A 227673-nucleotide genomic window follows, 5' to 3' on the forward strand; every position below is an offset into this window, starting at 1 on the left:
ATCAGAAGTGCAGGTCGTAGTGCTGGCTGGACGCGCTGACACAGAAGGTGCGCGAGGGCGGGGCGTAGGCAAGGCCATGGTCTTCGCCGCTCGGCGATCAGCCCTCGGATCGACTCGGCCGATCCGGCTGCGGTGGCCACGACTCATCGCACCGCCGTTCGCGTACATCCCGTGCCGCCATATGGGGAGATGTCCACCCATGCGCGATAGGTGGAGACAGTTAACCGCATCGACCGAACGACAGGCCGCCTATGTCCGGGCGCAGGTCGCAGGGCTGGCCAGGCGGGATTCGCACCAGCGGTTACAGGTGCGGCAGATCGCCAAGGCCACCCTGGCGGCGGTGCTGGCCTGGCTGGTGGTCAGCCGGCTGTCGCTGTCGCAGGCGGCCTGGATCGCGCCGGCCACTGCGGTGATCATGGTGCACGCCACCGTCTACCAGACGCTGACCAACGGGCTGCGCCGCGTCGCGGCCGTGGCCACCGGGGTGATCCTGGCCGGCGCCGTCGGATACGTGATGGGCCTGGGCGTGCTGAGCCTGGTCCTCGTCGTTCCGCCCGCGCTGCTGGCCGCGCGCTGGCGTCGGATGGGACGTCACGGCAGCGACGTCGCCACCACCGCCGTGCTCATGCTGTCCTTCGGCGCCGCCTCCGAGGAGGGCTACCTGCTGGGCTACGTCGTGGCCACCGCCATCGGCGCGCTGAGCGGGATGAGCGTGAACCTGCTGCTGTGGCCGCCGCTGTATCGCGACCGTCCCGTCCTGGCGGTACGCCGCCTCGGCCGCGAGACCGCCGCCCTGCTCGGCGCCATGGCCGAAGGGCTGCGCGACGGCTGGAACCTGTCCGAGCTGCCGGAATGGGAGCGCCAGGCCGTACGACTGGACGAGCATCTGGCCGCGGCCACCACCGCGGTGGCCGACAGAACCGAGAGCCGCCGCTACAACCTGCGCCTTCGCCTCCATCCCCGATCCGGCGCCGCCGACCCGAGCCCGGTGCTGCGGCTGCTGACGTCGGCGGCGGCGCACGTGCACGCCATCGTGCACGCCCTGTCCTACCTCGACCACCCCGCCGCTCCGGGTTCCGGCCCCGGGCAGCCGGCCGACGTCAGCGACGACTACGCCCGCGACTACGCCGACCTGCTCGACCTGCTGGCCGAGGCGCTGGCCAGCAAGGTACGCCGCGGCGACCCCGCCCATACGCATGAACTGATCGGCCGCGCCCAGGCCCATGCCGTCCGCATCCACGAGCGGATGACCAGCGAGATCCGCCACGGCCAGATCGAGCATCCCGGCGGCTGGGCGCTCAGCGGCAGCCTGCTCACCGACGCCGACCGCATCCTGGCCATCCTCTCCGACAACCAGGACACCCTGCCCGGCTACGGCCGGACAAAGACGTAAGGCCAAAGACGTAAGGCGCGATCAATCGAGCAGCCGCCCGCCCTCTCCCAGATCGAGCGCGGCCAGCTCGGCCCGCGACGCCACCCCGAGCTTCGGATACGCCTTGTACAGGTGGTACCCGATGGTCCGCGGGCTGAGGAAGAGTTGCGCGGCGATGTCCCTGTTGCTCATGCCCCTGGCCGCCATCCGGATGATCTGCAGTTCCTGGGCCGTGAGCCGGTCCAGCGCTCCCGCGGGGACATGTCCTTCCATGATCTGGCGTTCCCCCGCGGCACGCAGCTCCGCGCGGGCACGGTCGGCCCACGGACGCGAGCCCAGCCGTTCGAAGATCTCCATGGCGGACCGCAACTGGCGGCAGGCGTCCGCGCGCCGGCGCAGCCGCCGTAGCCACTCGCCGTAGAGCAGTTCCGTACGGGCCCGCTCGAACAGCCGGCCGCCCCGCAGGTGCAGCCGAAGCGCCTGCTCGAAATACCGCTCGGCCTCCTCGTCCGGGGCCAGCAGCGCCCGGCAGCGCAGCGCCACCGCGCCGGCCCAGGGCACGGGGGTCTGCGCGGCCCACATCTGCACCCGTTCGGACGCCGCCGCCGCGAAGCCGGCGCGGCCGGCCCGCACCGCCGCCTCGACCAGGTCCGGCATGCGGTGCATGACCATCACGGTACGTGCGGCGGGCCCGAAGGCGCCGAACACCTCGGCCCGGTGCAGAGCCGCCTCCGGCCGTCCCAGCGCGAGGTCGAGCAGGTTGAGCGAGACGCAGCGCATGCCTCCCGTGGCGGCGTTGCGAACGCCGGCGATCTCCTCCGCCAGCGCCAGGCAGCGCTCCTCGTCGCCCTCGATCGCCGCCAGGTAGGTCATGACTCCGGTCAGCAGAGCCGCGTAGTGCCCCTGGCCGGTGTCACGCGCGATGCGCAGTCCTTCCTTGGCGCTGGCCAGGGCGTCACGGTGCAGCCCGAGGAACATCTGGGAGCGCGCCACGAGGACGAGCGCCAGCGGGAGGAGCCCGATCGCGCCCTGGGCGCGGCATTCGCGCTCGATGGCCGCGGCCCTTTCGTAGGCGACCAGATCGTCGCCGATCACCAGGTCCCAGATGGCGAGGTGGGCGCGTTCCTGCAGCTCCACCGGCTCGGAGCTGCCGCGTAAGCCTTCGATCAGGTCGCGCAGCCACGCCAGGCCCGTCGGCGGCTCCTCGGCGGCCAGGCCGCCCATTCCCGCGAGCGCCCGCGTCAACGGCCGTAGCCGACCGGCGGTGGGGGCGCGCAACTGGGACACGCGTGCCGCCGTCTGGGTGAGAGCGGTGTAGTCGCTGCCGATCCAGGCCGGGGTGAGCGCTTCGAAGTAGAGGGTGATGGCCACGTCCTCGGCCTGCTCGATGACGGTCTCGGCCGCCTGGGCGAGCAGCGTGTGGGCGGTCTGCGCCTGACCGTGCGCCATCGCGATCATCGCGCGGGTCCGGGCGAGGAACGCCAACGCCATCGGGTCGGCCACCTCCGCCGCCGCCCGGTCGGCGAGGTCCGTCGCACGGGCGTACAGCCCTGCCTCCACGGCCGCCGCGGCGGCCGCGGTGAGACGACGGCCTCGGTCGCGCGGCTCCGGGCTGAGCTGGGCCGCGCGCTCGCAGGCCGCCGCCACCGCCGCGTGCCCTCCTCTGGTACGGGCGTGCTCCGCGCTGCGTTCCAGCGCCGCGGCGGTCTCCTCGTCGGGCCCCGTCGCGGCGGCGGACAGGTGCCAGGCCCAGCGGTCCACGTCGCCAGGACGTCCGGCCAGGGCATGCGCCAGGGCACGGTGGATCGCCAGCCGCCGTACCAGGGAGGCGACCTGGTAGGCGGCGGCGCGTACGAGCGGATGCCGGAAGCGGATGCGGCCGTCGCCGACGTGGATCAGGCCCGCCGCCTCGGCCGCGTCGACGTCGGCCAGGTCGGCGCCGAGCTCCCGTACCGCTCCCAGAACGACGTCGAGGGCGCCGGTGTCGTCCGCGGCGGCCACCAGCAGGACGGTCTGCGCCCCCTCGGGCAGCCGCGTGATGCGGTCGCGGAAGGCACGATGAACGCGCCCGGGCGCGGGGCGGGAGCCGATGCCGATGGCCCGGATGGGTGACTCGCCGGCGCCTTGTTCCCGGGTGAGGAGCGCCGGCAGTTCCAGCAGGGCCAGCGGGTTGCCCTGCGCCTCTTCGAGCAGGTGCGCGCATGCCTGGGGGGCCAGGTCGCCGGCGTGCTTGGTCAGCAGCTCGGCGGCGCACGCCGTGTCGAGCCCCGAGAGGTGTAAGTCCGGCACGCCGACGGCGGGGAACGCGTGCTCGTCCTCGCGGGCGGCGAAGACGATCACGACGCCCTCCGCCTCCAGGCGACGGGCGGCGAACAGCAGTGCCTCCGCCGACGCGTGGTCGAGCCACTGCGCGTCGTCCACCAGGCACAGCAGCGGCCGCCGCTCCGCGAGATCGGCCAGCAGGGTGAGCACCGCCAGCCCGGCCAGGAACCGGTCGCCGCCGGACGCGCGCCCCATGCCGAGCGCGCCGCGCAGCGCCGCCGCCTGCCCGTCGGGCAGCCGGTCGACGCCGTCGAGGGCGCCGCGCAGGAGCAGGTGCAGGCCGGCGAACGGCAGCTCCATCTCCGGCTCGAAACCCGCTCCGCGCAGCACCCGGATGTCGTCGCCGGCCGCCTCGGCGGCGTAGTCGAGCAGCGCCGACTTGCCGATCCCGGCCTTGCCGCGCACCACCAGCGCCCCGCTCCGGCCCGAGCGGGCGTCCATGAGCAGCCGATCGATGGCCGCCTGTTCCTCGACCCGCCCTATGAGCATGACCGATCCCCTCCGCTCGACGCCGCCATCACGCTGTGGATCCACGCCGTGGTCGCCCGAGCGCCGGCTGAGGCCGCGACGGCGAATCCGCTCACCCCCGGGTCGTCCCCGCGGTGCTGCCGAGTCACCCCGTGAGCCGGGCGGTGGCCAGCCAGCCGGGACCGGAGCCCGCCCGGGCGGGGTCGAAGGCGGGCGGTGCGGGACGGCCGTAGGCGGCGGCCACCTCGCAGACATCCTGTGCCCGCCCCATCCAGCCCCGGGCGCCCAGCCAGCGATCAGGGTCCAGTTCGGGGCCGCCGACCCACAGCTCGGCCAGATCGGCGGAGATCGCGGTCCGCGCCGCCCGCAGCGCGGGGTTGTCCGGGGCGTGGTCGAAGGCCACGACGCTGCCGGGCGCCGCCAGGTCCGTCACGCGGTCGAGCAGGACGTCCGCGGCGTCGGGCGTCAGGGCGTACAGAATGCCCTCCATGAGCCAGGCGGCCGGGCGCTCCGGCGCGAACGCGGCCTCGCGCAGCGCGCCCGGCCAGTCGGAGCGCAGGTCGGTCGCGACCTCCACCCGCCGGCACAGTGGTTCGGCGCCCTTCAGGACGCCGGACTTGAACGCCAGCACCTCGGCGAAATCGACCTCGAACACACGTGTCCCGGCCGGCCAGCCCAGCCGGTACGCGCGCGCGTCCATGCCGCAGGCCAGCAGCACGACCTGGTCGCAGCCCTCCTCCGTGGCCTTCAGCAGCGCGTCGTCGAGGTACCGGGTGCGCACCGCCACCTGTCCGGCCATCAGCTCGGCGAACTCCGTCCACCCCGCCGGCGCCCTCTCCCAATAGGCGTCGCCGGCGGCCGCCCGTACGAAGCGCTCGGCGTACGGGTCGTCGAAGAGACGATCCGCACGGCTGTTCTCCAGCGCGCGAAGCGCGGCCACGCCGATGCTCGTCTCGCCGATTCCCTGCAAGGATGTCCCACTCATGTCAACCTCCATTCAGCCGATGCGGGCCGGCCCGCACCAGTCGGTCAGGGCCTGGACCAGGTCGCCGCTGGTGGGCTTGTCACTCGCCCAGGCGAGGTAGCCGTCGGGCCGCACGAGCGTGCTCCGCGTGCCGGCCCCGGCGGGGACGACGTGGTCGGTTCGATCGCTCCAGCCGGGCGGTGGGCTGAGCCGGGTGCTGAGCACGAACCTGCCGCCGCGCAGGGCCTCGTACAGCCTTCCGGGCGTTCCGCCGTCGATCGCGAAATCGGGGACGCGCCTTCCCGCCCCCGCGAAGGTGGCACCCGGCGTGCGATAGCGGATGGCGAGGCCGGACAGCATGTTGCGGGCCGCGGCCCGGCGAACAGGCCCTACCCGCATGAGCGCCCCGCTGACCTGGTTGCGCGCCGCGCGCAGGACCGGCGAGCGCAGGAGCGCCAGCCGGGTCAGCAATCCACTGGTACGCAGTACGGTCCTGCCCACCGGATGCCGTTCCCGCTCGTAGCTGTCCAGCAGGCCCGGCCGCGCCCAGCCGCGTACGGCCGCCACCAGCTTCCAGCTCAGGTTGGCGGCGTCCTGCAGGCCGGTGTTCATGCCCTGGCCGCCGGCGGGCGCGTGCACGTGCGCGGCGTCGCCGACGAGGAACACCCGGCCGGCCCGGTAGTGGACGGCCTGCCGCTCCTCGCTGTGGAAACGCGACATCCAGCGCGGGTCGTGCATGCCGAAGTCGGTGCCGTACGCCTTGCGGGTCAGCCACTTCAGCTCCTCGAAGTCCACCGGCACCTCATCGGACAGGTCGCCGTTCGTGTGGTTTCGGCCGATGACGCGATACCAGCCGTCCCCGAACGGGGCGATGAACACGAACCCCTGCCGGACGCCGTTGACCGACAGCAACTCGGCGGGCCTCTCGGCCAGCCTGACATCGGCGAGCATCATCGACTGCGCGACGGCGTGGCCGGGAAAGGGTATCCCGGCGGCCTCGCGCACGGTGCTGTACCTGCCGTCGGCCCCCACCACGTAGGAGGTCCGCAGGGTCCGCTGGTCCCCGTCCAGGGTCCGCACCCGCACGTCCACCCCGCCGCCGTCCTGCTCCAGGCCCGTGACCTCCTGTCCGGCCAGCAGCTCGGCGCCGTTGTCCAGGGCTCGCTTGGCCAGGAGCCGCTCGATCTCGTACTGCGGCGTGATGAGCATGTACGGGTGACGGCCCGGCAGCTCGGTCATCCCGATCTTGACGTGGTCCCAGATCAGCAGGCCCGGGACCGTGGTGCCGGTGGCCAGGGCCTGGTCGGCCAGCCCGCGCATGTCGAGCATCTCCAGGGTTCGCGCGTGCACGGCGAAGGCCCGCGACAGCGGCGACTGCTCCGTACGCCGCTCGACCAGCGTCACGCGGATCCCGGCGCCGGCCAGGTCACCGGCGAGCAGCAACCCGGTCGGCCCGGCACCGACGATGATCACGTCCGCGTTCATGGTGTCAGCACTCCGAAGGGGAGGTTATCGACCGGAGCACCGCTCCAGTGGTGTAGACCTTCTTCTTCCCCTTGGTCTTCGCATTGACGGTGAAGCACACATCGGTGGCCTGTTTGAAGTCGAGCTTGATATGGCGTTTCTGCTTGCAGTGATTGTTGAAGTAGACGGTGACGGAGACGATTCCCGGATCCCAGGAGAGGTTGAGCTTCTTGCCCTTGGGCGAGGCGCAGTCGAACGACTTACGTTTCACGGCCTCGCCGCCGGTGGCCGCCGCGACGCCGGACGGTTGGGCGGTGGCCGTCGTCACATCGGCTGCCATGAGGACGAGGGCGGCCGCCGCCGGAACCAGGATGAATTTTGCCACGGACACGTTTCCTCCCTGTTTTCTCTGGACGCGAATGACGCTAATCGCGCGGCCGCGGAGCCAAATCAGTAATCTGACTGGTCGGCTTACACCAGTTATCGGAGCAGCTCCATGACCTGGCCCATCGCGTCCATGCCGCCCTCCAGGACGGTGATGTAGCCGAATCCGAGCCGCTCGCGGTTCTTGCGCAGCTTGTCGGCGATCTGCTGGGCCGTGCCGATCAGCAGGCTCGGCGCCTCGGCGCGTTCCTCGATGCTGAGGTGGGGCGCGAAGGGGGCCGCCTTCTCCAGCGCCGCCCTGCTGTCGTTCGTGATGACGACCATGGGCACGGTGCTGTTGAACTCCACCTTCCCGGCCCGGTCACCCAGCGCGGCCCGGACGAAGTCCGCCCGTTCGGCCATGGACTCGGCGGAGGCGAACGCCGGCAGGCCGCCGTCCTCGTGCCTGGAGGTGCTGGCCCCGCTGAAGCCGATGATGTCGGCTTCGCGCGCCGCGTATCGCAGCAGCCGGTCTCCCCGCCCGGCGATCATGAGGGGCGGTCCCGGCCGCTGGGCCGGGCGGGGCAGCACCTCGGGATCGGCGAAGAGCCTGCGCAGCTCCGACACCATGCGCTGGAGGCCGTCCACGCGCTCGCCGCCGCTCCCGTACGGGAGCCCGGCCGCCTCGAATTCGTGCCTGGCATGGCCGGCGCCCAGCCCCAGCTCCAGCCGCCCGTCGATGAACAGGTCGGTGCTGGCGATGTCGCGGGCGGCCAGGGCGGGCCGGTAGAAGTTGGCGTTGAGCATGTGGGTGCCGAGCCGTACCCGCTCGGTGGCCTCGGCGGCCAGCACGATGGCGGGGAACGGGGCGGGCATGCCCAGGTGGTCGGCGACCGCGATGGTGTCGTAGCCCAGCGACTCAGCCTTCCTGCACTTCTCCACCCATTCGCGGCGGGTCGAGGGGACGTGCAGGGCGACGCCGAAACGGAACGCGTGCATGGACCGGCCTTTCGTCGAAAGTCCTCACTTGGAGACTTGAATGTCCCCAAGTGAGGATATGACTTGGGCGGCGAGGAGGAAAGACGCAACGGAAACATCGCGGCGAGCCGTTCGGCATCGCCCAGCCGGGCGCCTCCAGCCAGTACGCGCTGCCGGTCAACGGGAGAGGCGGAGTGCACAAGCTCCTTTGCGCCGCCGCTGGCCGCCCGGCCGCACCTGCGGTTCTGCAGCACGCACAGCGTCTGGGATCAGGGCCGGCCTGACCCTCTCGGTGCTGCCCCTTCGGCGTGACCGATGCGGGTCACCGGGGCCGGTGGCCCTTCCTTTTACGGTCGGCCGGCACCGCCCGGCGGCCGGAGCGGTTCTTCGCGGGTTTCTGTGCCTGCCGCTGTGCCGGCTTCTCCGCAGGGGCGGCAGGGGGACGGCCCCGCGAGCTGTTCACCGTCCGGCCGCGTACGATGCCGATGAAATCCTCCACCAGGTCGGTGGTCGCGTCCGTGAGCCAGGCCAGGGCGACCTGGGACTGCGGCGCGTCCGACACCGGCCGGTACGTGAGATCCCTGCGGTGGTGGAGGCGGGCCAGCGACTGCGGAACCACGAGCAGCCCGGCACCGGCCGCCACCAGCTCGACCGCCTCGGCCGTCGTGGCCGGGCGGGTGAAGGCGGGCAGCCCGGGCCGGACGGTCCACTCGATGGTGTCGTCCAGAGGATGGAGCACCTCGTCGTCGGCCAGGTCGGCGGTGGACACCTCCTCGACGGCGGCCACCGCGTGGTCCTTGGGCACCACGACCACCGTGGTCTCCACGTAGAGCGGAATCACGCTGAGCCCGTCCCGGTCGACCGGGAGCCTGACGAAGCCGGCGTCGGCGCCGCCGTCCCGGAGGAGACCCACCGCCTCGGCCGGGGGAACCGTGGCCAGGATGATCGGCACCTCGGGCATCCGCTCCGCCCAGATGTTGACCCATTTCGCGGGTGTCACCCCAGGCACGTACGCCAGCCGGAACACCTTGGTCTCCCCGTCAGTCACGTCCTCAGGGTATCGATGTCATGGAAACCCGTTCCGACTGACTACTCTTGACGTCATGACCTCGTCCAAACCGAAGAGCATCCAGACGATGAAGCCCGAGACGGCGGCCAAGAAGCTGGGTGTCCTCCTCTCGGCCACTCCCGCCGAGTTCCAGGCGGGCGTCGTCTCCAGGGACGAGCTGAACGAGTTGCAGTCGAGGCCGCCCGCCTGGCTCACCGAGCTGCGCCGTAACGGCCCGCACCCGAGGCAGGTCGTCGCCGCGAAGCTCGGCGTCTCCAATTCCGGCCTGATCAGAGCCGGGATCACCGAACCGCTCACCACCGCCGAGATCGATGCGCTGAAGGCGGAGAACCCGCCGTGGCTGGAGCACGAGCGGTCCGTCCAGGCCGAGACGCGCAAGGAAGCGCTCCGCCTCAAGCAACGGCAGGACGGCTGAGCTCCCGCGCCTTTCCGGCCCGAGACTGGCCCGTCGAGAAGTAACGGCCGAGCTCCGGTTGTTCCTGCCGCCGCAGGCGTTCGGTGTCTTCCTTGCCGACCGGCGATCCGCCGGCGGCCGTGGAGAATGCGGAGACCGCTTTTCCGCCCCCACGGGTTGTCTTACCATGGACCGGTTCGGCCGCTTGCGCAATCGGTGAGGACGGCTCGAGTGGACCTTTCCCGCTCCGCATTCATACGCCGTTGGTATTTTCTCTCGCTCGGCCTGGCCGGCGCCGGGCTCATTCTGCTGAGATTCACCGTGTTAAGCGCCGCCACGGCCGGCAGCGCGATCCTGCAGAGCCTTTCCGGCATCGCCGACAACCTCATCGCCGCGGTGCTGACCTCCATCATCGTCGGCGCCGCGTACATCTATCTCTTCCCCCAGAACGCGGCGCCGGCCTATGAGGTCGTGCCCAGCCGCGACATCGCGCGGGCCATCGCGGACATGACCGACAACGCCAGGGAGTGGTCCGTCCGCTCACGCGGCGCCAACTACTTCACCTCGGTGACCCTCCCCGCCCTTGTCGCCTCCGCCCTGGATCGGGGCGCCTCGATCAGGATGCGGGTGCAGTGCCTCGATCCCGACCAGCCTCCTCTTCTGGCGGCATACGCCGAGTCGATGAGCGACATCCGCTCCCGCGTGGGCACCTGGTCTGCCTCGCGCGCCCGGCTGGAGGTGTGCGCGTCGTTGCTGCGTGCCGCGCTCCACGTCAAGGACGCACCGCGCGTCCGGGTCGAGTTCGGGTTCAGCCCTTCGATCTGGGTGATGAGCCTGGACCTCACCGACCAGGCGGCGCTGGTCACCGGGCAGAACAAGGGCGAGGACGCGTTGCTGTTCCGCACCGAGTCCCAGTTCTTCAAACCGTATTCGGACGATTTCGATATCAGCTGGAAAGCCTGCCGGGTCGTCAGCCCGCGGCTGAGTCAGGCCATGCCGGCCGATCCGCGGAAACTGACCGAGCAGCATTTGGTGATTCTCGAGGAATTCTACGGGGGCTTGGGCGTGGCCCGGCCGTCGCGGGAAGAACTCCGGGAGATCGTGCGAACGCTGAACCGGGAGCACGATTATGCCTAGCCCGGCCGAATGGCTGGCCCGGCGGCGCGTGGCGGAAATCCGGGAGTGGATCGGCCGCGATCGGGTGCTCGCCTATGAGCATCCGTACGGATTCATGGTGGTACGGCTGGAGCAGGCGTTCGTCCCGGGCTGGCAGATTCGCGTGCATCTGTGGCCCCCCAAAGCAGTGCAGGAAGAGCGGATGCGGAGGAACGGCACGCATCTGCAGCAGGTGCACGCGCACGGCTGGCACCTCTGGAGCGTGGTCCTGCTGGGTGCGCTGGACGAGGCGTGTTACACGATCGCCGACGAGCCGGACTCGCCGCTGGCGGCGTACTCGGTGACCAGCGACTACGGTCAGGGCTCCAGCCGCCTGCGGCTGGAGCGGGAGGGGGTCGTGGTCGAGGCGGACGGACGGCTGCGCAGGGCGCCGGACGACGCGCCGTACCTGATCCCGGCGGGCCGTCTGCACGCCAGTCTCTCGGCCCCGGAGTCGTGGAACATGTCGCTGGTCGCGACCGAGCTGGCCGGCAACGTGCCGTCCACCGTCGTCGCTCCCAGGTCGCTCGGCGCCGCCACGGCGAACAGGCGTGGGGAAGCGCGGGATCTGCCCGTGTTGTGGTCCCTCCTCGACCGTGCCGCGAAGGGCTGAGAAGAGCCCGAGGCCGGCGGCTCGGCCTTGCCCTGGTGACGGAACCCGGGTAGCCGGCCCGCGCCTCCGCGACGACGGCGGTCACGGCGGGGGTCGTCTGGCGGGCTGATCGACTACCGCGAGGCCGGCGGGGCGACCGAGGCGCGTTGGATGAGCTGGGAGCGGAGGGTGTGCATGGTGCGCGCCGGCTCCGCCCCGCCCAGGATGTCGAGGAGAACCTCGGCCGCCTTGGCGCCGAGCTGGTGCACCGGCTGGGCGATCATCGTCAGCGGCGGGTCCATGACCGCCGCCCACGCGCTGTCGTCGAACCCGATCAGCGCCACGTCCTCCGGGTAGGACAGCCCCGCCTTGCGCAGGGCGCGCAGGGAGCCGGTCATGCCGTCGGTCTCCGTGCAGAACACGGCGGTGACCCGGTCGGGGAGGGCGAGCATGCGGCCGACCTCCCCCACCACCCGCGCCTCCGTCTTGGGCCCGACCATCACCAGCTCCGGATCGAACGGGATGTGCGCGTCGTCGAGCGCGTCGAGGTAACCCCGCAACCGCTCGCCGTCCGTCCACAGGTTGCGCGAGGCCGCCGCCAGCAGCTCGCGCCTGGTCGACGGCGGCTGCGCCACCGGCGGCCCCCACACGAACCCGATGCGCCGGTGACCGGCCGCGATGAGCACCTCGACCGCCTCGCGGGCCGCTTCGCGGTTGTCGATGACGACCGCGTCGAGGTCGAGGGCGGCCACCGCGCGGTCGACGAGCACGACGGGGATGCCCCGGTCCATGGCCGCCCTGATGTGGGCGACCTGGTCGCGGTCGAGCGCGGCCGAGGCGACGACGACGCCGTCGACCCGCTTGTCGATGAGCACGTTGGTGGCCGCGATCTCCTCCTGCAGGTTCTCGTACGTGCTCAGCACGATCACGTCGAACCCCCGCGCCCGCGCGCTGTCGGAGATCCCCCGCAGCAACCCCGCGAAGAACGGGTTGCCGATGTCGGCCACGATCACGCCCAGGGTGTGGCTCACGCCCGTCGACATGCTGCGCGCGAGCGCGTTGGCGCGGTAGCCGAGCTTCTCGGCCGCCGCGAGCACCCGCGCGCGCAGCTCCGGGCTGACGTATCCGTAGCCGCCGAGCGTACGGGCCGCCGTGGCGCGGCCCACGCCGGCCTCGGCCGCGACCTCGGAGATCGTCGGCCCCTGGCCACGGTCAGCTGGCATGGATCCCTTCCCCCGTTCCTGATCGGCCCATCACATCGTAGTCAGCCGGCCGCGGCCGAAGGCGCCCTCGACGAAGCACTGGTCGCGGGCCGATTCCGCCCCCAGGGCCAGCGCCCGCGCGATCGGGCCGAGCCCCGGCCGGTCCCCGGAGGTCCAGCCGTCACGCAGCAGCGAGACGGCGAACCCGGCGAGGAAGGCGTCGCCGCAGCCCATCGTGTCGACGATGCCGTCGGCGCGCTGCGCGGGAGCGCTCACCAGGGCGTGGCCGTCGTGGGCGATGGCGCCGTCCACGCCGCGCGTGCCGACCGCGAGCCGGGCGCCCCGCCGTACCGCCTCGGCCAGCAGGTCGCCGGTGGCGGCCGCGTCGAGGTCGGAGCAGGACAGCAGCACGAGGTCGGCGTGCGGGCAGACGCGGTCGAGGTAGGCCGGGCTGCGGTACTCCGCCTCGCTGGACAGGTCGAAGCTGACCAGCGTGCGGAGCCCGGCCAGCTTCGGCAGCTCGGGCTCGCTGCGGGAGTAGACGCTCGAATGCACGAGGTCGAAGCCGCCCACGTAGCCGAGCAGGCCGTCGTCGAGCACAAGAGGCTCGCGTACGGTGACGCCGCCGCCGTTCCAGCCGAGGAAGACGCGGTCGCCGTCGTCGACCCGCAGGTGCGAGACGCCGCTCTCGCCCTCCCGTACGACGCAGGCCTCGATCGAGACCCCCTCCGCGGCGATCGACTCCCGCAGGAAGCCCCCGAGCGAGTCGTCGCCGAAGACGCCCAGGTAGGCCGACTCGAGGCCGAGGCGGCGGGCGTAGACGGCGACGTTGACGCTGTTGCCGCCGGGGTAGTCGACGCCGCGGTCGATGAACCGGTCGACGATGTTGTCGCCGAAGCCGAGCACTCGCATGCGGGCCTCAGTAGTCCATGACGCGGTAGTAGCGGCGCAGGTCGAGGGAGTGGTCCCGGACCCGCTCCAGGTGCTTGCTGACGCGGCTCATCACGGTGTCGAGCACGAGCGGCGCGAGCAGGCCGCGGAACTCGGGGCTGATCCCGGTGAGCGGGTAGTCGCGGGTGTCGAAGACGGTGACGTCCTTGGAGACGCGCCGGGCGAACGCCTCGGCGCGGTCGGTGAGCGGGCGCGTCTCGTCCTCGCCCTGGAAGATGATCACGCTGGTGTCCTCTTCGAGCAGCTCGAGCGAGCCGTGGAAGAACTCCGCGCTGTGCACCCTGGTCGTGCGCAGCCACTGCATCTCCTCGAGGATGCACATGGAGTAGAGGTACGTGAACCCCCAGAGGTTCCCGCCGCCGACGAGGAAGTGGTAGTCGCTGTCCTTGTGGGCCTCGGCGAACGCGGCGGCCACCGGCTCGGCCTGCTTGGCGACCTCGACGAGGATCCCCGGGACGCCCTCGAACTCGGCGGCGAACTTCTCGTACCCGTCGAACTCGCCCCGGCGGGCGAGCAGCCGGGTCATGAACAGCAGCAGCTGCATGTCGAAGGGCCAGGTCTTGGGCTGCGAGACGAGCGCCGCGTCCACCTTCGTGGCCACGGGCGAGTCGGGGTGGCCGGTGAAGGAGACCGTGAAGGCGCCCTTGGACTTGCAGTACTCGATCGCGCGGATGGTGTCGTCGGTGGTGCCGGAGACCGAGGTGAAGATCGCCACGGTGTCCTCGCCCAGGCGGGCGTCACCGGAGACGATCAGCTCGGCGGCGATCGCGGCGCGCACGTCGAGCGTCGAGCTGCGCCGGGCCAGGTGCTCGTAAGGCCACATCTGGGCGTAGGTGCCGCCGGCGCCGACGAGGAGCACGTGCTTGAACCCCTCGTCCACGAGCCGGTCGACCAGCTCCTCGATCCGTGGGCGCAGGCCCACCGCGCTCGTCACCTGGGAGAGAAATTCCGGCTCGTTGAACCCGAGCATCTTCGCATCCTTTCCGGGAAATGACGCGGAACCGACCTGATACCGGTATCACGCGGCAGTCACGTTGACACAGAAGTCCTGGATCCGTCAAACAACCAGCCACTTCAGGATGACGAGAAAAGATCTTGGCACCTGGGGCTGGTACCGGTATCAGATGCGCTGTAAGGTCGGCCAACACCAAAAGGCGTTCCTGAAAGAGAAAGGATGCCCATGCGCCCTCGCGCACTGCCGACGTTCGCGGCACTCCTCGGGACACTCACGCTGGCCGCCTGCTCGGGCGGCCGGCCCGCGCCGGCCCCGGCGGCCGACGCCGCCGCCACGCCGGAGTTCTCCGGCACGCTGAGCATCCTCACCAAGTTCGCCGGCGACCCGACGGGTCCCTACTTCGAGAACCTCGCGGCCGAGTACCAGAAGAAGCACCCGCAGGTGAAGGTCGAGCTGATCCAGGAGACCGACCAGAGCGTCAAGGACAAGCTCAAGACGCTCACGGCCTCGGACGCTCTGCCCGACGTCTACTTCACCTGGACCGGCAACTGGGCGGACAACTACATCCGCGGCGGCCGCGCCGCCGACCTCACCAAGGTGATCGGGCCGGACACGGAGTGGGGCAGGACGTTCAGCCCCGGCTCGCTGGCCGCCTTCGCCCGCGACGGCAAGAACTACGGGATCCCGCTGTACGGCAACGGCAAGTTCATGGGCTACAGCAAGAGCGCCTTCGCCAAGGCCGGGGTCGAGGTGCCGAAGACGTTCGAGGACCTCGTCGCCGCCTGCGGCCCGCTGCGCAAGGCCGGGTACGAGCCCGTCGCCTTCGGCAACAAGGACGGCTGGCCCGCCCTGCACTACCTGCAGCAGCTGTTCGCCTACAACGTGCCGGACGCCGTGCTCCAGGCCGACTTCGTCCCGGCCACGGCCAAGCTCGACAACCCGGGCTACGTCACCGCGCTCAACCAGTTCAAGACGCTGGTCGACCAGTGCACCGACACGAAGAGCGGCACGAACGGCGTGCTCTACTCCTCGGCGCAGGAGGCCTTCGCCAACGGCAAGGCCGCCATGTACTACCAGGAGATCCTGGAGTTCGACAACGCGACGTCGGGCAAGCTCAAGCCCGCGGACTTCGGCATCTTCCAGCTCCCGGTCCCGGCTGACCACCCCGGCGACCCGGCGGTGCTGGAGGGCTCGCCCGAGGGCTACCTGATCAACGCCAAGTCGCCCAGGATCGCCCTGGCCGTCGACTTCATGAAGTTCGCCACGAGCGCGCAGAGCGCCAGGACGCTGTCCGCGCCGCCGTACGGGCAGCCCAGCACGGTCGTCGGCGCGGTCACGCCGGAGACCTCCAGCAAGGCCGTCTACGAGGGCGTCCAGCTCGTCAACAAGGCGCCGAAGCTGGCCATCTGGCTCGACATGGTCACCGTGCCCGAGGTGGCCGACGCGTGGCTGGCCGGCGGCGAGGCGATCGTCAGCGGTGGCAAGACCGCCGAGCAGGTGCTCGAAAGCGTGCGCCAGGCCTCGGCCGAAGCCAAGTAGGGAGTCCGCACGTGCGCGCCACGCTCAGGCTCGTATGGGTCCTGCCCGCCCTCGTGCTGGTCGGAGTGTTCGTCTACCTGCCGCTCGTGCAGAACCTGCAGTTCAGCACGCTCAAGTGGGACATCTACAGCGGCAGCCAGGAATACGTCGGGCTCGACAACTACGCCAAGCTCGTCGACGACCCGGTGTTCTGGTCGTCGCTGGGCAACAACGCGCTGTACGCGGTGGTCTCCATCGTGTTCCAGGTGTTCGGCGCGCTCCTGCTCGCCGCGCTCATCGAGAGCATCGGCAGCGAGCGCTGGCGGCGCGGCCTGCGCGCGGTCTACTTCATCCCCTCGGCGATCTCGCTGACCGTCGCGGGGCTGCTGTTCTACTTCGTGTACGAGCCGAACCTGGGCCCGCTCAACCACGCGCTCAAGGCCGTCGGCCTGGGCCAGTTCGCCCAGGCGTGGCTGGGCCAGGAGAGCACGGCCATGTCGGCGATCATCGCGATGAGCCAGTGGCAGGGCTTCGGCTACTCCACGCTGCTGTTCGCGGTCGCGATCCAGCGCATCCCCTCGGAGATCTACGGCGCCGCCGCCATCGACGGCGTCGGCCCGATCCGCCGGTTCGTCCACGTGACGGTGCCGCTCGTGCGCGAGATGACCGGGCTCATGGCGATCGTCACCATCTCGGGCGCGTTCCAGGTGTTCAACGAGGTCATGGTGATGACCGCCGGCGGGCCGAACAACTCGACGCAGGTGCTGGGCACCTGGCTGTACCGCAGCGGGTTCGTCCGCAACAACTTCGGCTACGCCGCCGCGGTCGCGACCGTCCTGTTCGTGATCACGCTCGGCATCGCGGTGGCACAGCTGTGGGTCACCCGCAGGAGAAGGGTGGAATGGTGACGCGCCTGAGCTTCCTCGCGGTGATCGCCCGCGTCTTCATGTGGGCCTTCCTGCTGGCCCTCGCGGTCGTCGTGGTCTATCCGCTGCTGTGGATGACCCTCAACGGGTTCAAGACCAACGCCGAGCTGTTCGGCGACCCGTTCGCGCTGCCCCTGCACTGGAGCTTCGAGAACTACCAGAAGGCGTGGAACCGCGGCGTCAGCGACTACCTGACCACCAGCGTGCTGGTCACGCTGACCTCGACAGTCGCCACGGTGTTCGTCAGCGCGTGGGCCGCCTACGGCCTCACCCGCGTGAACGTCCCGCTCAACCGGACGCTCACGGCGGCGATCCTCGGCGGGCTCATGCTCGCCCCCACCGTGGCGCTCGTGCCGCTGGTGAAGATGTTCCAGGCGATGGGGCTGTACAACACGTTCTGGGCGCTGCTCATCCTCTACACCGCCTTCCGCGTCCCGTTCACGACCTTCCTCATCCGGGCGTACATGATCGACCTGCCCCGCGAGGTGGACGAGGCGGCCGAGATGGACGGCGCGGGCCGGTGGACGGCGTTCTGGCGGATCATCCTGCCGATGTGCAAGCCGATCCTGACCTCGACGGTGCTGCTGCACATCCTCTTCACCTGGAACGAGTACCTCTTCGCGATGATCTTCACCAGCGGCACCGGCGTGCAGACCCTCCCCGTGGGCCTGACCAGCCTGATGAGCAAGCACGGCACCGAGTACCCGGTCGTCTTCGCCGGGATGGTGATCGCGGCGCTGCCCGTGGTCCTGCTGTTCTTCCTGGGCCAGCGCTACATCGTCAAGGGTCTCGCTGACGGGGTCGGCAAGTAGGCACAGGTCAGGCAGCGGCCGTCCAGCCGAGCAGCCGCTCCAGCGGCCAGGTGTTGACGACGCGGTCGGCCTCGATGCCGCACCGCGCGGCCCGTTCGCAGCCGTAGTGCTGCCAGTCGAGCTGCCCGGGCGCGTGGGCGTCGGAGTCGATCGCGAACACGCACCCCATCTCGTACGCCAGCCGCATCAGCCTCTTGGGCGGGTCGAGCCGGTCCGGCCGGGAGTTGACCTCCACCGCGACCCCGAACCGCCGGCAGGCCTCGAAGACCAGCTCGGCGTCGAACGACGACTCCGGGCGGCGCTCGCCGCGCCTGCCGCCGGCCCTGACCACCCGCCCCGTGCAGTGGCCGAGCACGTCCACCAGGGGGTTGGCGATGGCGGTGACCATCCGGCGGGTCATCTCGTCGCCGTCCATGCGGAGCTTGGAGTGCACGCTGGCCACCACCACGTCCAGCCGCTCCAGCAGCTCGGGTGACTGGTCGAGGGAGCCGTCGGTGTTGATGTCCACCTCGATGCCGGTCAGGATCCGGAACGGGGCCAGCCGCTCGTTCAGCTCGGCCACCACGTCGAGCTGGCGTTCCAGGCGCTCGGCCGAGAGGCCCTTGGCCACGGTCAGGCGGGGCGAGTGGTCGGTCAGCGCCAGGTAGTCGTGGCCGAGCCCGCGGGCCGCCTCGGCCATCTCCTCGATCGGCGAGCCGCCGTCCGACCAGTCGGAGTGGCTGTGCAGGTCGCCCTTCAACGCGCCGCGCAGCGCCTCCGTCTCTGCGTCGAGCTGCACCCCGTCGGTCGCCCGCAAGCGCCGCAAATACGTAGGAACCTGCCCATCGAGGCTTTCGTTGACCACAAGGGCGGTGACCTTCCCGATGCCGGGCAGGTCGCCGAGACCGCCGGTGCGGGCCAGCCGCACGAGCTCGTCCCTGGGCAGGTCGGCGACGACCTGGGCGGCGCGACGGAAGGCACGTACGCGGTACGTGGGCTCTCCGGCGCGCTCCAGCAGGAAGGCGATCTCGCGCAGGGCCTCAACCGGTTCCATGTGAGCGAACATACCTCGGGGCCATGACTACAGGATTGAACGGGGACGAGGGCCGCCGATAGGCTGAGCGGCCCATGAAAGCAGGATCTTGATGGCACAACCTCCGAAAACCCACCCCACGCCACCGCCGCCCGCGCGCAAGGCGTCCAAGGCCATCCCGCTGACCATTCTCGGTGTTCTGTCCGTCATGCTGGTCGGGTACTGCGCGGCCACCCAGGATGACGACGACGTCACCGCGGACTGCGTCGTGCAGCTGGACGACGGCACGTACGAGATCGTCGACGACGACTACTGCGACGATGACGACAACGGCTCGTACCACTACTACGGCGGTTCGCGCGGGGCGTACATGTGGTACTACGGGGGCACCAGGTCGGGCAACAAGGTGCACGGCGGCACCACGTACCGGCCCTCTGACGTGAACATCAGCTCCCGCGGCGGGAAAGAGATCCAGCGGGGCGGCTTCGGCAACCACTGGGGTGGCGGGAGCTGACAGGTGCGCCGTGAGCATGGCACTCCCAGGGACGGCTGGGAGAAGACGATCGAGGGCCAGGGCCTGGCCTACCACCGGGCGGCGCACCCGTCGGGGCTGAGCCGGCCTTACTGGGACGAGTCCATCCATTACGTCTTCTCCATGGACGAGGTCGAGGCGCTGGAGGAGCAGGTCGAGGAGCTCCACGAGATGTGCCTGCGCGCCGTCGAGCACGTGGTCTCGGCCCGGCGCTTCGCCGACTTCGCGATCCCCGAGTGGGCGTGGGAGGAGGTGGCGCGCTCATGGGAGCGCCGCGACGCCCACCTGTACGCCCGCTTCGACCTGCGCTACGACGGCACCGGCCCGGCGAGGCTGCTGGAGTACAACGCGGACACGCCGACCTCGCTCGTGGAGTCGTCGGTCGTGCAGTGGTTCTGGCTGCAGGACGTCCACCCGGGCGCCGACCAGTGGAACTCCGTGCACGAGCGGCTCATCGAGCGCTGGCGCGAGCTGCGGCTGCCGCCCGGGCCCACCCACTTCGCGTTCACGAACATGGACGAGACGGGCGAGGAGGCCATGACCGTGGCCTACCTGCAGGAGACCGCCGAGCAGGCGGGCCTGCAGACCGTCGCCGTCGCCATGGAGGACATCGGCTGGGACTCGCTCAACCGCCGCTTCGTGGACGCCGAGAACCGTGTGATCCGCTCGGCGTTCAAGCTCTACCCGTGGGAGTGGATGCTGGCCGACGACTTCGGGCGGCACGCCGTACGGCACGCCACCTGGATCGAGCCGCTGTGGAAGACGCTGCTGTCCAACAAGGCGCTGCTGGCCATCCTGTGGGAGCTCAACCCCGGCCACCCCAACCTGCTGCCCGCCTACCTCGACGGCCCGCGCGACCTGACCTCCTACATCGCCAAGCCGCTGCTGGGCAGGGAGGGCGCCTCCATGCGCATCGTCACCCCCGAGGGCACCCAGGAGACGCCGGGCGTCTACGGCCGGGAGGGATACGTCTTCCAGGGCTTCGAGGCGCTGCCCCGGTTCGAGGGGCAGCGGCCGGTGCTCGGCGCCTGGGTGGTCGCCGACGAGGCCGCCGGGCTGGGTATCAGGGAGACGACCGGCCTGATCACCGATGACACCTCCTCGTTCGTCCCCCACCTCATCGCCTGACTCCCCACCGCATCCCCCGATAGGAATCAACGTGACTCTTCTCGAGACCCTCGCCCGCGGCGCGGGCGCCATCGCCGCGTACGCCGCCGTCGGCGTGATCCTGATGATCGTCGGCTTCTACGTGATCGACTGGGCCACCCCCGGCAAGCTGAGCGAGATCATCCGCACCCAGCGCAACCCGAACGCCACCCTGCTCGCCACCTCCGCCCTGGCCGCCGTCGGCCTGATCGTGGCCGCCTCCATCTGGTCCTCCGGCGGCCGGCTGGCCGAGGGGCTGGCGGGCACCGCGGTGTTCGGCCTGGTCGGCATCGTGGTGCAGACCGTGGCGATGCTGCTGTTCGACCGGATCGTCGGCATCTCCGTACGCGATCTCGTAAGGGAGCCCGAGCTGCAGCCGGGCGCGCGGCTGCTCGCGGTCACGCACATCGCGATCGGCCTCATCACGGCCGTCGCGGTCATCTGACACCGGCCGCCCGGCCCCCGGCAGAACGGCCGTCCCGCTCATCTGACGCCGGCCGCCCGGCCCCGGCGGAACGACCGTCGCGGTCATCCGAACGGACCTGGCACTCTAGGAGGCGTGACAGACCGGACCCGGGAGGACACCACACGCAGGCTCGAGCGGGCCATGGGCTCGCTCGGCACGGCGGCGATGGCGCGCATGGAGGACCAGCTGCCGTGGTTCCGCGCGCTCAGCGCCGAGGACCGGTCGTGGGTGGGGCTCGTGGCCCAGGCCGGCATCGCCGCGTTCGTCGAGTGGTTCTCGATCGCCGGCGAGGATCCCCCCACCCCCAGCATCGAGTTCTTCGGCACGGCTCCGCGCGAGCTCAAGCGGTCCATCTCGCTGCAGCAGACCGTCGACATCGTCAGGATCGTGGTCGAGGTGGTCGAGGCGCAGGCCCACGAGCTGGCCGCGCCCGGCGGCGAGGACCAGCTCCAGCAGGCCATGCTCCGCTACACCCGCGACGTGGCCTTCGCCGCCGCCCACGTCTACGCCCGCGAGGCCGAGGCCAGGGGCTCGTGGGACGCCCGGCTCGAGGCCCTGATCGTGGACGCCCTCGTCCGCGGCGAGGTCGACGACGGCCTGCACTCCTGGGCGGCCGCGCTCGGCTGGACCTCCTCCCCCGTGGTCGTCATCGCCGGCCACGCCCCCGACGACGACCCCCGCGCGGTCATCGACGGGCTGCGGGAGAAGGGCCGCCGCATCGGCATGGACCTGCTGGCCGGCGTGCAGGCCGACCGGCTGATCGTCATCGTGGGCGGCGCCGAGAGCGTCAACGACGCGGCCAAGCAGGTCGTGCACCGCTTCGGGATGGGCCCCATCGTCATCGGCCCCGAGGTCCCCGACCTGCACGCCGCGGCCAGGTCCGCCAGGGCGGCGCTGGCCGGGCTGAAGGCGTCGTCCGGCTGGCCCGACGCGCCCCGGCCGGTGCACGCCGAGGACCTGCTGGCCGAGCGGGCGCTCGACGGCGACGACGACGCCCGGCAGCAGCTCATCGAGAACGTCTACCTGCCGCTCGCGGGCACCCCCCTGCTCGACACCCTCGCCACCTACCTGGAGCAGGGCACCTCGCTGGAGGCGACGGCGCGGCTGCTGTTCGTCCACCCCAACACCGTCCGCTACCGCCTGAAGAAGATCACGGAGCTGACCGGCTACCAGCCCACGGAGGGCAGGTCCGCTTTCACGCTCCAAGTCGGCCTGATCCTCGGCCGGTTGGCGGAGAGTGCCGAAATGTGGCGTGCCCTAACGTAATGCCACCGAAATCCCCACTGTAGGCTTCCTACAAAACCCCCCGGACGAAGTTCGTGCGGATCATTATCCGCGTGTCGGAGTTCTACAGGGCAAGGTGGGTTTTGTGCTTGTACTCGTCGCTCCGGGCCAAGGTGCCCAAACGCCAGGCTTCCTTTCACCCTGGCTCGAGCTCCCTGGTGTGGCCGACAGACTCGGCGCCTGGTCCGAGGTCGTCCAGCTCGATCTGATCGCCTACGGCACCACCGCCGACGCCGACGAGATCCGTGACACCGCCGTCGCCCAGCCGCTGCTCGTGGCCGCCGCGCTGGCCTCCGCCGAGGTGCTCGGCGTGCGGCCGGACGTGCTCGCGGGCCACAGCGTGGGCGAGTTCGCCGCCGCCGCGCTGGCCGGGGTGCTCACCCCCGAGCAGGCGCTCACCCTGATCCGCGAGCGCGCCCGGGCCATGGCCAAGGCCGCCGCGGTCACCGAGACCGGCATGACCGCCGTGCTCGGCGGCGCCGAGGAGGACGTGCTGGCCGCCCTCGACAAGCACGGCCTGACCCCCGCCAACATCAACGGCGCCGGCCAGATCGTCGCGGGCGGCACGCTGGAGCAGCTGGCCGCGCTCAAGGAAGACCCGCCCACCCGCGCCCGCCTCATCCCGCTGAAGGTGGCCGGCGCCTTCCACACCCGCCACATGGCCCCCGCCGTGGAGAGCCTGCGCGAGGCCGCCTCCGGCGTGACCCCCGCCGACCCCGCCGTCACGCTCCTGTCCAACTCCGACGGCCAGGCGGTCGCCTCCGGCGCCGAGTTCGTGGACCGGCTGGTCAAGCAGATCAGCAGCCCCGTCAGGTGGGGCGCCTGCATGGAGACCATGGCCGGGCTCGGCGTCACGGAGATGATCGAGCTGCTGCCCGGCGGCACGCTCACCGGTCTGGCCAAGCGCGGCCTGTCCGGGGTGCGGACGGTGGCGCTGAAGACCCCCGACGACCTCGACGCGGCCAGGGAGCTGACCAAGTGAAGATTCCCGACGTCGCCCCTGGCGGCAGGATCCTGGGCCTCGGCCACTACCAGCCGGCCAACATCGTCACCAACGACGACCTGGCCAAGAACATGGACACCAACGACGAGTGGATCCAGTCCAGGGTCGGCATCAAGGAGCGCCGCGTCGCTCCCGACAGCGAGTCCCTCGAGGACATGGCCACCATCGCCGGCGGCAAGGCGCTGGCCGCGAGCGGCCTGTCGCCCGAAGAGGTCGACCTGGTCATCGTGGCCACCTGCACGCTCGAGACCCAGATCCCCAACGCCAGCGCCGTCGTGGCCCACCGCCTGGGCATCAAGGCGCCGGGCGCGTTCGACGTCAACGCCGCCTGCGCCGGGTTCTGCTACGCCCTCGCCACCGCGAGCGCCGCCGTGCGCGGAGGTGCGGCCCGCCACGTGCTGGTCATCGGCGCGGAGAAGCTGTCGCAGTGGGTCGACTGGACCGACAGGTCCACCGCCGTGATCTTCGCCGACGGTGCGGGCGCCGCGGTGGTGGGTCCCTCCGAGACCCCCGGCATCGGCCCCGTGGTGTGGGGCAGCGCCGGCGACAAGTCCGAGGCGATCGCCATCAAGGACCGCGACAACTTCCTCCGCCAGGAGGGCCAGACGGTGTTCCGCTGGGCCACCACCACGCTCCACCCGGTGGCGCTGGAGGCCTGCGAGCGCGCGGGCGTGGACCCGTCGGAGCTGGCGGCGTTCGTGCCCCACCAGGCCAACCTGCGCATCATCGAGGCCATCGCCCGCAAGCTGGGCGCCGACCAGGCCGTGATCGCCCGCGACATCGTCCACGCCGGCAACACCTCGGCCGCCTCGATCCCGCTGGCGCTCTCGCGCATGCTGGAGCGCGGCGAGGTCCGCTCCGGCGGCCTCGCGCTGCTGCTCGGCTTCGGCGCGGGCCTGACCTACGCCGGTCAAGTGGTCGAGATCCCTTAGCCTCCCCCCGCACCTCATCCAGAGCTTGTACGGCACAGCCGTGCAGAACCCAGAAATCAGAAGGAGAACCAGCGACATGGCTGCCACCGAGCAGGAGATTCTTGACGGCCTCGGCAAGATCATCAACGAGATCACCGGCATCCCGGCCTCGGACGTGACCCCCGAGAAGAGCTTCGTCGACGACCTCGACATCGACTCCCTGTCCATGGTCGAGATCGCCGTGGCCGCCCAGGACGAGTTCGGCGTCGAGATCCCCGACGACCAGCTCAAGAACCTGAAGACGGTCAAGGACGTCCTCAGCTTCATCCAGGGCTGACAGAGAAAACCAAACTGACTAGCAAGGAGCGCGAAACGTGAGTGCGAACCGGGTACGTGTCGTCGTCACCGGGCTTGGCGCGACGACGCCCGTCGGTGGAGACGTCACCTCGACCTGGACGGCGCTCCTCGCCGGTCAGTCGGGTGTCGAGGCCCTCACCACGGACTGGATCGACACCGTCCCCGTGAAGTTCGCGGGGACGGCCGCGGTGGACCCCACCGAGGTGCTGCCGCGGCCGGAGGCCCGCCGTCTCGACCGCAGCGAGCAGTTCGCGATGGTCGCCGCCCGGGAGGCCTGGCAGGACGCCGGCGCCCCCGAGGTCGCGCCGGAGCGGCTGGGCGTCGTGGTCTCCAGCGGCATCGGCGGCATCAACACCACGCTGAGCGCCTACGACACCTACCGCGAGCGCGGCTGGAACCGGCTGTCGCCGTTCACCGTGCCGATGCTCATGCCCAACGGGCCGGCCGCCTGGATCGGCCTCGACCTGGGCGCCCAGGCCGGGGTGCACGCCACCGTGTCGGCGTGCGCGTCCGGCGCGGAGGCGATCGGCCACGCGATGGACATGATCAGGGTGGGCCGCGCCGACGTGGTCGTGGCCGGCGGCACCGAGGCCGCCATCCACGGGCTCAACATGGCGGCCTTCGCCGCCGCGCGGGCCATGTCCACCCGCAACGACGACCCGCAGGGCGCGTCCCGGCCGTGGGACCGCGACCGCGACGGGTTCGTGCTCGGTGAGGGCGCCGGCATCGTGGTGCTGGAGTCCGAGGAGCACGCCAAGGCGCGTGGCGCGCGCATCTACGCCTACTGCGCCGGGGTCGGCTACTCCGCCGACGCCCACCACATCACGCAGCCCGAGCCCGAGGGCCGGGGCATCATCATGGCGATGACCCAGGCGCTCAACGACGCCGGCCTGACCGGGCTCGACATCAAGCACGTCAACGCACATGCCACCTCCACCCCTGCCGGCGACGTCGGCGAGGTGCAGGCCGTGGCCAAGGCCATCGGCACCCACCCGCTCGTGACCTCGACCAAGTCGATGACCGGTCACCTGCTCGGCGGGGCCGGCGGCATCGAGTCCGTCTTCACCATCAAGGCGCTGCAGGAGCGGATCGTCCCCGCGACCATCAACCTCGACAACCTCGACGACGGCATCGAGGTCGACCTGGTCTACGGGAAGAACCGCCAGCTGCCCGAAGGAGACGTCGCCGCGGTCAACAACTCGTTCGGATTCGGGGGCCACAACGTGGCCGTCGTGTTTAAGGGGGCATAAATGACCGTGCTGGACAACGGGGTGGCGGCTGACGGCACCGATCAGGAGCCTGCCGATCCCCGCGATCCAGTCGTCCGCCTGACCGCGCTGCTCGACGAGGGCTCGCTGCGGCAGATCACCTCCGAAGACAAGAGCGGCGTGCTGGCCGCCATGGGCCGCGTCGAGGGTGTTCCCGTCGTCGCCTTCTGCAGTGACGCCCGCTTCCAGGGCGGCGCGATGGGCAGCGAGGGTTGCGAGCACATCGTGCACGCCTACGACGTGGCCGTCCGTGAACGGGTGCCGATCATCGGGATCTGGCACTCCGGCGGTGCGCGACTCGCCGAAGGCGTCGAGTCGCTGCACGCCGTCGGGCGGGTCTTCGCCGCCATGACCAAGGCGTCCGGCGTGGTGCCGCAGATCTCCGTGGTCGTCGGCCCCGCCGCCGGCGGCGCCGCGTACGGTCCCGCGCTGACCGACCTCGTCATCCTGGCCGAGTCCGGCCGCATCTTCGTCACGGGCCCCGACGTGGTCCGCAGCGTCACCGGCGAGAGCGTCGACGCCGCGGCCCTGGGCGGCCCGGAGCCGCACAGCAAGCGCAGCGGCGTCGTGCACGTCGTCGCCGGGTCCGAGACCGACGCGTACGTCAAGGCGCGCCAGCTCGCCACGCTCCTCGGCCACCAGGGCCGGGTGCGCACGGGAGAAATCGAGGAAGTGGACTTCTCCACGCTGCTGCCCGACTCGGCCAGGCGCGCCTACGACGTCAAGCCGCTGGTCAACGGCCTGCTCGACGAGCCTGGCATCGAGCTGCACCCCAAGTGGGCGCCGAACATCGTCACATCGCTCGGCCGCCTCGGTGGCCGGACGGTCGGTGTGATCGCCAACAACCCGCTGCGGCTCGGCGGCTGCCTCGACGCCACGTCCGCCGAGAAAGCCGCCCGCTTCGTACGTATGTGTGACGCTTTCGGAGTGCCGTTGGTTGTCCTCGTGGACGTTCCCGGCTACCTGCCCGGGGTCGGGCAGGAGCACGACGGGGTCGTGCGGCGGGGGGCCAAGCTGCTGCACGCCTTCGCCGAGGCGTCGGTGCCGCGGGTCACGCTGGTGACGCGGAAGGCGTACGGGGGCGCGTACATCGCCATGAACTCCCGCGCGCTGGGTGCCACCAAGGTGTTCGCCTGGCCGACCACCGAGGTGGCGGTCATGGGGCCGGTGGCGGCCGTACGCATCCTCAAGCGGCGCGAGCTGGCCGCGGCGCCGGAGGAGGAGCGGGCCGAGCTGGAGCAGCGGCTGGCCGCCGAGCACGAGAAGCTGGCCGGCGGGCTCGACCGGGCTCGGGAGCTGGGGGTCATCGACGAGGTGATCAAGCCTGAGGAGACGCGCGGCGCCATCGCCAAGCTCCTCGCCCAGGCCACGCCCGCCCGCGGCGCCCACGGCAACATCCCGCTGTAGCTCTGCTGACGATCGGCCCCGCACCGGCACCGGTGCGGGGCCTTGTTCATGCTTCCCAAGAGGCCCCGCACCGGCATGGGTGCGGGGCCTCTTGGGCGCGGCGTTTCGCCCGTGGCGGGGGCAGGGTCAGACGGCGGCGTGGAGCCAGCGGACGGGCGCACCGTCGCCCGCGTACCGGAACGGCTCCAGCTCCTCGTCCCAGGGCCGGCCGAGCATCTTGTCCAGCTCGTCCTCCAGCACGCACCGCCCCTGGGCGGCCATCATCATCGCCGCCCGGAGCCGTTCCTCGGGGATCATGATGTCGCCCGCCGCGCCGATGACCGCGGTGAAGGCACCGAGCGTCGGCGTGTAGGCGTGGCGGGACCCGTCCACTCCCGGCGACGCGTCCTCGGTGATCTCGAACCTGAGGCGCTGCCAGCCCATGAGCGAGGAGGCGATGGCCGCGGCGATGCCGGCGCGGCCCTCCCACTCCGCCTGGGCCCGCACGACGTTGGGCGCGGCAGGTTGCGGAGTCCACGTCAGATCAACGGGCACGCCAAGGACACCCGCGACTGCCCATTCGATATGAGGGCACAGCGCGGGCTGAGCCGAGTGGACGTAAAGGACGCCACGAGCAGACACCGGACCTCCCGTTTCGGTACGAGGTGCGCCTTCCCCAACGGCCTCGCCCCGGGATGATCACAAGTGACTAGGGAGAGACTACCGTCGGTCGCTATCCGGCACCAGAGGGGGGCCATACCAAGTTGGTGCGGGAGTGGCATGTGACAGTTGGACCAGCGGGGAAACATACCGCCTCATGGAAATTCAATCTGTCGGCGCGTCGCTCATCCGGCCTGGTCAGGTGCTGGCCGACCGCGCGGCGCTGCCGGCCGTCTCACGCTGGACCCAGGCGGTCTCGGAGGCGGACGGCGTCTGCGTGATCCACCTGTCGCCCGGCGCCGACCCCTGCGAGATCACCGCCGAACTCCGCGAGCGGGGCCTGCGGGCGTCGCCGAACCACGTGTTCCGCGGCCAGCCCCTGTTCTTCGGTGGTCCCGCGTCCAGACCCTTCCCCACCCCGCCCATCGCCCACAAGCCGGGGCGGTCCCGCTCGGGCGTGGTGGTGGGGCTGCTCGACACCGGCATCGCCAAGCACCCGTGGTGGTCCGGCAGCGACTGGTACGGCCAGACCGCCCCCGAGTGCGCCGACGCGACGGAGGGCTCGCAGGCGGGGCACGGCACGTTCATCGCGGGCCTGCTGACCCGGCGGGCCCCGGGCGCGGAGCTGAGCGTGCACCGGGTGCTCGACGGCGACGGCATCGGCGACGAGGCGACCGTCGTACGCGCGCTCCACCGCCTGCGCGAGCGCCCTCCGCAGGTGCTCAACCTCTCCTTCGGCGGCCACACCTACGACGACCGCCCGCCACCGCTGCTGAGCGACGCCATCGCCGCGCTGCCCGACACGGTGACCGTGGCCTGCGCCGGCAACACGGGGTCCGACCGGCCGTTCTGGCCCGCCGCGCTGCCCTCCGTGGTGGGCGTGGCCGCCGTGGACGCCGACGAGGAGGAGCGCGCCCCCTACTCCGGCTACGGCATCTGGGTGGACGCCTGCGCCCGCGGCGACTGGCTGACCAGCAGTTTCCTGGACGGCGGCGACTTCGCGGGATACGCGGCGTGGAGCGGCACGTCGTTCGCCACCGCCCTGGTGGCGGGGGCCGTCGCGGACGGGGCCAAGAGCGAGCCGGCCAAGGAGGTCGCCAGACGGCTCTTCGAGTCTGAGCAGGCCCGGCAAATTCCCGATCTGGGAGTTCTGATCCCGGCGAGTCTGTAGAGTTTACGCTCAGTCCTCAGCCAATCACGGGGAGGCATGATCGCCTGCTCGTGCCGGACGGAAGGAGGCCGCGATGCGCGATCCAGCGGAGCTGCTCGCAGCGGCGGCCGAGGGCGACCGGACGGCCTGGGACGAGCTGGAGTCCAGGTTCGGGCCGCGCATGTGGGCGGTGGCCCGCGCGTGCGGCCTGAGCCCCTCCGACGCGGCGGACGCGGTCCAGGGCTCCTGGTTGCGCCTGCTGCAGCACCTGCCGAGCATCAGGGATCCCGCCGGTGTGGGAGCCTGGCTCGTGACGACCGCGCGCCGCGAAGCCCTCCTGCTGCTGCGCAAGGATCGTCCCGGGGTCTCCTCCTTCGAGGTCGCCGAAGACCCCGACCCCGAGTCCGCCGTCCTGGAGGCCGACGGCCGGCGCCTGCTCTGGAAGACGGTCTCCGACCTGCACGAGCCCTGCCGCTCACTCCTCCAGCTGGTCGCCGTCGACTTCGGCAACCAGCAGATGGCGGCACGGCTCGGACTGCCCGTGGGCAGCATCGGTCCGACCAAGGCCCGATGCCTGGAAAAACTGCGCACTCTGATCTCGATACAGGAGACAGCGCAATGATCAACGACGAGTATTTCCTGGCGGCCCTCCGGTTGGCCGCCGGGAACGACCCGATCCCCGGCCACGTGTCCGCTGCCGCGCGCGACGCCTACCGGCTCCGCGTCCCCGGGGCGGTGACGGCCGACCCCACCGACCTCGGCGCCGCCGGCGGCGTACGCGATGACGAAGGCTGCCATCTGGTGCGCTTCGTCGTGGCGGGCCTCACCTTCGACCTGGAGATAACGATCGGCGACGGGCTCATCGACGTGGCGGGACACGTCGCCCCGTACCCGGGGGAGGGCGCGCTCATCGATGTGCGCACCCCCCATCTGACGCTCACCCGGCGGATCGCCGGCTCCGGCGACTTCGCCGCCACCGGCCTGCCGCCGGGCTGGCTGAGCGTGGTCTGCCACCGCCCCGGCCACAAGCCCGTCCAGACGCGGTGGGTGCGCATCCGGCCCTGACGCGACCCTGATCCTCTTGTCGACCAGCCGAGAGAGCCCATCGCCTCTCTCGGCCGTTCCGTTCCAAGGCACCGAGTTTCCCTCCCAAGGCACCCATATGAGCGCTACATCAGAGCGACCCGACGACCGAGATCCACTCGTCGTGGCGGCCGAGGCCGCTGTCATGCGCTCCCTGGTCGATCCCGACCACGCCCTTCACGCCGCCCGTACCGTGCTCTCCTCCGCCCGCCGCGCCGGCGACCCCGAGGCCGAGGCCGTCGCGCACCGGGCCATCGCGCTGGCCGCCCGCGAGCTCGGCGATCTGCGCAGCGCCGAGCACCACCTCCGCGAGGCCATCGCCACCCCGGGCGCCCCGCCGGAGCGCGTCGCCCAGGCCCGGCTCTCCCTCGTCACCGTACGCACCGAACTCGGCCACCCCATCCAGGCCCTGCGCGTGGCCGCCCTGGCCTGGGCCCACCTCTCGCCGCTCGACCGCGCCAAGCTCGACACCCAGCGCGCGGTCGCCCTGGCCCGCCTCGGCCGCCACCAGGAGGCCATCGCCTCCTGCGACCGCGCGCTGCGGGCTCTCGTGACCGCTCCCGGCACCATCGACGACCGCAGGTTCCTGGCGGGCGGGCTGCTCAACCGCGGCCTCGTCCACTCCTACCGCGGTGACTGGGACGCCGCCATGCGCGACCTCACCGCCTGCCTGGAGATCTCCCGGCACTCGGGGCTGCGGCACCTGGCTCGCCTGTCCGCCGCGAACCTGCCCTTCCTCGCGGTACGGCGGGGCGACATCGCGGGGGCGTTCAAGCTCTACCGCGAGGCCGAGGACACCCTGTTCGGCTTCCCCGAGCGGCTGGCCACGATGCGGGCGGACTTCGCCGGCGCCCTGCTGGCCGCCCACCTGCCGGGCGAGGCCAGGGCCATGCTGAGCCTGGCCGTACCCGATCTGGAGGCGTCGGGGGCGCACGTGGCGCTGGCCGAGGCCCGGCTCAAGCTGGCCCAGGTGGAGCTGCTGACCGGCGACCCGCGCCGGGCGCTGGAGGTGGCCGAGCAGGCGGCCGGCGAGCTGGCCGCGCAGGACCGGACGTCGTGGCTGCCGCTGGCCAGGGAGGTCGTCCTGCGGGCCCGGCTGGCGCTCGAACCCGTCACGCCCGCCCTCGTCACCGACCTGGTCGAGTGCGCGGACGAGCTGGAGGACTGCCTGGCGCACCTGGCGGGCGCCGCCGCGCTGCGGCTGGTGGCGGCCGAGGCGGCGCTGGCCGTGGACGACCATCCGACGGCCTCGGCGCAGCTGGCCCTGCTCACCGAGCACGCCGAACGCGAGGAGCCGTTCCCCCCGATCGGCACCCGGCTCATCCCGCCGGATTCCGAGTCCGCCCGCGAGGCGCAGATCCCGGTGCCGGTGCGGCAGCACGCGCTCGCCCTGGAGGCGTCGCTGCAGGAGGACGCCACGGGGGCCTTCCGGGCGGTCCGGGTGGGGCTGTCGGAGGTGAGCGAGCAGGTGGAGACGTTCGACGATCCCTCGCTGCGCGCCCACGCGGCCAGGGCCGGGGAGCGGCTGGCGGGGTTCGGGCTGGGGCTGGCGGTGCGGGGCGGGTCCGCCGGGGAGGTGTTCGAGTTCGCGGAGCGGTGGCGGGCGGTGGCCGCGCCCTCGCACGCGTGCTCGCCGGTGGATCCCGAACGGGTGCGGGCGGAGCTGGGGTTCGGGGCGCTGGTGGAGTTCGTCGCGGACGAGGACGCGCTGCTGGCCGTACTCGTCAGCGGGGAACGGGTGTCGCTGCGGCGGGTGGGCGACGTCGGGCAGGTCAAGGAGGCGATCGTCCGGCTCCGTTACGCGCTGCGCCGCCAGTGCTCCGGGACGCCGCGTCCTCGCTGCGACCTGGAGAGCGTCGAGGTGGCGGCCCGGGAGGTCGAAGGGCTGCTGCTGCGCCCGCTCCTCGCCGAACTGGGAGACGGACCGCTGGTGGTGGTGCCCGTGGACGCCCTGCACACGCTGCCGTGGGGCGCGCTGCCGTGCCTGCGCGAACGCCCGGTCAACGTGGTCGCCAGCGCGGCCGGCTGGGTGCGGGCCCGGGAGCTCGCCCGCGCCCGCCGCAGCGGCCCGCCGGCGGTGGTGGCCGCGGCCGGGCCCGCCCTGGCGCACGCGCACGCCGAGGTGCGCAACGTGCTCGCCTGCCACCCGGACGGGCGCGAGGCGCCGGGGCGCACCGGGCCGGTGCTGGAGGCCCTGGCGGCGGCCGACGTCCTGCACCTGGCCGCGCACGGGGTCTTCCACGCGCGCAGCCCGCTGGTGTCCGGGATCACGTTGGAGGACGGCTCGCTGATGGCCTACGACCTGCTGGACATCCCGCGGTCGCCGGGGCTGGTGGTGCTGTCGGCGTGCAACTCGGGGATGTCGCGCACGCCGGTGGAGGGGGCGCCGCTGGGCCTGCCCGGGACGTTCCTGGCCAAGGGGTCCGCGTGCGTGGTGGCGGGGCTGGTGCCGGTGCGGGACGAGGGGGCTCGGGCGCTCATGAGCTTGTTCCACGAGCTGCTGGTGGCGGGCCAGCCCCCGGACGCGGCCCTGGCCTCCGCCGCCGCCAAGACCGGCGAAACCGGCTTCGTGTGCTTCGGCGCGGGCGATCGTCCGCTGTATTAGGGCCTGGTGGTACGGGGGCCGCATGGCTGCTCAGCCCGGCCCTCAGCACCGACGCGGGCCGGGGCGGCGATGCCCCCGCACGCCGGCTCGCTCGGCCTGGCGCGACCGGTCGGCCTCGCGGGGTCCGGAGCCGATCGGGCGCGAGCCACCGGCTCAGCGACGGCCGGCTACTGCGAGGTGCCTCGCCATCGTCGCGCGGGTAAGTGGCAGCGTCCGGGCCGTCTTGCCGCCGTCGCACAGGCGAGTGGCAGCGTCCGGGCCGCCTCGCCGTCGGAGCCAGCGCCTCGCCGAGCACCCCGCCCCCGCCTGCCCTGCCGCAGCCGGAGCCCGGCCGAGCCACCCGGCCGCCGAAGCCACCGCCCGCCGGAGCCGACTGCTGGAGTCGCCCGCTCGACGGAGCCGTTCGTCCGGTGGGCGGACGGTGCCCGGGGTGAGCGGCTGGCCGGGGGCGGCGGTCAGGCGGTGGCGATCGGGCGGGAGGGGTCGGCCACCCAGTTGGACCAGGAGCCGACGTACAGCGCGGCGGGCAGGCCGGCCACCTCCAGGGCCAGCACCTCGTGCGCCGCCGTCACCCCGGAGCCGCAGTAAGCCCCCGCCTGAACCCCCTCCCGGACCCCCAGCCCGGTGAAGCGCTCCCGGAGGGCGGCGGGCGGGAGGAAGCGGCCGTCGGGCCCGATGTTCTCCGTCGTGGGCGCGCTGACGGCCCCGGGAACGTGCCCGGCCACCGGATCGACCGGCTCCACCTCGCCCCGGTAGCGTTCGCCGGCTCTGGCGTCGAGCAGCACGCCCTCGGTGGCCAGCGCCCCCGCCTCGTCGGCGGTCAACGCCGGCATCCCGCCGGGCCGCGCGGTGAAGTCGCCGGACCCCGCGAGGTCGGGTGCGTCCTTCGTGGTGGGCAGCCCGGCCTCGGTCCACGCGGGCAGCCCGCCGTCGAGGACGCGGACGTCCTGGTGGCCGAAGTAGCGCAGCGCCCACCACGCCCTGGCCGCGACCGTGGACCCGGCGTCGTCGTAGACCACCACGGGGCGGCCGTCCGACACGCCGAGCCGCCGCATCGCGCTCTGGAAGGCGCCCGCCTCGGGCAGCGGATGCCGCCCGCCCGCGCCGGGCGGGGCCGCGAGATCCTGGTCGAGGTCGCAGTAGACGGCGCCGGGGATGTGCCCCTCGCGGTAGAACTCCACCCCGGGCGGCCCGCCGAGGCGCCAGCGGACGTCGAGCACCGTCACGTCATCGAGCGCGGCGAGCTCGGCCGGTGTGATCAGCGGGCTGGTCAAGGCGTACCCCCAGAGAATTCGTCGCCGGAACTCGTCACAGTATCCCCGGCCAGGTCACGTGCGTGCCTGCAGGAGCGGCACGTGCTGCTCGGCCGCCGTCATCGAGCCGTGGTAGCCGGTGAACATGGCCTCGACCCTGTGGCGGGAAGGCGCGATGATCGCCAGGTCGGTGTACGGCACGGCCACGACGTCGCCGATGCGCCCCAGCCACGCCTCCCGCACCCGGGGGCCGAACCAGCCCGACTCCACCGCCTCCCGCCTGGAGACCACCCAGGCCTTCCCGCGCAGGGTCTCGCGCCAGGCCTCCAGCACGTCCTGTCCGGCTCCGGGCTCGGCGTAGACGTGCCTGGCCCTGGCCTCGCCGCCGAGCAGCGCCACGCCCTGCGTCAGCTCGGGCACGCTCTCGGCGTCGATCTTCTCGGTGGCGTTGACCATGCCGTGGTCGGCGGTCACGTAGAGGGCGGAGCCGGGGGGCAGGCCCGCCACGAGCCGCTGGGCCATGTCGTCGACGATGGCGAGCTGCCGCAGCCACTCCTGGCTGCCCCACCCCGTCATGTGCCCGGCGGCGTCGAGATCGCCGTAATAGACGGTGACGTGCGCCGCCCCTTGGCGCATCGACTCGTGTACGCGGGCCACGCGGTCGTCCACGGTGTCGGCGGCCACGTAGCGTACGCCCCGGTAGACGGCCTTCGTCAGGCCGGTGCCCTCGAACTCGGCGGGGCCCACATAGACCGCGTCGAGCCCGGCCCGGGTGGCGCGCTGGTAGACGGTCGGGGCGGGCTGCCAGAGCTCGGGATCCATGGTGAGGCCGTCGGGCAGGGTCCACCGCAGGCAGTTGAACAGGTGGCCGGTGCCGGGGACGGCCAGCGTCAGGCCGAGCATGCCGTGCTCGCCCGGGGTCAGGCCGGTGCCCAGGGAGCAGAGGCTGGTGACGGTCGTGGCCGGGAATCCGGCGGTGAGCGTCCGGCCCGCCAGGCCGGACAGGAACGGGGCGGTCTCGGCGTGCGCCTTCAGCGACTCGGCGCCCAGGCCGTCGACCAGGAACAGGCACACGCGATCGGCCGGCTCCAGGACGAGCGGCGGCCCCGCGCCGGACGAGGTCGCCGTGTCCGGGTCGGGTGCGCGTACGCCCAGTGCCGCCAGCAACGCGTCGGGCAGGTCCGCGAGTGACCCGCCGCCGTACCCCGGCACCAGCATGTCGTTCATCCTATGCCTCGGCGGAGCGCTCCCTCAGGAGACGCGGGCGGTGGCCTCGGACAGGGCCTTGGCGAAGGCGAGGACGTGGGTGACCGCTTCCGGGCCGTCGGCCGCCTCGCTGACCCGGAGGGACAGGTCGTCGGCCGTGATCGCGCCCGTGTAGCCGTGGTCGGCCTCGCAGTTTTCGTCGCCGCAGGTGGCCGGCTCCAGGTCGACGTGGGAGATGGCACCCCAGCCGATCGTGAGCGTCACCTCCGTGGGCGGCACGCCGGGGGCGTAGGAGGCGGGGTCGGGCACCACGCGCGTGACGGCGACCGACTGGACGCGGCTCAGGCGCACGGCCTCGGTGGTGGTGGAGGCGTGGGACGTCGAGACGCCCTCCACCGCGGGGTGCTCGTCGGTGTGGCAGACCAGCAGCCGCGTCGCCGACAGCACCAGCACCGTGACGTGCCTGCGCACCTCCATGGCGGGATCGAAAGTGGCCTCATGATGGACCACGAAGGCGGTCACCGCCTCCTTGCCCAGCGCGGATTCGACCGCATCGGTGACGAGGTCGGGATAGTAGCCGCTGCGCTCGATCGCTTCACGCAGGCCCGCGGCTGAGACTCGGGTTTCCCTCATGGGTCCATCCTGCCAGGGCGAGGCTGTGTGCTCACCCGCCGGATATAACGCTCTATAACGTCTTTTATCCAGGCATCAAGGGGCGCTTCGGTTCACCCCATTCGCTCCTCTCGGCCGCCCTTCGCTGAGAGCTGATCAGGACAGCCGCCGGGGGCCTCCGTCGAGGCGCGGGCCGGCCGGGGTGCGGAGGGTGGCGCGGGCGCCGAGGACGATGACCCCCGACTCTCCGACGAGCACCTGGTCCAGGTCCAGCCGGGCCACCTCCGGCAGGTCGTTGGCCAGGCGGCCGACGCGTACCAGGAGGTCCTCCAGGGCGTCCACGGCCACGGGAGGGTAGCCGTACTCGCCGAAGAGCAGCGGGGCCGCGCGGACGGAACGCACGAGCCCGGCGGCGTCCTCGTGGGTCAGCGGGGCCAGGCGGAAGCCCTGGTCGAGGAGGAGGCGCGCGGTCACCTCGCCGAGCCCGAACGAGACGAAGGGGCCGAACGCGGGGTCCTCGACGACGCCCACGACGGTCGGGACGGCCGGCTGCGGCGCCATGCGCTGGACCGCCAGCTCGACGCGTTCGCCCAGCTGGTCGGCGAACTCGGCGTAGGCGTGGCGGACCATCTCGGGCCCGGTCAGGCCGAGCCGCACGGTGCCCGCGCGCCGCGAGGCGCCGGGGTCGGCCACCTTGAGCACCACCGGCCAGCCGAGCCGCTCGGCCGCCTTGACCGCCTCGTCCGGCGAGCGCACCACTTCGGCGGACCAGACGGCGAGGCCGTAGCAGGACAGGAGCTCGGCGGCGTCCACCTCGACCGGCGGCCCCGGCTGCGCGAACGCCTCCGGCGGCGCGGCGGGGCCCTCCCCCTCGTCCGGAGCGCCGGTCGTGGTGAGGGCCGCCTGGACGAGAGCCTTGGCGCGGACGGTGTCGATGCCGTCGAGCTCCGGCAGCGGCACCGCCGGATGGGCGAACCACTTCGCGTAGCGGACCACGTGGGCCAGCGCCCGCACGGCCTCCTCGGGCGCCGCGTACGAGGGGATCGAGCCGCGCGAGGGCGCCGTCCCGCACCCCGGCGGGCCGGTCTCGACGCGCAGGGCCGGGTGCATGCCCAGATGCCCCTGGAACGTCGCCAGCACCGGCTTGCCGGAGTCCTTCGAGACCCGCAGCAGCTCGGCCGCCACCGCGTCCGTGTCGCCGGGGATGGGCGGCATGTAGATCACGACGGCGGCGTCCACGTCGGGCGAGGCCAGCTCGCCGGCGAGGGCCGCGCCGAACTCCGAGGCGCCGGCGGCGGCGCCCAGGTTGACCGGCGAGCGGGGTTCGAGGCCGGCGGCGAGGCAGGCGTCGGCGGCCAGGAGGCCGAGCGCGTCGGAGTTGGTCACGAGCGCGACCCGCGGCCCGGCCGGCAGCGGCTGGTAGGCCAGCAGCTGGCCCACGTCGAACAGCTGGATGAGGTCGTCGACCCTGATCAGCCCCGCCTGCTCGAACAGCGAGCTGATCGCCGAGTCGGGCAGCCGCAGCTCCTCCGCCGAGTGCCCGGCGGGGGTGCCGCCGCTCTTGACCACCACGACCGGCTTCCTGCGGGCGATGCGCCTGGCCAGCCGGGTGAACTTGCGCGGATTGCCGAGCGACTCCAGGTAGAGCAGGATCACCTCGGTCGAGTCGTCCTCCTCCCAGTACTGCAGGAGGTCGTTGCCGGAGACGTCGGCCCGGTTGCCCGCGGAGACGAACGTCGAGATGCCCATGCCGCGCTGGGCCACCCGCTGGAGCAGCGCCGTGCCGAGCGCGCCCGACTGGCTGAAGAACCCCACCTTGCCCCGGCACGGCAGGGTGGCGGCGAGGGTCGCGTTGAGCTGGACGGCGGGGTCGGTGTTGGCGATGCCGAGGCAGTTGGGGCCCACGACGCGCAGCCCGTACGAGCGCGCGAGGCGCGCCAGCTCGTCCTGCCTGGCCTTGCCCTCCGGGCCCGTCTCCCCGAACCCCGAGGAGACCACCACCAGCCCGTGCACGCCCTTCTCCGCGCACTCCTTGACCACGTCGATCACGCCGGAGGCGGGCACGGCCACCACGGCCAGGTCGACGTCGCCGTCGATGGCCCCCACGCTCGGGTAGGCCCGCACGCCCGCCACGGCCCGCACCTCCCGGTGCACCGGGTAGACGGGGCCGGTGAAGTCGGCGCCCAGCAGGTTGCGCAGGACGGTCTGGCCGACCCCGCCGGGCTCGCGGGAGGCGCCGATGACGGCGACCGAGCCGGGGGCGAGCAGCCGGGCGATGGAGCGGGACTCGGCGCGGTGCTCGCGGGCGAGCGTCACCTCCGTCGAGGTCTCGGTGGGGGTGAGGTCGAGCGTCATGCGTACGACGCCGTCCTCGAACTGGCTCTGGGCCGTGTAACCGGCCTGGCGCAGCAGGCCCGTCATGCGCATGTTGGCGGGCAGGACGTCGGCGACGAAGCGTTCGATGCCGTTCTCGCGGGCCGTGGCGGCCAGGTGCTCCAGGAGCACGGAGGCCACTCCCCTGCCCTGGTGGGCATCCTCGACGAGGAAGGCGATCTCGGCCTCACCGGGACCGGTGCGGTCGTAGCGGATGACGGCGACCATCTCGGCGCCGATGGTGGCGATCAGCGCGACCCGGTTGACGTAGTCGACGTTGGTGAACCGCTCGACCTCCCGGTCGGACAGCCGGGGCCTCGGTCCGAAAAACCGGAAATAGATCGACTCGTCTGACAGCCGCGAGTAGAAAGAGCGGAGGCGATCGGCGTCGGCGGGCTTGATCGGGCGGACGTGCGCGGTGCCTCCGTCGGCCAGAACGACGTCGGCCTCCCAGTGGGCCGGATAGTGTGCCTCCACAGTGTCGAGCGTAAACCCGCATTCCATATGCCAAGACCGGAGCCCCTGTTGGGCAACGCTTGTGCATCGACTGCAGCCCGGTGTCCTGGGACCGCCCCACGGGCAGCCCGGAAGCTGTTACTTTTGCCGTGGCCAGGCTCGTTCTGAAGGCAGCAAGGTGGTGACATCATGACGCGGGTCGTCGTGGTGGGCGATCTCATGACCGACGCGGTCGCGCGCGCCCGTTATGCGCTCGCCAGGGCGAGCGACACCCCGGCGATCGTGACCATGCACGGCGGCGGCTCGGGGGCCAACATCGCCTCGTGGCTGGCCGTCGAGGGCGGCGAGGTGGCCTTCATCGGCCGCAGGGGCGCCGACATCACGGGGCGCAACCGTGACATGGAGCTGATGGGCTACGGCGTCGACGCCCGGCTCGTCATGGACCCGGAGCGGCCCACCGGCACCTGCGTGGTGCTCGTCACGCACAAGGGCGAGCGCACCATGCTCTCCGACCCCGGCGCCAACGCCGCGCTGTCGCCCGAGGACCTGCCGCGCGACCTGTTCTCCAGTGGCGCCCACCTCCACCTGTCCGGCTACACGCTGATCAACGAGGGCTCGCGCGACGCGGGCCTGGCCGCGCTCGACATGGCCAGGCGCGGCGGGATGTCGATCTCGGTCGACTGCGCCTCGTCGGCGCCGCTGGAGCGTACGGGCGCCGAGTCGTTCCTGGAGTGGACCAGCGGGGCCAAGCTGCTGTTCGCCAACATCGACCAGGCCAAGGTGCTGACCGGCCGCGACGACGCCGAGGCCGCCGCCAAGGTGCTGACCGCGTGGTTCCCGCAGGTCGTCATCAAGATGACCGCCGAAGGCGCGCTGTGGTACGCCAACGGCCGCCCCGAGCCGGTCCGGGTGGCCGCCGAGCCGGTCGACAAGATCGTGGACGGCACGGGCGCCGGAGACGCGTTCTGCGCCGGGTTCCTGCCCGTCTGGCTGGCGGGCAAGCCGCCGGCCGAGTCGCTGGCCGCGGGCTGCCGCCTGGCCTCGAAGGCCATCATGCACCTGGGCGCGCGCCCGCCGTTCTAGTCCCGTAGGTCTCCATGGTGAGCGGTCCCCGCACCGCTATGGTGGAGAAAATCGGGATGAGCGCGAAATAAGGGAGCCGGATGCGCGGCGTGCGTCCGTTACGGCCGGGCGATCCCACGTCGGTGGGTTCGTACAAGGTCACCGGCTTTCTCGGCGAGGGCGGTCAGGGCAGCGTCTACCTCGGCGTCTCCCCTTCCGGCGAGCAGGTCGCGATCAAGCTGCTGCACGCCCGGTTCGCCGACGACGAGCAGGCGGTACGCCGCTTCCGCCGCGAGGCCGAGGCGGCCCGGCGGGTGGCCGAGTTCTGCACGGCACGCGTGCTCGAGGTCGGAGCGGTCAACGACCAGCCCTTCATCGTCGGCGAGTACGTCGACGGGCCCTCCCTGCAGCACCAGGTCACCAAGGAGGGCCCCGTCCAGGGCCCGGCGCTCATGCGGCTGGCGATCACCACCGCCACGGCCCTGGTGGCCATCCACGGGTCCGGGGTCGTCCACCGGGACTTCAAGCCCAGCAACGTGCTGCTCGGCCCGGACGGGCCCCGCGTGATCGACTTCGGCATCGCCCGGGCGCTCGACATCAGCCAGAGCCTGACCACCAGCATCGTGGGGACGCCCGCGTTCATGGCTCCCGAGCAGTTCCTCGGGGGGGCCTCGCCGGCGAGCGACGTGTTCGCCTGGGCGGGCACCATGATCTTCGCCGCCACCGGGCGCGGGGCCTTCGGCTTCGGGCCGCTGCCCGTGGTCATGCACCGCATCCTCAACCTCGACGCCGACCTGAACGGCGTGCCGGCGGAGATCGCGCCGCTGCTGTGGGCCTGCCTGGCCAAGGACCCCCGGCGCCGCCCCACCGCCGAGCAGCTGATGCGGGACCTCATCCGCGCCGGCGCCGCCCCGCCACCCGCTCCCTCGGCGCCCGCGCCGGCCCCTCCGGCAGCGCAGCCCGTCAGCAGCCCGCAGGCGATCGGGGGGCACTTCCGCCCAGGGCCGTATCCGGCCAGCGGCCCCGTACGGCCGCCCGCGCCGGGGGCCACGACCGAGCCCTCGCGGCGGCACGGGCAGCGCAGGGCGCTGGTCTCGATCGGGGCGGCGGCCACCGCTCTGGTAACCGGGGTCGCGGTGTGGCTCGTGGCGCGCAGCCATCCCGAGGACTTCTCCCCGAACCCCACACCCACGTCCTCGCAGGTGGCGGCCTTCGGGACGGCCGTGACGTCCGTGGCCGACCCTTCGGCCAGGAAGGGCGGGACCCTGCGGGTTGTCTCGCCGTACGAGCTCGAGTCCGTCGATCCGGGGAACATGTACATGCCGGATTCCCTGAACCTGGTGCGGCTCTACGGGCGTTCGCTGACGATGTTCAAGCCGGCGCCGGGAGCCGCCGGGACGCAGATCGTGCCGGACCTGGCCGAATCGCTCGGTGTGCCGGGCGACGGCGGCAAGACCTGGACGTACAAACTCCGACAAGGCGTGAAATATCAGGACGGAACGCCGGTCACCTCCGAGGACGTCAAGTACGCGATCCTGCGGAGCATGGATCCCTCCCGCAACCTGGGATCGCCCTACTTCGAGCTCATGCTCGACCTCCCCTCCGGCTACCAGGGCCCCGCCAAGTCACCGAACGCGAACACCGACGCGGCCATCCAGACCCCCGACGACCGGACGATCGTCTTCCGCCTCAGGCGGCCGTACGCGACGTTCGACGACGTCGTGCAGCTCCCCGAGACCGTCCCCGTGCCGCAGGCCAAGGACACGCGGGAGACCGTCCTCGCCTCGGGCCCGTACAAGATCGAGAGCGTGTCCGCCGACAAGAAGCAGGTCGTCCTCACCCGCAACGACCAGTGGGCCGCCGCCACGGACCCCAACCGCAACGCGCTCCCCGACCGGTACGAGATCGACTACCAGGTCGCCGACGCCGAGCAGCGGCTGCGGGCCGGAACGGCCGATTTCGGCTTCTTGAACACCTCGGCGAGCACCGAGGCCGCGGCGCTCGGCGATCCGGCGCTCAGGAAACGGGCCGACGTCCCGGTGGGCACGTCCGTGCGCATGCTGGCGATCAACCCGCAGGTGGCGCCGTTCGACAAGGTCGACTGCCGCAGGGCGGTGGTCCGCGCGCTCAACCTCAAGAACCTCGCCCGCGCGTTCGGCGCCGGACCGGCACAGTCCCCGCTGCCCACCTCGCTCGTGCCGCCCACGGTCGCCGGCGGTCGCTGGCGCGATCCGAACCTGAAGGCCGAGGGCGACCAGCAGGCCGCCAAGCAGTCGCTGGCCGCGTGCGGGAAACCGTCGGGGTTCTCCACCGACTACGTCTATCGGGACCTGGGCACCGACAAGCAGATCGCCGAAGTCGTACAGCACGACCTCGCCGCGATCGGCATCGAGGTCACGCTGCGGCAGGTCTCCCCCGCGGAGTTCCACAAGACCTACGGCGGCAACCCCGGCAACCTCAAGCGGCAGGGCATCGGCCTGATCCCCAAGTCCTGGGCGCCTGACTGGCCCGATCCCGAGTCGTTCCTGTCGTCGATCGCCGACAGCAGGCAGATCACCGACACGTATTCGTTCAACGTGAGCGTCCGCGTCAAGGCGATCGACGACCTCATGGACCGGGCCAGGGCCGAGCTCGACGCGGGCAAGCGGGCCGCCCTGTGGACCGAGGTGGAGCGGAAGCTCGCCGACGAAGCCGTGCTCGTGCCGCTGGTCTGGGTGTGCCCGGTGCTGCTACGCGGCCAGAACGCCGCCAACGTCCACGTCAGCCCCGTCTACGGCAACTACGACCTGCTCACCATGGGCCTCAAGTAGGCGCCTCACGAGGTGACCGCCAGGGCGAGCGGGAGGACCGCCGGCGCGCCCGCGTGCCGGATCAGGGCCGCCCCCAGCGTCATCGTCCACCCCGTGTCGACGCGGTCGTCCACCAGCAGCACCGGCCCGCCGCACTGCGCGATCGAGGCGCCCAGCTCCTTGGGCATGGCGAGCGTCCCCCGGACCGCCTGCACCCGCTTGGCGCTGTTGAACTGCTGCCCGGGCGCTCCCGCCCGATAGCCCAGCTCGCCGAGGTAGGACAGCCGGCCCACGGACGCCAGCCGCTCGGCGAAGCTCCGCACCAGCGTGGGGCGCGTCGCGGACGGAACGCTGACCACGGCCACGGGCCGCTCGCGCCAGTCCCAGGCCGCCAGCACCTGCACCACGGCCTTGAACACGTCGTCGGGCACCGGCCCGTCGCCCTCGTGGAACAGCTCCCGCAGCCGGTTGCCCCAGCCGATGTCGGTCAGCCGCCCGAGCGCGCGACCGGGCTCGGCGCCCAGCTCCGGCTTGATCCGCCCGGACAGGTCGGCCAGCCCGGTGGGCCACTGCCTGCGGGCCTCGATCTCGACGCCGGGCCTGCTCAGCCGCTGGCGGGCGCCCTCGACGGCCTGTGCGGCGATCTCCGGCGAGCGGTGCCGCCCGGTGCAGTTGTCGCAGCGCCCGCACGGGGTGGCGCTCTCGTCGTCGAGGTGCCTGCGCAGGTACTGCTCCCGGCACTCGGACGTCGTCAGGTAGCCCAGCATGGCCTCCTGCTCGGCCCTGCGCTCGGCGGCGATGCGGGTGTAGCGCTCGGCGTCGTACGCCCACGGTTCGCCGGTGGCCTCCCAGCCGCCCTTGACCCGGCGGACCGCGCCGTCCACGTCGAGCACCTTGAGCATCATCTCCAGCCGGCTGCGGCTGAGGTCGACCGCCGTCTCCAGCGCCGGGGTGGACATGACGCCGCGCTCTTCGAGCGTCTGGAGCGTGGTCCGTACGACGGGCTCGGGCGGGAAGGCCAGCGAGGCGAAATATGACCAGATATCCCGATCCTCGGTGCCCGGCAGCAGGATCACCTCGGCCCGCTCGACCCCGCGCCCGGCCCGGCCGACCTGCTGGTAGTAGGCGACGGGCGACTGCGGCGCGCCCACGTGCACCACGAAGCCCAGGTCCGGCTTGTCGAACCCCATCCCCAGCGCGCTCGTCGCCACCAGCGCCTTGAGCTTGTTGGTCAGCAGCGCCTCCTCGGCGGCCAGCCGCTCGGCCGGCTCGGTCTGCCCGGAGTAGGCGGCCACCTCGAACCCCTGGTCGCGCAGGTAGCCGGCGATCTCGTGGGCGGCGGCGACAGTGAGGGTGTAGACGATGCCGGAGCCGGGCAGCTCGCGCAGCGTCTGCGCCAGCCAGGCCAGCCGCTGCTCGGCGGTGGGCAGGCGGACCACGCTCAGATGCAGGCTCTCCCGCTCCAGCGCCCCGCGCAGCACCAGCGTGCCGTCGCCGTCGTCGCCGGGCAGGCGCATCTGCTCGGCCACGTCACGGGTGACGCGGGCGTTGGCGGTGGCGGTGGTGGCCAGGACGGGGATGCCCGGCGGCAGCTCCTCGAACAGCGTGGCCAGCCGGCGGTAGTCCGGCCGGAAGTCGTGGCCCCAGTCGGAGATGCAGTGGGCCTCGTCCACCACCACCAGCCCGGCGCTCTCGGCCAGCTCGGGCAGGACGTTGTCGCGGAAGTCGGGGTTGTTGAGCCGCTCGGGACTGACCAGCAGCACGTCGACCATGCCCTCGGCGACCTCGCCGTAGATCTCCTCCCACGCCTCGGGGTTGGCGGAGTTGATCGTGACGGCCCTGATGCCGGCCCGCTCGGCGGCGGCGATCTGGTTGCGCATGAGCGCCAGCAGCGGCGAGACGATGACCGTGGGGCCCTCGCCGAGCTCGCGCAGGAGCGCGGTGGCCACGAAGTAGACGGCCGACTTGCCCCAGCCGGTGCGCTGCACGACGAGCACCCGCCGCCGATCCAGGACCAGCGCCTTGATCGCGGCCCACTGGTCGTCGCGCAGCACGGCGTGCTCCCCGGCCAGGGCCCGCAACCGCTCCTCGGCCTCTTCACGCAGCATCGCGACATCGGGGGCTTCACTCATGCCCCCCTTGTTACCAGCTTTCTCCGACGGAATGGGCCAGTGGGCCGCAAGCCGCTACTTGTCGGCGTGCTCGGGGAAGGCGTTGATGGTGACGCGGTGCATGCGGCGGCGCTCGGTGTAGTCGGCCACCGCGTAGTGCTGGGTCGGGCGGTTGTCCCAGAACGCCAGCGTGCCGGGCCGCCACCGCAGCCTGAGCTGGTACTCCGGCGAGCGGATGTGGTCGATCAGGAGCGGCAGCAGCGCCTCGTTCTCCCGGTCCGTCAGCCCCACCAGGCGGGTCGTGGAGGCGCGGTTGACGAAGAGGGCCTTGCGGCCGGTCTCCGGGTGCACGCGCACCACCGGGCGCTCCACCGGCGGCCACTTGGCCTGGATCTCGGCCAGGTCGAACGGGTGCCCCTTCGCGATCGCCTTCTTCATCGACATCGTGATGTCGTGCACGGCGGTCAGCTCGTCGCACAGCCGCTGCAGCGACGGCGAGAGCGTCTCGTACGCCAGGTAGGTGTTCGCCCAGCACGTGTCCCCGCCCACGCTGGGCAGCTGGACGCAGCGGAGCAGGGAGCCCATCGGCGGGGTGGGCTCGAAGGTGTTGTCGCTGTGCCACTCGTCCCCGCCCTCGCCCTTCGGCGAGGTCTGGTCGAGGACGTGGATGGGGCTGGTGGAGTCCTTCTTGAAGGCGGGGTGGTTGAGCGTGCCGAAGTTCAGGGCGAACTGCAGGTGCTGTTCGTCGTCGATGTGCTGGTCGCGGAAGAACAGCACGAGGTGCCTGAGCCAGCCGGCCCGCAGGGTGGCGACCTCTTCCTGCGACAGCGGTTTGCGCAGATCGACCCCGGTGACCTCGGCGCCGATGTGCATGGTCACGGGATGGAACTCGATCATGACGCCTCCGGATACAGGTGGGAACCCTCGGCCCGAACGTACGACCCAAGCAATTGCTTGGTCAAGGGTCGTTCCGGAGAGCCTTCCGTACACGCCGGTCGCGACTTGTGACGCCAACGAGTCGCGGGCACCCGAATACCTTCGGCACAATGTTCGACATGGCCCGACGCACGACTGCACCCCCGCCCGAGGACTTCGAGGAGCGGATCGTCGACATCGACGTCACCTCCGAGATGCGCACCAGCTATCTCGAGTACGCCTACTCGGTGATCTACCAGCGCGCCCTGCCCGACGCGCGCGACGGCCTCAAGCCCGTGCAGCGTCGCATCCTCTACTCGATGACCGAGATGGGGCTGCGGCCGGATCGCGGCCACGTCAAGTCGTCGCGCGTCGTCGGCGACGTCATGGGCAAGCTGCACCCCCACGGCGACAGCGCCATCTACGACGCCCTGGTGCGCCTGGCGCAGCCGTTCTCCATGCGCCTGCCGCTGGTCGACGGGCACGGCAACTTCGGCTCGCCCGACGACCTGCCCGCCGCCATGCGTTACACCGAGGCCAGGCTGGCCACGGCGGCGATGCTCATGGTCGACGCCCTCGACGAGGACACCGTCGACTTCAAGCCCAACTACGACGGCCAGGAGACCGAGCCGGTCGTCATGCCGTCGGCCTTCCCCAACCTGCTGGTCAACGGCACCAGCGGCATCGCGGTCGGCATGGCCACCAACATGGCGCCGCACAACCTCAACGAGGTCGTGGCCGCCGCCCGCCACCTGATCAAGAAGCCGGACGCGACGCTGGACGAGCTGATGACGTTCGTCCCGGGTCCCGACCTGCCGACGGGCGGCTCGATCATCGGGCTGCAGGGCGTGCGCGACGCGTACGAGACGGGCCGTGGCACGTTCCGCATGCGGGCCAAGTGCGCGGTCGAGCAGATCACGCCCCGCCGCAAGGGCATCGTCGTCACCGAGCTCCCCTACAACGTCGGCCCCGAGCGCGTCGTCACCAAGATCAAGGAGCTGGTGACGGCCAAGAAGCTCCAGGGCATCGCCGACCTCAAGGACCTCACCGACCGCCACAAGGGCCTCCGGCTGGTCATCGAGATCAAGAACGGCTTCATCCCCGAGGCCGTCCTGGAGGAGCTCTACCGGCTGACGCCGATGGAGGAGACGTTCGGCATCAACAACGTCGCCCTCGTCGACGGCGAGCCGCGCACGCTCGGCCTGCGCGAGATGCTCCAGGTCTACGTCGACCACCGGCTCGAAGTGGTGCGCCGCAGGTCCGAATACCGGCGGCGCAAGCGCGAGGAGCGCCTCCACCTGGTCGACGGCCTCATCATCGCCCTGCTCAACATCGACGAGGTCATCCAGGTCATCCGCTCCTCCGACGACTCGGCCGAGGCCCGCACGCGGCTGATGGACGTGTTCGACCTGACCGAGATCCAGGCCTCCTACATCCTGGACACGCCGCTGCGCCGGCTCACCAGGTTCGACAAGCTGGAGCTGGAGCGGGAGAAGGAGACGCTGAGCGACGAGATCGCCAAGCTGACCGAGATCCTCTCCTCCGACACCAAGCTGCGCCAGGTGGTCTCGGGCGAGCTCGCCGACGTGGCCAAGAAGTACGGCATGCCGCGCCGCACGGTCCTGCTGGAGGCGCCCGGCGTCGCCCGCACCCCGGTCGCGGTCGTGGACCTGCAGGTGGCCGACGACCCGTGCCTGGCGCTGCTGTCCTCGACCGGCCTGCTGGCCCGCACCTCCGACGCCACGCCGCTGCCGGGCGAGGGCGAACGGTCGGCGCACGACGTGCTGGTGTCGGTCGTCAAGACGTCCGTACGCGGCGAGGTGGGCGTGGTGACGTCGCTGGGCCGGCTGATCCGGGTCCAGGTCGTCGACCTGCCGACCCTGCCGACCACGGCCAATCCGCCGTCCCTGTCGGGCGGGCACCCGGTGTCCGAATACGTCTCGCTGCAGCCCGACGAGAAGGTCGTCGGCCTGGGCTCCCTCGATCCCGACGGCCCCGGCCTGGCCCTGGGCACGGCGCAGGGCGTGGTCAAGCGGGTGGTGCCCGACTACCCGGCCAACCGCGACGACTTCGAAGTGATCACGTTGAAGGACGGCGACACCGTGGTGGGCGCGGTCGAGCTGGTGTCGGAGTCGCACGACCTGGTGTTCATCTCCTCCGACGCCCAGCTCCTGCGCTACCCGGCCTCGCAGGTGCGCCCGCAGGGCCGTCCCGCGGGCGGCATGGCGGGCATCCGGCTCGACGACGGGGCCCGGGTGATCTGGTTCGGGGTGGTGGATCCCGAGCGTCCCGCGCACGTGGTCACGATCGCGGGCTCCTCCACGGCGCTGCCCGGCACGCAGGTGGGCGGCGGCAAGGTGTCCGACTACGCCGAGTTCCCGCCCAAGGGCCGGGCCACGGGCGGGGTCCGGGCGCAGCGGTTCCTGAAGGGCGAGGACGAGCTGCTGCTGGCGTGGGCCGGCCCGGCGCCGGCCAAGGCGGTCTCGGCGGTGGGCAAGCCCGTGCCGCTGCCGGAGGAGATCGGCCGCCGCGACGGCTCGGGCGTGCGGCTGACCAACACCATCGGCGCGATCGGCGGCGCCCTCGCCTCCGCGCCCGAGGCCCTGCCGTCCGGGTCCGCCCCGGCCGAATAGACGTCCTTTGACGCTGCCGGGTGCCTGCGGACGCCCGGCAGCGGCTGTTATGAATCACGGATCGGCACCGATCTCATCTGGGAGAGCGCTCTCTCCCACTGGAGGTACTGTGTTCCGAGCCAGACGCCCGTTATGGGTGACCCTTTCCCTCGTCGCCGCCCTGATCGTCGCCCCACGGGCGGCCGCGGCCGCCGACCCCCTCACGATCACCGATTTCGAGTCGGACAGCGTTCCCTCAGGCGTGTACGCCTGGGGCAACGACGCCGCCTCGACCCCCGCGCTCACGATCGAGCCCGGCCCCGCCAGACCCGGAGCCCCGGCGACCAACCGGGTGCTCAAGTCGGTCTACAACGTCAGCCAGTGGGGCGGCTGGTCGCACGATCTGGCCGCCACCCAGGACTGGTCCCCGTACGAGGGCTTCTCCTTCTGGGTGAACGGCGCCGCCTCGGGCCAGAAGATCTTCTTCGAGATCAAGGACGGCGGCGGCGGGGCGGGCGCCGCCGAGCTGTTCGAGTCGTCGTTCACCGACGACACGGCGGGCTGGCGGCAGGTGAAGGTGCCGTTCGGGAGCTTCACCAGGCGCACCGACTACCAGCCCGGCGGCGCGCCGTCCGACGGCGAGCTGGACCTGGTCGCCATGTGGGGCTACTCGATGCGGCTGCCGGCCTCCTCTCAGGGCACGCTGGAGTGGGACCAGGTCGAGCTCTACGGGACCGCTCCCCCGCGCCCGGTCAGGCTCTCCACCGACCGGCCCGTCTACCCGGTGAACGAGAAGGGCGAGGCCAGGGTCAGCGTCACCGTCGCCACCGCCGACGGCCGGCCCCTGCCCGCCGACCTGGCCGTGAGCTACCGGACCGGTACGGGCACCGCGACCCCCGGCGGCGACTACACGCCCGTCGAAGGCACCCTGACCTTCCCCGCGGGCACGGCGTCCGGGGCCGCCAGGGCGTTCACGGTCAGGACGCTCAAGGACGGCCAGGACGAGGTCGCCGAGACCATCCCGATCGAGCTGTCCGGCACCGGCACCAGGCCCCCGGCCGAGGCCCCGGTGGTCGTGATCAACGCGCATGGCCTGCCGTACCTGAACCCCCGCAAACCGGTCAGGGAACGCGTCGCCGACCTGCTCGGGCGGATGACGCTGGACGAGAAGATCGGGCAGATGACGCAGGCCGAGCGCGGCGCGCTGGGCAAGCAGAGCGACATCGCCACGTACGTGCTCGGCTCCCTGCTGTCCGGCGGCGGCTCCACCCCCTCGTCCAACACGCCGCGTGCCTGGGCCGACATGATCGACGGGTTCCAGCTCCAGGCGCGGCGGACCCGGCTCCAGGTGCCGCTGATCTACGGCGTGGACGCCGTGCACGGCCACAACAACGTGGTCGGCGCCACGATCTTCCCGCACAACGTGGGCATGGGCGCCACCCGCGACCCCGGCCTCGTCGAGCGGGCGGGCGAGATCACCGCCCGCGAGGTCAAGGCCACCGGCGTCCCCTGGGACTTCGCGCCGTGCCTGTGCGTGTCGCGCGACGACCGGTGGGGGCGGGCCTACGAGTCGTTCGGGGAGGACCCGGCGCTGGTGTCGCGGATGGCCACGGTCATCGACGGCCTGCAGGACAACGGGGTGCTGGCCACGGCCAAGCACTACGTCGGCGACGGCGGCACCGCGTACGGCTCCTCGACCAGCGGTGACTACACGATCGACCAGGGCGTCACCAAGGTCGGCCGCCAGGAGCTGGAGGCGGTCCACCTGGCGCCGTTCGTGGAGGCGGTCAAGCGCGGCGTGGCCACCGTCATGCCGTCGTTCTCCAGCGTCGACTTCGGTGACGGCCCGCTCAAGATGCACGCCCACAAGGAGCTGATCACGGACGTGCTCAAGGGCCGGCTGGGCTTCAAGGGGTTCGTGATCAGCGACTGGCAGGCCATCGACCAGATCCCCGGCGACTACCCGAGCGACGTGCGCGCCTCCGTCAACGCCGGGCTCGACATGATCATGGTGCCGTACGCCTACCCGGCCTTCGAGAGCACGCTGAAGGCCGAGGTCGAGGCCGGGCGCGTGCCGCTCAGCCGGGTGGACGACGCGGTCGCCAGGATCCTGACCCAGAAGTTCCGGCTGGGGCTGTTCGAGCACCCGTACACCGACCGCACGGGCATCGACGACGTCGGCTCGGCGGCGCACCGGGCGGTCGCGCGCACGGCGGCGGCCAGGTCGCAGGTGCTGCTGAAGAACGACGGCGGCCTGCTCCCCCTGCGCCGCGACGCCAGGATCTACGTGGCCGGCTCGAACGCCGACGACATCGGCAACCAGGCCGGCGGCTGGACGATCACCTGGCAGGGCTCGTCCGGGCCGATCACCCCCGGCACCACGATCCTGTCGGCCATCCGCTCGCGGGCGTCCTCCGTGACGTACTCGCGCGACGCCTCGGCCGACCTGGCCGGGCACGACGTGGGCGTCGTGGTGGTGGGCGAGACCCCGTATGCCGAGGGACAGGGCGACGTGGGCCGCGCCGGGCGCACGCTGGACCTGTCGGCCGCCGACCGGGCCGCGATCGACAAGGTGTGCGGGGCGATGAAGTGCGCGGTCCTGGTCGTCTCCGGGCGTCCGCTGCAGCTCGGCGACCTGTCGGGCGTCGAGGCCGTGGTGGCCTCCTGGCTGCCGGGCACCGAGGGCGCGGGGGTGGCCGACCCGCTGTTCGGGGCGGTCCCGTACACGGGGCGGCTGCCGTTCACCTGGTTCCGCTCGGTGGCGCAGCTGCCGATCAACGTGGGCGACGCGGCCTATGACCCGCTCTGGCCTTACGGGTGGGGGCTGCGTACCGACCGGGCCCGCGACCGGCTCAAGGCGGCACGTGACCGGCTCGCCTCCGGTGACGGGTTCTCCAAGGCCGCGTCGCTGGTCCTCGCGCTGCCGGCGCACGCCTGGAACGCCGACGGGTCCGTACGTGACGCGCGGGCCGTCCTGGGCGCCCTGGGCACGGCCGCGACGCTGCTCGAACGGTCGAAGACGGACGCGTACACCGTGGATGACGCCGTCGTGTCGGTGGCCAGGGACGTCGCGCAGAGCGCGGGCAGGCGGCCCGACCTGCAGGCGGCGGCCGACCACGAGCTGGCGGCGGGGAACCTGAGGAAGGCGGTGGACCTGCTGGCGCAGGCCGCCCGCTGAGGTCACGAGGGGCTGTCCCCGCCGGGGCGGGGACAGCCCCTCACGTCATTCGCGGCACAGGCAGAACGGATGCCCGGCCGGGTCCAGGAACACCCGGAAGCTGTCGTCCTCGCTCGGCTGGTGCTCGTGCTTGGTCGCGCCGATCTCGATCACCTGCTTCTCCGCCTCGTCCATGTCGACCACCGTCACGTCGAGGTGGAGCTGCTGGGGGCGTTCGGTATCCGGCCAGGTGGGCGGCCGGAAGTCGAGCACGCGCTGGAACCCCACGCGCTTGGGAGCCCCGCCGTCGCTCACCACCGCCCACTCGTCATCCGCGTGGATGACGGGCCATCCCAGCAGCCGGGAGTAGAACTCGGCCAGCGCCCTGGTGTCGGGACAGTCGAGCACGACAGTGCGGAACTGCGCGATGCCACTCACTCGATTCACCTCTCATATTCGTCTTGCGGGCACGTCGGCAGACAACAATGGATGTCATGGCTGCCAACTCGTACATGGTGCCGCTCGGCACCCCAGCACCCGCATTCGACCTGACCGCCATCAACGGCGGCAATGTCTCACTCGCGGATCTCAAAGGCTCGCCCGCCACTCTGGTGGTCTTCCTGTCCAACCACTGCCCGTATGTGCGGCACATCGAGAAGGGCCTCGGCGCCCTGGCCGCCGACTACGGCGCCAGGCTCTCGATCGTCGCCATCTGCAGCAATGACAGCGTGAACTACCCGGACGATGATCCGACACACCTGGCGGAGCAGGCCGCGCGGGCCGGGTTCACGTTCCCGTACCTGCTGGACGACACCCAGGAGGTCGCCAAGGCCTACCGGGCGGCGTGCACGCCGGACTTCTTCCTGTACGACGCGCACCTGCAGCTCGTCTACCGGGGCGAGTTCGACGGCGCCAGGCCGGGCAACTCGGTGCCGGTGACCGGCGAGTCGCTGCGCGCGGCGATCGACGCCGTGCTCGACGGCGAGCCGGTGCCCGCGGAGCAGAACCCGTCGCTCGGCTGCGGCATCAAGTGGAAGCCGGGCAACGCTCCCGCCTGATCCGGTCTCGCCCTGCTCACCGCCGCCCGCGTCGACCGAATACGAGCGCCGCAGCCGGGAGAGGGTGGCTCGGGCCCGCCGGGTTCGGCCTTCTCGAACCCGGCGGCACCCACGTGGCGGAGCCCACGAGCCGCTCAGGCGCCGGCGGCGCCGGCGGCGCCGACGGCGGGCGGGAGGGCGAGCAGCAGTTCGTGCGGCTCCCCGCCGTCCCAGTGGCGGATCAGCTGGTTACCGGCCTCACCGGGGTCGAAGCTCTCGCACCCCAGGGGCCCGTAGCAGCCCGCCTGGTCCAGCATGAGGATCAGCGGATCGTCCTCGGGCAGGCTGGCCGCGTAGGCGGCGGTGTCGAGGAGAGCCAGGGCCAGCCTGGCGTTGCGACCGCCGTCCTTGGACTCCACGCGGTCGAGGCGGCGCCGGGCTTGGGCACGGAGATACGCGGCGAGCGATTCGGACCTACTCACGACTAACCTTCTTCGATCACGTACATACGGCTACGACATCATCACGCAAGGTGACGGTTTTTCGTGGGACGTTTGCCAACTCCAGCCAGTCGCCACCCCGTTCATCACTGGCTTTGGGGCGCAGTGCATCATTTGTTGCATGAGTGCGTTCGACGACCTGTATGACGCCAACGCGAGGTTTGCCAAGAAGTTCGGAAGCTCCGACCTCACCGGGCGCGCCGGCCGCGGGCTGGCCGTCGTGACCTGTATGGACTCCCGCATCGACCCGCTCGGCCTGCTGGGCCTGAAGCCCGGCGACGCCAAGATCCTGCGCAACGCGGGCGCCCGCGTGACGGACGACGTCCTGCGCACCCTGGTGCTGGCCGTCTACCTGCTCGGGGTGGAACGCGTGCTCGTCATGCCCCACACGGACTGCGGCATGGCCAAGGTCACCGACCCGGACGTCCACGCCCTCACCCAGGAACGCGGGGTGGACACCCGCAGCCTGGAGTTCCACACGGTCCCCGACCAGAACGAGGCGCTCCGCCACGACCTCATCCGCATCAGGACCAGCCCGTTCCTGCCGGAGGGCATGCCGGTCGCGGGAGCCATCTACGACGTCCGCACGGGCCGGCTGACGCCTGCCGCGTTCTAGAAGAATTCACCTGACCTGAGTGGTGCCCGGTTGTGCGGCCGTACAGCATGACCGGGCGCCCCCGGACCCGCCCTGGGCGCATACGAGAGGACGTGCTTTGGGCGATCTGAGCTCTCCCCCCGTTCCCGATGGCTCCAGCGCGGGCGACTTCGTGGGGGCACTGCGGCGGTTGCGGTTGTGGGCGGGCTCGCCGTCGATGCGGCGTCTGTCCGGGGGGTTGTACGGGAGCAGGTGGAGCAATGGCGCACGGTCTGGCGCCACTTATCCCTTCCACCCCAACCCACCGCCGACCGTGGTTGATGTCGCGCCGGTAGGTCTCGTCGGTGTCGATGAAAGCCAGGATGTGCAAGGACTTGAAGATGCGGCCGTAGGCGGCGATGGCCTCCCCCAGCGCGGTGGGATGGCCATCGCGCTGCAGCATGGTGACCACGTCGTGGGCGCGGACCTCGCCGGTGTAGCGGCCCGTAGTCGGCGCTGGCGCTGATTCGCCAGCCCTTCTGGTCGGGCAGGTCCGCCAGAGCGGGCCGGTAGGAGATCCGCAGCAGTTCCAGCAGCCCAGGGAGTCCCGGATCGTCCCGGACACGATCTTCGCACCCAGCCCGATCCCTTGATCATTCATGGCATTGAGCCGGGTCATCCCGCGACTGGATCCGAAGAACTTGCGGTTGGGCCGGGCGAACGCGGCCGGGACGGGCACCACGAACCGCATCCCGTCGACCGCGGCGACTATCCCACCGCCCCACGCGCGGGCCAACGCGAGCCCGGCCTGGCGGGCGACCAGCGGCGCGTTCGCCGGGGCGAGGGTCTCGGGCCGGAAGTAGTTCTGGAACACGTGCGACAGCCGGGAACGTTCCAGCGCAGGCACGCCCTGCTTGGCGATCGGCCGGTAACCGAGGTTCATGGAGTGCGCGGCCAGGCACGCGGCGATCGAGATCGGCAGATCCTCCAGCCGGGACCGGCCGCCCGACACGGCGGTAAACGCCTCCACCAGGGACGGCTCCCACGACATCACCTCCAAGATCACCTCAGGCAGGTGCACCGGCGGCAGCGCGGCACCTCCAGCAACTGGTCCAGCACATACCGCTGGCCCACTGTCAGCAGCCCCTCCAGCCCCCCACAGCCGCTTGGCCACCTCGTCGCGGACCTGAGCGACCAGCCGCGCCAGCGTCGTCACCCCCGGCAGCAGCACACCCCGCTCCCGCAGCCAGGCCACCGCGTCGAAGAAGATCGCCTTCGGGCCATCCCCCGACGTCCACGACCTGGCCGCCACCCACGCCCGCAGCTCGTCCTCGACCGCCGAAAATCCTCCAGCCCGTACATCCGCCGGATCTCCCACTGGTGATCCAGCTTCGTCTTGGCCTGCTCGGTGTACCTCTTCACCTGCGACGGATCGGTGATCCCCAGCTGCTCGGACACAAAATCCAGCACCGCAACCGGCACATCCAAGGGGTCCTCCAGGAACACCCCGAGCCGGCGCACGGTCACCGGTTGCAGGCCGAACCCGAGTTTCATGTGCTCGCCGCGGCGGCGGTCGATCAGCGCGCGGTCCTCGTCATCGAGGAAGAACAACCGCTCCAGGTCCGCCTGCGACGGAGCCCCGGCGTACCGCCCGTACGCGGCCTCTTCATCATCAGAGGGCGTTGCGTGAGTTGATGTCCTTCTCGTCGTTCGTGCTGGGCAGGGAAGGCTGGTCAGGGACTTCGCGGGCGGGCTAGGGCTGCGGTTGAGCGAACAACCCGGGACGAGCCGCACGCCGTGGCCAGGCAGCCGCCGGGGTAGCGGGTAGTGCCACCCCGGCGGCGGGATCACTTGGCGGCGAAGGCCAGCAGTGCCTCGTTGACCTCATCGGCGTGCGTCCACAGCAGGCCGTGCGGGGCGCCCTCGACCTCGACGTAGTGCGCCTCCGGGAACGCCTCGTGGAAACGACGCCCGGTGGCGTCGATCGGGAGGATGTTGTCCCTGGTGCCGTGCAGGATGAGTGACGGCTTTCCGGCCGCGCGCACCGCCGCGACGTCCTGGCGGAAGTCCTCGATCCACGCCGCCACCACCGCGTACGCGGCGACCGGGGCGGAGGTCGTGGCGGTGTTCCAGTTGGCGGCGACGACCTCCTGGCTGATCCTCGTGCCGAGATTCTCATCCAGGTTGTAGAAGTCCTTGTAGAACTGCGTGAACCAGGCGTATCGGTCGGCGCGGGCAGTGGCGACGATGCCGTCGAACACCGACTGCGGTACTCCGGCGGGGTTGTCGTCCGCCTTCACCAGGTACGGCTCCAGCGACGCCAGGAAGGCCAGCTTGGCGACGCGCTCGTGGCCGTGGTTCTTGACGTAGCGGGCGAGTTCGCCGGTGCCCATGGAGAACCCGACGAGAATGGCCTCGCGCAGGTCAAGCGTCTCCAGCAGCGTGTTCAGGTCGGCTGCGAAGGTGTCGTAGTCGTACCCGCTCCCGACCTTGCTCGACTGGCCGAAGCCGCGGCGGTCGTAGGTGATCACCCGGTAGCCGGCGGCGAGCAGCTCGCGCGTCTGACGCTCCCAGCTGTGCCCGTTCAGGGGGTAGCCGTGGATGAGGACGACCGGCTGACCGGATCCCTGGTCCTCGTAGTACAGCTCGACGTCGGTGCTGTTCTCGGTGCCTACCTTGATGTGGCCCATGAGAAATCTCCCTCCTATCCGCTGGAGAACGATCGTTCTCCGCGTATGTCCACTACAGTAGAGAACGCTGGTTCTCTGCGCAACTGGAGCTCTCGTGATCGATGAGGAAACAGCACGTGACCAGGTCGTCTCCACCGCCGACCGGTTGTTCTACGCCCACGGCGTCCAGGCCGTCGGCATGGACGCCGTCCGCACCGAGGCGGGTGTCTCGCTGAAGCGCATCTACGCCCTGTTTCCCTCCAAGGACGACCTCGTCCTGGCAGTGCTCCGCCACCGGGCCGAGCAGTGGGACACCGGCGTGGCCCGCGCCCTCGCCGCCGCCCGCACGCCGCGCGACCGGATGCTGGCCGTCTTCGACTTTCTGGCGGAATGGTTCCGCCAGGACGACTTCCGGGGCTGCGCCTTCATCAACTTCTTCGGCGAACTGGCCGGTGGCAGCAGCCGGGTCGCCGAGGCGGTCAGGGAGCAGAAGACCTCTTTCCAGCGCCATGTCGCCGACCTGGTCCGCGAGGCGGGTGGTCCCGGTTACCTCGCCCCGCAGCTGGCCCTGCTCGCCGAAGGCGCCCAGACCACGGCCGCCATCACCGGGGACCCCGCCACGGCCGCCCACGCCCGCGCCGCCGCCGAGACCCTCATCGGGGCGGCATGCCCCGCAACGTAGGGCGGACCACCACACAAGCGACTCAGAGTCACTAGACCGTTACATGATCGAACCCTCGGCAACACGACCCACATCGGACCGGTGGGCGGCGGTAACACCACCCGGACCGGCTCGCTATCGCCGTTGACCGTTCGGTTGCCGCTCACGGGCCGACACCACCTTGATGGCCCACATCGCCCCCGTGGTCGGCGACGGGAGCGGCGACGGCACCACCTGGCCGGAGCGGGTCACCGACGAGGAGTACGCCGCCCTGGCGACCGTCGACGGTTGAGCCTGAGGGCGGATCAGCTCTCGGCGACCAGCGCCCGGCCATGGTCCTCCGTCGCGATGTAGGTCCGCAGGTGCGGGTGGCGGCCGCCGACGGCGATGTCCCGCCAGTACCGCTGCAACGCGTTGCCGGTGGCGAAGCCGCTGGGCCCGTGCAGGTCGAGCATCAGTTCCACGGCGGCCCGGCAGTCGCGGGCGGCGTACGACAGGTCCATCTCCAGCCGCGCGCGTCCGGCCGCCGAGACGTCGCCCGCGTCGACCTCCTGCGCGGCGGCGAGCATGGTGCGTTCGGCGCGGTCCACGAGCAGTGTCGCCTCGGCCAGCCAGTGCCGTGCCGCGGGCGAGTCGCCCATCCGCGCGTACGCCGTCATGAACGGCTTGCGGTCCGAGGCGAACAGCGCGTGCACGACGTCGAGCGCGCCGCGTGCCGCGCCGACCACCGGGGCGAGGACCGTGAGCCCGTAGAAGACCTTGGCGGAGGGTGTCGGCGGCCCGGCCGGGCTCACTCGTTCCGCCGGTACCAGCAGGTCCTGGGCCACGACGGTCTGACTTCCGGTGCCACGCATGCCGGCGGAGTGCCAGGTCCGTTCGACGGACAGGTCGGCCAGGGGGATCACCGCGATCGAAAACGTACCGTCGACGATCAATCCGAGGAGGGCCCAGACCGCGTCCTCGCAGCCGGAGACGTAGGGCCAACGGCCGTTGATCCGGATGCCGCCCGGCTCGGGTGTTCCGATGCCGTCCGGCCGGCCCGATCCGCAGGCGAGTGCGTCCGGGTCGGCGTGGACGTCGGGTGGAACCGCGTCGCGGAAGGCCTCCTCGACGAAGGTCTTGCCGGTCGCGCAGGTACCGGCGATCCAGGCGGTGGACGGGCAGTACCGGCCGACCTCCGCGAGGCGGCGGGTGACGGTGCCGGCGTCGGCCCAGGCCCCGCCGAACCGTTCGGGCGTCCTGAGGGCGAACCCGCCGTGACGGCGGACCACCTCGAGGCTGTCGGCGGTCGGGCGGTCCTGCCGCTCGGTCTTCTCGGCGTTATCGAGGAGGATGCGGAGCTGGTCCTGAGGGATGGTGTCGGATGTCACGTCCATCGACCCAACCAGGCGCGGCCGCCGGCGACCATGTCCGATCGGCCCGGACGCATACGCGTACGTCCCCTTTCGCGGCGGCGCGCGGCCTACGATCCGTTCATGGACATGATCAGCGAGGTGATCGGCACCGTCCGTGCCGGCAACGCCTACGCTCGCCGGATCACGGAGTCCGGGTCGTGGGGCGCCCGCTACCCCTCCTTCGCGGGCGTCGGGTTCCACCTCGTCCTGGGCGGCACCGGCTGGCTGGTGCTGCGAGGCGGCGAGTCGATCGCGTTGCACCCGGGTGACGTCGTGCTCGTCCCGTACGGCACCGAGCACGGGCTCAGCCACACGCCGTGCGCGCTCGGCACACTGCCGGTGGCGAGCATGGGCCCGGAGCCGCCGCGTCCCGGCCCGTCCGACTTCGAGTTCCTCTGCGGGGCCTACCGCCTGGACAACGGCAAGGTCCACCAGTTCCTCCGCGCCCTGCCGGACGTCATCGCGATCTCACCGGACTACGACCGTCACCCGCAGCTTCGGTCGCTGGCGGCCCTGCTCGGCGACGACGTGTCCGAGCCCCGGCCGGGTGACGAGGCGACGCGGTCCGCGCTGGTCGACCTCACGCTCGTCCACGCGCTGCGCCACTGGCAGGAGCAGTCCGGCGATGAGGCGTGGCCGAGGATCACCGATCCGGGGATCGCCGCGGCGCTGCGGGCGATCCACGACGCGCCGGACGGCCGGTGGACGGTACAGCGGCTGAGCGAGATCGCGGGCATGTCCCGTACGACCTTCGTCCGGCGGTTCACCGACCTGCTCGGCAAGCCGCCGGCGACGTACCTGACCGGATGGCGCCTCACCCTCGGCGCCCGCCTGCTGCGCGAGACCTCGGCGCCGCTGGCGGCGATCGCCCGGCAGGTCGGCTACTCGACGGAGTTCGCGTTCGCGAACGCCTTCCGGCGGGAGTACGGCGTCTCACCGGGCCGATTCCGGCAGAACATGCGGGTCGCCGCGGCCAGCCGATGACACATCCGCGGTGCGGTCTCATACGGTCAGGCGGCGGATCGTGGCGAAGCCGCCGGCGAGCATGACGGCCACGGCGGCGAGGATGCCGGTGACGCCGGTGGCGAGGATGCCGGTGACGCCGGTGGCGATGAACCGCTGAGCCGACCAAGCCGTCTCCGCGTCCGTCACCCAGGAACGCCGGCCACTGCGAGCACGGCGGGAAGCGGCAGCACGCGCTCGGCCTCTGCGGCCTCGCCGAGCAGACGGCCGGGTACTCATGGACGGTCGCCCTGCGGGTAAGGGCGGGCCATGAGGACACTCGTGAAGACCGCCACCGCCGTGACCGCCACCGCGGTGGTCGGCGGTCTCGCCACCGAAGCGGACTCCCGTCGACCGCTGGGACTGCAAGTCTCCGGGCAAGCGGCACAACCAGGAGTGGTACATCAAGGGCCCCTACCTCGACAAGGTCGGCCGCTGGGGCTACCTGATCTACAACCGGCACAGCGGACAGTGCCTCAACGTCGCGGGCGCCGACACCCGCGCCGGCGCCCGGGTGATCCGGTGGCCGTGCAACTCCAAGCACCAGAACAGCCTCTGGTACTGGAAGCGCAACGACTACGGCACGGGCCAGCGCCTGGCGAACTCCAACAGCAACCCCCAGCCAGAGCCTCTTCTTCTGATCCCCCGCCCTGACCACACCTCACCGGCGGCCGACCCCGACCCCCTCCAACTCGGACTCGGCCGCCGCTCCACGCCCGACACCTGAGCCCAGAGCACCGCAGCAGCGAGAACACCGCACGTCACCACCCAGAGGGACCACAGCCACACATCCAGAGCCCTCTCCACAACCGACCAGCCCGCGCCTCCAAAGCCCAGGGCCCCCACAACGAGCAGCCCACATCCAGAGCCCCGGACTGCCACAACCGGGCGGCCCACGTCCAAAGCCCGGACTGTCACTACCGGCTAGCCCAGCACGCACCAAAGGCTTCAGACCACGCAAGCAACCCGCACACCACAGCCCCTGAGACGACGCGAGCCCGCCCACACACCACAGCCCCTGAGACGACGCGACCAGCCCGCACACCGCAGCCCCCGGACAACCCCGAGCCGCCCACATCAACGCCCCTCGGACCGTCACGGAGGAGCGAGCAAGGGACGCATAGGGATCTGGAGCCCCGCTCCGCGCGTCAGAGCCTCGAGGGGCCGCGATGAGCCCCGACCCGGCGCATGACTCCAGGAGATCGCCAAACGGCCCTGCATGACGCCCCAGAGCCGCGCCCGCGTGCCTCAGTAGCTCCTCAGACCGTCCCCATCGACCTCACCAGCCCCGCAGAGCGTCTCCTTGGCCCCTGGGCAGTCTCTCCCGGCCCCCTGGGACAGGTGTCTTCCCCGGGCCCTCTGGGGGCCTCCTCTGGACCTCCTGGGGTCTCTGGCCCCGGGACAGCCTCTCCCTGGGCCCCGGGACAGCCTCTCCCTGGGCGCCCGCGGCGGTCTCTCACTGGGCGTCGTGGACAGTCTCCGAGCCGCCAGCCGCCCACCCAACCTCACCGCAACAGCAGAACCGCTACGGCGTCCCCACCGGCGGGACAGAACCGCAAGGCGTCCCCACCGGACGAAAGAGCAGCCACGCGTCCCGATCGGACCGCGGAGCAGCCACGCGTCCCCACCGGACCGCGGAGCAGCTACGCGTCGATGTGGTCGCGGTCGACCTCGGCGGCGCTGTTGACGATGAACTCACGCCGCGGCGCCACCTCGCTCCCCATGAGCAGGTTGAAGATGGCCTCGGCCTCCTCGACGTCCTCGATGCGGACGCGGCGCAGGATGCGGTGGCGCGGGTCCATGGTCGTCTCGGCCAGCTGGTCGGCGTCCATCTCGCCCAGACCCTTGTACCGCTGCACGGGGTCCTTCCACCGCTTGCCCCGGCGTTCGAGATCCCGCAGCACCTTCTGCAGCTCGGCGTCCGAGTAGCAGTAGATGTACTTGTCCTTGCCCCGGCCGGGGTTGGTCAGCTCGATGCGGTGCAGCGGCGGCACGGCGGCGAACACGCGCCCCGCCTCGACCATCGGCCGCATGTAGCGGTGGAAGAGGGTCAGCAGCAGGCAGCGGATGTGGGCGCCGTCCACGTCGGCGTCGGCCATGAGGATGACCTTGCCGTAGCGGGCGGCCTCGATGTCGAACGAGCGCCCCGACCCGGCCCCGACGACCTGGATGATGGCGGCGCACTCGGCGTTCTTGAGCATGTCGCTCACGGACGCCTTCTGGACGTTGAGGATCTTGCCCCGGATCGGCAGGAGCGCCTGGAACTCGGAGTCGCGGGCCAGCTTGGCGGTGCCGAGCGCCGAGTCGCCCTCGACGATGAACAGCTCGCTGCGGTCGATGCCGTCGCTGCGGCAGTCGACCAGCTTGGCCGGGAGCGCCGAGTTTTCCAGCGCGCTCTTGCGCCGCTGGTTGTCGCGGTGCTCGCGGGCGGCGATGCGGGCCTTGGCAGCGGCGACGATCTTCTCGAGCACGGCGCGCAGCGGCTGCTTGAAGCCGCGCGGCGGGTTGGTGAACAGCTCCCTCAGCTCGCGGGAGACCACGTGGGAGACGATGCGGGTGGCCGCCGAGGTGCCGAGCACCTCCTTGGTCTGGCCCTCGAACTGCGGCTCCGGCACCCGGACCGTGACCACACCGGTCAGGCCCTCGGAGATGTCGTCCTTGGTGACGGGGTCGTCGCCGTTCTTCAGCAGGCGCGTCTCGCGCAGCAACTCGTTGATCGTGCGCACCAGGCCGCGCTCGAACCCGGTCAGGTGGGTGCCGCCCTTGGGAGTGGAGATCACATTGACGAACGAGCGGACGGTCGACTCGTAGCCCTTGCCCCAGCGGATCGCCACGTCGACGGTGAGCTCGCGCTGCACCTCGGTGGGCGTCATGTGGCCCTGGTCGTCGAGGACCGGCACGGTCTCGTGGAAGTGGCCCATGCCCTGCAGCCGCAGCACCTCGCACACGGCCTCGTCGCGGGCCAGGAACTCGGTGAACTCGGAGATGCCGCCGTCGAAGCGGAACTCCTCCTCGGTGCGCTCCTCCTGCCTGCTGTCATAGACGGCCAGGGTCAGGCCGGGCACCAGGAACGCGGTCTGCCGCAGGCGCACGTGGATCTCGTCGAGCGAGACCTCGGCGTCGGGCAGGAAGATCTGCTTGTCGGCCCAGAAGCGCACGCGGGTGCCGGTGACGTTCTTGGGGAGCTTGTCGCCGAGGCGCAGGCCGGACTTCTTCTTGAACTTCGCGGTCGGTCCGGGCCCGTCGAAGATCCCGGGGACGCCGCGGCGGAAGCTGATCTCGTGCACCAGGCCGTCGCGGTCCACCTCGACGTCCACTCGCGAGGACAGCGCGTTGACCACGGAGGCGCCGACACCGTGCAGACCGCCGGACGCGCCGTAGGAGCCGCCGCCGAACTTTCCGCCCGCGTGCAGCTTGGTGTAAACGAGCTCGACCCCGGCCAGGCCGGACTTGGGCTCGATGTCGACGGGGATGCCCCGGCCGTTGTCGCGCACCTCGATGGAGCCGTCGGCGTAGAGCTCGACCTCGATGCGGTCGCAATGACCGGCCAGCGCCTCGTCGACGCCGTTGTCCACGATCTCCCAGAGGCAGTGCATGAGCCCGCGGCTGTCGGTGGACCCGATGTACATGCCAGGGCGCTTGCGAACCGCTTCCAGGCCCTCAAGCACCGACAGGTGACGAGCCGTGTAACCCGCCTCCACTAGCGTCACTCCAGCTCCCCTGGTCTAGGCATCGAACACGTGTGCGTAGCTTACCGTTCTTCCCACACGCGCGCGTACAAGCTTGCCACGCCGACGCGTTTGCCGTTACCAACCGGCTGATCGTCATTACTTTGGGACACATTCCGCTCTGGGCGTAGAGAGGGGGCGGTTGGGAACGTCCACGTCCGGTTAGATGTTGTTCCAAGTGACTGACGCCAGATCCTCGCTTCGGCGGGGGTGACCCGAAAGGCGATACGTGACTGGAGCTCTCGCCCCCGTTAAGCCGCTGACGGCCCTCGACCGCTGCGACCGCTGCGGCGCCCAGGCCTACATTCGCGCGACCCTGCCTGTGGGTGGGGAGTTGCTGTTCTGCGCCCACCACGGGCGTCAGCACATCGCAGCGCTGCGCGAAAAGGGTGCCGACATCCTGGACGAGTCGGCTCGACTCAGCGAAACCCGTTCAACTGCCCCCAACGACGAGCGCTGACGCAGCGCCTGTCGTGCTGAGATAACCACATATAGCGATACGCAGAACGGCGACCCCGGCACCGCCCGGGGCCGCCGTTCTGCGTTCAGCCACTCGGATATGCCCAAAGACACGCCGTTATGCATGGAGAACGGCGACATGCGAGCTGAACGGCTGGTGTACGCGCAGACACGCGGCGACGCGACAGACACACCACTTCGCGGGCAGGCGCGCGACTTGGCACGCGGACACGCCACTACGCGCTGATTGCACGGCTTCGCGAGCAGACATGCCATTACCCGCTAAATGCGCGGCTTCGCGGACAGAGGCGCAGATGTGCGTATGGACATACGGGTGCTCACACAGACCCACCCCCACAGACAAGTACCGCAATCCCTGGCGCACCGCCGCCCCCTGCGCACGCCAGCGCCCCGTGTGCACGCCGCCGTCCCCCTGTGCGCACAGGTATCTCGGCGTGCACGCAAGGGGATGGCGGCGTGCGCGCAGGTATCTCGGCGTGCGAGCTGTCATCCTCGTGAGCGCGTCGGCGTCCGAGTGTGCGGCATCGCAGGGCGCCAGAGCCGCAGGGCCACCCGGGACCGACGACGACGCGGCCGTCCGCGGAGTAGCAGCCGTGCCCAGAGCAGTGGCCGTGCGCGGAGCAGCGGCCGTAAGCAAAGGAGCGGCCGTAAGCAGAGCAGCGGCCGTGCGCAAAGCAGCAGCCGTGCCCTAAGTGACGGTGAGGCCGGTCAGCGGACTCGGTAGTGGTATCGGTCCACGATCTCAAATCCCTCGCCACGATAGAGAGACTGCGCGGCCAGGTTCGGGGCTGTGGTGACCAGGTAGGCGAATTTCGCATCCGCATGCCGCACGAGCGCCCGGATGACCGCGCGAGCCAGTCCTCGGCGGCGGGCCTGGGGCAGGGTGGCCATGCAGTAGATCCCAAGCGTGTCACTCTGCAAAGACGCATCGTCCCGAGACGCACCGTACGTCCCGGTCTGGGGTACGGCCCGGCCGACGGCCAGCGCCACGTCGTCCTCCTCGAACGCCGCATACCAGGCGGGCACCCCGGTGCAGATGCGCTCAGCGTCCTTGAACCCGGTGCCGTAACGACCGTCCACGGCCCACCACGTCTCCAGCCAGCCCTGCCAAGGCCGGTCCTCGATCCTCACCTGGTGAGAGAGCGGAGGAACGGCGGGCGAGCCTGCCATGATGACGGTCGGATCGACCAGTTCATAGCCTCTGCGCTCCAACTCCTCGTCCAGCCCGGGCGTGGCGTTCGGCCCCAGCGAGAAGACGCAACGCTGTCCGCGCTCCCCGTAGAAGGCCTCCGCCGCCTTGATGGCCCCGTCGAGGTCGGCGGGCTCGTCCAGAGGGAGCACCGAGTTGGCCCGCTTGGTCACGCCACCGGCGTAACGGAGCACCCATCCGTCGTGAATGCGCTGCTCGTAGGCGGGCCAGGCCTCATGGACGAGAAGGTCGAAATTCACCCGCGCAGCCTAGCCGACCCACCAAAACGCCCGCCCTCCTGCATACCGGTCACCGATTGCCGGGGTTGAAGCCTCCCCGAGAACGACCTCGACGGCGTGCCGCCGGGCCGGGCGCCGACGCCCGAGCAGGCTTGGTACCGCGCCGGGGAGCTTGCGCCCGAGGCCGACGATTCAGCGAAGAACGTGGCCCAGTGGGCGCCGTTGCGGCGGCCGGCCATGTCCACCCGGTGAGCGTCACCCTGGACAGGGCCCGGCCACGGTCGGCGGGTGGTGCCCACTTGGGCCACCGTAAAAGATCGTGACAGGGACGGCGGGAAAGCCTCCGACCAGGGGCAATAAGGTAGGGGGTTGTGCTGATCCTGTTGCCGCCGTCCGAGGGGAAGGCGCCCGAAGGCAGCGGGCCGCCCGTCGGCGAGCTGTCCTTCCCCGCCCTCGACAAGGCCCGCAAGCGCGTGCTGAACGCGCTCGTACGGGCCTCCAAGCGCCGCGACGCCCTCGACGTGCTCGGCCTCACGCCCGGGCTGGCGGGCGAGCTGGCCAAGAACGCCGCCCTCAAGACCGCCCCCACCCTGCCCGCCGCCGATCTCTACACCGGCGTCCTCTACGACAACCTCGGGCTGGGGACCCTCGACGACGCGGCGCGGAGGCGGGCGGAGGAGTCGGTGCTGATCTTCTCCGGCCTGTGGGGGGTGGTGAGGATCACAGATCTCATCCCGCCGTACCGGCTCTCGATGGGCGTCAATCTCCCGCCTCTCGGCGGGCTGGCCACGTTCTGGCGGCCGTTGATCGCCAAGGAGCTGGACCGGGTCCCGGGGCTGGTGGTGGATCTCCGTTCGGCCACGTACGCGAGCGCCTGGCAGCCTGGGGCGCGGTCGGTGACGGTACGGGTGTTCCGGGACGGCAAGGTCGTCAGCCACATGGCCAAGGCGACCCGGGGCGAGATCGCCCGCGCCCTTCTGGGGCACGACGCCGCTCCGGACACCCCTGATGAGCTGGCCAAGATCCTCGATGCCCTGGGCTACACCGTCGACCTAACCGAGCCCGCCCGCGCCAACCGCCCCTGGACCCTTGATGTGCACGTCACCGACCCGGCGTAAGGGGCGCGGGCTGTCCAGGCGTGTCGCTGATCGCAGGGGCCGCCGGTTTCCCGCCCTTGGTGATGGCGCCCCTCGACGGTGACGGTCCGTAGCGACGGCCCTCCGCGGCGGGTGCGTCTTTACACCTCCGCAACCGGCGCGGGTGGCCGGTCCGTCGGGGTGCTTGAGTGCCCACGGTGGCGGGTGGGGCATGGATACGAGATCGGGCGCGGCGCATTCACCCCGGCCTCGGGCGCGTCGGAGGCGCGTTGCGGCTGCGGGCCATGATCGTCGGCAGCGTCCGCATGATCGAGGGCCGCCCGGGCGCGTCGTACGACCGCGGACGCTGGACAAGCGCGGCATCAGCGGTGTGGCGGGGCGCCCCGCATTGCGGTGGAGGGTAACGGCAGTGTGACAGGCGCCAGTGGTGCAGTGGGGGCGGTGGTAGTGCGGCTAGCCCCGTTTTCCGCATGTGAGCGATCTTCAGCGGAGGTCTCGTGGATCGATGTCGAGGAGGTCCAGGAGATGGAGTTGAAGATCGGTGGGTTGCGGGATGGTCGGGGGTGACTGCCCGATGCCCGGGATCAGCCGGATGCCGGTCAGCGCGTCCAGGACGAGCTTGCCGGTGGGAACGGCGGGCCTGCCGGCGTACAACCCGTCGACCTTGGTCGCTCCGCGGGCGGCCAGTGCGAGGCGGACTTGGCGTTCGATCAGGCAGAAGATGAGCAGGGCCAGGCAGATGACGGTGATCAGCGCGTTGATGCGGCGGTTGTTCTTGAGGTACAGGTTGGTGACGGCCAGCGGGCCTTTGAACGCCTGGTAGCGGCGCTCGACGGCTTCCTGGCCTTTGTAGTGGCGCAGCACTTGTTCGGTATCGGCCTGACGTGGGTCGAGGTTGGTCAGCAAGGCGTACCAGCCGTCGGTGGCGGCTTCAGCGTCCAGGGCGTGGGCGTCGAAGTGCCAGGCGAGGGTGGGCTTGCCGGTGAGCCGGTCGGTGCCGGTCTCAGCGGTCAGGTAGGCGCTCACCCGGCGGGCGCGGCCGATCGCGGTGATCCGGTCGGTGACCGCCTGCTCGTCGGGATAGTGGCGGCTGCCCAGGCCGCGTTCCAGCCGGGCCAGATCTTCGCGAGCCCGATCCAGCTTCTTGGCCCGGGCGCTGGCGGCCGCCTGGGCGCGGGCCGAGGAATGCACGAAGATGCGCCGCAGCCTCAGCACCGGGTCGTTCTTGCGCGGCCCGGCCAGCGTCATGGTGTCTTCGCGCACGTGCCAGACGCCGCGCCGGTCGGCGCTCTTGCCGGCGTCGCGGGCGGCGATGTAATCCACCGGCCGGGCCGTGGCCAGATCGAGGCCGGCCAGCGTCTGGGCGCTGACGAACATCTTGGAGGCGGGGGCGATGAAACCCACCTCATCGGCGATCATCGCGGCCAGGTTGGCGTAAGAGATCAGCTTGGAATCGCCGACCATGAGGACCTGCTGCGGGCCGGCCAGCCGTTGCAGGGCCTGCATAGCGCCGATGACCTGGGCCACTTCCCCTGCGGCGCCGTCGTAGGCACGGTGAAAGACCGGGATCGCGCCGTCGGAGCTGACGGCGATCCCGCTTTGGATCTGCTTCAGATCCGGCCGCCGGTCCTTGGGATGACCGAACCTGGGTCGTGCGAAGCCGGACTCGGCATCGTCGTAGTCGCCGTGCAGCGAGATCGAGGTCATGTCCCAGTGCAAGCGGGTCACGTCGATACCGAACGCCTCGATCGCGGCCAGCCCGACCGATCCGACGAGCTGATCCAGATGCGGGGCGATGGCATCCAGAGCACGCCCGATCCGGTCATCGTTCAGCAACTCGGGCTCGACGCCGAACGCCTCACCCACCGCCCACTGCCTGGCCCATGCCTGGACGTGCACCAGCGGAGCGGGCGAGGTCAGCCGGTTGGCCACCAGCACCTCGATCACCTGGCCATGAGTCAGCTCTGCGGTATCGCGTACGGGGCAGGCCGCATCCACCAGCTCCCGGATCCGCAGCCGGGAGCAGAACCCTGCCACCACCGGTAACGCTCCCAGTATCTTCTCGACACTGGCCCGACCCCACTCCGCACGCTGTCTCACCAGCCAGGTCATACCGCGACAACGATCACCACAGCAACCCAGCGATCTTCAAACAACCTCACATGCGGAAAACGGGGCTAGCCATTCGACGGTGCAGCGGCGTTCCGGTCGGGTGCGGCGGGGGCCCGTTGGGCGTGGCGGGGGTCACGTCGGTGTGGCGGGGTGGCCGGATGTGGCGGCGTGGCGCTGAGCGTGGCGGCGTGGCGTGGTGCATGAGGCGGTGGGACTGCGAGGTCATCGACGGTGCAGCGACGGCGGCATCCGTCGGTGTGGCGGGGGTGGCGGGGGTGGCGGGTGCAGTCACAGGCTCGCCGCCACCGGCAGGAGCGCGCGAGGTGCAAACGGTGCCACAGCGACCGAGGATCCGCTGGCGGTGCTGGATGCGGAGAGAGCTGTCGATGCCGCGGGGCTGGAGCGCCAGATGACGCGGTTGAGGCAGGAGAAGTGTGACAAGTCCGCCGACGAAATAAAGCTGGAGCGCCAGGCTCGCGACACGCCCCGCCCGGGGGTGGAAAAGCCGCCGCCCCGCGCGGTGGGACCGGGCGGGGCGGGGGATTCGTGCGGGGTCAGTCCAAGTAGTCCCGGAGGACCTGGGAGCGCGAGGGGTGGCGCAGCTTGGACATGGTCTTCGACTCGATCTGGCGGATGCGCTCACGGGTGACCCCGTAAACCTTGCCGATCTCGTCGAGCGTCTTCGGCTGCCCGTCGGTGAGACCGAAGCGCATCGAGACGACGCCCGCCTCCCGCTCCGACAACGTGTCGAGAACGGAGTGCAGCTGCTCCTGGAGCAGCGTGAAGCTGACGGCGTCGGCTGGGACGATGGCTTCGGAGTCCTCGATGAGGTCGCCGAACTCGCTGTCGCCCTCCTCACCCAGCGGGGTGTGGAGGGAGATGGGCTCACGGCCGTACTTCTGGACCTCGACGACCTTCTCGGGCGTCATGTCCAGCTCGCGGGCCAGCTCTTCCGGCGTGGGCTCGCGGCCCAGGTCCTGCAGCATCTGCCGCTGGACGCGGGCCAGCTTGTTGATCACTTCGACCATGTGGACCGGGATGCGGATGGTCCGCGCCTGGTCGGCCATGGCACGCGTGATCGCCTGCCGGATCCACCACGTGGCGTAGGTGGAGAACTTGTAGCCCTTGGTGTAGTCGAACTTCTCCACGGCCCTGATCAGGCCCAGGTTGCCTTCCTGGATCAGGTCGAGGAAGAGCATGCCGCGGCCGGTGTAACGCTTGGCCAGCGAGACCACGAGCCGGAGGTTGGCCTCCAGCAGGTGGTTCTTGGCCCGGCGGCCGTCCTCGGCGATCCACTCCAGCTCGGCCTTGACGTCGACCGGCAGCCCCTCGGTCTCCCCGCCGCCGAGCTGCTCCTCGGCGAACAGGCCCGCCTCGATGCGCTTGGCGAGCTCGACCTCCTGCTCGGCGTTGAGCAGGGGGACCTTGCCGATCTGCTTGAGGTAGTCCTTGACCGGGTCGGCGGTGGCGCCAGCGGCGGCCACCTGGGCGACCGGGGCGTCATCGTCGTCGTCGGAGAGGATGAGGACCTCGTCCTCGGTCTTCGCGACCGCGGCGACCTCGGAGGGCTTGGGCTCGGCGTCGGTGTCGTCGTCGGACTCGTCGTCACCTTCGGAGTCGGCGTCCTCGGCCACGATCTCGTCGTCGTCGACGTCGAGATCCTCCAGGTCCTCCAGCTCCACGTCGCCGTCGAGCTCGATGTCCTCGTCGTCGTCCGCGTCGGCCCGGGGCTCGGGCTTCGGCTTGGTCTCGGCAGGCCCAGCGCTCTTCGGCTCGGCCTTCTTGGCGGCGGCGGGAGCCGCGGCCTTCTTCGCCGCCGGGGCGGCCTTCTTGGCAGGGGCCGCCTTCTTGGCGGCCGGCTCGGCTTCAGCGGTGCCCACGACCGCGGTCACGGTCTCGGGCTGCTGCTCTTTGGCGGCCGCCGCCGTCTTGGTCTTGACGGGGGCGGCGGTGCGGCGCTTTGCTGGACCACGAGACTTCTTCGGCGCAGCCGAATCCGCGGCGGTCACCACCACGGTCACGCCCTCTTTGCTGAGGTTCCGCAAGAACGCGGCGGCGTGCGACATGGGGATGTCCGCCTCCTCGAAGGCCTGACGGACATCCTCAGACTCGAGGAAACCCTGCGAGCGCCCACGCTCGAGCAGTCGCTGAATGACGGGCTCGTTCAGCTCTTGTGGCTTCGAGCGAGTCGAACTTGCAGGCGACACGAACACCTCTCGAACGAACGCGTGGCGACTATGGACCCAGATGCCCGCTGGGGGGCTGTTGCCTCTCTCGGAGATCGGTGAGGCCGTGCGGACCGCGACGGACCTGCACAGCATTCTGGCACGACCCCGCGCTCCGTACGGCCACCTCCCGGCGGTTGACCTCCACCCTAGGCCGACCGAGACAGTAGTGCGTACGTAAGCGGGGCACTGATACCCGAAAGCAACCGTTATGACTGTTTCATTCAGTCACTCTTCGTGGCTGGCGGGACGTGAATTGCTAGCGCGGTAACGTCATCATCCTGTTCATATCCAGACAACATCCGGTCAACCAGGAAGTCCAGCAACATGTGCGGACTACTCACAACTTCAGGCGGAGCTTCGGTCACAACACTGCAAAGGTCTGCCAGTCCGGCATCCAGCCCGCGCTTCCTGTTCTCGACGAGGCCGTCGGAGTAGAGCACGGCGGTATGGCCGGGCGGCACCACGAACCGGAACTGCCTGCGACTGGTGGGCCAGCCTAGCGGAGTGCCGGGCTCGCCGTCGCACAGGATCGCCGTGCCCTGCGGCGAAACCAGGACGGGTGGCGGGTGGCCGGCCAGGGCCAGAGTGCCCTCGCCGGTGACCGGCTCCACGACCATGTACGCCAAAGTCGTGACCTGTTCTTCCTCTTCCGTGGCCTCGAAGACCCGGTCGAGCCCCGTCAGCACGGCCGCGGGCGGCGGGTTGGTCAGCGCCAGCGCCCGCATGGCGTTGCGGATGCGGCCCATGCCCGCCGCGGCCTTGACGCCCTTGCCCATGACGTCGCCGACGACCGCCGCGACCCGCCCGTCCTGCAGGACGAACGCGTCGTACCAGTCGCCGCCGACCTGGACGTGGCGGCTGCCGGAGCGGAAGCGCTGGGCCAGCACGAGGCCCTTGATCACGGGCAGGCGGTCGGGCAGCAGGCTGCGCTGCAGCGTCTCGGCGGTGCGGTGCTCGCGCTCGAACAGCGTGGCCCGCTCGACCGCCAGCGCGCACTGGCCGGCCAGCGCCTCCAGGAAGACGCCGTCCTCCTGGGAGATCTTCACCGGCCTGGTGAAGGAGAACCGGAGCGCTCCCAGAGCCCGGCCCGCCGCCAGCAGCGGCAGGCCCACCCAGGCCCGCTCGTCGCCGTGGGCGATGAAGTTGGCCAGGATCTCCTCGTCGTCGCCCGCCTCGAGCAGCTGGGCCTTCAGCGACTCGGGCGACTCGGCGAAGACCGGCCGCCGGCTGTTGACGGCCATGGTCATCACGTTGGAGTGGGACAGCGGGATCTCGTCACCGGTGATCCCGGAGGCCTCCATGATGCCCTCGCCGTTGATCAGCTTGAGCGCCGCGCGGTCGGGGTCGAGCAGCGCCACGGCCGAGCGGTCGGCGGCCAGGGCCGTGCGGCCCACGTCGATGATGACCTGCACCACCTGCTCGACCGTCAGGGCCTCGGCCAGCTGCGCGGTGGCGCCCTGGAGCCGGGCGGTGCGCAGGGCGGCGGCGCCGAGCTGGTCGGTCAGCCGGCCGCGCATCTCCTCGGCCTCGCGCTGCGGGGTGACGTCGGTGTTGGCGCCGACCCACTCGACGACCCGGCCGTGCCTGATGATCGGCACGGCGCGCACCTCGAAGTGCCGGTAGCCGCTGGCCCGGGTGCGCACGCGGTAGTTCCACTCGAACATGGTGCGCCCGCGCAGCGCCTCCCTCCAGGCCTCCTCGGTCTGCTGGCGCTCCTCGGGGTGGACGACCTCCAGCCAGCCGTTGGCGAGGTATTCCTCCAGGCCCTGGCCGGTGATGGCGCGCCACTGGGGAGCGTCCTCGACGACCGCGCCGGTGGGCGAGGTGATCCAGACGAGCTGCGACTGGGCCTCGACGAGCGAGCGGTAGCGCTCCTCGCTGCGGCGCAGCGCCTCCTCGGTCTGGCGGCTCTCGGTCACGTCGAGCCCGACGAGCGCGATGGCGCGCAACTCGCCCGCCGCCTCGTCGTGGACCGGCGAGAACGACAGCGACCAGTGCCTGGTGTCACCCTCCGCCGTCCGCACGCGTACGCGGCCCTCGGTGACGGGCGCGTCGGTCTCGATGACGGCCTGCACGGCGTGGGTGATGATCTGGCTGAGGTCGGCGGCCAGCACCTCGACCGGCAGCCTGCCGGCCATGCGCTCGGCGGGCACGTTGACGACGTCGCTGAACACGTCGTTGACCCGCTGGATGCGGCCGTCGCCGTCGAAGAACGCGAAGGCGAACTCGGCCTCCGACAGCATGCCCTTGAACAGAGCGGAGTCCGAGATGTCCACATCCGACTCCCGGGGACGGGGAACGGAGGTCTCGGCGCTCATGGTCCGCACCTCCGTCGCGTGCCAGGGTCTCCCACGCGGCACATCTCCATAACTGTGTATCGGCGTAGCGCAGCTCCGGGCGACCGGATTCTGCAGTACATCATCGGCGATGGGCAGGTGTGGACGGAAGCCCCCGTCGCGGCCCGGTCGCCTTTAGGGTCTACGCATCCTGTCAAAGTCGCTCCACGTTGCGCAGCAAGATCAGGTTACAGCGCTCGATCGCCGGGGCCGAGACCCCGGCCCCAACTACTTCGCCGCGCGCTTCGCCTCCTGCTTGAAGGCTCGCACTCGGGCCAGGCTGTCGGCGTCGACCACGTCGGCGACCGACCGGCTCGATCCCTCCTCGCCATAATGTCCGGCCGCCTCCCGCCAACCCGGCGGCTGGACCTCCAACTGCTTCCCCAGCAATGCCAGAAAAATCTGGGCCTTCTGTTTGCCGTATCCCGGCAGGGCCATCAGTCGTTTCAGCAACTCTTTGCCGTCCGCGGCGTCCGCCCACAGCTTCTCCGGCTGACCGTCGTAGTGCTCGACGAGGTAGGCGGCGAGCTCCTGGACCCGGGCCGCCATGGACTTGGGGTAGCGGTGCACGGCCGGCTTCTCGGCCAGCAGCGCCGCGAACGCCTCCGGGTCGTAGGAGGCGATCTCCCCGGCGGTCAGGTCGTGGCCCAGACGCTGGGAGATCGTATACGGCCCCGTGAACGCCCATTCCATGGGGATCTGCTGGTCGAGCAGCATGCCGACGAGCAGGGCGAGCGGGCTGCGGCCGAGGAGCTCGTCTGCCTCGCTCCGCTGGGCGAGCTGGATGCGCATGGAGACAGCTTCGCACGAATGGGCACCGGGTGAAGTGAACACAACCGCCGCGGAGCCTTGACAGCCGCCCGAGAAAAGGTGAAATGAGAGCGCAAGTCGCCCTGCCGCCATTCCTGGGGGTTTGCCCCCAGGTCTCCAGAGGAATCTCACTTCTATGCTCGCTCTGGCCACACGGTTCCTGCGGGAGCCGGTCAGTCTCAGGCTGGCCGAAGAGTTCCTGACCGTGCCCGTGGACACGATCGACCGCTGCGTGGCCGACGTGTGCGCGTGTGCGCAGCATCTCGGCGTCTCGGCGACGCCGGAGATCGTGGAGCGCATCGCTCGCGAGCATCTGCTCGCGATCGTGAACTCAGCGCCTCCGCCCCGAAGTTCCCGGTAGACAAACAAAAGCCCGGAAGTCCAGTTAAGTCCCATCCAGAACTCCCCGATAACATCGGGGTCACCAGGCCGAGTTCTACGCACCGTTTGCGCCTGGAATACGAGAGAGTGAGGGCGTGCGCCGACACCGACGAGATCCCCGGGAGAGCACCCCGCCAGACGACGTGTTCAAGGAGATGGTGCAGGCGGCTCGCGAGCTGCTCGCCGTTCGCACCCCTCTCGACGCGGAACTGATGGTCTCCGACATGATCGGGGCCTGGTGGGGCAGGCGGGTCAGGGGCGGCGACGTGGAGCAGGTGCTCGGGGAGGGACTGGTCGACTACGCCGCCAAGGCCGGCACGCCGGCCTCCCTGACGCTGCTCATCTGCCTGGCCTATCTGGGCACGGCCCGCCAGGGCGCCAAGGCCGAGGGCGCGGCGCTGGCCATGATGGAGTCGGGCGTGGCCAGGCCGGGCTGGGCCGACCGGGTGGGCGCGGTCAAGCCGGCGGGCTGTTACGTCTCCCGCGACTCCTACGGCGACCAGGACACGGTCATCTGCACCTTCGCCTACCGCTGGGACGAGGACTCGCTGCCCGTCGACCGGCACGCGCTCGTCATGGTGGTCGACTACAACATGAGCGGCATGGCCCGGGACGCCTGGGTGTCCTCGCAGGTCGACAAGCTGCTGGAGCAGGCCAGGGCCGAGGCGGCGGGCAATCCGCTGCTGCTGTTCGAGGAGCTGGAGCCCGAGCAGGCCAGGGCGCTGCTGGAGTCGGCCATGAAGGCCACCAGGGAGCCGAAGACGCCGCCGCCGGTGAGCGACAGCTACAGCGCCTACCACGCCTTCGCCCGCGCCAGGCTCAAGGCGCTGCCTCCCGGGCGCAAGCGGCCGGCGCCGCGGCACACCGAGGCCCCGTACAGCAGGGAGCGGCGGGCCATGCTGGCGGCGGAGTTCCTGGCGTCCGACGCGGCCGAGCACCTGTCCGACCCGTCGGCGGCCTCGCGCTGCGCCGACCACATCATCGACTACGGCTGCGACCAGGACTTCAACCGTCCGCTGCGGGTCAGCCCGACCAAATGTGAAACGTTCCTGCTCGACTGGCTGCCGCGCAAGGTGATGCTGAGCGTGGCCGAGCAGGAGGCGATGCCGCACGTGCTGTCGGCGTGGGTGCGCTTCGCCGCCCGCCGCACGGGCCTGCCCGAGCAGGGGCTCAAGGCCACGCTGGACGCGGTGTGGGAGGCGATCGGCAAGTTCCCCGAGGCGTACCGGGACCCGACGTCCTTCGGGCTCGACCGGCCGCTGCTGGAGCGGCTGCTGCCGGACGGCGACCTGTCGGCGCTGGCCAGGCGCGCCTTCGCCTTCCCCTACCTGCAGGGCGTGCACAACGGGATCGACCTCGACAAGCTCAACCCCGCCGACGAGGCGGACCGGCGTACGCTGCTCGAGATCGACCACGGCGGCACGATCGACCAGGAGCACCTGGCCTGGCACGAGGAGATCGCCACCCGGCTGTGGGAGGGCGACCCGCCGCAGCTGTGGGAGGCCGCGCAGCGCCTGCTCGACCTCGGTCACGACCGCCACGACGTGCTCCACGTGCTGATCGAGATCGCCGAGCGGATCGGCGGCGACCCCGACGAGCTGGCGGCGGCGCTGGACGACATCGCCGACATCCCGGACGAGTTCTAGGAACGGTCCTCTCGCTCCGTGGCGGGCCGCCGGCCGCGAGTACGCCAGGGCGAGCGCCTGGCGCATCCGTACGGCCGACACGCCCGCCTCTCCCGTCCCCGGGCGGTCCGGCCGGGGCCTGACCCGGTCCACCCTGTACGACGGGACAGGCGAAGTCGGCACCGCGATCCAGACGTTGTTCGTCGCACCGGGATAGGCGCCGAGATAGCCTCTACTGCCATGGTGATCGACCTCAACGCCGACCTGGGTGAAGGGTTCGGCGTCTGGCGGCTCGGCGACGACCTCGCGCTGCTCGACATCGTCACGAGCGCCAATGTGGCCTGCGGTTTCCACGCGGGCGACCCCGTCACGATCAGGCGCACGTGCGCGGCGGCCGTCGACCGCGGGGTGACGATCGGCGCGCAGGTGTCCTACCGCGACCTGGCGCACTTCGGGCGCAGGGAGATGGACGCCGAGCCGGAGGAGCTGTGCGCCGAGGTGCTGTACCAGCTCGCGGCCGTCGACGGCGTCGCCAGAGCCATGGGCGGCCGGGTCTCCTATGTCAAGCCGCACGGCGCGCTCTACAACCGGATCTGCCGCGACGAGGTGCAGGCGGGGGCGGTGATCGACGCGGTGGCCGACTACGACCCCTCGCTGCCGGTGCTCACGCTGCCCGGTTCGGTGGTGCACGCGGTGGCGGCGGCCGCGGGCGTCCCGACCGTGAACGAGGCGTTCGCCGACCGCGCGTACACCCCCGAGGGGGCGCTGGTGTCGCGCCGGGAGCCGGGCGCGGTCATCCACGACCCCGCCGCGGTGGCCGACCGCGCGTGCCGGATGGCCGTGGAGGGCTCCGTGACGGCCGTCGACGGTAGTTCGGTCCCGGTTTCGGCACGTTCCATCTGCGTGCACGGAGACACGCCTGACGCGGTCCGGCTGGCGCAGGGGGTGCGGGACGCGCTGCTGGCGGCCGGGGTGGTCCTGCAGGCGTTCGCGTGATCCGGGCGGCCGGGGAGCACGGGCTGCTCGTGGAGACCGGCTCGCTGGAGCTGTCTCACCGGCTGGACGCGGCGCTGCGGGCCGATCTGCCGGCCGGGGTGGTGGAGATCGTGCCGGGGCCGGAGACGGTGCTCGTGGTGGCTCCTGGGGCGGATCAGGCGCGGCTGCGGGCGCTCCTGGCGGACGTGACCGGCCGCGAGCGCGACAGGGCCGGTGTACGGGCGGCTGAGGGGGAGGTCGTGACGATTCCCGTCGTCTATGACGGCGCGGATCTCGATTCCGTCGCGGCACTGGCCGGGATCTCGGTGGACGAGGTGGTCTCCCGGCACGCGGGGCGGGAGCTGGTGGTGGGCTGGCTGGGGTTCGCGCCGGGGTTCGCCTATCTCACGGGGCTGGATCCGGTGCTGGAGACGCCGAGGCTCGACACGCCGCGCACGTCGGTGCCGGCCGGGTCGGTGGCGGTGGCGGGGCCGTACTCGGCGGTCTACCCGAGCGCCTCGCCGGGCGGGTGGCGGCTGATCGGGCGCACCTCCGTGCGGGTGTGGGACGTGACGGCCGATCCGCCCTCGCTGTTCCGGCCGGGCATGCGCGTACGGTTCCAAGCCGCATGATCGAGGTGGTGGCGGCCGGGCCGTACGCGAGCGTCCAGGATCTGGGGCGGCCGGGCCTGGCCCATCTGGGGGTGCCCCGCTCGGGGGCGGCCGACGCGCCGAGCCTGCGGCTGGCCAACAGGCTCGTGGGCAACCCGGAGGGGCTGGCGGGGATCGAGCTGACGTTCGGCATGGCGCGGCTGCTGTTCCACGACGGGGCGTGGGTGGCGCTGGCGGGCGCGCCGGTGGACAGCCCGGCGGGCATGGGGGCGCCGTTCTGGGTCGCGAAGGGCGCCGAGCTGCGGCTGGGCATGCCGGAGTGGGGGCTGCGCACCTATGTGGCCGTGCGCGGCGGGATCGCGGTGGCGCCGGTGCTCGGCAGCCGCTCCACCGACTCGCTGTCCGGGCTCGGCCCGGAGCCGCTGCGGGCGGGCACGCTGCTGCCCATGGGGCGGCCCGAAGGCGTGATCCCCGTCGACCTGGCGCCGCCGCCCGGGCCCCGGCCCGCCGTGCTGCGGGTGACGCCGGGGCCGCGGGACGACTGGTTCGTGCCGGACGCGCTGGCCGGGCTGTGCGCACGGCCGTACTCCGTGAGCCAGGACAGCAACCGCGTCGGGGTGCGGCTGAGCGGCGCCGAGCTGGTCAGGGCCAAGGAGGGCGAGCTGCCGAGCGAGGGGATGGTGACCGGGGCGATCCAGGTGCCGCCGAGCGGGCAGCCGATCGTCTTCCTCGCCGACCACCCGCCGACGGGCGGCTACCCGGTGATCGGCGTCGTACGCGAGGCGGACCTGCCGGTCGCCGCCCAGCTGCGGCCGGGCGACGAGGTGCGCTTCACAGTTCGACCTGCCCGGTGACGCAGGTCAGTACGGAGCCGCCCACCCACACGTCCCCGTCGGCGTCGGTGGAGATGTGCACCCGGCCGGAGAAGCCGAGCACCGTGCCCTGCCGGGCCACGTACGGGGCCTTGGCCCGGCCCGAGCGCAGCAGCCACTGGGCCATGGAGGCGTTGAGGCTGCCCGTCACCGGGTCCTCGATGGTGGAGCCGTGCGCGTGGGTGAAGGCCCGCACCTCGAAGTCGTACGGCGCCCCCTCGGGGTAGGGGCCCGCCACGCCGACGAAGGCGGGGACGAGGCCGGGGCGCAGCGCGAGCACGGACTCGGCGTCCGCGAGCAGCACCGCCACCCAGCCGGGGCCGTTGTCGGCCCACTCCATGTCCACGACGTCGGCGCGCTCGATCCCGAGGGATTCGACGATCTGTCCGGCCAGCGGCTCCTCCACGGGGCCCGACCGCACGAGGGGCGGCGCGTGGAAGGCGAGCCCCTCGCCGGTCCTGCGCACCCGTACCAGCCCGGCCGCGCACTCCTGGACGATCTCGCTCTCCTGGCGCGGCGCTCCCCCGGCCTCCAGCCAGGCGTGGCAGGTGCCGAGCGTCGGGTGCCCGGCGAAGGGCAGCTCCTTGGAGGCGGTGAAGATCCGCACGCGGTAGTCGGCGTCGGGCGTGGTCGGCGGTAGCACGAAGGTGGTCTCGGCCAGGTTCGTCCAGGTGGCGAACCGCTGCATCTCCTCGCTCGTCAGCCCCTGGCCGTCGAGCACGACCGCGAGCGCGTTGCCGTGGTACGGGGTGGTGGTGAAGACGTCAACCTCGGTGAAAGGGCGCAACATAATCCGGAGTCTCGCAGACAGGTCTTTTCCCGTTAACACGGCACCAGCAGACTGGACGGTGTGGCGGACTTTGATGTTGTGGTCCTGGGTTCCGGGCCAGGTGGACAGAAGGCCGCGATCGCGGCGGCGAAGCTCGGCAGGCGTGTCGCGGTGGTCGAGAAACGACACATGATCGGCGGCGTGTGCATCAACACGGGGACGATCCCCTCCAAAACCCTCAGGGAGGCCGTCCTCTATCTCACCGGGCTCAACCAGCGGGAGCTGTACGGCGCCAGCTACCGCGTCAAGGACGAGATCACGGTCACCGACCTCGGGATGCGCACCCAGCACGTGATCGGCCGCGAGATCCAGGTGATCCGCAGCCAGCTCGCCCGCAACCACGTGACGGTGCTGCAGGGCACCGGCCGGTTCCTGGACGCGCACACGATCGGGATCACGCACGAGGAGGGCAAGTCCGAGGAGACGAAGATCACCGCCGAGAAGGTCGTGATCGCCACCGGCACCTCGCCCGCCCGTCCCGACAGCGTCGAGTTCGACGACCGGACGATCATCGACTCCGACGCGATCCTGCACCTCGACCGGATCCCCGAGACCCTGGTCGTGGTGGGGGCGGGGGTCATCGGCATCGAGTACGCCTCCATGTTCGCCGCCCTCGGCACCAAGGTGACGGTGATCGAGCGGCGCGAGCGCATGCTGGAGTTCTGCGACCTGGAGATCGTCGAGGCGCTGAAGTACCACCTGCGCGACCTGGCCGTGACGTTCCGCTTCGGGGAGAACGTGGCCGCCGTCGAACGCCGCCCCGGCGGGGCGCTGACCCTGCTGGAGAGCGGCAAGAAGATCCCCGCCGACTGCGTCATGTACTCGGCCGGTCGCCAGGGCAAGACCGCCGAGCTGTGCCTGGAGGCCGCCGGACTGGCCGCCGACGCCCGCGGCCGCATCTCGGTGGACTCCAACTACGCCACCGAGGTGCCGCACATCTACGCCGTGGGCGACGTGATCGGGTTCCCCGCGCTGGCGGCCACCTCCATGGAGCAGGGGCGGGTGGCCGCGCAGCACGCGTGCGGGGAGCCGGTCGAGGACACCCGCGAGCTGCCGCCCATCGGGATCTACACCATTCCCGAGATCAGCTTCGTCGGCCGGTCGGAGGACGAGCTGACCCGGGACAAGGTGCCGTTCGAGGTGGGCATCTCGCGGTACCGGGAGCTGGCCAGGGGGCAGATCATCGGCGACTCGTACGGGATGCTCAAGCTCCTCGTCTCCCCCGAGGACCGGCGGCTGCTCGGCGTCCACGTGTTCGGCACGGGGGCGACGGAGCTCGTGCACATCGGGCAGACGGTCATGGGGTGCGGCGGGACGATCGACTACCTGGTCAACGCGGTGTTCAACTATCCGACGCTGGCCGAGTCGTACAAGGTGGCCGCGCTGGACGCCATGAACAAGATGCGGGTGGTCGCCCGGCTCACCGCCGGCATGTGATCACGACAGCGTCCACTTCTGGTCGGCGGCGCCCGTGCAGGTCCAGATCCGCAGCCGGGCGCCGTCGGCGCCGGAGTTACCGGTGCGGTCAGGGCTTGGCCGCGGTGGCCGCCTCCCAGGTGCGGAGGTACGACTCGGCGCCGGCCGCCAGGTCCCGGACGATCTCGTCGCCGGCGATGATCCGCATGTCCTCGATCCAGTCGGGCACCAGGCCGTAGTTGGCGACCCCGTCCGTGTTGACGTCCCACACCCGCTGGCCGGTGCGCAGCCGGTCCAGGAGCACGCTGCCGTCGTACGACCTGAACGGGTACGTCACCCCGTTGGCGCCTGCCCGCGGGGCCGGCAGCCTGCCCATGCCGTTGACGTCGAGGCCGTAGCCGTAGCCGGCGACCTGGTGCGCCTGCCTGGAGGGCCTGGTACGGGCCCATTCGGCGACGAAGTGCTCCGCGTCGTGGCCGTACTGAGTGATCATGCCGCCGAGGGCGTAGATCCGGTCGAAGTAGAGCGGGTCGGCCCAGCTGTGGGAGGAGATCACGCCCGGGTAGCGGGCGGCTTCGAGCAGGTCGAGCGTGCGGTCGGCGGCCTTGACGCTCATGTGGTCGAGCTCGATCAGCATGCCGCGGCGGATCATGCCCTGGACCATGTACTCGCCCAGCGCGGTCAGGCCCCTGGTGTTGCAGTGCGGGGCCGGAGGATAGACCGGCAGCGAGACGCCGGGAGGCAGCAGTCCCGCGATCGGGTCGGGCAGGACGCCGCCCGGGTCGATCGGGTTGTCGTGCTCGGGGGTCGTGCAGGTGCGGGCCTGCCAGAAGGAGCCGGTGCCGAGGAAGTTGCCCAGGTTGACGATCGCGCCCTGGGTGCCGGAGTCGAACCGTACGCCGCACAGGGCGTTGTCGTACTTGTGGCAGACGAACATGCTGCGTACGCCCAGCGCGTACATCTCGTCCAGGCCGCGGTCGATCTGCGCCTTGGTGCACTGGGGGATGCCCAGGATCTGGCGGCAGCCGAACGGCTCGGAGGTCTCGATCCCCAGGACCACGGCCAGCTTGCCGTCCTGGATGACCTGCCGGGCCTCGGCCGGATCGTCCACGATCCGGAACCAGCCCCTGCCCGGCCCGCCCTGCTCGGCGTCGATGTGATCCTGCAGCTCCCTGGCCCGCTGGGCCTGGAGCCTGATGGTGGTCATCTCGTCGCACGAGTTCTTCTTCAGGGGATAGATCGCGCACAGCTGGCGGTTGGCCACCAGGTCGTTCACCAGGATCCGCAGCCCGCCCCGCCAGGCGCGCTCGACCCAGGTGTAGTACGCCTGCTGGTGGGTCAGCGAGTCGTACGCCGGCCAATCCCTGAACGTGGGCCAGCCGACGGGGTCGTGGGTGCCGGTGACCGTGCCCCTGCGGGTGAAGTTCTCGAACCAGGCCAGCTCGCCGTTGGGGTAGTGGTCCGGGCAGTCGGCCAGCGCCTTGGCGATGCCGTCCGGGTCGAACGGCTTGCCGCACATGAGCCTGCCTCCGAACGCCTCGTAGGAGAAGAGGTGGCTGTGGGCGTCGATGAAACCGCTGACCTGGTCTGCCGTGGTGGTGGTCGTGGCGGTGGCTGCCGGCTGGGGGATCACCAGGGTGCCGGCGAGGAGGAGCACGAGGACGATCAACCGGTGGGCTGAGCGGCGCGGCATGGGGCACCTCACGGGGCTGGGGATACCGGGGGCTCACCCACCAGCATCCGCCGCGCCCGCATACCCAACAAGACCCAAACATGAGCCCATCTCACATGCCCTGCACCACCTACCGCCAAGGGCCGGGGCGGGTCAGTCGGAGGCTGGGCGGCGGGTGCGGGGTGGGGGTTTCTTGCGGCCGGCGACCAGGGTGTCGCCCGGGACCGGGGCGGGGTCCTCCGTGCGCCTCGTCTCCCCGCTCTTGGCGCGCGGCCGGGGATGGGGCGCCGTGTCCTCCGTGGCGGCGGGGTCCGCGGGCTCCTCCTGCCGCTCAGTTTCGGGAGCCCGCGACTTGTCCGAAGCCGGCGACGTGTCGGGGTCCCGGAGCGAGGCGATGACGCGGTCCGCCTCCGTGTCGGCCGCGAACTCGTTCGCCGCCTCCGACTCCCTCCGCCTGATCACCACCATGTGGTCCACCGACGCCCGCCCCGCGCCCACCACGGCGAGCAGGAGGGAGGCGACGCCGAGGAGGACGAGCTCGTTCAGGCTGATGGGGTTGAGCGGCGTGGCCACCACGAAGACCCCCAGCGCCTCGGCGAAGAGGATCAGGCCCGTGACCGAGACGGCCAGGCCCGCGATCAGCAGCGCGCCGCCGATGAGCTCGGTGAGCATGGTCACCGTGGCCCAGGCGCCGGGTGCGGGAGCGCCCTGCGCTTGAAACTTCGCCCCGGTGGCCTTCAAGCCGTCTTCCAGCTTGGTCCAGCCGTTCGCGAAGAAGATGCCGCCCACGCCGACGCGGGCGACTAAAGCAGCAAGATCACGCAGGGCCTGTTTCACGGTACTTGTCTGCCCTAATCGGGCCATGGCACACCTCAATCACGGCGGAGCAGCATGGCCACCGCGACGGCGGTCAGGCTGAGCAGGACGACGCTCACGACCACGGTCGTGTGCAGGGCGTTCACGAAGGCCCACCGGGCGGCGTCGAGCAGGGCGCCGCCCGCGCTGCCGCCCACCTCGTGCGCGACGTGCGCCGCGCCCGCGAGCGACTGCCTGGCCTTGTCCATGCCGGTGGCGGACACGCCGGGCACGGAGTGCAGGCCGGGGGCGTACACGATGGCGGTGATCGTGCCGAGCACGGCCACGCCCAGGCCGGCGCCCAGTTCGTACGCGGTCTCCTCGATGGCCGCGGCCCCGCCCGCCTGGGACTCCGACGCCGCGGACATGATCGTGTCGGAGGCGGCCAGCAGCGCGACCTGGACCCCGAACCCGATGCCCACGAAGCAGAACGCCAGCATCACGGGATGCCCCTCGACGCCCCAGGAAAGCGTGGGGGTGAGGGAGAGCGCGACGAGCCCGAGCCCGCCGCTCATCGTGGTCCGCATCCCGATGCGCGGCAGGATGTGGGCGGCGGCGAGCCCGCCGGAGATGGCCGAGATCACCAGCGGCAACATCCTGACCGCCGCGCGCAGGGGGCTGTCGCCGAGCACGAGCTGCAGGTATTGGGCGAGCATGAGCTGCAGGCCCACCAGCGCGAACACGCCGAGCAGCACGCCGGCCACCCCGGTCGCGAACTCGCGCCGCCGGAACAGCCCGACCTCCAGCAGCGGGTGGCGCAGGCGCGACTGGCGGCGTACGAACAGGAAGAGCAGCCCCAGCCCGGCCAGGAACACCAGCACCGACGCCCACAGCGGCATCAGGCTGCCCGAGCCCGCCTCCTTCAGCCCGAACGCCAGCGCCAGGATGCCGAGCACCGACAGCACCGCGCTCACGCCGTCCCATCCCCTGTCCTTGCGCCCCGGCGAGTCCGGCAGCAGGCGGACGGCGGCGGGGATCAGCGCCAGCAGGATCGGTACGTTGATCAGGAAGACGGCGCCCCACCAGATGCCGACGAGCACGCCGCCGACGAGCGGGCCGACGGCCGCGCCGGCCGCCGCCACCGCGCTCCAGACGCCCAGCGCGATGGCGCGCTCGCGCCTGTCGGTGAAGATCTGGCGGATCAGGGACAGCGTGGCCGGCATGATCATCGCTCCGCCGATGCCGAGCAGCGCCCTGGCCAGGATCAGCGTCAGCGGCGTCGGGGCGAACGCGGCCCCGAGCGAGGCCAGGCCGAACAGTACGTAGCCGCACAGCACCAGCCGTTTGCGCCCGTACCGGTCGCCGAGCGTGCCGAACATGATCAGCAGCGGCGCGACCACCAGCGAATAGATGTCGATGATCCACAGCAGTTGCACCGCGGACGGCTCCAGCGCGGCCGTGAGCGCGGGCACCGCGATGTGCAGGACGGTCGCGTCGACGGTGATCAGCAGCAGGCTCACGCAGAGCAGCACGAGAATGGACCAGCGGCGGTCCCCGTGCTTCCGATCGGCAGTCCGTACGAGGGGTGCGGCCTGTGTGACGGTCATGGGCCTCCTTGCAGGCCGATCCGTTGACAGGGCCCGCACATGCTCTTTGGTCGGCGGCGAGAGCCCGGCTCGACGCTCGCTCCTCCCGAGCTCCTGCGCCTCGACACCTCGCACTCCGGCTTGCGTCGCAGCTTAGGGCATGTCCAGCACTTGTCATAGCAGTATCGACTGATCCACAGATGCCCCAGTACCTCTCTAGAGAGATACAGCCATATGTCGGTATCTATCCAGCATTCGCCCTCGACAGGATCATGGACACCGTGGGGAGAGACGAAAGTGACCTAAAAGGCGATATTTCCGATCGATCCTCACGTGAATGGTGTGACGAGGCCCTGGCCAGGCTGAACGCGGGCCGTCCCGAGTCCGCGCTCGACGCCGCCCGCCGCGCGGCCGACCTGGATCCGGGCGCGGAATGGGCGTACCGGCTCATCAGCCTCGCCCACGAGCGGCTGGGCCGCGACGCCGACGCGCTGCCCGCCGCCGAACGCGCCGTGGAGCTGGCCGGCGGCTCCTGGCCGGCCCGCCTGCGCCTGGCCGCGAGCCTGCGCCGCTCCCCCGGCCGCTGGCGGGAGGCGGTGGAGCACGCCACGCTGGCCGGGAAGTTCGCGCCGGAGCGGCCCGACCCGTGGGTCATGCTGGGCGACCTGGCCCTGCTGGGCGGCGACCACGCCCGCGCCGAGCGGTCGTACCGGGCCGCGCTCGCCGTCGACCCCGCCGATCCCCAGGCCCGCATGAACCTCGGCCTGTCCCTGCTGCGCTGGGACCGCCCCCGCCCGCACCACGACCCCGCCTGGCCGGTCGACCCGCGCGAGACGGGCCGGGTCAGGCGGGCGCTCGAGGTCTGGTCCCGCCAGGCCCGCCTGCTGGTCGCGCTCGCCACGCTCGCGATCGCCGGGGCCGCGCTCCTGCTCGACCGGGGCGCCCAGGCCCAGCTCGGCGGGTTCGCCGTGCTGGTGCTCCTGGCGCCGCTCACGGTCAGGCAGGCGCGGCGGGTGGGCCTGTGGTCGTACGTGCCCCCGATGCTCTGCCGGGATCCCTGGCTCGGCGCGGCGGTGGTGTCGGCGGCCGTGTCGGTGGTCGCGTTCGCCGCCTGGCTGCTGCTGGGGGCGGTGCCGTCCGTTCCGTCCGCGCTCGACCCGGTCTGGGCGGGACTGGCGGGCATCGTGGTGCTGGGATGGCCCGCGCTGGCCGCCGTACGGGCGCTGGCCGAGACGTGGCGTGGCCGCCCGCTTTCGGCGATGGCCGAGACCATGCGCGCCCGGGAGGCTCGGGAGCACGTCCACGCGGCGCAGATCGACCGCACCGCCCGCAGGAACGCCGGCGTGCTGCTCTGGATCGTGCTCGGCAGGACCTGGTCCGTGCTGGTCCCGCTGGTGGGCGGGGCGCTCGCGGTGGAGCCCAGGGCCGCCGTCGCCGCCGTGGCGGTGCCGTACCCGATGGTGCGCGGCTACCTGCGCGCCCGCCCCCGCGGCGACCGGTGGCTGCCCGCCGCGACGGCGCTCGTCGTCCTGGCCGCGGCCGCCTGCGCGGCGGGCGGGCTGCTGGGGGCCTGGCGGGCCGAGCCCGCGGCGACGTGGGCGTGGCGGGCCGGGCTGGGCGCGCTCGCGGCGGCGCTGGCCGTGTTCGGGGCGCGGGCGGCGCGTGCCTGGTGGCGGGGCGGGCCGGGCCCGTGGCGGACCTCACTGATCATGTGCGACCTGCCCGTGGGCGCCGAGCCGTCCGTCGCGCTGGCGCCGGAGGTGCGCCAGACCTTCTCGTACGCCCGCAGCATCGTCCTTTCCTACGGCGACGCCCACGGTCCCCGGGTCGCCGGCGCGGTGGCGACCGTCACCTCGTCGGGCGAGCTCCGGGTGATCACCGAGCTGGGGGCATGGGACGCCGTCGAGAACGACCCGAGGGTGGCGGTGTTCGCGGCGGACCCGCTGCAGCGGCGGTTCTGGGTGGAGGTACGCGGGATCGCCCTGCCCGACTCCGGCGCCCTGCGCGTCACCCCCAAACAAGTGCTCGTCGGCGAATTCCCTGGGCGACACCAGCGCTAGAATCTTGTTCTATGCGTATCCTGCGCACGCCGGAAGAGCGCTTCGCCGACCTGCCCGACTTCCCCTACGAGCCCCGCTACGCCGACGTCCCCGACGGCCTGCGGATGGCGTACGTCGAGGCGGGCCCCGCCGACGGCGAGCCCGTCGTGCTCCTGCACGGCGAGCCGAGCTGGTCGTTCCTCTACCGGCACGTCATGCCCGAGCTGGCCGCGGCCGGGCTGCGCGCGATCGCGGTGGACCTCGTCGGGTTCGGCCGCTCGGACAAGCCCGCCGACCGGGCCGAGCACACCTACGCCAGGCACGTCGAGTGGACCCGCGCGCTGCTGCTGGACGCGCTCGGGTTGAGCCGCGTCACCGTCGTCGGGCAGGACTGGGGCGGCCTGATCGGGCTGCGGATCGCCGCCGAGCACCCCGGCAGCGTCGCCAGGATCGTGGCCGCCAACACGGGCTTGCCCACGGGTGACATTCCCATGCCCGAGGTGTGGCACCGGTTCAGGAACGCCGTGCTCAAGGCCCCGGTGCTGGACATCGCCCGGCTCGTCCAGGCCGGCTGCAAAACGGAGCTGTCCGAGGAGGTCCGCGCGGCCTACGACGCGCCGTTCCCCGACGAGTCGTACAAGGCGGGCCCTCGCGCCATGCCGAGCCTCGTCCCGATCACGCCCGACGACCCGGCCGCGCCCGCCAACCGCGCTGCCTGGCAGGTTCTCACGACACTCGATCGGCCCTTCCTCGTGGCGTTCTCCGACGGCGATCCGATCACCGGGGACATGGCGCCCATTCTGCTCAAGTCGATCTCAGGCACGTCCGGCCTGCGGCATCCCGTCATCAAGGGCGCCGGGCACTTCCTGCAAGAGGACGCGGGGGCCGAACTCGGGCGGCAGATCGCCGCTTTCGTGACCTCCACCTAGCGTGTCAGGAGCGCCCAATCGTCGGTCCGGTGCGGTATAACCGGGGGCGGACCGGGGAGGCGTGATGCAGGAGTCCGGCAGGGCCCAGGCCGCGGGGCGGGCCGTGGCGCGGGATCTGTTCGAGAAGGTTCGGCTGCGTTATTACCAGATTCCCCCGGCCGTGCGCCGGGTCCTCTACGTGGTGGTGCTGGTCGCCGTCATGGGCCTGGGAGCGGCGCTCGGGTGGAATCTGCTCAACACCTTCCCCCTCGTCCTGCTGGGGCTCGCGTTCGTCGCGCTGACCATGCGCTTCCCCCGCGCCGCCGCCACCGTGCTGGTGGTCGCCGGCTGGGTCGTGCTGACGCTGCCCGTCTTCTCCGGCCTGTTCCCCGCGGGCTCCGGGTCGGTGCACCTGATGGTCGCGCTGGCCCTGCCCGCCGCGGCGGGCGCCCACCTCATCCGCTGGGTGGCGCCCTGGGTGACCACGCTGCTGGCGCTCGCCCCCGCCGGCGTGCTGGCCGTGCCGCTCTCGTTCGTCTCGGCGAACGTGGCGGTCTGGGCGGCGTACGCGGTGGCCGCCGCGGTGCTGGTCTACCGGTTCGTGCTGGCCCGCAAGGTCAGGGCGGAGAGCGCCGCGGCCGAGGAGCAGCAGGTGCGCGTCAGGGCGCGCGAGGGCAGGCCCGAGTCCCCGCAGGACAAGCAGGGCGGGCCCCCGCAGATCTCCGTCGAGGAGGCGCTCAGCGAGCTGGAGAGCATGGTCGGCCTGGCGCCCGTCAAGGAGCAGGTGCGCTCGATCGCCGCCTCCATCGAGGCGTCCCGGCTGCGCGCCGAGGCCGGCTACACCACCGAGCGGCCCACCAGGCACTTCGTCTTCCTCGGCCCGCCCGGCACCGGCAAGACCAGCGTCGCCCGCGCCCTCGCCAAGATCTTCTACGCGTTCGGCCTGCTGGAGACCCCCTACGTCGTCGAGGCACAGCGGGCCGACCTGGTGGGCGAGTTCCTGGGCGCGACCGCGATCAAGACCAACGAGCTGGTCGACCGGGCCCTGGGCGGCGTGCTCTTCATCGACGAGGCGTACGGGCTGGTCAACTCCTCCGACGGGCAGCCCGACAGGTTCGGCGCCGAGGCCGTGCAGACGCTGCTCAAGCGCGCCGAGGACGACCGCGAGCGGCTGATCATCATCCTGGCCGGCTACGAGCAGGAGATGGGCGCGTTCCTGTCCAGCAATCCCGGGCTGGCCAGCCGGTTCGCCACCCGGGTGCGCTTCCCCGGCTACTCCCCCGCCGAGCTGGTCGAGGTCACCGAGCTGCTCCAGCGGCGCCGGGGCGACACGATGGACGCCGAGACCAGGCGGGTGCTGCTCGGCCTGTTCGAGGACGTGCACCGGCGCGGCCTGGTCGACGAGCTGGGCAACGCCAGGTTCGCGCGCAGCCTGGTCGAGGCCGCCGCGCAGGCCCGCGACGTGCGCGTGGTGGGCGCCGGCGGCACCCCCACCACCGAGGACCTGGTGACCACCACCACGCCCGACGTGACCAAGGCGTTCGAGGAGCTGACCGCGCGCTTCCGCGGCTACGTCGCCACCCCCACGCTGGAGGAGGCGCTGGCCGACCTCGACGGGATGGCGGGCCTCGCGCCGGTCAAGCGGCAGGTCCACGCCATCGCGGCCCAGCTCCAGATGGCCCGCATGCGGCAGGAGCGGGGGCTGCCCACCCCGCCGCAGATGCGGCACTTCGTGTTCGCCGGCCCGCCCGGCACCGGCAAGACCACGGTCGCCAGGGTCATCGGCCGCATCTTCGCCGCGCTCGGCCTGCTGGCCAGGCCCGACGTGGTCGAGGCGCACCGCGCCGACCTGGTCGGCCAGCACCTCGGCGCCACCGCGATCAAGACCAACGAGCTGGTCGACCGGGCCCTGGGCGGCGTGCTCTTCATCGACGAGGCCTACAGCCTGGTCAACCCCGGCTACCAGGGCGGCGACGCGTTCGGCGCCGAGGCCGTGCAGACCCTGCTCAAGCGGGCCGAGGACGACCGCGACCGGCTCGTCATCGTGCTGGCCGGCTACGAGCGCGAGATGGACGCCTTCCTGGCCACCAACCCCGGCCTGGCCAGCCGGTTCAACCAGCGCGTGGCCTTCCCCAGCTATTCGCCCCGCGAGCTGTCCGAGATCGCGGTGCGGCTGGCGGAGCAGGCCGGCGACACCTTCGACGAGGAGGCGCTGCGCGACCTCGACGACGTGTTCGCCTGGGTGTGCGAGGAGCGGCTGATCGACGGGCTCGGCAACGGGCGCTTCGCCAGGTCGCTGTTCGAGCGCGCCGCCATGCGCCGCGACGTGCGGCTGGCCGCCCACGCCTCGCGCGGCGGGTCCGCCAGCTCGGCCGACCTGACCACGATCACGAGCGAGGACGTCCGCACCGCCGTGGACGAGCTTTCCGGACGCTGACCATCTCCGGATCCGACCATCTTCGGCGGTTCCCTGCGCGCGACCCGTCACATGGTGTAGCAATATAACTACGTGCGGTGCGCGTCGGAGGGGGAGCGCGATGGCGGGGTTTCTGGCCCGCAGGCTGCTCAACTACGCCGTGCTGGTCGTAGTGGCCGCCAGTCTCGCCTACCTTCTGGCTGCCACGGCCCTGAATCCACGCTCCAACTACGCGGACCGCACGCCAAAGCCGCCGCCCGCCGTCGTGGACGCGCAGCTCACGGCGCTCAACCTCAACGACAAGACGCCGCTGCTGCAGCGCTACGCCACGTGGGCGGGCGGGGTGCTGCGCGGCGACTTCGGCAAGTCCGTCGCGGGCGCTCCGGTCAATGAGGATCTCAAGCGGCGCATGGGGGTGACGTTCCGGCTGGTCGTGCTGGGGATGCTGTTCGGGAGCCTGCTCGGGGTGCTGGTGGGCGCCTTCGCGGCGGTCCGGCAGTACGGCTGGTTCGACCGGCTCTCGACCGCGCTGTCCTTCGTGGTGCTGGCCGTGCCGGTGGTCGTGCTGGCCAACATGCTGATCCTGGCCGCCGCCTGGGCCAACGAGCACCTCTTCGGCCGCTCGGTGTTCCTGGTCAGCGGCGAGTACACCGACGGGCTGGAGGCCGGGTTCTGGGGGCACGTGGTCGACCGGCTGCAGCACCTGATCCTGCCGACGATCTCGCTGTCGGTGGGGCTCGTCGCGGTCTTCAGCCGCTACCAGCGCAACATGATGCTCGACGTGCAGGGCGCCGACTTCGTCCGCACCGCCCTGGCCAAGGGGCTGAGCAGGCGCCGGGCGCTGGTCAAGCACGCGCTGCGGACCGCGCTCATCCCCGTCGTGACCTATTTCGCGTTCACGTTCGGGGCGCTGCTGACGGGGGCGACGTTCACCGAGAAGATCTTCGGCTGGCACGGGCTGGGCGAGCAGCTGATCAACTCCATCTTCACCAACGACGTCAACACCGTCGCGGCCATCTCCCTTCTCGCCGCCGTCGCCGTGCTGTGCGCGGCGCTGGCCTCCGACCTGCTGCACGCGGCGCTCGACCCGAGGGTGCGGGCGTGATGACGCTTTCCGACGAGGAGCTCGCCGAGGAGCTGACCGACGGCACGGTCGCCACCGCGCCCTCCAGGCTGCGGGTGGTGGCCGGGCGGTTCTTCCGCTCCCCGCAGGGGCGGGTCGGGTTCGCGGTGCTGGCCGCGATGTTCCTGCTGGCCTTCGCCGGGCCGCTCTTCTCCAGGTGGACCTACACCGACAAGGACTTCACCGCGTTCATGCAGCCGCCGTCGGCGACCCACTGGTTCGGAACGCTCCAAACGGGGGCCGACGTCTACGCTGTCACGCTGCGCGGCATGCAGAAGTCGCTGGTCGTGGGGCTGCTCGCGGCGCTGATCTCCACGGCGCTGTCGGCGGTGGTGGGCGCGTTCGGGGGCTACTTCCTGGGGTGGACGGACCGGACGCTGAACTGGGTGACCGACCTGCTGCTCGTGCTGCCGGGCTTCCTCATCCTGGCGATCATGTCGCCGCTGTTCGAGGCCGGGCAGTGGCCGCTGTTCGTGGTCATGCTGGCGTTGTTCCTGTGGATGGTCACCTCGAAGATCGTCAGGGGGATGACGATCTCGCTGAAGGAGCGGGAGTTCATCCAGGCCGCCCGCTACATGGGCGTGTCGCCCGTACGGATCATCTTCCGCCACGTGATCCCCAACCTGTCGTCGCTGCTCATCGTGGACGCCACGCTCAACGTCAGCAGCGCGATCCTCACCGAGACCTCGCTGTCGTACTTCGGGTTCGGCATCCAGCCGCCCGACGTGTCGTTCGGGACGCTCATCGCCGACGGGTCCAGGACGGCGGTCTACGCGCCGTGGACGTTCTGGTTCGTGGCGGGGCTGCTGGTGGTCACCGTGCTCGCGGTCAACCTCATGGGCGACGCGCTGCGTGACGCGTTCGACCCCTCGGCGTCGCGGAGGAGGCGGCGATGAGCCCGGTTCTGGAGGTCACCGATCTCAACGTGTCGTTCGGCGGCGTGCCGGCCGTACGCGGGGTGAGCTACCACGTGGAGCCCGGCGAGGTCCTGGGCATCGTCGGCGAGTCGGGGTCGGGCAAGTCGGTCACCTCGGCGGCCGTCATGGGGCTGCTGCCGCCGGGGGCGCGCGTCACCGGGTCCGTACGGCTGCACGGCAAGGAGCTGATCGGCGCCCCCGAGCGGGAGCTGACGTCCTTCCGCGGCAAGACCATCTCGATGGTGTTCCAGGACCCGCTCTCCGCGCTCACCCCCGTCTACCGCGTCGGCGACCAGATCGCCGAGGCGGTGCGCGTACACCAGCGGGTCAGCAAGGAGACGGCTCTGGTCAAGGCCGTCGAGCTGCTGGAGCTCGTGGGCATCCCGCGGCCGGCCGAGCGGGCGCTGGCCTTCCCGCACGAGTTCTCCGGCGGCATGCGGCAGCGCGTGGTGATCGCGATGGCCATCGCCAACGACCCCGACGTGATCATCTGCGACGAGCCGACCACCGCGCTCGACGTCACCATCCAGGCGCAGGTGCTGGAGGTGCTGAAGAAGGCGCAGCGCAAGACCGGCGCCGCGATCATCATGATCACGCATGATCTGGGCGTCGTGGCCGGGTTCGCCGACCGGGTGCTGGTCATGTACGCCGGGCGTCCCGTCGAGGTCGGCGACGTGGACGACATCTTCTACGGGATGCGGATGCCGTACACGGTGGGCCTGCTCGGCTCGATCCCGCGCGTGGACCGGGGCGCGCGGCAGCCGCTGGCGCCCATCGAGGGCAGCCCGCCCTCCCCCGAGGCGCTGCCGCCGGGGTGCCCGTTCGCGCCGCGCTGCCCGATGAAGATCGACGCCTGCGACGAGGGCGAGCCGCCGCTGTTCGACGTGGGGGCGGGGCACCGGGCGGCCTGCATCCGCTGGCAGGAGGTACGCCCCCGCGAGCCCGTCCTCGTCCCCGTGGAGCCGGGGCGGCGCGAGCGCGGGGAGCGCACGGTGCTCGAGGTGCACGGCCTGGTCAAGGAATATCCGCTGCTCAAGGGCGCGATCTTCAAGCGCAGGGTGGGCACGGTGCACGCGGTGGCCGGGGTCGGCTTCGACATCCGGCAGGGCGAGACGCTGGGGCTGGTCGGCGAGTCGGGCAGCGGCAAGACGACCACGCTGACGCAGATCCTGGAGCTGGCCGCGCCCCAGAGCGGGCGCATCGTCGTGCTCGGACGTGACACCGCGCGGCTGAGCGGCCCCGAACGCAAGGCGATCCGGCGCGACATGCAGGTCGTCTTCCAGGACCCGCTGGCCTCGCTCGACCCGCGCATGACGGTGCACGACATCCTGGCCGAGCCGCTGCGTACGCACGGGCGGCGGCGCCCCGGGCGGCGTGTCGCCGAGCTGCTCGCCCTGGTCGGGCTGGACGCCTCCCACGCGGCCCGCTACCCGCAGGACTTCTCCGGCGGCCAGCGGCAGCGCATCGGCATCGCCAGGGCGCTGGCCCTGGAGCCCCGGCTGCTGGTGCTGGACGAGCCGGTCTCCGCGCTGGACGTGTCGATCCAGGCCGGGGTGATCAACCTGCTGGGCTCGCTGAGGGCCCGGCTGGGGCTGTCCTACCTGTTCGTGGCGCACGACCTGGCCGTCGTGCGGCACATCGCCGACCGGGTGGCGGTGATGTATCTCGGCAGGATCGCCGAGATCGGCCAGGTGGACGCCGTGTTCGACGCCCCGGCGCACCCGTACACGCAGGCCCTGCTGTCGGCGATCCCGCTGCCCGATCCGGTACGCGAGCGCGCCCGGGAGCGGATCCTGCTCGAAGGCGACCTGCCCAGCCCGGCCCACCCTCCGACGGGCTGCCGATTCCGCACCAGGTGCCCGAAGTTCCGCGGCCAGCTCACCGACGAACAGCGCAGGCTCTGCGTGGACGTCGAGCCCGAGGTGCGTCCGCTGGGCGAGGACCAGGGGGCGGCCTGCCACTACGCCGAGAGGCGCGAAGTCGTATAGACCTCGCTCAGACCAGGAGGAATTCTCTCGATGAAAGCATCACGTCTTGTCGTGGCCGCCGTTGTCACGGGCTCGCTGTGCCTGGCGGGGGGCTGCGGCAAGGGCACGGGGAGCGGGCCGGGGCGGGAGAGCGGCGGTGACGAACGTACGATCAAGGCCTACGACATCAACCCGCAGCCGCGCGACAAGGTCAAGGACGGCGGGACGCTGCGGTGGGGCATCAACGAGTTCCCCGCGCAGTGGAACCGGAACCACGTCGACGGCAACCTGGCCATGGCCGCCGTGGTCAGCAACGCGCTGCTGCCCTCGCCGTTCCATTCCGACGAGAAGGCGGACATCTCGGTCGACCGCAACTACGTGCTCGACGCCGAGGTGACCGACCAGCGGCCCAAGCAGGTGGTCACGTACAGGCTGAACCCGAAGGCGAAGTGGTCCGACGGGAAGCCGATCACCTGGGCTGACTACGAGGCCCAGTGGCAGGCGCTGAACGGGCGCAACCCCGCCTTCCACATCGCCTCGTCCACCGGCTACCAGGACATCGAGAAGGTGGCGCGGGGCAAGGACGACTTCGAGGTGGTGGTGACGTTCGACAAGCCGTTCGGCGACTGGCAGGCGCTGTTCGGGCCGCTGCTGCCCGCCTCCACGAACCGGACGCCCGAGTCCTTCGACAACGCCTGGCTGAACAAGATCCCGATGACGGCCGGGCCGTTCAAGTTCGGGGGGTTCGACCAGACGGCCAAGACGATCACGATCGTGCGGGACGACTCGTGGTGGGGGAACCGGGCGAAGCTCGACAAGATCATCTATCGGTCGTCGGAGCAGGACTCGCTGATCTCGGCGTTCAGCAACGGGGAGCTCGACCTCATCGACGTGGGGCCGTCGGCGCCCGACTACGCGCGGGCGAAGGGCACGCCGGGGGCGCAGGTGCGGCAGGCGGCAGGCCCCGATTTCCGGCATTTCACCTTTAACGGGTCCAGCGAGCTGCTCAAGGACCGCAACGTCCGGCAGGCCGTCCAGCTGGGCATCAGCCGCCAGGCCATCGCCCAGTCGGACCTGCAGGGCCTGGACTGGCCGATCGCCCTGCTGAACAACCACTTCTTCATGAACACCCAGGAGGGCTACCAGGACAACGCCGGGAAGCTCGGGGCGTACGACCCCGGTCAGGCGCGGCGGCTCCTGGACGCGGCCGGGTGGAAGCTGAGCGGCTCGTTCAGGCAGAAGAACGGCAAGGTACTCGACCTGCGGTTCGTGGTGCCGTCGGGGGTCCAGATCAGCAAGGCGGAGGGGGAGCTGGCGCAGACCATGCTCGCCCAGATCGGCGTGAAGCTGACCATTCAGGCCGTGCCCAGCGATGACTTCTTCACCAAGTACGTCATCCCCGGCAACTTCGACATCACGCCCTTCGCGTACATCGGGACGCCTTTCCCGGTTTCCAGCAGTTTCGGGATTTATGCTAATTCCGCCGATGGCAAGACCTGGAACGCGAACTTCGGCCGTACCGGCTCGCCCGCCATCGACCAGGCCATGAACCGCGCCGCCCAGAGCCTCGACCCGGTGCGGGCACGGGCGGCGGCCAACGAGGCGGACGCGCTGATCTGGCAGGAGGTCAACGTGCTGCCGCTCTACCAGCGCCCACAGAACGTCGCCGCCCGCCAGACGCTGGCCAACGTGGGGGCGCGCGGCTTCTACGACCTCCGCTACGAGGACATCGGCTTCACCGGCTGACCGTGACCCCGCGGAATCTGATGTGTCGGTGGCCGGGTGTAGAAGTGGACGCGTGACTACCATGCTCACCTGGCCACAGATCCTGGCGTGGCGCCTGCGCAGACAGTTCGTGAGCGAGCCGGACGCGCCCGACCCCGTGGCGGTCGCCCGGCGGCTGTGCGGTGTCCAGGCGCAGGTCGCCTCCTCGGCCCAGCTCGCGGTGGCGGTCCGGAGCGGCAAGCCCGACCCGGGCGGGATCGACCAGGCCCTGTGGAGCGACCGCACGCTGGTCAAGACGTGGATCATGCGCGGCACCCTCCACCTCCTCCCCTCCGGCGAGCTGGCCGACTTCTGCGCGGCCCTGGGCACGTTGCGCTTCTGGGAGAAGGGCTCGTGGCAGCGCGGCCACGGGGTCACCGCCGACGAGATCGCGGCGATCATCGACGCGGTGCCCCGCGCGCTGCGCGACGGGGCGCCGGGCGCACCTGCGCTGACCAGGGAGGAGCTCGTCGATGCCGTGGTGACCGTGACCGGGGACGCTCATCTGCGGGAGGCGCTCACGTCCGGCTGGGGCGCCCTGCTCAAGCCGCTGAGCCGCCTGGGCGAGCTCTGCTACGGCCCGCCGCGCGACGGCCGGGTCACCTTCACCTCCCCGCGCACCTGGCTCCCCGGGTGGCCCGCCACGCTGCCGCCGTACGAGGAGGCGGGCGTACGGGTGGCGCGCGCGTTCCTGGGGGCACACGGGCCGGCGACGCCGGAGATGTTCGACACGTGGCTGTTCGGCGGCGTGGCGAAGAAGACGGTGCTGAAGGGGTGGTTCCACGACCTGGCGCCCGAGCTGACCGAGGTGGAGACCGACGACGGCCGGACGCTGCTGGCCTTGACCGAGCACCTCGACGACCTCGCCGCCACCCGCCCGTCGACCGAGGTCCACCTGTTGCCGGGCTTCGACCAGTACATCCTCGGCGCCCCCCGCGGCCTCGCCCCGCTCATCCCGCCGCCCCTCAAGCCCAAGGTGAGCCGCCAGGCGGGGTGGATCTCCCCCGTGGTCGTGCATGAGGGGCGGGTGGCGGGCGTCTGGGAGGCCAAGAACGGCCACATCACCGTCGACCTCGCGGCCCCGGTCCCCCAGGGTCCGCTCGATGAGGCCATCACCCGCATCCGCACCCTGCTCCCCTGACCCACTCCCCACCTGCCCGCGCCGCCTGGCAGGGAGAGCGCCACGGGGACGCCCCCTCCCCGCGACGATGACACCCTCCTCAGGGCACCCGCACCATCGCCGTCACGCGCCGCCCAGGACGGTGCCCACGGCGTCCGAGCACGAGCCGCCACCGCCGTGGGCGCGCAGCATCGCCGCCGCACACGCCATCGCGCGGTGGCGAGCACGGCCGCCGCCACGCCCGCGGGCGAGCCGCCCCCGCCCGCCACGCGCCGCCCAAGGGGCCCAGCTCAGGGCGCCCGCACCATCGCCGCATACGCCATCGCGTGGTGGCGAGCGCGGTGGCCGACGCGCCCGAGGGCGAGCCGGGGTGGGTCAGGAGCCGGTGGTGGCCATGATGCGGTCGACGAGGCCCTGGGTGCCTTCCTGTCGCGCACAATGCGCGCAGCAGTACCAGTGCTCGCCCGACTGCACCCCATGCCCGATGACCTTGGTGCCACAGTGCTCGCAGATGGGCGCCATCGCCTCGATCGCGCACTGGAAGCAGTCAAAGGTGTGCACGGCTCCCTGCGCATGCACCTCGAACGCCATGTCGTAGTCGTTTCCACACGTCTCGCAGACAGCCATGGTGATCCCCCCTACAGTCACATTCCGCCGGGGGCATACCCCGTTCTATGGCCTCTCTTCCTCAAAGGGCCCCCAATTTCCCCAAACGTCCCCCGAAATCGATCAGCAACGGGCGAAACGGGCCACCTGCGGCAGACAGGAGGGTCGAGCAGGAGCCCCAGAACACCGCCCAGGCCGGGCACACCGCGATAAGCGGCATTCACCACAACCCCTTGAAATTTCGGTCAAGGCACAGTAAAGATCAACGTTGTCCTTTATTACCCCCTGCCGAAGGGAAGCTCGTGCTCACCCGAACGGTCATCGCGACAGCCTTGGTCGCGGCCGGGATCGCCGCCACCCCCTCCGCCGCGTACGCGGCCACGGCCCGCTACACCCCCGAGCGCGTCTGCGGCCCCGGCTTCCACCAGGTCAAGGACGGCCACCGGGCGATGAAGACCCGCGGGGGCGCGGTGTTCGGACACGTGTACCTGATGTACAACAAGCGGAGCGGCAAGAACTGCGTGGCCGCCATCAAGACCGCGTACACGGGCACCCGCACGGTCACCGGCGCCTACCTGGAGGTCAGGGGCGGCGGCAGGGCGGAAGACGTGCAGAAGTACCGCTTCTACGCCGAGACCGGTCACATCGACGGCAAGTGGAAGTGCGTGAAGTACGCCGGCTGGACCCGCGACCCCGACAACCGCGTCGAGGCCTGGGGCGGCCGCAAGACCTGGGGCAACTGCCAGGGCTGAGGTCCCCGTGACGGAGGGCGGGCGTCGCGCCCACCCTCCGACCGCTAGGGGCAGACGTCCTGGTACGGCACGCCGCCCAGGTACCGGGCCCACTCGCCGGGCGACAGCGAGCGCCCGGCCCGCGCGCACACCTCTTGCGCGACCCGTTCACTCCGCACGGGGATCGCGTGCAGGACGTCCTCCGTCCCGGCGTACAACGTCGCCCCGTCCGCGCTGAAGGCCAGCGACACCGGGTCTTCCCACAGCCGGTAGGACCCGCCGAGCCGCTGCCTGGCCTCGACGTCCCAGAGCTGGAGCGCGCCTTTCTCCGTGACGGAGGCCAGGGTCCTGCCGTCGGGCGAGAAGGCCAGCAGGAGGAGGTCGTCGGCGGCCCGGGGCAGGGCGGGGCTCAGCCGGGTCGGCCCGTCCACCGACCACAGCCCGATCCGCCCGGTGGCCGCCTCGTTCACGGCCATGAGCCCGCTCCGGCTGAACTCGATCGCGTTCGTGGGCCCGAACCCGGCCCCCACGGGCTCGCCGGTGCGCAGGTCGACGAACCTGCCGCCGAGCAGCGACGCGTACGCCGTGCCGCCCGGCAGCAGCGGCCCGCCCTGGTACCTGGTGTCGGTCGAGCTCAGCCGGCGGCCGTCGGCGGCGTCGAGCACCACCTCCTTGGCCACCGGGTTCTGGGGGAACACGACGTTCGTCGCCAGCCGCCGCCCGTCCGGGGTGAAGTGCACGTCAGTGAGGGCGCCGGCCGGGCCGGACACCCGCGTCGACCAGAGCTTCGTAAGGGTCCGCACGTCCCAGAGCGCGATCGTGCCGTCGGCGTCCGAGACGGCCAGCCTCGTCCCGTGGAACTCCTCGGGCTCCCCGTCGTCATCGCCGATGGGGAGGCTGCCGGTCTCCTTGCCCGCGTTCATGTCCCAGATCCGTAGCCTCTTTCCGGATTGGAGCGCCGCCCACCGACCGTCCGGGCTGAGGAAGGCCGGTCCCGGCATCGCCGTCGCGTGCGTACGCGACGCGAGGTCCAGGCTGACGACGGCGTCGTCCACGACGTACCGCAGCGTCCTGCCATCAGGGTCGAAGGCGACGTCCGCCGGCTCGCCCTCGGCGCGGTAACCGAGCGCCACCCGCCGGGTGCGCAGATCCCAGACCTGCACGTCCCTGCCGCGGTAGGCCGCGAGGTGGCGGCCGTCCGGGCTGAAGCGCAGCTTGCTCTCCGCTCCGCAGACCTCGCAGGTCAGCGGGTCGCCGAAAGTGCGGCCCGAGGCGACGTCGACGAGCGCGACCTCGCTCCCGTCGCCGCAAGCGAGCGTCCTGCCGTCCTGACTGAACGCCGCCAGGTCCGGATGCGCCACGCAGGCGCGGAAGGGCCGCTCCGGCCGCCAGCCCGGCAGGGAGAGCTGGTCGAAGCGGCCTCCCGGCAGCAACAGGTGCCTGCCCGAGGGGTCCACGAGCGGATCGTTCACCGCGACCTCGCCGCGCTGTTCGAAGACGCCCTTCCCGAACCGCCTGCCGGTGGACACGTCGAGCAGGTAAGAGATCTCCTGCCCGGCGTACACCAGCGTGAGCGTGGTCTCGTGCTCGCCGAACACGGCGGTGTAGACGCCCTCGAAGGCCCGGGGAATGCGCCGTTCGAGGAGTTTCCTGCCGGTCTTGAGGTCCCAGACGCCGAGTTCCTCAGTGGAGGTCTCGGCCAGCAGCCGGCCGCTGCGGCTCAGCGCGGGCGGGCCGGTGATCGTCCCGTTCACCTTCATCCCGGGCCAGCTCGCCGTGAGCTCGCGGGTGCGCACGTCGTACACATTGACCCCGCCCTCGCTGGCGCTGACCAGCGTGCGGCCGTCGCGGCTGAGCAGCCGCTCGGCCGAGCCCTTGACCGGCGGCTCGCGGAAGACGGCGGACTCCTGCTGCTGCAGCGAGGCGATCAGGCTGGAGCGGGCCTCCGGCTGTGCCGGAGAGACCCGCCAGGCGGCCACGCTGAGCAGCATCGCCAGGGCCGGGTCGACGGTACGCATGCGGTCGGCCTCGGCGGCCACCTGCTTGGCGGCGAGGATGTCGCGCTGGCGGGCGGTCTCCTGGCGCTGCCGGACCGCCAGCCCGCCGGCCACCAGCGCCACCACGAGCAGCAGGGCCAGCGTGACCGTGGTCAGCGTCCGGCGTCTGGCCCGGCGCCTGGTCAGCTCGGTGCCGGCGCGCAGGAAGTCACGTTCGAGCGGGGTCAGCGTGACGTGGCGGCGTCCGGTGGCGGCCCAGCTCAGCGCCTGTTCCAGGCGGCTGCCCTGGAGGGCGTCGGCATCGCGGCGGCCGTTGCCGGCCCAGTGGCGGGCCGCGGCGTTGACGGCGTTCAGCATGGCCAGGCCGTCGCGGTCGGCGTCCACCCACATGCGCAGCCTCGGCCAGGCGCGCAGCAGGCCCGGACGCGACAGCGCCACCGAGCCGTCCCGGTCGGCGATCACGTACGAGAACGCCTCCAGCACCCGCTTGACCGCCGCCGACTCGCGCTCGGAGCGCCCGCCGAACAGCTCCTCGTACCCGGCCGTCCGCCCCGCCTCGTGCCCGTCCTCGTCCACGGCCACCAGCCGCAGGAACACCTCGGCCGCGACCTCCCGCTCCTCGGGACCCAGCGACTCGTAGGCGTCCTCCGCGATCGTGCCGAGCGCGGGATCGGCGTGGCCGGGACCGGGCACGCCCCGGGCGGTCCGGCTGCCCGCCGCCAGCAGCCCCCTGGTGTCGGAGCCGGACCCGCTGACGAGCGCGAGCAGCAGGTCGCGGGCCGCGGGCCGGGCCGCCGGGTCCTTGTCGAGGGCGGCTTCGACCAGCGCGGCCAGCCGCGGGGGCAGCGCGCCCAGGTCGGGCCGGTGCGAGAGCACCCGGTGCATGACGCCGCCCAGGTTCTCGGCGCCGAACGGGTCGTGCCCGGTCGCGGCGAACACCATGATCGCGCCCCACGCGAACACGTCGGCCGGGGCGCCCGCCCGCTGCCCGGTGAACACCTCGGGCGCCATGTACGCCGGCGTGCCCGACACCTCGCCGGTCTTGGTGAGCGACATGTCGATCGTGCGCGCGATACCGAAGTCGATCACGCGTGGGCCGTCGGGCCCGAGCAGCACGTTGTCCGGTTTGAGGTCGCGGTGCACGACCCCGGCGTCGTGGATCGCGGTCAGCGCCGTCGCCACCGCCGTGGCCAGCCGGTGCAGGTCGTCGCCGCCGAACCGGCGCCCGTCCCGCACGGCCGCGCCCAGGCTCGGCCCCGGCACGTACTCCGAAACCAGGTACGGCCTGCTCCCCTCCAGGTCGGTGGCCAGCACGCGAGCCGTGCAGAACGACGACACCCGCCCCGCGGCCGTCGCCTCCCTGGCGAACCGGTCGCGGATCGCGCGGTCGCCGTTCGCGTGCAGCACCTTGACCGCGACCCGCCTGCCGTCGGCGTCGTAGGCGTCGTACACGACGCCCTGCCCGCCCGAGCCCAGCCGCCCCGCCAGCCAGTAATCCCCGATGCGCTGGGGATCCCCCGCTCTCAGCGCCTCCATGGCGGGTTAGATGACACCTTCTTCGCGGAAGTTGTCACAAATGGACGTCCTGTCCCGTCCTCCTACCAACGAACTGAGGAGGAACACATGACCCAGCGGATCAACGTCGCACAGCAGGTTCCGCAGGCGTACCACCATCTCGTGGCCGTGGAGGCGCTGCTGCACGAGAGCGAGCTGCCGACCACCACCCTGCAGCTGATCAAGCTGCGTGCCAGCCAGATCAACGGCTGCGGCTACTGCGTGGACATGCACAGCCGCGACCTGAAGAAGGCCGGCGAGAGCGACGAGCGCCTCTGGTCGGTGGCCGCCTGGCGGGAGGCGACCGTCTACACGCCTGCCGAGCGGGCCGCGCTCGCGCTGGCGGAGGAGGCGACCAGGCTGGCCGACGGCACGGGGGTGCCGGACGCGGTCTGGGAGGAGGCCGCGCGGCACTACAGCGAGAAGCAGCTGGGACTGCTCGTCGTCGGGCTGGCCATGATCAACGCGTGGAACCGGATCGGTGTCACGGCCCGGCTCACGCCCGGGGCATGACATTCGTAGAAATGCATTGAGAGAGCCGGTGATGGCCCGTTAGGTTGGCGCGCATGGCGGGTGACAGGCGCCCGTCATGCCGCCACCCAAGGGGGAGGCCGTGAAACGCGTCAGAGTCACGAAGTCGACCACCAAGCGGATCCCGAAGCCGGCCGTGGAGCTGGACCTGCGGACCCCGGCGGGCCGCACGCTCCCCTACTGACGTGCGCTCTTTACGCGGGATTTATCAGTCCTTCTGTAGATAACTAGGTAACAAAGTCATCACGGGGGGCTCACGATGAAGAGGCTTGTGGTGGTGCCGCCACATATCGCCAGGCACAAGGTCCGCGAGATTCGTTCGGCCGACCGCCGCAAGCAGCCCGCCGATCCCAAGGTGATCGACCTTCGGGCCTACACCGGCCGCAACGTCATCCGTTTCCCGGGCGGTCCGACCCCCGCCGCCTGAGAAACACCGCCCGGCTCGAGGCCGAGCGGCGGCCCTTCGAGGTCAGCCGTAGAGGCGCTGGGCGTAGGTCTCGCCGTAGTAGCTCTCGAGCTGTTCGAGGCTCTCCTCCACCTTCTGCACGTCCTTGACGAGCCTCGCGTGCGAGGGCAGGACCTCGGGCTCCCAGCTGTCCGGCTTCCACAGCGAGGAGCGCAGGAACGCCTTGGCGCAGTGGAAGAAGATCTGCTCGATCTCCACCACCAGCGCGAGATGCGGGCGGTGGCCCTTCACGATCATCTCGTCGAAGAACGGGGCCTCGCGGATGAGCCTGGCCCGGCCGTTGATGCGCAGGGTCTCGTTGCGGCCGGGGATCAGGAAGATGAGCCCGACGTGCGGGTTCGTCAGGACGTTGAGGAATCCGTCGGCCCTGCGGTTGCCCGGCCGGTCCGGGATGGCGATCGTGGTGTCGTCGATGACGTGGACGAACCCGGCCGGGTCGCCCTTGGGCGAGACGTCGCAGGTGCCGGCCTCGTCCGACGTGGCTATCAGGCAGAACGGGGAGGCCGCCAGCCACTCCCGGTCACGCTCGTGCAGCCGTACGCGCTCCTTGGTCGCCGCCCTCGGCATGACCTCGCCGAGCAATTCGCGTAGTTCGGCCTCGGACCCGATCTCCACCCAGCTCATCTGCACTCCCTTCGAGGGTTCCCCCCATTCTGGCAGGGAGCGCGCAGATCACCAGCGACGGGCGTTCGCCATCATGCCCAGGTGCGCGTCGCGTTCCACGGCGAAGCGGACCGGGTCCATGCCCTGGCGCTCGGCCCGCAGGTGCAGCATGGTCAGCTCGGTCGCCGCCTGCTGGTAGTCGCTCATGGCCCGGCCGAGCCCGGCGCCCCTGGCCCACTTGCGGGCCGCCTTGCGGCCCGACAGCGTGCTGAGCATCCTGACGTCGGCCTCCGTGATCAGCCCGGTCTGCTGGTAACCGGGCAGGTAGAGGCCCATCCTGGTGACGAGCTGGCGGCGTTCGACGACGGTCACGGCGATCAGCAGGATGAGCGCCGCCATGATCACGAGGTACGCGGCGGCCACCCAGGTCAGGGAGCCCGTGGTGGCCGAGCCGTTCCAGAGGCCGTGCAGGAAGACCGCGCCCAGGTAGCCGAGCGGGATCGCGGCGAACCTGGCCGCGGTGCGCCGGGTCAGGGCGTAGGCGACGCCGAGACCGATCATGGAGGTGTAGATGGGGTGGCCGAGCGGGTCGATGAGGCCCCTGATCACGAACAGTTGCAGCGCCCCGCCGGCCCCGTCCTCGTTGTAGGCGAGCAGGTAGTAGCCGACGTTCTCCACGGCCGCGAAGCCGAGGCCGGCCATGGAGGCGTACACGATGCCGTCGGTCAGCCCGTCGATCTCCTGCCGCCGGCGCAGGAGCAGCAGCAGCGCCGAGCCCTTGAGCGCCTCCTCGATCACGGGGGCCAGCAGGACGGTGCCCACGTCGTTCACGACCGCCTCGCCGAACCCGGCCCTGGTGAACAGCGCCTCCCCCACGAACGACAGCGCGAGGCCCAGCACGATCGCCACCCCCGCGCCCCAGGCGAAGGCGAACGCCAGGTTCAGCTTCGGCTCGGGCTCCAGCCTGTCGAGCGAGAGCACGGCCGCCAGCAGCACCGGCAGCGGCGCCACGCCCAGCAGCGCGGACAGCGCGAATCCCACGGGCCCGCCCGACAGCAGCATGAAGGTCAGCACGATCAACGCCAGGGCGCTGGAGACGACCAGGCCGATCAAGAGGGCCTTGCTGGGGCGCTGGACTGGCATCGTGGTGCCTCCCTTTCGCTGGTCCGACCACTATGCGCGGCCCGCATCTACAGCCGCTTAACGGTCACTTGATTCGCGGTAATACGGATCCGCCACGACGGCCTCGCCGTCGGCGTACGTGTAGACCTCCCGGCCCGAGACGAACACTCGCAGCGCCCGGCTCATGACGTCCAGCGGGTCCCCCGACCAGATCACGACGTCGGCGTCGAGCCCGGGGCGGAGCGCGCCCACCCGGTCGTCGATCCCCATGATCCGGGCCGGGTTCAGCGTGATCGAGCGCAGCGCCTCGGCGGGGTCCAGGCCCTCCTTGACCGCCAGCGTGGCCTGGTGGACGAGGAAGTGGATCGGCACCACGGGGTGGTCGGTGGTGATGGCCAGCCGCACCCCCGCCCGCGCCAGGATGCCCGGGTTGCGCAGCGAGCGCCGGCGCAGCTCGACCTTCGACCGGCTGGTGAACAGGGGGCCGATGATGACGGGGACGTCCCGGTCGGCCAGGGTGTCGGCCAGCAGGTGGCCGTCGGTGCCGTGGTTGATGATCAGGCGGTAGCCGAACTCGTCCGCCAGCCTGAGCGCGGTGGAGATGTCGTCGGCCCGGTGCGTGTGCTGGCACCAGGGCAGCTCGCCGTCCAGCACGCGGACCAGGATCTCCAGCGTGCCGTCCCGGTCGAACGGCTTGCCCTCGTCGGCGGCCGCCGCCCGCTTGGCCTTGTAGTCCTGCGCCTTCATGAACGCGTCCCGGATCACGGCGGCCACGCCCTGCCGGGTGGAGGGCAGCTTCTTCTGGTCGCCGTACACGCGCTTGGGGTTCTCGCCGAGCGCGCTCTTGACGCTGGCCGGCTCCTTGACCAGCATCTCGTCCACGGACCTGCCCCAGCACTTGATCGCGACCGTCTGGCCGCCGATTGGGTTGCCGGAGCCCGGCTTGATCACCGCGGTCGTCACGCCGCCGGACAGCGCGTCGGCGAAGGCCAGGTCGGCGGGGTTGATGGCGTCCAGGGCGCGCAGGCGGGCGCCGTTCGGGTCGGTCATCTCGTTGGTGTCCTGACCGGCCCAGCCCTCGGCCTCCTCGTACACGCCGAGGTGCCCGTGGGCCTCGACGAAGCCGGGCAGCACCCAGCCGCCCGCGGCGTCCACGACGGGGGTCCCCTCGGGCACGGCCACGTCCCGGCCGACGGCGGTGATCTTCCCTTCCTGGACGAGTACGGTGCCGCCGTCGATGGGGTCGCCGTCGATCGGCACAACGTATCCGCTGGTAATCGCAAAATTCATGACTCGTAACCTACCGGGGCGCGGGTCGCCGGGACCGTACGCACTGGGCCCTCCAGGGGCGGTTGACATGGGGATAGGCTGACATTTCAGGATTTGCACGAGGGAGAGGATGCATGCCGCAAACGTACGGGCCAGGCGCCGGCCCGGCCCCCCAGTCCCTCGGCGACGAGGAGCTCTCGCAGCTGCTGGCCGGGCAGCGCTTCGGCGCGCTGGCGACGAACAAGAGCGACGGCCACCCCCACCTGTCCACCGTCCTGTACACCTGGGACCCGGACCAGCGCGTCGTGCGGATCTCGACCATCGCCGACCGGCTCAAGGTCCGCCAGCTCCACAAGGACCCGCGCTGCGCCCTCTACGCGGCCAGCGACGACTTCTGGTCCTACGCCGTCGCCGAGGGCGAGGCGGAGCTGTCGCCGGTGAGCATCGAGCCGGGCGACGAGGTGGGCATGGAGCTCCTCGCCATGCAGCAGCACATGAACGACCCGTACGCCTTCCTGCGGCAGATGGTCGAGGACCGGCGGCTGGTGATCAGGATCCGCGTCTCGCGTCTGTACGGGACCGTGCTGCCCGTTTCGTGACGACGGCGCGGTGGCGGTTGTAGGCCACCGACGCGATCACGACGAGGACGAGCCCCAGGTCGATGCCCGCCGACCAGCGCATGGCGACGACATGGTGCCCTCCTTCCGCCGCAGCGAAGAAGACCGCGCCGATCACCGCCACGCCGCCCGCGCCCGCGAACTGTTGCGCCGTGCTGAGGATGCCCGACCCGATGCCGGCCTGGTGCGGGGCGACCTCCACCAGCGCCGCGCCGATGAGCTGCGGCAGGACCAGCCCGTTGCCGGAGCCGACGAGCATGAGCGCGACCATGATGTACGGCAGCCCCAACCCCGCCCCGACCACCATCAGGGCCAGCCCGAGCCCGATGATCGTCCCGCCGATCATGACGACGATCAGCCCGTACCTTCTGACCAGCCCCGTCCCCAGGATCGACGTGACCGAGAACAGCACCCCCATCGGCGCGAACGCCAGCCCCGCCTGGAAGGCCGTCAGCCCCAGCCCGCCCTGCAGCAGCAGCGTCAGCGTGAACATGAACGAGGCGAAGTACGCCATGAACGCGACGATCGAGCCCACGCCCGCCAGGTAGGAGTGGACCTTGAGCAGCGCCAGGTCGAGCACCGGCTGCCCGCCGCGCGCCCCGAGCACCCGCTGCCACCGCCAGGTCAGCACGAACACGGGCACCGCGGCCCCCATGCTGATCCACGTCCAGACGGGCCAGCCCAGGCTGTTGCCCAGGCCGAGCGGCACCAGCACCAGAGCCAGCCCGGCGGCCAGGCCCGCCGCGCCCGGCACGTCGAGCCTGGCCCGCCGGGCGGTCTCGACCTCGGGCAGCAGCCAGACGGCCAGCGGCACCACGATCAGGCCGACGGGCAGGTTGATCAGGAAGATGACCCGCCAGCCGAGTCCCAGCGTGTCGGCGGTCAGCAGCAGGCCTCCGAGCACCTGGCCGGCGATCGAGCCCAGGCCGCCCGCGACGCCGTACCAGCCGAGGGCCTGACCCCGCTCCGACGGCGGGTAGACCGCGGAGATCGTGGCCAGCACCTGCGGCACCATCGCCGCGCCCGCCAGGCCCTGGAGCAGGCGGGCGGCCACCAGCTGGGCCGGGTTCACGGCGAGCCCGCACAGCACGGACGCGATCGTGAACGCGACCACGCCCCACATGAACAGCCGCCGGTAGCCGTAGCGGTCGCCGAGCCGGCCTCCGGTGATCATGCCGGCCGCGTAGGTGAAGGCGTACCCGCCCACGATCAGCTCCAGGGCGGCCGGGCCCGCGTGCAGGTCCCGTTCGATGGAGGGAGCGGCCACGTTGACCACGAAGAAGTCGAACTGGGCCATGAACCAGGCCGCCAGAAGTACGGCCAGCATCCCACCATGCTTCACGACATTCAGGCTAGAACTCCATGATTCGCTCCTCCGGCACGGGGGGTGGCGTGTCGAATGCTCATCGGTCCGGCACCGGCCCGTTACTCTGCCATCAACCGGCAGTCATGAGGTCTTGTCACCGTCGAGTCGACTGTCTCTCCCCACCCGAGGAGACCCATGTTCAGGCGACTCGCCGTCATGATCGCGATCTCGTCCACCCTCCTGACGACCCCCGCCGAAGCGGCCGCCGCCGTCGTCAACGTCGCGCACCGGGGCGCCTCCGCGTACGCGCCCGAGAACACCATCGCGGCCTTCGAGCTGGCCGACAAGCAGCGGGCCGACGTGTTCGAGCTCGACGTCCAGGAGACCAAGGACCACGAACTGGTCCTGATGCACGACACCACCCTGACCCGCACCACCGACGTCGAGCGGGTCTTCCCCGGCCGGGCGCCGTGGCGGGTCGGAGATCTCACCCTCGACCAGATCCGCAAGCTGGACGCCGGCTCGTGGTTCTCCGACGAGTACGAGGACGAGCGGGTGCCCACGCTCGGCGAGACGCTGGACGAGATGAGCGGCTCGGGGCTGGACCTGCTGCTGGAGATCAAGGCTCCGGAGCTCTACCCCGGTATCGAGACCCGCGTGGCCACCGAGCTGCGCCGCCATCCCGGCTGGCTCGCGCAGGGGCGGCTGGTGGTGCAGTCGTTCAGCTGGGCGTCGATGCGGACCTTCCACCGCCTGCTGCCCGACGTGCCGATCGGGCTGCTCGGCACGCCGTCCACCGCCGACCTGCCGTCGCTGGCCAAGTTCGCCGACCAGATCAACCCGCCGTACAGCTCGGTGTCGGCCTCGTACGTACGGCGCGTGCACGCCCTCGGCATGCAGGTGCTCGCCTGGACGGTGGACAGCCCGGACACCATGCGCCGGATGCTGGATTACCAGGTGGACGGCATCATCACCAACAAGCCGGGCGTCCTGGACGAGCTGCTGAGAGGGTGAGGCGGCGAGCACGGCCGGCCGGATCCGATCCGGTGCGCTCGTCCTGCGCACCCGTGCCCGTCCGCCCCCCTCGCCAGGGCCGCCCCGGGCCCGTCCCCCCCTCGCCAGGGCCGCCCCGGGCCCGTCCGCCCCTCGCCAGGGCCGCCGCTCAGCCGGGCGAGCCGAACTCCCTGGCGAGGTCCGCCCCAAGCCGACAGGGCGGAGGCGAGCCGAATCCGCTCACCTCCGCCCCCTCAGCCGATCTCGCGACTAGCTGCAGCCGCTGGTGGAGCCGCAGCCCTCACAGACGTAGCAGCTCCCCGCCGGCCGCATCTTGGTGCCGCAGGTCATGCAGAGCGGCGCGTCGGCCGTGAACCGCTGGTGGCTCTCCAGCGTCAGCTCCTTGACCACCGGCGACTGCTCGGCGGCCTCGACCTTCGGCTTCTCCTCGATGGGCGCCGACTGGGCCAGCGCCTCGCGGTCCACCGTCTCCTGCAGCGCCGCCGGGTCCTCGCCGCGCTGCTGCGCCGCGCGCTCGGCCGCCGAGAAGATGCCCAGGGCCGCCCGCTCGTCGTACGGGAGGTGGTCCAGGGCCAGGCGACGGAAGATGTAGTCCATCACCGACGTCGCCATCCGGATGTCCGGGTCGTCCGTCATCCCGGCCGGCTCGAACCGCATGTTGACGAACTTGCTCATGTACGTCTCGAGCGGCACGCCGTACTGCAGGCCGATGGAGATCGCGACGGAGAAGGCGTCCATGACGCCCGCCAGCGTCGAGCCCTGCTTGGACATCTTGAGGAAGACCTCGCCGAGCCCGTCGTCAGGGTAGGACGAAGCGGTCATGTAGCCCTTGGCGCCGCCCACCGTGAAGCGGGTGGTCATGCTCGGCCGCTGGTTGGGCATGCGCCGTCGGGTCGGCCGGTTGACCTCGATGACCTTGACCTCGGGCTCTTCCTTGGCGGCCTCTTCCTTCTTGGCGCCGCTGCCGGCCGACAGCGGCTGGCCGACCTTGCAGTTGTCGCGGTAGACGGCCAGGGCCTTGAGCCCCAGCTTCCAGCCCTCCTGGTAGACCTGCTCGATGTCGTCGATCGTGGCCGACTCGGGCAGGTTGACCGTCTTGGAGATGGCCCCCGACAGGAACGGCTGGGTGGCCGCCATCATGCGCACGTGGCCCATCGGCGCGATCGCCCGCTCGCCCATCGCGCAGTCGAACACCTCGTAGTGCTCCTGGCGCAGGCCGGGCGCGTCGACGACGTGGCTGTGCTCGCCGATGTACTCGACGATGGCCTCGATCTGCTCCTGCTGGTAGCCGAGCTGCTTGAGCGCCCGCGGGATCGTCTGGTTGACGATCTGCATGGAGCCGCCGCCGACGAGCTTCTTGAACTTGACCAGCGCCAGGTCCGGCTCGATGCCGGTGGTGTCGCAGTCCATCATCAGGCCGATGGTGCCCGTGGGGGCCAGCAGGCTGGCCTGGGCGTTGCGGTAGCCGTTCTTCTCGCCGAGCTTGAGGCACTCCGACCACTGGCGGGACGCCTCGGAGTGGATCTTCGCGTCCATGGAGCCGACGGTGCGCAGGTCGTCGTTGGCCGCCGCGTGCTTGCGCATGACGCGCTTGTGCGGCTCCGCGTTCCGGGCATATCCGTCGTACGGGCCGACCACCGCGGCCAGCTCGGCGCTGCGGCGGTAGGACACGCCGGTCATCAGCGACGTGATCGCCGCCGCCACGGCGCGGCCGCCGTCGGAGTCGTAGGCGTGGCCCGTCGCCATGAGCAGCGCGCCGAGGTTGGCGTAGCCGATGCCGAGCTGACGGTACGCCCGCGAGGTCTCGCCGATCTTCTCGGTCGGGAAGTCCGCGAACGTGATCGAGATGTCCATCGCGGTGATGATCAGCTCGGTCAGCTTGACGAAGTTGGGGACGTCGAAGGTGTTGTCGTCCTTCAGGAACTTCAGCAGGTTGATGCTGGCCAGGTTGCAGGAGGAGTTGTCCAGGTGGACGTACTCGGAGCACGGGTTGCTGGCCGTGATCCGCCCCGTCTCGGGGGTGGTGTGCCAGTCGTTGATCGTGTCGTCGTACTGCACGCCGGGGTCGGCGCACTCCCAGGCGGCCTTGGCCATCTTGCGGAACAGCTCCCGGGCGTCGACCGTCTCGATGACCTCGCCGGTCAGGCGGGCGCGCAGGCCGAACTTCTCGCCCTTCTCCACCGCGCGCATGAACTCGTCGGAGACGCGCACGGAGTTGTTGGCGTTCTGGTACTGGACGGAGACGATGTCCTTGCCGCCCAGGTCCATGTCGAAACCGGCGTCACGCAGCGCGCGGACCTTGTCCTCTTCGCGCGCCTTGGTCTCGATGAACTCCTCGATGTCGGGGTGGTCGACGTCGAGCACGACCATCTTGGCCGCCCGGCGGGTCGCGCCCCCGGACTTGATCGTCCCCGCGGACGCGTCGGCGCCGCGCATGAAGCTCACCGGGCCGCTGGCCGTGCCGCCGCTCGACAGCAGTTCCTTCGAGGAACGGATGCGGGACAGGTTGACACCCGAGCCCGAGCCGCCCTTGAAGATCACGCCCTCTTCCTTGTACCACTCGAGGATCGACTCCATCTGGTCGTCCACCGAGAGGATGAAACAGGCGCTCACCTGCTGGGGCGACTTGGTGCCCACGTTGAACCAGACCGGCGAGTTGAACGCGAACACCTGGTGCGCCAGCGCGTGCTTGAGCTCGTGATCGAAGATCTCGGCGTCCTCGTCACTGGCGAAGTAGCCGTGCTCGATGCCGGTGCGCGTGTAGACGCCGACGACCCGGTCGATCAGCTGCTTCAGGCTCCACTCGCGCTGCGGGGTGCCCACGGCGCCGCGGAAGTACTTGGTCGTCACGATGTTGGCCGCGTTGACCGACCAGAACTCGGGGAACTCGACGCCCCGCTGCTCAAAATTGACCGAGCCGTCGCGCCAGTTCGTCATGACGACGTCGCGGCGCTCCCACTGGATCTCGTCATACGGGTGCACGCCGGGCTTGGTGAAGATCCGCTTCATCTTCAGTCCCTTACGCGGACGCTTCCCCCCGCGCGCGACTGAACCGCTGGCCGTCTCCGTCATGACTCCCCCTTCTCCGCCTTCAACTGTGAGATCTCGGCCTCGAAGTCCGCCAGGCTCTCGAAACCGCGATATACCGATGCGAACCGCAGGTAGGCCACCTCGTCCAGGTCCCGCAACGGGCCCAGGATGGCCAGCCCCACCTCGTTGGAGGGGATCTCGGCCGCGCCCTTGGCCCTGATGGCCTCCTCCACCCGTTGCCCGAGCTGCGCCAGCGAGTCCTCGCCCACCGGTCTGCCCTGACAGGCCCGCCGCACGCCCGCGACGACCTTGTCCCTGGAGAACGGCTCTGTCACTCCGCTGCGCTTGCTCACCATCAGCAGTACGGTCTCCTGCGTGGTGAACCTGCGCCCGCACTCGGGACAGGTGCGGCGCCGCCTGATGGCCGCGCCGTCATCCGTGGAGCGGCTGTCGATGACCCTCGTGTCAGGGTGGCGACAGAACGGACAGTGCACGCTTTTCGCCTCCTAGACCTGCGGCCACCACACGCCGCGGAACCGCCGTCGCGGGACGCTCGCGCACACCCCACGGCTAGCCGTGGAGCGGTACATAAAACACAAGGTGTGGTGAACTACATCGGTGTAACTACTAGATGTTGTGGTCCAACCGTAGAAGCGAGCGACCATGAACGCAAGTTGAGCCACCCCATAGAACCGAAGTCGCTGATCAGCCCGCCGTCACCGCCGGAGCTCGGGCGTGTCGCCCGTCGAGGTGATCTTTGTGCTGCTGGAGGCATCACATGAGTTACTTACACACCCATTCGTGAACAAACCTCACAACGATACCCAACCCCCCAGCTCCCCCAGCAGGCTTGCTACCGCACCCCCGCAGCCTCGCCGTCAAGCACCCCATCGTCAGCCGAGCCCCCGCACCCCGAACTGCTCCCCAACCCAGACAACCCCACGACCCAACAGCCCTACGAGCAACCAACCCCACAACCGAACCAACCCCACAGCGCGAACCGACCCCACAGCCCGAACCCACCCCACAGCCCGAACCCACCCCACAGCCCGAACCGACCCCCAGCGGAACCAACCCCACAGCGCGAACCGACCCACCATCGCCAGGCAACTCCGCTCCCCATGCGAAACCACCCCTAGCCACACCCTGGCAGCCCGGCGCGCGATCCCACGCGTGGACTCGCGGCCGGACGGGCTCCCGGGTCCGTGCGCACTCACGGCCCTTGGGCGCACTCACGGCCCGAGCGAACGTACGGCCCTCCGGCGCACTCATGGCCCGAGCGACCTCACGCCCCTCGCCCACTCACGGCCCTCCGGCCCACTCACGGTCCCAGCGAACTCACGGCCGAGCGGACTGGCGGCCCCAGCAGATTCACACCCAAGCGGGCTCGCAACCCGACCGGACCAACGACTCGGCGCGCTCACAGCCCAAGCACGCTCACAGTCCAAGTGGACTGACGGCCCAAGCGGGCTGGCGGCCTGGCGAACTCGCGAGCCGGGGCAAACTCCCAGCCCGAGCAGACTCGCAAGCCGGGCAAACCCCCAGCCCGAGCGGACTCGCAAGCCACGCAGACTGGCGGCCCCAGCAGACTCCCAGGCCGAGTGCACCGCAGCCCGAGAGGACGTGCGGGCCGAGCAGACCTGCGAGCCGAGCAAACCTGCGAACCGAGCAAACCTGCGAACCGAGCAAACCTGCGAACCGAGCAGACCTGCGAGCCGAGCAAACTCGCAGTTCGGGCGAGTCGGCAGAGCCTGGGCCACCCGCGCGCCGGGCGGTCAGCGTAAGGCGGCGGTGTCGCTCGGGACGTACAGGCGGGTGCCGGGACGAATGAGGGAGCCGGACAGGCCGTTCAGGCGCTTGATCTCCTCCACCACAGGGCCGGGATCGTCCCCCCGGGAGAGCGCCTCCCCGATGGCCCAGAGCGTGTCACCCTCGCGAACCTCCACCCACGGCAACCCCACATGGCTGGTCACGACGACCTGCACCGCAGCCTGCCCCACCGCACGCGTACCGAGCCAGAACCCCCCGAGCGACAGCAACGCCACGACGGCCACCAGCACCACCCGCCCACGCCGGGTCAGCCGCAACGGCGGAGCGGACCGCCGGCGCACGCGCGCCAACGCCCGCCGCTCGCGCCACCTCGCCACCCGACGGCCCCACCGCCGGGATCCCCAGCGCCCACCACCTGTGCCACGCCGAGAACGGCCAGCCCGGACGGCGCCTCCCCGCGCAGCCCGCTCGCCCCCGCGACCGCCTACGACAGCACCCCGAACGCCCTCCCCGACGCCCTGGACACCCCCACTCCGAACACCACGGGCACCACTCAGGGGACCACGAGCGCCTCCCCTGACACTCGCCGCACCACCCAGAGGACCACGAACGCCTCCCCCGGCACCTCGGGCACCACTCAGGGGACCACGAGCGCCTTCCTCAGCCCCCGGCGCGGCACGTCGGACGTCGCGAGCGCCCTTTCTAGCACCTCGGTCATCACCCCCGCGGCCGATGTCCGTTCCCCCAGCGCTTCGGGCACCATCCCTAGAGCCCAGGATCTTTCCGACGACTTTCCGGACCCCACCCCTAGGACCAAAGACCTTCCCCACGGCCCTCCGGGCGGGGCCCCGAGGACTGCGCGCGCCTTCCCCAGTGCTCCGGGCCAGGTCCCGGGCACCGCGAACGCCTTCCCCGGAGCCCCGGACACCACCCCCGGGACCGAGAGCCTCTCCCCCAGCGCCTCCAGCACCGTCAACATCTCTCCCCGCCGCCCGCGCGTCGCGCCGAGCGCCGCGCGCATCTCCCTCGGCGGCCTGGACGCCACGCCGCGAGCCGACGGCGCCCCCTGCTCCTCTCGCGCCAGACCCTCCTGGTCCGCGTGCCCGCGACCGCGCGTCGCCCGCAGGCGCACGCGCACCCCGCTCGTTCACCCTCGCCCCCCGCCCAGCGTCGGCGCCCCCACCCGAGCGCCGTTGGTCTCCGTCCACGCCGGATCTCCGGCGGGCCACCGTTTCGTCACCCTCGTCCGCACGGGCTCCTCCCCTGCCCGGCGGTACGGTGGCGTCCGCGTCGGAACCCGCACGCGGCGGCGGTACCAATCGCAAATGGGGCCTTCCACCATGAGTCGTGCGGGGCCCCAACCTCTTCCCCGAATTCCCGCGGGAACCGGCCTCAGTCCGCGTATTGTCTCCCCGTCGATCGTTACCCTGCGTGGCGTCGGCGATGAGTGTGAGTCGTTTGGCGTCTTGGCTGGTCGTGTCGGTATTTGTGGGTGTTCGCATGGTTGACCTCCTGCCGTGCTGCCCGAGGAAAAGGCCAAATAAAGATCAGCAAATCGAACACGGTGTCGATCGAACTCCCGTACGATGTTGTACACCACGCTGGCGACAATTTCGAGGAAGACTCGAACAATTGTTTGAAGATGATCTTCAACAGCGATACGGTCGCTGTGTGCGACATTGGGACCACAGACCGGGAGGTGCGCCGGTGAGGCGGGCCGCCAGGCGAGGAGGAAGAGCATGAGCGAGCAGGATGGCGCAAACGGGGTCAGCGACCTCGCGGTGCGCCGGCGCGACTCTCTGGGCCTGACACCCAGGCAGCGCAAGATCCTTGAAGTCATCCGCGACTCGGTGCAGCAGCGTGGCTATCCGCCCTCCATGCGCGAGATCGGCGAGGCGGTCCAGCTGACCAGCACGTCGAGCGTGTCGCACCAGTTGACGGCGCTTCAGCGCAAGGGTTACCTGCGTCGCGACCCGCACCGGCCGCGCGCGCTCGAAGTGCGCCTCCCGGGCGAGCCCGTGCTGTGGGTGGACCCTGACGCGACCGACGAAGAGCCCACGATCAACCGCCCCACGGCGGCCTATGTCCCGCTCGTCGGCCGCATCGCCGCCGGTGGCCCGATCCTGGCCGAGGAGAGCGTGGAAGACGTCTTCGCGCTGCCCAAGCAGCTGGTCGGCGAGGGCACGCTGTTCCTCCTGCAGGTCGCCGGTGACTCGATGATCGAGGCCGCCATCGCCGACGGCGACTGGGTGGTCGTCCGCCAGCAGCCGGTGGCGGAGAGCGGCGACATCGTGGCTGCCATGATCGAGGGCGAGGCCACCGTCAAGACCTTCAAGCGTAAGGACGGCCATGTCTGGCTCGTCCCCCACAACCCCAACTACGAGCCCATCCCCGGCGACGAGGCCAGCGTCCTGGGCAAGGTCGTGGCGGTCCTGCGCCGGCTCTAGCGGCGGTCAGGGCTCGAAAGGGTCTCGGGCGCGCGTCATACCGCTCGCGCCGCGTTCCGGCGCGCGCCGAAACACACCTCCCATGGGGTACGTACGGCTCTAGCTCCGCTCCACCTCGCCATCGAGCCGAAGCCCTATTGGCCGGCCGACCGGACCCACCGGGGACGCCATGCCCGCGAACCTGAGCTGTCCGGGGTAGCCAGGCATTGACGCCGTTCCGCCCCGGGGTACGGATCCGCTCGAGCGCCAATCGCAGCGCCATCCGTCCGACGCGCGGCACGCTGTTAACGCTAACACCGCAGAGGGCCGAGGGATGCGGAGAGTAGTAGCCCGTGCTCAGCCCTGCCCCACGCTGGCAGGCCGAGCCTTGCGGTCCCGCCCCGTGTGCGGTGTCGCCACCGGTCTATGCGCCGTGACAGTCCACGTGCCGTGATGGTCCACGTGCCGTGATGGTCCACGTGCCGTGATGGTCCACGTGCCGTGATGGTCCACGTGCCGTGAGGGCTCGAGGGCCGAGACGGTCCGGGGCCGAGACGGTCCGGGGCCGAGACGGTCCGGAGGCTTCTAGCGGGCGGCGTACAGTTCGTGGGCGGCCGTGATCGCTTGGTCGGCGAAGGCGAGCACGTCGCGCCGCCGTTCGAACGGTGAGCCGTACAGGGACTTGCGGGGTGTGCCGAAGTGCTCGCTCAGCCCGCTGACCGCGCCCGAGAGCGTCGGCAGCGCGGTGTCGTCCTCCTCGCGCAGGCGCAGCGCCTCGTTCACCACCCGGTGCCAGCGCTCGGGGAACGTCGCCAGCGCGTACTGCCCGGCCCCCGACTTGGACGTGATCTCGCCGGTCGCCAACGTGTAGTGCAGCCGGGCAACGCCCGTGACGACCCAGACCGTGTTGTAGCCGCCGAGACAGGCCAGCCCCCACGGCGAGGCCAGGTGGGAGGCCCTGGCCACCAGGCGGCGCCAGTACCGGTCGAGGTTCCCGTCGGTCCAGGCCGCGAGGGCGGCTGGATCGTGCCAGATGTCGAGCTCGTCCGGTTTGGGGCCGCGGCAGGTCAGGCCGTTCTGGGCCAGCGTGTGCCACGTGACCGGGTTGAGGCCACCCCGGGGGTTGATCTTCCCTGCGTGCGCCCGGGGACGCGTTCCCAGCTCAGCGGGGTCCTTGCTGAGGTCGTCCCACGTGAGGTAGTAGCCCTCGAACGGGTACGCGCCCAACCGGGCGTGGATGCGCTCCACCACCTCGAACGGCGCCTCCGCGGCCGTCACCGCGACGAAGTCCACGTCACTCGCGCCGGGCCGGTAGTCACCGAGCGCCGCCGAGCCCTCCAGATAGAGACCCTCCACGAGCCCAGGAGCCTCCGCGTCGGCCACCGACAGGTAGGTCTCGACAATGGCATCGACCTTGGGGTTAGACATCATCGCCGTCCAGCCTCCCATAAGCGGCCTCGCCACCTCATCACAATCGATAATCCTAGAATTGCTGCGTGAATGAGGCATATACCCCTGAAGACCTCAAGACATCCCACGATGGCATCAAGTGGTCAGAAGTCGCACCGGGCGTCATCCCCGCCTGGGTGGCCGACATGGACCTGTCCACCGCTCCCGAGGTGATCGAGGCGCTGCGGCGGCGGGCCGCCGGCGACCTGGGCTACCCGACCTGGCTCGAACAGCCCTCGGCCGGGCCGCTGGCCGAAGCGTTCGCCGAACGCATGGCGAACCGGTACGGCTGGCAGGCCGATCCCTCGATCGTGCGCTCGTTCAACGACATCAACCAGGCGCTCCAGGTCCTCCTCCAAGTCTGGACCCGGCCGGGGGACGGAGTCGCGTTGCACACTCCGGCGTACCATCCGTTCCTGGAGACGTTGAAGGTCATGGAACGGCCCCTGCATGCGATCCAGATGGAGCCGGACGGGGACTCCTGGCGCTTCGAGGTTCCCGACCTGTCGGGATGCCGGGTGCTCCTGCTCGTCAACCCGCACAACCCGACCGGCCGCTCGTTCACCCGCGAGGAGCTGACGGAGCTGGCCGAGCACGCCGAACGCCACGACCTGCTGGTCATCGCGGACGAGATCCACGCGGACCTCACGTTCGAGCCGCACCGGCACATCCCGTTCGCCACGATCCTCCCCGAACGTACCGTCACGCTCACGTCCGCCACGAAGGCGTTCAACCTGGGCGGCATCCGTTGCTCGGTGGCCCACCTGGGACACGCGGGCGTCCGCAAGGCCCTGGAGGCGCAGCCGCCCTTCGTGTACGGCTCGGCGAACCTCTTCGGCGTGGAGGCCACGGTGGCGGCGTGGCGGCACGGGGACGCCTGGCTGGAGTCGACCCGCGCCCTGCTGGACCGCAACCGCCGCACGATCGCCTCCCGGCTGCCGGCGTCCGTCGGCTATCGGGTTCCGGAGGCCACGTACCTGGCGTGGCTGAACGTGGGGCGGGCGGGCATGGCGGAGGTGTACGAGCGGGAGGCCAGGGTGCGGTTGGTCGACGGCGCGGTCTTCGGGCCTGGCGGCGAGCACTACGTCCGGCTGAACTTCGCCACCACGGAGGCGATCCTGGCCGAAATCCTCGACCGGCTGGCCCAGGTTCCCTGACCCGGGGGTTCCCAAGGGGCGTGGCGGGAGTCTCACGACGTTCCTGCCACGCCCGACCCGCGCCACGGCACGCGGCGACGGGCCCAGACGAGCGCCCGTCCCACTGGGCGGCGCGCGATGGCGCAGCACAACCGATGGCGCAGCACAACGAGGTCGCGCTGCAGACGTCATGCGGAGGAAGGGGCATGGGAGGCGGCTGCGCTGAGCGGAGGCGTGGGTGGGCCAGCGGTGCGGCGTGCCACCGTCGAAGGCGCACGGCTCGGCGCGGCGGGACCGTGAGGCGCAGCGGGACCGTGAGGCGCAGCGGGGCCATGAGGCGCAGCGGGGCCGTGACCGTACCCACCTGCGCCGCCGCAAGACGACCAGGGTGTCGCCGGGCCGCAGGTAGTCCAGGGCCTTTGTGAGCTCTTCGCGGTCGGTGTTCTTGCCGCTCAGCTTGTCGGCGAAGATGCGGATGCAGCCGGCGGCTTCGAGCGCGCGGGTCTGCCGGTCCAGCCGTTGATCGCGGGTGGAGACCCGGGCATAGCGACACGCGCTCCGGTGAGCACCGCGGGTTCGGCGCGAAGGAAGTCGTCGGCGGCTTGGCGGACTGCGGCAGGAGCCGAGCCGTCGGGGAGCGTTGTCACACCTTGGAAGTGCATAAAAAGGGCGCAACGGGAGTTGATGAACACGAACGGTTTACAACATCCCCGCCAGCGCCTCTCACAAGCCTGGCGCAGAAATCGGCGATCGCGGAGGTATGGGCGTCATGTCGCCGCGCCGCTTGACCCTGACGCAGGGTCAAGCTTTCAACATGGTGGCATGACCACGGAAACCAGGGCGATCGGGGCCGCCGAGCTGTACGACGAGCACAAAAATTATGGGGAGCGGGCGGAGAGAGGCGACAGGACGATACGGCACTTCAGGATCCACCACGACGGCGTCACGATCCCGGTGTCTCGCGGCGGTCAGGGACGCCCGCTGGTCCTGTGCCCTGGCCTGAGCTCGACCCAGGCCGACCTGCGCGAGCTGACCGAGTTGCTGAGGCGCGATCACGACGTGGTGACCTTCGACCTGCGGGGGCATGGCCTCGCCTCGGCCGCCAACCGGTACTCCTTCGAGGACTTCCTCAACGATCTCGTCGCGGTGATGGCGGATCTGGGACACCTCGGCCTGCCAACGGCGCCCGTGCTGGTGGGCTACTCGCTGGGCGCCGACCTGGCGGTGCACTATGCCTCCGAGCATCCTGACACCGTCGCCGAGCTTGTTCTCATCGACGGGGCGAACCCGGTGCCCGAACCGTTCATCACCGAGGCAGTCCTGCCGGCGTTCCGCGCCATGTGGGAGGACCAGGCGACGCAGCAGGAGGCCGAGCGGGGCACCGCACGTCAGGTGCTGCTCAGTGCCCAGGAGATTCTCGACCTGAACATCGAGATCGACGTGATCCGGTCCGAGATCCTCGACCGGTACAGGAAGATCGACCGGCCCGTCAGTATGATCATGTCGACCTCGATGGCCGGCGACAGCAGCGAAGGGCATGCGCCGCGGTTCAACCAGAACTGGCGTGCCGGCGTCGAGCGGCTTGTCCGCGAGCATCCCTACATTGCCATCAGCTGGCTCGATGCCGATCATCAGCTGGTCTTCACCCAGGCCCCCCAAATCGCCCAGATCATCCTTGACGCACCAGGCTCAGCCGGTCAGGCGATCTCTTGAGCAACTCCTGGAGACTGGTCTGATGCTGACGATCGGCGAGCTGGCGTCGTACGCGGGAGTGACGGTGCACGCAGTGCGGCACTACCACGCCAAGGGGCTGCTGTCGGAGCCCGACCGGGATCACTCCGGCTACCGCAGATAAGACGCCGGCTCCGTGAGCGAACTGATCAAGATCCGGACCCTCGCCGAGGCCGGGGTTCCGCTGGCGCGGGTGCGGGAGCTGCTGCGGGCCGGGGAGGAGGAGGTCGCCGCGGCGGTCGCGGACATCGATAGGCGGCTGCAGGCGGAGATCCGGGAGAGGCAGCGGCACCGCAAGCGAATCGCCCGGCTCGCCTCCGTGGACAGCCTGGTCCTGCCCCCGGAAGTGGTCGAGTATCTCGACCGGCTGCGGGCGCTCGGGGTCGACGAGCGGATCGTCCAGGTCGAGGGTGACGGCTGGATCCCGTTGGCCGCGCACTCACCCGAGCGAGTCCCTGAGTGGATGGCACGCAAGCGGGAGCAGCTCGACGATCCGCGGCTGGTCGACTTCTACCTCACCCTGGGCCAGGCTCTTGACCGAGCCGACGACCACCCGCGGCTGATCGAGCTGGCCGACAAGCTGGCCGCCTACATCACGCGTATGGCCGACGAGGGGGGCGAGGCTGGACGGGCTGGACCAAGCTCGAGCGCGTGGCCCTCACACCGGGCGCGACTCCCCAATAGCGCTGGTACGACGCGCAGGAAGACGCCACACTGCGGCGATCCGAGCGCTATTGGTGATGGCGGGCGGGGGACTGCTGGGCGAGGCTTGGTCCAGTCGCAACAGCAACCCAGCGACGGATTGCCCTCATGCACCACCGAGCGAGCCGAGATCGCCGATGCTCAACCGGGCGCTCAGATCAAGGCGCACCTCGCCGTAGGGGCGGACGTGCAGCCAGAACAGCGGGGCCAGGCCGCGCCGGTCGACCGGGGTGAGCAGGGCCGCCGGCGGCGACATCATCCGCGTCGCCGACCCCGCCTGCCCGTTCCGCATCGCGGCGCGCTTGCGCTGGCGGCTGGCCGGCGACGGTTTGGCGAGCTCGGCCAGGTAGCCGGACCGGTGCGGCGTTCAGCCGGCCGATCTCCTCGCCGTGGTGGGCGGCGCAGTTCTCGCGTCGCCCGTTCCGGACGGCCGGCTTCCGACTGGGGAGCTCAGTTGCCTTCGGACAGTCGGGCGTCCCATGCGGCCAGCACCTGCTGCTCCTTCTCGCCGGCGAGGCCGAGTGGCGGGGCGCCGGGCGCGGTGCGGACCTCGCCGCCTGACCGCAGCCACTGCCAGGTGTCTCGGACGGAGTCGCCGAACGGGCGGGTGCGCAGTCCTGCTGCTTTCGCTGAAGCGCCGGACACGGCCCAGAAACCGGCGGTGTCCGGTACGTCCGGGATCCACAGGGGAAGCTCGGCCCATGGCAGCACCCCTTGCGATAGCAGGAAACCCTCGTCCACCCACACAGGATCGGCGTCCGAACCAGTTACCTGCACACAGTCGCCGACCAGCCGGCCCATCGTGGTGTTCGGCCCGTCCGGGACGACATTGTGGATGCCGCCTGCCTGCGCCTCGACCTGGTCCAGGACGAAGGTCGAGAGATCACGCACGTCGATGAGTTGCAGGCCGCGCCCTGGGTCGCCGGGCGCGATCACCCGGCCGCCCTCGGCGATTCTGGTGAGCCACCACGGCAGCTGGCCCAGGTTGTCGTGCGGTCCCACGATCGACCCGGCGCGCGCGACCAGGCTGGCGTCAAGCCCGTAGGTCTGCTCGACCGCCAGTTCGCAGCCGCGTTTGTGAACGCGCAATTTCTCGAGGTCGGCAGGGTCGCCGTCCTGGTCCGGGACACCAGGCCAGGTCGCGGCCGACTCGTCCAGCGAAGCAGTGTTCCAGGCCTGGTAGACGCCGGTGGTCGAGACGAACGCGTAGAAGGGGGCGGAGTCGGCCATTGCCTGTGCGGTGCGCAGGACGTGCGCCGGCACCTGGCCGCCCGGGTCGATGACCGCATCGAAGCTCCGCCCGGCGAGTATCTGGACACCCTCGTCTGTGGACCGGTCGCCGCGAAGCGCCTCGACGCCGTCGATGTCCTTGCCGGTCAGCCCGCGGTTGAAGGTGGTGATCTCGTGTCCCCGGCCGAGGGCGTCGCCCACGATGGTGCGTCCGACGAACGACGTTCCGCCAATGACCAATAATCTCATGTTGCTACCTTCTGGTCGCCGTTGACAACAGATGTTGTCGCCCGCATCATGGTGGTGTCGTAAACAAGTGTTGTCAAGGGGTCGCCGTGCGAGACATATCCGACGCGCAACGCGCCGATTTGACCACCGCCGTTGAGCAGCTTGCGTGGACGGCGGTGCGGGAAATGCTGCAGCTCAAACCGGAGGCGGGGCCTGGCTCCGATGCGCCGGACGCGGACTTGCGGCAGATGTGGCTGGCCACGCTGACCTCATTGCTGGCGATCCGCGACAGCGCGGACCAACTTGCGGCGTCCGCCGCGCTGTCGGCGGCACAGTACGGCGCCGACTATCCCGCGATCGGGGAAGCGGCCGGGATGACCAGGCAAGGCGCCCGGCGCAAATGGCCGGGGCTGGCCGGGCTGAGTGATGAACGACAGCGCAAGCTCACCTGGTGGAAGCGCCGCGGGGACCAGTTCGCGCAGTGTGTCCGTGCCGTACTCATGGCATCAGAGGAGACATCAGAACAAGCGCCACACCTAGCCGCCCTTCGCAACCGGCTCGACGAGATCGAGCAGACATCGCCGGCGCAACGCCTCGACGTCTTCGACATGGCGCTAGTGGATGCGCATGCGGTGGCGGTGGGTGCTCCCTCGCCTGTCGAGAGCACCGCGGCGCGTGCGAACGGGCTGCTCGCGGCGTTGACTGCTGACGCGTACGCGGCCATGAACAGCCATTCGTCCCTGGTGATCCGCGAGGACCTCGCCTGCGGGACCGACGACTGCGCCTCGGAGCCGATTGTGGAACTCTGGCACCCTGACTTCGGTCACCAGCCCGTATCGGCCTGCCGTGAGCACGCCATAGAGGCTCTTGGGCAGCCGGACATCAGGATCGTGGCCGCTTGCCAGCCAGACGTCGCGCTCTCGGTGTTCGCCGAGGCGTACGGCGAAGGCTGACGAGGGCGGCGGCAAGTGCGCACGGGCCCGGGGTGCAGGGCTGCGGCGAATGCGTCACCCTCACGGATGAGATCGTCGCGGCCCAGCACGAGCGGGCCGATCGCGCGCTTCAGCCCGGCCGGCGACCACACAAAGTGACCGCGGATCTGCCCGCACAGGCGAATACAGATCACTCGATCAACGGTCTCCGCCAGTACTGACCCCCGCGAATTCCGGGGAAGCAGCCCTGGTACAGGGGCCACTACGGTGAGAGAGGACTCAGGGAACACAGGCGTTATCGCTTAACGGGATGCTGTTCCAACCCCTCGGGGTTTCTCCCGATCAGCGCCTGCACTGCCCGACCGGCCACTGCACGGGTCTCCGATCCGGAATGCCGGCGGTAGAGGGCGACCAGCTCATCCAGGAAGTGGAGCCGGCCGGTCAGGCAGGCCGCCTCGATCGCGGCCAGCGTCAGGTTGTCGTCTGAACTGTGCAAAGCCTGCCGGATGAGGGCGATCGACTCCTGATCCGGTTCCTCGGCTGCGATGGCCATCCGGTCCAGTGTCTCGCCCGGAGCAGTGAGCATGAGGTAGTCCACCGGCCCCACCATCGCCGAAGCCCCACCGGTCGCCGTCCATGAGCACTGCGTCATGCTGTCATGCCGGATATCATCCCGCATCCGAACCCACGACGGGCGGGGCCCCTGCCCCCTCCAGGGACCAGTTGACTCGGGACGTTGAGGGGCCATAGGCGGGGACGTCTCTTAACGGCACCCCAACGTCGCCGTACCCGCTGACCCCCACCCGGTGGACCACCGGGTCACGAGCCCTCCCGCACCAGCAGCACCTGATCATCGCCGGGGTCAGGCTCGACCCGATACCGCGCGAGCTCCGGCGCGGAACCCCCGGCCTCGTCGGTGCAGGCGACCAGGAACGGCGCCCCATCGCCCCCGGCCTCAACGACGAACCCGTCATGGCGTTCGCTGAACTCCCGCCGTCCCGCCTTGCGCAGCACCGTCGAGGTGGCGAATGGCGGGTGAACCCCGACGGCGAGACCCCTGGCCGGATGGCGGCCAGTGTGGCATATGGGGGGTGAGTGGGCAGGGACCCTGCCGGCGAGGCCCGCTGGCCGGATGGCGGTCGGAGTAGCGAAAGGCGGGTGAGTGGGCCCCGACGGCGAGGCAGGCGGCCAGGTGCCGGTCGGGGCGGTGGGTGAGGAGGTGAGTGGGGGGTGGGTGGTGCAACGGGGAGTTACTGGAGCGGCGGCAGGTCCGGAGGCGTGGCGGGCGGGTGTTCGTCGAGGGCGGCCAGCGCCAGCTCGATCGCCTTCTCCAGCTGCGGGTCCCGCCCCGCCACCCGGTCCTGCGGCGTGATCACCACCTCGATGTCCGGCTCCACCCCGTAGTTCTCCACGCCCCACCCGTGCCCTTCGAGCCAGAACGAGTACCGGGGCTGCGTGACCCGCGTCCCGTCGACCAGCGAGTACCGGGAGTCGATCCCGATCACCCCACCCCAGGTCCGCGTCCCCACCAGCGGGCCGATGCCGCGGATCTTGATCCCGGCGCTGACGATGTCACCGTCCGAGCCCGCGAACTCGTCGGTGATCGTCACGATCGGCCCCCGGGGCGAGTCCTCCGGGTAGCGCATCGGCTCGTAGCCGCGGGCCCGCGCCCACCCCGTGACCTTGCGGGAGAGCTTCTCCAGCACGAGCTCCGACAGGTGACCGCCGCTGTTCTCGCGCACGTCCACGACCAGCCCGTCGAAGGCCATCTCGGTACGCAGGTCGCGGTGGAACTGCGCCCACCCCGTCGCCACCATGTCGGGCACGTGCAGGTATCCGAGCCTGCCGCCGGAGGCCTCCCGGACGCGGGCGCGGCGGCTCTCCACCCAGTCGTGGTAGCGCAGCCGGGTGTCCTCCGCGATCGGGGTGACCACGACGCGGCGGGTGTCCCCGCCGGCGGCCGGCCGTACGGTCAGCTCGGTGGGCTGGCCGGCGGTGCCCGCCAGGAGGGCCAGCGGACCGCGTACCGGATCCACGGGACGCCCGCCGACCGCGATGATCGCGTCACCGGGACGGACGGCCACCCCGGGCGCGAGCAGCGGGGAGCGCGCGTCGTGGTCGGAGGACTCGCCGGGCAGGATGCGTACGACCCGCCACACGCCCTCGTCGTCCCTGGCGAGGTCCGCGCCGAGGAGTCCCTGGCGGCGGCGCGGGTCGACGCCGGCGCCGTTGGGGCTCGCGTACGCGTGGGAGGTGCCCAGCTCGCCCTGCGTCTCCCAGAGCAGGTCGATCAGCTCGGAGTGGGCGCCGATGCGCTCCACCAGCGGCTCGTAGCGGTCGAGCACGCCCTGCCAGTCGACGCCGTTCATGTCCTCGCGCCAGAAGTGGTCGCGCATGAGGCGGCCGGCCTCGCGGAAGCCCTGCCGCCACTCGGCGATCGGGTCGATCTCCACGGCGATCCGGTCCAGGTCGATGGAGACGACCTCGTCGCCCTCGGTGGCGGCGCGGGTCTGCAGGCCGTTCTTGCCGTTGGTGACGAGCCTGCCGCCGTCGCCGCTGACCTCGAACGAACGCACTTCCTTGCCCAGCTCGGCCTTGGCGCGCTTCTTGAGGTCGTAGCGTTCGAGGACGATCTCGGTGACCGGCTCGGTGCCGTCGCCGAGCTGCCCCGCGAGGGGGTGGCGCAGCCAGAGCAGGGCGTCCTTGGCGGTACGCAGGTTGCCGTAGCGGCCCGCGGGCACCGGCACCGGCACCACGCGCGAGGGGAGCCCGTCGGGATCGACCTCGGTACGCGGCGCGGCGTCGTCCTTCTTGTCGTCCTTGGCGGGCTTGTCGTCCTCGCCGTTGAACCCGCGTCCCTGCAGGGAGGGGTCGAACGGCGACGGCGTGGTGGCCTGGAGGGGCACGATGTACGGCTTGCACCCGCCATGGAATGACATGTCGAAGACGTGCGCGTCGTACACCGGGTCGAAGGTCCGCACCGACAGGAATGCCAGATGCTTCCCGTCCTTGGTGAACACCGGGTCGAAGTCGGAGAACCGTATCGACGTCACGTCGATCACCGACGTCCCGTCGACCCGCCCCATCTTGATCTGCGACAGCGGCTCGTGGTGCGGGTGCACCCAGGCCAGCCACCCCGAGTCGGGCGAGAACGTGAGCCCGCTGACGTCTCCCTGCGTGGTCCGGTCGAGCTGCCGGATATTTCCGGACTCGACGTCGACGATCAGCAGCCGGCCGTCATGCGTGGCGACCGCCACGTGCTTGCCGTCGGGCGAGACCGCCAGTTCGAGCACCCGTCCGAGCTCCCCGGTGGCCAGCGTCCTGATCTCGCCGCCCGGCGTGCCGATCTCCAGCCCGTCCTCGCCGCCGGCGTCCGACACCCAGACGGCCCGGCCGTCCGCGTCGAGCACCCGCGGCAGCCGTACCCGGACGCCCGGCTCTGCCCGCAGCACGCCCGCCGGCCCGTCGCGGTGGGTCACCCAGTGGGCGGTGCCGCGGATCTCCACGGCGCTGGCCCGCCCGCCCGCGTCCGGCGAGAAGTCGCCGACCCGCAGCGGCGCCGGGCGCTTGGCCCGCCCCGGCCGCGGCCCGCCCAGCGTCACCTCCAGCCGGTACGGCTCCGCGTCCAGGCTCTCCAGCAGCCACAGGTCCCCGGCGTGGCTGTAGATGACCCGCTCCCCGTCGCCGACGGCGTGGCGGGCGTAGAACTCCTCATGATTGCTGTGCCGGCGCAGGTCGGACCCGTCGGGCAGGGCCGAGTAGACGTTGCCGACGCCGTCGACGTCGGACAGGAAGACGAGCCGGTCCCCCACCCAGTTGACCGCCCAGTACTGCGCGGTGCTGTCGGCGAACAGGCGGACGAACTCCCCCTCGCCCTGGGTGTCGACCCAGATCTTGCCGGCCGTGCCGCCCCGGTACCGCTTCCACTGCGACGGCTCGCGCCACATCGCCGACACGGTGGCCACCCGCGCGCCGCTGACGGCCACGTCGCTGACCCACCCGTACGGCAGGCGCGTGGCGGGGCCGCCGTCGAGCGGCACCGCGTACGCCCAGTTCCGGCCCCGCTCGCTCTGCCCGGCCGCGGTGATCGCCAGCACGTCGCCCTCGCGCGTCCAGCCGCGTACGCCGGTCGTGGCGCTACCCCAGTAGGTCAGCCGCTCGCCCTCGGGGCCGTCGATCCCGGCCGCGAACACCTCCGGCGCGCCCTCCTTGCCGCTCGTCCACGCGATGCGCGTGCCGTCGGGCGAGAATCTCGGGTGCGACACCGGTACGCGGTCGGCGGTGAACCGCCATGCCCTGCCTCCGGACAGGGGAGCCAGCCAGACATCGTCGTCAGCGACGAAGGTGACCATGTCACCGTGGATATGCGGGTATCTGAGGTATGCGCCGTTTGTCACATGTGCACATTAGTGCCAGATGCCAAGGTCAGCCCAAGAATTCTCCCCCGAACGGGCCCGCCACGTCCCGCGAACTGTCAAGTAGGGGATGTGCGTGAAATGCCGGGAAGAGGGGGAGCTATGAAGTTTTGCGCGCGTCCACACCAGCTCCCGTCCCGCCTGGCGGCCGCGGCCGTCATCCTCAACTCCGGCCTCAGCAAGGTCCACGCCGACGAGCAGACCGCGGCGGGCCTGCACGGCATGGCCGCGAACACGTACCCGTTCCTGCGTGACATGGACCCGGTGGCCTTCACCAAGCTGCTCTCCAGGAGCGAGATCGCGCTCGGAACCGCCCTGCTCGTGCCCGTCGTGCCGTCGCTGCTGGCGGGGGCCGCTCTGACGGGGTTCGCGGCGGGGCTGCTCGGCCTGTATCTCAGGACGCCGGGGATGCGGCAGGAGCGCAGCCTGCGCCCGTCCGAGCAGGGCATCGGGCTCGTCAAGGACATCTGGCTGCTCGGCATCGGCATAGGGCTGGTGGTCGAGGAACTCCAGGCCGCCGACTAAGACCGACAAACCCGGGTACGCGGCACCATATGGTACAAATCGGCTACACCTTGATGTCCGAACAGACCCCCGCGCGGGAGCTGGTCGATTACGCCGCGGTGGCCGAGCGAGTCGGCTTCGACTACGCGGTCATCTCCGATCACTACTTCCCGTGGATCGAGGAGATGGGGCACTCGCCCTACTGCTGGTCGGTGCTCGGCGCGGCGGCCCAGGTCACCCGGCGCCTGCCGCTCATGACGTACGTGACCTGCCCCATCATGCGCTACCACCCGGCCGTGGTGGCCCAGAAGGCGGCGACCATGGGCGTGCTGAGCGAGGGCAGGTTCACGCTCGGCCTCGGGTCGGGCGAGAACCTGAACGAGCACGTCATCGGCGAGGGCTGGCCGCCCGTGGACACCCGGCACCGGATGTTCGCCGAGGCGATCGAGATCATCAAGCTGCTGTTCGGCGGCGACTACGTCACGTACCAGGGCGAGTTCTACGACGTGGACTCGGCCAAGCTCTACGACCTGCCGGAGAAACCGGTCCCGCTCGCCATCGCCGCCTCGGGCGGCCAGTCCGCGGAGATAGCGGCCGAGTACGGCGACGTGCTGGTGGTCAACGAGCCGATGCCGGACGTGGTCAGGCAGTTCAACGCCGCGGGCGGGCAGGGCAGGCCCGTGTACGGGCAGCTGCCCATCGCGTACGACACCGATCCCGAGGCCGCCAAGCAGCGGGCACACCACCTGTGGCGCTGGGCGGCCGCCGGCGGCTGGAAGGTCATGGCAGAGCTGCCCGGTCCGGCGAACTTCGCCGCCGCGACCGGCACCGTACGGCCCGAGGACGTGGCCGAGAGCGTGCCCTGCGGGAACGACGTGGACGCGGTCGTGCAGGGCGTCAGGCAGTTCGCCGACGCCGGGTACACCCACGTCGCGCTCGTCCAGATCGGGCACGACCAGCAGCAGCCGTTCTTCGACTGGGCGGAGAAGGAGCTGCTGCCGGCCCTGCGGGACCTCTGACCGCGCTTACGGGACGATGTTGACCAGCTTGGGGGCCCGGACGATCACCTTGCGGGGCGAGTTGGTCAGGTAGGGGGCGACCTTCTCCGAGGCCAGCGCCAGCCGCCGCAGCTCGTCCTCGGTGATGTCCGGCGAGACCTCCAGCCGGTCGCGCACCTTGCCCGCCACCTGCACCACGCAGGTGACCGACTCCTGCACCAGCAGCTCGGGCTCGGCCACGGGCCACCCGGCGAAGGCGACGGCGCCGGTGCGGCCCAGCCGCTCCCAGCCCTCCTCGGCGGTGTACGGGGCCACCAGCGACAGCATGATCGCCAGCGTCTCCGCGGCCTCGCGCACCGCCGGGTCGCCCGCGCCGGGGCCGGAGTCGATGGCCTTGCGCGTGGCCGAGGTCAGCTCCATCATGCGCGCCACCGCCACGTTGAAGCGGTAGGACTCGATCAGCTTGGTGACCTCGTCGATCGTGCGGTGGGTGACCTTGCGCAGCTCCAGGTCGCCGCCCTCGAACGCCACGCCGGGCGCGCTGTCCACCTCGGACATCACGCGCAGCGCGCGGGCCAGGAACTTCAGCGACGCGGCCGGCGAGACGTCGGCCCAGTCGATGTCGTCCTCGGGCGGCCCGGCGAAGACCATGGTCAGGCGCACGGCGTCGACGCCGAAGTCGTCGATCTGCTGCCCCAGGTCGACACCGTTGCCCAGGGACTTGGACATGGCCTTGCCGCCGTTGATCACCTGGCCCTGGTTCAGCATGCGCCGGAACGGCTCGGTGAAGTCGACCATGCCCATGTCGTGCAGGACCTTGGTGAAGAACCGCGAGTAGAGCAGGTGCAGCACCGCGTGCTCGATGCCGCCGACGTACTGGTCGATCGGGCCCCACTTGCGCACCTGCTCGACGTCGAACGGGCCGTCGGTGTAGCCGGGCGAGCAGTAACGCAGGTAGTACCACGACGAGTCGACGAACGTGTCCATCGTGTCGGTGTCGCGCTTGGCCGCGCCGCCGCACTTGGGGCACTCGACGTTGACCCACTCGGTGGCGCTGGCCAGCGGGGAGACGCCCTTGGGGGCCAGTGCCTCGCCGCGCATGTCGGGCAGCGTGACCGGCAGCTGCTCGTCGGGGACGGGCACCTCGCCGCAGTCGCCGCAGTGGATGATCGGGATCGGCGTGCCCCAGAACCGCTGGCGGGACAGCAGCCAGTCGCGCAGCCGGTAGTTGACTGCCCCCGTGCCCTTGCCCTCGCGCTCCAGGATCTCGATGATCTTGGAGATGGCCTCGGTCTTGGTCAGGCCGTCGAGCGGCCCGGAGTTGACCAGCGTGCCCTCGCCGGGCGTGGCCTCGCCGGTCTCGCCCGGGTCGGCCAGGCCGGTGTGCACGACGACCTTCACCGGCAGCCCGAACTTCAGCGCGAAGTCCAGGTCGCGCTGGTCGTGGGCGGGCACCGCCATGATGGCGCCGTGGCCGTAGTCGGACAGCACGTAGTCGGCCGCCCAGACCGGGATGCGCTCGCCGTTGACCGGGTTGACCGCGTAGCGGCCCAGGAAGACGCCGGTCTTCTCCTTGTCGGTGGACAGCCGCTCGATGTCGCTCAGCTTGGCGACCTCGGCGCGGTAGGCCTCGAACTCGGCGCGCTGCGCGTCGGTGACGATCTCGTCGGCCAGCTTGGCGTCCACGGCGACCACGAAGAACGTGGCGCCGAACAGGGTGTCGGGCCGCGTGGTGTAGACGTGGACCGGCTCCTCGCGGCCCTCGATCTCGAACAGCACGTCGGCGCCCTCGGAGCGGCCGATCCAGTTGCGCTGCATGGTCAGCAGCCGCTCGGACCAGCCCTCCTGCAGCTGGTCCATGTCGTCCAGCAGGCGCTGAGCATAGTCAGTGATCTTGAAGTACCACTGCGTCAGCTCGCGGCGGACGACGTCGGCGCCGCAGCGCTCGCACTTGCCGGCCACGACCTGCTCGTTGGCCAGCACGGTCTGGTCGTTGGGGCACCAGTTGACCAGGCCGCCCTTGCGGTAGGCCAGGCCGCGCTCGAAGAACCGGTTGAACAGCCACTGGTTCCACCGGTAGTAGTCGGGGTCGCTGGTGTGCAGGCGGCGCGACCAGTCGAAGGACAGCGCGTAGCGCTTGAAGGAGGTGACCTGCGTCTCGATGTTGGCGTAGGTCCACTCGGCCGGGTGGGCGTTCCGCTTGATCGCGGCGTTCTCCGCCGGCAGGCCGAAGGAGTCCCACCCGATCGGGTGCAGGACGTTGTAACCCTTCTGGTACCAGTAACGAGCGACCACGTCACCCAGCCCGAAGGCCTCGGCGTGGCCCATGTGCAGGTCGCCGGAGGGGTAGGGGAACATGTCGAGCATGTAGCGGCGCTCGCGCGGGTCAGCGGGGTCTTCGCTCGCCCGGTAGGGTTCCTGCTCCTCCCATCGCTGCTGCCACTTGGCCTGCAGCGCCTGCGGATCGTACTCACTCACGGCTACTGTCCTTCTGGCTTGATTCGGACCCCATAAGAAAACCCCCCGTGCACACAACGAGGGGTAGCCGCGACGGCGAGAATCTTCAGGGCCGTCGCGGCCCGCTAAGAAGCAGGGTCGCGGAACGCATGTGTCAAGCCTAGCGCACGTCTTCGGCTGAATGCAGATACTCGATCGAGGTCCACCGGCACAATGGACCCTTCAGGTCCAGCGAGACCTGATGGTGATGTATCCGTTGTGACCTCATTCGTCCCCTATGAATACCCTTGTCACCGTGGTGTACCCAGCTGAGCCCGAGCGACCGGAGGTCGGCCTGCCCATGCAGGACCCGCCGACGGATCCGCATGGCTTCGCTCGTTTCGCTGCGGAACCACCTGTATCTCCTGGAAAATCCCATGAGATCATGCCTGGTACGTCAAATCCGGATATAACGGGCTATCCGGACAGATCCCTGGGAGGGCCGGCAGCAATGGCAACGGAGAATTCCGGACCACACCTGCCACCGTCCTGGCCAGACGCACCGCGCCGCGACGCGCCCGGCTCCCCCGCAACGGAGGTCCCCATGTCCTGGCCCGAGGCCCCGAGGTCCGCTCAGCAGGACCCGGCGTGGCCCGAGCCGCCGCGCACGGACGACTCCTGGCCGGAGCCGCCGCGCCGCGCCCGCCCCGAGCCCGCCCGTTCCGAGGCCGCCCGTTCCGATGCCGGCCGTTCCGATGCCGGCCGCTCCGAGGCCGGGGGCCCTCAGTCGTGGCCGGACCTGCCGCCCCAGGGCGCCACCGGACCCTCCTGGCCGGCCCCGCCGGCCCGCGACGCCACCGGCCCCTCCTGGCCCGAGCCCGCCCCGCAGGGCGCCTCCGGTCCTTCCTCCTCCTGGCCGGACGTGCCGCCCCCGAGCGCGGCGGGCCCGTCCTCGTGGCCCGACTCGCCTCCGCAGAGCGCCGGCCCGTCCTCCTGGCCGGAGGCGTCCTCGCAGAGCGCGCCGACCGCCTGGCCCGACGCCGCGCCGCAGAACGGCTCCTCCTCGTGGTCCGACTCCACGTCGCCGAACGGGCCTTCCTCCTGGTCCGACTCCCCGCAGAACGGCCCGTCCTCGTGGCCGGACGCCGCACCGCAGAGCGGGCGGTCCACCCGGTCCGATCTGCCGCTCCCCGGCGGACCCTCACCGCTCCCGGGCGGGCCGCTCCCCGGCGGGCCGTCCTCGTGGTCTGACGGGCCTCAGCAGGGCAGCGCCGGGCCGACCTCCTGGCCCGAGGCGCCGGCACGGGGCGGCTCTGAGTTCGGCTCGCGGGGCGAGGACCGCCCGGTGCCGGACCCGATCCCGGCGTGGGAGCTGCCGCCCGTCCCGTCCTCCGACTCCTGGTCGAACCTCTCCTCCCCCGCCCCCTGGCCCCCCGCCGAGCGGGACAGGGCCGACTCCCCGGAGCAGGCGACGGCGATGTACCAGGTCGACGACCTTCCGCAGGGCGCGCACGCCCCACCCCGGCAGGCGCACCCCTCCGAAGAGCGGACGATGACGTACGCCCAGCACACCGAGAACCTGCTCAACGACCGCGCCGCCCCCTCCCCCGACATGGACTCATCGAACATCAGCGCCACGCCCCCCGCCGAGGACACCGACGCCCCGCGCCCCGGTTCGAACCTGAACCGCGACCCCTCGGACCCCGACCGCCCGTTCGTGACCGCAGGCCAGATCAGCGGCTCCCGCACGCCTCCGCCGGAGCGCCAGCAGGAGCTCTGGAACACCGTCTTCGGCGACAACTACCAGGCCATGGACGACCAGGACTCCCTGGAGGAGGAGAGCCAGGGCAAGCCCATCTGGATCTACGCGCTCGGCGGCTCCGTGGCGATCGCGCTGGTCGCGGCGCTGCTGTGGGCTTTCCTCGCCGGCCCGCTGGCCAGCGACGACCCGGCGACCTCCAACGCCGTGGCCGAGAAGCCCACGACCGCGCCGAAGCCGAGCACCACGCGGTCCTCGACCACGATCGGCGCGCTGCCGAAGTACCCGGGCAAGGCCGCCCCGGTCATCGGCAGGGTGCCCGACGCCGCCGCCGGGATCTCGCTCCCGCGCCTGGGCGGCACCTGGCGGCTGGACACGCGCACCACCGTCAAGGCCACCTACAACTACGACACCCGCCAGTACGTCCCGATCACGCAGGACAAGAGCGCCCAGCTCATGTCCGGTCCGCTGCCGCAGAAGCTGGCCTCGTACTACGAGAAGGACAACCTGGAGCCGGTCATCAAGCAGGTGGTGCTGGACGCGCGCAAGCGCTTCTTCCCCACCGGCAACAGCGTCCGCAAGATCGCTCAGCAGCCGATCAAGGTGGGCGACAACACGGGACGGCTGATCGCGTACTCCCTGACGTCGGAGACGGAGAAGGCCACGATCGTGACGATGGCCATCAACACCGGCGGCAACCTGCCGGCCATCGTCTACATGTCGATCCCGGCGGAGAGCAGGCAGCAGCTCATGCCCGACGTCCGCACGGTCATGAACCAGCTGCGGATCGGCGCCCAGGGCTGATCAGAAGTCGCACTCCATGTGCTTGATCCCGTTGATGAACATGGAGTGCAGCCGGTCGGGCCTGCCGCCCTCGATCCGCGGCACGCGGCGCAGCAGCTCGCGGAACATCACCGTGATCTCCCGCCTGGCCAGGTGCGCGCCCAGGCAGAAGTGGGGGCCGGGCCCGCCGAAGCCGACGTGCGGGTTGGGCTGCCGGGTGATGTCGAAGCGGTGCGGGTCGGCGAACACGCTCTCGTCCCTGTTCGCCGACCAGTAGAACAGGACCGCCTTCTCGCCCTTGCGGTAGAGGTGCCCGTTCATCTCGTGGTCCCTGGTGACCTTGCGGCGCATGAAGTTAACGGGGGAGGCCAGCCGGACGATCTCCTCCACGGCGCCGGGCGCGTGCCCGTCGATGTCCTCCAGCCAGAGCGCGCGCTGATCGGGGTGGTTGGTGAGCAGGCGCAGCCCGTACGAGATGGCGTTCCTGGTGGTCTCGTTGCCCGCCACCACCAGCAGGATGAAGAACGACCCCAGCTCCTGCATCGTCAGCCGCTCGCCGTCGATGTTGGCGTTGACCAGGGACGACGTCAGGTCGTCCGTGGGGTTTTCGGCGCGGTGGGCGGCGAGGTCCTGCACGAGCTGCTGCAGCTCCATGCCGGCGGTGAGCAGGCGCTCGGCGAGCTGGTTGAGGTCGGCGCCGCCGTATTCAGGGTCGAAGCCGCCGAGGATGACGTTCGAGTGCTCGAAGACGAACTGGTAGTCCCGCTCGGGGATGCCCATCATGTCGCAGATGATCTTCAGCGGGAGGCGCGCGGCGACCTCGGTGACGAAGTCGCAGCCCGGGCCCTTCGCCAGCAGGTCGTCCACGATGCCGGCGGCCGCCGCCTCCACGTCCGCCTCGAACTGCTTGATCATCTTGGGCGTGAACGCGCGCGAGACGATCCTGCGCAGCCTGGCGTGGCGCGGGTCGTCCATGTTGATCATCGAGCCGAAGTACTCGGCGAACTCGGCGGGCATGTCGGGGATGTTCGTCGCGCCGCCGTCGCCGGAGGAGAAGACCTCGGGGTTGCGGCTGGCCTCGAGGATGTCGGCGTGCTTGACCAGGGCGTGGTAGCCGGGGCCCCTGGGCGCGAAGTCGATCTCCATCTCCTGGAAGAAGGCAGGGGCCTCCAGCGCGCGCAGCCGCTCGAACGCCGCCTCGCGCTCGCTCATGGGCCGGGCCCAGAAGTCGCGATCCGACAGATCGAAGTCCAGGACGCTCATAAGCCCATCTTTTGTGAAAGCAACCACTTACGTCAATCGGAAAACCAGTGGCTCGCGGCGGCGGGCGGGCTCTAGGGTGGCGCGCATGACGTTCTTCTTCTTCCACCTCCGGTAGCGATCCGCCGGCGGGTCGCGGACCACCCCACCGCCGGCGATGCGGGACGGCTGAGCGAGCGCCGTCCCGGGTCGCGACGTGGGAGAAGGACACGTGCATACCTTTGCCGTGGCCAGGGCGGTGCATGGCATCGAGGCCCTGGTGGCCACGGAGATTCGACGTTCCCGGCTGGGCGTGGTGCGCGGGGTGCGCCATCGCGAGGTGTGGTTCGAGGCCGCGCCGGGGGCCGACCTGACGGGCCTGCGGACCGCGGACGACGTGCTGCTGGCCGCCGCCGTGGTGGACGGGATCGGCCACGGCCGCTCCGCGCTGCGCCGGCTGGCCCTCGCGGCCCGTTCCGTGAACCTGGGCGGCCTGGCGGGCAGCGGGGTGGAGGTGTCGGCGTCGTTCGTCGGGCGGCGCAACTACACCCGGTTCGAGATCGAGGACGCGGTCGGGGCCGAGCTGGCGCGGCCGCTGCGGCTGCCGTACCACTCCAGGAGGGACGGGGCGCGGCCGCCGCGCGACGCGATGTCGTGGCGGGTCACGATCGAGGGCGACCGGGCGCTCATCGCGCTGCGGCTGGCGGACCGGCCGCTGCACCGGCGGGCGTACAAGACGGACTCGATCCGGGGCACGCTGCACCCGCCGGTGGCCGCCGCCATGGCGGCGCTGGCCCGCCTCGGGGGCTCGGGGACGGTGCTCGACCCGTGCTGCGGCGCGGGCACGACGCTCATCGAGGCCCACGCGCTGGCCCCGGACGCGCGCCTCCTCGGCTTCGACCACGACCCGGCCGCGCTCCGCGCGGCGACCGCCAACGCGCGGGCCGCAGGCGCGGCGGTGTTCGGGTGGGGCGTGGCGGACGGCGGGCGGATCCCGCTGGCCGGCGGGAGCGTGGACCGGGTGCTGGTGAACCCGCCCTGGGGGCGTCAGGTGCCGCCCCGCGGGCTGCTCGCGCGGGACCTCGGCCCGCTCTGGCGGGAGGTCCGGCGGGTGCTGGCCGGCGACGGGCTCGCCGTGGCGCTGGTGCACGGCGGGATCCCGCGCGGGTTCGTGCTGGAGGAGGCGGTCCGGGTCAGCCTCTCGGGGCAGCATCCGGTGATCGCGGTCCTCAGGAAGGAGGCGGGCCGCGTCAGGAGGTGAACCCCCGGGGGCGGACCTGGGTCATCTCGGCCGCGGACGGCGCGCCGAGCCAGTCCAGGACGAGCCGGTTGACCTCGGCCGGGCGCTCCAGGTGGAGGAAGTGCCCGGCGCCCGCCACCAGCTCGGCCCGCGACCCCGGGGGCAGGTGGCTCATCGCGTTCTTGGCCAGCTCGGCGCTCAGGCATCCGTCCTGGGCGCCGTGCAGGTAGAGGACGGGGGCGGTGATCCCCCCCTCCAGGGCCGGGTAGCGGCCGGACGGAGGCGTGGTGCCGAGCATGGCCCGGTAGTAGCCGAGGGCCGCGCTGAGGTTGGCGGGCTCGCCGATGCTGCGCCGTACGAACTCCAGGTCCTCGCGGGCGTCGTAGCCGGGCGACCAGTCACGCCAGAGGTTCTCGATGAAGCCGGGGCTCGCGGCGGCCGCCTCGCCCACGGCCGTCTGGAAGAGGAAGACGTAGAACGACCGCTTGAGCTGCTCGTACTCCAGGAACCCGGCGCCGAGCGAGCCGGGCGGCGGCACCGCGAGCGTGACGGCCCGCCGGAAACGTCCGGCCAGGTGGTACACGGGGAAGGCGCCCCAGTCGTGCCCGATGACGACCGCGTCCTCGTCGCCCCCGAGCTCCTCGTGCAGCGCGCGGACGTCGGCGACCAGCGCGGCGTCCTCGTACGCGCCGTCGGCGGGCACCTCGGTGGGCGCGTATCCCCGCATGAACGGCGCGACCGCGCGGTAGCCGCGCTGGGCCAGCGCGGGCATCAGGTGCCGCCAGGTGTGCGCGGAGTCGGGGAAGCCGTGCAGGCACAGCGCCAGCGGCCCCTCACCCAACGACAGATACGCGAACTCCACCCCGTTGGCGTGGATAGTCCTGATCTCCATGACTGCGAAACCTAGCATTCGGCCCGCCTCAGGAGTACCCACTGATCAGAACGTATAGCTCATGTGCTTGATGCCGTTGATGAAGTTCGACAGCAGGTGGTCGGGCTCGCCCACGGCCTTGATGTGCGGCACCCGGGTGAACAGCTCGCGGAACATCACGGTCATCTCCCTGCGCGCCAGGTGCGCGCCCAGGCAGTAGTGCGGCCCGGGCCCGCCGAAGCCGACGTGCGGGTTGGGGTCGCGGGTGATGTCGAAGGTGTCGGGGTCGGAGAAGACGGCCTCGTCGCGGTTGGCGGAGTTGTAGAAGAGCAGCACCTTGTCGCCCTTCTTGTAGCGCATGCCGTTCATCTCGTGGTCCCGCGTCAGCGTGCGGCGGAACTGGATCACCGGCGTGGCGTAGCGGATGATCTCGTCGCAGGCGGTGACGATATGGCCGTCGAAGTTGTTCAGCAGGATCGCGCGTTGGTCGGGGTGCTCGGTGAAGAGCTTGAGGCCGTGCGCGATGGCGTTGCGGGTGGTCTCGCTGCCCGCCACCACGAGCAGGATGAAGAACGACCCGAGCTGCTGCGGGCTGAGCCGCTCCTCGCCGTTGACCAGCAGGCTGACCAGGTCGCCCGTGGGGCGCTTGCGCCGCTCGTCGCCCAGGCGGGCGGCCAGCCGGTTGAGGGAGTAGCCGGCGCGCAGCAGCTTGCCCAGGCCCTTGGCGACGTTGCGACGGGTGAGGTCGGTGCCGACGCCGGTGTATTCGGGGTCGGCGTTGCCCAGGATGACGTTGGTCTGCTGCAGCACCATGTCATGGAACTCGGCCGGGATCCCCATCATGTCGCAGATGACCCGTACAGGGAGTTTGGCGGCCACCTGCGCGACGAAGTCGCCCGGCCCCTGCTCGATCGCGTCGTCCACGATCTCGGCGGCGGCCCTGGCCAGGTCCTCCTCCATCTTCGCCAGGATGCGCGGCGTGAAGGCCCGGGAGACGATCCGCCGTAACTGCGCGTGCCGGGGATCGTCCATGTTGATCATGGAGCCGAAGTAGACGCTCAGCCAGCGGGGCATGTCGGGGATGCTGTTGGAGCAGGGCTCGCTGCTGAACACGGCCGCGTTCCTGCTGGCCTCGGTCACGTCGGCGTGGCGTACGAGGGCGTAGAAGCCGGGACCACCGCCGATGAAGGGCAGGATCTGCTCCCGCGTGAAGACCGGGCGGTCCAGCTGTCTCAGCCTGCGGAAGGCCTCATTGCGCTCGGACTGCGGCAGGCCCCAGAACGGGATCTGCGACAGGTCCAGGTCGGCGGACAGTGTCATATCACACAAGCCTTCTGCAAGTGCCCACTTACGTCAAGGGGTACTTACCGGTGCTTCCCGATGAGATCGGCTGCCTTTTCGCCGATCATGATAGCCGGGGCGTGGGTATGGCCGCGGTTCAACGTCGGCATCACCGACACGTCGACGACCCTGAGCCCGTCGACTCCGCGTACGCGCAGGGAGGGGTCGACCACCGAGGCGTCGTCCGTCCCCATGCGGCAGGTGCCGACCGGGTGATAGAGCGTCTCACCGCGCTCGCGCACCCACCGCGCGAGCTCCTCGTCGCTCTCCGGCGCCCAGTACGGCGCCATCGGCCCGCCCGCCCACGGCTTCATGGCGGCCGTGGCGAAGATCTGCTTGGCCGTCTTCAGCCCCGCGACCAGGCGTCTGACGTCGGCCTCCGCGCTCAGGTAGGCGGGGTCGATGACCACGTCCCGGCCGTTGAGCCCGACCCGGCCGCGGCTCTCCGGCTGCAGCAGCACGACCCCGACGGTGAGCCCGTGGCCGGTCGGCGGGGTGAGGCCGTGGTCCACGAACGGAACGGGCGCGAAGATCAGCTCGATGTCGGGGGCGGGCTCCTCGGCCGAGGTCCTGATGAACGCGACCGCCTCGCCCACGTTCGTGGTGAGCATGCCGGAGCGCAGCACGATGTAACGCAGCAGGTTGCCGATCGACTCGGCCTTGGTCAGCGTCACCGGCTGCTTGCACTCGACGAACACGCCGCTCGAAAGGTGGTCCTGGAGGTTCTTGCCGACCTCGGGCAGCTCGTGCACGAGCGTGATCCCGGCGTCGCGCAGCTCGTCGGGGGCGCCCACGCCGGAGCGCATCAGCAGGTACGGGGACCCGATCGCGCCCGCCGACAGGATGACCTCGCCCCTGGCCCTGACCTGGGCGCCGCCGCTGTGCTCGATGCCGATCGCGCGCCGGCCCTCGAACACCACCCGGTCCACGGTGGCCCCGGTGATCACGTGGAGGTTGGGCCGGCCCTTGGCCGGGCGCAGGTAGGCGTCGGCCGAGCTCCATCTGCGGCCCCGGTTCTGGGTGACGGGGGTGGGGCAGCAGCCCTCGTTGGAGGGGCCGTTCAGCTCCTTGAGCCTGGGGAGCCCGAGCTCCTCGCACGCCTTGAGGAAGGCGGCGGTGGTGACGTTGGGGCTGCGCAGCTCGGAGATGTAGAGGGGCCCGGAGGTGCCGTAGACGCCGCCCTCGTTGCTGCCGACGCGGTGCTCGGCCCTGGTGAAGTACGGCAGGACCTCGCCGTACGACCAGCCGGGGACGCCCCACTGGTCGTAGTCGCGCTCGCAGCCGCGTACCCACATCTGGGCGTTGAGCGAGGACGACCCGCCGATCACGCGGCCCCGGGGCCAGTAGAGCTCGCGGCCCGACATCTCGCCCTGTTTGGCCGTGGTGTAGTTCCAGTCGTAGTCGGTCTTGAACAGCTTGGCGAAGCCCGCGGGCATGCGGATCTCCAGCTTGTCGTCCTGGCCGCCCGCCTCGACCAGCGCGACCGTCACGCCGGGATCGGCCGAGAGCCGGTTGGCCAGCACGCACCCGGCGGACCCCGCCCCGACGATCACGTAGTCGTACTCCATGACTCCTCCAAGTAACTTGGTACTTGCTTACTCCAGGCGGGGCCGCGCGTCCATATGGAGTTGTGACCTGGGTTACCTACCAGTCGGTATGGAGGGTTTGCGAGGATGGCGGCCAAGCCCCGGCTTTGAGGAGGAAGGCGTCATGCTCAACCTGTCGACCGTCCTGGAGGACAGCGCCAGGAACACCCCTGACGGCACCGCCATCGTCTTCGGCGACATGCGGCTGCCGTACTCCATGATCGACACCATCGCCAACCAGGTCGCGAACCTCCTGGTCGCCCGCGGTGTCGGCAAGGGGGACAAGGTGGCGCTGGCGTGCCCCAACCTGCCGTACTTCCCGTTCGTCTACTTCGGCATCCTGAAGGTCGGCGCCACGGTGGTGCCGCTCAACGTGCTGCTGCAGTCGCGGGAGATCACCTACCATCTCGGCGACAGCGACGCCAAGGCCTTCTTCTGCTTCGAGGGCACCCCCGAGCTGCCGCTGGGCGAGCGCGGCAAGGCGGGCTTCGAGGCCGCGGAGGGCTGCGAGCACTTCTTCGTGCTGCCCGCGACCCCGCTCGCGACCGAGTCCGAGTACGGCGAGTCGATCTGGGCGGCGCTGGGCGGCATGGCGGGCGAGTTCGAGACCGTGCAGACGGCGCCGGACGACACCGCGGTGATCCTCTACACCTCGGGCACCACGGGCCAGCCCAAGGGCGCCGAGCTCAGCCACCAGAACATGCTGCTCAACGCCATGGTCTGCGACAAGATGTTCCCCCGCTCCGACGAGGGCGACACGTACCTGGCGGTCCTGCCGCTGTTCCACTCCTTCGGCCAGACCGTGGTCATGAACACCGGCTTCCTGCGCGGCGCCACCGTCGTGCTGCTGCCGCGCTTCGACCCGGGCGACGCGCTGGCGCTCATGGCCAAGGAGGGCGTCACGTTCTTCGCCGGGGTGCCGACGATGTACTGGGGCCTGCTCACCAAGATCCACGCGGAGGGCGTGGAGGTGCCCCGCTCCCTGCGCGTCGCCGTCGCGGGCGGCGCGTCCTCGCCGGTGGAGGTGCTCAAGGACTTCGAGCGCACCTTCGGCATCAGCATCCTGGAGGGGTACGGCCTGTCGGAGACGTCGCCGGTGGCCAGCTTCAACCAGCTCGGCCGCCCCACCAAGCCCGGCACCATCGGCACCCCGATCTGGGGCGTGGAGATGAAGCTGGTCGACGGCGACTGGAAGACCGTCGAGGGCGAGGGCCCCGGCGAGATCGCCATCCGGGGCCACAACGTCATGAAGGGCTACTACGGCCGCCCGGAGGCGACGGCCGAGGTGATGAACGACGGCTGGTTCCGCACGGGCGACATCGCGACCCGTGACGCGGACGGCTACTATTCCATCATCGACCGGGCCAAGGACATGATCATCCGGGGTGGCTTCAACGTCTATCCGCGGGAGCTCGAAGAGGTCCTGATGACCCACGAGGCTGTGTCGCTGGCCGCCGTGGTGGGGGTCGCGCACGAGTCCCACGGCGAGGAGATCAAGGCGTACGTCATCCCCGCGCCGGGCGCGACGATCACCGAGGACGAGCTGATCGCCTGGGCCAAGGACAACATGGCGGCCTACAAGTATCCCCGGATCGTCGAGTTCCGCGACTCCCTGCCGATGACGGCCACGGGCAAGATCCTCAAGCGCGAGCTGCGGTAACCGGTCGACTCCTTTCCCATCAGGCGCGGGCACTCTGCCCGCGCCTTTGTCTTTGTGGAGGTCTCGTGGCGGACGGATATGTCGTCATCACCGGTGGCCCGGGCGCCGGGAAGAGCACGCTGGCCGAGCACCTCGCCTCGCTGGGGTTCCGGGTGCAGCCGGAGGCCGGGCGGGCCATCATCCGGGACCAGGTGGCGATCTCGGGGCCGGCGCTGCCGTGGCTGGACCCGGGGCTGTTCGCCGAGCTGATGTTGTCGTGGGACCTGCGGTCCTACCACGCCGCCTCGGGGACGGAGGCCGTGGTCTTCGATCGGGGGCTGGTCGACACGATCGGATATCTGCGCATGCTGGGGCGTACGGTGCCGCGGCACCTGCACAACGCGGCGCTGACGTACCGCTATCACCGGCGCGTGTTCGCCGCGCCGCCGTGGCCGGAGATCTACGAGCACGACAGCGAGCGGAGGCAGAGCCTCGGGGAGGCCGAGCGGACCTACGAGGCGGTCGTGCGGGCCTACGCCGACTACGGCTACTCGGTGGTCACGCTGCCCCAGGCGCCGGTCGAGGAGCGGGCCGCGTTCCTCATCCGCGCGGCCGGCTGGCCGGCACGTACCTGAACGACACCGCCTCCATCAGCGGCCGGCGCCGGGTGTTGTGGAAGGACGCGATGCGCCACCTGCCGTCGGCCTCGCGGACCAGCGTGTACGTCTGCACCTTGGTCAGCTTGGCGGGGCGCTTCTTGGCCACGTCTCCCCTGCCGGTGACCACGGCGGTGCCGGGGCCGTGGAAGCGCACCTCCGTGATCTCGTTGAACATCTTCGTGCCCTTGAGCACCGTGTCGAACAGGGCCTGGTGACCGGCGGCCAGGTCGTCGCGGCCGTGGTAGACGGTGCCGACGAAGGTCGTGTAGGTGGCGTCCTGCGTGAAGCACGCCCCGTACGCGGCTCCGTCGCCGCGGTTCCAGGCGTCCTCCAGCTCGGCGAACAGGTTCTGGATCTCGCTGGTGATCATTTCCGCTCCCTCTGGTATTATTTGCATTAAGTAAGTCTCTGCGTTCATGCAGATATCAACTTAAGGAAGAGGAGTTGGGTTTGTCAACCGATCCGAGCGCTGTCTTCCGGCGCTACCTGAGCGCGATCGTGCTCAACAGCCTGGCCGCCGCCGAGGCCGCCGGGCTCAACGCCACCGACTACTACGCGCTCAACCTGCTCGACCTCACCGGCCCGCTCACCTCCGGCGAGCTGGCCGCCCAGACGGGGCTGACCACCGGCGCCACCACGCGGCTCATCGACCGCCTGGAGCAGGGCGGGTACGTACGCCGCGCGCCCGACCCCGCGGACCGGCGCAAGGTCATGGTCGAGTCGGTGGGCCGGCCGGAACGGCTCGACGAGGTGCTGGCGGGGACCAGGGCCCGGCTGGCCGAGTTGCTGGGGGGATATCCGGAGGCGGAGCGGGCGACGTTGTTCGACTACTTCGAGCGGGCCGCGACGGCGTACCGGTCGGCCACCGACGAGCTCATCGCGGCGCGGAACGCATGACGCGCCCCCTGGCCCTCTTCGACCTGGACAACACGCTGATCGACCGGCTGGCCGCCTTCGAGCTGTGGGCCGCCGAGTTCGCCGCCGAGCGAGGGCTCGGCGAGGGGGCGGCGGCGTGGCTGGTGGAGGCGGACGCGGACGGGTCCCGGCCCATGGACGCCTTCTTCGGGCTGGTACGCGACCGGTTCGGGCTGGCCGAGCCGGCCGGCGAGCTGTGGGCGGCGTACCGGGCCCGGCTGCCCCATCTGGTCCACTGCCCCGGCGAGGTGCTCGACGGGCTCGATCGGCTGCGGGCGGCCGGATGGGCGGTGGGCATCGCGACGAACGGGATGGCCGACAACCAGACCGGCAAGATCGAGCGTACGGGGCTCGCGACCCGCGTGGACGGCTGGGCGATCTCGGGGGCGGAGGGCGTGCGGAAGCCCGACGTACGGCTGTTCGAGATCGCGGCCCGGCGGTGCGGCGCGTCGCTGGGACCAGGCGGCTGGGTCATCGGCGACGACCCCGAGAAGGACATCGCGGGCGGCCGCCGGGCGGGGCTGCGGACGATCTGGATCGACCGGGGAGTCACCGGCGGGGTCGCGGCCGATCACACGGTGACCGACGTGCTGTCCGCCATCGAGCTGCTTATCCAGCTGAATTGAACCGCCCGGATCGGTAGCCTGGCCGGATGCGGGACAGGCCGGATGCGTTCGACGAGGGGTTGCTGCTGCCCGCGCTCGGCGCGTGGGGCATCGAGGCGCGCACGCTGGACTACGCGCCGGTCGGCTTCGGCGACTACCACTGGGTCGCCGACGGGCGCTGGTTCATCACGGTCGCCGACGTACGGCGGCGCGGCTTCGACGGGCTCCGGCCGGCCATGGACACGGCGGCGGCGCTGCGGGCCGAGGCGGGGCTCGACTTCGTGGTGGCGCCGCTGCGCACCACCGACGGCGCGACGCTCCTGCGGCTCGACCGGCATCGGTGGGCGATGAGCGTCTTCCCCTACCTGAACGGCCTGGCCGGCGAGTTCGGCCAGGAGCAGCCGGCCGGAGACCGCGCCGCGATCATCGACCTGCTCGCCGCCCTCCACGCCACGCCGCCACCCCTGTCCACTCCGGCGCGCCCCCTGGAGCTGTCGGGCCGGGCCGTCCTGGAGCAGTCGCTCCAGGACCCGCGCCTGCCCTGGCTGGGCGGCCCGTACGCGGAGCCCGCCAGGGAGGTGATCGCCGACCACGCCGCGGTGCTGCGCCGCCGGCTCGCGGAGTTCGACCGTACGGCGGCCCGCACCGGCGAGCCCGTCGTGACGCACGGCGAGCCGCACCCGGGCAACCTGCTGCGGTCCGGCTCGCGGTGGCTGCTGGTCGACTGGGACACGGTGGGGCTGGCGGCGCCCGAACGTGACCTGTGGCTGGTCGCCAGGGACGCCGACGACCTGGCCCGCTACGCCGACGCCACCGGCCGCACGCCCGACCCGGGGGCGCTGGAGCTCTATCGGCTGCGGTGGGCCCTCGATGACGTGGCCGAGTTCGTGGAGTGGTTCCGCTCGCCGCACGGGCACACGCCGGACGCCGAAGAGAGCTGGAACGGCCTCACGAGCACCCTCGAAAACCTGGCGTCCTAGCGTGACGGCTCCCCGCCCACCGTGGTGATGAGCCGCCTGCCCGGCACCCCGTGCTCGGCATGGCCGCGTGCTCGCTCTCCTGTGATTCATGAATCTTACTCTTGCTCCGATGCATACGGTAGCAATAAAGTTACTCTTAGCAATCACGTTCGCCAAAGGAGATCACGTGGGCAGGCACGCCAAGCCCCATAGTCCCAAGGACGAGCTACCAGAGCCCCAAGAGGACTCCCCCGAGGACGAAATCCACACCAGCCGCGGGAAACACGCCAAAGACCGGCAACCGTCACAGTAGACGCGCCCCGCCCCTCTCCACGGGGGACGGTGCGCCCACTGGAAAGTTGCGCGCTGAAATAAGCCGGGAGGCTTCGTGGCTCGCCACGCGATGGTGACCAGGGTCCGCGGCGTGCCCCGGCAGGTCACCGTCTTTCGAGGGCAGCACCGTGATCAACCGCAAGGACTTCGGCATCACGTACAACGCGGTTCTGGAGACGGGCGGCGTGATGATCTCCGAACAGGTCACGCTCGAGTTCGACCTGTCGGCCGTCAAGGCCGCCGCCGACCTCCAAGGACACTTCAGGCAAGCGGTCACCGCATGGCGGCTTCGGTCGTCTCCTTGATGTACGCGTTCCGCAGCAGGATCAGCCTGGTCAGGTAACGCCGCAGGACGAGAGCGTCGGCGAGAGCGCCCAGGGGACCGGCGGGCGCGGCGAAGTCGACGACGTCCTTCATGAGGGTCGCCTCGACGCCGCTGTCGGGTGCCGGTTCGAAGGTGTGCGCGTGGCGCCAATGCCGGAACGGGCCGCTTACCTGTTCGTCGACGAAGTACGAGGGCCGGACGTGGGCGCTGATCGTCGAGGTCAGGTGCCAGGTGAGGCCGAAGTGCCGCGCTCGCCACGTCACTTGGTCGCCCAGGGAGAGGACTCCGGAGGTGACCCCCGCGACTGCCTGCTCGCGCGAGCCGCGCATGGAGGAGGTGTGCAGCTCGACCGACAGGGACGCGTCGAAGACGACCGGCGGCGGCGCGAGGACCAGGGTGGTCACTTCGAAGCGGGACATGCGCGGATCTTAACCATCACGCGAAAGGCGTCACCGTGCGGGTGCGGCGACTCCCTTGGGAGGCGCCGGCTGAGTGCTCGGCGCCGCCCAAGGCGAAGGGGTTCAGGGCCAGTTGAGGGCCGGGCGGAGGGGGACGCCGGAGCGGCCGTTCTTGTCGAGCTTGACGCCCAGCACCTGGTGCAGCTGGACCTTGTTGCGCTCGAAGCCCACGATGCAGCCCGCCATGTACAGGGCCCACACCCGGGCCGTGCCCATGCCGACCTCCTCGACCGCGTCCGACCAGTTGGCGTCGAGGTTGTCGCACCAGTGGCGCAGCGTCTTGGCGTAGTGCTCGCGCAGGTTCTCCTCGTGGCGGATCTCGAAGCCGGTGTCCTCCATCTGCCGGACCAGCCAGCCGACCGACTCCAGCTCGCCGTCGGGGAAGACGTACCGGTTGATGAAGCCGCCCTTGTTGAACGTCTTCTCCTTGCCGGTCGGCCGCGTGATGCAGTGGTTGAGGATCCGGCCGCCCGGCTTGAGCTTGCCGTACAGGAACTGGAAGTACGACGGGACGTTGGCCTTGCCGATGTGCTCGGTGAGGCCGATCGAGCTGACCGCGTCGAAGTTCGACTCCTTGACGTCGCGGTAGTCCATGAAGCGGACCTCCGCCAGGTCCTGCAGGCCCGCGTCCGCGATGGCCTTCTGGGCCCACTCGGCCTGCTGGCGGCTCAGCGTCACGCCGAGGGCCTTGACGCCGTAGTGCTTGGCGGCGTGCATGACCATCCCGCCCCAGCCGCAGCCGACGTCCAGCAGGCGCATGCCCGGCTTGAGGTCGAGCTTGCGGGCCACCAGGTCGAACTTGGCGTACTGGGCCTCCTCGAGCGTCGCCTCCTCCGAGGGGAAGACGGCGCACGTGTACGCCATGGACGGCCCCAGGACCCACTCGTAGAAGCGGTTGGAGACGTCGTAGTGGTGGTGGATGGCCTCGGCGTCACGCTGCTTGGCGTGCCGGGAGCCCAGTTTCGCCAGGGCGCTCTGGCGCATCTCCTGTGGGGGTGGTGGCACCCGCATGAGGAGTGGTTTGACGCCGAGGGCGCGGACGGCGGCGATCTTCTCCTGGGTGGTCAGGTCGTTGGTGGTGATGTTCCACATGCGGTCGAGCAGGGCGTACATGTCGCCGTGCACGTCGATGTGGCCGGAGATGTACGCCCTGGCCAGGCCCAGCTCCCCGGGCGCCTGCGCCAGATAGGCGACCGCGATCGGCGACTTGACCTCGATGCACAGGTCGGACCCGTCCGGACCCGCCTTGCTGCCGTCGTACGCCTGGAACGCGACGTTCGCTTCCGAGCCGACGATTTTCTCAAAGATGGTTGCCAGCGCCACAGTTCACCTTCCCGCTACACATTTTTCGTAGAGGTCAAGCAGGCGACCGTTCGGGTCGTATTCCCGCTTGACAGGCCAGTAGGCGTCGCCGTTGTACAGCTGCCAGAACTGCTCGCGAGCGTAGAACGAGGTCGAGTAGAGCGACTTGTGACCGTCGAGCTCGTGCACTTCGCGCTCGATCAGCCGGTTGTAGTAGCCGTCGAACTGCCCCCGCGGCAACGGCACCATGCCCCAGAATCCGAAGTTGACGTAGAGCCTGCCCGGCTCCAGAGGGTAGAGCGGCCAGCGCGAGCTCGCACGCAGCGGGCACATCCACACCGGTGTCATGCCCACCTTGTCGTGGAAGAACTCCAGGAACTCCGCCCCCCGCTCGACCGGAGCCTCCACGTCCTGGATCACGGACTCCTGCACGGGCTGGTCGCGCCACCTGTCGATGCGGGCGGTGACGCCGTACTTCCGGTCCAGCGCCACCAGGCGGCGGTAGACGTCGGAGCGCATCCAGCGGCGCGGCATGAGGGAGCGCACGACGGGCTGCTGCACGCCGAACGCCCGCGAGCACCAGAACCAGTCGGTGTCCCAGCGCCACAGGTAGTCGCGCACGCTCAGCCAGTCGCGGTTGCGCTGCCGGATCGACTGGTAGTAGATGCGCATCCCCGTGTAGTCCGAGACATAAGGCGCACGCTCGGCGAACCGGCCGACCGTGATGTACATCTCCCCCGGGGTGAAGTAGACGCCGTCGACGAAGTCGACGCTCTCCCCGTCGTGCACCATGCTGTCGCAGATCTCCTGCAGGGCCAGCATGCACTTGGCCGCATCCGTGAACTTGACGTGCGTGAGACGCACGTACGGCTGGACCTTGCGGAGCTTGATCCGGATGCGCAGGGCGTAGCCCAGCGTGCCGTAGGAGTTGGGGAACGCCCGGAAGAGCTCCCGGTGCTCGTTGTCGTCGCGGGCCACGATGACGCGCCCGTCACCGGTGAGGATCTCGAGCTCCTCCACCGACTCGTGCGGCAGGCCGTCCCGGAAGCTCGTGGACTCGATGCCGAGCCCGGTCACGGCGCCGCCCAGCGTGATCGTCTTGAGCTGCGGCACCACGTACGGCATGAGCCCGTACGGCAAGGTGGCGTCCACCAGGTGCTCGTACGTCGTCATGCCCTGGACCTCGGCCGTCATGGTCTCAGGGTCGACGCTGATGACCTCGTCGAGATCCCTGGCCGAGAGCTTGGCCGTCCTGCCGCCGTCGCGGAACCTGAAGAGGTTGGACGTGGACTTGGCCAGGCGCGGGGCGGCACCGCCCGGGATCTCGGCGTACGACTGCCGGATCTGCTCTACTGCCCGTTGGTGTGTCGACATCTTCGTCGTCACGGCACAAGCACCCCCTTGAGCTGGTAGAGATCGTCCGTAAGAAGGTATCTCCCGTGGGCGACCTCGAATAGACCGGGGTCGTTAAAGACACGAAAACTGTTCATAGTGACAGGTGAAATGCCTAAGTGGTAGGCGATTGCGTAAACTTTCTGCGGATCGTGGAGCTTACGCCATTGAGTACGTTCTGCACCTCGCGACCCCCGACAGCGGCGCTCAGGTTGTCCAGGGTGGCCGTGAGCAGACGGCCCGTGGCCTCGGGCGTGACGCCCGCGACATGCGGCGACAGCAGGACGTTGGGGAGGTCCCTCAGCGGGTCGTCGGCCGGCAGGGGCTCCACGTCGAACACGTCGAGCGCCGCGCCGCCCAGGTGCCCCTCGCGCAGGGCCGTGACGAGCGCCCGCTGGTCCACGACGCCACCCCGCGCGGCGTTGACGAGCAGGGCACCCTGCTTCATGCGGCCGGGGTCGACGAGGCCGCGGGTCTCCTCGGACAGCGCGATGACCACGACGAGCACGTCGCTGGAGGAGATCAGCTCCGGCAGGTCCGTGAAGCCGGGGTCCTCGCGGGGCGTGCGCGTCCAGTAGGAGACCTGGCAGCCGAGGGCGCGGAACATCTCCGCGCAGGTGGCGCCGATCGGGCCGTACCCGACGATGCCGACGCGGCGCCCGCGCAGCTCGTAGGGCTGCAGGCCCTGCTGCGGCCACTCACCCGCGCGTACGGCGGCGTCGGCGGCGGCCAGCTTGCGCGACAGCGAGAGCGTGGCCGCCAGGCACCACTCCGAGACCGCCCCCGCGCTGACGCCCGGCGTGTTGGCCAGCGGCACCCCGGCCGCCGCCAGCGCGTCGAGGTCGTGGCCGTCCACGCCCACGGACGGCTGCTGCACGAACGCCAGCAGGGGCGCGGCCTTGACCGCCTGGGCGTCCATCGCGAGCGTGCCCGTCCAGTCGCCGAGCACGATCTCCGCCTCCGGCAGCGCGGCCAGCAGGGCGTCCCTGTCGCGGGCCGCCGGCACGCGTACGGTCACCTGGTCGCCCAGCGGGGCGAGCAGGTGGCGCATGAGCTCTTCGGGGAGCGGGGGCAGAGCGAGCAGGTTCCAGTGGCTCATGCCCCCACAGTAAAGCTGCTGATCACCTGCCGCATCAGTCCCTTGTTACGCATCCACTGGGCCTCGTTGACCGTCCAGGACAGGATGTACGTCGTCTCGCCGATCGCGACGGCCCGGCGTACCTCGTGGTACCGGGTGCCCGGCGTGGCCCACGGGGCGTCGCCGCCGGTGCCCGCGGTCCAGGAGAACTCCCACTCCACGGCCTTCGTGCCCTGGTGCACGACGACCCTGCGGCCGCGGTTGACGACGTTCTGGGCGTTCTGCGTGACCGTTTCCTGCGCGTCGCGCATGAGCTGGTGCGGGTCGGCGGAGGAGTAGACGGCCTCCACCCCGAGATGCGCGTTCCGGTCCCGGCGCGTCCACTCGGTGTAGGCCTCCTTGAGGGCTCCGCGCCAGCCGGTGGGCCGCATGATGGACCAGCCGTCCCGCGACTTCCACGCGCGCACGATCGGGACGGCCCGGGTCACGCTGGGCGTCGGGGTGGGTGTCGCGCTCGGCGCCGGCGTGTCCGTGGCCGCCGGCGTGAGCGGGCGGGTCGCGGCGGCGGGCTGAGCGGTCTGCCGCGGGGCGCCCTCCGCCGGGGACGCCAGCTTGAAGTACGCCACCGACCCGCCCGCGATCACCAGGACCGCCGCGGCGGCCGCCGCGAGCACGGCACGGCCCCGGCCGCCGCCCCGTTTGCGCTCCGGCACGTCCCGGTCGTCGCTCGCGGGCTTGGCCGCGAGGATCGCCTGGAGCAGCCGGTCGGCCTCCGCGGCGTCGACCCGCTGCTCCGGCTCCTTCTGCAGCAGCCCGCGCAGGATCGGGTGCATGATCGGCGGGATCCTGCGGTAGTCGGGCTCCTCGTTGAGCAGCGCGTTGAGCGTCGCCATGGGGTCGCCCCGCTCGAACGGCGAGCGGCCCACCATGCACGCGTACAGGGTGGCGCCGAGCGACCACAGGTCGGAGGGCGGTCCCGCGTGCTCGGCGCGGACCCGCTCGGGAGCCAGGAAGCTCGGCGAGCCCGTGACCATGCCGGTCTTGGTGAGCGACGAGTCGCCCTCGGCGGTGGCGATGCCGAAGTCCATGAGCACGGCCCGGCCGTCCTCGGCCATCAGGATGTTGCTCGGCTTGACGTCGCGGTGCAGGATGCCCACCTCGTGGGCGGACCGCAGCGCGGACAGCACCTGCCGGCCCAACTCGGCCGCCTCCCGCACCGGGAGTGCGCCGGAGGTCAGCACGACCTCCTCCACCGTGGGGTGGCGCAGCAGCTCCATCACGATCCACGGACGGCCGCCCTCCTCGACGACGTCGTAGATCGCGACGACGGACGGATGGCTCAGCTTGGCCGCGGTGCGAGCCTCACGGGCGGTCCTTAAAAGCTGGCGCTCCTGCTCGCCCGGCGACAGCCCGTCGGGCAGCAGCACCTCCTTTATGGCGACCTGCCGGTTGAGCAGGGTGTCCTGCCCCTCCCAGACGACGCCCATGCCCCCGCGGCCCAGTTCGCGTACTAACTGGTAGCGTCCCGCGATGAGCCGGTTGCTATCCGAAACCATGTCCTACCCCTGTTGACCACCCGAACACAGTGGGCAAGTTTCCCATACCTCCCACCTTCTCGCCGGAAGGTCGCGAAGGCCGCTTGCGATAGATCACCGAAGGTTGTTCTACTGGGGAGATGCCTGACGTTCACAGCGGCCCGCTCGCCGGGGTACGCGTACTGGAGCTCGCAGGGCTCGCACCTGGGCCGTTCGCCGGGATGATGCTGGCCGACCACGGCGCCGAGGTGCTGCGCGTGGACCGCGTCAAGGCGGTCTCCGACCGGCCGCGCGGCGATGTCATGGATCGCGGCAAGCGCACGATCGGGCTGGACCTGAAGTCCCCCGAGGGCGTGGCCGCGTTCAAGGAGCTGGCGCGGCACGCCGACGTCGTGATCGAGGTGTTCCGCCCGGGCGTGGCCGAGCGGCTCGGCATCGGCCCCGGCGACCTCCACGCGGTGAACGAGCGGCTGGTCTACGGCCGGATGACCGGCTGGGGCCAGGACGGGCCGCTCGCGTCCACCGCCGGTCACGACATCGACTACGTGGCGATCTCCGGCGTCCTGTCGATGCTGGGGCGCGCGGGCGACCGGCCGACCCCGCCGATCAACATCCTCGGCGACTTCGCCGGCGGCGGGCTGATGCTGGCGTACGGGGTCCTGCTGGCCCTGTTCGAGCGGGAGCGCACCGGCAAGGGGCGGGTGATCGACGCGGCCATGGTGGACGGGGCGGCGATCCTGTTCTCGATGTTCTACCAGGCGGCGCAGAGCGGCCACTGGGGGCCGCGCGGCACGAACCTGCTCGACACGGGCGCGCCGCAGTACGACACGTACGAGACGGCCGACGGCGGGTTCGTGGCCGTGGGCTCGCTGGAGCCGCAGTTCTGGGACGCGATGGTGAGCCTGATGGGCCTGACCGATCTGCCCGACAGGAACGACAGGGCCCAGTGGCCGGCGCTGAAGGCACGCCTGGCCGAGGAGTTCGGCAAGCGCACGCGGGCCGAGTGGGAGGCGCTCTTCGAGGGCTCGGACGCGTGCGTCTCGCCCGTCCTGTCCATGGCCGAGGCGCCCCACCATCCGCACAACGCCGCCCGGGGCTCCTTCGTCGAGGTCGGCGGCGTCACCCAGCCGGTGCCCGCGCCCCGCCTGCTCGGCGCGCCCCGGCCGGACCTCTCCCCCGCCACCCGCCTCACCGACCTGTCGGGGTGGGGGCTGTCTCAGGAGGAGGCGGACAAACTCCGCGGCCAGGGGGTGCTCGCGTAGTCCTTCAGCACGATCGAGTCGTGCAGCCGCACGCCCTTGCTGCTGACCTTGGCGGCTGCCGTGGTGAGCGCGACCGGCAGGTGGTTGATCAGGCGCACCACCGCGCCCAGCGCCCAGAGGTCGAACCGGCTGCCGGGGACGATCCTCTTGGCCGCGTTGACGGCGAACGTACGGCTGCGGCGCACGTAATCGCCTATCTCGGCCTCGTAGGCGGGAAAGGCCCGCGTGTGGTCGCCGCCGTGGGCCGCGAGCTCGCCCGCCAGCACGTACGCCCCGACGACCGCCAGGCTCGTGCTCCCGCCGACGGCGGGGCCGGGGCAGTACCCGGCGTCGCCCACGAGCGTCACCCGGCCGCGTGACCAGGTGTCCATGCGCAGCTGCGTGATCGAGTCGAAGTAGAAGGCGGGCGTGCGCTCCAGCTCCGCCAGCAGCCGCGGCACCTGCCGGCCCATCCCCTCGAAGTGCTCGCGCAGCAGCTCCTTCTGCCGGGGGATGTCGCGGTGGTGGTAGTCGAGCTGCCGCGGCGTCCTGAACAGGAACACCGCCCGCGCGTCGTCCCCGTGCACGGAACCGATCCCGGCCATCCGGCCCGCCCCCGCGATGACCTCCGTCCGGCCGTCGAGCCCGACGTAGCCGGGCACCGAGACGACGGCCAGATAGGCGCCGATCCACGTGGCGAAGTCCGACTCGGGGCCGAAGACCAGGCGGCGGACGTTCGAGTGCAGGCCGTCGGCGCCGACGACCAGGTCGTACGTGTCCGTCCTGCCGCTGTCGAAGGTGACCTCTCCATCGTCGCCGCCATCGCCGGAGATCGAGGCGATGGAGTCGCCGAACACGTAGTCGACGTCGTCCCTGGTGGCGTCGTAGAAGATCTCGCTCAGGTCGTCGCGCATGATCTCGACGTGCCGGTCGGAGACGGCGCTCATCATGCGGCGCAGCTCCAGCTCGATGGGCCGCGACCGGCCCTCCCGGTACATCGTGAGCCGCTCGATGCCGGTCTTCTCCGCCATGACCTGCTCCAGCAGGCCCATCTTCTCGACGATGTCCATCGCCGGCCTGAACAGGTCGACGGCGTGGCCGCCGGTCTTCCTGAGCGCCGGGGCCCGCTCCACGACGGTGACGGTGAAGCCGTACCTGGTGAGCCAGTACGCGAGGACCGGGCCCGCGACGCTCGCTCCCGAGATGAGGATCCGCATGACCGCCTCCTTACTTAACGGATGGTAAGTGCCACGCTAGCAGCTTACTTAACGATAGGTAAGGGGTATTCTTCAGCCATGCCCAGTGACACGCGGACGCGCATCCAGGAGGTGGCCCGCGAGCTGTTCGTCTCGCAGGGCGTTCAGAACACGAGCCTGCGCCAGATCTCAGACCGGCTGGGCATCACCAAGCCCGCGCTCTACTACCACTTCGCCTCGCGTGACGACCTCGTACGCAGCATCGTCCAGCCAATGGTGGAGGACATCGAGCGGTTCGTCGCCACGCGTCAGCCCGGCGACGCCCGGCAGCTGCTCGAGGACTACTTCGAGCTGATCTGGCGGCACCGCGAGGTGACCATGATGATGGTGCGGGAGCTGTCCGTGCTGGGCTACCTCGACCTGGGCACCCGCATGTTCGACTGGCGGCGGCGGATCATCGCGCTGCTGCTGGGCCCGGAGCTCACGCAGGCGCAGCACATCCGGGCGACGGTGGCGCTGGGCGGCATGTCCGACTGCTCGGTGGAGTACGCGAACCTGCCGGTCGAGGAGGTCAAGCCGGCGGCCGTCGAGGCGGCGGCCGCCGCGCTCGGTCTCTAGATGGCCAGATAGAGGTCCACGCCGTCCGGGTGGTGGACCTCGAGGTCAGTGGTGAACGCGCGGGACGGCGTACCCCCTGACTCGGTGTGCTTCCACACCTGCTGCCACGTGTCGACGAGGGCCTGCGGCATCGGGCCGCGGACCTCCAGCCGCAGCGACGGCCCCGCCGGCACGCGCACGGCCACCATGCCCTCCGGCAGCCGCGGCACGGTGCGCACGCCGGTGCCGATGATCTGCGTGTACGCGCCGTGATGGTCACTCTCGTAGTCGGTCAGCACCGCGTACAGGTTCTCGTCGACCCGCCCCGGCACGTGCGCGAAGGCCCCTGGAGCGCCGGCCCGCTGCCACAGCACGGGCAGCTTCGCCCGCGACGGATCCATCTCCTCCGCATTGGTGGTGCGTATGGCGAAGCCGACCACGATCAATTCACCCCGTTCAGTGACGTCCACAGGGCCCTCCCTCCCCCAAATGTGTCCGGGCCGATCATAAGCCCCCGCCAAAGGCGGAAACCCCTCAATGCGTGGTCACCACATAAGATGAATGAACGTGAAGTTTCTCAACGACCTCGAGCCTCATTACGATCTGACCTATAGCGACGTGTTCATGGTGCCGTCGCGATCCGCGGTCGGTTCGCGGCTCGCAGTCGACCTGTCAACGAACGACGGCACGGGCACCACCATTCCCGTCGTGGTGGCGAACATGACCGCGGTCGCCGGCCGGCGCATGGCCGAGACCGTGGCACGGCGGGGCGGCATCGCCGTGATCCCGCAGGACATTCCGCAGGACGTCGTGACCGACGTCGTCGACTGGGTCAAGAAACGCGACCTCGTACACGACACGCCGCTCACCCTCACCCCGCACGACACCGTCGGCGAAGCGCTGCAGCTGCTGCCCAAGCGGGCGCACGACGCGATCATCGTGGTCGACTGGGACAACCGGCCGGTCGGGGTCGTGACCGACGCCGACTGCCAGGGCGTCGACATGTACACCCAGCTCTCCCAGGTCATGTCGAGCGAGCTGCTGACGCTGCCCGCCGGGCTGGACCCGCGCGCGGCTTTCGAACGGCTGCACGGCGGCCGCCACCGGCTGGCCCCCGTCGTCGATCCCGGCGGGCGGCTGGTCGGCATCCTCACCCGCCTCGGCGCCCTGCGCGCCACCCTCTACCAGCCCGCGATCGACGCGCAGGAACGGCTGCGCATCGCGGCCGCGGTCGGCGTGAACGGCGACGTGGCCGCCAAGGCCAAGGAGCTGCTCGACGCCGGGATCGACTGCCTGGTCGTGGACACCGCGCACGGCCACCAGGAGAAGATGATCTCGGCCCTGCGCGCCGTCAAGGCCCTCGACCCCGGCGTGCCCGTCGTGGCGGGCAACGTGGTGACGGCGGAGGGCGTGCGCGACCTGGTGAACGCCGGGGCCGACATCCTCAAGGTCGGGGTCGGTCCCGGCGCGATGTGCACGACGCGGATGATGACCGGGGTGGGCCGGCCGCAGTTCTCCGCCGTGCTGGAGTGCGCGGCCGAGGCCCGGCGGCTGGGCCGGCACGTGTGGGCGGACGGCGGGGTACGCCATCCGCGCGACGTGTCGCTGGCCCTGGCCGCGGGGGCGTCCAACGTGATGATCGGCTCATGGTTCGCGGGGACGTACGAGTCGCCCGGAGACACCCACACCGATGCGAACGGGCGCAAGTACAAGGAGAACTTCGGCATGGCCTCCGCGCGGGCCGTGCGGCTGCGGACGGCCGACGACTCGGCGTTCGAGCGGGCCAGGAAGGCGCTGTTCGAGGAGGGCATCTCGACCTCCCGCATGTACCTGGACCCGAAGCGGCCGAGCGTGGAGGACCAGATCGACGGCATCGTGGCGGGGCTGCGGTCGGCGTGCACGTACACGGGGGCGTCGAACCTGGAGGAGTTCCACGCGCAGGCCGTGGTCGGGATCCAGAGCTCGTCCGGCTACGCCGAGGGGATGCCGCTGCACCAGAGCTGGTGACTCCGTGTTCAGGTGCGGCGCCAGCCACCGGCGGCGTGGATGCCGCCGTCCACGTGCAGCGTCGCCCCCGTGACGAACCTGGCCAGGTCGCTGGCCAGGAACACGGCCGCGCCGGCGGCCTCCTCCGGGCCGCCCAGCCGGCCGAGCGGCGGGACGCGTACCGGCTCGTAGGGCAGGGGGCGGGCCAGCATGCGCTCGCGCACGCCGGACTCGCCCTCGGTCCGCAGGGCGTCGGGCGCGATCGCGTTCACCCGGATGCCCCTGGGAGCCAGCTCCAGGGCGAGCGTCTTCGTCAGGCTCTCCAGGCCGGCCTTCATCGCCGCGTACACCGCGAACCCCGGGGCCGCCTGGTGGCCCTCGCTCGAGGTCACGTTGATGATCGACGCGCCTGGCGACATCATCGGCAGCAGCCGCCTGATCATGCCGGTGACCTGCGTGAAGTTCTCCTCGATGAGGATCTGCTCGCCGCGGGGCGAGGTGTCGGCGAACGCCGCGTGGAAGGTGCCGCCCGCGTTGTTGACCAGGATGTCCACGCGACCCCACCGCTCGCGGATGGCCTGGGCGAAGATCTCCACTGCCACGTGGTCGCGTACGTCGAGCTTCATCGCCAGCTCGGCCCGCGGCTTGTCGCGGTCGCACACCGCGACATGAGCGCCGAACGCGGCGAACGTCTCCGCGATCGCCAGCCCGATGCCCCTGGCCGCCCCGGTGACCACGGCCACGCGCCCCGTGAGCAGGATCCCATCCGGAGAAAGGGCGGTCATGAACGATGACGATATCCCGACCGCATAGAGTCGTCGGGTCTCATCATCAGCAATCATCAACAGGAGCACTTCGTGGCACTCGAAAAGCCCGAGATCGACTTTCCCGAGGGCAACCCGCCCGCCGACCTGGAGATCGTCGACCTGACCGTGGGCGACGGCCCGGAGGCCAAGCCCGGCCACAACGTACGCGTCCACTACGTGGGCGTGGCCTTCTCGACCGGTGAGGAGTTCGACGCGTCGTGGAACCGCGGCGACGCGTTCGAGTTCCCGCTCGGCGCGGGCCGCGTCATCGCGGGCTGGGACCAGGGGGTCGCGGGCATGAAGGTCGGCGGGCGGCGCAAGCTCGTCATCCCGCCGCACCTCGGTTACGGCAGCCGGGGGGCCGGGGCGCGCATCAAGCCGAACGAGACGCTCATCTTCGTCGTCGACCTGCTCGGCGTCAGCTAACACCCTCACCGGGGCGGGCCACCCAACCAACCCGGCCCGCCCCACCCCTCCCCAGCCCCCACCGTTCCAGCCCTGCCCCTCCTCCCCACACTCTCCCCCGCATCCCCTACACGCCCCGCCCCGATACGCCAGCCCACCCCGCTACGGCGATTGCCCACCTCACCGTGACAGCCTCACCGTGACGACCCCTGGCGCATATCAACGTGGCGCCGAGTCACCCTCCCCCCTCCCCGAAACGAAAAGACCCGCCCCATACCCGCGCGAAAACCCCTCAACGAGGGCCCAATACGCGACGCCCGCGCGAGGATCCCAAAAGGGGACCAACCATACGAGGGGCCGTTCCGGGAACGAGGCAGACACTTGGCCGATATCGGGTGGGGAAATGTCGGTTCCGTGAGGCAACATAGGCGTGTGCTTCTGATCGACGTGGTCCGGGTCTCCGAGGCGATAGCGCGCACATCCGCTCGGCTCGGCAAGGTGGGCCATCTGGCGGAGCTGCTGGGCCGGGTCGGCCCGGAGGAGGCGGAGATCGCGATCTCGTACCTCTCGGGCGAGCTGCCCCAGCGGCAGGTGGGCGTGGGCTGGCGCACGTTGGAGGACATCCCCCAGCCCAAGCTGGCCGCCACCGCCACCCTGACCGCGGTCGACGAGCTGCTGAGCAGGATCAAGGCGGTTTCCGGGCCGGGCTCGCAGGCCGCCCGCAAGGCGCTGGTGGCCGAGCTGTTCGCGGGCCTGACGAGCCAGGAGCAGCAGTTCATGCGCCGGCTGCTGTTCGGCGAGCTGCGGCAGGGCGCGCTCGACGGCGTCATGATCGAGGCGGTGGCCAAGGCGTCCGGCGCCCCGTCAGCCGACGTGCGGCGCGCGCTCACGCTGCGCGGCTGGCTCCCCGCCGTCGGAGCGGCCGCGCTGAGCGGCGGGATCGAGGCGCTGCGCGCGTTCCGGCTGCAGGTGGGGCAGGCGGTCTCGCCCATGCTGGCGGGCAGCGCGCCCAACGTGGCCGCCGCGCTGGAGAAGGCCGGCGCCCCCGCGGCGCTGGAGTGGAAGCTCGACGGCATGCGGGTGCAGGCCCACCGTTCGGGCTCCGAGGTCAAGGTTTTCACGCGTACGCTCGACGACGTCACGCCGCAGGTTCCCGAGCTGGTCGAGGCCGTGCTCGACATGCCGTACGACGATCTCGTGCTGGACGGCGAGGTGATCGCGCTGCGTCCCGACGGGCGGCCGCACCCGTTCCAGGTGACGGCGAGCCGCGCGACCAGCAAGACCAACGTCGCCCAGCTGCGCGAGCAGACGCCGCTGAGCGTGTTCTTCTTCGACGCCCTGCGGGTGGACGGGGTCGACCTGCTCGATCTGCCCTATTCGCAGCGCCAGGAGGCCCTGGCCCGCGCGGTCCCGCAGGGGCTGCTGACGCCGCGGATGGTGACGGGGGACGTGGCCGAGGCGGAGAAGTTCTTCACCGATGTGGTCAAGGCAGGCCACGAGGGCTTGGTGGTCAAGTCCCTGGCCTCTCCCTACGCGGCCGGCCGCCGGGGCGCCGGATGGATCAAGGTCAAGCCGCGCCACACGCTCGACCTGGTGGTCCTGGCCGCCGAATGGGGTCATGGGCGGCGCGAGGGCAAGCTCTCCAACCTCCACCTCGGGGCGCGTGACCCTTCGGGCGGGTTCGTGATGCTCGGCAAGACGTTCAAGGGCCTGACGGACGAACTGCTGGCCTGGCAGACCGAGCGCTTCCTCCAGCTGGCCGAGGGGCCCACCGACAGCTGGATGGTCACGCTGCGGCCGGAGCTGGTGGTGGAGATCGCGTTCGACGGGGTCCAGCGCTCCCCTCGCTATCCCGGCGGCATGGCCCTCCGTTTCGCCCGGGTCCTGCGCTACCGCCCGGACAAGCGCGTCGAAGACGCCGACACGGTCGACACCGTGCGCTCCTTGATGTTGTAGCCCGGCCTGCCTGAACTCAGGAAGCGACAACCCGCCAAAAGAACAAATCCACGCAGAACCAACGGCTTGATCACCCGGACATCGACCCACCGATCCCCCAAGCTGCACCATTTCCCGATCAAGACCGCTTTCTCGCGTTTCCCAGAACCCCAAAGATCCACGGCGTACGCTGGGCGTTCTTAGCAATCTTGCGACTTAAGTGAGATATGTCACTGGTTGTCGCATTAAGTTGCCTTTACTCGGGCTTTGTCGCATATGTTCGTCCTCACTGCGCGGGATCCCCCTCCCCGCCTACGGATCGGCCGCCGTGCGCCCTCCACCCCCTCCGGCCCGGCCTTTCCCTGCCCTATCCCCTAGCTAGGACTGTGGTTTACCTTGGGCCAGCATTCCCTCAAGCCGACCCCTCAGTACCGCAAGCTCATCGCAGGCAAGCGCCGCTGGATCACCCTCGCGGCCGGCGCCGCCGTCGTGGCCGCCGCCTCCACCGCCGCCTGGGCCGCCATGGACACCACCGGCTCGCCCAACCACCCCTCGGCCGCGCCGACCCCCCTCCAGGCCAAGCCCCTGAACGAAGCCGCGCGCCAGGCAACCCCCCAATCACCCTCCCCACTCCCCAAGCCCGCGGCAGCCCGCCCGAAGCCCGCAAAGTCCCCGGCGACCGCCCAGCCGAACACCACCGCCTCCCCAACGACGGCCTCCTCGAGCCCGGCCGCCAAGCCCACGGCGACCAAGCGCTCAACCCCCGGCACCACCGAAACCGCGTCCCCCGCGCCTGTAAAGGCCACCAAATCCCCGGCCCACAAGCCGAAGACCCGCGTACTCTCATCCGGCACCTGCGGCGCCTCCTACTACGGCGACCCCCAGATGACAGCCAGCGGCGAACGCTTCGACCCCTCGGCCCTGACCGCCGCCCACAAAACCCTCCCCCTGGGCAGCAAGGTCCGCGTCACCAATCCCGGCACCGGCGAATCGGTCACGGTCCGCATCAACGACCGCGGCCCGTACGTGGGCGGCCGCTGCCTCGACCTCTCCGAAGCCGCCTTCTCCGCCATCGGCAACACCGGCGCCGGCGTCATGCGCGTCAAGTACGAGGTCCTGTCCCGCTAGGGCGCGTATCGAAAGTGTTCAGGGCGGGCGGTTGTCAGGCTGCTCCGTTACGGTGCAGCCATGGCGAATTTCGTACTGGTTGCAGGCGCCCGGCTCGGGGCGTGGGCGTGGGACGAGGTGGCGCCGTATCTGCGCGCAGCCGGCCAGGGCGCCCACCCGTTGACGCTGTCCGGTCTTGCCGACAAACGGGGTGTGCCGGCTGGGCAGCAGACCCATGTCCAGGACATAGTTGACGAGGTCGAAGGCCAGGATCTGCGCGACGTTGTCCTGGTGGGCCACAGCTACTCGGGCATCCCGGTCGGTCAGGCCGCGGAGCGGATCGGTGACCGGCTGGCCCACGTGGTCTTCGTCGATTCCAGCGTTCCAGCCGATGGCGAGGCGTTCGTCTCCGCCTGGCCGGATGGTGGGGCGATGGTGAAGGCATCGATCGCCGAGAACGGAGGATTTTGGCCGCTCGTGCCCGCAGCGCACTACGACGGCCACGGCCTCACCGATGAGCAGATCGCACGAATCTTGAGTGGCTCGACGCCGCACCCGGGCGCCACACTGACCGAACCCGCCGTGCTGGCACGGCCACTTGACGAACTCCCGGCGACGTACATCCAATGCCTGCTCGCCGGAGCCGAGCCCAGCGACGACGTGGCCAAGCTGCTGACCAGCAAGCACTGGCGGCTGGTCGAGATGGACACCGGCCACTGGCCGATGTTCTCCCAGCCGCGCGAACTGGCGCAGATCTTCCTCGAAGCAGCCGGAGAGTGACCGCGGGCCCATGCTCGCAGGGCTCCTTCCGGGCGTGCACCGCGTGCGCTGGTCACAGCCACTCATTGATGGCTGCGACGAGAACAGTGGCCTCGTAACGGACGGCAAGTTTCTCGTAGCGGGTGGCCACCGCTCAGTGTCTCTTGAGCCGGTTGATCCCGCATTCGACTGCGTGGCGCTCGCGGTAGTCGGTCTTGTCGAACTTCGGCGGCCGACCACCGCGGGAGCCGAGCTTCTTGCGGTTGCGGGCCCGGTCGGCCTTGTCCGGGATCGTGCAGCGAACCCCGCGTCGGCGCAGGTAGGCGCGATTCTTGCGGGCGGCGTACGCCTTGTCCCCGCCGCCGCGCCGCGCACCCCCGCGAGCAGTCCGGTCACCGCAGCCCCGTCACCGCAGCCCCGTCATCGCAACTCCCTCAACCTGGCCACGTCACGCCGGCCCCGCCGCGCAGTCCCATCACCGCAGCCCTGTAGCTCCAGCTCCCTCACCCCAGCCCCGCCACCGCCGCCACGCCACGCACCCCCGCCCAGCACCCCCATTCACCGCAGTCCCCCTATCGCAGTTCCGTGACCGCGGCCCACTTCACCGCCTCTGAACCACGCGGCCATTCAGCGTGACCCCCACCCACACCAGCCCCCAACCTCGGAACCCACCCCAAAGCCAGCCGACGCGGCCGGGTTACTGAACCAGCACATGCCCGCCATCAAGCCCCAACGCTGAGACTCCCCTCAAGGCCGGCTGGCGCGCGGTCGTCACACCAAACCAGCGCCCGCCCGCATCAAGCTTCCACCCGAACACCCACCCCCGAACCAACCGGCGCAGCCGTTCTGCCGAACCGGCACATGCCCGCATCAACCCCCGCCCCAGCCACTCGCCCCAAAGCCAGCAGGCGCGCGGTCGTTGCGCCAAACCAGCGAGCTCCTTCCGCTCAACCCCATCCCAGCCCGCACTCCGACGAGGCTTGGCTGGAAGGGGTCCTTTGCTGGGTTGGACCAGGTCGGGCTCGTATGGATCTCAGGTGCTGGCGAGTCGAGTCACTTCACCAGGCGCAGCGTCATCGGGTAGCGGAAGTTGCCTTCCGTCAGGGACGTAATGCCGCCGACGATGGAGAGGACGACGGCGGCGACCCAGATGAACGGGATCAACACGACACCGATGACCGTGAACGGCAGGAGAACCGTGGCACCCACCACCGTGAGCTGGAAGTTGAGTGCCTCGAGCGCCTGCCTGCGGATGTAGGGCGAGGTCTTGGCGCCGGTGAGCAGCAGGATCAGAGGGCCGGCGATCGGGATGCCGACGACCAACAGCAGGTGGCCGACCGCGGCGGCGAGACGTTCGTTGCTCTCCGGCGCCCGCTCGGGGCGAACCGGAGGCGGGAGCGGGACGAGCCGGGGTACGGCTTGAGTGCCGTACAGCTCGCTCATGATGGGCATCAGGTCACCGTGCGTGCGCGCTGTCATCGCGCGCTCCAGCCGGTCGTCGAACTCGAGCTTGTCGAAGCGGCCCTCCGCGTAGGCGGCCTTGACGTGCTCGACCACGTGCTCTCGGTCCTGGTGGGTGACGCGCAGATGAGCTGGCGGCACCTGTCCCGGCCCAGGGGTTTGCGGTACCCCAGCCATAATCGTCATGCCTCTCCTCTGAGAATCGGGCAGTCACCTCTCATACTGCGTCCCTCGGACCCTCGGTGCTATCGGGAGAATCCCGGATGTGACCCCTAGATCATCCCCGACGCGCGGAAGCTCCAGACGGTATAAAAAGGATGCATGAGATGGCGAGACCGCTACGGCATTCGTCGATGGCGCGGCCCCAAGATCGCGAAGTTCGACCGTGAGGCGACTGACGCTGACATCGAAGCGCTTATCGCTTTTGCCCGCTCGCGGCGCGGCGTCGAGTTTTACGTCGAGCCAGAGACTTTCGCCACCGACACGACCGCCGTGGCGGTCGCCGACGACGGCGAATGGACCAGGCGCAGGGTCGGCTCGCCTGCTGTCATCCACAAGGTTGCCCGTGATCTTGCCCTCCCGGTTTATGACGTTCAACTCACCGGCTATCCGCCACGCATGCGCGCTTACAACGAGCGCCGCCGCCGCGAAGAAGACACCGGCAGCTAACCCCCGGCGGCCCGCCATGCCGCGATCCTGGCGCAAACCCTGCGCGACTGCCTGCCCGGCGGATGGATGGGCACCCGGATCGCCACCACGCCATTGACGCCGTCCGCCAACGGCCCACCCGTTGGCGGGCCGCTGAATAGCGATTGGCGCCGGGCCCCCCGCTCGACGCCAACGACGGCCAGGACGTCGTCGACCGGGGCGTGCTCGACCATGTTCGTAGGCGGATCTGGCCGTCGTCCGGGCGGATCAGGGCCCTCGGTCTCCTATCCACGGCGATCTACGCGGGCTGGTGTCGCCGCTGCTGGTCGTCGTCGGCTCGAAAGAGGTTCTTCTCGGTGACGCGCGGCGGTTCGCGGAGGCGGTGTCCGACGCCGCGGGAACAGTCAACCTCGACATCTACGACGGCAGGCCGCATGCCTTCCACGTGAGCGTCCTCGGGGGCGAGCCGCTTCCCAGCGCCGTGCCCTTGCTCCGCCGCGTGACGGAGTGGAGCAGTTCACTTGCCGTTCGGGAGCACGCGATCTGAGAAGCAACTTCCATCCGTCCGCCATGCGGATCAGGCCGTCGAACGGTGTTGTTGCTCGGTGGTCTCGATCGGTGCGCTTGTGGGCGGGCGTCATTGGGGTGGGGTGTGGGGGTCGTCTTCGTCCAGGAGGTTCACCAGGGGGAGGAGCCAGGAGGCGTGGGGTGGGCCCATGGCGGCGTCGAGTTCGGCCGGGGTGGGGAGGCGGTCTCGGAGGATCGTGGGAGACAGGAGGTTTTGGAGGGCGTGCATGAGGAGGTTGGCCATCGAGTAGGTGGGGTCGATGGTCAGGGCGCGTTCCAGGGCGATGGTGGCCTGGACGTTGTTTCCCGCGCGCCAGGAAGCCATCGCCAGAAGGGATGCGGCCGGTGGGATGAAGCGGTGCTCCAGCCTGCGGGTCAGGTCCTTCCAGAGGAGTACGTGGGAATCTTGCATGAGAGTCCAGGCCTCGTCGCGGGCTCGGGTGATCGATAGGGCCAGGCCCAGTTTCGCCGCCTCCGCGTCGTCCAGGCGGCCGCCTTCCTCGTGGGTTTGGAGGGCTGATCGGACTCTGTCCAGGCTTTCGGCGATGAACTGCGTCGCGAAGGTGTCGAGGTTTGTGGTGACTGTCAGGTCGGCCCGGAGTTCTGCGATCGCGTCGGCTGTGGCCCGGCGCATGGCCATGCGTACGGGGCCTGCGATGGGGGCGATGGTACGTTCCAGGGATTCGCGATCGGGGAGGGCCACGAGGCCGCGGATGGTCGCCTCGGCGGCGATCTGGCTGGTGGTCAGGTCGTACGGAGTGCCTTCGGCCGGGCAGCATGTCGCGAGGTCGCAGATGTAGGACCAGTAACGGCCCTCGTGTGCTCGTAGCGCTTCGCCTACGTGGAGTTCGGTCTTGGCGGCGAGGAGTCTGGCCTCGTCGGCTGCCGGTGTCACCAGCTCCCCTGGGCCGTAGCCGACGATGACGATCTCTGTCACGCCCTCTCGGTCGAAGACGGGCTCCAGGGAGGCGAGGGTGCCCGGTGGGAACGGGAGGCTCCATCTGGCTACCAACTTGGCCTGGCGGCGGTCGAGGCCGATCACGATGAGGCTGGTCTTCGGGTGGAAGCCGACGAGGTATGGCACGGCGGCCAGGATGTCGGTGGGGCTGGTGAGGGTCAGGCAGGGCTCCGGCGACATGAAGCCGCTCGATGATGAGGGGGACGCGGAGGAGCAGGAGGAAGAAGGTGACGTCAGGGAGGGTGACAGCGACGGCGAGGGCGAAGGCGAAGGAGCGGCGGTGGTGGGGCTGGAGTCCTCGGAGGTGGAAGGGGGAATGGGGTTGGGCGGCGGGGTGGTTGCGGGGGTGGTGGAGTGGTTGGTCGTCATAGGCCCTTAGGGTGCCTGGGCGATGGCTGCGGGATGACGCCCGAATGCGGTTCTGGGGATGGTGGGGGTGCGCAGGCGGGGGTTGTGGATAACTGCCCGTCGGCTTTCGGCTGGGGCTTGGCTCGGGCAACAGAAGCGGCCGGGAGGCGCCATGCGAAGTGGGCGGAGCCGAAGGGAGCGCGCTGCAGGGTGGTGGACGGAGTCAAGGGGTGGGTGGGCGGGGGGTGCGGCGCTGGCGGTGAAGGCGCTGGCCGTGGAAGGGGCTGCCGTAAGGGGCCTGTTGTGGAGGGACGCGCTGCCGTGGAGGGCGGGGCTGGACCAGGGCCTGCCGTGGGGGGCGGGGCTGGACGGGGGCCTGCCGTGGAGGGGCGGGGCTGGACCGCGGAGGGGCGCGCGGCCTCCCGTGTGGAGGAGTGGGGCGTGCCCGTGGAGCGAAGCTGAACCGTGTGGAGGGATGAGGGCCTGCCGTGGAGGGGCCGAAGCTAGACCGTGGAAGGGCGGGCGGCCTGCAGTGGACGGCGGGGCGGCTGGACCGGGCCTGCGGTGTGGAGGGACGGGGCGGGGCTGGACCGTGGAGGGGCGGCGTGCTCGGCGTGCGCTGTGGAGGGACGGAGCATGCTGTGGAGCGGGACTGGATCTGGAGGGGCGGAAGCCTGCTGTGGGGCTGGGCTGTGGAGGGGCTGGGCCATGGAGACGCTGGACCGGGGAGACGCTGGGCCATGGAGACGCTGAGCCATGGAGACGCTGGGCCATGGAGACGCTGGGCCATGGAGACGCTGGGCCATGGAGACGCTGGACCGGGGAGACGCTGGGCCATGGAGACGCTGGACCGGGGAGACGCTGGACCGGGGAGACGCTGGACCGGGGAGACGCTGGACCGGGGAGACGCTGGCGGTGAAGAGGCTGAAGGGGTGAGGCTTAGGGGGATGCTGCTGAGGGGGGTGGGGCTGGGGGGACGGGTGGAAGTGAGGGTTATGGGGTGGGGGTTAGGTGGGTGCGGACGAGGAGGGCGGCGCCGGCTACGGCGGCGGGCATGGCGATGACCGCGACGAACGGCACCAGGAACAGCAGGAACACCACCACCCCGAACCCCAGCGCACTGGCCTTGTTCGCGCGCAACAGCGCGAAGCGTTGCTTGCGGGCCATCCCCCTCCGCTCCAGCGCCAGGGTGGTGAGCTCCACCGTCAGGAAGAAGCCCGAGACGAGCGCCCCGAGCACCGGCACCACCGTCTGGCCGACCACCGGGACGAAGCCCAGGAAGAACAGCGGGATCGTGAAGAGGAGCACGTAGAACAGCGTGATCAGGCTGTCCCTGAGCGAGCGCGGCAGGGTGCGCCACCACGGCTGCTCGTCGGCGGCCGCAAGCGGGTCCACCTCGGCCGACAGCCGCTCGTAGAACGGCTCCCCGATCGCCAGGGTGAGCGCGGTGAAGGTCAGTACGGCCAGCGCCAGCCCTCCGAGGAACAGCAGGATCCCCACCAGCGTCCGGAACAGGTCACGCCAACCCCACGACTCCGCGAACGGCGTCAGGAACGCGGCCAGGTCGGTGGCGTGCGTGCCCAGCAGGATCAGCGCCGCGACGTACACCGCGAACGCGATCAGCGCCGGGATCAGCCCGAACAGCCACCACCGCCCGTGCCTGGCGACCCACCCCAACCCCTGGAAGAAGAAGCCGACGCCGGACGTGAAGTCGCGCAGTGATCGCATGCCCGGCAGGCTAGCGCCAGAACGACGTCACCGCGTAGCCCAGCTCCGCGAACAGGCCGTGCAGCAGGGGCAGCGAGATGCCGATCACGTTGCCGTGGTCGCCTTCGATGCCCTCGATGAACCACCCGCCCCGCCCGTCGATGCTGAAGGCCCCCGCCACGCTGAGCGGCTCCCCCGTGGCGATGTACGCGGCGATCTCCGCGTCGGACGGCTGGCCGAAGCGGACCACGGTGGTGGCGACCTCCGCCGCCTGCCTGCCCGCGGCCACGTCGATCACGCAGTGGCCCGTCACCAGGCGTCCCGTGCGCCCGCGCATGAGCCGCCACCGCTCGGCGGCCTCCTCCGGCGTGGCGGGCTTGCCGTACGGACGGCCGTCCAGCTCCAGGATCGAGTCGCAGCCGATGACCAGGCCCTCGTCGAGCTCGTTCGCGACCGCCTCCGCCTTGGCCTTGGCGAGCACGAGGCTGAGTGCCGCGGGGGTGTGCGCGGAGAACGAGTCCTCGTCGACGCCGCTGACGATCACCTTGGGGTCGAGCCCGGCGCTGCGGAGGAGGGCGAGGCGGGCGGGGGAGGCTGAGGCCAGAACGATCACCGCATAAGCCTACCGTTGACCTGCACCGCGTCATTCACCAGTCGGGGTTCGAGGTGCCGGGGGCCACCTCATGCGAGTCTCCCTCCTCGTGGCCGTCCGGGGCGCCACGCCGGCCCGCAATGCCGGTGCCGATGCCAGTGCTAGTGCCAGTGCCGGTGCCAGTGCCGGTTCCGGTTCCGGTGCCGGCGCCCGTGCCGGTGCCCGTGCCGAAGGGTGAGTGGGACTCGTACGGGCCGCCCTGCGCGGGCACCCCGCCGCCGAAGACGGCGTCCAGCAGACCCTGGAGCAGCTCGCCCAGCTCATCCGGCCGGGCCGCCTGCTCGCGGTCCAGGTCGTCGGCCAGGGTGCCCGCGTTCATGCCGCGGCTCCCGGCCCGGTCGGCGAGCAGGGACATGATCATGGGCGCGACGAGGGGCAGCAGCCTCATGATGAGCCCCGGGTCGACGCCGGTGAACCGGGCCAGCCCGTCCGCGGCCTGCTCCGTGCCCTGGCCGCCCAGGACGTGGCCGAGGATGCTGTGCCCGTCGCGGGTCAGCGAGGCCACGTCGCCGGTGAACGGGTCGGTGTCCACGTGGTCGTCCAGGGCCGCGCGCAGGGCGTCGGCGCCGTCCGGGTGACGGGCGTTGCGGGCCAGGCCCCCGACGATGACGCCCGACACGGCCTCGACCACGTCGCGGGCCATGGTCGTGTCCGTGCCGAGCATCCCGGCGATCTGCTCCAGCCCTGAGTCTCCGAGTTCGGCGAGGAGCTCGTCAGTCAGCGTCACGACAGTCCCCCGATCGTTGTTCCGGGAGAGCTGCCCTGACAGGGGCCGGAGCAATGCCCGATTTGCGCTAATTCTCGGAAAAGCCGCTCGCGGGGACGGGAGTGGCCGGCGAGGTCGTCGTCAGGCCCGCCGCCGCGTACGCGCCGGCCTCGTCGAGCGTCTCGTGTTCGAGCAGGGCCTTGACGATCGCGTCGAGCTTGTCGCGGTTGTCGGTGAGGATCTGCAGCGCGCGCTCGTAGCACTCGTCCACGATCCGCCGCGCCTCCTCGTCGACGGTGGCGAGCGTCGCGGGCGAGGCCTGCGGCTGCTGTCCGTCGTTGGGGAGGATCGTCAGCGGGCCGACCTTCTCCGACATGCCCCAGCGGCCGACCATGCCCCGGGCGATCATGGTGACCTGTTCCAGGTCGTTCTCGGCGCCGGTGGTGATGACCCCGTACACGACCTGCTCGGCCGCCATGCCGCCGAGCGCGCCGGTGATGCGCCCGCGCAGGTACTGCTCGTCGTAGGCGTACCGGTCGGTGTCGGGAGTGGACAGCGTGACCCCGAGCGCCCGCCCGCGCGGGATGATCGAGATCTTCCTGACCGGGTCGGCGCCCGGCTGGAGCATGCCGAGCAGCGCGTGGCCGGCCTCGTGGAAGGCGGTCCTGGTGCGCTCCTCCTCCGGCATCACGATGCTGCGGGCCGCGCCGAGCTGCAGCTTCTCCAGCGCGTCGGCGAAGTCGGACATCGTGACCTTCTCCTTGCCGCGCTTGGCGGCCAGCAGGGCGGCCTCGTTGACCAGGTTGGCGAGGTCGGCGCCGGTCATGCCGGGGGTGGTCTTGGCGAGCTGGTCGGGGCTGACCTCGCCGTCCAGCGGCACGCCCCGCGTGTGCACCTGCAGGATGGCCGTGCGGCCGGCCGCGTCCGGCAGCCCCACCTGGACCGTACGGTCGAAGCGCCCGGGACGCAGGAGCGCCGGGTCGAGCACCTCGGGACGGTTCGTGGCCCCGATGACGATCACGCCCTCGGCGCCGGAGAAGCCGTCCATCTCGGTGAGGATCTGGTTCAGCGTCTGCTCGCGCTCGTCGTGGCCGCCGAGGCCGCCGGCACCGCCGCGGGCCCGGCCGATGGCGTCGATCTCGTCGATGAAGACGATCGACGGCGCCACCTTCCGCGCCTCCTCGAACAGGTCGCGCACCCGCGAGGCGCCCACGCCCACGATCATCTCGATGAACTCGGAGGCGCTGGCCGAGAAGAACGGCACCTTGGCCTCGCCCGCGACCGCCCTGGCCAGCAGTGTCTTGCCGGTGCCGGGAGGGCCGGCGAGCAGCACGCCCTTGGGCAGCTTGGCGCCGAGCCTGCGGTATTTCCCGGGGTCCTTGAGGTAGTCGACGATCTCGACGAGCTCGTTCTCGACCTCGTCGATGCCCGCGACGTCGTCGAACGTGACCCGCACCTGCCCGGCCTCGACCGGCTTGGCGGCCTTGGACTTGCCGATGCCGCCGAGGCCGCCGCCCATCAGGCTGGCGCCGCGGCGCATGACCCAGATCCACAGCCCGGCCAGCAGCAGCACGGGCAGCAGCGAGAGCAGCAGGTTGGAGAAGAAGCCACGGGTGATCGGCTTGGAGGTGATCTCGACCTGGCCGGTGGCCAGCTGCTGGTCGAGCTGGTCGGTGTTGGCGAAGGCCGGGATCTCGGTCGCGAACTTCGTGTAGGACTCGCTGCTCTCGGGGTTCTTCGCCGCCGACCGCAGGTCACCCTCGACGGACAGGCCCTGGGCGTAGATGTCCTTGACGTTCTTGGCGTTCACCTGCTTGGTGAACTCGGTGTACGAGATCGTCTCGACGGATCCGCTGTCGACGAACGACGACACGACGAAGAAGCCCGCGTACACCACGAGCAAGGTGACGACGAATCGCCACCAGTTGATCTTGGGCCGGCCTCCGGGTGTGCCTGGCAGGCCCTCCGAACGCCAGGGCGGCTTGCCCTTGCCGTTCTTCGGTGCCTGCGGCGGTCCCGAGCGTTCCACGGCGTCACTCCCCACATCGCCGCATACATGATCCTTTTAGCCTAGAACACGCACCCCGGCGACCACGCGGCTGATGTCACGCCACTGCTTGCGCTGCGAGTCAGGCACTGTGACGAACGCCAGTCCCGGCTTGCTCATTCCCCCGTCGATCACGACGACGGCCGCCCGCGACTGATGCTTTCCGTATTTGACGCGATAGACGAGCATCCAGCCGCGCTTGACCGGTTGCGAGGCGATCCAGGTGATCCTGGAGCCCTTGGGGTGATGGTTGAGCGTCCAGCGGGCCGCGAGCAGCGCCGTGTTACGCGGGGACTTCTGCCGCATGATCGGGAGCGGACATGTGACGAATATCCCACGCACCCCGGCGCGCGTCTTGGGGAGCACCTGCTTGGTGGTGAACGGCGCCGCGCCGTACGACTTCCACGGCTTGGGGAGGTCCGGCACGGCCAGCCCGGAACGCCTGTCCTTGACGATCTTCCTGGCCGGGGAGGCCAGGGACATCCGCTTGATCCGGCCGGTCAGCTTGGGGACGCGCGGGTCGGCGTACAGGGCCTCCATGGCCGTGTAACCGGGCGCGAGCGACGAGCCGGGCGAGGGCGTCGCCTCCGCCGTGGGGAGCGGGGACGCGGAAGGTGGCGCCCCGGAGGAAGGTGCAGTGGAAGGTGCGGTGGAAGGTGCGGGGCCGGACGAGGACGGTGCGGCCGGCGGCGCGGTTACCGGCCCCGCCGCGACCTCGTCCGGCCCTGACGGGAGCACCACGACCAGCGTCGCGGCCGCGGCCACGACCAGGCCGATCACGGCGAGCCCCCGGTACACCACCCGCATCCGGAGATCTCCGATACGGGAGCGTTTGGGCGGAGAAGCAGGGGTTCCGGGCCTCGCCGCGGTCCTCACTTGGGAACCCTTGATCTCTTCTTCCCCATCGAGCACGAGCGGAGCGTACGACATATCCGGCCATTGCGCCTTGGAAGCTACCGAAGTGCAATCATGGGCAACGTGGAACAGGTTGAGCTGCGATTCGACCATGCCTCGCGAGCAGCCCGAACGCACACGAACCTCTCAGCGATCCGGCAGGGCTCCGCCGGTCTCTGGGTGGCCGGCGACGAGACCGCGACCTTCGAGCACCTGACGTGGCTGGGCGACCATTTCGGCGCCCAGCGCACGTACCCGCTGGCCGACTACGTGGACCTGCCCGCGGGCCCCGAGGACGAGGCCGACATCGAGGGGATGGCCCGCGCGGACGGCTACCTCTGGCTGGTCGGCTCGCACAGTCTCAAGCGCAGGAAGGTCAAGTCGAAGGACCCGGACAAGGCCGCCGACCGGCTGGCCACGGTGGTCAGGGAGGAGAACCGGTTCACCCTGACCCGGCTGCCGCTCCACGACGAGACGCCCGGCCCTGGAACGATCCTGTCCGGCAAGGACAACCTGACCACGCACCTACGCCACGACCGGCACCTGGCGCCGTTCCTGGAGCTGCCCGGCAAGGACAACGGGCTCGACGTCGAGGGCATCGCCGTCGTGTCCGAGCGGATCTACCTCGGGCTGCGCGGCCCCGTGCTGCGGGGCTGGGCGGTGCTGCTGGAGCTGCGGCTGGAGGAGGCGGGCAGGTCACGGTTACGGCTGCGGGAGCCGTACCGCAAGCACTTCCTGGATCTGGGCGGGCTGGGCGTGCGGGACCTCTGCCCGGACGGGGACTCGCTGCTGATCCTCGCCGGCCCGACCATGGACCTCGACGGTCCCGTACGGATCGTGCGCTGGCGGCCCCGCACCAGGCAGGGGGTCGTCCCCGAGGGCGAGCTCGAGACCGTGATCGAGCTGCCCCACGGCGTGAAGTGCGACCACCCCGAGGGCCTGGCGCTGCTGGCCGACGGCAGGCTCATGGTCGTGTACGACAGCCCGTCGCCCGCGCGGATCACCCCGGCGGGCGGCGTGCTGGCCGACATCTTCACGATCTAGCGACGCGTCCCTGCAACCAGGGCGCCTCGGCCACGAACGTGCACGAGCCCGGCTCGATCTCCGTGAACCCGGCGTCGCGTACCACGGGCAGCCCCGCGGCGGCCATGGCGTCGAAGTCGCCCTGGGAGGGCGCGGTGCGCACGGACACCGCGAGGCCGCGGGCGCGCCAGGCCTCCCGCTCGGCCGCGTCGCTGGCCCACCAGGCGAGCTGGGCGGCGTGCCCGGCCTGCGCCATGGCCTTGCCCGCGGACATGGCCAGGCCCGGGTTGGCCCACAGGACCGGCGGCTCCGCGGGCGGCGGATCGGCGGTGTCGCTCAGCTCGGTGCCGCCCACCTGCAGCCGCGCGAGGTCGCGCGGCCAGCCGTCGAGCGGCACGGGCGGATGTACGCGCACCTCGGCCGTACGGTGCTCGACGGTGCGCCCCGGCAGCGCGACCGCCCTGCGCCACTCGGCGCCCCTGGCCCGGCGGACCACCTTGCGGATCTTGCCGGTGGACTCCCAGGAGTGCAGCTCGGCGGCCCACTCGCCGGGGTCGTCCAGCAGGCTCAGCACGGCCATGGCGGCCGCTTCCAGCGCGTCGGTGCGTTCGGGAGGCGCGGCTCTCTCGATCCTGACGACCAGCGGCAGGACATAAAGCTCAGAATTCATCGCTCTCTAGAATGCACGATGGCCATGGACATGCCCGCGGCCAGGAGGCACAGAGCGCCGGCGCCGTACCAGGCGAGGTCGTAAGCGCCCAGGTGGTCGCGGGTGAGCCCGGCGGCGACGGCGGCGAACGCGGCGCCCACCTGGTGCGAGCCGAAGACCCACCCGAACACCACGGCGCCGTCGGCCCCGTAGATCCGCCGGCACAGCGCCACCGTGGGCGGCACGGTCGCCACCCAGTCCAGCCCGTAGAACACGATGAAGATCAGCATGCTGGGCTCGGTCGTGGCCGCGAACAGGCTCGGCAGCACCATCAGGGAGAGCCCGCGCAGCGCGTAGTAGACGCCGAGCAGCACCTTGGGGTTGATCCGGTCGCTGAGCCAGCCGGACGCGATCGTGCCCGCGATGTCGAAGATCCCGATGACCGCCAGCAGGCCGGCGGCCACGGGCTCGGCCATGCCGTGGTCGTGCGCGGCGGGGATGAAGTGGGTGCCGACCAGGCCGTTCGTGCTGGCCCCGCAGATCGCGAAACCGCCGGCGAGCAGCCAGAACGGCCGGGTCCTGGCCGCCGAGGCGAGCACGGTGACCGCCCTGACCGCCGCGTTCACCGTGCTCGGGGGCGCGGTGCGGACCGCGCCCGGCTCCGCGCCGAGTGCCGTCGTGCCCACGTCGGCGGGGTGGTCGCGCAGCAGCCACCACACGAACGGGACCACCGCCAGCGCCGCACCGGCCACGGTCAGCGAGGCGAAGCGCCATCCCGGCCCCTCGGCGAGCTGGGCGAGCACGGGCAGGAAGATCAGCTGCCCGGTGGCGCCGGCCGCGGTGAGCACGCCCGTGACCAGCCCGCGGTGCCGGACGAACCAGCGGTCCACCACGGTCGCGGCGAACACCAGAGCCATCGAGCCCGTCCCGAGCCCGACGAACACGCCCCAGAACAGCAGGAGCTGCCAGCTCGCCGTCATCAGCACGGTCAGGCCGCTGCCCACGGCGATCAGCAGCAGCGCGAGTGAGACCACGCGGCGCATGCCGAAGCGGTCCATCAGGGCGGCGGCGAAGGGGGCGGTCAGGCCGTAGAGCACCAGGTTGACGGAGACGGCCAGGGAGATCGTGCCGGCCGACCAGCCGAACTCCTCCTGCAGGGGGGTGATCAGTACGCCGGGGGTGGCGCGGAACCCGGCCGCGCCCAGGATCGCCACGAAGGCGACGGCCGCCACGAACCAGGCCCGGTGCAGGCGGCGGCGCGTGGGGGCGGTGGTGCTCAACGTCATGCGCCAATCCTGCTTTATCCCCTTACAAGGTCACGAGTGGCCGGATGGTCAATATGTGAAAGAATTCGGCCATGACACACCGTGTGGCAGTCGTCGTGCTCAACCACTTCGCCACGATCGACCTCGGCGTGCCCGGGCAGGTGTTCGGGACGGCCGAGACGGCGGACGGCGAGAAGTTGTACGAGGTGGTGACCTGTTCGGAGGGCCGGACGCCGGTCCGCTGCTCGGCGGGCTACAGCGTGCTGCCCGACCACGACCTCGACGTGCTCGACACCGCCGACACGATCGTGGTGCCAGGCATCCACGCGGGCCGGGCGCTGCTCGACGGCACGATCTCGGACACGCTGGCCGCGGCGCTCCAGGGCCGGTCCAGGATCATGTCGATCTGCACGGGGGCGTTCGTGCTGGCGGCGGCGGGCCTGCTCGACGGGCGCCCGGCCACCACCCACTGGCGCAATGCCGACAGGTTCGCCCAGCTCTTCCCGCGCGTGAAGCTCGACCCCGACGTGCTGTACGTGGACGACGGCGACGTGCTGACCTCGGCGGGCGTGGCGGCCGGGCTCGACCTGTGCTTCCACGTGATCAGGAACGACCACGGCAGCGAGGTGGCCAACCGCGCGGCCCGCCGCTGCGTCATGCCGCCGTGGCGGGACGGCGGCCAGGCCCAGTACATCGACCGGCACCTGCCGGAAGCGGGCGGCGGCACGGCGGCCACCCGCGAGTGGATGCTGGCCCACCTGGACCGCCCGCTCGACCTGGCCGCGCTGGCCGAGCACGCCAGGATGAGCGTGCGCACGTTCACCAGGCGCTTCCGCGACGAGACCGGCATGAGCCCGGCCAGGTGGCTGAACAGCCAGCGGATCCAGCACGCCAGGCACCTGCTGGAGACGACCGAGCTGGGCGTGGAGGAGGTGGCCAGGAAGGCGGGGTTCGGGACGGCGGTCTCGCTCCGTCAGCATCTGCACGCGGCCGTCGGGGTTTCGCCTCTGGCGTACCGGCACACTTTCCGGCGACTCTGATTTCCCCCGCAAATGCCACATTTCGGCCCTACAATCGGCCCCAGGAAGATCGACTAGGAAAGGTCGTCACATGGCCGAGGCGGACCGCGTACCCGCCGGGATCAACCCGAACGTGCCCAGCGTCGCCCGCATGTACGACTACTACCTCGGCGGCCGCGACAACTTCGCCGCCGACCGCGAGGCGGCCGAGAAGATGATGGAGATCGGCCGGCGCATGGGCAACGACGCCCGCGAGATCGCCCTGGCCAACCGCGCCTTCATCGGTCATGCCGTACGCATGCTCGCCGAGGCCGGGGTGCGCCAGTTCGTCGACATCGGCGCGGGCCTGCCCACCCAGGACAACGTGCACCAGGTGGCCCAGCGGCACGCCCCCGGCTCCCGCGTCGTCTACGTCGACAACGATCCCATCGTGCTGGTCCACGCCCGCGCGCTGCTGGCCAGGGACCCGGACGTCCTGGCGATCGAGGGCGACCTCAAGGATCCCGACGCCATCCTCGACGACCCGCGCGTCGCGGAGCACCTCGACCTCTCCCAGCCGTACGCCGTCCTGCTGGTCGCGGTGCTGCACTTCATCCCCGACGACGCCGAGGCCGCCCGCATCGCCGCGCGCATCCGCGAGCGCCTGCTGCCCGGAGGCCACCTGGTGCTGTCGCACCTCCTGTATGCGGGCCACGACATGGACGACGTCGCGACGGCCGGCCAGCAGGTCTACTCCGGCACGACCTCGGGCGGCCTGGCGCGGCGCGGCTACGACGACATCGCCTCCTACTTCGACGGCCTGGAGCTGCTCGGGCCGGGCGTCGTGCCGGTGGCCGACTGGACGCCCGAGGCCTCCCCCGGCGGCTCGTACGACCTGTCCAAGGGCGGCATCCTGGCCGGGGTGGGCCGCCGCCCGAACTAGGCCGCCACCTCCAGCCCCTCGCCGAACCAGGTCCTCAGCGCCTCGTCGAGGGTCTCGTCGGGCTCTCCCGCCCAGGCCACGTAGCCGTCGGGGCGTACCAGGACGGCGCCGTCGCCCTCGAAGGGCACCACGTGCACGCGCCCGTGCCGCACGCGCAGGCCGCCCGTCCCGTCGAGCAGCACGGGCCACGCGCGGGCGGCCGGCTCGGCCGGCAGGTCGGCCAGGAACCGGCCCGCCAGGGGGTGCGCCGGCGCGGGCACCGGGTAGGCCAGGTCCGCCCCGGCCATCATGGCGGCGATGCGGCGGCGGGCGCCGTCGTCGCCCAGCAGCTCGCCGAACACCTCGCGCAGGGCCGTGACCTCGGGCCCCGGCGCGGCCAGCGCGAGCTGCGCCTGGGTGTGCACGGCGACCCGCAGGGCGGCCGGGCGGCGCTCGGCGTCGTAGGTGTCGAGCAGGCCGGGCGGCGCCCAGCCCCGCACCTCGGCGGCCAGCTTCCAGGCCAGGTTGGCAGCGTCCTGCAGGCCGAGGTTGAGGCCGGGCGCGCCCATGGCCGAGTGGACGTGCGCGGCATCGCCCACCACGAAGACCCTGCCCTCCCGGTAGCGGTCGGCGACGCGGGTGTTGCGGCCCTTGAGCCGCCTGAGCAGGTGTGGGCCCTCGCCGGTGGGCTCGGCGAGCGGCAGGTCGGCGCCGAGCACGCGGGCCAGACTGGCGCGCAGCTCGCCGACGGTCATCGGCACGTCGTCGCCGGGCGCGCAGGCGTCCCATTCCATGGCGCTGACCAGCAGCGTCCCGGGGTCCGCGGGGAGGATCGCGTACGCGCCGCGCTCGGTCCGGTGCCAGGCGTACATCACGTACGTGCCCAGCCCCGGCACCTCCAGCTCCACCGTCCCGGGCCGGATCACCGCGCCCGGCACGGTGACGTGGGCGCTGCGGCTCACGACGTCGGTCGAGGTGACGCCGGGGAAGCCGATGCCCGCGAGCTTCCTGACCGTGCTGTGCGCGCCGTCGCAGCCGACCAGGTAGCGGGTGCGCAGCTCGTACGCGCCCGCTGGCCCCCGCAGCTCCACCGAGACGCCATGGGGGTCCTGGGTGAAGCCGAGCAGCTCGTGCCCGCGCCTGATCTCCACGCCCAGCTCGACCGCCCGCCGCTCGATCAGCTCCTCCAGGGCGGGCTGCTTGATCCCCATCCCGTACAGCGGGTTGTCCTCCAGCCCGGCCAGGTTCAGCGGCAGCGCGCCGAACACGAAGCCCGGCATCGGCGCGTCTCCCACGGCGAGGCCGCGCTGGCGGAGCAGCCTGACGACCTGGCCGACGACCCCGTTGGCCTTGGGCTGATCGCTGCGCCGGGGCAGGCGCTCGACGACGGTCGGGCGCACTCCGGCCAGAGCCAGCTCGCAGGCCAGCATCAGCCCGTTGGGGCCGCCGCCGATGATCACGATGTCCATGCGGTCTCCTCAGAGGGAAGGGTCGGGCAGCCCCGCGGCCAGCGCGCGCAGGGCCTCGCGCAACAGGGGCACGAGCGGGACCGGCGGGTCGGAGCGCAGCCAGTGGGCGACGGCCGCCTGCACGGCGGAGCCCACGGCGACGGCCACGAGGTGGGGGTAGAGGTCGCGGGCGGCGTCGGTGCCGGTGCGCTCGGCCACGGCCGCGGCCAGCTCGTTGTTCCCGGCGAACACCACCTGCAGCGACTCGGCCCGCAGCGCGGGCTCGTCGGCCAGCATCCTGATGCTCGCCAGCGTTTCGGGATCGGGCGCCACGTCCGTGCGGGCCGGCGCCCAGGGCTCGACCATGGCCTCGGTCAGCGCCTCCCACAACGGCTCCTCCGGCGGCCGCGCCCGCAGCGCCGCCACGGAGCGCGTGACGCGGTCGATGTGGCGGGCGGCGATCGCCTCGTACTTGCTGGAGAAGTAGTTGTTGAACGTGCGGGGCGAGACGCCGACCTCGGCGGCGATGTCCTCGACGCGTACGCGTTCCAGCCCGCGCTCGTGAGCCAGCCGGAGGGCGGCCGTCATCAGCGCCTCGCGCGTGGCCTGCTTCTTCCGCTCTCTCAGTCCGCTCATGGACGGCACCGTACGATAAAAGTGCGGACTCCGCAATTTTTCTGACTACGCATGTTTGCTCTAACGGGTGAGCTAGCACCGACGCGTTAGATTGGGAGCATGTCCCTGACCCTCGAATTCGTCAGCACGCTCAGGGCCGAACGTTCCGGACTGGTCGACAGGCTGGCCGACCCGGACGGCATGACGGCCTGGGTGCGGACGCACGTGCCCGATCTCGCCGACCTCACCGTCACGGAGGAGCTGCGCCAGGAGACGGTACGCCTGCGCCAGGCCGTCCGCGCACTGTTCGCCAGGGCCGTGGCGCCGGGCCCGCCGAGCCGGGCGGACGCGGCGAGCCTGCCCGCCTTCGAGGAGTCGCTGGCCCTGGTCAACGCCACCGCCCTGGCCGCCCCCACCGCACCCCAGCTGCGCTGGGACGGCGAGCCGTCCCTCGACACCGCGCCCGCGACGCAGGCCGGCCCCGGCGCGCAGCTGCTCGCCAGGCTCGCCACGGCGGCCGTCGAGTTCCTCGCGGGGCCGGACCGCGCCCTGGTCCGCACCTGCCAGGCCCCGCGCTGCGTGCTCTATTTCGTCAAGGAGCACCCCCGCCAGGAGTGGTGCTCGACGGGCTGCGGCAACCGCGCCCGGGCGGCCAGGCACTACAGGGAGCACAAGAAAATCTAACGCCTGCAAGCCCGAGTTGCCGTTATAGTGTTTCTAACGGCAACTCGGCCGTGCATGCGTTAGAGGAGTGGGGTATGTCCTTCCAGACCGGGCACGTCGGGCTCAACGTCACCGATCTCGACAAGTCCAAAGAGTTCTACACGCGGGTCTTCGGCTTCACGGTGGCGGGCGAGTCGCAGGAGGACGGCCGCCGGTACGCGTTCCTGGCCCAGGACGGCACGCTGGTGCTGACGCTCTGGCAGCAGAGCGCGGGCCGCTTCGAGGCCGCCCGTCCGGGGCTGCACCACCTTTCGTTCCAGGTGGCGGACCTCGACGCGGTGCGCCGGGCGGAGACGGTGATCAGGGAGATCGGCGCGACCCTCTACCACGACGGCGTCGTGCCGCACCGCGAGGGCGCCTCGTCGGGCGGCGTGTTCTTCGCCGACCCCGACGGCATCCGGTTGGAGATCTTCGCCCCGGACGGGGCTGGCGACCGGCCCGCGCCCAACTCTGACACGCCGACCTGCGGGTTCTTCTAATGAGACATCCGGGCGAGGTCGCCGTGCAGCGCCGGGCGGGAGTGCGGCTGGAGGACCACGGGAGCTCGCGGACGCGTCCGGAGATCCCGGAGCCGGCGGCCGAGTTCCTGCGGAACCAGCACATGATCATCCTGGGCGCGGCCGACGACGGCGGGCGCGTGTGGGCGGGCGTGCTCACGGGCCCGGCGGGGTTCGCCGCCGCGACGGACGACCGCACGATCGTGCTGCACGCCCTGCCGGGCGCCGACGACCCGCTGCACGGGCTGTTCGAGCGGGAACGGGACATCGGCCTGATCGCCATCGAGCCGCACACGCGGCGCCGGATGCGCGTGAACGGCACCGCCGTGCGGGCCGGCGACGCCCTGGTGGTGTGGACGGAGCAGGTCTACTCCAACTGCCCCAAGTACATCCAGACCCGCTCCCCCACCTCCGCCCCGGGCGAACCAGCGGGGCTGGGGCGCGGGATCGCGCTGCCGGACCGCCACCGCGGGTGGATCGCGGAGGCGGACACGTTCTTCATCGCCACGCGGGCCGAAGGGCTCGGGGCGGACGTGTCACACCGCGGCGGCAATCCCGGATTCGTCCGGGTGACGGGGGCGCGCTCGCTGGAGTTCCCCGACTACCAGGGCAACTCGATGTACATGACGCTGGGCAACCTGGAGCTGGACCCGGCGGCCGGGCTGCTGTTCGTGGACTGGGAGCGCGGGGAGACGCTGCAGCTCACGGGCCGGGCCCGGGTGGAATGGGAGGAGCAGCGGACCGTGCGCTTCGAGCTGGACGAGTACGCGCACCTGGGCGGGACCGTGTCGGCCGGCTGGACCGCCCCCGGCTATCACCGCTTCAACCCCCCGGTCTAGGCACCCGATCGGGGCCCGCGAGATCACATCCACGGGCCCGCGATCGGCACCGCGCTGTAGTCCTCCCCCGCGACCGGGCGGATCTCCTCCCAGTGCACCCATCTCGCGCCCTCGCTCGCCTGCGGCGGCCAGAGCAGGAATCCCCATCGCACCCCTTCGGCGTCGTCGCCCCAGGCGAGCAGGTAGCGGGCCGCCGTGGCGTGCTCCACGACGGGCGGGCGCCAGAGCTCGGGCAGGTCCTGCGTGTCGATATCCATACCGATCATTATACGAACACATATTCGATATCTCCAGGAGTGCTAGGCTATGACTGAATATCCGATCCAGTCATAGGGACACACATGGCTGTGGCATTCACGGCCGAGGAGCGGGCGCGCATCACCGCGTCCCTCCTCGACACCGCCGAAGAACTCTTCGCCACCCAGGGCCTGAAGAAGACCTCGCTCGACGAGCTGGTCGCGGCCTCGGGCATCGCCAAGGGCAGCTTCTACGCGTTCTTCGAATCCAAGGAGGAGCTGTACAAGGAGGTGATGATCCGCAGGGCGCCCGTGCTCGGCAAGCGGCTGGCCGCCGCCCTGGACCGGCCGCCCGGCGTCGAGGCGCTCGCCCACATCATGCGCGAGCTGATCGACGTGCTCACCACCGACCCGTTCTACCGGCGCCTGCTCACCCGGCCCGAGGAGCTGGAGGCGGTGGCGCGCAGGGTCGGGGCCGAGGAGGTCGCCCGCGTCACGCCCCACCTGCTGACTCCGCTGCTCGACTACCTCGCCCGGGGGCAGGCCGACGGCGTCATCGTCGCGGACGTCCCGCCCGAGGTGCTGGTCGGCGTGCTGCGCTCGGCCGGCCTGCTGGTGCTCAACCGCGACAGGTTCGGGCCCGACCACTCCCAGGTGGTCGAGGCCACCATCAACGCGCTGGCCAGGGGGCTCCTCGCATGAATGTGCTGAAGAAGTACGCGCAGGCCGCGGGCATGACGGACGAGGCGTGGAAGCGGCACGCCAACCCGTGGAGCGTCTGGACCCGGTTCGCGGCCATCCCGCTGATGATCGCGGCCATCTGGAGCAGGCAGTGGCTCGGCTGGTGGGCCCTCGTCCCGGTGGGCCTGGTCGTCGTCTGGCTGGCGGTCAACCCGCACGTCTTCCCGGCGATCGAGCAGCCCGGCAGCTGGTCGGCCCGGGGCATCTACGGCGAGAAGCTGTGGCTGCGCAACCGGTCACTGGTCACCGGCGACCACCGTAACGTGCAGCGGCTGCTCGTCGGGGTGGGCTCGGCGGGGTTCGCGCTGCTTATCTGGGGGCTGATCGCGCTCGACGGCTGGCCGACGGTGTTCGGCGCCACGCTGATCACGCTCGGCCAGCTCTGGCGCATCGACCGGCTCGGCCAGCTCTACCTGGCGCACGGGGACCCCGCCCGCGAGTGATAACCGGCCGCAACGCGAAACCGCCCCTGCCCATCGAAGTGGGAGAGGCGGCCCGGGTCGGGGTGGAGCTATGGGGATTCGAACCCCAGACCTCCTCCATGCCATGGAGGCGCGCTACCAACTGCGCCATAGCCCCTTGCTGCGTGTACGAGTGTATCCGACTTACGGACCCCGCAAGCACACGTTAAAAAGGAAGCATACGCAGAGTAAAAGCTTGCTACTGTCCGTTGCCGTGGCCAGCCTGCAACCGCTCCCCCTGACCCCGCGATGCGCCCAGTTCCTCGACCGCCGCGAGCATGCCCTGATCGGCGTCAGCGCACTCAACGGCTACTTCACCCCCCGCACCATCAGGCACCTCCTCGACTGGGCGACCCGGACGTTCTCCCGGGTCCACGTCCTCGTGCCCGGCGTCGAGCTGGCCGGGACGCTGGTCGCCAGGGGGTGTCCGGCGGCCAAGGCCGGGGCCAAGGCTCGGGCGGCGGCCAACAACACCCGCAACCGGGTGATCCGCGCTCTCGACTCCCTCGACCCGCCGGACGCCACCGTGGTCGACTGGAACGAACTGGCCTCCGTCCCGGCCTACGACGGCGTGCGCAGGAGGCTGGAGCGGCTGTTCGCCACCGATCCGGTCTTCAGGGAGCACTGCATGGACGCGGTGCGGCCGATCGTCGGCGTGCCCCAGCTCTCCCGCGAGCAGGCCGAGAACGCCCTGCCGTTCCTCCTGGCCGAGCTGCCCTTCCTGATCGACACCCCGTCGATCCTCGGCACGGGCTCGTCGGTGTTCTGCTACCCCCGGCCGATGCCGATGGTGGACCTGCTCTACGCCGGCCTGCTGCCGGTGCGCCCGGCGCCCGCGCAGGGATTCGTCTCCACCGCATTGACACAGGCGGCCCGGCCCGCCCACCATCTCAGTAACGCCGTGTAAACACACCGTCACCAGAGGTCGCCGGCTCATGAATGCAGATGCCCGAAATGCTGGACATGCGTTTGACACGAGCGACATGGACCACAACGGCTACCTCGACCACCGCGACATGATCGTGGTCGCGGACGCGCTGTGCGCCCGGCTCGGGCTCTCCGGGCGCGACGCGCAGCGGGTCGCGGACGCGTACGAGCGGGTCTGGCAGTACGCCGTCCGCCACATCGGCACCGACCCCGAGGGCCGCATCAGCAGGCAGTCCTACATCGACTACGCGCTGGCCCCGGGGCTCGACCGCGCCGCGTTCGTGGCCAACGTGGTCAGGCCGATCACCGACGCCCTCTGGGACGCGCTCGACGGCGACGGCGACGACCGGCTCGACCGGGCCGAGTTCCTGCGCCTGTGGTCGGCGTACGACGTGGCGGGGGCGGCGTCGCGGGCGTCGTTCGACCGCCTGCGCGGCAACAAGGTGGCGCACGTGTCGAAGGACGGGTTCGCCCAGGCAATGTACGACTTCTACTACAGCTCCGCCACCGCCGCCCCCATACTCGGCTGAAAGCCCGCTACCCCACCGATCGGGCCTGGTCGATGAGCTGGACCAGCTCCGACACCATCGGGTCCTCGGTGGCCGGCGCCAGCCGGGCGGCCTGCTCCTTGAGCTCGGGCAGGTCCATGCCGAACGCCTTGCGGTCGCGCAGGTAGACCGCGAACGCGGCCACCACCACGTCCACCTGGAACCTGACCGGCGCCTTGTCCAGCGACGCGGCCAGCTCGTCGGCCTGCAGCGACTTGCTCGCCTCGGAGGCGGACCGGGTGTCGGGGTCCTGCCAGCGCACGGTGGCCTGGGCGAGCTGCCCCTTGGCGCCCGGCTTGAGACGCAGCGAGTAGAGCGCGGTGACCGAGTGGCCGGGGCCGATCTCGCCGCCGTCGCGGGTGTCGTCGCGGAAGTCCTCCGTGTCCAGCGCGCGGTTCTCGTACCCGATGAGCTGGTAGCTCTCCACCACCGACGGGTTGAAGACCACCTGGGCCTTGGCGTCGCGCGCCCGCAGCTCGATGTTGGCGGGCAGCTGCGTGGTGAAGACCTTGTCGGCCTCCTCCTGGCTGCTGACGTACACGGCCATGCCGTCGCCGTTGTCGGCGAGCTGCTCCATCAGCTCGTCGCCGTAGTCCCGGCCGACGCCGACGGTGAGCAGCGTGACCTGCTTGCCCGCGTACTCCTTGACCTGGTCGAGGATGGTACGCCACTCGGTGGGGCCCTGGTTGGCCAGGCCGTCGGAGAGCAGGATGACCCGGTTCGTGGCGGCGGGGCGGAACGCCTTGGACGCCTCCTGGTAGCCGGTGACGAGCCCGGCCGAGAGGTTCGTGCCGCCCGAGACGGTCAGCTCGTTCACCGCGTCGCGCAGCTCCTGTCTCGCGGTCAGCGGGGTCATCGACGCCAGCACCTCGGCGTCGTCGCTGAAGGACACGATCGACACCTGGTCGCCGGGGGCGAGCTGGTCGAGCAGTTTGAGCAGGGCCGACTTGACCAGGTCCAGCCGCCCGGTCTCGGCCATCGAGCCGGACACGTCGACGACGAACGTGAGGTTGGCGGGCCGCCGCGCCGCCGCGTCCGAACCGCGCGTCTGCAGGCCCACGCGCAGGATCGCCTGGTCGCGCTCCGGCAGCTTGGCGCCGTCCACGTGTACCGCGAAGCCGTCGTCCGAGGGCGGCGCGTAGTCCTGCCGGAAGGCGTTGACCCACTCCTCCGGGCGGATCTCGCCGGGCGCGGGCCAGCGGCCTCCCTGGAGGGTCTGCCGGGCGTAACCGTACGAGGCCGTGTCCACGTCGAGGGCGAACGTGGAGATCTGGGCCGTGGTCGTGTCCTCCTCACCGTTCGTCCTGGCGGGTGACGCGGACGGCCGGACCGGGGCCGGTTCCGCGTTCGCCGGAGCCTTCGCCGCGCGTTCACCGCTGGTCGGGCTTCCGGAGCCGCCTCCGCACGCGGAGAGGGCGAGTAGCGCAACAATGCCGATTCCCGCCGCTAAAGGGCGAAATTTCATTGCAACCACCTCCATGCCCTACGACGGAACTTGATCTCCCCTGGCCGAGCCGGTGACGTAAGCGAGCACAAACCGCGATCGGCGCGTGATCAGTTGTGACAGCAGCGACAGTTGGGGTGACCACGCGGTGCGTCCCGACCATCGAGACGTGGCCCTAGCGTGACAATGCCGCGTCCTCGACCCGCACCCGTACGGTGAGCAGCACCGCGTTGGCGGCGGCGAAGGCCAGCGCGGTGAGCCAGGCCGAGTGCACCAGCGGCAGCGCGAGGCCCTCCGCGACCACGGCCACGTAGTTGGGATGCCGCAGCCACCGGTACGGCCCCCGGTGCACCAGCGGCATTCCCGGCACCACGACCACGCGGGTGTTCCACTGCCTGCCCAGCGTGCCGACGCACCACCAGCGCAGACCCTGCGCCAGGACGACGACCGCCAGCATCGGCCAGCCCAGCCACGGGAGGAAGGGGCGCCCGAGCAGCCACACCTCGGCGGGCGCCGCCACGAGCAGCGCCACGTGGGCCACGACGATCCAGGGGTAGTGCCGCCGGCCGTACTCGACGCCGCCCCTGGACCTGGCCCAGGCCAGGTTGCGGCGGGCCACCGCCAGCTCGGCCAGCCGCTCCAGAACGACCAGCCCGATCAGGACGAGGTACGCGCTCACCAGTGCAGCAGCAACAGCTCGGCGGAGAACCCCGGCCCCAGCGCGAGCAGCACGGCGGGCGCGTCCGGCCGGCCCCGCGTCTCCTGGAGCACGTGGAGCACCGAGACCGAGGACAGGTTGCCGTGCTCGCGCAGCGACCGCCAGGTCACGTCGAGCGCCTTGGGAGGCAGGTCGAGGGTCCGCCCGAGCGTCTCGATGATCTTGGGGCCGCCGGGATGGCAGACCCAGGTGGCGACCTGCCCGGGGGTCAGGCCGTAGTCCGCCAGGAACGCCTTGATGTCACCGGCCAGCACCTGCTCCACGAACGTGGTCAGGTCCGGGTCCAGCACGATCCGGAACCCGTGCGGCCCGACCTCCCAGCCCATGAGGTGCTCGGTGTCCGGATAGAGGCGGCTGCGGGTGGCGACGACCTCGTGTCCCTGGCCGCGTCCGGTCGCCACGACGGCCGCCGCGCCGTCCCCGAACAGGGCGCTGGCCACCAGGTTCGCGATCGAGGTGTCGTCGCGCTGGATCGTCAGCGAGCACAGCTCCACGCACACCAGCATCGCGACGTGGTCGGGCCAGCCGCGCAGGTAGTCGTGCAGGCGCGACAGCCCCGACGCGCCCGCCGCGCATCCGAGGCCGAACACGGGCACCCGCTTGACGTCCGGCCGCAGCCCCACGCGCTGGGCCAGCCTGGCGTCCAGCGAGGGCGTGGCGATGCCGGTGGTCGAGCAGAGCACCAGGTGATCGACCCGCTCCGGGCGCACGCCAGCCTTGTTCAGGGCGCCTTTGACCGCCTGTTCTGTCAGGTCGAGGGCCGTTTCGAGGTAGATGTCGTTCGCGCGGGCGAAGGAGTCGAGCTTGGTGTAGTCGGCCAGCGGGAGAGCGAGATTGCGTCCCTCCACGCCGGCCGCCGCATGGAATCGGCGCAGCAGCTCCTCGTCGCAGTCGGTCAGCCGGGAGAACGCCTCGGTGATCTCCACCTGTGCGTAGCGATGATCCGGCAAAACGGTCTGCACGGCCGATATATGCATATACCTCTCCTGCCGCTGAGAGGCCGGCGCTAACATGCGAGGCATGCTCCTGCCGCTTCCCTCCAGGCCGCACCGGGTGGCCGTGCTGGCGTTCGACGGCATGGCGCCGTTCGAGCTCGGCTGCGTCGTGGAGTTCTTCGGGCTGCCCCGGCCCGAGCTGGACGTCCCGTGGTACTCGCTCGCGGTGTGCGCGGAGACGCCGGAGCCGCTGCGGGTGGTGGGCGGGTTCACCATGCAGGCGGCGCACGGGCTCGACGTGCTGGCCGAGGCCGACACGGTGATCGTGCCCGGGGTGGCGGACGTGCCCGGAGAGGTCTCCGGCGCGCTCGTGTCCGCGCTGCGGCACGCGCACTCGCGCGGCGCGCGCCTGGTGTCGATCTGCTCGGGCGCGTTCGCGCTGGCGGCGGCCGGGCTGCTGGACGGGCGCGAGGCCACCACCCACTGGAGGTACGCCGAGCTGCTCCAGGAGCGTTACCCGCTCGTCCGGGTCAACCCCTCGGTCCTGTACGTGGACGGCGGCGACGTGCTGACCAGCGCGGGCAGCGCGGCGGGCCTCGACCTGCTGGTCCACCTCGTACGCGGCGACCACGGGCCGAACGTGGCCAACTCCGTGGCCCGCCGCCTGGTCATACCGCCGCACCGGGAGGGCGGTCAGGCCCAGTTCATCCAGGCCGCCGTGACGCCGGTGGCGGACGACGACGGGGTGGCCAGGGCGATGTCGTGGGCCCTGGAGCACCTGGCGGGGCCGATCGCCGTGGCGGACCTGGCCAGGGTGGCGCACATGTCGGAGCGCTCGTTCATCAGGCACTTCAAGCGGCAGACCGGCACCAGCCCGCTGCGGTGGGTGATCTCGCAGCGGGTGGCGGCCAGCCTGCCGATGCTGGAGTCCACCGGGGCGCCGGTGGAGGAGATCGGGGCGGCGGTCGGGTTCGAGAGCGCGGTGACGTTCCGGCACCACTTCACGCGGGCCATGCGGACGTCGCCGTCGGCGTACCGGCGGGCTTTCAGCACGTGACCCCGGGCCTCAGGTCGTGAGCCGCCACAAAGAAGTGATCTCGGCGGCGCGGGCCTCGTGCAGCGGGTCCTGCTCGTCCTTCGGCCGGTGGTGGCGGGGCGGGACGTCCAGGCGCCCGGCCACGCGCAGCCCCGCCCGCTCGAACGCGGCCAGCAGGTCGGCCCGGGTGCGCAGGCCGAGGTGCTCGGCCAGGTCGGACAGGACGAGCCAGCCTTCGCCGCCGGGCTCCAGATGCCCGGCCAGACCGTCGAGGAACCCGTTGAGCATCCGCCCGCCGGGATCGTAGACGGCCTGGTCGAGGGGCGAGACCGGCTTGGCGGGCAACCACGGCGGGTTGCACACGACCAGCGGCGCCCGGCCGGGCGGGAAGAGGTCGGCCTGCACGACCTCCACCCGGTCGTCCAGCCCGAGGCGGGCGAGGTTCTCCTCGGCGCACTCGACGGAGCGCTGGTCGAGGTCGGTGGCCACGACCCGGCGCACGCCCCGTCTGGCCAGCACGGCGGCCAGCACGCCCGTGCCGGTGCCGAGGTCGAAGGCCAGCCGCCGGTCCTCCGGCAGCGGCGCCCGCGCGACCAGGTCGACGTACTCGCCCCTGATCGGCGAGAACACGCCGTGGTGCGGGTGGACGCGGGCCTCGAGCGCGGGGACGTAGACGCCCTTGTGCCGCCACTCGTGGGCCCCGATCAGGCCGAGCAGCTCGCGCAGCTGCCCCACCGCCGGCGGAGCCTCGGCGCCGTACACCTCGGCGCACGCCTCGCGCACGTCCGGCGCCCTGCGCAGCGGCACCACGTGGCCTTCCGCGAACGGGATGAGCAGCATGCCCAGCGTGCGGGCGCGCTGGGACCGGGCCTGGCGGTAGCGGTGGAACCCGGCGCCGGGCGCGGCGGGCTTGCACCGGCGCCCCATGGCGGTCAGCAGCTGGCGGGCGTTCTGGAAGTCGCCCTGCCAGAGCAGCGCGGTGCCCTCGCAGGCCAGCCGGTAAGCGGTGTCGGCCGTCATCCGGTCGTCGGCCGTGACCACCCGCCTGGGTGGCGGGGCGCCCAGCGCCGAACGCCAGATCGCCGACCGTTCCTGCCCTGCCTCGCTCCAGTGGATCATCAGAACCCGACCGTTTCACATGCCGCGCCCGCGCGGCCACCCATTTACGGCAACAGGCCGTCCACCAGGGCGCGCAGTCCCCGGGCGCAGGTGTCCCGCGCGGTCAACTCCTCCCACCGTACGCCCACCGCGCTGATCAGCGGAAACCCTTCAGGGTCCAGCGAGGAGGTCTGACCGGGCTATCTTGCGCGCAGGGCGTCGAGGCTCAGCGTGAAGTGGCGGCGCCACCGCTCGGGATCGGCCTCCGCCACCCGGGAGTTGGCCATCATGAAGAACGCCAGGTCGATCGACCCGACGTCCGCCCGCAGCGCCCCCGCTCGCTGGGCCCGCTCGACCAGCCGGGCGATCAACCTGTTGACCTCGGACTCGTCGCTCCTGTGCGCCAGGCACACCAACTCGGTGAAGGCCCGGTCCCTGGCCTGGAGCTCGCACGTGCGCTCCAGGAACCGCACCAGCCCCTCCCAGGCGTCGGGCGCCTCCAGCGCCTGCCGGGCCAGCTCGGCCCAGCCGCTCACCTTCTCGTCGAGAAGCGCGTCGATGAGGTCGCCACGCTCGGGGAAGTGCCGGTAGAGCGTGCCGATCGCGACCCCGGCCCGCCTGGCCACGGCCTCCAAAGGCGCCTCGACACCCCGCTCGGCCAGCACCTCCCTGGCCGCCTCCACGAGGGCGTCCCGGTTGCGCTGCGCGTCACGGCGAATCATGTCTCCATCCTAATGAAGTCGAGGGTTATCCTCAGGTTACGTGTTAACGTGAGGGTCACCCTCAACTTAAGGAGAGCCACATGAAGATCGCGATCATCGGCGCCGGCCCCGGCATCGGTCTGGCGGTCGCCCGCCGCTTCGGCCAGGAGGGCTTCGAGGTCTGCCTGGTCTCCCGCGACCAGGACCGCCTCGCCGCACTGGCCGCCCAGCTCGCAGGCGTCCGGGTCACCACCCACGCCGCCGACCTGACGGACGAGCGCTCGCTGGAGGCGGCCCTGGCGGACATCGGCCCGGTGGACGTCCTGGTCTACAACGGCGCGGGAGCGGTGCGGGCCCTCACCCCCGTGCTGGAGGTGACCAGGGAGAGCGCCCAGGACGCCTTCGACAGCGCGGTGCTCGGGGCGGTGACGGCGGTCCGCGCGGTCCTGCCGCCCATGCTGGCACGCGGCTCCGGCACCCTGCTCTTCACGTCGGGCATCTCGGCCGTCCACCCGCTGCCCTTCCTCGGCAACGTCGGCATCGCGGTGTCGGGCCTGCGCAACTACGCCCTGTCCCTGGCCGAGGCGCTCGCCGGCCGGGGCGTCCACGTGGGCCACGTGCCGATCTCCGCCGCCGTCGCCCCGGGCTCCCCCGCTTCCCCCGAAGCGGTGGCCGAGACCCACTGGCGCCTCCACACGGCCCGCGACCTCCACGAGGTCGTCCTCGGCGACCTGGCCACCGTCGAAGCAGCGATCAGCGCGCTTTGATCAAGATTGTCGTAGGGCTTCGCTAGCGTCCGGGTTCGTTCATCCAAGTCGATCACGTCGTGAGAGAGGAATCCCGTGGGTTTATCCACAAAGATCGGGCGCCGGATTGCGGTGCTGGTGGCCGCTGTCGCCCTGGCCTCCGGCACCCTGGCCTCGGGAGCGCAGGCCGCCCCCACCCCGGTCGCTTTCGGCACGGTCTCCGCCTCCCCCAAGGCCCAATCCGGCGATTGCCCGACGGCCGTGACGCTGTCCACCACGGTCAAGGTCAAGGCGCCGGTGACGCTGAAGTACGCATGGACCTTCAGCGACGGAGACCGGAGCAGGGCCAGGACGTACAAGGTCGGCGGCAAGGGGCTCAAGACCGTCCGGCTGTCCACGTCGCTCAAGGTCACCGGCGACGCCCGCGGCTGGGGCGCGGTTCGCCTGGCCGGCCCGGTGAGGAAGACCTCCGGGAAGGCGGCGTTCTCCGTCACCTGCACCGGTGACGGGACGGGCACGGGCGACACCTGGGACAGCGTGACCACCTCCGCCGTGGGGGTCGGGGACACGCCGGCCGGCTCGCCCACGCCGGCTCCCACCGGGCAGGACGGCGAGACGCCCGCGCAGAACCTGGTCGGCAAGGCCACCATCGCCTTCGAGCGGACCACCGCCTCGAAGTGCCCGGTGACCTTCAAGATCCACGGCTCCTTCGAGGGGCTTCCGGCCGGGGCGCAGACGGTCCAGTACCGCGTCGTCGGCACCCAGGAGTGGAAGACCGTCAACGTGCCGGCCGACCACGGCACCGTCTTCACCACCGTGCTGGAGACGTTCGAGTGGGGCTGGGAGACCGAGGAGAGCTCGATCCGGATCGAGGTCAACCAGCCGGACGGGCTCAGGTCCAACGTCATCCACTACTTCAAGTGCCACCCGCCGGTCGGCGGCGCGCAGGTCGGCGTCGCCGCCGAGGACATCGCGCTGACCGGCAACGGCGGCCCGCTGGCCGAGCTGGTCGCCGACGCCATGCTCGAGGCGGTCCAGTCGCTCTCCGGGGCGCAGGCCGCGCTCGTCAGCAAGTACGGCATGCGCAAGGGCCTGCAGGCCGGGCCGATCAAGTACGAGGACCTGTACGGCATCCAGCCCGCGGGCTTCGCCGTCGACGTGCGGACGGTGACCGGCGCGCAGCTCAAGAAGTTCCTCGTGCCGACGAGCCCGAACGCCGGAGTGGCGACCCCCTCGGCCGCGCTCCGCTACACGCTGAAGGACGGCGTGGTCACCGGGCTCACGCTCAACGGCACCCCGGTGTCCGACACCCAGGTGCTCAAGATCGCAATCAACTATCAGATGAGCGGCGGCTGGCAGGGCTTCCCGCAGTGGCAGGGGACCAGCGGCGTCTACTACGGCGGGCCGGACGACACGGGGGCGCTGGCGTCCTACATCGCCAACCACTCGCCGGTCCAGGCGCCCGCGGGCGACCGCGTCACCGTGCAGTAAGGCGTCATGAGTAGCGATCGCCGGGCGGAGCGGGTTCCGCCCGGCGGTCAGTTGCCGCGTTCGGCGGTGACGAGCTCGCGGGTGGCCGGGGCGACCTCGGCCGCGAACAGCTCCATCACCGAGGGATCGTCCGCCATCAGGATGAACGTGCTGACGCCGTGGTCCAGGGCGAGGCCGGCGAGCTCTTCCGCCCACTGGTCCGGCGGCCCGTCCAGCAGGCCGCGGCTGGAGCTTGCGAAGCGGCCCGAGAGGTTCAGCAGCCGGCGTACGTCGGCGGGCGAGCGGCCGGCGGACAGCGCGGCCTCGTCGATGTGCTTGTTGCCCTCCGTGAGGTCGCCGGGGCCGCCCTGCAGGTAGGACAGCGACGGCAGCCAGCCGTCGGCGGCGCGGCCGGTCAGCTTGAGCATCTTCGGCTTGTAGGCGCCGAGCCAGATCCCGATGTCATGGGCCGGCGCGGGGCCCCGCTTGGCGCCTTTGACCTGGTAGTACTCGCCGTCCACCCGGACGCCGCCCGGCTCGCCGGCCGCCCAGATCTCGCGGAAGATCCCGATCGCCTCCTCCAGCGCGTCCACGGCCTGGCCGGGGGACAGCCGCCGGCCGCCCATGGCCTCGATGGCGTCCCAGAACCCGCCCGCGCCGATGCCCAGCTCGAAGCGGCCGCCGCTGAGCAGGTCCAGGCTCGCCGCGCTGCGGGCCAGCACTGCGGGGTGCCGCAGCGGCAGGTTGAGCACGTTGCCGCTGAGCCGGACGCGCTCGGTGCGGGCCGCGACGTAGGACAGCAGGGTCCAGGTGTCGAGGAACTTCGGCTGGTACGGGTGGTCCTGGAAGGTCACCAGGTCCAGGCCGGCGCGGTCGGCCGCCACGGCCAGCTCCACCGCGTGCGTGGCGGGCTGCGCCGTGGGGGTGACGAACGCGCCGAACAGCAGGTCGTGCCCGTAGTCGGTCATCTATGACTCCTCAGGTCGGATGTTGAAGTTGTCGCGGAAGACGTTGTCCGGGTCGTACCGTGCCTTGAGCTCGCGCAACCGCCGCAGCGTGCCCGGCGGGAACGCGTCACCCAGCCGCTCGGGGCGTCCGTCGGTCTCGAAGCTGAGGTAGAGGCCGTCGACGTACGGCTCCAGCCGGGCCCACTCCTTGTCCACCCGCTGCCGGTTCGCCCCGAACGCGATGACCGAGAAATTGGCCGAGCGGTGGGCGTAGGCGGTGGCGTCCGCGGGGACGTCGGCCACCGCGCCGCCGACCGAGCGGATCTGGAAGAAGTACACCGCGCCGCTGTGGATCAGCCGCGCCGCGGCGGCGGCGAACTCCGGGGTGATGTGCTCGACCAGCCCGGAGCGGGTGACCGGCTCCCCCTGGCCGTTGTGGCCGTCGCCGGCGGCATTGGCCATGACGGCGGCGTACGAGGTGATCACGACCTGCTGGTCGAGCAGCGGGGCGATGTCCGCCAGCGGCTGGAGCCGGTCGATGACGGTCTCCGGCACGCCCGCGTTGACCATGGCCATCACGTGCCCGGTCGCCGGACGTCCGGCGCGCGGCGGGCTCACGATGAGGAAGCTCGTCAGGTCGCGCGGGGCCGACTCCTGGACCGCGCCGAACCTTTCGAGGAACGTCGCCGTGTCCCGGGCGTCCATGACGAGCTGCGCCCACCCGACGTCGCCGATCTCGTCCACCTGGAACTCGAACGCCGTGACGACGCCGAAGTTCGCGCCCGCGCCGCGTACCGCCCAGAACAGGTCAGCGTTCTCCGTCTCGCTCGCCCGCACCACCGAGCCGTCGGCGAGCACCATCTCGACGGCGCGCAGGTGGTCGATGGTCAGGCCGTGGTCGCGGGCCAGGAACCCGAGGCCGCCCGCCGTGGCCAGGCCGCCGACGCCGACCCCGCCGTAGTCGCCGGAGCTGAGCGCCCACCCGTACGGCTCCAGGGCCGCGGCGACGTCCGTCCAGCGCGCGCCGGGGCCGACCCTGACCAGGCGGCTCTCCCGGTCGAGCACCTCGATGGAGTCGAGCCCGGACACGTCGACGACGATGCCGCCGTCGTTGGTGGAGCGGCCGCTGATCCCGTGCCCGCCGCTGCGCACCCCCAACGGCAGGTGCGGGTGTGCCCGCGCGAACGCCAGCGCCTCGGCCACCTGGCCGGCGTCGCCCGGCCGGATGACCAGCCCGGGCGCGCCGCCCCGCAGGTACGTCGACCTGACCCGCGCATATCCCGGGTCGCCCGGCTCGATCACCGGGAGGGACGCGGGCACCCGGTCGTAGTCGATCCCGGCCCGCCGCAGGGCGCGCACGGAGGCGCGGCGCAGCTGGCGGCCGGTCGGTCCCACGGCCTCGCGCAGCGCGGGCGCCACCTCCAGCGCGAACCGTTCGATGGCCGCCGGGTCGTCCGACATGAGGATGAAGGTCCCGATCCCGTCCTCGACGGCCAGCGGAAGGAGGTCCGCCACGCCGGACCCCGCCGGGACGTTGACCAGCCGGCGGATCTCGCGGGGATCGCGCCCGGCCGCCAGCGCGGCCTCGTCGATGAGCTTGTTCCCGGCCCGGATCCGGTCCGGCCCGCCCTCGTCGAGGGACACCAGCCAGCCGTCCGCCCGCTCCCCCACCAGCCGCAGCGCCCGCGCGCCGTCCCCACCCAGCCAGATCGGCACGTCGTGCGCGGCCGGCGGCCCCGGCTGCGCGCCCCCGAGCCGGTAGTGCTCGCCGACGAAGCGCAGCGGCCCGCCGTCGGCGTCCCACATGCCGCGGATCACGTCGATCGCCTCACCGGCCCCCGCGTCGGCCCCCAGCGCGAGCGACAGCCGGCTCCCGGACAGCAGGTCCAGGCTGGCCGCCGCGCGGGCGAGCACGGCGGGCGGGCGCAGCGCGAGGTCCAGGACGTTGGCCGACAGGCCCACCCGCGAGGTCCGTCCGGCCACCCACGACAGAAGCGTCCACGTGTCGAACGTGTCCGGATGATCCGGAAAGGTGACCAGGTCGTACCCCAGTTCCTCACTCCGGACCGCCAGCGACACGGCGTCGGCTCCGGGGGTGATGAACGTGCCGAACGTCAGTGGATGGCCGTAGTTCATCCGAGCCCTCTCCAAAAAGGTTGATGCATCAACCATACTAGACTGTCGTCATGTCCACGCTCTCCACCCGTCAGGCGGCCCAGTGGGCCAGCTACCAGCGCATGCGCGTGCAGCTCACCGGGCGGATCAACCGGGAGCTGGCCGAGGCCACCGGCCTGTCGGAGGCCGACTACGAGATCCTCACCCACCTCACCGAGTCGCCCGACGAGTCGATGCGGGCGCTGGCGCTGCGGTGCGGGCTGGCATGGGAGAAGAGCCGCCTGTCCCACCAGCTGCGCCGCATGGAGCAGCGCGGGCTGGTCACGCGCGCCGAGTGCGAGGAGGACAACCGGGGGTCGGTCATCCGGGTCACCGAGGAGGGCCGCCGGCTCGCCGCCGAGGCCAGGCTCCACCACGAGAGGGCCGTCCGGCGCTACGTCGTCGACGTGCTGACCCCGGCCCAGCTGGAGGCGCTGGGCGCCATCGCCGAGACCGTGCTGGGCCGGCTCACGGATGAGGAGCACCAGGCATAGGACCCTGCTCGGCGACTTCCCCCTGACGTACCTGTACTTCCTGCTCCTGCTCGCCCCCACCTACGGCGGCGCCGCGGTGGCGATCCGCGAGGTGGCCAGGAGGAAGGGGCTCGGGGCGGCGCTGGTCGCCGGGCTGGTGTTCGAGCTGCAGACGGTGGTCGACGGGCTGCCGGTCTGGTCGACCGTTGTCCCCCTCGCTCGACCTCGCCGGCCACCTGGTGTTCGGGCTGGGCGCCGTGGCGCTGCTGGGCGTGGCGCTTCAGAGGGTGAAGTCGAAGGTGTAGGAGTGGGAGCCGTCAGGGGCGATGATGATGTCCATCTCGCCCCTGAGCCCCCGCAGCTCCCCCGTCGCCGAGTCGGGGACGACCGAGATTCTCAGCGACTGCTCCCCGCGGTCGCTGACCGCGTTGTGCTGCACGACGAAGGCCCCCGCGCGGCCGTCGAGGGTGCCCTCGATGCGCTCCATCGCCACGTACGACCTCGAGTCCTCGACCTGCGTCGAGGCCGTCAGCAGGTGGACGACGCTGGTGGCCGTCAGGTCCCCGCGGAAGGTCTTGGACATGGTCACGAGCCCGATCGAGACGCCGTCACGCTCCACGAAAGGCGGCTTGGCGTCCCAGCCTGCGGTGTCGAAGGTTCCCTTGGCGGTCATGGCTCCATCATGCCGGTCATACCTGTCAGCTTCCGTCAGGTACCGGCGAGGCGCTCCACCACCGGCGCGAACTCGTCCAGGTACTGGGCGTTCACCGACACGTAGGAGACGCCGAGCCGGTCGCGGCGCCTGCGGAGGGTGTCGGCCATCTCGTCCGCGGTGCCCAGCAGGACGCCGGTGCCGCCGGCCGGGACGCTCAGCCAGGAGGGCGGCTCGGCCCCGGCGGCCGCGAGGTTCATGCTGAGCTCCAGGTCGTGGAAGCGGTCGCCGGCCAGCTCGTACAGCTCGTCCAGCTTCGCCGCCACCTGGTCCTCCGTGTAGTGCGGCGGCAGGCCGAGCGCCACGGTGTCGGCCTTCTCGGCGGCGAGCTTGAGGAGCCTGGTCCCGGACGCGGCGACCAGGACGCGTACGTCCTTGACCGCCTCGATCGTCCGGGCGACGCGCTCGATGCGCCGGCCGGGCGTGCCGTAGCCGACGCCGAGCGCCGCGGCGTCCCGCTCCGCGTCCGGGCGTCCGGCGCCCAGGCCCAGCTCGAAGCGCCCGTCGGTGAGCGCGTGCAGGGTGGCGGTCTCCCACGCCACGGCCTCGGGCGTCCGGTTGGCGGCGCTCAGCACGAACGTGCCGACGCGCAGGGTCGTCGTGGCCGTCGCGGCCACGGCGGCGGCGACGAAGGGCGACAGCGTGCCGAGCGTGTCGGGGACCAGCAGCGTCGAGTAGCCGAGGCTCTCCGCCCTGCGGGCCAGGCCGGTCCACGCGCCGGCGTCGGGGGCATGTCCGGCGACCGCGCCGAACCTGAACAGGTGATCGGTCATGCCACCAACGATCGCGGACCCGCGCCCCGGCGGCATCGTCCCCCGGACCGGTGGTCTCCTACATCCGGGGGCGCACGACCGCGCGAGAGTGCTACTCCTGCAGCAGTATCCGCGTGAAGTCGTTGGCGAACTTGCCCTCGGGGTCGAGCCGCCGTACGAGCGAGCGGAACTCGCCGGGGCACTCGGGCCGGCGGGTGAACAGCTTGCCCCAGTGCGGCCTGGGCGCGAACGGCGCCAGCGTCTCCTCCACCAGCTCCAGCACCGGCAGCACCGCGGCCACGTCCCTGATCCAGGTGAAGTGGATGCCGACGCTGTCGCGTCCGCGGAACGGGCTCAGCCACAGGTCGTCGGGCGCGATCGAGCGGACCTCCGAGATCTGCAGGACGGGCCGGATCCGGTCGCCGATCGCGTACAGCTCGCGCAGCGCCTTGACCGCGTGCTCCCTGGGCAGGATGAGCTCCGACTGCAGCTCGTCGCCCGCGCCGCTCGGCTCGGCGTCCGGCCGGAAGTGCGGCAGCCGCTCGTACCACGGGCCGGGCACGCCGAGCTGGATCGTGCAGTTCTCCGCCGACATCGCCGGCAGGGGGTGGCGGGGGCCGTCGGCCGGGGTGGTGCCGTACCAGTCGGCGTCGGTCAGCTCCTCGGTGCTCTTCAGCCAAACGCGGGTGTCGCGCCAGTCGGTGAAGAGGCTGACGCTGTAGGCGCCGGCCATGATCTGGTCGAAGTCGGCGAGCGCGGCCACGGTCAGGCCCTCGCGTACGTACTGGCGCACCTCGAAGGCCGGCACCAGGTCGAGGGTCAGCGAGGTGACGATGCCCAGCGCGCCGAGGGCCACCACCGCGCCGGGGAAGTCGGCGTCGCCGCGGGAGAGGGTGAGCACGGAGCCGTCGGCGGTGACGAGGTCGAGCGAGGACACGGCCGAGGCCAGGCCGGGCGTGGCGTCGCCGGAGCCGTGCGTGCCGGTCGCGACCGAGCCGGCCACGGAGATGTGCGGCAGCGAGGCCAGGTTCGCCAGCGCGAACCCGGCCCGGTGCACCTGCGGCGCGAGCCGCGCGTACGTCATGCGCGCGGGCACCCGCACCGTGGCGGCCGCGCTGTCGATCTCCACCGCGTCCGGCATCCGGTCGAGCACGACGAGGTCGCCGTCGGTGTCCGCGACGTCGTTGAACGAGTGGCCGCTCCCCAGCGCCCGCACGCGGGAGCCGGCCGAGACGAGCCGCTGGAGCTCGTCGAGCGAGGCCGGGTGATGGACAGATTGCGCCCGAAATGCGGTGTTTCCCGCCCAATTGGTCAGCGTCACGGCATTACCTTCCCACAAGCCACCTTGTCAGCCCCGCCCGGGTGCCGCTAGCTTCGGGAGCCGCTCCCGGAGGTGTGCCGTGCTCTACCTGTCCGAGGCCGTCGGCCTTGTCACGCTCGTGCTCTGGCTCTACTGCCTCTTCGACGCGATCACCACGCCCGACGTGCTCTGCAGGAACCTGCCGAAGATCGTCTGGGTGGTCATCGTGCTGCTGTTCCCGCTGATCGGCTCCGTCGCCTGGCTGGTGGCCGGCCGCCCGGACCGGTCGCGGGCGGTCACGCGCCCGAACGCGTTCCCCGAGTACGACCGCCCGGGCCGCTCCGCCGCCGTCAACCCGGACGACGACGAGGAGTTCCTGCGCCGCCTCCGCGAACGCGCGGAGGAGCAGCGCAGGAACGCCCCCAAGAAGCCGCCCGAGGACTAGAGGCCCTGGGCCAGACGGTAGTACGCCTGGTTCCAGCGGATCTCCTTGGCGAACCGCTCGGTCGTCGTGTCGGCGTCGATGATCAGCAGCTCCACCCCGAGCATGTCGGCCAGGTCGGTCAGCTCCGCGCGGCCGATCGCCGTGGAGAGCACCGTGTGGTGCGGCGCGCCCGCCGTGAGCCACGACTCCGTGGACGTACGCAGGTTGGGGCGGGGGCTCCAGACCGCGCGGGCGACCGGCAGCTTGGGCAGCGGCTGGGGCGGGGCCACGAGGTCGATCTCGTTGGCGACCAGCCGGAACCGGTCACCCATGTCGGCCAGGCCCACCACGATGCCGGGGCCGGGCTCGGCATCGAACACGAGCCGGACCGGGTCCTCCCTGTTGCCGATGCCCAGCGGGTGGATCTCGCACGACGGCGTGCCGGAGGCGATCGAGGGGCAGACCTCCAGCATGTGCGCGCCCAGGATGAGCTCCTGGCCGGGCGACAGGTCGTAGGTGTAGTCCTCCATGAACGACGTGCCGCCGGGCGACATCGACTTGAGGGTGCGCAGGAGGACGGAGGTCTTCCAGTCGCCCTCGCCGCCGAAGCCGTACCCGTCGGCCATGAGCCGCTGCACGGCCAGGCCGGGGAGCTGGCGCAGGCCGCCGAGGTCCTCGAAGTTCGTGGTGAACGCCTTGAAGCCGCCCGACTCCAGGAAGCCGCGCAGGCCCAGCTCGATCCTGGCCGCGTACCGCAGCGACTCGTTGCGCTCGCCGAGCAGCTCGGGAGCGACGGTGTACTGCTCGGCGTACTCCTTGACCAGCGCCGTCACGTCCGCGTCCGAGGCCGCGTCCACGGCCTCCACCAGGTCGTTCACGCCGTACGTGTTGACCGAGACGCCGAAGCGGAGCTGCGCCTCGACCTTGTCGCCCTCGGTCACCGCCACGTCGCGCATGTTGTCGCCGAAGCGGGCCAGCTTCAGCGTGCGCACCTCGGCCAGGCCCTTGGCGGCCCGCACCCAGGTCAGGATGCGCTCGCCCACGGACGGGTCGCTGACGTGCCCGGCCACGGTCTTGCGCGGCACGCCCAGCCGCGTCTGCACGAACCCGAACTCGCGGTCGCCGTGCGCGGCCTGGTTGAGGTTCATGAAGTCCATGTCGATGGTGCTCCACGGGAGCTCCACGTTGGCCTGCGTGTGCAGGTGCAGCAGCGGCTTGCGCAGCGCGTCGAGCCCCGCGATCCACATCTTGGCCGGGGAGAAGGTGTGCATCCACGCGATCACGCCGGCGCACGAGTCGTCGGCGTTGGCCTCCAGCATCACGCGCCTGATCGCCGCCGCGTCGGTGAGCACGGGCTTCCACTCGACGGGCATGGGCAGCTGTTCGGCGATCCGCTGAGACTGCTCGGCCACCTGGCGCAGCGTGTCCTCGCCGTACAGCCCCTGGCTGCCGGTCAGAAACCAGATCTTCAACGCGGGCTCCTCTGTCCGTAGACGTTCTGATAGCGGTCGTACAGGCGGTCGATGTCGTCCTGCGGGATCGGCAGCGGCTCGCCGAGCTGCCTGGCCACGTGGACGGTGCGGGCCACGTCCTCGCACATGACGGCGGCCTTCACGGCCGCCTTCGGGTCCTTGCCGATGCTGAACACGCCGTGGTTCTGCATGAGGACGGCCTTGGAACGGTGGCCCTTGAGCGTCTCGACGATGCCCTGGCCGATCGAGTCGTCGCCGATCAGCGCGAACGGGCCGAGGGGGATCTCGCCGCCGAACTCGTCGGCCATCGCGGTCAGCACGCAGGGGATGGCCTCGCCGCGCGCCGCCCAGGCGGAGGCGTAGGTGGAGTGGGTGTGCACGACGCCGCCGACGTCGGGCATGTTGCGGTAGACGTACGCGTGCGCGGCGGTGTCGCTGGACGGCGAGTGCTCGCCCTCCACGAGGTTGCCGTCGAGGTCGCACACGACCATGTTCTCCGGCGTCAGCTCGTCGTAGGAGACCCCGGACGGCTTGATGACGAACAGGTCCTCGCCCGGTACCCGGCCCGAGACGTTACCCGCCGTCCAGACGACCAGGTTGTAGCGGACCAGCTCGGCGTGCAGGTCGGCGACGATCTTCCTCATGCTCATGCTCATGTTCATTGCCTCCACTCCGCGGAGGCGGGCTCGGTCGCTCCGGAGCCGCCGCCTTCCCTCGTCGCTATGGTCGCTTCGCTCCCGCCGCTCCTCAGTCCAGGCGGCGGCGCTCCCTCGCGGGCCTCGTTCCTGATCGCGCGGAGGGTGTGCAGCATCTTTCCGTCTCCGAAGAAGTCGTGGAGCCTGCGGTACTCGGCGTAGAGCCGGTCGTAGGCGTCGGCGCTGGCCTCGTCGGGCACGTACGCGGCCTCGGTGCGCTTGCCCATGGCCGCGGCGGCCTCCTGGATGCCCGGGTAGGCGCCGGCGGCGACGGCCGCGTGGATGGCCGAGCCGAGCGCGGGGCCCTGGTCGGAGCCGATGACCGACAGCGGGCGGCGCAGCACGTCGGCGTAGACCTGCATGAGGAAGCGGTTCTTCAGCAGCCCGCCGGCGACCACGAACTCCTCGACCGGCACGCCCGACTTCTCGAACGTCTCCACGATCATCCGGGCGCCGAACGCGGTGGACTCGATGAGCGCCCGGTAGACGTCCTCGGGCTTGGTGGCCAGCGTCTGGCCGATGATCACGCCGGAGAGGTTGTGGTCCACGAGCACCGAGCGGTTGCCGCCGAACCAGTCGAGCGCGACCAGGCCGTGCTCGCCGACCGCCTGCTTCTCGGCCAGCGCGGTCAGGCTCTCGTGGTCGCCGCCGAAGTTGTCCACGAACCAGGCGAAGATGTCCCCGACCGCGGACTGGCCCGCCTCGTAGCCCCAGAGTCCGGGCACGATGCCGTCGCGTACGACGCCGCACATGCCGGGCACCTCGGCGAGCTGGTCGCTGGGCATGATGTGGCAGGTGGAGGTGCCCATGATGGCCACCATCTGGCCGGGCCTGACGGCGTCGGCGGCGGCCGCGGTGACGTGCGCGTCCACGTTGCCGACGGCCACGGCCACGCCCTCGGGCAGGCCGGTCCACTCCGCGGCCTGCGCGGTCAGGCGGCCGGCGAGGCCGCCGAGGGGGGCCAGCGTGGTGCCGTTGACCTGGTCGCCGACCTGGCCGGTGGCGAGCTTGCCCGCGAATCCGGCGAAGCCGGGGTTGAGCTCGGCGAGGAACTCCTCCGACGGGTAGGAGCCGTCCTGGAAGATCCCCTTGTAACCCACAGTGCAGATGTTGCGGCTCTCGACGCCGGTGAGCTGCCAGATGATCCAGTCGGCGGCCTCGATCCAGCGCTCGGCCCTGGCGTACACCTCGGGGGCCTCCTCCAGGACCTGCAGGCCCTTGGCGAACTCCCACTCCGAGGAGATCTTGCCCCCGTAGCGCGGCAGCCAGCTCTCCCCCCGGCGCGCGGCCAGCTCGTTGATGCGGTCGGCGTGCGGCTGCGCGGCATGGTGCTTCCACAGTTTCGGCCACGCGTGCGGCTCGGACGGGGTCTCGAAGCACAGGGGCGTGCCGTCCGCCGTCGTGGGCAGCACGGTGCAGGCGGTGAAGTCGGTGCCGATGCCGATGACCTGCTCGGGCGCGACGCCCGAGGCGGCGATGGCCTGGGGTACGGCGATCTTCAGCACGTCGATCCAGTCCTGCGGCGACTGCAGCGCCCAGTCGGGGCCCAGCCTCTCGTCGGATCCCGGCAGGCTGTGCTCGATGACGCGGTGGGCGTACTCGTGGACGGCGCTGCCCAGCTCCGCGCCGTCGCTCACGCGGACGACGACGGCACGCCCGGAGAGCGTGCCGAAGTCGACTCCGACCACGTAACTGTTAGCGTTCACATTGCACTCCAGGGGATTTTCTCTGTGGCCTGCACATCATCTACCGCCGCCGAGCCGAGGTGCTCGACCTCACGACGAAGCTGGGAGGGACGACCAGGCGCTCGTACGCGGTGGGCCCGGCGTCGATCTGGCGCAGCAGCACCTCGATGCAGTGCCTGCCCACCACGTCGAAGTCCTGCCTGACCGTGGTGAGCGGCGGCGAGAAGAACTCCGACTCGGGGATGTCGTCGAAGCCCACCACGCTGATCTGGTCGGGCACCCGCACGCCCGCCTCGCTGAGCGCGCGCAGCACGCCGAGCGCCATCTGGTCGTTGCCGGCGAACACGGCCGTGACGCCCTCCATCGCCGCCAGGCTCTTGCCGGCCTCGTAGCCGGCGCGCGGGCTCCAGTCGCCGGCCAGCGGCTCCGGCACCGGCCGGCCCGCCTCCTGCAGGGCCGCGCGCCAGCCCTCGATCCGCCCCTCGGTCTCCAGCCAGTCGGGGGCGCCGCTGACGTGCCAGACGGTCTCGTGACCCAGCTCCAGGAGGTGGCGGGTGGCGAGCCTGGCGCCCTGCACCTGGTCGATGCAGACCACCGACACGTCGGCGCTGTGGGTGCCCTCGACCGCGACCGCCGGCATGCCGGTCGGCAGGTTCTCCAGGGCCCGCCCGGCCGAGCGCTGCGGCGCGACCACCACGACCCCGTCCACGCCCTGCTCGGCGAGGTAGTCGATGGCGTCGCGCACGCTGGCCGCGTCGATCGACTTCAGGCTGACGATGCTCACGAAGTAGCCCGCGGTCCTGGCCGCCTGCTCGATGCCGTAGATCGTGCTGGCCGGGCCGTACAGCGTGGTGTCGAAGCTCACCACGCCGAGCGTCCTCGACCGCTTGGTGACCAGGGCGCGGGCGACCAGGTTGCGCCGGTAGCCCAGCCGGGTGATCGCCTCCTCCACCCGGGCGCGGGTGTCCGCCCGGACGTTCGGGTGGTCGTTGAGCACCCGGGAGACCGTCTGGTGCGACACGCCCGCTTCCTTGGCCACATCGGCCATGACCGGCAGGCGGCGCTTGGGGGTCGTCACGGTCTCTCCTTTCGCTGGGCTCAGGGGATCTTACTAATAGGAAACCTGCTCTCTAGGTCGCCGCCCTACTGTCCGCACCTGACGACGTCCGTAGCGGCGATGGGGTGCAGATTTCCTATTAGAGCTAACGCGAGGCACCCGCCCTGCGCTTGGTCCACACGTCGAACGCCACGGCGGCCAGAAGGACCGCTCCCTTGACGAGCATGACGCGCTCGCTCGGGGAGCCGATCAGGGACATGCCGTTGTTGATGACCGCCATGATCAGACCGCCGGTGATGGCGCCGACCACCTTGCCGACACCGCCCTGGACGGCCGCGCCGCCGATGAAGGCCGCGGCGATGGCGTCCAGCTCGAAGCTGTTACCGGCGGTGGGACCGGCCTGGTTGAGCCGGCCGGCGAAGATGATGCCGGCGATGGCCGACAGCACGCCCATGTTGACGAAGATCCAGAAGACCACCGACTTGACCTTCACGCCGGACATGACGGCCGCCTGGAGGTTGCCGCCGATGGCGTAGATCTGCCGGCCGAAGACCGTGCGGTTGGCCATCAGCGAGTAGCCGAGCACGAGCACCGCCAGCAGCACCAGCACCCACGGGAGGTTCTTGAAGCGGGCGAGCTGCACGACCAGGAAGAGGATCAGCGCGGCCCCGGCCGCCAGCTTCAGCACGAACAGCGCCATCGGCTCCACGGCCTGCCCGTAGCCGCGGCGCGCGTTGCGGGTGCGCCACTGCGAGGCCGCCATGCCGGCGATGGCCACGATGCCGATCAGCAGGCTGAACAGGTCGGCGCCGCCGAGCGGGCCGAGGCCGATGTTGCCGAGGTAGCCGTTGGTGAAGCCGTTGGCCAGCGTGCGGACCTGGTCGGGGAACGGGCCGATGCCCTGGTTGCCCAGCACGGTCAGGGTCAGCGCCCGGAACAGCAGCATGCCGGCCAGCGTCACGATGAACGCCGGGATGCCGAAGTACGCGATCCAGTAGCCCTGCCAGGCCCCGATGAGCGCCCCGGCCACCAGCGTGACGAGCAGGGCCAGCGGCCAGGGCCAGCCCATGTTCACCATGAGCACGGCCGCCAGCGCTCCCGTGACCGCCACCACCGAGCCGACCGACAGGTCGATGTGCCCGGCGATGATGATCAGGATCATGCCGATCGCGAGGATCAGGACGTAGGAGTTCTGGACGATGATGTTGGAGATGTTCTGCGGCTGGAGCATCGCGCCGTCGGTCAGCACCGTGAACAGCGCGACGATCAGCGCGAAGGCGATGTAGATGCCGCTGGATCGCAGGTTGAGCGACACTCCGCCGAGCGACACCCTGCCCGGCTGCCGTGGCGCTCCCCCGTCGCCCTTGACGACCTCCACGTCGGTGGGCGTGATGCTACTCATTTTTCCTGTCCCTTGGTCATCAAGTACATGAGGTGTTCCTGAGTGGCCTCCTGGCGCGGCACCTCGCCGGTGATGCGGCCCTCGGAGAGGGTGTAGACGCGGTCGCACAGACCGAGCAGCTCGGGCAGCTCAGAGGAGATCACGAGCACGGCCTTGCCCTGGTCGGCCAGCCGGTTGATGATCGTGTAGATCTCGTACTTGGCGCCGACGTCGATGCCTCGGGTCGGCTCGTCGAGGATGAGCACGTCCGGCTCGGTCAGGATCCACTTGGAGAGCACGACCTTCTGCTGGTTGCCGCCGCTCAGCTTGCCGACGATGCTGTTGACGGAGGGCGCCTTGATGTTCATGCTCTTGTGGAACTGCTCGGCGACCTTGTACTCCTCGTTCTCGTTGACCCAGCCGCGCTTGGACAGCCCGGTGAGCCCGGCCGCCGAGATGTTGCGCTTGATGTCCTCGATGAGGTTGAGGCCGTACCTCTTGCGGTCCTCGGTGGCGTAGGCGATGCCGTGCCTGATCGCGTCCTGCACGTTGCGGATCTCGATCGGCTTGCCGTCCTTGAAGATCTTGCCCGAGATGTGCACCCCGTACGTGCGCCCGAACACGCTCATCGCCAGCTCGGTGCGCCCGGCGCCCATCAGCCCCGCGAGGCCGACGATCTCGCCCCGGCGCAGCGTCAGGGCGGCGCCGTCGACCACCTTCCGGCCCGGCTGGCTGGGGCTGTAGACCGTCCAGTCCTCAATGCGCAGCACCTCGTCGCCGATGGTCGGCTCGTGCGGCGGGAAGCGGTTGTCGAGGGCACGGCCGACCATGCCGGAGATGATGCGGTCCTCGGTGACGTTGTCGGTGGCCATGTCGAGGGTCTCGATCGTCTGCCCGTCGCGGATGATCGTGACGGAGTCGGCGATGGCGGTGACCTCGTTCAGCTTGTGGGAGATGATCACGCAGGTGATGCCCTCGTCCCGCAGGCCGCGCAGCAGGTCGAGCAGGTGGGCCGAGTCGTCGTCGTTGAGGGCGGCGGTCGGCTCGTCGAGGATGAGCAGCTTCACCTCCTTCGAGAGCGCCTTGGCGATCTCGACGAGCTGCTGCTTGCCCACGCCGATGTCGGAGATCGGCGTCGTCGGGTTCTCGCGCAGGCCGACCCGCTTCATCAGCTCGGCGGCCTCGTAGTTGGTGCGGTTCCAGTCGATGAAGCCGCGCTTGGCGCGCTCGTTGCCGAGGAAGATGTTCTCGGCGATGGACAGCTGCGGGCTGAGCGCCAGCTCCTGGTGGATGATGACGATGCCGGCGTGCTCGCTGTCGCGGATGCCGCCGAACTCGACCGTCCTGCCCTCGAAGGTGATCTCGCCGTCGTACTCGCCGTGCGGGTAGACCCCGGAAAGCACCTTCATCAGCGTCGACTTGCCGGCGCCGTTCTCGCCGCAGATCGCGTGGATCTCGCCCCGCCGTACGGACAGGTTGACGTTCTGCAGCGCCTTGACGCCGGGGAACGTCTTGGTGATCCCGCTCATCCGCAAGATGTGCTCGGTCATATATCCCTCGCTCAGAGAGGAAGCCCCGGGGACTCTGCGGTCCCCGGGGCTCGGCCCTTACTTGAGCTGGTCCTCGGTGTAGTAGTTGCTGCCGATGATGACTTCCTTGTAGTTGCTCTTGTCCACGATCACCGGGTCGAGCAGGTACGACGGGACGACCTTGTTGCCGTTGTCGTAGTCCTTCTCGTTGTTGACCTCGGGCTTCTGGCCCTTGAGCACGGAGTCGGCCATCTTCACCGTCTGCTCGGCGAGCTTGCGGGTGTCCTTGAAGATGGTGGAGTACTGCTCACCGGCGATGATCGACTTCACCGACGCGAGCTCGGCGTCCTGGCCGGTCACGATCGGGTAGGGCTGGCCGCTGGTGCCGTAGCCGGAGCTCTTGAGCGCCGACAGGATGCCGATCGACAGACCGTCGTACGGCGACAGCACGCCGTCCACCTTCTTGCCGCTGGTGTAGGTCTTGGTGAGGATGTCCTCCATGCGCTTCTGCGCCGTGGCGGGGTCCCACCGCAGGATGGCGGCCTGCTTGAAGTCGGTCTGACCGCTCGCGACCTTCAGGGTGCCGTCGTCGATCTTGGGCTTGAGCACCGACATGGCGCCGTTCCAGAAGAACGTGGCGTTGTTGTCGTCGGGCGATCCGCCGAACAGCTCGACGTTGAACGGGCCCTTCTTGCCGTCCTCGACGCCGAGGCCCTTGAGCAGCGAGGTCGCCTGCTGCACGCCGACCTTGAAGTTGTCGAACGTGGCGTAGTAGTCGACGTTCGGGCTGTTGCGGATCAGGCGGTCATACGCGATGACCGGGATCTTGTTGTCGGCGGCCTGCTGGAGCTGGGAGGTGATCGCGGTGCCGTCGATCGAGGCGATGATCAGGAGCTTGGCGCCCTTGGTGATCTGGTTCTCGATCTGGTTGGCCTGCGTCGGGATGTCGTTCTCCGCGTACTGGAGGTCGACCTTGTAGCCCAGCTTCTCCAGCTGCTGCTTGACGTTGTCGCCGTCGTGGATCCAGCGCTCCGACGACTTCGTGGGCATCGTGACGCCGATCAGGGCGCCCCCGTTACCGGCGGCGGCCGAGGCGGAGGCCTGGGCGTCGACGGTCTTCGTGCTCGATCCGCAGGCCGTCATCGTCGCGGCGAGCGCGATGACGGACACCACGCCCCCGATTCGTCCCAACCTCATGTCATCTCCTTGCGATGGGGGTCGCGGCAGCGCTGGACGCGGCGGCTGCCGGTAGAGCGAGGGATTCGATTACACAAAGTAACGAATCAGAACAAAATTCTCGTTCGCTTCCGCCGATTGTTATCGCTAACAACGCTCGTGTCAACGGGCCCGCATAACCTACCGGAAACTTTCGAGTAACTTTCACCCGCAGGTCAGCGCCTCGATCGGGCCGAGAACAGGCGCTGCAGCAAGATGAAGACGAAGAGCAACATTCCGATGAAGATCTTGGTCCACCATGAGGACAGTGTCCCCTCGAAACTGATGATCGTCTGGATCAGGCCCAGCACGAGCACCCCGAGGACGGTGCCCAGCAGGAAGCCGCTGCCGCCGGTCAGCAGCGTGCCGCCGATGACGACCGCCGCGATCGCGTCCAGCTCCATGCCTACAGCGTGCAGTCCGTAACCGGAGAGCATGTAGAACGACAGCAGCACGCCGCCCAGCGCCGAGCAGAACCCGCTGATCGTGTAGACCGCGATCTTCGTCCGGCCCACGGGCAGCCCCATCAGCAGCGCGGACTGCTCGCTGCCGCCGGTCGCGTACACCGCGCGGCCGAGCCGGGTGTAATGCAGCACGTACGCCGCCACCAGCACGACCACCACGGCGACGATCACGCTGGGCGATATCCACATGTCGGCGAACAGGTCGATCCTGGCCTGCGCGAACGCCGTGAAGGTGGGATCGTTGATAGGGATCGAGTCCGTGCCGATCGTGTAACACAGCCCCCGCGCCAGGAACATGCCCGCCAGCGTCACGATGAACGGCTGGATGTCGAAGGCGTGCACGATGTACCCCATCACCAGCCCCAGCCCCGACCCGATGACCAGCACCAGCGGGATCACCAGGTACGGCGGCCACCCGGGCCCCGCCATGAGGCTGGCCGAGATCATCGTCGACAGCGCCACCACCGACCCCACCGACAGGTCGATGCCCCCGGTCAGGATCACGAACGTCATCCCGACGGCCACCACCAGCAGGAAGGCGTTGTCGATGAAGACGTTGAGTACCACCTGCCCGCTGGCGAACCCCTCGTAGCGGATCCCGCCGACCACGAACATGGCCAGGAACAGGCACCCGGTCACCAGGACCGGCAGGTACTTGGCGGGCACGCTCGCCCGCCCGATCGTCAGCGTGCTCATGTGGTGACTCGCACCTTCTCCTCGGCCACCGGGCTGGCGGGTGCGGCCCGGCCACGTCTGCGGAACGCCTTCTCGCGGAAGGACGGGGACTGGATGAGGCAGACCGCCGTCACGACCAGCGCCTTGAACAGCAGCGTGGTCTCCGGCGGCACGCCGATCGAGTAGATCGTCGTGGTCAGGGTCTGGATGATCAGCGCGCCCAGCACGGTGCCGCCGAGCGAGAACCGGCCGCCGGACAGCGACGTGCCGCCGATCACGACGGCCAGGATGGCGTCCAGCTCGATCCACAGGCCGGCGTTGTTGCCGTCGGCGCTGGAGACGTTCGAGCTGATCATCAGTCCGGCGACGCCCGCGCACAGGGCGGCGAACGCGTACACCATGATGATGATCCCGCGCGCCCTGATGCCCGCCAGCCGGCTGGCCTCGGCGTTGCCGCCGACCGACTCGATCAGCATGCCCAGCGCCAGCCGCCGGGTCAGGAACGCCGTGATCGCCAGCACGCCGATCACGATGATGATGCCGAACGGCACGGTCAGCCAGTAGCCGCCGCCGATCACCTTGTACGCCGGGCTGTTGACGGTGATGATCTGCCCGTCGGTGATGAGCTGGGCCAGTCCGCGCCCGGCCACCATGAGGATGAGCGTGGCGATGATCGGCTGGATGCCGACGGCCGCCACCAGGAACCCGTTCCAGGCGCCCAGCACCAGGCAGAGCCCGAGCGCCGCCGCCACGGCGGTGAACACGCTCGCGTCCTCGCTGATCTGCAGGCAGGCCAGCGCGCCCGAGATCGCCACCACCGAGCCCACCGACAGGTCGATGCCGCCGGTGGCGATGACCAGCGTCATCCCGAGCGAGACCAGGATCAGCGGGGCGCCGAAGCGCAGGATGTCGATCAGGCTCCCGTACAGGTGGCCTTCCCTGACCTGGATCGAGAAGAAGCTGGGCGTGAAGAACACGTTCAGCGCCAGCAGCAGTACGAGGACCACCACCGGCCAGAGCAGCCGTCTCATGAGGTCCGGCCTCCGCTCGCGATCGTTTCCATGAGCACGTCCGTCGTCAGCGCGTCGTCGTTGGGCAGTTCGGCCACCAGCCGCCGGTCGCGCAGCACCTCGACCTTGTGGCTGAGCCGCAGCACCTCCTCCAGCTCGGCCGAGATGAACAGCACCGCCATGCCGCCGTCGGACAGCTCGGCCACCAGGCGCTGGATCTCGGTCTTCGCCCCGACGTCGATGCCCCGGGTGGGCTCGTCCAGGATGAGCAGGCGCGGCTCGAGGATGAGCCACCTGGCCAGCACGACCTTCTGCTGGTTGCCGCCGCTGAGGTTGCGTACGAGGTGCTCGGGGTTGGGCGGGCTGATCTTCAGGGCCTTGACGTACCTGCCGACCAGCTCGTCCTGCTGCTCGCGCGGCACCGGCCTGGTCCAGCCCCTGGTGGCCTGGAGGGCGAGGATGATGTTCTCGCGCACGGTGAGGTCGGGGATGAGGCCGTCGGCCTTGCGGTTCTCGGAGCAGAACGCGATCTTGTGGTTCATGGCCGCGCGGGGCGTGCGCAACGACACCGGGGTCCCGCCGACCGCGATCTCGCCCGTGCCCGCGTGGTCGGCGCCGAACAGCAGCCGCGCGATCTCCGTACGGCCGGAGCCGAGCAGCCCGGCCAGGCCCACCACCTCGCCCTCGTGGATCGTGAGCGTGAACGGCTCGATGGCCCCCGGCCGGCCCAGGTCGCGGGCCTCGACCAGCGGCCGGTCGAAGACCTTGGCCTCGCCGTGCAGCCGCTCCAGCGCGGCCAGCTCCTGGCCGATCATCTTGGCGACCAGCTCGACCTGCGGGAGCTGCGCGGTGAGGTACTCGCCGACGAGCCGGCCGTTGCGCAGGATCGTCATGCGGTCCGAGATCTCGTAGATCTGGTCGAGGAAGTGGGAGACGAAGAGGATGGCGATGCCCTCCTCCTTGAGCCTCCTCATCACCCGGAAGAGCTGCTGGACCTCGTCGGCGTCCAGGCTGGAGGTGGGCTCGTCCAGGATGAGCACCCTCGCCTCGATGTCGATCGCCCGCGCGATGGCCACCATCTGCTGGACGGCCAGCGAGTACGTCGACAGCGGCGCCGACACGTCCACGCTCAGCTCCAGCCGGGACAGCAGCTCGGCGGCCCGGGCGCGCATCCGCTTCCAGTCGATGCGGCCCCTCTTCCGGGGCTCGCGGCCGATGAAGATGTTCTCGGCCACCGAGAGGTTCGTGCAGAGGTTGACCTCCTGGTAGACCGTGCTGATGCCGGCCTGCTGCGCCTCCAGCGGGCTGCCGAACGCGACGGGCGCGCCACCCAGCTCGATGGTGCCCGCGTCGGCGGGGTGGACGCCGGTGAGCACCTTGATCAGGGTGGACTTGCCCGCGCCGTTCTCTCCCATGAGCGCGTGCACCTCGCCCGGGAGCAGCCGCAGGTCGACGCCGTCCAGGGCCTTCACGCCAGGGAACTGCTTGCCGATCCCGCTCATCGTCAGGACCGGCGCGGGTGTGACCATGTCTCTCCTCGTATGGCTGGAAACCGCCGCCTTGCCTCGTCACTACGCCTCCCCGCCGCCCCGGTCCAGGGCCCGGGGCGGCGGGATCACGGAGACCCCGGCCGGAGTGCGGAGGCGTCTTCGCCTCCTTCCCCCACCCCAAGGGACCCCGGCCGGAGTGCGGAGGCGCGTGGCCGGACGGCGGGTCAGTACTGGCGGGACGACAGGACCTGCTTGGCCTGCTCCTGCGTGAACGTCGTCTCCTCGGTCACCACGCGGGTCGGCACCTGCTCACCCTTGACGACCTTCTTGGCCAGGTCCATGAGCTGCGGGCCGAGCAGCGGCGAGCACTCCACGATGAAGTTGATCTTCCCGTCGGCCAGCGCCTGCATGCCGTCCTTGACGGCGTCCACAGTGATGATCTTGATGTCCTTGCCGGGCACCTTGCCCGCACCCTCGATCGCCTCGATCGCCCCCAGGCCCATGTCGTCGTTGTGGGCATACAGGACGTCGATGTCCGGGTTCGACTTCAGGAACGCTTCCATGACCTCCTTGCCCTTGGCCCTGGTGAAGTCACCGGTCTGCGAAGCGATGATCTTGAACTTGGGATCGGCCCCGATGACCTCCTGGAAGCCGGACTTGCGATCGTTGGCCGGCGCCGAACCCGTCGTGCCCTGCAACTCGACGATGTTCACCGGGTCCTTGGCGTCCTTGTACTCGTTCACCAGCCACTGGCCGGCCTTCTTGCCCTCCTCGACGAAGTCCGAGCCGAGGAAGGTCTTGTAGAGGGAGGTGTCCTTGGAGTCCACGGCGCGGTCGGTCAGGATGACCGGGATCTTCGCGTCCTTGGCCTCCTTGAGCACCGTGTCCCAGCCGGACTCCACCACCGGCGAGAAGGCGATGACGTCCACCTTCTGCTGGATGTAAGAGCGGATGGCCTTGATCTGGTTCTCCTGCTTCTGCTGGGCGTCGGAGAACTTGAGCGTGATGCCCGCGCTCTTGGCCGAGTCCTGCACGGACTTGGTGTTCGCGGTGCGCCACCCGCTCTCCGCGCCCACCTGGGAGAAGCCCATGGTGATCGAGCCGCCGCCGCCGCCACCGCCGCCGCTGCTGCTGCCGCCGCTGCCGCACGCGGTCATCGACATCGCGGTCAGACCGGCAAGGACTAGCGCCGAAATTCTCTTTAACACGTGGGGGGTTCCCTTCTGATGTTCGCGCTAACATCCCAGAGCGGGACGCCCGCGCCTTCCTGCCTGGTACGACCTACGCCCCAGCAGCGCTGGTCCCCGAGTGCGCGCTTGGTGAGCTCGCCCCGACTGTGAACGCTAACAACCGGTCTCGTCAAGGGTCCGCCTGATTACGGTCGGGTTACGCGGACCGACCCTTGACGAGGGTGGGGGGCAGTCCTTAACTTGTCGCGAATCGCCGTTGTTAACGCTCACTTAACTTGTTAACGCTAACAACCTTGAGGAGCCCCCCAGCTCATGAAGCGAATCGCCTTATCCGCCCTGCTCATAGCGGCCTCACTGGTGGCGCCGCCGCCATCGGCGACCGCGGCGGCCGAGCCCATCCCGGACGGCGCCGTGGTCGACCAGTTCGACGGCACCACGCTCGGCGAGGACTGGACGGTGTTGTCGCCGGACAGCTCCCGCTGGTCGCTGTCGGGCGGCGCGTTGCGCGTGGAGAGCCTGACGGGCGACACGGCGCGGAGAACTGGTCGTTCAGGACCGGGCAAAGCAGGCCCGCCTTACTTTCGAATACACTATGGAAACTTCGGTGACGCTAGGTAATATTTGCGGTGAGTGATGGGTGCGTGACAGGAAGTGCATTAATGGCGATCCACCGCTCCACTAACCAGCAGGACCTCCCGCCGATTGGCGCAGCGGCAACTCGTTGCCACCCCGGCCCAGGACCCCGGCCCGGGGAAATGGCGGTTCGGGCACCGTGCTCGGCTGGCGCTAACCCCCGCCCAGGTTCGCGTCATCGACGACCAGGCGCACGCGGCCCGTTCACTATGGAACCTTCTGCATGAGTGGTGGACGATGCTGCCGACGTGCCGAAGGTCCCTGGCCACGGCGGATGCGGCGATCCGGCAGGCCCGCCAGGACATCGATTGGCTCGCCGTGCTGCCCGCCCAGGCCGCGCAGGCCGTCCTCAAGACGTACGTCCAGGCGTGGAAGAACTGCTGGCAGGGCCGGGCCGGGTCGCCGACGTTCAAGGGTCGCTTGCGGTCGGTGATGGCAGTGGACATCCCGCAGGGCCGGGACCTGCACGTCACGCGGGTGCACCGCCGCTGGGGCATGGTCACCATTCCCAAGGTCGGACGGGTCCGGTTCCGCTGGACCAAGGACGTGCCCGTCGGCAAGAAGGCCGATGTCAGTAACCGGATCACCGGTGCCCGGCTGGTCAAGGACGCGCTCGGCTGGCACATCGCCTTCCGCATCCAGACCGTCGCCCCCGAGCCCCGAGCCCCACCAGGGGCCGGACGTCGGCATCGACGCCGGAGTGGCCGTGCCGCTGGCCCTGTCGGATGGCAACCATCACACCCACGAGAGATGGAAGGCCACCAAGGACAAGCCCAACGCCTGGCTGACCGACAAGGAACAGGCCGCGCTGCTGGCTCTGGAGCGGCGGGCGGCCCACCGCAAGAGCTTCCGGAAGCCGGGCGAGCGCACCTCGCGCCGGTTGCGGGCCACCTACGGCCAGATCGCGCGCCTGCGTGCAAGAGCCAAGCGCCGGGCGATCGACTGGCAGCATCAGACCACCACCGAGATCGCCCGCACCTACGGCGTCATCGTGGTGGAAGACCTGCCCATCACGAACATGACCAAGAGCGCCAAGGGCACCGTCGAGAACCCGGGGACGAACGTCGCGCAAAAGACCGGCCTGAACCACTCCATCAGCCAGGAGGCCCGGGGCCGCACCGTGACGATGCTGACGTACAAGGTCGCACGCTATGGCGGCGCGCTGTACAAGGTTGCCGCTGCGGGCACTTCCCTGCGCTGCTCGGCCTGCGGGTTCACCACCCCGAGCGGCCGGGAGAGTCAGGCCGTGTTCGTGTGCAAGAACCCGGGCTGCGGCTGGTCCGGCAATGCCGACCACAACGCCGCCCGGAACACCTTGCATCTGTATCGGATGGGCCTTGCGCTCGTCCCGGCTGCCGGGAGGGCAGTCGTCAGGCGCGCTCGCCGCGTCAAGCCCGCCACCGCAAGGTAGGAGGGAATCTCCTCCGTGCACCTCACGGAGGAGAGCACTTCAACAGGTGGTGTCCAGGGACGGACGCCGTCCGACACGAACTCCCTGTCCGAGCCGGAACGGGTGGCGCCAGTGGAGCGGCAGGTGCGCGGCTTCTCCTCGGCCTTCACCTACGACTTCCCCGCGCAATCGGTGACGTTCGTGCGGCTGACCGAGCGATGACGGCGCGGGCGGGCCTCCCTTCCGGAGGCCCGCCCCCGCCGCTACGCGACGACCCGGTAGTGCGTGGTCATCCGGCCCGTGTCGTCGAGCACGTGGAACGCGATCGACGGCGGCAGGTCGTGGTCCACGCAGTTCGCGAACGTCGTGCCGCCCTCCCACGGCAGCTTCAGCGTGGACACGACGCCGGGGGCGGCCAGCAGCGGGCGGCCGGCGAAGGTGGTGGCGGCGCCCGTGTGGGCGTGGCCGACCAGCACGGCAGGCACCTGCGGATGCCGCCCGAGCAGCTCTTCCAGCGGCTCGGGCCGGTGCAGCCGGATGCCGTCGACCACCGGGCTGTGCAGCGGGGTGGGCGGGTGGTGGAAGGCCACGAACACCGGCCGGTCCGCGCCCGCAAGCACGTCGTCCAGCCAGGCCAGCGTCTCGTCGTCCAGGTGGCCCGAGTCGTCGCCGGGGATGGAGGAGTCGCACATGGCGTAGACGGCCCGGTCCGTGCGCAGGACCTGGTTGATCGGGCCCGCGCCGCCGTTCCGGTCGCCCAGCAGGACGCGGCGGAACTGCTCCCTTACGTCGTGGTTGCCCGGGCCGACCAGGACGGGGTGGCGGGAGGAGAGCAGCTTGCGCGCCTCCTCGTACTCCTCGGGGAGGCCGTGGTCGGCGATGTCACCGGTGACGAGCACGGCGTCGAGGCCGGCGTCGAGGTCGGCGGGGAGCGTGTCCAGATAGCGCATGACGGAGGCGGCGCGGTCGACGCTCTGGGGCGTCGCGCCGATGTGGATGTCGCTCAGGTGAGCGATCACGATCATGTTGACGTCGTCCTTCCGGGTTCTGCCTGCTCACCTACCGTAGGCCCGGGTACCGGACCATGCGTAAGATCCGGTTTCGTGCGGAAAGATTGGGCCGGTTTCGGGGTGGACCTGCATCTGGAGGTCTCCACCGGCGGTGGGCGGCGGCGCGGGCTGGAGGAGGCGCTGCGGCAGGCGGTCAGGGACGGGCGGCTGCCGCGCGGCACGCGGCTGCCTTCGACGCGGTCGCTGGCGGCGGAGCTGGGGCTGTCGCGCGGCACGGTGAGCGCGGCCTACGACCAGCTCGTCGCCGAGGGCTACCTGGCCACCCGCCCGGGCTCGGCCACCGAGGTCGCCGACGTCGCCGACGTGTCCCCCACCCCGCGGTCCCGTCCGGGGCCGCCGTCCGAGTCCTCCCCGGGGCCGGGCCACGACCTGCGGCTGCCGTCCGACCCCTCCGCGGCACCGCTCCATGACCTGCGGCTGCCGGCCGGACCCCCTGGGGCGCCGCTGCATGATCTGCGGCCCGGGCAGCCTGACGTGTCGGCGTTTCCGGCGCGGGCGTGGTTGCGGGCAACCCGGCACGTGCTCTCCACCGCGCCCGCCGAGGTCCTCGGCCCGTGCGACCCTCGCGGCCGGATCGAGCTGCGGGCGGCGCTGGCCGGTTACCTCGCCAGGACGCGCGGGGTGCTCACCACGCCGGACCTGATCGTGGTCACGACGGGGTTCGTCCAGGCGCTGAACCTGATCGCCCAGGTGATCGACGGCCCGATCGCCACGGAGGAGCCGGGGCACGACTTCTACCGCGAGGTGCTGCGCCGTGCCGGGCGCGAGACCGTACCGCTGCCCGTGGACGGGCTGGGCGCCCAGGTGGACACGCTCACCGGCGCCACCGCGGCGGCCGTCGTCACGCCCGCGCACCAGTACCCCACGGGCGTGCCCCTGCATCCCGCCCGCCGCCGCGCGCTGCGCGAGTGGGGCGGGCTCGTCGTGGAGGACGACTACGACGGGGAGTTCCGCTACGACCGGCAGCCGGTCGGCGCGTTCCAGGGGACCGCGCCCGATCGGGTCGTGTACGTCGGCACCACCTCCGAGTCCCTGGCCCCGGCCCTGCGCCTGGGCTGGATGGCGGTGCCGCCCTCCCTGATCGGCCCCGTGGCCGAGGCCAAGTTGCACGCCGACGCCCACACCGAGGTGCTCGGCCAGCTCGTGCTGGCCAGGCTGATCGAGACCCACGACTACGACCGCCACATCCGCGCCGCCCGCCTGCGCTACCGCCGCCGCCGCGAGTTGCTGCTCGCCCGGCTCGGCCCCGGGCCCGGCCAGCCGCTGCCCGGCGTCGCCCTGCCCGGGGTGGCCGCGGGCCTGCGCGCCCTCCTCCTGCTCCCGGAGGCGGGCCCCACGGAGGCGGAGCTGCTGGCCGAGTGCGAGCGCAGGGGCATCGCGCTGCGCCCCGCCTCCCCGCTCTGGCGCCGCGACGGCCCCGGCGGCCTGCTCGTCGGGTACGCCGCCCCGTCCGAACGCGCCTACCCGCACGCCCTCGAAGCCCTGGCCCGGACACTCGCCGGAACCTGACGGCGGTCCCGTCCGTTGTCAGGTTGAGCGCAGGAACGGCGAAGGAGGGACATGGGCTGGCACTACCGCAAGACCATCAAGGTGGGCCCGTTCCGGATCAACCTGTCACGTCGCGGCGTCGGCCACAGCTTCGGCAACCGCCGCTTCCACGTCACGACCACTCCCGACGGCCGCCGCCACGTGTCCGTGCACCTGCCCGGCGGCTTCCACGTCGGCAAGTCGTTCGGCGGCCGGCGCCACCACAGGCATTACTGACCCAAGGCGGTCGATCGACCGCTTGACATAGACGGGCCGGAGGCGGGAAAGCCTCCGGCCCGTCCCCTTTCCCGGCGCCCGCCGAGCGTTCAGAGTGGGCGGATGAGCGGTCACATGAACCCCGAGGAGTTCCGCCGCCACGGCAGGCAGGTCGTCGACTGGATCGCGGACTATCTCGCCGGCATCGAGTCCCATCCCGTGATGTCCCAGGTGAAGCCCGGTGACATCCGCCGCGCGCTGCCGCCCGCGGCGCCCGAGCGCGGCGAGCCGTTCGAGGCCGTGCTGTCGGACCTGGGGCGCATCCTGCTGCCCGGCATCACGCACTGGCAGCATCCCGGTTTCTTCGCCTACTTCCCCTCCAACGCCAGCGGCCCGGCCATCCTGGGCGACCTGCTGTCCGGCGGGCTCGGCGTGCAGGGCATGCTCTGGGTGACCAGCCCGGCGTGCACGGAGCTGGAGACGGTGGTGGTCGACTGGCTGGCCGGGCTGCTCGGCCTGCCGGAGCATTTCCGTACGGACCGGGCGGGCGGCGGCGTCATCCAGGACTCGGCGTCGAGCGCCTGCCTGGTCGCCCTGCTGGCCGCGCTGCACCGGGCGAGCGGCGGCCGGATCGCCGCCGACGGCGTCACCCGGAGGTACACGATCTACGTGTCGTCCCAGACGCACTCGTCGCTGGAGCGGTCGGCGCGGATCACGGGGCTGGGGGCGGCGGGCGTACGGGTGGTGGACGTCGATCCCCGTACGCTGGCCATGGACCCCGGCCACCTGCGTGCCCTGCTGGACCGGGACGAAACGGACGGCGCCGTGCCGGCCATGGTGTGCGCCACCGTCGGCACCACCTCCACCACCGCCGTCGACCCGGTGCCCGCGGTCGGCGAGCTGTGCCGCGAACGCGGGATCTGGCTGCACGTGGACGCGGCCTACGCGGGCGTCGCGGCGGTCTGCCCCGAGCTCAGGTGGCTGAACGAGGGCGTGGCCGAGTACGCCGACTCCTACTCCACGAACCCGCACAAATGGCTGCTGACCAACTTCGACTGCACCGTGCTCTGGATGGCCGATCGCGCCCCGCTGCTCGACGCGCTGTCGGTCATGCCCGAGTTCCTCAGGAACCCCGCCACCGCGACCGGCTCCGTCGTCGACTACCGGGACTGGCAGGTGCCGCTGGGCAGGCGCTTCAGGGCGTTGAAGCTGTGGGCGGTGATCCGCTGGTACGGAGCCGAGGGACTGCGCGCGCACATTCGCAAGGGCGTGGCGCTGGCGCAGGAGCTGGCGTCGTGGGTCTCCGCGGACCCCGGCTTCGAGGTGCACGAGCCGCATCCGCTCGGGCTCGTGTGCCTGCGCCCGGTGTGGCCGGGCCTGGCGGCGGACGCGGCGGACCGGGCCACGATGCGGCTGCTGGAGCTGCTCAACGCCAGCGGCTCGGTGTACATGACGCACACCAGGATCGGCGACCGGGTGGTGCTGCGGGTGGCCATCGGCGGCGTGGCGACGGAACGGCGGCACGTGGAGCAGGCGTGGGAGCAGATCCGGTGGGAACACGCGGCCCTGTCGGCCACGCTTCCCTGACGGCTCGGGCCCCTGACGGCTCAGGCCCCGCACGGCCCAGGCCCTTTACGGTTCAGGCCCTTTACGGTTCAGGCCCTTTACGGTTCAGGCCCTTTACGGTTCAGGCCCTTTACGGTTCAGGCCCTTTACGGTTCAGGCGCGGTAGCGCTCCACGAGCTCGGACCCGATCCTGGCCAGCTGGGCCCTGACCTCCTCCGGCTCCACGACCTCCACCGTCGCGCCCCACCCGGCCAGCTGCTCGGCGATCGACAACGCCATCGGCGCCGCCACGCGCGCCCTGACCCGCCCGTCCTCCTCGACGCGCTCGACCTCGCAGTGGCGCCCGAACTGGTGGCGCAGCACCGGCAGGAACCGCTCGGCGATGAGCACGGTCGCGGACAGCAGCGAGCGCCGCCGCTCCATCTCGGCCACGACCTTCCCCCACGCCTCCGACAGCACGAACCCCTCCGGCCGCTCGAAGGTCAGCTCCGTCACCTCGGCCTCGGCGATCCGGTCCACCCGGAACGTGCGCTGCCCGGCCTCGGTGCCGGCGATCAGGTACCAGACGTCGTCCTTGTCCACCAGGCCCCAGGGATCGACGAGGCGGTGCGTACGCTCGCCGGAGCGGCCCTCGTACCCGAGCCTGACCCTGCGGCGCCGTACGGTGGCGCTCTGCAGGACCCGCACCAGCTCGGGCCGGTCGGGGTCGCGCTCGCCCCAGCCGGTGGGGTCGATCACCATGGCGTCGGCGGCGGCCTCGGCGTCGTCCCTGAACGTCCGGGGCAGGGCCCGCACCAGCTTGCGCAGCGCGGACTTGACCTCGGGCGTGGCGGCCGCGGCCGGACCGGCCAGCAGGAACAGCGCCTCGGCCTCGCCGGCGGTCAGGCCGCTGAGGTCGGTCCTGGCGCCGCCCAGCAGGGACCAGCCGCCCCCGCGCCCGGCCTGCGGATATACCGGCACGCCCGCCGCGGACAGCGCTTCGAGGTCCCGGCGCGCGGTGGCCACGGACACTTCCAGCTCCGCGGCCAGCTCGGCCGCGGTCACCCGGCCGCGCGACTGCATGAGCAGCAGGACGGCCACAAGTCGATCGGCTCGCATGGCAGGAAATCCTCCTCGTCAAAGTGCTCATTGGATGAGCACTTTGACCGGAAGAATCCTAGACATCACCCGGAAGGAAGGACCACACAGATGCTCCGCGGATTCGCCACGATCAGCTTCTACGCAGCCGACCTCGAGGCGGCCAAGACCTGGTACACCGAGCTGCTCGGGATCGAGCCGTACTACCAGGTGCCGGGCTACATCGAGTTCCGCGTCGGCGACTACCAGCACGAGCTGGGCATCATCGACGCCCGCTACGCCCCGGCGGGCGCGACCGACGGGCCCGGCGGGTCGATCACGTACTGGCACGTGGACGACCCCGAGTCCGCCCTCGACCGGCTCCTCGCCCTGGGCGCCAAGGAATACCAGCCGATCACGGAGCGCGGCGAGGGGTTCGTCACCGCGTCCGTGATCGACCCGTTCGGCAACGTCCTCGGCGTCATGTACAACCAGCACTACCTGGACGTGCTCGCCAAGTGACGGGTCCGCGGGCCTCGCTCAGGAGTTGTCGACCCTCAGCCCGAAGGCCGACAACCCCTGCTCGTGGTGCTCGATCAGGCCCATCCGCCGGTAGAAGGCGTGGTTGGCGACCCCTTCGGGGGTCGACTCGTGGTCGGTGGTCAGCATGAAGTAGCGGCAGTGGGCGTAGCGCTCCTTCAGCCGCTCCAGCAGCCGCCGCCCGATCCCCTGGCCGTGGAACCTCTTGTCGACGAGAAGCTCCTGCACGTAGCAGACCATCTCGTCGTCGGACACCGTCCGCGCCAGGCCGAGCAGTCGCCCGTCCTCGTCCCTGGCGACGAGGACGAGATGCGAGTTCACCAGGCTCCGGCACACCTTGGCGATGTCGCGGGTCCAGGGCTGCCATCCGACCGAGTCGTACAGCGCGAAGATCTCGGCCTCGTCGAACGACGTCTCCTGAGCGATGCTCACCACTTATGGGACTCCCCTGCATAAAGTCAACGCTCTCCAGCCTATTCAGGACAGGCGGTTAGTTTCAGGCTGTTTTCACTAGGACAGCGGCAAAGGCCCAGGTCGGCGCGCAGGGGGTGGAATCAGATCTTGCGGCGTCCGGGCAGGCGCTCGTTACAATCGCCCAGCCGCAAAGGAGAAGCTGTGCGAACTGTGCGTGTGACCGTGGTCCTGGCCGCGTTGACGGGCGCCCTGGTGCTGCCCGGCGTCGCGAGCGCGACCCCCTCGTCCGGCGCCCTCGCCAAGGTGCACACCGCCGGACGCGTCGAGGTCGGCGGGGACTCTCTCAAATACAGCTGGCCGGGCGTCTACTTCGAGGGCCGCTTCCGCGGCACCGGCGTCGGGATCGTCCTCGACGACTCCGACAACGACTACGAGGTCGAGGTCGACGGCTCGACCGTCGCCACCCTGGTGACCCCGGGCCGGACCACGTACTGGGTCAACGGCCTGACCCGGGGCGTGCACCGGGTACGGCTGGTCAAACGTACCGAGAGCCCGTGGGCCACCAGCGCCTTCGGCGGCTTCGTCGCCGCCCCGGGCGGCGCGATCCTCGGCAGGCCCGCCGCGCGCCACCGGCAGATCGAGTTCATCGGCGACTCCTACACCGTCGGCTACGGCAACCGCTCCGACAGCCGCGACTGCACCGCCGACAAGGTCGCCCGCACCACCGACGCCAACCTCAGCTTCGGCGCCCTCACCGCGCGCCGCCTGAACGCCGACTACCAGCTCAACGCCTTCTCCGGTCGCGGCATGGTGCGCAACTACAACGGCAGCGACCCCGGCACCGACTACCGCACCTACTACGACCGGGCCCTGCTGAACGTCGACGGCGACGTCTGGCAGAACCCGGGCACCTGGCATCCCCAGCTGGTCGTGATCGGCCTGGGCATCAACGACTTCTCCACCGCCATCAACCCGGGCGAACCGTGGACGCCGGACACGCTGATGGCCGCGTATCGCACCGCGTACCAGGGCTTCCTCGACAAGCTCCGGGCACGGTACGGCCCCCGCACGACCATCGTGGTCAGTGCCACCTACATGTCCAACACCACCGTGTTCGCCCAGATCGCGCAGCAGATCGTCCAGGAGCGCAACAGCAGGGGCGACGACCGGATCCGTTACTGGTACTACAGCGAATCCGGCCTCGACTACGCCGGCTGCCACTGGCACCCGTCCGTCCACGACCACCGGATCATCGCCGACCGGCTCGGCGAGTTCATCGCCACCCTCCCGCTGCGCTGGTAGTTCCAGCCCTCAGTCGTCGGCCGTGAGCCCTTCGGCGATCTTGATCAGCTCGCGGTCGACGGCCTTGGCATCGGGGAACCTCTTCACGTACACGGGACTGAACATGATCTCGGCCCTCCGCTGCTCGCCCATGTTCAGGAAGAGCGTGGGGGTGCCCTTCATGCCGTCCTCGCCGACCCCTTCGACGACCGCGTACCCGGTGCGGTCGCCGACGGTCACCTCCTTGCCCTCCCCCTCGTCGCGGTGCGCCTGCACGCGGTCGTCGACCTCCTGGACGGCCTGGCCCTCGTACACGTAGATCTGGACGCAGTAGAAGCCGTTCTTGTCGCCGTCGTAGTTCCACGAGGTCGTGTACCTGTCGCCGAAGTCGTAAGACCACTGGGACCACCGCAGGCCGTCGGGCAGGTAACCCACCCTGACGTGCTTGAGCGCCTTCCCGTCGCCCAGGTCCCCGAGGCTCGGGGGCTCGGAGGGCGGGGCCGGGGTGTCGTCGATGGCGGGCGGCCCCAGCGTCTGGGAGGCGGATGGATCCGGCGTCTCGGTGACGACGGACGTCTGCACGGCGCCCGGGGCCGCCGTCAGGTAGAGGGGGACCGCCGCGGCCACGGCCAGCGACGTGGCCACCGTCGCGATCCGGCCACGGGTCTTCTTCCGCCGCGAGGACCGGACGACCCGGTCCACGAGGTCGGGCGCGGCGTGCAGCCGCGCGGTCTCCTCCGCCATGATCTGGCGGAGCTGGTCCTCAAGCATGGGCATTCCCGATCACTCCTTCCACGGTTTCCTCGCCGAGTGCCGTACGCAGCTTGGCCATCGCCTTCGACGCCTGACTCTTCACCGTGCCGAGCGTGCAGCCGAGCACCTCCGCGGTCTGCGTCTCGCTGAGGTCCTCCCAGTACCGCAGGACGACCACCGCGCGCTGCCGGGGAGGCAGGCCGCGCAGCGCGTCCATGAGCACGTGACGCAGGTCGACGTCGGTCGAGCGGGCCGCTCTCTCCGGCGGCACGCGCATCGGGATGATGTTCAGGATCGCCCGGCGCCGGGCCCTGCTGATGGCGGTGTTGATGATGACGCGGCGCACATAGGGCTCGACGGTGTCGCGCCGCACCCGGTCCCAGTTCCGGTACGTACGCTCCAGCGCCGTCTGCAGCAGGTCCTCCGCCTCCGCCTCGTCTCCGCAGGCGAGGTAGGCGACCCGCAACAGGGTCGTGGCCCTTGCGGCCACGAACGCGCCGAAGTCATGGTCCGCGCCGCTCACGGCTGTCTGTCCAATTTCACGCCCCCTAATACGCCTCGGCCGCTCCGAACAGTTGCCAGGCATCGCAGGCAACCTTTTCGCGGCGCCCAGGCGTATTGGGGGACATCAAATCGGATTTCTGGAGGAAGCACATGAAGCGCGCGACCGCACCGGCCCGGCCGCTGATCGCCCTGGGGGCCGGCCTGGCCGCCGTCGGCACCGCCGCACTGCTGGGTCTGCCGAACCTGGCGAAGGCACCGGAGGCACGGCTCACGGCCGCCGCGTCGGCTCCGCCGGAGGGCGCGTACTGGCATACGAGAGTGCTGACGAAGCACCCGGAGCACCGTCAGCTCGGCAGCGGCGCGAACCTCTACACGGTGGTCCAGCAGTCGCTCGTCGAGGAATGGACCGCGCCCGACGGCCGGCGCTGGGTCGGATCGCGGGAGCTCGGGGCGTACCCGCAGAGCGCGGCGGACCGCGCGGCATGGCGCCGCGACGGCTCTCCCACCAAGTGGACCCGCACCGCCAACGGCCAGACCGTGTCGCTGTCCACCAAGCCCGCCAAGGGCCACGTCACCCCCGTACGGGGTGACAACACGTTCTTCCTGCTCGGGCAGCGGCTGACGTACGACGAGGTCCAGCGGCTGCCCGCGAACCCGGAGGCGTTGAAGGCCTGGCTCACGCAGGCCGCGCGGGTCTCACAGATGTCGGAGGCCTCCGTGGACCGGAACATCACCTCGGCGCTGCCCTCGCTGCTCCACGAGCTCCCGGCACCGAAGGAGGTCCGCGCCGCGGCCTACCAGGCCCTGCTGACGATGCCCGGCGTGACCTCGCGCGGGAAGTCCGTGGACGGCGCCGGCAGGACCGGCGCGGCCCTCTCGATCGAGTATCAGCTTCCCGGCCAGAAGGAGACGATCAAGGTCACGACCGACCTGGTCGTCGACACCGGCACGATGCTCCTGCTGTCCGACAGCCAGACGACCTTGAGGAACGGCAAGGTGTTCCTGAACAAGACCATGAGCCAGACCGTGCTCCAGGCCGGCTGGACCAACACCGAGCCGGTCGTGCCCGCCCTGCCGTAGACGCAACAGGCGCGAAGGCCCGTCCGGACGGGCCTTCGCGCCTACGCGGTCATCGGCAGCGCGGGTCCAGGCACTGGGCGCACGCGATCACGCCGCTCCCGCTCCGGAACTTGCAGATCTGGAAGTCGCAGCACCCGATCCACTCCGGGGGCGGAGCGTACGCCGCCGCCTCGGCCCTCGGCACCACCAGGCCGAGCATGAAGTCGCTGACCTTACCGAACAATCTGTTCATTCCCGCCTCCAAGCGGAACGCCGACGGTTCTCAGGGCCGACCGTAGAGAGGCTGCCGATCGGGCCGATACACGAGTACGTATGCGGGTCCTATCGCCGCGGTTCCTAGGGTTTGCGATGCCCGGCCACGGCGAAAGGAGAGGACCCATGTCAGGTCTCGTCGCGATCGTTGCGCTCGTCAGCGTGCTGACGGTGCTCAATCTGCTGCTCACGTTCGGTGTGATCCGGCGGCTGCGCGAGCACACGGAGCTGCTCGCCGGCCGGGCGACCCCGATCGTGGGCGAGCCGCCCTCCCTGCCGGTGGGCCGCCAGGTCGGGGACTTCGCCGCCACCACGACCGACGGGGAGCCGGTCGCGCGGGCGCTGCTCGCGGGCGACACCCTCGTCGCCTTCCTGACCCCCGGCTGCGAACCATGCGAGGAAAGCCTGCCCCACCTCGTCGAAGCCGCGAAGAAGTGGCCGGGTGGCCGGCGGAACACCCTGGTGGTCGTCATCGGCAGACGCGACCGCGCCGCCGATCACGTCGAGCGGCTGGCTCCCGTGGCGAGGGTCGTGGTCGAGGCGCCCGACGGGCCGATCGCCACGGGGTTCGGCGTGACGGCGTACCCGCTCTTCGGGGTGGTGGACTCCTCGGGGCAGGTGCTCCGATCCGAGACGGCCCCCGCCGCGCTGCTGCCGCACGGCGTCGCGCCGGCGTGACGGTGCGGCTGCCTCGCCTGCGGGGCGTCGGCGTGACGGTGCGGCTGCCTCACCTGGGCGGCGTCGGCCATGCCCTCGGCCTGGCCTGGCGGGCCGGGCCGGCGACACTGCTGCTGTACGTGGGCCTCACCGTCGTGAGCGGCGCCGTACCCGTCGCCGTCTCGTGGCTGACCAAGCTGATCCTGGATCAGATCGCCACCGGCCACGCCGACGCCACGACGCTCACCGGCCTCGGCGCCGGACTGGCGGCCGCGGGAGCCGTCGTCACCGTCCTGCCGCGCGCCGCCCAATATGTCACCGAGGAGCTGGGCCGCGCCGTGGCGCTGCTGGCCGATGATCGCCTGTACGCCGCGGTCAACTCCTTCGCCGGGCTCGGGCGCTTCGAGAATCCTGCCTTTCTGGATCGGCTGCGCATGGCCAAGCAATCGGGCGGGGTCGCCCCGGGGCGGGTGGTCGCCGCGGTGCTCTCCCTCGTCCAGGCGGCGATCAGCGTGGCCGGCTTCCTGGGCTCGCTCATCGTCATCAGCCCCATGATGGTCGTGGCGGTGCTCATGGGAGCGATACCGATGACGGTCGCCGAATTCCTGCTGTCCCGGCGGCGGGCCCGGATGTTCTGGCGCATCGGGCCGCTGCAGAGGCGGGAGATCTTCTTCGGGGAGCTGCTGGGAAGCGTGGACGCCGCCAAGGAGGTGCGGCTGTTCGGCATCGGCGCTCACCTGCGGGGCCTGATGCGCGCCGACAGGCTCGCCGCGAACGCCGCTGAGCGGCGCACCGGCAGACGCGAAATGCTCACGCAGGGCGGCCTCGGCCTGGTCAGCGCGACGGTGTCCGGCGCGGGCCTCGTCTGGGCCGTCCGGGCGGCCGGCTCCGGACAGCTTTCCGTGGGCGACGTCACGATGTTCGCGGCCGCGGTGGCGGGCGTGGGGCTCGCGCTCGGACGCCTGGTCACCGAGGTCGCGGGGGCTCATTTCCAGCTCCTGATGTTCGACCATTATCGGGCCGTCGTGAACGCCGGTCCCGACCTCCCCGGGCCGTCGCGCCCGCGCCCGCTGGCGGGGCTGCGGCAGGGGATCGAGCTGCGCGACGTCTGGTTCCGGTACTCGCCGGAGCATCCGTGGGCGCTGCGGGGCGTCAACCTGTTCATCCCGTACGGATCCGTGCTCGGGCTGGTCGGCGTGAACGGCGCGGGCAAGAGCACGATCGTCAAACTGCTGTGCCGGTTCTACGACCCCGACCGGGGCGTGATCCTCTGGGACGGCGTGGACCTCCGCGAGGTGCCGCCGGAGACGTTGCGGAGCAGGATCAGCGCGGTGTTCCAGGACTTCATGGCCTATGACCTGACGGCCGCGGAGAATGTCGGCCTGGGCGACGTCCGCTCGCTCCACGACCGGCCCCGCATCGAGGCCGCGGCACGCGAGGCGGGCGCCCATTCCCTCCTCGCCGGCCTGCCCGGCGGCTACGACACCTTGCTCTCACGGTTGTTCTTCAGCGAGGCCGACAAGACCGACGCGAGCACGGGAGTCTATCTGTCCGGCGGTCAATGGCAGCGCGTGGCGCTCGCCCGTGCGATGCTGCGCGACCACTGCGACCTGATGATTCTCGACGAACCCAGCTCGGGGCTGGACGCCGACGCCGAACACGAGATCCACCAGCGACTGCGGCGATATCGCGCGGGCCGTACGAGCGTGCTCGTGTCCCACCGGCTCGGCGCCATGACGGACGCGAGCGCCATAGCCGTGCTGGAGGACGGGCGGGTGACCGAGTACGGGACCCATGAGGAGCTCCTCACGCTGGGGGGCACCTACGCGCGGCTGTTCACCAGGCAGGCGCGGGGCTACCGTGCCGACGAGCAAGGCGTGCCGTCATGAGCGGCTGGGCTCTCGCCGTTCTCGGGGGCGCCGTGGCGCTCTGCTTCGCGTACGTCAGGCGCCGGTTCGTCGCGGTGACCATCACCGGCACGAGCATGGCGCCCACCTACAGCGAAGGTGAACGCGTGCTGGTGGTACGCGGCGGAGTCGACCGCCTGCGCCGGGGCGACATCGTCGTGGTGCGGTGGGCGCCGGCGGATTCGATCCCGCTGCTGCTGATCAAACGGGTGGCGGGGGTCGCCGGTGATCCCGTCCCCGCCGATGTGGCGACCGCCGTCAACCGGCCCGCGGGCACGCCCATACCCGCCGGGAAGTTCATCGTGCGCGGCGACAACCCCGACTGGAGCCTGGACTCCCGGACGGTGGGCTTCTTCGACGGCGAGAGCCTGCTCGGGACGACGGTCAAACGCCGGGCATGAGCCGCAGGGCGCCCCGGGACACCGTGGCGAGGTCCCGGGCCAGGAGCCGGGACAGCTCCGTCATCCGGTAGCGGTCCCGCGCGCGGAAGTCGAGCAGCTCCATCTCGACCAGCCGGTCCAGTGCCCGGCTGATTCTCCTGACGGGCGCGTGCAGCCTCCTGGCGGCCTCCGCCGCGCCGATCTCCGCGGCGGGAAGGGAGCCGAGCTGCCGGAACACCTCGATGGCGAGCCGATCCATCGGGTGCTCACTTGCCATGAGGTGCTCGACCTGCGCGTACATGCTGGCCCGCATCGACAGGTCACCGGCCTGCAGCTCGTCGAGCCGGTGCCTGTCGTCGGCCATCCGCTCCAGCAGCTCGCGGACGGACCAGCCGGGGTGCGCGACCAGCCGGGCGGCGGCGATGCGCAGGGCGAGCGGCAGCCGGCCGCACAGACGCACCACCTCGGCGGCGGCGCCGGGATCTTCCCGCAACCTGCCCGGATCGACATGGTGGGCCAGGAACGCCATCGCCTCCCTCTGTCCCAGCCTGTCCAGCCGGAGGTGCAGCGCGCCGTCCAGCGTCGTGAGCATGGGACAGCTCGTGACGAGGAACGTGCAGAGCCGGGCGGCCGCGAGGAACGGGCGGACGGATGCGACCTCGGGCGCGTTGTCCAGCACCACGAGCATGCGGCGTTCGGCCAAGAGCGACTGGTATCGCGCGAGGGCGGCATCGGGGTCGCTCACGGGCCGGCGGCGCGGTCGCAGGTCCACGTACAGCTGGCCGTCCGGATAGCGATCCGCGACCAGATGGGCGGCGTGCAGGGCCAACGAGGACTTGCCGGCTCCCGCCGGGCCGTGCACCACCACCACACCGCCGGCGGCGCCGAGCCGCTGGGTGAGGAAGGAGAGTTCCGGCTCGCGCCCGACGATGACCGGCTTCCGCGGCAGCCGGC

Annotated in this window: 203 protein-coding genes, 1 tRNA gene and 4 pseudogenes (1 of these 208 only partly in view); 102 read left to right on the top strand and 106 right to left on the bottom strand. The window is 70.9% G+C overall.

The genetic code is table 11. The features are described 5' to 3' along the window. Positions 1 to 307 precede the first annotated feature (307 nt). The gene (locus HD596_RS58725; protein ID WP_221520102.1) at positions 308 to 1393 is read left to right on the top strand and encodes an FUSC family protein; all 1086 of its coding nucleotides are present in this window, start codon (positions 308 to 310) and stop codon (positions 1391 to 1393) included. A 21-nt stretch (positions 1394 to 1414) separates the two neighbouring features. Here HD596_RS58725 and HD596_RS58730 read toward each other — a convergent pair whose 3' ends face one another. The 6 genes from HD596_RS58730 to HD596_RS58755 all read right to left on the bottom strand — a co-directional run bounded on the left by HD596_RS58730 (position 1415) and on the right by HD596_RS58755 (position 8979). Then, positions 1415 to 4183, bottom strand: coding sequence for an ATP-binding protein (locus tag HD596_RS58730; protein WP_185077965.1), 2769 nt, complete (start codon positions 4181 to 4183; stop codon positions 1415 to 1417). Between the two features lie 124 nt (positions 4184 to 4307). Then, the gene (locus HD596_RS58735) at positions 4308 to 5147 is read right to left on the bottom strand and encodes an SAM-dependent methyltransferase (RefSeq protein WP_246555528.1); all 840 of its coding nucleotides are present in this window, start codon (positions 5145 to 5147) and stop codon (positions 4308 to 4310) included. A 12-nt stretch (positions 5148 to 5159) separates the two neighbouring features. After that, positions 5160 to 6611, bottom strand: a complete 1452-nt coding sequence (locus HD596_RS58740) for an FAD-dependent oxidoreductase (protein WP_185077966.1) — start codon at positions 6609 to 6611, stop codon at positions 5160 to 5162. A 4-nt stretch (positions 6612 to 6615) separates the two neighbouring features. Beyond that, positions 6616 to 6975 (bottom strand): hypothetical protein, encoded by a 360-nt coding sequence (locus HD596_RS58745; protein ID WP_185077967.1) that lies wholly within the window; start codon positions 6973 to 6975, stop codon positions 6616 to 6618. A 95-nt stretch (positions 6976 to 7070) separates the two neighbouring features. Next, positions 7071 to 7952 carry a TIGR03621 family F420-dependent LLM class oxidoreductase gene (locus HD596_RS58750; protein ID WP_185077968.1) on the bottom strand — a complete coding sequence of 294 codons (882 nt, stop codon included), beginning with the start codon at positions 7950 to 7952 and terminating at the stop codon, positions 7071 to 7073. Between the two features lie 301 nt (positions 7953 to 8253). Continuing rightward, entirely contained in the window at positions 8254 to 8979 is a 726-nt protein-coding gene (locus HD596_RS58755; protein WP_313047488.1) for a LysR family substrate-binding domain-containing protein, read from the bottom strand. Between the two features lie 55 nt (positions 8980 to 9034). Between HD596_RS58755 and HD596_RS58760 the strand changes: the two genes are divergently transcribed. The 3 genes from HD596_RS58760 to HD596_RS58770 all read left to right on the top strand — a co-directional run bounded on the left by HD596_RS58760 (position 9035) and on the right by HD596_RS58770 (position 11162). Continuing rightward, positions 9035 to 9415, top strand: coding sequence for a DUF5997 family protein (locus HD596_RS58760; protein ID WP_185077969.1), 381 nt, complete (start codon positions 9035 to 9037; stop codon positions 9413 to 9415). 210 nt (positions 9416 to 9625) lie between these two features. Then, complete coding sequence (locus HD596_RS58765) at positions 9626 to 10531, top strand: hypothetical protein (RefSeq protein WP_185077970.1); 906 nt, start codon at positions 9626 to 9628, stop codon at positions 10529 to 10531. Beyond that, positions 10524 to 11162, top strand: a complete 639-nt coding sequence (locus HD596_RS58770; protein WP_185077971.1) for a hypothetical protein — start codon at positions 10524 to 10526, stop codon at positions 11160 to 11162. The genes HD596_RS58765 and HD596_RS58770 overlap by 8 nt, the downstream gene beginning before the upstream one ends. Positions 11163 to 11275: 113 nt before the next feature. On the opposite strand, the gene HD596_RS58775 is transcribed toward HD596_RS58770, so the two are convergent. The 3 genes from HD596_RS58775 to HD596_RS58785 are packed head-to-tail and all read right to left on the bottom strand — an operon-like array spanning position 11276 to position 14264. After that, entirely contained in the window at positions 11276 to 12364 is a 1089-nt protein-coding gene (locus tag HD596_RS58775; RefSeq protein WP_185077972.1) for a LacI family DNA-binding transcriptional regulator, read from the bottom strand. Between the two features lie 30 nt (positions 12365 to 12394). Further along, positions 12395 to 13255, bottom strand: coding sequence for a PfkB family carbohydrate kinase (locus HD596_RS58780; RefSeq protein WP_185077973.1), 861 nt, complete (start codon positions 13253 to 13255; stop codon positions 12395 to 12397). Between the two features lie 7 nt (positions 13256 to 13262). Then, positions 13263 to 14264 (bottom strand): SIS domain-containing protein, encoded by a 1002-nt coding sequence (locus HD596_RS58785; RefSeq protein WP_185077974.1) that lies wholly within the window; start codon positions 14262 to 14264, stop codon positions 13263 to 13265. 210 nt (positions 14265 to 14474) lie between these two features. On the opposite strand from HD596_RS58785, the gene HD596_RS58790 reads away from it, so the two are divergent. Genes HD596_RS58790 through HD596_RS58800 form a run of 3 tightly spaced genes read left to right on the top strand, consistent with a single transcriptional unit; the run spans position 14475 to position 17505 of the window. Continuing rightward, a complete protein-coding gene (locus HD596_RS58790) occupies positions 14475 to 15788 on the top strand; it encodes an ABC transporter substrate-binding protein (RefSeq protein ID WP_185077975.1) in 1314 nt (437 codons plus the stop codon). Positions 15789 to 15799: 11 nt separating this feature from the next. After that, positions 15800 to 16675, top strand: a complete 876-nt coding sequence (locus HD596_RS58795) for a carbohydrate ABC transporter permease (protein WP_185077976.1) — start codon at positions 15800 to 15802, stop codon at positions 16673 to 16675. Continuing rightward, complete coding sequence (locus tag HD596_RS58800) at positions 16669 to 17505, top strand: carbohydrate ABC transporter permease (RefSeq protein WP_185077977.1); 837 nt, start codon at positions 16669 to 16671, stop codon at positions 17503 to 17505. The genes HD596_RS58795 and HD596_RS58800 overlap by 7 nt, the downstream gene beginning before the upstream one ends. A 7-nt stretch (positions 17506 to 17512) precedes the next feature. Here the strand turns inward: HD596_RS58800 and HD596_RS58805 are convergent, their stop codons facing one another. After that, on the bottom strand, positions 17513 to 18538 hold the full coding sequence (locus tag HD596_RS58805) for a PHP domain-containing protein (RefSeq protein WP_185077978.1): 1026 nt from the start codon (positions 18536 to 18538) through the stop codon (positions 17513 to 17515). Between the two features lie 91 nt (positions 18539 to 18629). Between HD596_RS58805 and HD596_RS58810 the strand changes: the two genes are divergently transcribed. The 9 genes from HD596_RS58810 (at position 18630) to HD596_RS58850 (ending at position 26891) form a co-directional block, all read left to right on the top strand. Then, positions 18630 to 19031, top strand: a complete 402-nt coding sequence (locus HD596_RS58810; RefSeq protein ID WP_185077979.1) for a hypothetical protein — start codon at positions 18630 to 18632, stop codon at positions 19029 to 19031. 3 nt (positions 19032 to 19034) lie between these two features. After that, positions 19035 to 20177 (top strand): glutathionylspermidine synthase family protein, encoded by a 1143-nt coding sequence (locus HD596_RS58815; RefSeq protein ID WP_185077980.1) that lies wholly within the window; start codon positions 19035 to 19037, stop codon positions 20175 to 20177. A gap of 31 nt (positions 20178 to 20208) precedes the next feature. Next, positions 20209 to 20640, top strand: coding sequence for a DUF350 domain-containing protein (locus HD596_RS58820; RefSeq protein ID WP_185077981.1), 432 nt, complete (start codon positions 20209 to 20211; stop codon positions 20638 to 20640). A 162-nt stretch (positions 20641 to 20802) separates the two neighbouring features. Further along, positions 20803 to 21927: a PucR family transcriptional regulator gene (locus HD596_RS58825; RefSeq protein ID WP_185079430.1), complete on the top strand. Its 1125-nt coding sequence runs from the start codon at positions 20803 to 20805 to the stop codon at positions 21925 to 21927. A gap of 103 nt (positions 21928 to 22030) precedes the next feature. Further along, on the top strand, positions 22031 to 22927 hold the full coding sequence (locus HD596_RS58830) for an ACP S-malonyltransferase (RefSeq protein ID WP_185077982.1): 897 nt from the start codon (positions 22031 to 22033) through the stop codon (positions 22925 to 22927). After that, positions 22924 to 23880: a beta-ketoacyl-ACP synthase III gene (locus HD596_RS58835; RefSeq protein WP_185077983.1), complete on the top strand. Its 957-nt coding sequence runs from the start codon at positions 22924 to 22926 to the stop codon at positions 23878 to 23880. The genes HD596_RS58830 and HD596_RS58835 overlap by 4 nt, the downstream gene beginning before the upstream one ends. A gap of 76 nt (positions 23881 to 23956) precedes the next feature. After that, a complete protein-coding gene (locus tag HD596_RS58840) occupies positions 23957 to 24196 on the top strand; it encodes an acyl carrier protein (protein WP_185077984.1) in 240 nt (79 codons plus the stop codon). A gap of 37 nt (positions 24197 to 24233) precedes the next feature. Continuing rightward, the gene (fabF, locus tag HD596_RS58845) at positions 24234 to 25466 is read left to right on the top strand and encodes a beta-ketoacyl-ACP synthase II (RefSeq protein WP_185077985.1); all 1233 of its coding nucleotides are present in this window, start codon (positions 24234 to 24236) and stop codon (positions 25464 to 25466) included. Then, positions 25467 to 26891, top strand: coding sequence for an acyl-CoA carboxylase subunit beta (locus tag HD596_RS58850; protein ID WP_185077986.1), 1425 nt, complete (start codon positions 25467 to 25469; stop codon positions 26889 to 26891). A 126-nt stretch (positions 26892 to 27017) separates the two neighbouring features. Here the strand turns inward: HD596_RS58850 and HD596_RS58855 are convergent, their stop codons facing one another. Continuing rightward, positions 27018 to 27512 (bottom strand): DUF3145 domain-containing protein, encoded by a 495-nt coding sequence (locus tag HD596_RS58855; protein WP_185077987.1) that lies wholly within the window; start codon positions 27510 to 27512, stop codon positions 27018 to 27020. 175 nt (positions 27513 to 27687) lie between these two features. Between HD596_RS58855 and HD596_RS58860 the strand changes: the two genes are divergently transcribed. The 4 genes from HD596_RS58860 to HD596_RS58875 all read left to right on the top strand — a co-directional run bounded on the left by HD596_RS58860 (position 27688) and on the right by HD596_RS58875 (position 32368). Next, entirely contained in the window at positions 27688 to 28701 is a 1014-nt protein-coding gene (locus HD596_RS58860; protein WP_185077988.1) for a S8 family peptidase, read from the top strand. 73 nt (positions 28702 to 28774) lie between these two features. Beyond that, complete coding sequence (locus HD596_RS58865) at positions 28775 to 29302, top strand: RNA polymerase sigma factor (protein ID WP_185077989.1); 528 nt, start codon at positions 28775 to 28777, stop codon at positions 29300 to 29302. Beyond that, the gene (locus tag HD596_RS58870) at positions 29299 to 29745 is read left to right on the top strand and encodes a hypothetical protein (protein ID WP_185077990.1); all 447 of its coding nucleotides are present in this window, start codon (positions 29299 to 29301) and stop codon (positions 29743 to 29745) included. The genes HD596_RS58865 and HD596_RS58870 overlap by 4 nt, the downstream gene beginning before the upstream one ends. 97 nt (positions 29746 to 29842) lie before the next feature. Next, a complete protein-coding gene (locus tag HD596_RS58875; protein WP_185077991.1) occupies positions 29843 to 32368 on the top strand; it encodes a CHAT domain-containing protein in 2526 nt (841 codons plus the stop codon). Positions 32369 to 32823: 455 nt separating this feature from the next. Here the strand turns inward: HD596_RS58875 and HD596_RS58880 are convergent, their stop codons facing one another. The 4 genes from HD596_RS58880 to HD596_RS58895 form a co-directional block, all read right to left on the bottom strand. Further along, positions 32824 to 33642: a sulfurtransferase gene (locus tag HD596_RS58880; protein ID WP_185077992.1), complete on the bottom strand. Its 819-nt coding sequence runs from the start codon at positions 33640 to 33642 to the stop codon at positions 32824 to 32826. A 54-nt stretch (positions 33643 to 33696) separates the two neighbouring features. Beyond that, positions 33697 to 34839: an alkaline phosphatase family protein gene (locus HD596_RS58885; protein WP_313047489.1), complete on the bottom strand. Its 1143-nt coding sequence runs from the start codon at positions 34837 to 34839 to the stop codon at positions 33697 to 33699. A 33-nt stretch (positions 34840 to 34872) separates the two neighbouring features. Then, positions 34873 to 35460 (bottom strand): DUF5998 family protein, encoded by a 588-nt coding sequence (locus tag HD596_RS58890; RefSeq protein WP_185077994.1) that lies wholly within the window; start codon positions 35458 to 35460, stop codon positions 34873 to 34875. 135 nt (positions 35461 to 35595) lie between these two features. Continuing rightward, complete coding sequence (locus tag HD596_RS58895) at positions 35596 to 38316, bottom strand: bifunctional acetate--CoA ligase family protein/GNAT family N-acetyltransferase (RefSeq protein ID WP_185077995.1); 2721 nt, start codon at positions 38314 to 38316, stop codon at positions 35596 to 35598. Positions 38317 to 38457: 141 nt separating this feature from the next. Between HD596_RS58895 and HD596_RS58900 the strand changes: the two genes are divergently transcribed. Both HD596_RS58900 and HD596_RS58905 read left to right on the top strand, forming a co-directional pair. Next, positions 38458 to 39351, top strand: coding sequence for a carbohydrate kinase family protein (locus HD596_RS58900; protein WP_185077996.1), 894 nt, complete (start codon positions 38458 to 38460; stop codon positions 39349 to 39351). An 80-nt stretch (positions 39352 to 39431) separates the two neighbouring features. Beyond that, on the top strand, positions 39432 to 42140 hold the full coding sequence (locus tag HD596_RS58905) for an ABC transporter substrate-binding protein (RefSeq protein ID WP_185077997.1): 2709 nt from the start codon (positions 39432 to 39434) through the stop codon (positions 42138 to 42140). A gap of 5 nt (positions 42141 to 42145) precedes the next feature. Here the strand turns inward: HD596_RS58905 and HD596_RS58910 are convergent, their stop codons facing one another. After that, entirely contained in the window at positions 42146 to 44251 is a 2106-nt protein-coding gene (locus HD596_RS58910) for a RecQ family ATP-dependent DNA helicase (protein ID WP_246555529.1), read from the bottom strand. A 54-nt stretch (positions 44252 to 44305) separates the two neighbouring features. Next, positions 44306 to 45127: a TauD/TfdA dioxygenase family protein gene (locus HD596_RS58915; protein ID WP_185077998.1), complete on the bottom strand. Its 822-nt coding sequence runs from the start codon at positions 45125 to 45127 to the stop codon at positions 44306 to 44308. A gap of 158 nt (positions 45128 to 45285) precedes the next feature. Between HD596_RS58915 and HD596_RS58920 the strand changes: the two genes are divergently transcribed. Together HD596_RS58920 and HD596_RS58925 are read left to right on the top strand one after the other, a co-directional pair. After that, positions 45286 to 47778 (top strand): DNA gyrase/topoisomerase IV subunit A, encoded by a 2493-nt coding sequence (locus HD596_RS58920; protein WP_185077999.1) that lies wholly within the window; start codon positions 45286 to 45288, stop codon positions 47776 to 47778. A 136-nt stretch (positions 47779 to 47914) separates the two neighbouring features. Next, positions 47915 to 50935: a glycoside hydrolase family 3 N-terminal domain-containing protein gene (locus tag HD596_RS58925; RefSeq protein ID WP_313047490.1), complete on the top strand. Its 3021-nt coding sequence runs from the start codon at positions 47915 to 47917 to the stop codon at positions 50933 to 50935. Between the two features lie 45 nt (positions 50936 to 50980). Here HD596_RS58925 and HD596_RS58930 read toward each other — a convergent pair whose 3' ends face one another. Next, positions 50981 to 51352, bottom strand: coding sequence for a VOC family protein (locus tag HD596_RS58930; RefSeq protein WP_185078001.1), 372 nt, complete (start codon positions 51350 to 51352; stop codon positions 50981 to 50983). A 56-nt stretch (positions 51353 to 51408) separates the two neighbouring features. Between HD596_RS58930 and HD596_RS58935 the strand changes: the two genes are divergently transcribed. After that, entirely contained in the window at positions 51409 to 51972 is a 564-nt protein-coding gene (locus HD596_RS58935) for a thioredoxin family protein (protein WP_185078002.1), read from the top strand. 134 nt (positions 51973 to 52106) lie between these two features. On the opposite strand, the gene HD596_RS58940 is transcribed toward HD596_RS58935, so the two are convergent. Continuing rightward, complete coding sequence (locus tag HD596_RS58940) at positions 52107 to 52433, bottom strand: hypothetical protein (RefSeq protein WP_185078003.1); 327 nt, start codon at positions 52431 to 52433, stop codon at positions 52107 to 52109. Between the two features lie 139 nt (positions 52434 to 52572). On the opposite strand from HD596_RS58940, the gene HD596_RS58945 reads away from it, so the two are divergent. After that, positions 52573 to 53067: a beta-class carbonic anhydrase gene (locus HD596_RS58945; protein WP_185078004.1), complete on the top strand. Its 495-nt coding sequence runs from the start codon at positions 52573 to 52575 to the stop codon at positions 53065 to 53067. On the opposite strand, the gene HD596_RS66115 is transcribed toward HD596_RS58945, so the two are convergent. The 3 genes and pseudogenes from HD596_RS66115 to HD596_RS58960 all read right to left on the bottom strand — a co-directional run bounded on the left by HD596_RS66115 (position 52976) and on the right by HD596_RS58960 (position 55715). Continuing rightward, positions 52976 to 54280 (bottom strand): Tn3 family transposase, encoded by a 1305-nt coding sequence (locus HD596_RS66115; RefSeq protein WP_376776178.1) that lies wholly within the window; start codon positions 54278 to 54280, stop codon positions 52976 to 52978. The two genes, HD596_RS58945 and HD596_RS66115, sit on opposite strands and share 92 nt — an antisense overlap. Further along, positions 54269 to 54876: pseudogene (locus tag HD596_RS66120) on the bottom strand (DUF4158 domain-containing protein); the annotation flags it as partial. The pseudogene HD596_RS66120 and the gene HD596_RS66115, both read right to left, overlap by 12 nt. Further along, positions 54873 to 55715, bottom strand: a complete 843-nt coding sequence (locus tag HD596_RS58960) for an alpha/beta fold hydrolase (protein ID WP_185078007.1) — start codon at positions 55713 to 55715, stop codon at positions 54873 to 54875. The pseudogene HD596_RS66120 and the gene HD596_RS58960, both read right to left, overlap by 4 nt. Positions 55716 to 55809: 94 nt before the next feature. Between HD596_RS58960 and HD596_RS58965 the strand changes: the two genes are divergently transcribed. Next, positions 55810 to 56376, top strand: coding sequence for a TetR/AcrR family transcriptional regulator (locus tag HD596_RS58965; protein ID WP_185078008.1), 567 nt, complete (start codon positions 55810 to 55812; stop codon positions 56374 to 56376). 284 nt (positions 56377 to 56660) lie between these two features. Here the strand turns inward: HD596_RS58965 and HD596_RS58975 are convergent, their stop codons facing one another. Next, positions 56661 to 57731, bottom strand: coding sequence for an acyl-CoA dehydrogenase family protein (locus HD596_RS58975; RefSeq protein ID WP_185078009.1), 1071 nt, complete (start codon positions 57729 to 57731; stop codon positions 56661 to 56663). 99 nt (positions 57732 to 57830) lie between these two features. Here HD596_RS58975 and HD596_RS58980 point away from each other — a divergent pair, with 99 nt between their 5' ends. Next, positions 57831 to 58733, top strand: coding sequence for an AraC family transcriptional regulator (locus tag HD596_RS58980; RefSeq protein WP_185078010.1), 903 nt, complete (start codon positions 57831 to 57833; stop codon positions 58731 to 58733). A gap of 18 nt (positions 58734 to 58751) precedes the next feature. Here HD596_RS58980 and HD596_RS58985 read toward each other — a convergent pair whose 3' ends face one another. Next, positions 58752 to 58901, bottom strand: a complete 150-nt coding sequence (locus HD596_RS58985) for a hypothetical protein (protein ID WP_185078011.1) — start codon at positions 58899 to 58901, stop codon at positions 58752 to 58754. A 250-nt stretch (positions 58902 to 59151) separates the two neighbouring features. Between HD596_RS58985 and HD596_RS58990 the strand changes: the two are divergent. Then, positions 59152 to 59478: pseudogene (locus HD596_RS58990) on the top strand (RICIN domain-containing protein); the annotation flags it as partial. A gap of 916 nt (positions 59479 to 60394) precedes the next feature. Here HD596_RS58990 and HD596_RS58995 read toward each other — a convergent pair. Next, entirely contained in the window at positions 60395 to 62461 is a 2067-nt protein-coding gene (locus tag HD596_RS58995; protein WP_185078012.1) for a DNA gyrase/topoisomerase IV subunit B, read from the bottom strand. A gap of 247 nt (positions 62462 to 62708) precedes the next feature. On the opposite strand from HD596_RS58995, the gene HD596_RS61125 reads away from it, so the two are divergent. Continuing rightward, a complete protein-coding gene (locus tag HD596_RS61125; protein ID WP_111176316.1) occupies positions 62709 to 62939 on the top strand; it encodes a DUF7455 domain-containing protein in 231 nt (76 codons plus the stop codon). A gap of 728 nt (positions 62940 to 63667) precedes the next feature. On the opposite strand, the gene HD596_RS65470 is transcribed toward HD596_RS61125, so the two are convergent. Then, complete coding sequence (locus tag HD596_RS65470; protein WP_185078013.1) at positions 63668 to 64408, bottom strand: GNAT family N-acetyltransferase; 741 nt, start codon at positions 64406 to 64408, stop codon at positions 63668 to 63670. 350 nt (positions 64409 to 64758) lie between these two features. Here HD596_RS65470 and HD596_RS59005 point away from each other — a divergent pair, with 350 nt between their 5' ends. Beyond that, a complete protein-coding gene (locus HD596_RS59005; RefSeq protein ID WP_185078014.1) occupies positions 64759 to 65505 on the top strand; it encodes a YaaA family protein in 747 nt (248 codons plus the stop codon). A gap of 462 nt (positions 65506 to 65967) precedes the next feature. On the opposite strand, the gene HD596_RS63420 is transcribed toward HD596_RS59005, so the two are convergent. The 4 genes from HD596_RS63420 to HD596_RS59025 form a co-directional block, all read right to left on the bottom strand. Continuing rightward, on the bottom strand, positions 65968 to 67596 hold the full coding sequence (locus tag HD596_RS63420) for an IS1634 family transposase (protein ID WP_185078015.1): 1629 nt from the start codon (positions 67594 to 67596) through the stop codon (positions 65968 to 65970). A 554-nt stretch (positions 67597 to 68150) separates the two neighbouring features. Further along, complete coding sequence (locus tag HD596_RS59015) at positions 68151 to 69803, bottom strand: RNA polymerase sigma factor (RefSeq protein ID WP_185078016.1); 1653 nt, start codon at positions 69801 to 69803, stop codon at positions 68151 to 68153. A gap of 242 nt (positions 69804 to 70045) precedes the next feature. Next, a complete protein-coding gene (locus HD596_RS59020; protein WP_185078017.1) occupies positions 70046 to 72142 on the bottom strand; it encodes a SpoIIE family protein phosphatase in 2097 nt (698 codons plus the stop codon). Between the two features lie 246 nt (positions 72143 to 72388). Then, a complete protein-coding gene (locus tag HD596_RS59025; RefSeq protein WP_185078018.1) occupies positions 72389 to 72952 on the bottom strand; it encodes an HhH-GPD-type base excision DNA repair protein in 564 nt (187 codons plus the stop codon). A gap of 154 nt (positions 72953 to 73106) precedes the next feature. Between HD596_RS59025 and HD596_RS59030 the strand changes: the two genes are divergently transcribed. The 5 genes from HD596_RS59030 to HD596_RS59050 all read left to right on the top strand — a co-directional run bounded on the left by HD596_RS59030 (position 73107) and on the right by HD596_RS59050 (position 77416). Then, positions 73107 to 73331 carry a hypothetical protein gene (locus HD596_RS59030; protein WP_185078019.1) on the top strand — a complete coding sequence of 75 codons (225 nt, stop codon included), beginning with the start codon at positions 73107 to 73109 and terminating at the stop codon, positions 73329 to 73331. Positions 73332 to 73506: 175 nt separating this feature from the next. Further along, on the top strand, positions 73507 to 74997 hold the full coding sequence (locus tag HD596_RS59035) for a hypothetical protein (protein ID WP_221521391.1): 1491 nt from the start codon (positions 73507 to 73509) through the stop codon (positions 74995 to 74997). A gap of 219 nt (positions 74998 to 75216) precedes the next feature. Further along, positions 75217 to 75972, top strand: coding sequence for a LamB/YcsF family protein (locus HD596_RS59040; protein WP_185078020.1), 756 nt, complete (start codon positions 75217 to 75219; stop codon positions 75970 to 75972). Next, the gene (locus tag HD596_RS59045; RefSeq protein WP_185078021.1) at positions 75969 to 76583 is read left to right on the top strand and encodes a 5-oxoprolinase subunit B family protein; all 615 of its coding nucleotides are present in this window, start codon (positions 75969 to 75971) and stop codon (positions 76581 to 76583) included. The genes HD596_RS59040 and HD596_RS59045 overlap by 4 nt, the downstream gene beginning before the upstream one ends. Continuing rightward, positions 76580 to 77416, top strand: a complete 837-nt coding sequence (locus HD596_RS59050) for a 5-oxoprolinase subunit C family protein (RefSeq protein ID WP_185078022.1) — start codon at positions 76580 to 76582, stop codon at positions 77414 to 77416. Before HD596_RS59045 ends, HD596_RS59050 begins: the two co-directional genes overlap by 4 nt. Here the strand turns inward: HD596_RS59050 and HD596_RS59055 are convergent. Beyond that, complete coding sequence (locus HD596_RS59055) at positions 77394 to 78224, bottom strand: PhzF family protein (RefSeq protein WP_185078023.1); 831 nt, start codon at positions 78222 to 78224, stop codon at positions 77394 to 77396. The two genes, HD596_RS59050 and HD596_RS59055, sit on opposite strands and share 23 nt — an antisense overlap. Positions 78225 to 78284: 60 nt before the next feature. Here HD596_RS59055 and sthA point away from each other — a divergent pair, with 60 nt between their 5' ends. Further along, a complete protein-coding gene (sthA, locus tag HD596_RS59060) occupies positions 78285 to 79700 on the top strand; it encodes a Si-specific NAD(P)(+) transhydrogenase (RefSeq protein WP_185078024.1) in 1416 nt (471 codons plus the stop codon). 88 nt (positions 79701 to 79788) lie between these two features. On the opposite strand, the gene HD596_RS59065 is transcribed toward sthA, so the two are convergent. The 3 genes from HD596_RS59065 to HD596_RS59075 all read right to left on the bottom strand — a co-directional run bounded on the left by HD596_RS59065 (position 79789) and on the right by HD596_RS59075 (position 83753). After that, positions 79789 to 81372 (bottom strand): membrane dipeptidase, encoded by a 1584-nt coding sequence (locus HD596_RS59065; protein ID WP_185078025.1) that lies wholly within the window; start codon positions 81370 to 81372, stop codon positions 79789 to 79791. A 132-nt stretch (positions 81373 to 81504) separates the two neighbouring features. Continuing rightward, a complete protein-coding gene (locus HD596_RS59070; RefSeq protein ID WP_221520105.1) occupies positions 81505 to 82188 on the bottom strand; it encodes a DoxX family protein in 684 nt (227 codons plus the stop codon). A gap of 35 nt (positions 82189 to 82223) precedes the next feature. Then, positions 82224 to 83753, bottom strand: coding sequence for an MFS transporter (locus HD596_RS59075; protein ID WP_185078027.1), 1530 nt, complete (start codon positions 83751 to 83753; stop codon positions 82224 to 82226). Between the two features lie 260 nt (positions 83754 to 84013). On the opposite strand from HD596_RS59075, the gene HD596_RS59080 reads away from it, so the two are divergent. The 8 genes from HD596_RS59080 (at position 84014) to HD596_RS59115 (ending at position 96007) form a co-directional block, all read left to right on the top strand. After that, complete coding sequence (locus tag HD596_RS59080) at positions 84014 to 85792, top strand: tetratricopeptide repeat protein (RefSeq protein WP_246555531.1); 1779 nt, start codon at positions 84014 to 84016, stop codon at positions 85790 to 85792. An 11-nt stretch (positions 85793 to 85803) separates the two neighbouring features. Beyond that, positions 85804 to 86700 (top strand): haloalkane dehalogenase, encoded by an 897-nt coding sequence (locus tag HD596_RS59085; protein ID WP_185078029.1) that lies wholly within the window; start codon positions 85804 to 85806, stop codon positions 86698 to 86700. 64 nt (positions 86701 to 86764) lie between these two features. Further along, positions 86765 to 89116 (top strand): AAA family ATPase, encoded by a 2352-nt coding sequence (locus HD596_RS59090; RefSeq protein WP_185078030.1) that lies wholly within the window; start codon positions 86765 to 86767, stop codon positions 89114 to 89116. A gap of 100 nt (positions 89117 to 89216) precedes the next feature. After that, entirely contained in the window at positions 89217 to 90200 is a 984-nt protein-coding gene (locus tag HD596_RS59095; RefSeq protein WP_185078031.1) for an ABC transporter permease, read from the top strand. Next, the gene (locus HD596_RS59100; RefSeq protein ID WP_185078032.1) at positions 90200 to 91114 is read left to right on the top strand and encodes an ABC transporter permease; all 915 of its coding nucleotides are present in this window, start codon (positions 90200 to 90202) and stop codon (positions 91112 to 91114) included. The genes HD596_RS59095 and HD596_RS59100 overlap by 1 nt, the downstream gene beginning before the upstream one ends. Then, positions 91111 to 93123 carry a dipeptide ABC transporter ATP-binding protein gene (locus HD596_RS59105; protein WP_185078033.1) on the top strand — a complete coding sequence of 671 codons (2013 nt, stop codon included), beginning with the start codon at positions 91111 to 91113 and terminating at the stop codon, positions 93121 to 93123. Before HD596_RS59100 ends, HD596_RS59105 begins: the two co-directional genes overlap by 4 nt. Before the next feature lie 30 nt (positions 93124 to 93153). Continuing rightward, a complete protein-coding gene (locus HD596_RS59110) occupies positions 93154 to 94848 on the top strand; it encodes an ABC transporter family substrate-binding protein (RefSeq protein ID WP_185078034.1) in 1695 nt (564 codons plus the stop codon). 61 nt (positions 94849 to 94909) lie between these two features. Beyond that, complete coding sequence (locus HD596_RS59115; RefSeq protein WP_185079434.1) at positions 94910 to 96007, top strand: winged helix DNA-binding domain-containing protein; 1098 nt, start codon at positions 94910 to 94912, stop codon at positions 96005 to 96007. Positions 96008 to 96361: 354 nt separating this feature from the next. Here the strand turns inward: HD596_RS59115 and HD596_RS59120 are convergent, their stop codons facing one another. After that, a complete protein-coding gene (locus tag HD596_RS59120; RefSeq protein WP_185078035.1) occupies positions 96362 to 96613 on the bottom strand; it encodes a metallothionein in 252 nt (83 codons plus the stop codon). 281 nt (positions 96614 to 96894) lie between these two features. Between HD596_RS59120 and HD596_RS59125 the strand changes: the two genes are divergently transcribed. Next, entirely contained in the window at positions 96895 to 97344 is a 450-nt protein-coding gene (locus HD596_RS59125) for a hypothetical protein (protein ID WP_185078036.1), read from the top strand. A 44-nt stretch (positions 97345 to 97388) separates the two neighbouring features. Here HD596_RS59125 and HD596_RS59130 read toward each other — a convergent pair whose 3' ends face one another. Next, positions 97389 to 100856 carry a WD40 repeat domain-containing serine/threonine protein kinase gene (locus tag HD596_RS59130; protein WP_185078037.1) on the bottom strand — a complete coding sequence of 1156 codons (3468 nt, stop codon included), beginning with the start codon at positions 100854 to 100856 and terminating at the stop codon, positions 97389 to 97391. An 87-nt stretch (positions 100857 to 100943) separates the two neighbouring features. Here HD596_RS59130 and HD596_RS59135 point away from each other — a divergent pair, with 87 nt between their 5' ends. Both HD596_RS59135 and HD596_RS59140 read left to right on the top strand, forming a co-directional pair. Beyond that, positions 100944 to 101387, top strand: coding sequence for a carboxymuconolactone decarboxylase family protein (locus HD596_RS59135; protein ID WP_185078038.1), 444 nt, complete (start codon positions 100944 to 100946; stop codon positions 101385 to 101387). Positions 101388 to 101664: 277 nt separating this feature from the next. After that, entirely contained in the window at positions 101665 to 101832 is a 168-nt protein-coding gene (locus HD596_RS59140) for a hypothetical protein (RefSeq protein WP_185078039.1), read from the top strand. A 42-nt stretch (positions 101833 to 101874) separates the two neighbouring features. Here the strand turns inward: HD596_RS59140 and HD596_RS59145 are convergent, their stop codons facing one another. The 3 genes from HD596_RS59145 to HD596_RS59155 are packed head-to-tail and all read right to left on the bottom strand — an operon-like array spanning position 101875 to position 104886. Next, positions 101875 to 102495, bottom strand: coding sequence for a pyridoxamine 5'-phosphate oxidase family protein (locus HD596_RS59145; protein ID WP_185078040.1), 621 nt, complete (start codon positions 102493 to 102495; stop codon positions 101875 to 101877). A gap of 48 nt (positions 102496 to 102543) precedes the next feature. Beyond that, positions 102544 to 103617, bottom strand: a complete 1074-nt coding sequence (locus HD596_RS59150; RefSeq protein ID WP_185078041.1) for a PrsW family intramembrane metalloprotease — start codon at positions 103615 to 103617, stop codon at positions 102544 to 102546. Between the two features lie 57 nt (positions 103618 to 103674). Then, on the bottom strand, positions 103675 to 104886 hold the full coding sequence (locus HD596_RS59155; RefSeq protein ID WP_185078042.1) for an amidohydrolase: 1212 nt from the start codon (positions 104884 to 104886) through the stop codon (positions 103675 to 103677). 113 nt (positions 104887 to 104999) lie between these two features. On the opposite strand from HD596_RS59155, the gene HD596_RS59160 reads away from it, so the two are divergent. After that, on the top strand, positions 105000 to 105464 hold the full coding sequence (locus HD596_RS59160; protein WP_185078043.1) for a PPOX class F420-dependent oxidoreductase: 465 nt from the start codon (positions 105000 to 105002) through the stop codon (positions 105462 to 105464). Here the strand turns inward: HD596_RS59160 and HD596_RS59165 are convergent. Next, positions 105415 to 106824 carry an MFS transporter gene (locus tag HD596_RS59165; protein ID WP_221520106.1) on the bottom strand — a complete coding sequence of 470 codons (1410 nt, stop codon included), beginning with the start codon at positions 106822 to 106824 and terminating at the stop codon, positions 105415 to 105417. The two genes, HD596_RS59160 and HD596_RS59165, sit on opposite strands and share 50 nt — an antisense overlap. A gap of 159 nt (positions 106825 to 106983) precedes the next feature. On the opposite strand from HD596_RS59165, the gene HD596_RS59170 reads away from it, so the two are divergent. Continuing rightward, the gene (locus tag HD596_RS59170; protein ID WP_185078044.1) at positions 106984 to 107802 is read left to right on the top strand and encodes a glycerophosphodiester phosphodiesterase; all 819 of its coding nucleotides are present in this window, start codon (positions 106984 to 106986) and stop codon (positions 107800 to 107802) included. A 249-nt stretch (positions 107803 to 108051) separates the two neighbouring features. Here the strand turns inward: HD596_RS59170 and HD596_RS59175 are convergent, their stop codons facing one another. The 3 genes from HD596_RS59175 to HD596_RS65475 form a co-directional block, all read right to left on the bottom strand. Further along, the gene (locus HD596_RS59175) at positions 108052 to 110874 is read right to left on the bottom strand and encodes a vitamin B12-dependent ribonucleotide reductase (RefSeq protein WP_185078045.1); all 2823 of its coding nucleotides are present in this window, start codon (positions 110872 to 110874) and stop codon (positions 108052 to 108054) included. After that, positions 110871 to 111326, bottom strand: coding sequence for a transcriptional regulator NrdR (nrdR, locus tag HD596_RS59180; protein WP_185078046.1), 456 nt, complete (start codon positions 111324 to 111326; stop codon positions 110871 to 110873). The genes HD596_RS59175 and nrdR overlap by 4 nt, the downstream gene beginning before the upstream one ends. A 1281-nt stretch (positions 111327 to 112607) precedes the next feature. Further along, positions 112608 to 112979, bottom strand: coding sequence for a LysM peptidoglycan-binding domain-containing protein (locus tag HD596_RS65475; RefSeq protein ID WP_185078047.1), 372 nt, complete (start codon positions 112977 to 112979; stop codon positions 112608 to 112610). Positions 112980 to 114341: 1362 nt separating this feature from the next. Here HD596_RS65475 and lexA point away from each other — a divergent pair. Beyond that, positions 114342 to 115049 (top strand): transcriptional repressor LexA, encoded by a 708-nt coding sequence (gene lexA, locus HD596_RS59190; protein WP_221520107.1) that lies wholly within the window; start codon positions 114342 to 114344, stop codon positions 115047 to 115049. A gap of 564 nt (positions 115050 to 115613) precedes the next feature. Here the strand turns inward: lexA and HD596_RS59195 are convergent. Next, a complete protein-coding gene (locus HD596_RS59195) occupies positions 115614 to 116459 on the bottom strand; it encodes a nucleotidyltransferase domain-containing protein (RefSeq protein WP_185078048.1) in 846 nt (281 codons plus the stop codon). A gap of 65 nt (positions 116460 to 116524) precedes the next feature. Here HD596_RS59195 and HD596_RS59200 point away from each other — a divergent pair, with 65 nt between their 5' ends. After that, positions 116525 to 117634: a MalY/PatB family protein gene (locus tag HD596_RS59200; RefSeq protein WP_313047491.1), complete on the top strand. Its 1110-nt coding sequence runs from the start codon at positions 116525 to 116527 to the stop codon at positions 117632 to 117634. 387 nt (positions 117635 to 118021) lie between these two features. On the opposite strand, the pseudogene HD596_RS59205 reads toward HD596_RS59200, so the two are convergent. Then, positions 118022 to 118288: pseudogene (locus HD596_RS59205) on the bottom strand (recombinase family protein); the annotation flags it as partial. A 147-nt stretch (positions 118289 to 118435) separates the two neighbouring features. Here HD596_RS59205 and HD596_RS59210 point away from each other — a divergent pair. Both HD596_RS59210 and HD596_RS63430 read left to right on the top strand, forming a co-directional pair. Continuing rightward, on the top strand, positions 118436 to 119326 hold the full coding sequence (locus tag HD596_RS59210; protein WP_185078049.1) for an alpha/beta fold hydrolase: 891 nt from the start codon (positions 118436 to 118438) through the stop codon (positions 119324 to 119326). Positions 119327 to 119348: 22 nt separating this feature from the next. Beyond that, positions 119349 to 119468 carry a MerR family DNA-binding transcriptional regulator gene (locus HD596_RS63430; protein ID WP_246555533.1) on the top strand — a complete coding sequence of 40 codons (120 nt, stop codon included), beginning with the start codon at positions 119349 to 119351 and terminating at the stop codon, positions 119466 to 119468. Positions 119469 to 120152: 684 nt separating this feature from the next. On the opposite strand, the gene HD596_RS59220 is transcribed toward HD596_RS63430, so the two are convergent. After that, positions 120153 to 120338, bottom strand: a complete 186-nt coding sequence (locus HD596_RS59220; protein WP_185078050.1) for a hypothetical protein — start codon at positions 120336 to 120338, stop codon at positions 120153 to 120155. Positions 120339 to 120496: 158 nt separating this feature from the next. Next, positions 120497 to 121525 carry an NAD-dependent epimerase/dehydratase family protein gene (locus HD596_RS59225; protein WP_185078051.1) on the bottom strand — a complete coding sequence of 343 codons (1029 nt, stop codon included), beginning with the start codon at positions 121523 to 121525 and terminating at the stop codon, positions 120497 to 120499. Between the two features lie 86 nt (positions 121526 to 121611). Between HD596_RS59225 and HD596_RS59230 the strand changes: the two genes are divergently transcribed. Then, the gene (locus tag HD596_RS59230) at positions 121612 to 122457 is read left to right on the top strand and encodes a hypothetical protein (protein WP_185078052.1); all 846 of its coding nucleotides are present in this window, start codon (positions 121612 to 121614) and stop codon (positions 122455 to 122457) included. 274 nt (positions 122458 to 122731) lie between these two features. On the opposite strand, the gene HD596_RS59235 is transcribed toward HD596_RS59230, so the two are convergent. The 3 genes from HD596_RS59235 to HD596_RS64535 all read right to left on the bottom strand — a co-directional run bounded on the left by HD596_RS59235 (position 122732) and on the right by HD596_RS64535 (position 126833). Next, on the bottom strand, positions 122732 to 123034 hold the full coding sequence (locus HD596_RS59235) for a hypothetical protein (RefSeq protein WP_185078053.1): 303 nt from the start codon (positions 123032 to 123034) through the stop codon (positions 122732 to 122734). A 221-nt stretch (positions 123035 to 123255) separates the two neighbouring features. After that, complete coding sequence (locus HD596_RS59240; RefSeq protein WP_185078054.1) at positions 123256 to 123450, bottom strand: hypothetical protein; 195 nt, start codon at positions 123448 to 123450, stop codon at positions 123256 to 123258. A gap of 236 nt (positions 123451 to 123686) precedes the next feature. Next, positions 123687 to 126833 (bottom strand): S41 family peptidase, encoded by a 3147-nt coding sequence (locus tag HD596_RS64535; RefSeq protein ID WP_512699279.1) that lies wholly within the window; start codon positions 126831 to 126833, stop codon positions 123687 to 123689. 120 nt (positions 126834 to 126953) lie between these two features. Between HD596_RS64535 and HD596_RS59250 the strand changes: the two genes are divergently transcribed. Next, a complete protein-coding gene (locus HD596_RS59250; RefSeq protein WP_185078056.1) occupies positions 126954 to 127376 on the top strand; it encodes a hypothetical protein in 423 nt (140 codons plus the stop codon). A gap of 29 nt (positions 127377 to 127405) precedes the next feature. Next, a complete protein-coding gene (locus HD596_RS59255; protein ID WP_185078057.1) occupies positions 127406 to 128374 on the top strand; it encodes a TIGR03557 family F420-dependent LLM class oxidoreductase in 969 nt (322 codons plus the stop codon). Positions 128375 to 128380: 6 nt separating this feature from the next. On the opposite strand, the gene leuS is transcribed toward HD596_RS59255, so the two are convergent. Together leuS and HD596_RS59265 are read right to left on the bottom strand one after the other, a co-directional pair. Next, entirely contained in the window at positions 128381 to 130831 is a 2451-nt protein-coding gene (gene leuS, locus HD596_RS59260) for a leucine--tRNA ligase (protein WP_185078058.1), read from the bottom strand. Positions 130832 to 131572: 741 nt separating this feature from the next. Beyond that, positions 131573 to 131959, bottom strand: coding sequence for a hypothetical protein (locus tag HD596_RS59265; RefSeq protein ID WP_185078059.1), 387 nt, complete (start codon positions 131957 to 131959; stop codon positions 131573 to 131575). A 175-nt stretch (positions 131960 to 132134) separates the two neighbouring features. Here HD596_RS59265 and HD596_RS59270 point away from each other — a divergent pair, with 175 nt between their 5' ends. Beyond that, entirely contained in the window at positions 132135 to 133352 is a 1218-nt protein-coding gene (locus tag HD596_RS59270; RefSeq protein ID WP_185078060.1) for a hypothetical protein, read from the top strand. On the opposite strand, the gene HD596_RS59275 is transcribed toward HD596_RS59270, so the two are convergent. Then, positions 133353 to 134594: a cytochrome P450 gene (locus HD596_RS59275; protein ID WP_185078061.1), complete on the bottom strand. Its 1242-nt coding sequence runs from the start codon at positions 134592 to 134594 to the stop codon at positions 133353 to 133355. Positions 134595 to 134802: 208 nt separating this feature from the next. Between HD596_RS59275 and HD596_RS59280 the strand changes: the two genes are divergently transcribed. Continuing rightward, positions 134803 to 135831: a methyltransferase domain-containing protein gene (locus HD596_RS59280; RefSeq protein WP_313047492.1), complete on the top strand. Its 1029-nt coding sequence runs from the start codon at positions 134803 to 134805 to the stop codon at positions 135829 to 135831. Here the strand turns inward: HD596_RS59280 and HD596_RS59285 are convergent. From HD596_RS59285 to HD596_RS59295, 3 genes are read right to left on the bottom strand one after another with little or no spacing between them, the layout of a single operon-like run. Continuing rightward, positions 135821 to 136702: an alpha/beta fold hydrolase gene (locus HD596_RS59285; protein ID WP_185078062.1), complete on the bottom strand. Its 882-nt coding sequence runs from the start codon at positions 136700 to 136702 to the stop codon at positions 135821 to 135823. The two genes, HD596_RS59280 and HD596_RS59285, sit on opposite strands and share 11 nt — an antisense overlap. Positions 136703 to 136747: 45 nt before the next feature. After that, positions 136748 to 138001, bottom strand: coding sequence for a cytochrome P450 (locus HD596_RS59290; RefSeq protein WP_185078063.1), 1254 nt, complete (start codon positions 137999 to 138001; stop codon positions 136748 to 136750). 44 nt (positions 138002 to 138045) lie between these two features. Next, positions 138046 to 139590: a GMC family oxidoreductase gene (locus HD596_RS59295; protein ID WP_185078064.1), complete on the bottom strand. Its 1545-nt coding sequence runs from the start codon at positions 139588 to 139590 to the stop codon at positions 138046 to 138048. A 142-nt stretch (positions 139591 to 139732) separates the two neighbouring features. On the opposite strand from HD596_RS59295, the gene HD596_RS59300 reads away from it, so the two are divergent. Both HD596_RS59300 and HD596_RS59305 read left to right on the top strand, forming a co-directional pair. Then, the gene (locus HD596_RS59300; protein ID WP_185078065.1) at positions 139733 to 141268 is read left to right on the top strand and encodes a long-chain-fatty-acid--CoA ligase; all 1536 of its coding nucleotides are present in this window, start codon (positions 139733 to 139735) and stop codon (positions 141266 to 141268) included. Positions 141269 to 141333: 65 nt separating this feature from the next. Continuing rightward, positions 141334 to 141882, top strand: a complete 549-nt coding sequence (locus tag HD596_RS59305; RefSeq protein ID WP_185078066.1) for an AAA family ATPase — start codon at positions 141334 to 141336, stop codon at positions 141880 to 141882. Here the strand turns inward: HD596_RS59305 and HD596_RS59310 are convergent. Then, entirely contained in the window at positions 141848 to 142276 is a 429-nt protein-coding gene (locus HD596_RS59310) for an SgcJ/EcaC family oxidoreductase (protein ID WP_185078067.1), read from the bottom strand. The genes HD596_RS59305 and HD596_RS59310 overlap by 35 nt on opposite strands. Positions 142277 to 142356: 80 nt before the next feature. Between HD596_RS59310 and HD596_RS59315 the strand changes: the two genes are divergently transcribed. From HD596_RS59315 to HD596_RS59330, 4 genes and pseudogenes are all read left to right on the top strand, one after another. Further along, on the top strand, positions 142357 to 142803 hold the full coding sequence (locus HD596_RS59315) for a MarR family winged helix-turn-helix transcriptional regulator (protein WP_185078068.1): 447 nt from the start codon (positions 142357 to 142359) through the stop codon (positions 142801 to 142803). Next, entirely contained in the window at positions 142800 to 143447 is a 648-nt protein-coding gene (locus HD596_RS59320; protein ID WP_185078069.1) for an HAD family hydrolase, read from the top strand. Before HD596_RS59315 ends, HD596_RS59320 begins: the two co-directional genes overlap by 4 nt. A gap of 26 nt (positions 143448 to 143473) precedes the next feature. Beyond that, positions 143474 to 144406: a phosphotransferase gene (locus HD596_RS59325; RefSeq protein ID WP_185078070.1), complete on the top strand. Its 933-nt coding sequence runs from the start codon at positions 143474 to 143476 to the stop codon at positions 144404 to 144406. A gap of 434 nt (positions 144407 to 144840) precedes the next feature. Further along, positions 144841 to 145023, top strand: a pseudogene (locus tag HD596_RS59330) (YceI family protein); the annotation flags it as partial. On the opposite strand, the gene HD596_RS59335 reads toward HD596_RS59330, so the two are convergent. The 5 genes from HD596_RS59335 to HD596_RS59355 all read right to left on the bottom strand — a co-directional run bounded on the left by HD596_RS59335 (position 144992) and on the right by HD596_RS59355 (position 150829). Then, entirely contained in the window at positions 144992 to 145462 is a 471-nt protein-coding gene (locus HD596_RS59335; RefSeq protein ID WP_185078072.1) for an SRPBCC family protein, read from the bottom strand. The pseudogene HD596_RS59330 and the gene HD596_RS59335 overlap by 32 nt on opposite strands. Positions 145463 to 145564: 102 nt before the next feature. Further along, the gene (locus HD596_RS59340) at positions 145565 to 146824 is read right to left on the bottom strand and encodes a class I SAM-dependent methyltransferase (RefSeq protein WP_185078073.1); all 1260 of its coding nucleotides are present in this window, start codon (positions 146822 to 146824) and stop codon (positions 145565 to 145567) included. 3 nt (positions 146825 to 146827) lie between these two features. Beyond that, positions 146828 to 148177, bottom strand: coding sequence for an FAD-binding oxidoreductase (locus HD596_RS59345; protein ID WP_185079439.1), 1350 nt, complete (start codon positions 148175 to 148177; stop codon positions 146828 to 146830). A gap of 133 nt (positions 148178 to 148310) precedes the next feature. Then, the gene (locus tag HD596_RS59350; RefSeq protein WP_185078074.1) at positions 148311 to 149294 is read right to left on the bottom strand and encodes an NAD(P)-dependent oxidoreductase; all 984 of its coding nucleotides are present in this window, start codon (positions 149292 to 149294) and stop codon (positions 148311 to 148313) included. Then, the gene (locus HD596_RS59355) at positions 149291 to 150829 is read right to left on the bottom strand and encodes a serine/threonine-protein kinase (protein WP_185078075.1); all 1539 of its coding nucleotides are present in this window, start codon (positions 150827 to 150829) and stop codon (positions 149291 to 149293) included. Before HD596_RS59355 ends, HD596_RS59350 begins: the two co-directional genes overlap by 4 nt. A gap of 119 nt (positions 150830 to 150948) precedes the next feature. On the opposite strand from HD596_RS59355, the gene HD596_RS59360 reads away from it, so the two are divergent. Continuing rightward, positions 150949 to 152070 (top strand): CaiB/BaiF CoA transferase family protein, encoded by a 1122-nt coding sequence (locus tag HD596_RS59360; RefSeq protein WP_185078076.1) that lies wholly within the window; start codon positions 150949 to 150951, stop codon positions 152068 to 152070. Here HD596_RS59360 and HD596_RS59365 read toward each other — a convergent pair. Further along, positions 152025 to 153266, bottom strand: coding sequence for an FAD-dependent monooxygenase (locus HD596_RS59365; protein WP_185078077.1), 1242 nt, complete (start codon positions 153264 to 153266; stop codon positions 152025 to 152027). The genes HD596_RS59360 and HD596_RS59365 overlap by 46 nt on opposite strands. Positions 153267 to 153344: 78 nt before the next feature. Here HD596_RS59365 and HD596_RS59370 point away from each other — a divergent pair, with 78 nt between their 5' ends. Then, positions 153345 to 153863 (top strand): TetR/AcrR family transcriptional regulator, encoded by a 519-nt coding sequence (locus HD596_RS59370; RefSeq protein WP_221520109.1) that lies wholly within the window; start codon positions 153345 to 153347, stop codon positions 153861 to 153863. Here the strand turns inward: HD596_RS59370 and HD596_RS59375 are convergent. Then, positions 153860 to 154312 carry a GyrI-like domain-containing protein gene (locus HD596_RS59375; RefSeq protein WP_185078079.1) on the bottom strand — a complete coding sequence of 151 codons (453 nt, stop codon included), beginning with the start codon at positions 154310 to 154312 and terminating at the stop codon, positions 153860 to 153862. The genes HD596_RS59370 and HD596_RS59375 overlap by 4 nt on opposite strands. Before the next feature lie 97 nt (positions 154313 to 154409). Between HD596_RS59375 and HD596_RS59380 the strand changes: the two genes are divergently transcribed. Beyond that, positions 154410 to 155849: a GuaB1 family IMP dehydrogenase-related protein gene (locus HD596_RS59380; RefSeq protein WP_185078080.1), complete on the top strand. Its 1440-nt coding sequence runs from the start codon at positions 154410 to 154412 to the stop codon at positions 155847 to 155849. A gap of 8 nt (positions 155850 to 155857) precedes the next feature. On the opposite strand, the gene HD596_RS59385 is transcribed toward HD596_RS59380, so the two are convergent. Continuing rightward, a complete protein-coding gene (locus HD596_RS59385) occupies positions 155858 to 156613 on the bottom strand; it encodes an SDR family NAD(P)-dependent oxidoreductase (protein ID WP_185078081.1) in 756 nt (251 codons plus the stop codon). 72 nt (positions 156614 to 156685) lie between these two features. Here HD596_RS59385 and HD596_RS59390 point away from each other — a divergent pair, with 72 nt between their 5' ends. The 4 genes from HD596_RS59390 (at position 156686) to HD596_RS59405 (ending at position 160861) form a co-directional block, all read left to right on the top strand. After that, positions 156686 to 157060, top strand: a complete 375-nt coding sequence (locus HD596_RS59390) for an FKBP-type peptidyl-prolyl cis-trans isomerase (RefSeq protein WP_185078082.1) — start codon at positions 156686 to 156688, stop codon at positions 157058 to 157060. Between the two features lie 411 nt (positions 157061 to 157471). Next, positions 157472 to 158995 (top strand): ATP-dependent DNA ligase, encoded by a 1524-nt coding sequence (locus HD596_RS59395; protein ID WP_185078083.1) that lies wholly within the window; start codon positions 157472 to 157474, stop codon positions 158993 to 158995. Between the two features lie 375 nt (positions 158996 to 159370). After that, a complete protein-coding gene (locus HD596_RS59400; protein ID WP_221520112.1) occupies positions 159371 to 160102 on the top strand; it encodes a septal ring lytic transglycosylase RlpA family protein in 732 nt (243 codons plus the stop codon). Positions 160103 to 160162: 60 nt separating this feature from the next. Next, positions 160163 to 160861: an alpha/beta fold hydrolase gene (locus HD596_RS59405; RefSeq protein ID WP_185078084.1), complete on the top strand. Its 699-nt coding sequence runs from the start codon at positions 160163 to 160165 to the stop codon at positions 160859 to 160861. Between the two features lie 1032 nt (positions 160862 to 161893). Here the strand turns inward: HD596_RS59405 and HD596_RS59415 are convergent. Beyond that, positions 161894 to 162442 (bottom strand): DUF1707 and DUF4870 domain-containing protein, encoded by a 549-nt coding sequence (locus HD596_RS59415; RefSeq protein WP_313047493.1) that lies wholly within the window; start codon positions 162440 to 162442, stop codon positions 161894 to 161896. A 180-nt stretch (positions 162443 to 162622) separates the two neighbouring features. Here HD596_RS59415 and HD596_RS59420 point away from each other — a divergent pair, with 180 nt between their 5' ends. Together HD596_RS59420 and HD596_RS59425 are read left to right on the top strand one after the other, a co-directional pair. Beyond that, complete coding sequence (locus HD596_RS59420; protein WP_185078085.1) at positions 162623 to 162970, top strand: hypothetical protein; 348 nt, start codon at positions 162623 to 162625, stop codon at positions 162968 to 162970. A gap of 265 nt (positions 162971 to 163235) precedes the next feature. Further along, on the top strand, positions 163236 to 163496 hold the full coding sequence (locus HD596_RS59425; protein ID WP_313047709.1) for an alpha/beta hydrolase fold domain-containing protein: 261 nt from the start codon (positions 163236 to 163238) through the stop codon (positions 163494 to 163496). Between the two features lie 90 nt (positions 163497 to 163586). Here the strand turns inward: HD596_RS59425 and HD596_RS59430 are convergent, their stop codons facing one another. Beyond that, entirely contained in the window at positions 163587 to 164654 is a 1068-nt protein-coding gene (locus HD596_RS59430; protein ID WP_185078087.1) for a DUF4192 domain-containing protein, read from the bottom strand. Here HD596_RS59430 and HD596_RS59435 point away from each other — a divergent pair. Further along, positions 164653 to 164853 (top strand): hypothetical protein, encoded by a 201-nt coding sequence (locus HD596_RS59435; protein ID WP_185078088.1) that lies wholly within the window; start codon positions 164653 to 164655, stop codon positions 164851 to 164853. The genes HD596_RS59430 and HD596_RS59435 overlap by 2 nt on opposite strands. 962 nt (positions 164854 to 165815) lie before the next feature. Here the strand turns inward: HD596_RS59435 and HD596_RS59440 are convergent. From HD596_RS59440 to HD596_RS59460, 5 genes are all read right to left on the bottom strand, one after another. Then, the gene (locus HD596_RS59440; RefSeq protein ID WP_185078089.1) at positions 165816 to 166550 is read right to left on the bottom strand and encodes an EI24 domain-containing protein; all 735 of its coding nucleotides are present in this window, start codon (positions 166548 to 166550) and stop codon (positions 165816 to 165818) included. Between the two features lie 10 nt (positions 166551 to 166560). Further along, positions 166561 to 167142: a Maf family protein gene (locus HD596_RS59445; RefSeq protein WP_185078090.1), complete on the bottom strand. Its 582-nt coding sequence runs from the start codon at positions 167140 to 167142 to the stop codon at positions 166561 to 166563. Positions 167143 to 167176: 34 nt separating this feature from the next. Next, positions 167177 to 167908 carry a DUF937 domain-containing protein gene (locus tag HD596_RS59450; protein ID WP_185078091.1) on the bottom strand — a complete coding sequence of 244 codons (732 nt, stop codon included), beginning with the start codon at positions 167906 to 167908 and terminating at the stop codon, positions 167177 to 167179. Positions 167909 to 167975: 67 nt separating this feature from the next. Beyond that, positions 167976 to 169916: an ATP-dependent zinc metalloprotease FtsH gene (ftsH, locus tag HD596_RS59455; protein WP_313047494.1), complete on the bottom strand. Its 1941-nt coding sequence runs from the start codon at positions 169914 to 169916 to the stop codon at positions 167976 to 167978. Positions 169917 to 169952: 36 nt separating this feature from the next. Then, on the bottom strand, positions 169953 to 170741 hold the full coding sequence (locus tag HD596_RS59460) for a hypothetical protein (protein ID WP_185078092.1): 789 nt from the start codon (positions 170739 to 170741) through the stop codon (positions 169953 to 169955). A 162-nt stretch (positions 170742 to 170903) separates the two neighbouring features. Between HD596_RS59460 and HD596_RS59465 the strand changes: the two genes are divergently transcribed. Further along, positions 170904 to 171872 (top strand): DUF3616 domain-containing protein, encoded by a 969-nt coding sequence (locus HD596_RS59465; protein WP_185078093.1) that lies wholly within the window; start codon positions 170904 to 170906, stop codon positions 171870 to 171872. On the opposite strand, the gene HD596_RS59470 is transcribed toward HD596_RS59465, so the two are convergent. Together HD596_RS59470 and HD596_RS59475 are read right to left on the bottom strand one after the other, a co-directional pair. Then, complete coding sequence (locus HD596_RS59470) at positions 171862 to 172521, bottom strand: aminoacyl-tRNA hydrolase (protein WP_185078094.1); 660 nt, start codon at positions 172519 to 172521, stop codon at positions 171862 to 171864. The genes HD596_RS59465 and HD596_RS59470 overlap by 11 nt on opposite strands. Beyond that, positions 172518 to 173786: an MFS transporter gene (locus HD596_RS59475; protein ID WP_185078095.1), complete on the bottom strand. Its 1269-nt coding sequence runs from the start codon at positions 173784 to 173786 to the stop codon at positions 172518 to 172520. The genes HD596_RS59470 and HD596_RS59475 overlap by 4 nt, the downstream gene beginning before the upstream one ends. A gap of 71 nt (positions 173787 to 173857) precedes the next feature. Between HD596_RS59475 and HD596_RS59480 the strand changes: the two genes are divergently transcribed. Then, complete coding sequence (locus tag HD596_RS59480; RefSeq protein WP_185078096.1) at positions 173858 to 174805, top strand: GlxA family transcriptional regulator; 948 nt, start codon at positions 173858 to 173860, stop codon at positions 174803 to 174805. A gap of 70 nt (positions 174806 to 174875) precedes the next feature. After that, positions 174876 to 175706, top strand: coding sequence for an SAM-dependent methyltransferase (locus tag HD596_RS59485; protein WP_185078097.1), 831 nt, complete (start codon positions 174876 to 174878; stop codon positions 175704 to 175706). On the opposite strand, the gene HD596_RS59490 is transcribed toward HD596_RS59485, so the two are convergent. Continuing rightward, on the bottom strand, positions 175703 to 177154 hold the full coding sequence (locus tag HD596_RS59490) for an FAD-dependent monooxygenase (protein ID WP_185078098.1): 1452 nt from the start codon (positions 177152 to 177154) through the stop codon (positions 175703 to 175705). The two genes, HD596_RS59485 and HD596_RS59490, sit on opposite strands and share 4 nt — an antisense overlap. 9 nt (positions 177155 to 177163) lie before the next feature. Then, entirely contained in the window at positions 177164 to 177769 is a 606-nt protein-coding gene (locus HD596_RS59495) for an acyl-CoA-like ligand-binding transcription factor (RefSeq protein WP_185078099.1), read from the bottom strand. Positions 177770 to 177868: 99 nt separating this feature from the next. Between HD596_RS59495 and HD596_RS59500 the strand changes: the two genes are divergently transcribed. The 3 genes from HD596_RS59500 to HD596_RS59510 all read left to right on the top strand — a co-directional run bounded on the left by HD596_RS59500 (position 177869) and on the right by HD596_RS59510 (position 179807). Next, positions 177869 to 178432 (top strand): CGNR zinc finger domain-containing protein, encoded by a 564-nt coding sequence (locus tag HD596_RS59500; RefSeq protein ID WP_185078100.1) that lies wholly within the window; start codon positions 177869 to 177871, stop codon positions 178430 to 178432. 74 nt (positions 178433 to 178506) lie between these two features. Next, complete coding sequence (locus HD596_RS59505) at positions 178507 to 178950, top strand: VOC family protein (RefSeq protein ID WP_185078101.1); 444 nt, start codon at positions 178507 to 178509, stop codon at positions 178948 to 178950. Further along, entirely contained in the window at positions 178950 to 179807 is an 858-nt protein-coding gene (locus HD596_RS59510) for a pyridoxamine 5'-phosphate oxidase family protein (protein ID WP_185078102.1), read from the top strand. Before HD596_RS59505 ends, HD596_RS59510 begins: the two co-directional genes overlap by 1 nt. Before the next feature lie 23 nt (positions 179808 to 179830). Here the strand turns inward: HD596_RS59510 and HD596_RS59515 are convergent, their stop codons facing one another. Further along, positions 179831 to 180064: a hypothetical protein gene (locus tag HD596_RS59515; protein WP_185078103.1), complete on the bottom strand. Its 234-nt coding sequence runs from the start codon at positions 180062 to 180064 to the stop codon at positions 179831 to 179833. Between the two features lie 84 nt (positions 180065 to 180148). On the opposite strand from HD596_RS59515, the gene HD596_RS59520 reads away from it, so the two are divergent. Both HD596_RS59520 and HD596_RS59525 read left to right on the top strand, forming a co-directional pair. Next, positions 180149 to 180745: a TetR/AcrR family transcriptional regulator gene (locus HD596_RS59520; RefSeq protein ID WP_185078104.1), complete on the top strand. Its 597-nt coding sequence runs from the start codon at positions 180149 to 180151 to the stop codon at positions 180743 to 180745. Next, complete coding sequence (locus HD596_RS59525) at positions 180742 to 181227, top strand: DUF6653 family protein (protein ID WP_185078105.1); 486 nt, start codon at positions 180742 to 180744, stop codon at positions 181225 to 181227. The genes HD596_RS59520 and HD596_RS59525 overlap by 4 nt, the downstream gene beginning before the upstream one ends. A gap of 63 nt (positions 181228 to 181290) precedes the next feature. On the opposite strand, the gene HD596_RS59530 is transcribed toward HD596_RS59525, so the two are convergent. Further along, positions 181291 to 181363 (bottom strand) — tRNA-Ala (locus HD596_RS59530). 78 nt (positions 181364 to 181441) lie between these two features. On the opposite strand from HD596_RS59530, the gene HD596_RS59535 reads away from it, so the two are divergent. Together HD596_RS59535 and HD596_RS59540 are read left to right on the top strand one after the other, a co-directional pair. Further along, positions 181442 to 182152, top strand: coding sequence for a tRNA-dependent cyclodipeptide synthase (locus HD596_RS59535; protein WP_185078106.1), 711 nt, complete (start codon positions 181442 to 181444; stop codon positions 182150 to 182152). 76 nt (positions 182153 to 182228) lie between these two features. Next, complete coding sequence (locus HD596_RS59540; RefSeq protein WP_185078107.1) at positions 182229 to 182702, top strand: EF-hand domain-containing protein; 474 nt, start codon at positions 182229 to 182231, stop codon at positions 182700 to 182702. 7 nt (positions 182703 to 182709) lie between these two features. On the opposite strand, the gene HD596_RS59545 is transcribed toward HD596_RS59540, so the two are convergent. From HD596_RS59545 to HD596_RS59555, 3 genes are all read right to left on the bottom strand, one after another. Continuing rightward, complete coding sequence (locus HD596_RS59545; RefSeq protein ID WP_185078108.1) at positions 182710 to 184185, bottom strand: vWA domain-containing protein; 1476 nt, start codon at positions 184183 to 184185, stop codon at positions 182710 to 182712. A 154-nt stretch (positions 184186 to 184339) separates the two neighbouring features. Beyond that, entirely contained in the window at positions 184340 to 184843 is a 504-nt protein-coding gene (locus tag HD596_RS59550; protein WP_313047496.1) for an isoprenylcysteine carboxyl methyltransferase family protein, read from the bottom strand. Beyond that, positions 184840 to 185961 carry a type III polyketide synthase gene (locus tag HD596_RS59555; protein WP_313047497.1) on the bottom strand — a complete coding sequence of 374 codons (1122 nt, stop codon included), beginning with the start codon at positions 185959 to 185961 and terminating at the stop codon, positions 184840 to 184842. The genes HD596_RS59550 and HD596_RS59555 overlap by 4 nt, the downstream gene beginning before the upstream one ends. On the opposite strand from HD596_RS59555, the gene HD596_RS59560 reads away from it, so the two are divergent. Continuing rightward, entirely contained in the window at positions 185903 to 186874 is a 972-nt protein-coding gene (locus tag HD596_RS59560; RefSeq protein WP_185078110.1) for a helix-turn-helix domain-containing protein, read from the top strand. The genes HD596_RS59555 and HD596_RS59560 overlap by 59 nt on opposite strands. A gap of 9 nt (positions 186875 to 186883) precedes the next feature. Here the strand turns inward: HD596_RS59560 and HD596_RS59565 are convergent, their stop codons facing one another. Both HD596_RS59565 and HD596_RS59570 read right to left on the bottom strand, forming a co-directional pair. After that, positions 186884 to 187972, bottom strand: coding sequence for a methyltransferase (locus HD596_RS59565; protein ID WP_185078111.1), 1089 nt, complete (start codon positions 187970 to 187972; stop codon positions 186884 to 186886). Between the two features lie 179 nt (positions 187973 to 188151). Continuing rightward, entirely contained in the window at positions 188152 to 188673 is a 522-nt protein-coding gene (locus HD596_RS59570; protein ID WP_185078112.1) for a TetR/AcrR family transcriptional regulator, read from the bottom strand. Between the two features lie 80 nt (positions 188674 to 188753). Here HD596_RS59570 and HD596_RS59575 point away from each other — a divergent pair, with 80 nt between their 5' ends. Together HD596_RS59575 and HD596_RS65480 are read left to right on the top strand one after the other, a co-directional pair. Then, entirely contained in the window at positions 188754 to 189419 is a 666-nt protein-coding gene (locus tag HD596_RS59575; RefSeq protein WP_185078113.1) for an SDR family oxidoreductase, read from the top strand. A gap of 75 nt (positions 189420 to 189494) precedes the next feature. Then, positions 189495 to 190889 carry a 5'-nucleotidase C-terminal domain-containing protein gene (locus HD596_RS65480; RefSeq protein ID WP_185078114.1) on the top strand — a complete coding sequence of 465 codons (1395 nt, stop codon included), beginning with the start codon at positions 189495 to 189497 and terminating at the stop codon, positions 190887 to 190889. 47 nt (positions 190890 to 190936) lie between these two features. Here HD596_RS65480 and HD596_RS59585 read toward each other — a convergent pair whose 3' ends face one another. Both HD596_RS59585 and HD596_RS59590 read right to left on the bottom strand, forming a co-directional pair. Then, positions 190937 to 191836: an LLM class flavin-dependent oxidoreductase gene (locus tag HD596_RS59585; protein WP_185078115.1), complete on the bottom strand. Its 900-nt coding sequence runs from the start codon at positions 191834 to 191836 to the stop codon at positions 190937 to 190939. After that, positions 191837 to 193951, bottom strand: coding sequence for an LLM class flavin-dependent oxidoreductase (locus HD596_RS59590; RefSeq protein WP_185078116.1), 2115 nt, complete (start codon positions 193949 to 193951; stop codon positions 191837 to 191839). It abuts the gene before it with no gap. Between the two features lie 50 nt (positions 193952 to 194001). Between HD596_RS59590 and HD596_RS59595 the strand changes: the two genes are divergently transcribed. Next, positions 194002 to 194463 (top strand): MarR family winged helix-turn-helix transcriptional regulator, encoded by a 462-nt coding sequence (locus tag HD596_RS59595; RefSeq protein ID WP_185078117.1) that lies wholly within the window; start codon positions 194002 to 194004, stop codon positions 194461 to 194463. A 259-nt stretch (positions 194464 to 194722) separates the two neighbouring features. On the opposite strand, the gene HD596_RS59600 is transcribed toward HD596_RS59595, so the two are convergent. The 3 genes from HD596_RS59600 to HD596_RS59610 all read right to left on the bottom strand — a co-directional run bounded on the left by HD596_RS59600 (position 194723) and on the right by HD596_RS59610 (position 197227). Continuing rightward, entirely contained in the window at positions 194723 to 195115 is a 393-nt protein-coding gene (locus tag HD596_RS59600) for a DUF3224 domain-containing protein (protein ID WP_185078118.1), read from the bottom strand. 35 nt (positions 195116 to 195150) lie between these two features. Then, entirely contained in the window at positions 195151 to 195927 is a 777-nt protein-coding gene (locus tag HD596_RS59605) for an LLM class flavin-dependent oxidoreductase (protein WP_185078119.1), read from the bottom strand. Positions 195928 to 196018: 91 nt separating this feature from the next. Beyond that, on the bottom strand, positions 196019 to 197227 hold the full coding sequence (locus HD596_RS59610; protein ID WP_185078120.1) for an FAD-binding protein: 1209 nt from the start codon (positions 197225 to 197227) through the stop codon (positions 196019 to 196021). 79 nt (positions 197228 to 197306) lie between these two features. Between HD596_RS59610 and HD596_RS59615 the strand changes: the two genes are divergently transcribed. After that, on the top strand, positions 197307 to 197651 hold the full coding sequence (locus tag HD596_RS59615) for a PLD nuclease N-terminal domain-containing protein (protein ID WP_185078121.1): 345 nt from the start codon (positions 197307 to 197309) through the stop codon (positions 197649 to 197651). Here HD596_RS59615 and araA read toward each other — a convergent pair. From araA to HD596_RS59670, 11 genes are all read right to left on the bottom strand, one after another. Continuing rightward, entirely contained in the window at positions 197648 to 199102 is a 1455-nt protein-coding gene (gene araA, locus HD596_RS59620) for an L-arabinose isomerase (protein ID WP_185078122.1), read from the bottom strand. The two genes, HD596_RS59615 and araA, sit on opposite strands and share 4 nt — an antisense overlap. Then, positions 199099 to 199758: an L-ribulose-5-phosphate 4-epimerase gene (locus tag HD596_RS59625; RefSeq protein ID WP_246555536.1), complete on the bottom strand. Its 660-nt coding sequence runs from the start codon at positions 199756 to 199758 to the stop codon at positions 199099 to 199101. Before HD596_RS59625 ends, araA begins: the two co-directional genes overlap by 4 nt. Before the next feature lie 2 nt (positions 199759 to 199760). After that, complete coding sequence (gene araB, locus HD596_RS59630) at positions 199761 to 201485, bottom strand: ribulokinase (RefSeq protein ID WP_185079444.1); 1725 nt, start codon at positions 201483 to 201485, stop codon at positions 199761 to 199763. A 58-nt stretch (positions 201486 to 201543) separates the two neighbouring features. Beyond that, entirely contained in the window at positions 201544 to 202560 is a 1017-nt protein-coding gene (locus HD596_RS59635) for a LacI family DNA-binding transcriptional regulator (protein WP_376776132.1), read from the bottom strand. A 124-nt stretch (positions 202561 to 202684) separates the two neighbouring features. After that, entirely contained in the window at positions 202685 to 203941 is a 1257-nt protein-coding gene (mmsB, locus tag HD596_RS59640; RefSeq protein ID WP_221520114.1) for a multiple monosaccharide ABC transporter permease, read from the bottom strand. Beyond that, entirely contained in the window at positions 203938 to 205470 is a 1533-nt protein-coding gene (mmsA, locus tag HD596_RS59645) for a multiple monosaccharide ABC transporter ATP-binding protein (RefSeq protein ID WP_185078124.1), read from the bottom strand. The genes mmsB and mmsA overlap by 4 nt, the downstream gene beginning before the upstream one ends. Before the next feature lie 57 nt (positions 205471 to 205527). Beyond that, positions 205528 to 206646 (bottom strand): multiple monosaccharide ABC transporter substrate-binding protein, encoded by a 1119-nt coding sequence (gene chvE / locus HD596_RS59650; RefSeq protein ID WP_185078125.1) that lies wholly within the window; start codon positions 206644 to 206646, stop codon positions 205528 to 205530. Positions 206647 to 206840: 194 nt separating this feature from the next. Continuing rightward, on the bottom strand, positions 206841 to 207824 hold the full coding sequence (gene yjfF, locus HD596_RS59655) for a galactofuranose ABC transporter, permease protein YjfF (protein WP_185078126.1): 984 nt from the start codon (positions 207822 to 207824) through the stop codon (positions 206841 to 206843). After that, complete coding sequence (locus HD596_RS59660) at positions 207821 to 208834, bottom strand: ABC transporter permease (RefSeq protein ID WP_185078127.1); 1014 nt, start codon at positions 208832 to 208834, stop codon at positions 207821 to 207823. Before HD596_RS59660 ends, yjfF begins: the two co-directional genes overlap by 4 nt. After that, complete coding sequence (locus HD596_RS59665) at positions 208831 to 210342, bottom strand: sugar ABC transporter ATP-binding protein (protein WP_185078128.1); 1512 nt, start codon at positions 210340 to 210342, stop codon at positions 208831 to 208833. Before HD596_RS59665 ends, HD596_RS59660 begins: the two co-directional genes overlap by 4 nt. Positions 210343 to 210527: 185 nt before the next feature. Then, complete coding sequence (locus HD596_RS59670) at positions 210528 to 211466, bottom strand: ABC transporter substrate-binding protein (protein WP_185078129.1); 939 nt, start codon at positions 211464 to 211466, stop codon at positions 210528 to 210530. Between the two features lie 339 nt (positions 211467 to 211805). Here HD596_RS59670 and HD596_RS59675 point away from each other — a divergent pair, with 339 nt between their 5' ends. The 3 genes from HD596_RS59675 to HD596_RS63445 all read left to right on the top strand — a co-directional run bounded on the left by HD596_RS59675 (position 211806) and on the right by HD596_RS63445 (position 213738). After that, on the top strand, positions 211806 to 212111 hold the full coding sequence (locus tag HD596_RS59675; RefSeq protein ID WP_185078130.1) for a hypothetical protein: 306 nt from the start codon (positions 211806 to 211808) through the stop codon (positions 212109 to 212111). Between the two features lie 721 nt (positions 212112 to 212832). Then, complete coding sequence (locus HD596_RS59680) at positions 212833 to 213537, top strand: RNA-guided endonuclease InsQ/TnpB family protein (RefSeq protein ID WP_313047498.1); 705 nt, start codon at positions 212833 to 212835, stop codon at positions 213535 to 213537. A gap of 15 nt (positions 213538 to 213552) precedes the next feature. Continuing rightward, the gene (locus HD596_RS63445; RefSeq protein WP_185078131.1) at positions 213553 to 213738 is read left to right on the top strand and encodes an alpha-L-arabinofuranosidase C-terminal domain-containing protein; all 186 of its coding nucleotides are present in this window, start codon (positions 213553 to 213555) and stop codon (positions 213736 to 213738) included. 41 nt (positions 213739 to 213779) lie between these two features. Here the strand turns inward: HD596_RS63445 and HD596_RS59690 are convergent, their stop codons facing one another. Then, positions 213780 to 214541 (bottom strand): metallophosphoesterase, encoded by a 762-nt coding sequence (locus HD596_RS59690; RefSeq protein ID WP_185078132.1) that lies wholly within the window; start codon positions 214539 to 214541, stop codon positions 213780 to 213782. A 78-nt stretch (positions 214542 to 214619) separates the two neighbouring features. Between HD596_RS59690 and pdxR the strand changes: the two genes are divergently transcribed. The 3 genes from pdxR to HD596_RS59705 all read left to right on the top strand — a co-directional run bounded on the left by pdxR (position 214620) and on the right by HD596_RS59705 (position 217916). Continuing rightward, positions 214620 to 216095, top strand: coding sequence for a MocR-like pyridoxine biosynthesis transcription factor PdxR (pdxR, locus tag HD596_RS59695; RefSeq protein ID WP_313047499.1), 1476 nt, complete (start codon positions 214620 to 214622; stop codon positions 216093 to 216095). A 51-nt stretch (positions 216096 to 216146) separates the two neighbouring features. After that, on the top strand, positions 216147 to 216350 hold the full coding sequence (locus HD596_RS59700; protein WP_185078133.1) for a DUF4236 domain-containing protein: 204 nt from the start codon (positions 216147 to 216149) through the stop codon (positions 216348 to 216350). Between the two features lie 102 nt (positions 216351 to 216452). Continuing rightward, positions 216453 to 217916, top strand: coding sequence for a pyridoxal-dependent decarboxylase (locus HD596_RS59705; RefSeq protein ID WP_246555537.1), 1464 nt, complete (start codon positions 216453 to 216455; stop codon positions 217914 to 217916). A 132-nt stretch (positions 217917 to 218048) separates the two neighbouring features. Here the strand turns inward: HD596_RS59705 and HD596_RS59710 are convergent, their stop codons facing one another. Next, positions 218049 to 218993, bottom strand: a complete 945-nt coding sequence (locus tag HD596_RS59710; protein ID WP_185078134.1) for a helix-turn-helix transcriptional regulator — start codon at positions 218991 to 218993, stop codon at positions 218049 to 218051. 90 nt (positions 218994 to 219083) lie between these two features. Here HD596_RS59710 and HD596_RS59715 point away from each other — a divergent pair, with 90 nt between their 5' ends. Continuing rightward, positions 219084 to 219473 carry a VOC family protein gene (locus HD596_RS59715; RefSeq protein ID WP_185078135.1) on the top strand — a complete coding sequence of 130 codons (390 nt, stop codon included), beginning with the start codon at positions 219084 to 219086 and terminating at the stop codon, positions 219471 to 219473. A gap of 18 nt (positions 219474 to 219491) precedes the next feature. Here HD596_RS59715 and HD596_RS63450 read toward each other — a convergent pair whose 3' ends face one another. Then, the gene (locus HD596_RS63450) at positions 219492 to 219923 is read right to left on the bottom strand and encodes a GNAT family N-acetyltransferase (RefSeq protein ID WP_221520116.1); all 432 of its coding nucleotides are present in this window, start codon (positions 219921 to 219923) and stop codon (positions 219492 to 219494) included. Between the two features lie 183 nt (positions 219924 to 220106). Between HD596_RS63450 and HD596_RS59725 the strand changes: the two genes are divergently transcribed. Beyond that, complete coding sequence (locus HD596_RS59725) at positions 220107 to 221207, top strand: SGNH/GDSL hydrolase family protein (RefSeq protein ID WP_221520117.1); 1101 nt, start codon at positions 220107 to 220109, stop codon at positions 221205 to 221207. 9 nt (positions 221208 to 221216) lie between these two features. Here HD596_RS59725 and HD596_RS59730 read toward each other — a convergent pair whose 3' ends face one another. After that, a complete protein-coding gene (locus tag HD596_RS59730; RefSeq protein WP_185078136.1) occupies positions 221217 to 221963 on the bottom strand; it encodes a hypothetical protein in 747 nt (248 codons plus the stop codon). Next, positions 221950 to 222462 carry a SigE family RNA polymerase sigma factor gene (locus HD596_RS59735; RefSeq protein ID WP_313047500.1) on the bottom strand — a complete coding sequence of 171 codons (513 nt, stop codon included), beginning with the start codon at positions 222460 to 222462 and terminating at the stop codon, positions 221950 to 221952. The genes HD596_RS59730 and HD596_RS59735 overlap by 14 nt, the downstream gene beginning before the upstream one ends. A gap of 131 nt (positions 222463 to 222593) precedes the next feature. Between HD596_RS59735 and HD596_RS59740 the strand changes: the two genes are divergently transcribed. Next, on the top strand, positions 222594 to 223523 hold the full coding sequence (locus tag HD596_RS59740; RefSeq protein WP_185078138.1) for a hypothetical protein: 930 nt from the start codon (positions 222594 to 222596) through the stop codon (positions 223521 to 223523). Between the two features lie 49 nt (positions 223524 to 223572). On the opposite strand, the gene HD596_RS59745 is transcribed toward HD596_RS59740, so the two are convergent. Continuing rightward, entirely contained in the window at positions 223573 to 223755 is a 183-nt protein-coding gene (locus HD596_RS59745; protein ID WP_185078139.1) for a hypothetical protein, read from the bottom strand. A 146-nt stretch (positions 223756 to 223901) separates the two neighbouring features. Between HD596_RS59745 and HD596_RS59750 the strand changes: the two genes are divergently transcribed. The 3 genes from HD596_RS59750 to HD596_RS59760 are packed head-to-tail and all read left to right on the top strand — an operon-like array spanning position 223902 to position 226740. Beyond that, positions 223902 to 224453 carry a TlpA family protein disulfide reductase gene (locus HD596_RS59750; protein WP_185078140.1) on the top strand — a complete coding sequence of 184 codons (552 nt, stop codon included), beginning with the start codon at positions 223902 to 223904 and terminating at the stop codon, positions 224451 to 224453. Between the two features lie 2 nt (positions 224454 to 224455). Next, on the top strand, positions 224456 to 226321 hold the full coding sequence (locus HD596_RS59755; RefSeq protein WP_313047501.1) for an ABC transporter ATP-binding protein: 1866 nt from the start codon (positions 224456 to 224458) through the stop codon (positions 226319 to 226321). After that, a complete protein-coding gene (locus tag HD596_RS59760) occupies positions 226318 to 226740 on the top strand; it encodes a S26 family signal peptidase (protein ID WP_185078141.1) in 423 nt (140 codons plus the stop codon). The genes HD596_RS59755 and HD596_RS59760 overlap by 4 nt, the downstream gene beginning before the upstream one ends. On the opposite strand, the gene HD596_RS59765 is transcribed toward HD596_RS59760, so the two are convergent. Further along, positions 226724 to 227673: the 3' portion of an AfsR/SARP family transcriptional regulator gene (locus tag HD596_RS59765; protein ID WP_185078142.1), read on the bottom strand. It continues 775 nt past the right edge of the window; only the last 950 of its 1725 coding nucleotides appear in the window; the start codon falls outside the window, past its right edge; the stop codon is at positions 226724 to 226726. The genes HD596_RS59760 and HD596_RS59765 overlap by 17 nt on opposite strands.

Origin of the sequence: Nonomuraea jabiensis, from assembly GCF_014204795.1 — a bacterium.
GTDB lineage: Bacteria > Actinomycetota > Actinomycetes > Streptosporangiales > Streptosporangiaceae > Nonomuraea > Nonomuraea jabiensis.

Bases quoted from the DNA above. Each gene is read 5' to 3' on its own strand.
- HD596_RS59090 (WP_185078030.1), top strand. From the start codon at position 86,765: ATGCAGGAGTCCGGCAGGGCCCAGGCCGCGGGGCGGGCCGTGGCGCGG.
- HD596_RS59175 (WP_185078045.1), bottom strand. From the start codon at position 110,874: ATGACGGAGACGGCCAGCGGTTCAGTCGCGCGCGGGGGGAAGCGTCCG.
- HD596_RS58905 (WP_185077997.1), top strand. From the start codon at position 39,432: ATGCGCGGCGTGCGTCCGTTACGGCCGGGCGATCCCACGTCGGTGGGT.
- HD596_RS59570 (WP_185078112.1), bottom strand. From the start codon at position 188,673: ATGATTCGCCGTGACGCGCAGCGCAACCGGGACGCCCTCGTGGAGGCG.
- HD596_RS59605 (WP_185078119.1), bottom strand. From the start codon at position 195,927: ATGACCGATCACCTGTTCAGGTTCGGCGCGGTCGCCGGACATGCCCCC.
- HD596_RS59385 (WP_185078081.1), bottom strand. From the start codon at position 156,613: ATGACCGCCCTTTCTCCGGATGGGATCCTGCTCACGGGGCGCGTGGCC.
- HD596_RS58785 (WP_185077974.1), bottom strand. From the start codon at position 14,264: ATGCTCGGGTTCAACGAGCCGGAATTTCTCTCCCAGGTGACGAGCGCG.
- HD596_RS59195 (WP_185078048.1), bottom strand. From the start codon at position 116,459: ATGATGTCTAACCCCAAGGTCGATGCCATTGTCGAGACCTACCTGTCG.
- HD596_RS59760 (WP_185078141.1), top strand. From the start codon at position 226,318: ATGAGCGGCTGGGCTCTCGCCGTTCTCGGGGGCGCCGTGGCGCTCTGC.
- HD596_RS58850 (WP_185077986.1), top strand. From the start codon at position 25,467: ATGACCGTGCTGGACAACGGGGTGGCGGCTGACGGCACCGATCAGGAG.
- HD596_RS59160 (WP_185078043.1), top strand. From the start codon at position 105,000: ATGCCGCAAACGTACGGGCCAGGCGCCGGCCCGGCCCCCCAGTCCCTC.
- HD596_RS59665 (WP_185078128.1), bottom strand. From the start codon at position 210,342: ATGGTCACACCCGCGCCGGTCCTGACGATGAGCGGGATCGGCAAGCAG.
- HD596_RS59065 (WP_185078025.1), bottom strand. From the start codon at position 81,372: ATGCCGCGCCGCTCAGCCCACCGGTTGATCGTCCTCGTGCTCCTCCTC.
- HD596_RS59050 (WP_185078022.1), top strand. From the start codon at position 76,580: ATGATCGAGGTGGTGGCGGCCGGGCCGTACGCGAGCGTCCAGGATCTG.
- HD596_RS58910 (WP_246555529.1), bottom strand. From the start codon at position 44,251: ATGAGTGAAGCCCCCGATGTCGCGATGCTGCGTGAAGAGGCCGAGGAG.
- HD596_RS59115 (WP_185079434.1), top strand. From the start codon at position 94,910: ATGCTCACCTGGCCACAGATCCTGGCGTGGCGCCTGCGCAGACAGTTC.
- HD596_RS59495 (WP_185078099.1), bottom strand. From the start codon at position 177,769: ATGAGCGGACTGAGAGAGCGGAAGAAGCAGGCCACGCGCGAGGCGCTG.
- HD596_RS59555 (WP_313047497.1), bottom strand. From the start codon at position 185,961: ATGCCGTCGAACGCCAGCACGGCCACCCGGTGCGGCCTGGAGGGAAGC.
- HD596_RS59120 (WP_185078035.1), bottom strand. From the start codon at position 96,613: ATGGCTGTCTGCGAGACGTGTGGAAACGACTACGACATGGCGTTCGAG.
- HD596_RS58960 (WP_185078007.1), bottom strand. From the start codon at position 55,715: ATGGGCCACATCAAGGTAGGCACCGAGAACAGCACCGACGTCGAGCTG.
- HD596_RS59320 (WP_185078069.1), top strand. From the start codon at position 142,800: ATGACGCGCCCCCTGGCCCTCTTCGACCTGGACAACACGCTGATCGAC.
- HD596_RS59135 (WP_185078038.1), top strand. From the start codon at position 100,944: ATGACCCAGCGGATCAACGTCGCACAGCAGGTTCCGCAGGCGTACCAC.
- HD596_RS59480 (WP_185078096.1), top strand. From the start codon at position 173,858: ATGACACACCGTGTGGCAGTCGTCGTGCTCAACCACTTCGCCACGATC.
- HD596_RS58840 (WP_185077984.1), top strand. From the start codon at position 23,957: ATGGCTGCCACCGAGCAGGAGATTCTTGACGGCCTCGGCAAGATCATC.
- HD596_RS59520 (WP_185078104.1), top strand. From the start codon at position 180,149: ATGGCTGTGGCATTCACGGCCGAGGAGCGGGCGCGCATCACCGCGTCC.
- HD596_RS59255 (WP_185078057.1), top strand. From the start codon at position 127,406: ATGGTACAAATCGGCTACACCTTGATGTCCGAACAGACCCCCGCGCGG.
- HD596_RS59405 (WP_185078084.1), top strand. From the start codon at position 160,163: ATGGCGAATTTCGTACTGGTTGCAGGCGCCCGGCTCGGGGCGTGGGCG.
- HD596_RS58750 (WP_185077968.1), bottom strand. From the start codon at position 7,952: ATGCACGCGTTCCGTTTCGGCGTCGCCCTGCACGTCCCCTCGACCCGC.
- HD596_RS58770 (WP_185077971.1), top strand. From the start codon at position 10,524: ATGCCTAGCCCGGCCGAATGGCTGGCCCGGCGGCGCGTGGCGGAAATC.
- HD596_RS59505 (WP_185078101.1), top strand. From the start codon at position 178,507: ATGTCCTTCCAGACCGGGCACGTCGGGCTCAACGTCACCGATCTCGAC.
- HD596_RS59140 (WP_185078039.1), top strand. From the start codon at position 101,665: ATGAAGAGGCTTGTGGTGGTGCCGCCACATATCGCCAGGCACAAGGTC.
- HD596_RS58790 (WP_185077975.1), top strand. From the start codon at position 14,475: ATGCGCCCTCGCGCACTGCCGACGTTCGCGGCACTCCTCGGGACACTC.
- HD596_RS58980 (WP_185078010.1), top strand. From the start codon at position 57,831: ATGGACATGATCAGCGAGGTGATCGGCACCGTCCGTGCCGGCAACGCC.
- HD596_RS59660 (WP_185078127.1), bottom strand. From the start codon at position 208,834: ATGAGACGGCTGCTCTGGCCGGTGGTGGTCCTCGTACTGCTGCTGGCG.
- HD596_RS58865 (WP_185077989.1), top strand. From the start codon at position 28,775: ATGCGCGATCCAGCGGAGCTGCTCGCAGCGGCGGCCGAGGGCGACCGG.
- HD596_RS63420 (WP_185078015.1), bottom strand. From the start codon at position 67,596: ATGACCTGGCTGGTGAGACAGCGTGCGGAGTGGGGTCGGGCCAGTGTC.
- HD596_RS59110 (WP_185078034.1), top strand. From the start codon at position 93,154: ATGAAAGCATCACGTCTTGTCGTGGCCGCCGTTGTCACGGGCTCGCTG.
- HD596_RS59030 (WP_185078019.1), top strand. From the start codon at position 73,107: ATGCTCGCTCTGGCCACACGGTTCCTGCGGGAGCCGGTCAGTCTCAGG.
- HD596_RS59105 (WP_185078033.1), top strand. From the start codon at position 91,111: ATGAGCCCGGTTCTGGAGGTCACCGATCTCAACGTGTCGTTCGGCGGC.
- HD596_RS59575 (WP_185078113.1), top strand. From the start codon at position 188,754: ATGAAGATCGCGATCATCGGCGCCGGCCCCGGCATCGGTCTGGCGGTC.
- HD596_RS59365 (WP_185078077.1), bottom strand. From the start codon at position 153,266: ATGCGGATCCTCATCTCGGGAGCGAGCGTCGCGGGCCCGGTCCTCGCG.
- HD596_RS59295 (WP_185078064.1), bottom strand. From the start codon at position 139,590: ATGGAGTACGACTACGTGATCGTCGGGGCGGGGTCCGCCGGGTGCGTG.
- HD596_RS58875 (WP_185077991.1), top strand. From the start codon at position 29,843: ATGAGCGCTACATCAGAGCGACCCGACGACCGAGATCCACTCGTCGTG.
- HD596_RS58810 (WP_185077979.1), top strand. From the start codon at position 18,630: ATGGCACAACCTCCGAAAACCCACCCCACGCCACCGCCGCCCGCGCGC.
- HD596_RS59055 (WP_185078023.1), bottom strand. From the start codon at position 78,224: ATGTTGCGCCCTTTCACCGAGGTTGACGTCTTCACCACCACCCCGTAC.
- lexA (WP_221520107.1), top strand. From the start codon at position 114,342: ATGAGCGAGCAGGATGGCGCAAACGGGGTCAGCGACCTCGCGGTGCGC.
- HD596_RS59085 (WP_185078029.1), top strand. From the start codon at position 85,804: ATGCGTATCCTGCGCACGCCGGAAGAGCGCTTCGCCGACCTGCCCGAC.
- HD596_RS58780 (WP_185077973.1), bottom strand. From the start codon at position 13,255: ATGCGAGTGCTCGGCTTCGGCGACAACATCGTCGACCGGTTCATCGAC.
- HD596_RS59475 (WP_185078095.1), bottom strand. From the start codon at position 173,786: ATGACGTTGAGCACCACCGCCCCCACGCGCCGCCGCCTGCACCGGGCC.
- HD596_RS59525 (WP_185078105.1), top strand. From the start codon at position 180,742: ATGAATGTGCTGAAGAAGTACGCGCAGGCCGCGGGCATGACGGACGAG.
- HD596_RS58920 (WP_185077999.1), top strand. From the start codon at position 45,286: ATGGCCCGACGCACGACTGCACCCCCGCCCGAGGACTTCGAGGAGCGG.
- HD596_RS59625 (WP_246555536.1), bottom strand. From the start codon at position 199,758: ATGAGCATGAGCATGAGGAAGATCGTCGCCGACCTGCACGCCGAGCTG.
- mmsA (WP_185078124.1), bottom strand. From the start codon at position 205,470: ATGACCGAGCACATCTTGCGGATGAGCGGGATCACCAAGACGTTCCCC.
- HD596_RS59370 (WP_221520109.1), top strand. From the start codon at position 153,345: ATGCCCAGTGACACGCGGACGCGCATCCAGGAGGTGGCCCGCGAGCTG.
- HD596_RS59290 (WP_185078063.1), bottom strand. From the start codon at position 138,001: ATGACACTGTCCGCCGACCTGGACCTGTCGCAGATCCCGTTCTGGGGC.
- HD596_RS58860 (WP_185077988.1), top strand. From the start codon at position 27,688: ATGGAAATTCAATCTGTCGGCGCGTCGCTCATCCGGCCTGGTCAGGTG.
- yjfF (WP_185078126.1), bottom strand. From the start codon at position 207,824: ATGAGCACGCTGACGATCGGGCGGGCGAGCGTGCCCGCCAAGTACCTG.
- HD596_RS59095 (WP_185078031.1), top strand. From the start codon at position 89,217: ATGGCGGGGTTTCTGGCCCGCAGGCTGCTCAACTACGCCGTGCTGGTC.
- HD596_RS59075 (WP_185078027.1), bottom strand. From the start codon at position 83,753: ATGACCGTCACACAGGCCGCACCCCTCGTACGGACTGCCGATCGGAAG.
- HD596_RS59705 (WP_246555537.1), top strand. From the start codon at position 216,453: ATGAGCGGTCACATGAACCCCGAGGAGTTCCGCCGCCACGGCAGGCAG.
- HD596_RS58900 (WP_185077996.1), top strand. From the start codon at position 38,458: ATGACGCGGGTCGTCGTGGTGGGCGATCTCATGACCGACGCGGTCGCG.
- HD596_RS59035 (WP_221521391.1), top strand. From the start codon at position 73,507: ATGGTGCAGGCGGCTCGCGAGCTGCTCGCCGTTCGCACCCCTCTCGAC.
- HD596_RS59440 (WP_185078089.1), bottom strand. From the start codon at position 166,550: ATGCGATCACTGCGCGACTTCACGTCCGGCGTCGGCTTCTTCTTCCAG.
- HD596_RS59210 (WP_185078049.1), top strand. From the start codon at position 118,436: ATGACCACGGAAACCAGGGCGATCGGGGCCGCCGAGCTGTACGACGAG.
- HD596_RS59670 (WP_185078129.1), bottom strand. From the start codon at position 211,466: ATGTCGATGACCGCGTGCGGCAGCGGCGGCAGCAGCAGCGGCGGCGGT.
- HD596_RS59675 (WP_185078130.1), top strand. From the start codon at position 211,806: ATGAAGCGAATCGCCTTATCCGCCCTGCTCATAGCGGCCTCACTGGTG.
- HD596_RS59715 (WP_185078135.1), top strand. From the start codon at position 219,084: ATGCTCCGCGGATTCGCCACGATCAGCTTCTACGCAGCCGACCTCGAG.
- HD596_RS59600 (WP_185078118.1), bottom strand. From the start codon at position 195,115: ATGACCGCCAAGGGAACCTTCGACACCGCAGGCTGGGACGCCAAGCCG.
- HD596_RS58775 (WP_185077972.1), bottom strand. From the start codon at position 12,364: ATGCCAGCTGACCGTGGCCAGGGGCCGACGATCTCCGAGGTCGCGGCC.
- HD596_RS59730 (WP_185078136.1), bottom strand. From the start codon at position 221,963: ATGCCCATGCTTGAGGACCAGCTCCGCCAGATCATGGCGGAGGAGACC.
- HD596_RS59700 (WP_185078133.1), top strand. From the start codon at position 216,147: ATGGGCTGGCACTACCGCAAGACCATCAAGGTGGGCCCGTTCCGGATC.
- HD596_RS59435 (WP_185078088.1), top strand. From the start codon at position 164,653: ATGAAGCCGCTCGATGATGAGGGGGACGCGGAGGAGCAGGAGGAAGAA.
- HD596_RS59740 (WP_185078138.1), top strand. From the start codon at position 222,594: ATGAAGCGCGCGACCGCACCGGCCCGGCCGCTGATCGCCCTGGGGGCC.
- HD596_RS59285 (WP_185078062.1), bottom strand. From the start codon at position 136,702: ATGGAGATCAGGACTATCCACGCCAACGGGGTGGAGTTCGCGTATCTG.
- HD596_RS59510 (WP_185078102.1), top strand. From the start codon at position 178,950: ATGAGACATCCGGGCGAGGTCGCCGTGCAGCGCCGGGCGGGAGTGCGG.
- HD596_RS59590 (WP_185078116.1), bottom strand. From the start codon at position 193,951: ATGAACTACGGCCATCCACTGACGTTCGGCACGTTCATCACCCCCGGA.
- HD596_RS59690 (WP_185078132.1), bottom strand. From the start codon at position 214,541: ATGATCGTGATCGCTCACCTGAGCGACATCCACATCGGCGCGACGCCC.
- HD596_RS59170 (WP_185078044.1), top strand. From the start codon at position 106,984: ATGTTCAGGCGACTCGCCGTCATGATCGCGATCTCGTCCACCCTCCTG.
- HD596_RS59430 (WP_185078087.1), bottom strand. From the start codon at position 164,654: ATGTCGCCGGAGCCCTGCCTGACCCTCACCAGCCCCACCGACATCCTG.
- HD596_RS59350 (WP_185078074.1), bottom strand. From the start codon at position 149,294: ATGAGCCACTGGAACCTGCTCGCTCTGCCCCCGCTCCCCGAAGAGCTC.
- HD596_RS59250 (WP_185078056.1), top strand. From the start codon at position 126,954: ATGAAGTTTTGCGCGCGTCCACACCAGCTCCCGTCCCGCCTGGCGGCC.
- HD596_RS59335 (WP_185078072.1), bottom strand. From the start codon at position 145,462: ATGTCCCGCTTCGAAGTGACCACCCTGGTCCTCGCGCCGCCGCCGGTC.
- HD596_RS63430 (WP_246555533.1), top strand. From the start codon at position 119,349: ATGCTGACGATCGGCGAGCTGGCGTCGTACGCGGGAGTGACGGTGCAC.
- HD596_RS59540 (WP_185078107.1), top strand. From the start codon at position 182,229: ATGGACCACAACGGCTACCTCGACCACCGCGACATGATCGTGGTCGCG.
- HD596_RS59130 (WP_185078037.1), bottom strand. From the start codon at position 100,856: ATGGAGGCGCTGAGAGCGGGGGATCCCCAGCGCATCGGGGATTACTGG.
- HD596_RS58915 (WP_185077998.1), bottom strand. From the start codon at position 45,127: ATGATCGAGTTCCATCCCGTGACCATGCACATCGGCGCCGAGGTCACC.
- HD596_RS59220 (WP_185078050.1), bottom strand. From the start codon at position 120,338: ATGCGGAACGGGCAGGCGGGGTCGGCGACGCGGATGATGTCGCCGCCG.
- HD596_RS58805 (WP_185077978.1), bottom strand. From the start codon at position 18,538: ATGGAACCGGTTGAGGCCCTGCGCGAGATCGCCTTCCTGCTGGAGCGC.
- HD596_RS59585 (WP_185078115.1), bottom strand. From the start codon at position 191,836: ATGACCGACTACGGGCACGACCTGCTGTTCGGCGCGTTCGTCACCCCC.
- HD596_RS58895 (WP_185077995.1), bottom strand. From the start codon at position 38,316: ATGGAATGCGGGTTTACGCTCGACACTGTGGAGGCACACTATCCGGCC.
- HD596_RS59595 (WP_185078117.1), top strand. From the start codon at position 194,002: ATGTCCACGCTCTCCACCCGTCAGGCGGCCCAGTGGGCCAGCTACCAG.
- HD596_RS59100 (WP_185078032.1), top strand. From the start codon at position 90,200: ATGACGCTTTCCGACGAGGAGCTCGCCGAGGAGCTGACCGACGGCACG.
- HD596_RS59460 (WP_185078092.1), bottom strand. From the start codon at position 170,741: ATGCGGGTGGTGTACCGGGGGCTCGCCGTGATCGGCCTGGTCGTGGCC.
- HD596_RS59345 (WP_185079439.1), bottom strand. From the start codon at position 148,177: ATGTCGACACACCAACGGGCAGTAGAGCAGATCCGGCAGTCGTACGCC.
- HD596_RS59485 (WP_185078097.1), top strand. From the start codon at position 174,876: ATGGCCGAGGCGGACCGCGTACCCGCCGGGATCAACCCGAACGTGCCC.
- HD596_RS58800 (WP_185077977.1), top strand. From the start codon at position 16,669: ATGGTGACGCGCCTGAGCTTCCTCGCGGTGATCGCCCGCGTCTTCATG.
- HD596_RS58760 (WP_185077969.1), top strand. From the start codon at position 9,035: ATGACCTCGTCCAAACCGAAGAGCATCCAGACGATGAAGCCCGAGACG.
- HD596_RS59750 (WP_185078140.1), top strand. From the start codon at position 223,902: ATGTCAGGTCTCGTCGCGATCGTTGCGCTCGTCAGCGTGCTGACGGTG.
- HD596_RS59325 (WP_185078070.1), top strand. From the start codon at position 143,474: ATGCGGGACAGGCCGGATGCGTTCGACGAGGGGTTGCTGCTGCCCGCG.
- HD596_RS58885 (WP_313047489.1), bottom strand. From the start codon at position 34,839: ATGCTGGTGCCGGGGTACGGCGGCGGGTCACTCGCGGACCTGCCCGAC.
- HD596_RS58975 (WP_185078009.1), bottom strand. From the start codon at position 57,731: ATGGACGTGACATCCGACACCATCCCTCAGGACCAGCTCCGCATCCTC.
- HD596_RS59420 (WP_185078085.1), top strand. From the start codon at position 162,623: ATGAGATGGCGAGACCGCTACGGCATTCGTCGATGGCGCGGCCCCAAG.
- HD596_RS59150 (WP_185078041.1), bottom strand. From the start codon at position 103,617: ATGCCAGTCCAGCGCCCCAGCAAGGCCCTCTTGATCGGCCTGGTCGTC.
- HD596_RS59565 (WP_185078111.1), bottom strand. From the start codon at position 187,972: ATGATCCACTGGAGCGAGGCAGGGCAGGAACGGTCGGCGATCTGGCGT.
- HD596_RS59710 (WP_185078134.1), bottom strand. From the start codon at position 218,993: ATGCGAGCCGATCGACTTGTGGCCGTCCTGCTGCTCATGCAGTCGCGC.
- HD596_RS59560 (WP_185078110.1), top strand. From the start codon at position 185,903: ATGCTCCTGCCGCTTCCCTCCAGGCCGCACCGGGTGGCCGTGCTGGCG.
- HD596_RS58870 (WP_185077990.1), top strand. From the start codon at position 29,299: ATGATCAACGACGAGTATTTCCTGGCGGCCCTCCGGTTGGCCGCCGGG.
- HD596_RS58825 (WP_185079430.1), top strand. From the start codon at position 20,803: ATGGGCTCGCTCGGCACGGCGGCGATGGCGCGCATGGAGGACCAGCTG.
- HD596_RS59020 (WP_185078017.1), bottom strand. From the start codon at position 72,142: ATGAGCGCCGAGACCTCCGTTCCCCGTCCCCGGGAGTCGGATGTGGAC.
- chvE (WP_185078125.1), bottom strand. From the start codon at position 206,646: ATGAGGTTGGGACGAATCGGGGGCGTGGTGTCCGTCATCGCGCTCGCC.
- HD596_RS59465 (WP_185078093.1), top strand. From the start codon at position 170,904: ATGGGCAACGTGGAACAGGTTGAGCTGCGATTCGACCATGCCTCGCGA.
- HD596_RS58935 (WP_185078002.1), top strand. From the start codon at position 51,409: ATGGCTGCCAACTCGTACATGGTGCCGCTCGGCACCCCAGCACCCGCA.
- HD596_RS58735 (WP_246555528.1), bottom strand. From the start codon at position 5,147: ATGAGTGGGACATCCTTGCAGGGAATCGGCGAGACGAGCATCGGCGTG.
- HD596_RS58945 (WP_185078004.1), top strand. From the start codon at position 52,573: ATGAGTGCGTTCGACGACCTGTATGACGCCAACGCGAGGTTTGCCAAG.
- HD596_RS59515 (WP_185078103.1), bottom strand. From the start codon at position 180,064: ATGGATATCGACACGCAGGACCTGCCCGAGCTCTGGCGCCCGCCCGTC.
- mmsB (WP_221520114.1), bottom strand. From the start codon at position 203,941: ATGAGTAGCATCACGCCCACCGACGTGGAGGTCGTCAAGGGCGACGGG.
- HD596_RS58730 (WP_185077965.1), bottom strand. From the start codon at position 4,183: ATGCTCATAGGGCGGGTCGAGGAACAGGCGGCCATCGATCGGCTGCTC.
- HD596_RS59145 (WP_185078040.1), bottom strand. From the start codon at position 102,495: ATGAGCTGGGTGGAGATCGGGTCCGAGGCCGAACTACGCGAATTGCTC.
- HD596_RS59025 (WP_185078018.1), bottom strand. From the start codon at position 72,952: ATGCGCATCCAGCTCGCCCAGCGGAGCGAGGCAGACGAGCTCCTCGGC.
- HD596_RS58890 (WP_185077994.1), bottom strand. From the start codon at position 35,460: ATGAGGGAAACCCGAGTCTCAGCCGCGGGCCTGCGTGAAGCGATCGAG.
- HD596_RS59470 (WP_185078094.1), bottom strand. From the start codon at position 172,521: ATGAATTCTGAGCTTTATGTCCTGCCGCTGGTCGTCAGGATCGAGAGA.
- HD596_RS59500 (WP_185078100.1), top strand. From the start codon at position 177,869: ATGTCCCTGACCCTCGAATTCGTCAGCACGCTCAGGGCCGAACGTTCC.
- HD596_RS59360 (WP_185078076.1), top strand. From the start codon at position 150,949: ATGCCTGACGTTCACAGCGGCCCGCTCGCCGGGGTACGCGTACTGGAG.
- HD596_RS59355 (WP_185078075.1), bottom strand. From the start codon at position 150,829: ATGGTTTCGGATAGCAACCGGCTCATCGCGGGACGCTACCAGTTAGTA.
- HD596_RS59545 (WP_185078108.1), bottom strand. From the start codon at position 184,185: ATGAAATTTCGCCCTTTAGCGGCGGGAATCGGCATTGTTGCGCTACTC.
- HD596_RS59225 (WP_185078051.1), bottom strand. From the start codon at position 121,525: ATGAGATTATTGGTCATTGGCGGAACGTCGTTCGTCGGACGCACCATC.
- HD596_RS59490 (WP_185078098.1), bottom strand. From the start codon at position 177,154: ATGGACATCGTGATCATCGGCGGCGGCCCCAACGGGCTGATGCTGGCC.
- HD596_RS59275 (WP_185078061.1), bottom strand. From the start codon at position 134,594: ATGAGCGTCCTGGACTTCGATCTGTCGGATCGCGACTTCTGGGCCCGG.
- HD596_RS59040 (WP_185078020.1), top strand. From the start codon at position 75,217: ATGGTGATCGACCTCAACGCCGACCTGGGTGAAGGGTTCGGCGTCTGG.
- HD596_RS59310 (WP_185078067.1), bottom strand. From the start codon at position 142,276: ATGATCACCAGCGAGATCCAGAACCTGTTCGCCGAGCTGGAGGACGCC.
- HD596_RS59300 (WP_185078065.1), top strand. From the start codon at position 139,733: ATGCTCAACCTGTCGACCGTCCTGGAGGACAGCGCCAGGAACACCCCT.
- HD596_RS59745 (WP_185078139.1), bottom strand. From the start codon at position 223,755: ATGAACAGATTGTTCGGTAAGGTCAGCGACTTCATGCTCGGCCTGGTG.
- HD596_RS59155 (WP_185078042.1), bottom strand. From the start codon at position 104,886: ATGAATTTTGCGATTACCAGCGGATACGTTGTGCCGATCGACGGCGAC.
- HD596_RS58740 (WP_185077966.1), bottom strand. From the start codon at position 6,611: ATGAACGCGGACGTGATCATCGTCGGTGCCGGGCCGACCGGGTTGCTG.